Annotated in this window: 191 protein-coding genes and 11 pseudogenes (2 of these 202 running past the window's edge); 103 read left to right on the top strand and 99 right to left on the bottom strand. The window is 63.9% G+C overall.

Annotated features, from left to right (window positions below):
- From J4G43_RS50060 to cobS, 6 genes are all read right to left on the bottom strand, one after another.
- Window positions 1-1,105 carry the 5' portion of an NADH:flavin oxidoreductase/NADH oxidase gene (locus tag J4G43_RS50060; protein ID WP_208083472.1) on the bottom strand. It extends 8 nt beyond the left edge of the window, so 1,105 of the gene's 1,113 nt are visible here — the first part of the coding sequence; its start codon is at window positions 1,103-1,105; the stop codon falls past the left edge of the window.
- Window positions 1,106-1,300: 195 nt separating this feature from the next.
- The gene (locus J4G43_RS50065; protein ID WP_208083473.1) at window positions 1,301-2,002 is read right to left on the bottom strand and encodes a hypothetical protein; all 702 of its coding nucleotides are present in this window, start codon (window positions 2,000-2,002) and stop codon (window positions 1,301-1,303) included.
- Between the two features lie 31 nt (window positions 2,003-2,033).
- Window positions 2,034-3,104 carry an esterase-like activity of phytase family protein gene (locus J4G43_RS50070; protein ID WP_208083474.1) on the bottom strand — a complete coding sequence of 357 codons (1,071 nt, stop codon included), beginning with the start codon at window positions 3,102-3,104 and terminating at the stop codon, window positions 2,034-2,036.
- Window positions 3,101-5,008, bottom strand: coding sequence for a cobaltochelatase subunit CobT (cobT, locus tag J4G43_RS50075; protein ID WP_014490393.1), 1,908 nt, complete (start codon window positions 5,006-5,008; stop codon window positions 3,101-3,103). The genes J4G43_RS50070 and cobT overlap by 4 nt, the downstream gene beginning before the upstream one ends.
- Entirely contained in the window at window positions 5,005-5,415 is a 411-nt protein-coding gene (locus tag J4G43_RS50080) for a GNAT family N-acetyltransferase (RefSeq protein ID WP_028149462.1), read from the bottom strand. The genes cobT and J4G43_RS50080 overlap by 4 nt, the downstream gene beginning before the upstream one ends.
- A 3-nt stretch (window positions 5,416-5,418) precedes the next feature.
- Window positions 5,419-6,417: a cobaltochelatase subunit CobS gene (gene cobS / locus J4G43_RS50085; protein WP_063980631.1), complete on the bottom strand. Its 999-nt coding sequence runs from the start codon at window positions 6,415-6,417 to the stop codon at window positions 5,419-5,421.
- A gap of 297 nt (window positions 6,418-6,714) precedes the next feature.
- Between cobS and J4G43_RS50090 the strand changes: the two genes are divergently transcribed.
- Window positions 6,715-7,374, top strand: coding sequence for a DedA family protein (locus tag J4G43_RS50090; RefSeq protein ID WP_208083475.1), 660 nt, complete (start codon window positions 6,715-6,717; stop codon window positions 7,372-7,374).
- A gap of 186 nt (window positions 7,375-7,560) precedes the next feature.
- Here the strand turns inward: J4G43_RS50090 and J4G43_RS50095 are convergent, their stop codons facing one another.
- Window positions 7,561-8,772 carry a citrate synthase family protein gene (locus tag J4G43_RS50095; protein WP_063980630.1) on the bottom strand — a complete coding sequence of 404 codons (1,212 nt, stop codon included), beginning with the start codon at window positions 8,770-8,772 and terminating at the stop codon, window positions 7,561-7,563.
- A 79-nt stretch (window positions 8,773-8,851) separates the two neighbouring features.
- On the opposite strand from J4G43_RS50095, the gene J4G43_RS50100 reads away from it, so the two are divergent.
- Complete coding sequence (locus J4G43_RS50100; RefSeq protein WP_208083476.1) at window positions 8,852-9,955, top strand: citrate synthase/methylcitrate synthase; 1,104 nt, start codon at window positions 8,852-8,854, stop codon at window positions 9,953-9,955.
- A gap of 184 nt (window positions 9,956-10,139) precedes the next feature.
- The gene (locus J4G43_RS50105) at window positions 10,140-11,186 is read left to right on the top strand and encodes a sensor histidine kinase (protein ID WP_208083477.1); all 1,047 of its coding nucleotides are present in this window, start codon (window positions 10,140-10,142) and stop codon (window positions 11,184-11,186) included.
- Here the strand turns inward: J4G43_RS50105 and J4G43_RS50110 are convergent.
- Window positions 11,183-11,815: a J domain-containing protein gene (locus J4G43_RS50110; RefSeq protein WP_014490400.1), complete on the bottom strand. Its 633-nt coding sequence runs from the start codon at window positions 11,813-11,815 to the stop codon at window positions 11,183-11,185. The genes J4G43_RS50105 and J4G43_RS50110 overlap by 4 nt on opposite strands.
- Before the next feature lie 157 nt (window positions 11,816-11,972).
- On the opposite strand from J4G43_RS50110, the gene J4G43_RS50115 reads away from it, so the two are divergent.
- Window positions 11,973-12,248, top strand: a complete 276-nt coding sequence (locus tag J4G43_RS50115; RefSeq protein WP_408581453.1) for a BolA family protein — start codon at window positions 11,973-11,975, stop codon at window positions 12,246-12,248.
- 135 nt (window positions 12,249-12,383) lie between these two features.
- On the opposite strand, the gene J4G43_RS50120 is transcribed toward J4G43_RS50115, so the two are convergent.
- From J4G43_RS50120 to J4G43_RS50130, 3 genes are read right to left on the bottom strand one after another with little or no spacing between them, the layout of a single operon-like run.
- Window positions 12,384-13,688: an HlyC/CorC family transporter gene (locus J4G43_RS50120; RefSeq protein WP_063980627.1), complete on the bottom strand. Its 1,305-nt coding sequence runs from the start codon at window positions 13,686-13,688 to the stop codon at window positions 12,384-12,386.
- Between the two features lie 29 nt (window positions 13,689-13,717).
- Window positions 13,718-14,866 carry a 3-dehydroquinate synthase gene (gene aroB, locus J4G43_RS50125; protein WP_208083478.1) on the bottom strand — a complete coding sequence of 383 codons (1,149 nt, stop codon included), beginning with the start codon at window positions 14,864-14,866 and terminating at the stop codon, window positions 13,718-13,720.
- A complete protein-coding gene (locus J4G43_RS50130; RefSeq protein ID WP_208083479.1) occupies window positions 14,863-15,489 on the bottom strand; it encodes a shikimate kinase in 627 nt (208 codons plus the stop codon). The genes aroB and J4G43_RS50130 overlap by 4 nt, the downstream gene beginning before the upstream one ends.
- Before the next feature lie 158 nt (window positions 15,490-15,647).
- Between J4G43_RS50130 and J4G43_RS50135 the strand changes: the two genes are divergently transcribed.
- The 4 genes from J4G43_RS50135 to J4G43_RS50150 all read left to right on the top strand — a co-directional run bounded on the left by J4G43_RS50135 (window position 15,648) and on the right by J4G43_RS50150 (window position 20,068).
- A complete protein-coding gene (locus tag J4G43_RS50135; protein WP_035730492.1) occupies window positions 15,648-15,794 on the top strand; it encodes a hypothetical protein in 147 nt (48 codons plus the stop codon).
- Between the two features lie 17 nt (window positions 15,795-15,811).
- On the top strand, window positions 15,812-16,768 hold the full coding sequence (xerD, locus tag J4G43_RS50140) for a site-specific tyrosine recombinase XerD (protein ID WP_135216428.1): 957 nt from the start codon (window positions 15,812-15,814) through the stop codon (window positions 16,766-16,768).
- A gap of 323 nt (window positions 16,769-17,091) precedes the next feature.
- A complete protein-coding gene (locus J4G43_RS50145) occupies window positions 17,092-18,054 on the top strand; it encodes an acetyl-CoA carboxylase carboxyltransferase subunit alpha (RefSeq protein WP_208083480.1) in 963 nt (320 codons plus the stop codon).
- A 454-nt stretch (window positions 18,055-18,508) separates the two neighbouring features.
- On the top strand, window positions 18,509-20,068 hold the full coding sequence (locus tag J4G43_RS50150; RefSeq protein WP_225005620.1) for a L,D-transpeptidase family protein: 1,560 nt from the start codon (window positions 18,509-18,511) through the stop codon (window positions 20,066-20,068).
- A 109-nt stretch (window positions 20,069-20,177) separates the two neighbouring features.
- Here the strand turns inward: J4G43_RS50150 and J4G43_RS50155 are convergent, their stop codons facing one another.
- The 7 genes from J4G43_RS50155 to J4G43_RS50185 form a co-directional block, all read right to left on the bottom strand.
- A complete protein-coding gene (locus tag J4G43_RS50155; RefSeq protein WP_208083482.1) occupies window positions 20,178-20,873 on the bottom strand; it encodes a branched-chain amino acid ABC transporter ATP-binding protein in 696 nt (231 codons plus the stop codon).
- Window positions 20,866-21,600 (bottom strand): ABC transporter ATP-binding protein, encoded by a 735-nt coding sequence (locus J4G43_RS50160; protein WP_208083483.1) that lies wholly within the window; start codon window positions 21,598-21,600, stop codon window positions 20,866-20,868. Before J4G43_RS50160 ends, J4G43_RS50155 begins: the two co-directional genes overlap by 8 nt.
- Entirely contained in the window at window positions 21,587-22,732 is a 1,146-nt protein-coding gene (locus J4G43_RS50165) for a branched-chain amino acid ABC transporter permease (protein WP_208083484.1), read from the bottom strand. The genes J4G43_RS50160 and J4G43_RS50165 overlap by 14 nt, the downstream gene beginning before the upstream one ends.
- Before the next feature lie 6 nt (window positions 22,733-22,738).
- Window positions 22,739-23,956 carry a substrate-binding protein gene (locus J4G43_RS50170; protein WP_208083485.1) on the bottom strand — a complete coding sequence of 406 codons (1,218 nt, stop codon included), beginning with the start codon at window positions 23,954-23,956 and terminating at the stop codon, window positions 22,739-22,741.
- 2 nt (window positions 23,957-23,958) lie between these two features.
- Complete coding sequence (locus J4G43_RS50175; RefSeq protein ID WP_063980618.1) at window positions 23,959-24,816, bottom strand: branched-chain amino acid ABC transporter permease; 858 nt, start codon at window positions 24,814-24,816, stop codon at window positions 23,959-23,961.
- A gap of 96 nt (window positions 24,817-24,912) precedes the next feature.
- Entirely contained in the window at window positions 24,913-26,427 is a 1,515-nt protein-coding gene (locus J4G43_RS50180; protein ID WP_208083486.1) for an amidase, read from the bottom strand.
- Between the two features lie 151 nt (window positions 26,428-26,578).
- Window positions 26,579-27,763 carry a substrate-binding domain-containing protein gene (locus tag J4G43_RS50185; protein ID WP_208083487.1) on the bottom strand — a complete coding sequence of 395 codons (1,185 nt, stop codon included), beginning with the start codon at window positions 27,761-27,763 and terminating at the stop codon, window positions 26,579-26,581.
- A 179-nt stretch (window positions 27,764-27,942) separates the two neighbouring features.
- Between J4G43_RS50185 and J4G43_RS50190 the strand changes: the two genes are divergently transcribed.
- Window positions 27,943-28,377, top strand: a complete 435-nt coding sequence (locus tag J4G43_RS50190) for a MarR family winged helix-turn-helix transcriptional regulator (protein WP_014490415.1) — start codon at window positions 27,943-27,945, stop codon at window positions 28,375-28,377.
- Window positions 28,378-28,608: 231 nt separating this feature from the next.
- Here the strand turns inward: J4G43_RS50190 and secA are convergent, their stop codons facing one another.
- On the bottom strand, window positions 28,609-31,449 hold the full coding sequence (gene secA / locus J4G43_RS50195; protein ID WP_208083488.1) for a preprotein translocase subunit SecA: 2,841 nt from the start codon (window positions 31,447-31,449) through the stop codon (window positions 28,609-28,611).
- A 354-nt stretch (window positions 31,450-31,803) separates the two neighbouring features.
- On the opposite strand from secA, the gene J4G43_RS50200 reads away from it, so the two are divergent.
- The 3 genes from J4G43_RS50200 (at window position 31,804) to J4G43_RS50210 (ending at window position 34,487) form a co-directional block, all read left to right on the top strand.
- Window positions 31,804-32,724, top strand: a complete 921-nt coding sequence (locus J4G43_RS50200; protein WP_063980581.1) for a peptidylprolyl isomerase — start codon at window positions 31,804-31,806, stop codon at window positions 32,722-32,724.
- A 99-nt stretch (window positions 32,725-32,823) separates the two neighbouring features.
- Window positions 32,824-34,065, top strand: coding sequence for a bifunctional glutamate N-acetyltransferase/amino-acid acetyltransferase ArgJ (gene argJ / locus J4G43_RS50205; RefSeq protein ID WP_208083489.1), 1,242 nt, complete (start codon window positions 32,824-32,826; stop codon window positions 34,063-34,065).
- Window positions 34,066-34,076: 11 nt separating this feature from the next.
- Window positions 34,077-34,487 (top strand): (deoxy)nucleoside triphosphate pyrophosphohydrolase, encoded by a 411-nt coding sequence (locus J4G43_RS50210; protein ID WP_208083490.1) that lies wholly within the window; start codon window positions 34,077-34,079, stop codon window positions 34,485-34,487.
- Window positions 34,488-34,622: 135 nt separating this feature from the next.
- On the opposite strand, the gene J4G43_RS50215 is transcribed toward J4G43_RS50210, so the two are convergent.
- Window positions 34,623-35,489, bottom strand: coding sequence for a methyltransferase domain-containing protein (locus J4G43_RS50215; protein ID WP_208083491.1), 867 nt, complete (start codon window positions 35,487-35,489; stop codon window positions 34,623-34,625).
- A 220-nt stretch (window positions 35,490-35,709) separates the two neighbouring features.
- On the opposite strand from J4G43_RS50215, the gene J4G43_RS50220 reads away from it, so the two are divergent.
- The 4 genes from J4G43_RS50220 to J4G43_RS50235 are packed head-to-tail and all read left to right on the top strand — an operon-like array spanning window position 35,710 to window position 38,184.
- Complete coding sequence (locus tag J4G43_RS50220; protein WP_208083492.1) at window positions 35,710-36,519, top strand: ComF family protein; 810 nt, start codon at window positions 35,710-35,712, stop codon at window positions 36,517-36,519.
- Between the two features lie 35 nt (window positions 36,520-36,554).
- Window positions 36,555-36,830 (top strand): glutaredoxin 3, encoded by a 276-nt coding sequence (gene grxC / locus J4G43_RS50225; protein WP_063980577.1) that lies wholly within the window; start codon window positions 36,555-36,557, stop codon window positions 36,828-36,830.
- Window positions 36,827-37,705, top strand: a complete 879-nt coding sequence (locus J4G43_RS50230) for a carbon-nitrogen hydrolase family protein (RefSeq protein ID WP_208083493.1) — start codon at window positions 36,827-36,829, stop codon at window positions 37,703-37,705. The genes grxC and J4G43_RS50230 overlap by 4 nt, the downstream gene beginning before the upstream one ends.
- The gene (locus J4G43_RS50235; RefSeq protein ID WP_208083494.1) at window positions 37,702-38,184 is read left to right on the top strand and encodes a DUF1178 family protein; all 483 of its coding nucleotides are present in this window, start codon (window positions 37,702-37,704) and stop codon (window positions 38,182-38,184) included. Before J4G43_RS50230 ends, J4G43_RS50235 begins: the two co-directional genes overlap by 4 nt.
- Here J4G43_RS50235 and J4G43_RS50240 read toward each other — a convergent pair.
- The 4 genes from J4G43_RS50240 to J4G43_RS50255 form a co-directional block, all read right to left on the bottom strand.
- Complete coding sequence (locus J4G43_RS50240) at window positions 38,181-39,080, bottom strand: EamA family transporter (RefSeq protein WP_208083495.1); 900 nt, start codon at window positions 39,078-39,080, stop codon at window positions 38,181-38,183. The two genes, J4G43_RS50235 and J4G43_RS50240, sit on opposite strands and share 4 nt — an antisense overlap.
- Before the next feature lie 263 nt (window positions 39,081-39,343).
- Entirely contained in the window at window positions 39,344-39,625 is a 282-nt protein-coding gene (locus tag J4G43_RS50245) for a GIY-YIG nuclease family protein (protein ID WP_208083496.1), read from the bottom strand.
- 94 nt (window positions 39,626-39,719) lie between these two features.
- The gene (gene ubiG / locus J4G43_RS50250; RefSeq protein ID WP_071908492.1) at window positions 39,720-40,493 is read right to left on the bottom strand and encodes a bifunctional 2-polyprenyl-6-hydroxyphenol methylase/3-demethylubiquinol 3-O-methyltransferase UbiG; all 774 of its coding nucleotides are present in this window, start codon (window positions 40,491-40,493) and stop codon (window positions 39,720-39,722) included.
- Between the two features lie 14 nt (window positions 40,494-40,507).
- Complete coding sequence (locus J4G43_RS50255; RefSeq protein ID WP_071908493.1) at window positions 40,508-40,975, bottom strand: PH domain-containing protein; 468 nt, start codon at window positions 40,973-40,975, stop codon at window positions 40,508-40,510.
- Window positions 40,976-41,150: 175 nt separating this feature from the next.
- Between J4G43_RS50255 and J4G43_RS50260 the strand changes: the two genes are divergently transcribed.
- The 3 genes from J4G43_RS50260 (at window position 41,151) to prfA (ending at window position 46,106) form a co-directional block, all read left to right on the top strand.
- Complete coding sequence (locus tag J4G43_RS50260) at window positions 41,151-42,407, top strand: aspartate kinase (protein WP_063980571.1); 1,257 nt, start codon at window positions 41,151-41,153, stop codon at window positions 42,405-42,407.
- A 288-nt stretch (window positions 42,408-42,695) separates the two neighbouring features.
- Window positions 42,696-44,963: a phosphoenolpyruvate--protein phosphotransferase gene (gene ptsP, locus J4G43_RS50265; protein ID WP_208083497.1), complete on the top strand. Its 2,268-nt coding sequence runs from the start codon at window positions 42,696-42,698 to the stop codon at window positions 44,961-44,963.
- 57 nt (window positions 44,964-45,020) lie between these two features.
- On the top strand, window positions 45,021-46,106 hold the full coding sequence (prfA, locus tag J4G43_RS50270) for a peptide chain release factor 1 (protein ID WP_208083498.1): 1,086 nt from the start codon (window positions 45,021-45,023) through the stop codon (window positions 46,104-46,106).
- An 8-nt stretch (window positions 46,107-46,114) separates the two neighbouring features.
- Here the strand turns inward: prfA and J4G43_RS50275 are convergent, their stop codons facing one another.
- Window positions 46,115-46,585 (bottom strand): MarR family winged helix-turn-helix transcriptional regulator, encoded by a 471-nt coding sequence (locus J4G43_RS50275; protein ID WP_208083499.1) that lies wholly within the window; start codon window positions 46,583-46,585, stop codon window positions 46,115-46,117.
- A gap of 112 nt (window positions 46,586-46,697) precedes the next feature.
- Window positions 46,698-47,339, bottom strand: coding sequence for a DNA-directed RNA polymerase subunit alpha C-terminal domain-containing protein (locus tag J4G43_RS50280; RefSeq protein WP_208083500.1), 642 nt, complete (start codon window positions 47,337-47,339; stop codon window positions 46,698-46,700).
- Window positions 47,340-47,588: 249 nt separating this feature from the next.
- On the opposite strand from J4G43_RS50280, the gene J4G43_RS50285 reads away from it, so the two are divergent.
- From J4G43_RS50285 to J4G43_RS50305, 5 genes are all read left to right on the top strand, one after another.
- Entirely contained in the window at window positions 47,589-48,923 is a 1,335-nt protein-coding gene (locus J4G43_RS50285) for a substrate-binding protein (RefSeq protein ID WP_208083501.1), read from the top strand.
- Between the two features lie 99 nt (window positions 48,924-49,022).
- Window positions 49,023-49,898 carry a branched-chain amino acid ABC transporter permease gene (locus tag J4G43_RS50290; RefSeq protein WP_014490434.1) on the top strand — a complete coding sequence of 292 codons (876 nt, stop codon included), beginning with the start codon at window positions 49,023-49,025 and terminating at the stop codon, window positions 49,896-49,898.
- 11 nt (window positions 49,899-49,909) lie between these two features.
- On the top strand, window positions 49,910-51,754 hold the full coding sequence (locus J4G43_RS50295) for a branched-chain amino acid ABC transporter ATP-binding protein/permease (protein WP_208083502.1): 1,845 nt from the start codon (window positions 49,910-49,912) through the stop codon (window positions 51,752-51,754).
- Complete coding sequence (locus tag J4G43_RS50300) at window positions 51,751-52,449, top strand: ABC transporter ATP-binding protein (protein ID WP_028149500.1); 699 nt, start codon at window positions 51,751-51,753, stop codon at window positions 52,447-52,449. Before J4G43_RS50295 ends, J4G43_RS50300 begins: the two co-directional genes overlap by 4 nt.
- Before the next feature lie 155 nt (window positions 52,450-52,604).
- Window positions 52,605-53,546 (top strand): DUF5996 family protein, encoded by a 942-nt coding sequence (locus tag J4G43_RS50305; protein WP_208083503.1) that lies wholly within the window; start codon window positions 52,605-52,607, stop codon window positions 53,544-53,546.
- Between the two features lie 132 nt (window positions 53,547-53,678).
- Here the strand turns inward: J4G43_RS50305 and J4G43_RS50310 are convergent, their stop codons facing one another.
- Window positions 53,679-54,104 carry an HIT family protein gene (locus J4G43_RS50310; RefSeq protein ID WP_208083504.1) on the bottom strand — a complete coding sequence of 142 codons (426 nt, stop codon included), beginning with the start codon at window positions 54,102-54,104 and terminating at the stop codon, window positions 53,679-53,681.
- 90 nt (window positions 54,105-54,194) lie between these two features.
- On the opposite strand from J4G43_RS50310, the gene prmC reads away from it, so the two are divergent.
- Both prmC and J4G43_RS50320 read left to right on the top strand, forming a co-directional pair.
- The gene (gene prmC, locus J4G43_RS50315; protein ID WP_208083505.1) at window positions 54,195-55,091 is read left to right on the top strand and encodes a peptide chain release factor N(5)-glutamine methyltransferase; all 897 of its coding nucleotides are present in this window, start codon (window positions 54,195-54,197) and stop codon (window positions 55,089-55,091) included.
- 464 nt (window positions 55,092-55,555) lie between these two features.
- Window positions 55,556-56,362, top strand: a complete 807-nt coding sequence (locus J4G43_RS50320; RefSeq protein ID WP_208083506.1) for a DUF4167 domain-containing protein — start codon at window positions 55,556-55,558, stop codon at window positions 56,360-56,362.
- A gap of 58 nt (window positions 56,363-56,420) precedes the next feature.
- On the opposite strand, the gene J4G43_RS50325 is transcribed toward J4G43_RS50320, so the two are convergent.
- Window positions 56,421-57,161, bottom strand: a complete 741-nt coding sequence (locus tag J4G43_RS50325; protein ID WP_014490441.1) for a class I SAM-dependent methyltransferase — start codon at window positions 57,159-57,161, stop codon at window positions 56,421-56,423.
- A 107-nt stretch (window positions 57,162-57,268) separates the two neighbouring features.
- Here J4G43_RS50325 and gloB point away from each other — a divergent pair, with 107 nt between their 5' ends.
- Together gloB and J4G43_RS50335 are read left to right on the top strand one after the other, a co-directional pair.
- Window positions 57,269-58,036, top strand: coding sequence for a hydroxyacylglutathione hydrolase (gene gloB / locus J4G43_RS50330; RefSeq protein ID WP_166060678.1), 768 nt, complete (start codon window positions 57,269-57,271; stop codon window positions 58,034-58,036).
- Window positions 58,037-58,059: 23 nt separating this feature from the next.
- Window positions 58,060-58,482 carry a cupin domain-containing protein gene (locus tag J4G43_RS50335; protein WP_208083507.1) on the top strand — a complete coding sequence of 141 codons (423 nt, stop codon included), beginning with the start codon at window positions 58,060-58,062 and terminating at the stop codon, window positions 58,480-58,482.
- A 51-nt stretch (window positions 58,483-58,533) separates the two neighbouring features.
- Here the strand turns inward: J4G43_RS50335 and yddG are convergent, their stop codons facing one another.
- The 3 genes from yddG to J4G43_RS50350 form a co-directional block, all read right to left on the bottom strand.
- Window positions 58,534-59,403 (bottom strand): aromatic amino acid exporter YddG, encoded by an 870-nt coding sequence (gene yddG, locus J4G43_RS50340; RefSeq protein WP_208089208.1) that lies wholly within the window; start codon window positions 59,401-59,403, stop codon window positions 58,534-58,536.
- Window positions 59,404-59,503: 100 nt separating this feature from the next.
- A complete protein-coding gene (gene phbB / locus J4G43_RS50345; RefSeq protein WP_085403614.1) occupies window positions 59,504-60,229 on the bottom strand; it encodes an acetoacetyl-CoA reductase in 726 nt (241 codons plus the stop codon).
- A gap of 246 nt (window positions 60,230-60,475) precedes the next feature.
- Entirely contained in the window at window positions 60,476-61,654 is a 1,179-nt protein-coding gene (locus J4G43_RS50350; RefSeq protein WP_166346296.1) for an acetyl-CoA C-acetyltransferase, read from the bottom strand.
- A gap of 304 nt (window positions 61,655-61,958) precedes the next feature.
- On the opposite strand from J4G43_RS50350, the gene phaR reads away from it, so the two are divergent.
- A complete protein-coding gene (gene phaR, locus J4G43_RS50355) occupies window positions 61,959-62,558 on the top strand; it encodes a polyhydroxyalkanoate synthesis repressor PhaR (protein ID WP_071908507.1) in 600 nt (199 codons plus the stop codon).
- A gap of 103 nt (window positions 62,559-62,661) precedes the next feature.
- Window positions 62,662-63,248: pseudogene (locus tag J4G43_RS50360) on the top strand (class I SAM-dependent methyltransferase).
- A gap of 21 nt (window positions 63,249-63,269) precedes the next feature.
- Here J4G43_RS50360 and J4G43_RS50365 read toward each other — a convergent pair.
- Window positions 63,270-64,157: a branched-chain amino acid aminotransferase gene (locus J4G43_RS50365; RefSeq protein WP_208083508.1), complete on the bottom strand. Its 888-nt coding sequence runs from the start codon at window positions 64,155-64,157 to the stop codon at window positions 63,270-63,272.
- Between the two features lie 103 nt (window positions 64,158-64,260).
- Here J4G43_RS50365 and J4G43_RS50370 point away from each other — a divergent pair, with 103 nt between their 5' ends.
- Window positions 64,261-65,196: an alpha/beta hydrolase gene (locus J4G43_RS50370; RefSeq protein ID WP_208083509.1), complete on the top strand. Its 936-nt coding sequence runs from the start codon at window positions 64,261-64,263 to the stop codon at window positions 65,194-65,196.
- A 108-nt stretch (window positions 65,197-65,304) separates the two neighbouring features.
- On the opposite strand, the gene J4G43_RS50375 is transcribed toward J4G43_RS50370, so the two are convergent.
- Window positions 65,305-65,553 (bottom strand): hypothetical protein, encoded by a 249-nt coding sequence (locus J4G43_RS50375; protein ID WP_208083510.1) that lies wholly within the window; start codon window positions 65,551-65,553, stop codon window positions 65,305-65,307.
- Between the two features lie 181 nt (window positions 65,554-65,734).
- Here J4G43_RS50375 and J4G43_RS50380 point away from each other — a divergent pair, with 181 nt between their 5' ends.
- Both J4G43_RS50380 and J4G43_RS50385 read left to right on the top strand, forming a co-directional pair.
- Complete coding sequence (locus J4G43_RS50380) at window positions 65,735-66,031, top strand: hypothetical protein (protein ID WP_225005622.1); 297 nt, start codon at window positions 65,735-65,737, stop codon at window positions 66,029-66,031.
- Window positions 66,031-66,186: a diguanylate cyclase domain-containing protein gene (locus tag J4G43_RS50385; protein ID WP_208083511.1), complete on the top strand. Its 156-nt coding sequence runs from the start codon at window positions 66,031-66,033 to the stop codon at window positions 66,184-66,186. The genes J4G43_RS50380 and J4G43_RS50385 overlap by 1 nt, the downstream gene beginning before the upstream one ends.
- A gap of 61 nt (window positions 66,187-66,247) precedes the next feature.
- Here the strand turns inward: J4G43_RS50385 and J4G43_RS50390 are convergent, their stop codons facing one another.
- The 3 genes and pseudogenes from J4G43_RS50390 to J4G43_RS50400 all read right to left on the bottom strand — a co-directional run bounded on the left by J4G43_RS50390 (window position 66,248) and on the right by J4G43_RS50400 (window position 68,580).
- Window positions 66,248-66,808 (bottom strand): carboxymuconolactone decarboxylase family protein, encoded by a 561-nt coding sequence (locus J4G43_RS50390; protein WP_208083512.1) that lies wholly within the window; start codon window positions 66,806-66,808, stop codon window positions 66,248-66,250.
- A gap of 109 nt (window positions 66,809-66,917) precedes the next feature.
- Window positions 66,918-68,070: pseudogene (locus J4G43_RS50395) on the bottom strand (PLP-dependent cysteine synthase family protein).
- Between the two features lie 45 nt (window positions 68,071-68,115).
- Window positions 68,116-68,580 carry an Lrp/AsnC family transcriptional regulator gene (locus tag J4G43_RS50400; protein WP_038943290.1) on the bottom strand — a complete coding sequence of 155 codons (465 nt, stop codon included), beginning with the start codon at window positions 68,578-68,580 and terminating at the stop codon, window positions 68,116-68,118.
- A gap of 163 nt (window positions 68,581-68,743) precedes the next feature.
- Between J4G43_RS50400 and J4G43_RS50405 the strand changes: the two genes are divergently transcribed.
- A complete protein-coding gene (locus tag J4G43_RS50405) occupies window positions 68,744-69,757 on the top strand; it encodes a 1-aminocyclopropane-1-carboxylate deaminase (RefSeq protein WP_028153143.1) in 1,014 nt (337 codons plus the stop codon).
- Between the two features lie 188 nt (window positions 69,758-69,945).
- On the opposite strand, the gene recQ is transcribed toward J4G43_RS50405, so the two are convergent.
- From recQ to J4G43_RS50430, 5 genes are all read right to left on the bottom strand, one after another.
- Entirely contained in the window at window positions 69,946-71,811 is a 1,866-nt protein-coding gene (gene recQ, locus J4G43_RS50410; protein WP_166346308.1) for a DNA helicase RecQ, read from the bottom strand.
- Window positions 71,812-72,058: 247 nt separating this feature from the next.
- Window positions 72,059-72,802 (bottom strand): polysaccharide deacetylase family protein, encoded by a 744-nt coding sequence (locus J4G43_RS50415; RefSeq protein ID WP_208083513.1) that lies wholly within the window; start codon window positions 72,800-72,802, stop codon window positions 72,059-72,061.
- Between the two features lie 62 nt (window positions 72,803-72,864).
- A complete protein-coding gene (metA, locus tag J4G43_RS50420; RefSeq protein ID WP_208083514.1) occupies window positions 72,865-73,908 on the bottom strand; it encodes a homoserine O-succinyltransferase MetA in 1,044 nt (347 codons plus the stop codon).
- Window positions 73,909-73,920: 12 nt separating this feature from the next.
- Window positions 73,921-75,222 (bottom strand): O-acetylhomoserine aminocarboxypropyltransferase/cysteine synthase family protein, encoded by a 1,302-nt coding sequence (locus J4G43_RS50425; RefSeq protein WP_208083515.1) that lies wholly within the window; start codon window positions 75,220-75,222, stop codon window positions 73,921-73,923.
- Window positions 75,223-75,528: 306 nt separating this feature from the next.
- Window positions 75,529-77,103, bottom strand: coding sequence for an amidase family protein (locus tag J4G43_RS50430; protein ID WP_208083516.1), 1,575 nt, complete (start codon window positions 77,101-77,103; stop codon window positions 75,529-75,531).
- Between the two features lie 264 nt (window positions 77,104-77,367).
- On the opposite strand from J4G43_RS50430, the gene J4G43_RS50435 reads away from it, so the two are divergent.
- Both J4G43_RS50435 and J4G43_RS50440 read left to right on the top strand, forming a co-directional pair.
- Window positions 77,368-78,186, top strand: a complete 819-nt coding sequence (locus J4G43_RS50435; protein WP_208083517.1) for a uracil-DNA glycosylase family protein — start codon at window positions 77,368-77,370, stop codon at window positions 78,184-78,186.
- Entirely contained in the window at window positions 78,183-79,793 is a 1,611-nt protein-coding gene (locus tag J4G43_RS50440) for an amidohydrolase family protein (RefSeq protein ID WP_208083518.1), read from the top strand. Before J4G43_RS50435 ends, J4G43_RS50440 begins: the two co-directional genes overlap by 4 nt.
- Window positions 79,794-79,800: 7 nt before the next feature.
- Here J4G43_RS50440 and J4G43_RS50445 read toward each other — a convergent pair whose 3' ends face one another.
- Entirely contained in the window at window positions 79,801-80,835 is a 1,035-nt protein-coding gene (locus J4G43_RS50445) for an aldo/keto reductase (protein WP_208083519.1), read from the bottom strand.
- A gap of 10 nt (window positions 80,836-80,845) precedes the next feature.
- Window positions 80,846-82,020, bottom strand: a pseudogene (locus J4G43_RS50450) (MFS transporter).
- A gap of 98 nt (window positions 82,021-82,118) precedes the next feature.
- Between J4G43_RS50450 and J4G43_RS50455 the strand changes: the two are divergent.
- A pseudogene (locus tag J4G43_RS50455) lies at window positions 82,119-83,068 on the top strand (LysR family transcriptional regulator).
- A 47-nt stretch (window positions 83,069-83,115) separates the two neighbouring features.
- On the opposite strand, the gene J4G43_RS50460 reads toward J4G43_RS50455, so the two are convergent.
- From J4G43_RS50460 to J4G43_RS50480, 5 genes and pseudogenes are all read right to left on the bottom strand, one after another.
- The gene (locus J4G43_RS50460) at window positions 83,116-83,550 is read right to left on the bottom strand and encodes a cupin domain-containing protein (protein ID WP_208083520.1); all 435 of its coding nucleotides are present in this window, start codon (window positions 83,548-83,550) and stop codon (window positions 83,116-83,118) included.
- A gap of 186 nt (window positions 83,551-83,736) precedes the next feature.
- A complete protein-coding gene (locus J4G43_RS50465; RefSeq protein ID WP_208083521.1) occupies window positions 83,737-84,702 on the bottom strand; it encodes a LysR family transcriptional regulator in 966 nt (321 codons plus the stop codon).
- 227 nt (window positions 84,703-84,929) lie between these two features.
- On the bottom strand, window positions 84,930-85,637 hold the full coding sequence (locus tag J4G43_RS50470) for an amidase family protein (protein WP_225005624.1): 708 nt from the start codon (window positions 85,635-85,637) through the stop codon (window positions 84,930-84,932).
- Window positions 85,638-85,691: 54 nt separating this feature from the next.
- Window positions 85,692-86,993, bottom strand: a complete 1,302-nt coding sequence (gene ltrA / locus J4G43_RS50475) for a group II intron reverse transcriptase/maturase (protein ID WP_208083522.1) — start codon at window positions 86,991-86,993, stop codon at window positions 85,692-85,694.
- A gap of 510 nt (window positions 86,994-87,503) precedes the next feature.
- Window positions 87,504-88,283, bottom strand: a pseudogene (locus J4G43_RS50480) (amidase); the annotation flags it as partial.
- Window positions 88,284-88,383: 100 nt separating this feature from the next.
- On the opposite strand from J4G43_RS50480, the gene J4G43_RS50485 reads away from it, so the two are divergent.
- The gene (locus J4G43_RS50485) at window positions 88,384-88,944 is read left to right on the top strand and encodes a TetR/AcrR family transcriptional regulator (protein ID WP_208083523.1); all 561 of its coding nucleotides are present in this window, start codon (window positions 88,384-88,386) and stop codon (window positions 88,942-88,944) included.
- A 95-nt stretch (window positions 88,945-89,039) separates the two neighbouring features.
- Here the strand turns inward: J4G43_RS50485 and J4G43_RS50490 are convergent, their stop codons facing one another.
- The 10 genes and pseudogenes from J4G43_RS50490 to J4G43_RS50530 all read right to left on the bottom strand — a co-directional run bounded on the left by J4G43_RS50490 (window position 89,040) and on the right by J4G43_RS50530 (window position 97,608).
- Window positions 89,040-89,366 carry a hypothetical protein gene (locus J4G43_RS50490; RefSeq protein ID WP_208083524.1) on the bottom strand — a complete coding sequence of 109 codons (327 nt, stop codon included), beginning with the start codon at window positions 89,364-89,366 and terminating at the stop codon, window positions 89,040-89,042.
- Window positions 89,299-91,032, bottom strand: coding sequence for a long-chain-fatty-acid--CoA ligase (locus J4G43_RS50495; RefSeq protein WP_208083525.1), 1,734 nt, complete (start codon window positions 91,030-91,032; stop codon window positions 89,299-89,301). Before J4G43_RS50495 ends, J4G43_RS50490 begins: the two co-directional genes overlap by 68 nt.
- 347 nt (window positions 91,033-91,379) lie before the next feature.
- Window positions 91,380-91,541, bottom strand: a complete 162-nt coding sequence (locus J4G43_RS50500; RefSeq protein ID WP_161495887.1) for a hypothetical protein — start codon at window positions 91,539-91,541, stop codon at window positions 91,380-91,382.
- A 126-nt stretch (window positions 91,542-91,667) separates the two neighbouring features.
- On the bottom strand, window positions 91,668-91,988 hold the full coding sequence (locus J4G43_RS50505; protein ID WP_208083526.1) for a hypothetical protein: 321 nt from the start codon (window positions 91,986-91,988) through the stop codon (window positions 91,668-91,670).
- A gap of 184 nt (window positions 91,989-92,172) precedes the next feature.
- Complete coding sequence (locus J4G43_RS56325; RefSeq protein ID WP_208089209.1) at window positions 92,173-92,433, bottom strand: tautomerase family protein; 261 nt, start codon at window positions 92,431-92,433, stop codon at window positions 92,173-92,175.
- A gap of 107 nt (window positions 92,434-92,540) precedes the next feature.
- A pseudogene (locus J4G43_RS50510) lies at window positions 92,541-93,669 on the bottom strand (IS3-like element ISRj2 family transposase).
- Window positions 93,670-93,851: 182 nt separating this feature from the next.
- Window positions 93,852-94,652: a YiiX/YebB-like N1pC/P60 family cysteine hydrolase gene (locus J4G43_RS50515; protein ID WP_208083527.1), complete on the bottom strand. Its 801-nt coding sequence runs from the start codon at window positions 94,650-94,652 to the stop codon at window positions 93,852-93,854.
- Window positions 94,653-94,673: 21 nt separating this feature from the next.
- Entirely contained in the window at window positions 94,674-94,961 is a 288-nt protein-coding gene (locus tag J4G43_RS50520) for a hypothetical protein (protein WP_210161824.1), read from the bottom strand.
- A 34-nt stretch (window positions 94,962-94,995) separates the two neighbouring features.
- A complete protein-coding gene (locus J4G43_RS50525; protein WP_208083528.1) occupies window positions 94,996-95,826 on the bottom strand; it encodes a hypothetical protein in 831 nt (276 codons plus the stop codon).
- Between the two features lie 72 nt (window positions 95,827-95,898).
- Entirely contained in the window at window positions 95,899-97,608 is a 1,710-nt protein-coding gene (locus J4G43_RS50530; RefSeq protein WP_208083529.1) for a S1 family peptidase, read from the bottom strand.
- 918 nt (window positions 97,609-98,526) lie between these two features.
- On the opposite strand from J4G43_RS50530, the gene J4G43_RS50535 reads away from it, so the two are divergent.
- The 3 genes from J4G43_RS50535 to J4G43_RS50545 are packed head-to-tail and all read left to right on the top strand — an operon-like array spanning window position 98,527 to window position 101,271.
- The gene (locus J4G43_RS50535; RefSeq protein ID WP_249814908.1) at window positions 98,527-100,041 is read left to right on the top strand and encodes a recombinase family protein; all 1,515 of its coding nucleotides are present in this window, start codon (window positions 98,527-98,529) and stop codon (window positions 100,039-100,041) included.
- On the top strand, window positions 100,019-100,702 hold the full coding sequence (locus J4G43_RS50540) for a plasmid partitioning protein RepB C-terminal domain-containing protein (RefSeq protein ID WP_225005627.1): 684 nt from the start codon (window positions 100,019-100,021) through the stop codon (window positions 100,700-100,702). Before J4G43_RS50535 ends, J4G43_RS50540 begins: the two co-directional genes overlap by 23 nt.
- A 20-nt stretch (window positions 100,703-100,722) precedes the next feature.
- Window positions 100,723-101,271, top strand: a complete 549-nt coding sequence (locus tag J4G43_RS50545; RefSeq protein WP_208083532.1) for a plasmid partitioning protein RepB C-terminal domain-containing protein — start codon at window positions 100,723-100,725, stop codon at window positions 101,269-101,271.
- A 211-nt stretch (window positions 101,272-101,482) separates the two neighbouring features.
- Here J4G43_RS50545 and J4G43_RS50550 read toward each other — a convergent pair whose 3' ends face one another.
- Window positions 101,483-105,103, bottom strand: coding sequence for a beta strand repeat-containing protein (locus J4G43_RS50550; RefSeq protein ID WP_208083533.1), 3,621 nt, complete (start codon window positions 105,101-105,103; stop codon window positions 101,483-101,485).
- 76 nt (window positions 105,104-105,179) lie between these two features.
- On the opposite strand from J4G43_RS50550, the gene J4G43_RS50555 reads away from it, so the two are divergent.
- The gene (locus J4G43_RS50555; RefSeq protein ID WP_026192391.1) at window positions 105,180-105,578 is read left to right on the top strand and encodes a transposase; all 399 of its coding nucleotides are present in this window, start codon (window positions 105,180-105,182) and stop codon (window positions 105,576-105,578) included.
- A complete protein-coding gene (gene tnpB, locus J4G43_RS50560) occupies window positions 105,575-105,883 on the top strand; it encodes an IS66 family insertion sequence element accessory protein TnpB (RefSeq protein ID WP_060907863.1) in 309 nt (102 codons plus the stop codon). Before J4G43_RS50555 ends, tnpB begins: the two co-directional genes overlap by 4 nt.
- On the opposite strand, the gene J4G43_RS50565 is transcribed toward tnpB, so the two are convergent.
- Complete coding sequence (locus J4G43_RS50565; RefSeq protein ID WP_049810452.1) at window positions 105,871-107,958, bottom strand: recombinase family protein; 2,088 nt, start codon at window positions 107,956-107,958, stop codon at window positions 105,871-105,873. The two genes, tnpB and J4G43_RS50565, sit on opposite strands and share 13 nt — an antisense overlap.
- A gap of 588 nt (window positions 107,959-108,546) precedes the next feature.
- Here J4G43_RS50565 and tnpC point away from each other — a divergent pair.
- Window positions 108,547-110,091, top strand: a complete 1,545-nt coding sequence (tnpC, locus tag J4G43_RS50570; protein WP_224517700.1) for an IS66 family transposase — start codon at window positions 108,547-108,549, stop codon at window positions 110,089-110,091.
- On the opposite strand, the gene J4G43_RS50575 is transcribed toward tnpC, so the two are convergent.
- Window positions 110,015-111,664, bottom strand: coding sequence for a beta strand repeat-containing protein (locus J4G43_RS50575; protein WP_208083535.1), 1,650 nt, complete (start codon window positions 111,662-111,664; stop codon window positions 110,015-110,017). The two genes, tnpC and J4G43_RS50575, sit on opposite strands and share 77 nt — an antisense overlap.
- 371 nt (window positions 111,665-112,035) lie before the next feature.
- On the opposite strand from J4G43_RS50575, the gene J4G43_RS50580 reads away from it, so the two are divergent.
- The 4 genes and pseudogenes from J4G43_RS50580 to J4G43_RS50595 all read left to right on the top strand — a co-directional run bounded on the left by J4G43_RS50580 (window position 112,036) and on the right by J4G43_RS50595 (window position 117,917).
- Window positions 112,036-113,165, top strand: a protein-coding gene (locus tag J4G43_RS50580; RefSeq protein WP_129557670.1) for an IS3-like element ISRj2 family transposase whose coding sequence is annotated in 2 segments (ribosomal slippage) — window positions 112,036-112,288 and window positions 112,288-113,165 — 1,131 coding nt in all. Because the reading frame shifts where the segments join, the coding sequence is not laid out codon by codon here.
- Between the two features lie 1,058 nt (window positions 113,166-114,223).
- Window positions 114,224-114,886: a phytochelatin synthase family protein gene (locus tag J4G43_RS50585; RefSeq protein ID WP_208083536.1), complete on the top strand. Its 663-nt coding sequence runs from the start codon at window positions 114,224-114,226 to the stop codon at window positions 114,884-114,886.
- Between the two features lie 265 nt (window positions 114,887-115,151).
- Window positions 115,152-116,297 (top strand): annotated as a pseudogene (locus J4G43_RS50590) (TAXI family TRAP transporter solute-binding subunit); the annotation flags it as partial.
- 663 nt (window positions 116,298-116,960) lie between these two features.
- The gene (locus J4G43_RS50595; RefSeq protein ID WP_208083537.1) at window positions 116,961-117,917 is read left to right on the top strand and encodes an ABC transporter substrate-binding protein; all 957 of its coding nucleotides are present in this window, start codon (window positions 116,961-116,963) and stop codon (window positions 117,915-117,917) included.
- 196 nt (window positions 117,918-118,113) lie between these two features.
- Here J4G43_RS50595 and J4G43_RS50600 read toward each other — a convergent pair whose 3' ends face one another.
- Window positions 118,114-118,314 carry a DUF6494 family protein gene (locus tag J4G43_RS50600; RefSeq protein ID WP_027548237.1) on the bottom strand — a complete coding sequence of 67 codons (201 nt, stop codon included), beginning with the start codon at window positions 118,312-118,314 and terminating at the stop codon, window positions 118,114-118,116.
- A gap of 435 nt (window positions 118,315-118,749) precedes the next feature.
- Here J4G43_RS50600 and J4G43_RS50605 point away from each other — a divergent pair, with 435 nt between their 5' ends.
- Window positions 118,750-119,748, top strand: a complete 999-nt coding sequence (locus J4G43_RS50605; RefSeq protein ID WP_208083538.1) for an aldo/keto reductase — start codon at window positions 118,750-118,752, stop codon at window positions 119,746-119,748.
- Window positions 119,749-120,203: 455 nt separating this feature from the next.
- On the opposite strand, the gene J4G43_RS50610 is transcribed toward J4G43_RS50605, so the two are convergent.
- Window positions 120,204-122,108, bottom strand: a complete 1,905-nt coding sequence (locus tag J4G43_RS50610) for a pentapeptide repeat-containing protein (RefSeq protein WP_208083539.1) — start codon at window positions 122,106-122,108, stop codon at window positions 120,204-120,206.
- Between the two features lie 279 nt (window positions 122,109-122,387).
- Here J4G43_RS50610 and J4G43_RS50615 point away from each other — a divergent pair, with 279 nt between their 5' ends.
- Entirely contained in the window at window positions 122,388-123,656 is a 1,269-nt protein-coding gene (locus J4G43_RS50615) for an IS256 family transposase (protein ID WP_038952271.1), read from the top strand.
- A 379-nt stretch (window positions 123,657-124,035) separates the two neighbouring features.
- Here the strand turns inward: J4G43_RS50615 and J4G43_RS50620 are convergent, their stop codons facing one another.
- Both J4G43_RS50620 and J4G43_RS50625 read right to left on the bottom strand, forming a co-directional pair.
- Window positions 124,036-124,545 carry a hypothetical protein gene (locus J4G43_RS50620; RefSeq protein ID WP_208083540.1) on the bottom strand — a complete coding sequence of 170 codons (510 nt, stop codon included), beginning with the start codon at window positions 124,543-124,545 and terminating at the stop codon, window positions 124,036-124,038.
- Between the two features lie 619 nt (window positions 124,546-125,164).
- Window positions 125,165-125,563 carry a restriction endonuclease gene (locus tag J4G43_RS50625; RefSeq protein WP_208083541.1) on the bottom strand — a complete coding sequence of 133 codons (399 nt, stop codon included), beginning with the start codon at window positions 125,561-125,563 and terminating at the stop codon, window positions 125,165-125,167.
- A gap of 23 nt (window positions 125,564-125,586) precedes the next feature.
- On the opposite strand from J4G43_RS50625, the pseudogene J4G43_RS50630 reads away from it, so the two are divergent.
- The 8 genes and pseudogenes from J4G43_RS50630 to J4G43_RS50665 all read left to right on the top strand — a co-directional run.
- Window positions 125,587-125,919 (top strand): annotated as a pseudogene (locus tag J4G43_RS50630) (LysR substrate-binding domain-containing protein); the annotation flags it as partial.
- A 144-nt stretch (window positions 125,920-126,063) separates the two neighbouring features.
- Window positions 126,064-126,942, top strand: coding sequence for a shikimate dehydrogenase (locus J4G43_RS50635; RefSeq protein ID WP_208083542.1), 879 nt, complete (start codon window positions 126,064-126,066; stop codon window positions 126,940-126,942).
- A 58-nt stretch (window positions 126,943-127,000) separates the two neighbouring features.
- Window positions 127,001-128,131, top strand: coding sequence for an ABC transporter substrate-binding protein (locus J4G43_RS50640; RefSeq protein WP_063979908.1), 1,131 nt, complete (start codon window positions 127,001-127,003; stop codon window positions 128,129-128,131).
- Window positions 128,132-128,362: 231 nt separating this feature from the next.
- A complete protein-coding gene (locus J4G43_RS50645) occupies window positions 128,363-129,238 on the top strand; it encodes a branched-chain amino acid ABC transporter permease (protein WP_208083543.1) in 876 nt (291 codons plus the stop codon).
- Window positions 129,235-130,233, top strand: coding sequence for a branched-chain amino acid ABC transporter permease (locus tag J4G43_RS50650; protein ID WP_014491256.1), 999 nt, complete (start codon window positions 129,235-129,237; stop codon window positions 130,231-130,233). The genes J4G43_RS50645 and J4G43_RS50650 overlap by 4 nt, the downstream gene beginning before the upstream one ends.
- A complete protein-coding gene (locus J4G43_RS50655) occupies window positions 130,230-130,973 on the top strand; it encodes an ABC transporter ATP-binding protein (protein WP_208083544.1) in 744 nt (247 codons plus the stop codon). The genes J4G43_RS50650 and J4G43_RS50655 overlap by 4 nt, the downstream gene beginning before the upstream one ends.
- Window positions 130,974-130,982: 9 nt before the next feature.
- Entirely contained in the window at window positions 130,983-131,720 is a 738-nt protein-coding gene (locus J4G43_RS50660) for an ABC transporter ATP-binding protein (RefSeq protein WP_208083545.1), read from the top strand.
- Entirely contained in the window at window positions 131,717-133,588 is a 1,872-nt protein-coding gene (locus J4G43_RS50665; protein ID WP_208083546.1) for a bifunctional sugar phosphate isomerase/epimerase/4-hydroxyphenylpyruvate dioxygenase family protein, read from the top strand. Before J4G43_RS50660 ends, J4G43_RS50665 begins: the two co-directional genes overlap by 4 nt.
- Before the next feature lie 198 nt (window positions 133,589-133,786).
- On the opposite strand, the gene J4G43_RS50670 is transcribed toward J4G43_RS50665, so the two are convergent.
- A complete protein-coding gene (locus J4G43_RS50670; RefSeq protein WP_028148067.1) occupies window positions 133,787-134,959 on the bottom strand; it encodes an ABC transporter substrate-binding protein in 1,173 nt (390 codons plus the stop codon).
- A 300-nt stretch (window positions 134,960-135,259) separates the two neighbouring features.
- Here J4G43_RS50670 and J4G43_RS50675 point away from each other — a divergent pair, with 300 nt between their 5' ends.
- On the top strand, window positions 135,260-136,522 hold the full coding sequence (locus tag J4G43_RS50675; RefSeq protein WP_208083547.1) for an NAD(P)/FAD-dependent oxidoreductase: 1,263 nt from the start codon (window positions 135,260-135,262) through the stop codon (window positions 136,520-136,522).
- 182 nt (window positions 136,523-136,704) lie between these two features.
- Here J4G43_RS50675 and J4G43_RS50680 read toward each other — a convergent pair whose 3' ends face one another.
- Genes J4G43_RS50680 through J4G43_RS50690 form a run of 3 tightly spaced genes read right to left on the bottom strand, consistent with a single transcriptional unit; the run spans window position 136,705 to window position 139,512 of the window.
- Window positions 136,705-137,916: an ABC transporter substrate-binding protein gene (locus tag J4G43_RS50680; protein ID WP_208083548.1), complete on the bottom strand. Its 1,212-nt coding sequence runs from the start codon at window positions 137,914-137,916 to the stop codon at window positions 136,705-136,707.
- A 51-nt stretch (window positions 137,917-137,967) separates the two neighbouring features.
- The gene (locus tag J4G43_RS50685) at window positions 137,968-138,291 is read right to left on the bottom strand and encodes a 2Fe-2S iron-sulfur cluster-binding protein (protein ID WP_208067634.1); all 324 of its coding nucleotides are present in this window, start codon (window positions 138,289-138,291) and stop codon (window positions 137,968-137,970) included.
- 12 nt (window positions 138,292-138,303) lie between these two features.
- Window positions 138,304-139,512, bottom strand: coding sequence for a cytochrome P450 (locus J4G43_RS50690; RefSeq protein ID WP_208083549.1), 1,209 nt, complete (start codon window positions 139,510-139,512; stop codon window positions 138,304-138,306).
- Between the two features lie 83 nt (window positions 139,513-139,595).
- Here J4G43_RS50690 and J4G43_RS50695 point away from each other — a divergent pair, with 83 nt between their 5' ends.
- Window positions 139,596-140,102: a MarR family winged helix-turn-helix transcriptional regulator gene (locus J4G43_RS50695; RefSeq protein ID WP_208083550.1), complete on the top strand. Its 507-nt coding sequence runs from the start codon at window positions 139,596-139,598 to the stop codon at window positions 140,100-140,102.
- Between the two features lie 352 nt (window positions 140,103-140,454).
- Here the strand turns inward: J4G43_RS50695 and J4G43_RS50700 are convergent, their stop codons facing one another.
- Window positions 140,455-142,305 (bottom strand): feruloyl-CoA synthase, encoded by a 1,851-nt coding sequence (locus tag J4G43_RS50700; RefSeq protein ID WP_208083551.1) that lies wholly within the window; start codon window positions 142,303-142,305, stop codon window positions 140,455-140,457.
- Between the two features lie 148 nt (window positions 142,306-142,453).
- Here J4G43_RS50700 and J4G43_RS50705 point away from each other — a divergent pair, with 148 nt between their 5' ends.
- The gene (locus tag J4G43_RS50705) at window positions 142,454-142,960 is read left to right on the top strand and encodes a MarR family winged helix-turn-helix transcriptional regulator (RefSeq protein WP_208083552.1); all 507 of its coding nucleotides are present in this window, start codon (window positions 142,454-142,456) and stop codon (window positions 142,958-142,960) included.
- A gap of 192 nt (window positions 142,961-143,152) precedes the next feature.
- Window positions 143,153-144,958, top strand: coding sequence for an allophanate hydrolase (gene atzF, locus J4G43_RS50710; protein WP_208083553.1), 1,806 nt, complete (start codon window positions 143,153-143,155; stop codon window positions 144,956-144,958).
- Window positions 144,959-145,069: 111 nt separating this feature from the next.
- Here the strand turns inward: atzF and J4G43_RS50715 are convergent, their stop codons facing one another.
- From J4G43_RS50715 to ugpB, 10 genes are all read right to left on the bottom strand, one after another.
- Window positions 145,070-145,792, bottom strand: coding sequence for a GntR family transcriptional regulator (locus J4G43_RS50715; RefSeq protein ID WP_014491242.1), 723 nt, complete (start codon window positions 145,790-145,792; stop codon window positions 145,070-145,072).
- A 4-nt stretch (window positions 145,793-145,796) separates the two neighbouring features.
- Window positions 145,797-146,189: an oxalurate catabolism protein HpxZ gene (gene hpxZ, locus J4G43_RS50720; protein WP_208083554.1), complete on the bottom strand. Its 393-nt coding sequence runs from the start codon at window positions 146,187-146,189 to the stop codon at window positions 145,797-145,799.
- 12 nt (window positions 146,190-146,201) lie between these two features.
- Window positions 146,202-147,596, bottom strand: coding sequence for an AtzE family amidohydrolase (locus tag J4G43_RS50725; RefSeq protein WP_208083555.1), 1,395 nt, complete (start codon window positions 147,594-147,596; stop codon window positions 146,202-146,204).
- Window positions 147,597-147,603: 7 nt separating this feature from the next.
- Window positions 147,604-147,783 (bottom strand): DUF4089 domain-containing protein, encoded by a 180-nt coding sequence (locus J4G43_RS50730; RefSeq protein WP_028148078.1) that lies wholly within the window; start codon window positions 147,781-147,783, stop codon window positions 147,604-147,606.
- 30 nt (window positions 147,784-147,813) lie between these two features.
- Window positions 147,814-149,607, bottom strand: coding sequence for a dipeptide ABC transporter ATP-binding protein (locus J4G43_RS50735; protein WP_208083556.1), 1,794 nt, complete (start codon window positions 149,605-149,607; stop codon window positions 147,814-147,816).
- 312 nt (window positions 149,608-149,919) lie between these two features.
- Window positions 149,920-150,819, bottom strand: coding sequence for an ABC transporter permease (locus J4G43_RS50740; RefSeq protein WP_063979948.1), 900 nt, complete (start codon window positions 150,817-150,819; stop codon window positions 149,920-149,922).
- Between the two features lie 3 nt (window positions 150,820-150,822).
- Window positions 150,823-151,836 (bottom strand): ABC transporter permease, encoded by a 1,014-nt coding sequence (locus J4G43_RS50745; protein ID WP_208083557.1) that lies wholly within the window; start codon window positions 151,834-151,836, stop codon window positions 150,823-150,825.
- Window positions 151,837-152,153: 317 nt separating this feature from the next.
- Window positions 152,154-153,776, bottom strand: a complete 1,623-nt coding sequence (locus J4G43_RS50750; RefSeq protein ID WP_208083558.1) for an ABC transporter substrate-binding protein — start codon at window positions 153,774-153,776, stop codon at window positions 152,154-152,156.
- 222 nt (window positions 153,777-153,998) lie between these two features.
- Complete coding sequence (locus tag J4G43_RS50755) at window positions 153,999-154,946, bottom strand: aminoglycoside phosphotransferase family protein (protein ID WP_208083559.1); 948 nt, start codon at window positions 154,944-154,946, stop codon at window positions 153,999-154,001.
- A gap of 187 nt (window positions 154,947-155,133) precedes the next feature.
- A complete protein-coding gene (gene ugpB / locus J4G43_RS50760; RefSeq protein ID WP_208083560.1) occupies window positions 155,134-156,516 on the bottom strand; it encodes a sn-glycerol-3-phosphate ABC transporter substrate-binding protein UgpB in 1,383 nt (460 codons plus the stop codon).
- Between the two features lie 143 nt (window positions 156,517-156,659).
- On the opposite strand from ugpB, the gene J4G43_RS50765 reads away from it, so the two are divergent.
- From J4G43_RS50765 to J4G43_RS50810, 10 genes are all read left to right on the top strand, one after another.
- A complete protein-coding gene (locus J4G43_RS50765) occupies window positions 156,660-157,655 on the top strand; it encodes a TRAP transporter substrate-binding protein (RefSeq protein ID WP_208083561.1) in 996 nt (331 codons plus the stop codon).
- Window positions 157,656-157,738: 83 nt separating this feature from the next.
- Window positions 157,739-159,736: a sensor histidine kinase gene (locus tag J4G43_RS50770; protein ID WP_225005880.1), complete on the top strand. Its 1,998-nt coding sequence runs from the start codon at window positions 157,739-157,741 to the stop codon at window positions 159,734-159,736.
- Complete coding sequence (locus J4G43_RS50775) at window positions 159,706-161,451, top strand: ATP-binding response regulator (RefSeq protein WP_208083563.1); 1,746 nt, start codon at window positions 159,706-159,708, stop codon at window positions 161,449-161,451. Before J4G43_RS50770 ends, J4G43_RS50775 begins: the two co-directional genes overlap by 31 nt.
- Window positions 161,452-161,475: 24 nt before the next feature.
- On the top strand, window positions 161,476-162,207 hold the full coding sequence (locus J4G43_RS50780; protein ID WP_028151984.1) for a response regulator: 732 nt from the start codon (window positions 161,476-161,478) through the stop codon (window positions 162,205-162,207).
- Between the two features lie 321 nt (window positions 162,208-162,528).
- Complete coding sequence (locus tag J4G43_RS50785; RefSeq protein ID WP_028151983.1) at window positions 162,529-163,140, top strand: sigma-70 family RNA polymerase sigma factor; 612 nt, start codon at window positions 162,529-162,531, stop codon at window positions 163,138-163,140.
- Between the two features lie 556 nt (window positions 163,141-163,696).
- Window positions 163,697-164,395, top strand: coding sequence for a cytochrome c biogenesis CcdA family protein (locus J4G43_RS50790; RefSeq protein ID WP_208083564.1), 699 nt, complete (start codon window positions 163,697-163,699; stop codon window positions 164,393-164,395).
- 31 nt (window positions 164,396-164,426) lie between these two features.
- Entirely contained in the window at window positions 164,427-164,990 is a 564-nt protein-coding gene (locus tag J4G43_RS50795) for a thioredoxin family protein (protein ID WP_208083565.1), read from the top strand.
- 84 nt (window positions 164,991-165,074) lie between these two features.
- Window positions 165,075-166,049, top strand: a complete 975-nt coding sequence (locus J4G43_RS50800; protein ID WP_208083566.1) for a hypothetical protein — start codon at window positions 165,075-165,077, stop codon at window positions 166,047-166,049.
- A 449-nt stretch (window positions 166,050-166,498) separates the two neighbouring features.
- A complete protein-coding gene (locus J4G43_RS50805) occupies window positions 166,499-167,092 on the top strand; it encodes a L,D-transpeptidase (RefSeq protein WP_208083567.1) in 594 nt (197 codons plus the stop codon).
- A 55-nt stretch (window positions 167,093-167,147) separates the two neighbouring features.
- Window positions 167,148-168,185 carry an amino acid ABC transporter substrate-binding protein gene (locus J4G43_RS50810; RefSeq protein WP_063985936.1) on the top strand — a complete coding sequence of 346 codons (1,038 nt, stop codon included), beginning with the start codon at window positions 167,148-167,150 and terminating at the stop codon, window positions 168,183-168,185.
- Between the two features lie 320 nt (window positions 168,186-168,505).
- Here the strand turns inward: J4G43_RS50810 and J4G43_RS50815 are convergent, their stop codons facing one another.
- Both J4G43_RS50815 and J4G43_RS50820 read right to left on the bottom strand, forming a co-directional pair.
- The gene (locus J4G43_RS50815; protein ID WP_208083568.1) at window positions 168,506-169,645 is read right to left on the bottom strand and encodes an acyl-CoA dehydrogenase family protein; all 1,140 of its coding nucleotides are present in this window, start codon (window positions 169,643-169,645) and stop codon (window positions 168,506-168,508) included.
- Window positions 169,646-169,831: 186 nt separating this feature from the next.
- Window positions 169,832-171,031, bottom strand: coding sequence for an acyl-CoA dehydrogenase family protein (locus J4G43_RS50820; RefSeq protein ID WP_208083569.1), 1,200 nt, complete (start codon window positions 171,029-171,031; stop codon window positions 169,832-169,834).
- Between the two features lie 136 nt (window positions 171,032-171,167).
- On the opposite strand from J4G43_RS50820, the gene J4G43_RS50825 reads away from it, so the two are divergent.
- Both J4G43_RS50825 and J4G43_RS50830 read left to right on the top strand, forming a co-directional pair.
- Window positions 171,168-171,713 carry a carboxymuconolactone decarboxylase family protein gene (locus J4G43_RS50825; protein ID WP_063985937.1) on the top strand — a complete coding sequence of 182 codons (546 nt, stop codon included), beginning with the start codon at window positions 171,168-171,170 and terminating at the stop codon, window positions 171,711-171,713.
- A gap of 90 nt (window positions 171,714-171,803) precedes the next feature.
- A complete protein-coding gene (locus tag J4G43_RS50830; protein WP_028155211.1) occupies window positions 171,804-172,298 on the top strand; it encodes a VOC family protein in 495 nt (164 codons plus the stop codon).
- 127 nt (window positions 172,299-172,425) lie between these two features.
- Here the strand turns inward: J4G43_RS50830 and J4G43_RS50835 are convergent, their stop codons facing one another.
- Together J4G43_RS50835 and J4G43_RS50840 are read right to left on the bottom strand one after the other, a co-directional pair.
- A complete protein-coding gene (locus J4G43_RS50835; RefSeq protein WP_208083570.1) occupies window positions 172,426-173,661 on the bottom strand; it encodes an MFS transporter in 1,236 nt (411 codons plus the stop codon).
- Between the two features lie 177 nt (window positions 173,662-173,838).
- Window positions 173,839-175,086, bottom strand: coding sequence for an MFS transporter (locus J4G43_RS50840; protein WP_208083571.1), 1,248 nt, complete (start codon window positions 175,084-175,086; stop codon window positions 173,839-173,841).
- Window positions 175,087-175,283: 197 nt separating this feature from the next.
- Between J4G43_RS50840 and J4G43_RS50845 the strand changes: the two genes are divergently transcribed.
- Window positions 175,284-177,350, top strand: a complete 2,067-nt coding sequence (locus J4G43_RS50845) for a prolyl oligopeptidase family serine peptidase (RefSeq protein WP_208083572.1) — start codon at window positions 175,284-175,286, stop codon at window positions 177,348-177,350.
- Window positions 177,351-177,466: 116 nt separating this feature from the next.
- On the opposite strand, the gene J4G43_RS50850 is transcribed toward J4G43_RS50845, so the two are convergent.
- On the bottom strand, window positions 177,467-178,138 hold the full coding sequence (locus J4G43_RS50850; RefSeq protein ID WP_208083573.1) for a DUF938 domain-containing protein: 672 nt from the start codon (window positions 178,136-178,138) through the stop codon (window positions 177,467-177,469).
- Between the two features lie 246 nt (window positions 178,139-178,384).
- Here J4G43_RS50850 and soxX point away from each other — a divergent pair, with 246 nt between their 5' ends.
- From soxX to J4G43_RS50905, 11 genes and pseudogenes are all read left to right on the top strand, one after another.
- Window positions 178,385-178,741, top strand: coding sequence for a sulfur oxidation c-type cytochrome SoxX (soxX, locus tag J4G43_RS50855; RefSeq protein ID WP_028151969.1), 357 nt, complete (start codon window positions 178,385-178,387; stop codon window positions 178,739-178,741).
- A 37-nt stretch (window positions 178,742-178,778) separates the two neighbouring features.
- Window positions 178,779-179,264 carry a thiosulfate oxidation carrier protein SoxY gene (gene soxY / locus J4G43_RS50860; RefSeq protein ID WP_208083574.1) on the top strand — a complete coding sequence of 162 codons (486 nt, stop codon included), beginning with the start codon at window positions 178,779-178,781 and terminating at the stop codon, window positions 179,262-179,264.
- A 10-nt stretch (window positions 179,265-179,274) separates the two neighbouring features.
- Complete coding sequence (gene soxZ, locus J4G43_RS50865) at window positions 179,275-179,586, top strand: thiosulfate oxidation carrier complex protein SoxZ (RefSeq protein WP_028151967.1); 312 nt, start codon at window positions 179,275-179,277, stop codon at window positions 179,584-179,586.
- A complete protein-coding gene (gene soxA / locus J4G43_RS50870) occupies window positions 179,586-180,446 on the top strand; it encodes a sulfur oxidation c-type cytochrome SoxA (RefSeq protein WP_208083575.1) in 861 nt (286 codons plus the stop codon). Before soxZ ends, soxA begins: the two co-directional genes overlap by 1 nt.
- Window positions 180,443-180,748, top strand: coding sequence for a hypothetical protein (locus J4G43_RS50875; protein ID WP_208083576.1), 306 nt, complete (start codon window positions 180,443-180,445; stop codon window positions 180,746-180,748). The genes soxA and J4G43_RS50875 overlap by 4 nt, the downstream gene beginning before the upstream one ends.
- Window positions 180,749-180,804: 56 nt before the next feature.
- Window positions 180,805-182,556 carry a thiosulfohydrolase SoxB gene (soxB, locus tag J4G43_RS50880; protein ID WP_208083577.1) on the top strand — a complete coding sequence of 584 codons (1,752 nt, stop codon included), beginning with the start codon at window positions 180,805-180,807 and terminating at the stop codon, window positions 182,554-182,556.
- On the top strand, window positions 182,553-183,011 hold the full coding sequence (locus J4G43_RS50885) for a DsrE family protein (RefSeq protein WP_208083578.1): 459 nt from the start codon (window positions 182,553-182,555) through the stop codon (window positions 183,009-183,011). The genes soxB and J4G43_RS50885 overlap by 4 nt, the downstream gene beginning before the upstream one ends.
- 334 nt (window positions 183,012-183,345) lie before the next feature.
- Window positions 183,346-184,383 (top strand): MBL fold metallo-hydrolase, encoded by a 1,038-nt coding sequence (locus J4G43_RS50890; protein WP_085403993.1) that lies wholly within the window; start codon window positions 183,346-183,348, stop codon window positions 184,381-184,383.
- A gap of 81 nt (window positions 184,384-184,464) precedes the next feature.
- On the top strand, window positions 184,465-184,632 hold the full coding sequence (locus J4G43_RS50895) for a hypothetical protein (protein WP_208083579.1): 168 nt from the start codon (window positions 184,465-184,467) through the stop codon (window positions 184,630-184,632).
- A gap of 266 nt (window positions 184,633-184,898) precedes the next feature.
- Window positions 184,899-186,104: an MFS transporter gene (locus J4G43_RS50900; RefSeq protein WP_208083580.1), complete on the top strand. Its 1,206-nt coding sequence runs from the start codon at window positions 184,899-184,901 to the stop codon at window positions 186,102-186,104.
- Window positions 186,105-186,291: 187 nt separating this feature from the next.
- Window positions 186,292-188,006, top strand: a pseudogene (locus J4G43_RS50905) (N-acyl-D-amino-acid deacylase family protein).
- 208 nt (window positions 188,007-188,214) lie between these two features.
- Here the strand turns inward: J4G43_RS50905 and J4G43_RS50910 are convergent.
- Window positions 188,215-189,552, bottom strand: a complete 1,338-nt coding sequence (locus J4G43_RS50910) for an MFS transporter (protein ID WP_208083581.1) — start codon at window positions 189,550-189,552, stop codon at window positions 188,215-188,217.
- Between the two features lie 146 nt (window positions 189,553-189,698).
- Between J4G43_RS50910 and J4G43_RS50915 the strand changes: the two genes are divergently transcribed.
- Genes J4G43_RS50915 through J4G43_RS50930 form a run of 4 tightly spaced genes read left to right on the top strand, consistent with a single transcriptional unit; the run spans window position 189,699 to window position 194,297 of the window.
- Window positions 189,699-190,352, top strand: a complete 654-nt coding sequence (locus J4G43_RS50915; protein WP_208083582.1) for an ABC transporter ATP-binding protein — start codon at window positions 189,699-189,701, stop codon at window positions 190,350-190,352.
- Window positions 190,349-192,811 carry an FtsX-like permease family protein gene (locus tag J4G43_RS50920; protein WP_208083583.1) on the top strand — a complete coding sequence of 821 codons (2,463 nt, stop codon included), beginning with the start codon at window positions 190,349-190,351 and terminating at the stop codon, window positions 192,809-192,811. The genes J4G43_RS50915 and J4G43_RS50920 overlap by 4 nt, the downstream gene beginning before the upstream one ends.
- Complete coding sequence (locus tag J4G43_RS50925; RefSeq protein WP_208083584.1) at window positions 192,801-193,883, top strand: lipocalin-like domain-containing protein; 1,083 nt, start codon at window positions 192,801-192,803, stop codon at window positions 193,881-193,883. The genes J4G43_RS50920 and J4G43_RS50925 overlap by 11 nt, the downstream gene beginning before the upstream one ends.
- Window positions 193,884-193,910: 27 nt before the next feature.
- Complete coding sequence (locus J4G43_RS50930; RefSeq protein ID WP_166347945.1) at window positions 193,911-194,297, top strand: MAPEG family protein; 387 nt, start codon at window positions 193,911-193,913, stop codon at window positions 194,295-194,297.
- A 194-nt stretch (window positions 194,298-194,491) separates the two neighbouring features.
- On the opposite strand, the gene J4G43_RS50935 is transcribed toward J4G43_RS50930, so the two are convergent.
- From J4G43_RS50935 to J4G43_RS50945, 3 genes are all read right to left on the bottom strand, one after another.
- Window positions 194,492-195,685, bottom strand: a complete 1,194-nt coding sequence (locus J4G43_RS50935) for an ABC transporter substrate-binding protein (protein ID WP_208083585.1) — start codon at window positions 195,683-195,685, stop codon at window positions 194,492-194,494.
- Between the two features lie 292 nt (window positions 195,686-195,977).
- Window positions 195,978-199,142 carry an efflux RND transporter permease subunit gene (locus tag J4G43_RS50940; RefSeq protein WP_208083586.1) on the bottom strand — a complete coding sequence of 1,055 codons (3,165 nt, stop codon included), beginning with the start codon at window positions 199,140-199,142 and terminating at the stop codon, window positions 195,978-195,980.
- The gene (locus J4G43_RS50945; RefSeq protein WP_063979975.1) at window positions 199,139-200,350 is read right to left on the bottom strand and encodes an efflux RND transporter periplasmic adaptor subunit; all 1,212 of its coding nucleotides are present in this window, start codon (window positions 200,348-200,350) and stop codon (window positions 199,139-199,141) included. The genes J4G43_RS50940 and J4G43_RS50945 overlap by 4 nt, the downstream gene beginning before the upstream one ends.
- A 338-nt stretch (window positions 200,351-200,688) precedes the next feature.
- On the opposite strand from J4G43_RS50945, the gene J4G43_RS50950 reads away from it, so the two are divergent.
- The 7 genes and pseudogenes from J4G43_RS50950 to J4G43_RS50980 all read left to right on the top strand — a co-directional run bounded on the left by J4G43_RS50950 (window position 200,689) and on the right by J4G43_RS50980 (window position 209,260).
- Entirely contained in the window at window positions 200,689-201,843 is a 1,155-nt protein-coding gene (locus tag J4G43_RS50950) for an iron-containing alcohol dehydrogenase (protein ID WP_208083587.1), read from the top strand.
- Between the two features lie 18 nt (window positions 201,844-201,861).
- Window positions 201,862-203,411, top strand: a pseudogene (locus J4G43_RS50955) (AMP-binding protein).
- Window positions 203,412-203,785: 374 nt separating this feature from the next.
- Window positions 203,786-205,384: an ABC transporter substrate-binding protein gene (locus J4G43_RS50960; RefSeq protein WP_208083588.1), complete on the top strand. Its 1,599-nt coding sequence runs from the start codon at window positions 203,786-203,788 to the stop codon at window positions 205,382-205,384.
- Between the two features lie 35 nt (window positions 205,385-205,419).
- Window positions 205,420-206,367 (top strand): ABC transporter permease, encoded by a 948-nt coding sequence (locus tag J4G43_RS50965; protein WP_208083589.1) that lies wholly within the window; start codon window positions 205,420-205,422, stop codon window positions 206,365-206,367.
- 9 nt (window positions 206,368-206,376) lie between these two features.
- On the top strand, window positions 206,377-207,270 hold the full coding sequence (locus J4G43_RS50970) for an ABC transporter permease (protein WP_208083590.1): 894 nt from the start codon (window positions 206,377-206,379) through the stop codon (window positions 207,268-207,270).
- Window positions 207,270-208,277, top strand: coding sequence for an ABC transporter ATP-binding protein (locus tag J4G43_RS50975; protein ID WP_208083591.1), 1,008 nt, complete (start codon window positions 207,270-207,272; stop codon window positions 208,275-208,277). The genes J4G43_RS50970 and J4G43_RS50975 overlap by 1 nt, the downstream gene beginning before the upstream one ends.
- Window positions 208,274-209,260, top strand: coding sequence for an ABC transporter ATP-binding protein (locus J4G43_RS50980; RefSeq protein WP_208083592.1), 987 nt, complete (start codon window positions 208,274-208,276; stop codon window positions 209,258-209,260). Before J4G43_RS50975 ends, J4G43_RS50980 begins: the two co-directional genes overlap by 4 nt.
- Here J4G43_RS50980 and J4G43_RS50985 read toward each other — a convergent pair.
- From J4G43_RS50985 to J4G43_RS51020, 8 genes are all read right to left on the bottom strand, one after another.
- Window positions 209,232-210,044 carry a hypothetical protein gene (locus J4G43_RS50985; RefSeq protein ID WP_208083593.1) on the bottom strand — a complete coding sequence of 271 codons (813 nt, stop codon included), beginning with the start codon at window positions 210,042-210,044 and terminating at the stop codon, window positions 209,232-209,234. The genes J4G43_RS50980 and J4G43_RS50985 overlap by 29 nt on opposite strands.
- 266 nt (window positions 210,045-210,310) lie before the next feature.
- Window positions 210,311-212,287: an acetyl/propionyl/methylcrotonyl-CoA carboxylase subunit alpha gene (locus J4G43_RS50990; protein ID WP_208083594.1), complete on the bottom strand. Its 1,977-nt coding sequence runs from the start codon at window positions 212,285-212,287 to the stop codon at window positions 210,311-210,313.
- Complete coding sequence (locus tag J4G43_RS50995) at window positions 212,284-213,900, bottom strand: acyl-CoA carboxylase subunit beta (protein ID WP_208083595.1); 1,617 nt, start codon at window positions 213,898-213,900, stop codon at window positions 212,284-212,286. Before J4G43_RS50995 ends, J4G43_RS50990 begins: the two co-directional genes overlap by 4 nt.
- 114 nt (window positions 213,901-214,014) lie before the next feature.
- On the bottom strand, window positions 214,015-214,881 hold the full coding sequence (locus J4G43_RS51000) for a beta-keto acid cleavage family enzyme (protein ID WP_208083596.1): 867 nt from the start codon (window positions 214,879-214,881) through the stop codon (window positions 214,015-214,017).
- A gap of 199 nt (window positions 214,882-215,080) precedes the next feature.
- On the bottom strand, window positions 215,081-215,881 hold the full coding sequence (locus tag J4G43_RS51005) for a helix-turn-helix domain-containing protein (RefSeq protein WP_208083597.1): 801 nt from the start codon (window positions 215,879-215,881) through the stop codon (window positions 215,081-215,083).
- A 175-nt stretch (window positions 215,882-216,056) separates the two neighbouring features.
- Window positions 216,057-216,713 carry a glutathione S-transferase family protein gene (locus J4G43_RS51010; RefSeq protein ID WP_208083598.1) on the bottom strand — a complete coding sequence of 219 codons (657 nt, stop codon included), beginning with the start codon at window positions 216,711-216,713 and terminating at the stop codon, window positions 216,057-216,059.
- Window positions 216,713-217,876 (bottom strand): acyl-CoA dehydrogenase family protein, encoded by a 1,164-nt coding sequence (locus tag J4G43_RS51015; RefSeq protein ID WP_208083599.1) that lies wholly within the window; start codon window positions 217,874-217,876, stop codon window positions 216,713-216,715. Before J4G43_RS51015 ends, J4G43_RS51010 begins: the two co-directional genes overlap by 1 nt.
- A gap of 120 nt (window positions 217,877-217,996) precedes the next feature.
- On the bottom strand, window positions 217,997-219,133 hold the full coding sequence (locus J4G43_RS51020; protein ID WP_208083600.1) for an acyl-CoA dehydrogenase family protein: 1,137 nt from the start codon (window positions 219,131-219,133) through the stop codon (window positions 217,997-217,999).
- Window positions 219,134-219,398: 265 nt separating this feature from the next.
- Here J4G43_RS51020 and J4G43_RS51025 point away from each other — a divergent pair, with 265 nt between their 5' ends.
- Window positions 219,399-220,949, top strand: coding sequence for an acyl-CoA synthetase (locus J4G43_RS51025; protein ID WP_208083601.1), 1,551 nt, complete (start codon window positions 219,399-219,401; stop codon window positions 220,947-220,949).
- A gap of 88 nt (window positions 220,950-221,037) precedes the next feature.
- A complete protein-coding gene (locus tag J4G43_RS51030) occupies window positions 221,038-222,258 on the top strand; it encodes an ABC transporter substrate-binding protein (RefSeq protein ID WP_208083602.1) in 1,221 nt (406 codons plus the stop codon).
- Here J4G43_RS51030 and J4G43_RS51035 read toward each other — a convergent pair.
- Both J4G43_RS51035 and J4G43_RS51040 read right to left on the bottom strand, forming a co-directional pair.
- Window positions 222,255-223,745 carry a glycosyltransferase family 2 protein gene (locus J4G43_RS51035; RefSeq protein WP_208083603.1) on the bottom strand — a complete coding sequence of 497 codons (1,491 nt, stop codon included), beginning with the start codon at window positions 223,743-223,745 and terminating at the stop codon, window positions 222,255-222,257. The genes J4G43_RS51030 and J4G43_RS51035 overlap by 4 nt on opposite strands.
- A 48-nt stretch (window positions 223,746-223,793) precedes the next feature.
- On the bottom strand, window positions 223,794-224,564 hold the full coding sequence (locus J4G43_RS51040; RefSeq protein ID WP_085404013.1) for a helix-turn-helix domain-containing protein: 771 nt from the start codon (window positions 224,562-224,564) through the stop codon (window positions 223,794-223,796).
- Window positions 224,565-224,751: 187 nt separating this feature from the next.
- Between J4G43_RS51040 and J4G43_RS51045 the strand changes: the two are divergent.
- The 4 genes and pseudogenes from J4G43_RS51045 to J4G43_RS51060 all read left to right on the top strand — a co-directional run.
- Window positions 224,752-226,999 (top strand): annotated as a pseudogene (locus J4G43_RS51045) (marine proteobacterial sortase target protein).
- Window positions 227,000-227,174: 175 nt separating this feature from the next.
- Entirely contained in the window at window positions 227,175-227,744 is a 570-nt protein-coding gene (locus tag J4G43_RS51050) for a class GN sortase (protein ID WP_208083604.1), read from the top strand.
- A 153-nt stretch (window positions 227,745-227,897) separates the two neighbouring features.
- Window positions 227,898-228,890: a glycosyltransferase family 2 protein gene (locus J4G43_RS51055; protein WP_208083605.1), complete on the top strand. Its 993-nt coding sequence runs from the start codon at window positions 227,898-227,900 to the stop codon at window positions 228,888-228,890.
- A 216-nt stretch (window positions 228,891-229,106) separates the two neighbouring features.
- A protein-coding gene (locus tag J4G43_RS51060; RefSeq protein WP_208083606.1) for an acetate--CoA ligase family protein crosses the window boundary here: on the top strand, window positions 229,107-230,686 show its 5' portion. It continues 640 nt past the right edge of the window; 1,580 of the gene's 2,220 nt are visible here — the first part of the coding sequence; the start codon lies at window positions 229,107-229,109; the stop codon falls past the right edge of the window.

Raw genomic sequence — 230,686 nt, forward strand, 5'->3', positions numbered from 1 at the left:
CCCCGAACGTGGTCTTGCCGAACAGCGCCTTTTGCGTCGACGGCTGCGAGCGCCAGTATTGCGGCGGGGCTTCGACTTCGCCGCCGAGTTCGGCCGCGGCGTGCCAGCCCCAGCGGGGATCGTAGAGCAAGCTGCGGCCGAGCGCGACCATGTCGGCCTTGCCGGATGCCACGATCTCCTCGGCGTGCCTGGCTTCGGTGATCAGGCCGACGGCGATGGTGGGCAATCCGGTCTCGCGCTTGATGGCCTCGGCAAACTGCACCTGATAGCCGGGGCCGAGCGGGATCTTCTGCAGCGGCGAGACGCCGCCGGAGGAAGCATCGATCCAGTCGACGCCGCGCGCCTTCAGCGCGTTTGCGAACGTGATGGTCTGGGCCAGGTCCCAGCCGCCCTCGACCCAGTCGGTCGACGACACCCGCATGCCGACCGGCTTGTCGTGCGGGAACACGCTGCGCACCGCGTCGTAGATCTCCAGCGGAAAACGCATGCGGTTTTCGAGCGAGCCGCCATATTCGTCGGTGCGCCTGTTGGAGATTGGCGACAGGAACTGATGCATGAGATAGCCGTGCGCGCCGTGCAGCTCGATCGCGTCGATGCCGAGCCGGGCAGCGCGCTTGGCGCTGTCGACGAAGGCCTCGCGGATGCGCTTCAGGCCCGCGGCATCGAGCGCCAGCGGCGCGGCCTCGCCTTCCTTGTGCGGCAGCGCCGACGGCGCCACCGTCTGCCAGCCGCCCGCGCTCTGCGGAATGAGCTGGCCGCCGTCCCAGGGCCGCGCGCTGGAGGCCTTGCGGCCGGCATGGGCGAGCTGCATCGCGATGGCCGTCGAGGAATGCTTGCGCACGGAGGAAAGGATCTGCTTCAGCGCGGCCTCGCAGGCGTCGCTGTAGAGCCCGAGACAGCCCGGCGTGATGCGGCCGATCGCCTCCACATGGGTCGCCTCGATGCAGAACATCGACGCGCCCGACAGCGCGAGGTTGTTGATGTGGGTGAAGTGCCAGTCGGTGGCGACGCCGTCGTCGGCCGAATACTGGCACATCGGCGACACCACGACGCGGTTCTTCAGCGTCAGGCCGCGCAGCTTGATCGGGGAAAACAGGGCGCTCATGCGGGGAGTTCCGGGGGATGGAGGAATGGAAGCGATTGCATGAAGTTTAGTAGCCCTACGGCGAATTGCCAGCTGCGCGGCGGACATGCCCGCCCGCGGCGCCATGCATTGCGCGCGTCATATGATCACAAGGCGGAGATGCCCCGGTTGTCGCCGAAAACTCCGCTGTCATCCTGGGGCACGCGCTTCGCGCCCCTACTCCAGCTCCTCGAACCTGCCCGGCACGGGCTTGCCCATGCGGATGCGGCCGTCGGGCAACAGCTCGCCATCGGCTTCGGCCGAGAACTGGATCGTGTTGCCGCCGCCGTCGCGCTTGCTGACCTTGCCGAGCGGCCCGAGCTTGTCGGCGAGCGCGGTGTCGTCGAGCACGAACACGCGGTACTCGGTGAGGTGAAAACGGCGCGGCGCCTGCCATGTCAGCGCGGGCACGGATGTGCGCATGTCGCCGTCGGTCTTGATGTCGACGCTGTGGCCGGTCACGTCGCGGAACAGATCCGGCCCGGCGACCAGCCGCGCGCGGCCGCCGTCGATGGCGTAGAGATTCAGCGTGACGATATGGCGCTCGCTGCGGAACGAGACCGCGACGGTGCGCGAGTCCTGCGACCAGGCGGCGTGGAAGGCATCCGGCGCCGAGTCCAGAATGTTGTCGTCGTTGACATTGTCGAGCGTCATCAGCTGACGATGGCCGGGCTCAGCCATCAGGTAGATACGAAAGCCTTCGCTCCCGGACTCGCCGCCGCCATGGGCTGCGACGGACAGCTTCCCGTTCGGCGCACGGCCGCCCTGGATGATGGCGTATTCGTTCTTTCCATACCGATGCTCGGCCGTGGCGAAGGCCGGCGACAGCGCGGCGAGCGTGAAAATGAGGGCGAGGGCGAGGATGGCGCGGCAGGGCATGACGGTTTGTCGGAGAAGGGCGAGCGGACGTTCACTCCACCAGCGTGAACTGCAGCAGCAGGGTGCGCTGGAGCATCGAGAAATTGTCATCCGACACCAGCGTCAGCACAGTCTCGCCCTCGGGCGTGACGTGGGCGTCGATGCCTTCCATGTTGTCGACCTCGTGGCCGAGATCGGCGGCGAACAGCGCAGGGCCGTCGACCAGCGCGTTGGGCGCGATGGATTTCAGGGGGATCGACCGAATGCGGATGTTGATGCCGGTGAACCAGGAGAATTTGCGTTCGAGGATGAGAAGCTCGCCGGACGGCAGCAGCACGGCATCGCTGATGTCGAATTTTTCGGTGCGGCGGACGCTGAACTGGCCGGGCGACGGACCGCCGATCAGGAACGCGACCAGATTGCCGTCGGCATCCAGCCCGCGCTCGGAGAAGGCGATCAGGGTGCCTGCCAGCGGCTGGCCTTTCGGCACGACGACCATCGCTTCGAGCCCCTTGTTGGAGGGCAGCTTGCGCACGGCGGGCGGCGTCGGCAACACCTCGCCGCGGGCGCGCGTGCCGCCTTTGGCGAAATCGAAGCGCAGGATCTGGTTGACGCGCTCAAGCCCGACATAAACGACATTGCCGTCGCGCGCGAGCGACTCGGTGTCGTACCAGAACCGCTTCTCCGTGATCGGCCGGCCCTCGGAATTGAGCATCGGGGACGCCTCGACGTCGTCGAGCCCGATCATCTTGCCGCCGGAATAGCGGATGCTGCCGGTGAACCAGCCGCCCTGGTCGGAGATCGCGAGGAAGCGCTCGCCCTTCGCATCGAGCCGGATGGCGGACAGGCCGCCGAAGCCGCGATAGGGCGAGGTCAGCACCAGGCCGCTGCGATATTGCAGCTGACCGAAGCGCACGCGCGAGCGGTCGCGCGGCTCGAAATTGGGAATCGGCCGCGCGTTCACCTCGACGCTGACCGGCTCGGTGACGGCGTGCTCGATCTGCGCGGTGCGCGGCGGCGGCTCGGTCGTCGGCTGCGCCTGCGCCAGTCGGGAGAGTGCGAGAGTGGAAAATCCCGCCGCCGCGTGGCCAAGAAAGCTGCGGCGGGACGATTGCGCGCTCACGAATGCAATTTGCGTCGCGGGCGACCGGCCTGATGCGTGGGCGCGGTGTTGGTCTCGCTGAACAGCTCGGCGAGCTTCTCGGTGATGGCACCGCCGAGCTCTTCGGCATCCACGATCGTCACCGCGCGGCGATAGTAGCGCGTCACGTCATGGCCGATGCCGATCGCGATCAGCTCGACCGGCGAGCGGGTCTCGATCTCCTCGATGATGTGGCGCAGGTGCCGCTCGAGATAGTTGCCGGGATTGACCGACAGCGTGGAATCGTCGACCGGCGCACCGTCGGAGATCATCATCAGGATCTTGCGCTGCTCGGGCCGGCCGAGCAGGCGCTTGTGCGCCCAATCCAGCGCCTCGCCGTCGATGTTCTCCTTCAGCAGACCCTCGCGCATCATCAGGCCGAGATTCTTCCGCGCGCGGCGCCAGGGGGCGTCGGCGGACTTGTAGATGATGTGACGGAGATCGTTGAGGCGGCCGGGATTGGCCGGCTTGCCGGCGGCAAGCCACGCCTCGCGCGATTGCCCGCCCTTCCAGGCGCGCGTGGTGAAGCCGAGGATCTCGACCTTGACGCCGCAACGCTCCAGCGTGCGCGCCAGGATGTCGGCGCAGGTCGCGGCGACCGTGATCGGGCGGCCGCGCATCGAGCCGGAATTGTCGAGCAGCAGCGTCACCACGGTGTCGCGGAACGTCGCCTCCTTCTCGTGCATGAAGGACAGCGGGTGATAGGGATCGGTCACCACGCGGGACAGCCGTGCGGGATCCAGAATGCCCTCTTCGAGATCGAAGTCCCAGGCGCGGTTCTGCTGCGCCATCAAGCGCCTCTGAAGGCGGTTGGCGAGGCGGGCGACGATGCCCTGCAGATGCGCGAGCTGCTTGTCGAGATAGGCGCGCAGGCGCTCCAGCTCGTCATGGTCGCAGAGGTCTTCGGCCGCGATGACCTCGTCGAATTTCGGCGCGAAGGCATGATATTCCGGCCCGCGCGGCTCGTTCTTGCCGTGCGCGTTCGGACGCGTCGCCTCGCCCGGCGTCTCGTCGTCGCCGAGCTCGCCGTCGTCGAACGTGTCGGAGGTCGAGGCCTGCGCGCTTTCCATCGCGCTCTCGCTCATCTCTTCGCTGGAGGCCTGCGCCTGGTCGGCGCTCATCTCCTGCGCGGCGTCGGAATCGGGCGAGCCTTCGGCGCCGGACTGGTCGTTGTCGCCGTCGCGGTTTTCCTCGTCGTCATCGTTGTCTTCGCTGTCGGCGCTGCGCTCGTCGCCGAGTTCGAGCGCGGTCAGCAGGTCATGCACGGCGTCGCCGAACCTGGTCTGGTCCTCGACCAGGCCATCGAGCCGGTCGAGCCGCTTGCCGATCTTGTCCTCGAGAATGGGCCGCCAGAGATCGACCATCTTCTTCGCCGCCGTGGGCGGCGCCATGCCGGTCAGGCGCTCGCGCACCAGCATCGCCAGCGCATCCGCCAGCGGCGCATCGGCACGGTCGGTGATTTCGTCGAACTTGCCGCGATGGAAATGATCGTCGAGCATCGCGCTGAGGTTTTTCGCAACGCCCGCCATGCGGCGCGCGCCGATCGCCTCGACGCGGGCCTGCTCGACCGCCTCGAACACGCCGCGCGCCTGCGGATTGCCGGGCATCAGCTTGCGATGCAGCTTTGCATCGTGACAGGCGATCTTGAGCGCGATGGAGTCGGCGTGGCCGCGCACGATCGCAGCGTCACGCTTGGTCATCTTGCGCGCGGGCTCGGGCAGCCGCGCTTTGCCCGGCGCCAGACCAGGGCGCTCGGCAGCAAAACTGACCTCGAGCTCCGGCGACTTCGCGATCGCCTTCAGGCAGGAGGCCACCGAGCGCTTGAACGGCTCGGTCGGGGCTTCCTTGGTGTTACGGAATTTGGAGTTGGATGATGATGTGCTCATAGCGACTTCGTAAACGAGTGGCGCGTCACGCCGCCGGGATAGCCCTTGAGGGTGCCGAACTCCTCGTACCCGCAGGAACGATAGAAGCCCGGCGCCTGGAAACTCATCGTGTCGACATGGGCCTGGATCGCGCCCTGCCGTCTTGCCTCGTCCTCGATCGCCGCGATCAGCTTCGTGCCAAGACCCTTGCCGCGCTGCTTCTGGTCGATCCAGAAGTACTGGATGAACAGAACCGTGGCCCACAGGTGTCCGACGATGCCGCCGACGATCTTGCCGCGGTCTTTCAGCGAGACCGCGATGCTCCTGACCTTCTGCTTCCCGAACTGCTCGTCGTTATAGGCGCCGAGCCCGGCGAGCACAGCCTTCTTGGTGGTCCCAATGGTGCGCTCGACGGTGATGTTTGGCATGGTCTAGCTGAGCGCCACGTTGACCGCCGATTCCGGCAGCTCCGCGTTGAAGCAGCGCTGGTAGAACTCGGCGACCAGGGGACGCTCGAGCTCGTCGCACTTGTTGAGGAAGGTGACCCGGAACGCGAAGCCGATATCGCCGAAGATATCGGCGTTCTCCGCCCAGGTGATCACCGTGCGCGGGCTCATCACCGTCGACAGATCGCCATTGGCGAAGGCGTTGCGGGTGAGATCGGCGAGGCGAACCATCTTGTTGACGATGTCGCGGCCCTCCTGGGTGCGATAGTGCTTGGCCTTGGCCAGCACGATCTCCACTTCCTCATCATGGGCGAGATAGTTCAGCGTGGTGACGATCGACCAGCGGTCCATCTGGCCCTGGTTGATCTGCTGGGTGCCGTGATAGAGGCCCGAGGTGTCGCCGAGGCCGACCGTGTTGGCGGTCGAAAACATGCGGAACGCCGGATGCGGCTTGATCACCTTGTTCTGGTCGAGCAGCGTCAGGCGTCCGGAGACTTCCAGCACGCGCTGGATCACGAACATCACGTCGGGACGGCCGGCGTCGTATTCGTCGAACACCAGCGCGATGTTGTGCTGGAGCGCCCAGGGCAAAATGCCGTCGCGGAATTCGGTGACCTGCTTGCCGTCGCGGACCACGATGGAGTCCTTGCCGACGAGGTCGATACGGCTGATGTGGCTGTCGAGGTTGACGCGCACGCAGGGCCAGTTTAGGCGGGCAGCGACCTGCTCGATATGGGTGGATTTGCCGGTGCCGTGATAGCCGGTCACCATCACGCGGCGGTTGCGGGCGAAACCGGCGAGAATGGCAAGCGTGGTGGCACGGTCGAAGCGGTAATCAGAATCGACTTCGGGCACATGAGGATCGACTTCGGAATAGGCCGGGACTTCAAGATCGCTGTCGATCCCGAACACCTGGCGCACCGACACCTTCATGTCGGGCAGACCGGAAATTTCCTCAACTTTGGACAGAGCGGCGGTCGTCATCAATCCTCCGAGGCCCCGGGCGATCCCGAGACCAGTTATTTGCACGTTGGCTGCGGCTGGGTGCGGTTGCGAACTTATCAGAGACAACGTGCCGGCAGAAGCCCGCGCCCCAATCAAAGTTCCATTGTCTTTTCATTTAGATAGGCAAGGAACGCGATTTTTGGAGGGCTGCCTTGCGAATCGCGCTCGAATTTCGGGCGGGAGGCGTGGCCTGCCCACGCGAATGGCACTTTTACCGCGTGCACCTACTTATGTAGGGTCCGAACCCCGTTGCTCCAGCCCCCCACGAAAGACGACGTGACGTCCTTTCTCGATCCCCTCATATCCTTCGTTTCAGCCCATGTATGGCTGGCCTATCTGACCCTGTTCCTGGCGGCGCTGCTCGAAGCCGTTCCGGTGGTGGGATCGGTGATCCCCGGCTCGACCATCATTCTGGCGCTGAGCGCGCCGGTTCCAGGCGGGGAATTGAAGCTGCAATGGGTGCTGCTGGCGGCGGCAATCGGCGCCGTGCTGGGCGACGGCTCGGCCTACTGGATCGGGCACCGGCGGCAGCGCGAAATCCTCAACACCTGGCCGCTGACCAACTATCCGCGGGTGGTTGCCGAGAGCGAAAGCTTCTTCCACCGCTTCGGTACCTGGGCCGTGTTCTTCGCCCGTTTCGTGCCGCCGATCCGCGCCTTCGTGCCCGTCACCGCCGGCGCGCTGGGGATGACCCCCGCGAAGTTTTATGCCGTGAATATCCCGGCGATCCTGGTCTGGGCTCCCGCGCATGTGCTGCCGGGCGTGCTGGCGGTATCGGCCTTTCACCAATATTTCGGCGTGCCGCACCATGGGCATCCGTTCAAGCACATCTGGATCTTGATGGTGGTGACCGTGGCGATCATCGGCGGCCTTGGCATCTGGTACTACCGCCGCCGGCAGAACGGCCTCGCCGCGACGTCCAAGCCGCGGGCTTAGTGCGCCGGTGTCGTCCCTGCCTAGTGCGCAATTGCGCACGGGGCGCAGGGACCCATACCGCGTGATCTATCGATTGCGACCGGCGGGAGTACCGAACGACCAGTCGTCGCCAAACCGCTCCCTGGGGTTATGGGTCCCTGCGTTCGCAGGGACGACAGCGGAGGACGACGCGCTCGCAGAGAGATTCTAACTAGCCCTTCGTCCCGGCGCCGGTCCGACATAGCGCGCCCGCGGGCGGATCAGCTTGCCGAACTGCAATTGCTCGCTGGCGTGCGCGATCCAGCCGACGCTGCGGGCCATGGCGAACAGCGCGAGCTCGCTGCCTAGGGGCAGGCGCAGCGCGTGCACGAGGACGGCGAGCGCGTAGTCGATGTTGACGAGCTCGCCGGTCGCCTCGACGATCCGCTCCGGCACTTCGCGCGTGAATTTGCGCGGCGCGCCGGCACGCGCCAGCGCGTTCAGCAGCGACTGCGCGCGGGGATCGCCGCGCTTGTAGACGCCGTGGCCGAAGCCGGCAAAGCGCTCACCCAGAGCGACGCGCTCACGGACCATCGGGGCGACATCGCGATCGACCAGCGCCTTGACGAGCTGCGAGGCCAGCACGCCGGCGCCGCCATGCTTCGGCCCTTTCAACGCGGCGAGGCCGGCGATGACGGAGTCATAGAGGTTGAGGCCGGTCGATGCCGCGCAGCGCGCGGTGAAGGTCGAGGCGTTCAGTTCGTGATCGGCGAGCAGCACCAGCGCGCGGCGGATGAGGTCGGGCGCGTGCTTGTTGTCGGGCGCCCAGGCCTTCGCGATCTGCTGGTGCAGCGGCTCGGATGACGGCTCGGCGTTGAGCATGGTCGCGACCAGGAGGCGGACAATGCGCCCGCCGACCATCGCGCGGCCATCGGGCGCGCGGGTGAAGGCACGGGCGTCCGCGCTGGTCGCGAGCGCCAGCACTGCGATGGCACGGTCGATCGGCGCGGCGCGGCGCGCGGCCTCAGCGATCGCGCGCATCTCGTCGGAGATCTGGGGCTGATTGTCCGGCGTGAAGGGATCGACGTCGGAGACGTCCCACAGCAGCGTCGCCGTGTGCTCCAGCGTGTCGTTCTCGGCGAGATCGACGCAATTGACGCCGCGGTAGATCGCGCCCTCCTCGGTGATGGTCGAGATCTCCGTGTCCATGACAGGCAGGTCGGCATCGAAGCTGCGCAGGCCGCGCGGCTCCGGCGACGGCACGCGGCGCTCCTTGAGCGCGCGGACGTCCTCCGCCCGATAGCGGTTCTTGCGCGAATCCGGCGTCGGCTCGGAGCGGATCAGGCCACGGCTGACATAGGCGTAGAGCGTGGCCGGCGAGATCGCGAGCTCGGCGGCAGCTTCCCGGGCCGACAGATAGAGTTCCTCGGAATTATTCATATTGATTTATGTAATCAAGATTGATCAATCTGTCGAGAGGCCTGATTTTCTCCTGGTGCAGTGCAAAGGAGATTGGGTCATGAACACCCACCTCACTAAAAGCCAGATCGGGCTGGACGGCGTTCCCGCGGCCGAGACCGTGCTGAGCCATGTCGACGGCGAGCGCGGCGAGTTGATCATCGCCGGCGAGCATGTCGGCACCCTCGCAAGCCAGTCGAGCTTCGAGGGCGTCACCGCCCGGCTCTGGAATGGCGCGAGCAAGACCACGCTGAGCGAAGCCAATGTGCGGGCGAGCCTGGGCGCGGCGCGCGAACGTGCGTTCGCGCGGTTGCCGGAGCTGTTGCCGGCGACACGCGGCATGGGCATCGTCGACGGGTTCCGCGCGGCGGTCGCGGGCCTGCGCGCGGAGAACGGGCTGGAACATGAGGCGACGATCGTCGGCGCGTTTCCGGTGATCGCAGGCGCGCTGGTCCGGCGCGCCAAGGGGCTCGAGCCGGTCGCGCCCGATCCGAATGCGAGCCATGCCGCCGATACGCTGCGGATGCTGCGCGGCGCCTCACCGGAGCCGCGCGAGGTCGCGGCGCTGGACGCCTATCTCGTCACGGTCTGCGACCACGGCATGAACGCGTCGACCTTCACCAACCGCGTGGTGGCATCCACCCAGGCCGATCTGTTTGCCGCCGTCACCGCCGGATACTGCGCGCTGACCGGCCCCTTGCACGGCGGCGCGCCGGAGCCGGTGCTCGAAATGCTCGATGCGATCGGCTCCGGCGAACGCATCAAGCCATGGGTCGATGCGGCCCTCGCCCGCGGCGAGCGGCTGATGGGCTTTGGCCATCGCGTCTATCGCGTGCGCGATCCGCGCGCCGACGTGCTCAAGGCCGCGATCGAGCGGCTTTCGGCTGACGGTGCCGACCTGCCCTTTGCCGGCGAGGTCGAGGCCTATATCCGCAGCGCGCTGCGCAAGAAGAATCCGGACCGGCCGCTGGAGACGAACGTGGAGTTCTTCACGGCGATTCTGCTCGATGCTCTCGCCATTCCGCGCCAGGCCTTCACGCCGATCTTCGCCGTGGCGCGCGCAGCGGGATGGACCGCCCATGCGCGCGAGCAACAGCGGACGGGGCGGTTGATCCGGCCGAGTTCGTCATATGTGGGGGAAATGCCGAAGGCTTCCGGCGAATAGAGCAGAAGGGCACGACAGCCCGGCCGTTCACTCCGCTGTCGTGCCTCGCCCGGACGCACGATGACACGGCAGAGCCGTCGCGCGAGATCGTAATTGCGGGAACGCGCGCACGGTCCGGGCGACGACTTTGGAACATCTTTGGGTCTGGGGACTTAACCGTGAGCCCCCTCGGATCAAGATTCCAATGCTGGACCTGTTTGGACAAGCGGACGAGGCCAGGATCGGCGAGATCGCCGCAGGCTATGCCGCCAACCGGACCGAGGCCGGCACGGATTCTGAAAGACGATTCCGCGACTTGCTGCAGGCTCTGCCGGCCGCGATCTACACAACCGATGCGGAAGGCTGCATCACCTTCTTCAATCGCGCCTGCATCGATTTTGCCGGACGCATGCCGAAGATCGGCGAGATGTGGTGCGTGACCTGGAAGCTCTATCTGCCCGACGGCACGGCGCTTCCCCACGATGAATGCCCGATGGCAATCGCGCTCAAGCAGAACCGGCCAGTGCGCGACGTCGAGGCCGTGGCCGAGCGGCCGGACGGCTCCCGGATCTGCTTCATGCCTTATCCGACGCCGCTGCGCGACGAACGCGGCCGGTTGGTTGGCGCGGTGAACATGCTGGTCGACATCACGGCTCGCAAGCAGGCCGAGCAGAGGATGATGCTCCTCACCTCCGAGGTCGATCACCGTTCCAACAACCTGCTCGCAGTGGCTCAGGCGATGCTGCGGCTGACGAAGGCGGATACCGCAGAAGAGTTCCAGACCGTGTTTGCAGGCCGGCTCAGCGCGCTTGCCAACGTGCAGAGGCTGTTCTCGGCTTCGCGCTGGACCGGCGCGAATCTGAAGACCATCGTCGAGGAGGAACTCCGGCCGTACGCAAGCCGGGACGGCGAGCGGATCACGATCGCAGGAGACGACGTCCGCCTGCCGCCTACGCTGGCCCAGTCGATCGCAGTCGCGCTGCATGAACTCGCCACCAACGCCGCCAAATATGGCGCGCTGTCGAGGCCTTCGGGCAGGTTGGAGATCAGCTGGGAGACCAATGGCGCGGAGCCTCTCGTGCTGCACTGGTCGGAGAGCGGCGGTCCTCGGGTCAACGAGGCGCCGACGCGCAAGGGTTTTGGAATCGGCGCGGTCGACGGCATCATCCGGACCTTGCGCGGAACCATTACCCGGCAGTGGAGGCCGGAAGGACTGGTTTGCGAACTGTCCTTCCCGGAAGGCGTAGCCTAGGCCTCGCGGACCACCGTCTTCAGATAATTGTAGGCCTTGATGATCTCGATCAGGCGGTCTTCGGTCGACCGGTCGCCGCCGTTGGCGTCGGGGTGGTGCTGCTTGACCAGCGCCTTGTACTTGCTCTTGACGTCGGCGAGCGTGGAATCGGGGCCGAGGCCCATGACCTGGAGCGCCTTGCGCTCGGCGTTCATCACCTTGCGCGTCTCGGCCTTGGGCTCGGCCTGCGGCCCCTTCCGCCAGCCCGCGCGGCCGTTGATCTCACTGAACATGCTGAACGGATCGGACGCCATGTCGATCTCGGCTTCCGCACCCTTCTTGCCGCCATTGGCGCCCATCTTCCAGGTCGGGCGGTGACCGGTCAGCGCATCCTTCTGGTAGCGCGCGACGGCATCGGCATTCATGCCGGAGAAGAAATTGTAGTTCTGGTTGTACTCGCGCACGTGGTTCAAGCAGAAGTGCCAGTACTCGCGCTGGTTCTCGCGGCCCTTCGGCGCACGGTGCGCACCCTTGTTCTGACACCCGGCCCATTCGCAGTTGACCACGGCGTCGCGCGGCTTCACTTCCGGCTGCTTGCCTTTCGGCTTGACCCGGATGGAGTCGAAGAACTTTGATGAATCGATCGGCATGACTGACTTTGACTACGCAATGCAAAAACCTTCAAGTCTTGACATTGCAATTAGCTGGGAACCCGCAGCCGAAGTTTCACTCCGGCGTCTTCGAGGTACGGCCGCCGCGGCGGCCTATGCAATTGACGGAGTGCGGCTGCGCGCTTTAATGGCACTCATGGTTATGAAAGACACTATCAGCAACAAGTTGGAGGAAGCTTTCACGCCGGAAAGCCTGCAGGTCGTCGACGAGTCACATTTGCATGAGGGCCACGCCGGCCATCGGCCGAGCGGCGAAACACATTTTCGCGTTTATATTGTGTCTCAGGCCTTCAAAGGGAAGAGCCGGGTCGATCGCCACCGCATGATAAATTCGGCGCTGGCCGCGGAACTTGCCGGCAGCGTGCACGCGCTCGCGATCCACGCTCAGGCACCGGGGGAAGGCGGAACGTAAGACTCCGCTGTCATGCCCCGCGAAGGCGGGGCATCCAGTAAGCACTGCTGGCGAGATTCAATCGATAGGCTGCGGCGTACTGGATCGTCCGCCCCCGTGCGCAACTGCGCACAAGGCGGACGATGACACCGTGCGTCAAAACGACGTTCCCGCCCGCCTGGGCTTGGCCTCTTCCATCTCCGCGTCACGCGGCACCGGTGAAATACGGAGCGCGGTGATGCGGTTGCGTTCGCGGCGGAGGACACGGAAACGGAAGCCGTGGAACGTGAAACTCTGGCCGCGGTCGGGGATCGAGCGCGCCTCGTGAATGACGAGACCGGCGACTGTCGTTGCCTCCTCATCGGGCAGGTGCCAGTCCATGGCGCGGTTGAGATCGCGGATCGGCACCGAGCCGTCGACCACGACGGAGCCGTCCGGCTGGGCGCGCACGCCGGCGACCACGACGTCGTGCTCGTCGGAAATGTCGCCGACGATCTCTTCCAAAATGTCTTCCAGCGTCACGAGACCTTCAACCTCGCCGTACTCGTCGACGACGAGCGCGAAATGGGTTTTTCGCCGCCGGAACGCCTTGAGCTGCTCGGAGACCGGGCGCATTTCCGGCACGAACCAGGGTGGCAATGCGATGGTGGAGACGTCGATGCGCGAGGTGTCACCGTCGGATGCACGGATCGCGCGCAACAAATCCTTGGCGTGAAGCACGCCGATGATGTTTTCCGGCTTCTCGCGCCACAGCGGAATGCGGGTGTACTCGGTCGCCAGCACCTCGCGCACCAGTTCCTCCGGCGGCAGGTCGGCGTTGATCATCATCATCTCGGTGCGGTGGATCATGACGTCGGAGACCTGCAGCTCGCGCAGATCGAGCAGGCCGCCGAGCATGTCGCGGTCCTGCTTCTCGACCTTGCCCTCGTGGTGCAGCAGGTCGACCGCGCCGCGCAGGCGCTCGGTCGGCGACAGGATCGCCTGGTGCTCGCCGGCCAGACCAAACAAGCGCATCAGCAGACGGACGATGACCTCGACGATCCGCAGCAACGGTCCCAGCACATACATCGTCAGCCGCATCGGGCGGGCGACCGCAAGGGCCATGCGGTCGGGCGCGTTGATCGCGATGGTCTTCGGCAGCACCTCCGCGAAGATCACGACCAGCGCCGTCATCACGCCGGTGGCATAGAGCACGCCGACATCGCCGAACCAGGCCGTGAAGATGCTGGTGGCGAGCGCGGACGCGCTGATATTGGCGATGTTGTTGCCGAGCAGCAGCGCGCCGATCAGGCGCTCGCGCATGTCGAGCAGCTGCGAGACGACATCGGCGTCGTGGTTACCCTGCTTGGAGAGCCGCAGCATGCTGGCGCGCGAGGCGCCGGTCAGCGCGGTCTCGCTCGCGGCGAAGAAGCCCGAGACGAGCAGGCAGAGAATGACGATGGTGAATCCGAGCCAGTCCATGCACCACTCAAAAACCGGTTAGCCGCGCATCAAGCCTTCTGCGCGAGCTTCTCTTTGAGGAAATCGCGCACCGGCGCCGGCTCGACGTCCTTCGCGATCACGGCGCGCCCGACCGCCTCCAGCAGGATGAAGGTGAGCTTGCCGCGCTTGACCTTCTTGTCCTGCGCCATCAGCGCCATCAGCACGTCGGCGTCGGCAAGCCCTTCCTGCGCGAAACCGGCGATGTCCTGCAGGCGCGTCGGCAGGCCGGCCTCGATGAGGTGACGCTCGACGCGCGCGGCATCGGCCTCGCCGATCATGCCAAGCTTCGCCGAGAACTGCGCCGCCAGCGTCATGCCGATCGAAACACCCTCGCCATGGAAGAGACGATCGGAGAAACCGGTCGCGGCTTCGAGCGCGTGACCAAAGGTGTGGCCGAGATTGAGCAGCGCGCGCTCGCCGGTCTCGCGCTCATCGCGCGAGACGACGCCGGCCTTGGCGCGGCAGGAGGTCGCGATCGCGTGCTCGCGCGCCGAGCCGCCTTTGAAGATATCGGAATGGTTCTTCTCCAGCCAGGTGAAGAAGGCTTCGTCGCCGAGCACGCCGTATTTGGCGACCTCGGCATAGCCGGCGCGGAACTGCCGCGGCGACAGCGTGTCGAGCACGGCGGTGTCGGCAATGACGAGCACGGGCTGGTGGAAGGCCCCGAGCAGATTCTTGCCCTGCGGCGAGTTGATGCCGGTCTTGCCGCCGACGGAGGAATCGACCTGCGCCAGCAGCGAGGTCGGCACCTGCACGAAATCGACGCCGCGGCGCAGGATCGCGGCCGCAAAGCCGGCGAGATCGCCGACCACGCCGCCGCCGAGCGCGATGACGAGATCGTTGCGCTCGACCTTCGCGGCGATCAGGGCCTCGCTGACCTTTTCGAGGCCGGCATAGGTTTTGGAGATCTCGCCTTCCTCGACCACGATGTGCGAGGTCGGAATGCCGGCAGAAGCGAGCGACGCTTCGGTCGGCTCGAGCCAGTATTTCGCGACGGTGCGATCGGTGACGATTGCCGTACGCACGCCGGGTCGCAAGCGCGCGACCCGCTCGCCGAGCGAGGCCAGCACGCCGCGGCCGATGACGATGTCATAGGCGCGATCGCCGAGTGCGACGTCGACGTTGACAGGATCTGAATGTTTCAACGGCGCAGTCATCGTACGGCACTCGCAACGTCGGCAGGTGATTGGGCGGCCTGTTCGCCGCGGAGATGGGCGCGCAGCGTCTCGATGCATTCCTCGACGATCTTGTCGTGCGGCACGTCGCGCGAGGCGATGGTGAGGTCGGCATGGCGATAGATCGGCTCGCGCTCGGTGAGGAGGCGCGTCACGGTTCCTTCGGGATCGGCGGTCTGGAGCAGCGGGCGGTCGGCGCGGCGGCGCACCCGGCGCATGATGACGTCAGGGTCGGCCTTGAGCCAGATCGAGACCGCCTTGGCCGCGATGCGGTTGCGCGTCTCCTCGCGCATGAAGGCGCCGCCGCCGGTCGCCAGCACGATCGGCTCGCCGTCGAGCAGGCGCGCGATCACCCGCGCCTCGCCATCCCGGAAATACGGCTCGCCATGGCGCTCGAAAATCTCCGGTATGGTCATGCCGGCATGAGCGACCTCGATCTCGGTGTCGGCGTCAATGAAGGGCAGCTTGAGCCGGGCCGCCATGCGGCGGCCGATGGTGGATTTGCCCACCCCCATCATGCCGACGAGCACGATCGAGCGCGTCCCGAGCGCCGACAGGATGTCGGCCTCAGGGGCAGCTTGTATCGGCAACGCGGCGTCGGGCATGGGTCTCGCTCGATCTGCCGCCGGAGGCGGCATGCTTTGGCCACCTATACGACCCCCTCGGGGCCCTCGCCAGAGGACTCTTGCCACGAAACGGCGAACATGTTGGATGATTTCATTGGTTAATTTGGACGCCTGAGACCTTCCCGAGACCTTGCCCAATGCCCAGCCTGTTCCGCTTCCTGACGGTCGTCGCCGTGCTCGCCGGCATCGTCTATGGCGTGGTCTTCGCGCTGGCGAACTTCGTGAGCCCGAAGTCGCGGGAAATGACGGTGACGATCCCGCCGGATAAGTTTCTCAAGAAATAGGAGCTAGCCTCCAGGGCATGCGCGTACAGCCCTCAGACAGCAAGCTCACCGGCCTGTTCCTCGACATGCTCGCGGCGGAACAGGGCGCCGGCCCCAATACGCTCGACGCCTACCGCCGCGACCTCACCGATTTCTCGGAATTTTTGGGCCGCGTCGGGCGCAGCTTTGCCGACGCCGAGACGCAGATCCTGCGCGATTACCTCGGCGATCTCGACAGCCGCGGCTTCAAATCCACCAGCGTCGCGCGGCGGCTGTCGGCGATGCGGCATCTCTACCGCTTTCTCCTGAACGAGCGCATCCGCACCGAGGATCCCGCGGCGATCCTGTCCGGCCCCAAGCGCGGCCGCGGCCTGCCGAAAGTGCTGTCGATCGCGGATGTCGACCGCATGCTCGGCCGCGCCAAGGAATTGAGCGAGGCGGAGGACGCTTCGCCCTCGAAACGGCTGCGCGCGTTGCGGCTCTATTGCCTGCTCGAGGTGCTCTACGCCACCGGCCTGCGCGTCTCCGAGCTGGTGGCGCTGCCGCGCTCCGCGGCCAAACGCGACGCCCGCATGATCGTGGTGCGCGGCAAGGGCAACAAGGAACGCCTGGTGCCGCTCAACGAGGCCTCACGGCAGGCGATGGCCGATTATCTCGCGGCGACGGAAGCAGCAAAAGCCGACAAGAAGAACAGCGTGGCCGCCTCGAAATGGCTATTCCCATCGTTCGGCGAGAGCGGGCATCTGACGCGGCAGCATTTCGCCCGCGACCTGAAAGAGCTTGCTGTCGCCTCGGGGCTGCAGGCCCGGCTGGTCTCCCCGCACGTGCTGCGCCACGCCTTTGCCAGCCACCTCCTGCACAACGGCGCGGATTTGCGCATCGTGCAGACCCTGCTCGGCCACACCGACATCTCCACGACCCAGATCTACACCCATGTGGTCGAGGAGCGCCTGAAGAGCCTGGTGCGCGACCTGCACCCGCTGGCTGAGAAATGACTGTCGTCCCTGCGAAAGCAGGGACCCATACCGCGTGATCTATCTCTGACGGGCAGTGTTAGTACCGCAGGAAGATCGCCTCACTGCCAGTCTTAGCCAAACTTCTCCCTGTGGTTATGGGTCCCCGCGTTCGCGGGGACGACAGCGGGGGGAACGAAACCGCCTTGACTTCGGCCACATCTCCGCAGAAAGAGCCGTGGCCTCACGCATGATTTGGCGGGCTGCTTTAGAGCGCACAAGCCAACTCATTGAAGAAGCTACATTTCTTTCCGCCGATCCAAACCTGCTTCGACGCCTCGCCCCGTCCTCGCTATATTGAGTTGATGCCAGATCACATGCGCAGCTATCTCGACTTCGAAAAGCCGGTCGCCGAGCTCGACTCCAAGGTTGACGAGCTGCGGACGCTTGCGGCCTCGGGCACCGATATCTCCGAGGAAATCGGGAAGATCGAGGACAAGGCGGCGCAGGCGCTGGCCGACCTCTATCTGAACCTGACGCCGTGGCAGAAGACGCTGGTCGCGCGGCATCCGCAGCGGCCGCATTTCAACGACTTCATCAAGGGCCTGATCACCGAATTCACGCTGCTCGCGGGCGACCGCAAGTTCGGCGAGGACGAGGCGCTGGTTGCCGGCTTCGGCCGCTTCCGCGGTGAGGCCATCTGCGTGATGGGCCAGGAAAAGGGCGATTCCACCGAGAGCCGCATCCGGCACAATTTCGGCATGGCGCGGCCCGAGGGCTATCGCAAATGCGTGCGGCTGATGGAGATGGCCGAGCGGTTCGGCCTGCCCGTGCTGTCGCTCGCCGATTCCGCCGGCGCCTATCCCGGCATCGGCGCCGAGGAGCGCGGCCAAGCCGAGGCGATCGCGCGCTCGACCGATGCCTGCATGGCGCTGACCGTGCCCAACGTCGCCATCATCACCGGCGAGGGCATGTCGGGCGGCGCCATCGCCATCACCACCGCCAACAGGGTCCTGATGCTGGAGCACGCGATCTACAGCGTGATCTCGCCCGAGGCCGCCTCCTCGATCCTGTGGCGCGACGGCTCCAAGGCGCAGGAAGCTGCCAACAACATGAAGATCACCGCGCAGGACATGCTGCGCTTCGGGGTGATCGACAGCATCTTGAAGGAGCCGGTCGGCGGCGCCCACCGCGACCCCACCGCCATGATCGCCACCACGGGCGATGCCATCGCCAAGGCCTTTGACGAGCTCCGCGGCCTGGACGGCGACGCCATCCGCAAGCAGCGGCGGCAGAAATTCCTCGATATCGGCCGGAAACTGGGCTGATTCGGCCGTTTTCGGTGTCGTAGGGTGGGCAAAGCGAAGCGTGCCCACCATTCCAAAACAGTATGGGGAGCGAGATGGTGGGCACGGCGCTTTGCGCCTTTGCCCACCTTACGAGACCTTTCGGGCGGCCCCCGACCGCCCCGGTAACTCCCCGTTAACCCTTTTTTTGCCCAAATCAGCGATCTCTGTGCGGATTGGGCCGGAAGGCCCAAGTACGGCCCAAAGTCGCGTCCATTTAGTCTTCGTTGACCATGCCACTGGGCCAACGGGCTCGTGATCCCAGCTCGGGTTGCGACCACATGACCCAGAGGTTAGAATTTTAATCAATGGCTTCAGGGCACAAGCGCTGGAGCGTGGTTCGAAAACGCCCGTCACGACGGGTCCGGATCTCCGGTCGGATCATGCTTCGAGATTGGGGTTCGCGCTCTCTGCCCGGCACGGTGTGGGGTCCATCTTGATTTCTCGTTCGCTTGCTCGCGCGCTTTTGGCTTCGGTTGCGCTGCTGACGGCCAGTGTTCTGCTGGCCGGCTGCGACACCGACCAGGTTTCGCTCGCGACCAACGCCAAGGCCAACCAGCCGGTGCCGCCAAAGCTTCTCGCCGCGATGGTCGAGAAGGACATGGACCTGCAATCGCCGATCCTGGTGCGCCTGTTCAAGCAGGAGGCCGAGCTCGAGGTCTGGAAGCAGGCCCGCAACGGCCAGTTCGCGCTGCTCAAGACTTATCCGATCTGCCGCTGGTCGGGCGATCTCGGCCCGAAGGTGCGCGAAGGCGACCGCCAGGCGCCGGAGGGATTCTACTCGATCAATCCGGGCCAGATGAATCCGCAGTCGGCCTACTATCTCTCGTTCAACACGGGCTATCCGAACGCGTTCGACAAGGCTCTGGGGCGCACCGGCTCGCAGCTGATGGTGCACGGCGATTGTTCGTCGCGCGGCTGCTACGCGATGACCGACGAGCAGATCGCGGAGATCTATTCGCTTGGCCGCGAGTCGTTCTTCGGCGGGCAGAAGGCGTTCCAGCTGCAGGCCTATCCGTTCAAGATGACGCCGGTGAACATGGCCAAGCACCGGAACAACCCGAACATGCCGTTCTGGAAGATGATCAAGGAAGGCTATGATCATTTCGAGGTGACGCGGCAGGAGCCGAAGGTCGATTTCTGCGAGCGCAAATACGTGTTCGACGCAACGAAGACGCCTGACGCGAAGCGCGATCCGGTGTTCGACGCGTCCGCGAAGTGCCCGGCCTATGTGATCCCCGAGAACATCGCCAGCGCGGTGCGCGACAAGGATGCGCGCGACCAGGTCGAGTACAACAAGCTCGTCGCCAAGGGCACGCCGATCGCGCGCATGAACACCGGCATCGACGGCGGCATGAACAAGATTTTTGCCTCGAAGATTCCCGAGGGATCGACTGGACTCTCGGAGAATGCCGAAGGCTCGACCCTGGAGATGCTGGCGATGGCGAAGGCGCCGGGCACGATCCCCGGACACGTCAATCCGCCCAAGCCCAATCTCGATGCGGTCGCCGCCGCTCCCGCGAACCAGGAGCCGGTCGTCGCCGTCAGCGCCCCCGCCGCCACCACCCGCGTCGCCGCAGCCGCGCCGGCCAGCGAGAAATCCCAAGAGAAATCGTCAGGCGGCTTCTTCTCCAACCTCGGCCGCAAGATGGGCCTCGGCGCCGCCGACACCACGGCGACCACGCCTCCCCCGCAAGCGACCGCGTCCGTGGCCCCGACCGCTGCGCCAGCAACACCACCCACCGCGACGTCGAGGCTGAAGGCCGCAGTGACCCGGTTCGTGCCTGGCCGCGACACGTCCAAGGACGCGCCGAAGCCGGCCGTCGCCGCCGCCAAGCCGGCCGAACCGGTGAAGCCGGACACGCGCCTCGCCGCGACGCGGCCGGCGCTGAAGCCGTCGGTGTCGGATGGCGCGAGTGAAGCGACGCAGATCATGGGCGCCGCGCCGGTGGTGTCGTCGAACTCGTTCGACAGCCGCTTTGGGGCGGTGAAGTAAGGCCGGCGCTCGCTTAATCTCTCCGATCCATCTCAGCCTGACGCCGTCATTCCCTTTGATGAGGTATGGTGAAGAGCGCTGCGCCTCACTCAAAGACGGGCAGCGCGACCTACGGCGCCAAATACCGCATCAGCTCCGGATTGCCGCGCACATCATTCGCCTGCCCTTGCAGAGCGACCCTGCCGCGGTCGAGCACGTAGGCATAGTCCGCGACGCGCAGCGCGAGGTCGAGGTGCTGCTCGACGATGATGACGGCGATGCTCTTCGCGAGCTCGATCAGGCGCTCGGTGATCTCCTCGATCACGCCGATCCAGACGCCTTCGGTCGGCTCGTCCAGCAACAACAGCTTTGGATCGCCCAGCATCGCGCGGCCGATGGCGAGCATCTTGCGCTCACCGCCGGAGAGGGTGCCGGCGGGCTGGTCGAGGCGCTGGCCGAGTTTCGGAAAGATGGTCAGCACATGGTCCACCGCGTCGGCCTTCTTGCTGGCGAGCGAGCCGACCGCCAGATTGTCGCGCACCGACAGGCGCGCGAACACCGAATGCTCCTGCGGGACGTAGCCGATGCCGGCGCGCACGCGCTCCTGGGTCGCGCGGCGGCTGATGTCGCGTCCATCGAACGCGACCTCGCCCTTCCATGCCGGCAGCTCGCCGACGATGGTCCTCATCAGCGTGGTCTTGCCGGCACCGTTGCGGCCGAGCACGGCGACGCCGCCGCGCCAGGGAATGCCGAGGGTGACGTCGAACAGGACCTGGCTGCGGCCATAGCCCGCGTCGAGATGCTTGATGTCCAAAAATTCAGGCACGGCGCAGATAGATCTCCTGAACGGATTTATTGGCCTGGATCTCCGACACGGCGCCTGATGCCAGCACCTTGCCCTGGTCGAGCACGGTCAACCGATCGCAGATGTCGCGGATGAAATCGAGGTCGTGCTCGACGATGACGAGCGAGCAATGTTTCTTGATCGGCTGAAGCAGTTCACCGGTGACGCGGCGCTCCTCCAGGCTCATGCCGCCGGTCGGCTCGTCCAGCAGCAGCAGCTTCGGCTTGCCCGCGAGCGCCATCGCGATCTCCAGCCATTGCTGCTGGCCGTGCGACAGCGCCGCCGCCGCGTCGAAGGCGCGATCGGCGAGGCGGAACTGCGTCAGCATGGTCATGACCTGGTCGTGCAGCGCACCCCGCGTGCGTGAGAATACGAGATCGAACAGCGAGGACTGCGCCTGCAGCGCGAGCAGGATGTTGTCATAGAGCGTCAGCGTCGGCAGCACGCTGGTGATCTGGAATTTCAGGCTCATGCCGGCCCGGGCCCGTTCGGTCGGCGTGAACGCGGTGATGTCGGCGTTGATGAAACTCACTTTGCCTTGGGTCGGCACTTCGGCCCCCGCAATGCACTTCATCAGCGTGCTCTTGCCGGAGCCGTTCGGTCCGATCAGGCCGTGAAACTCGTTCTCGCCGACGGTGAGCGCGGCACCGTCGAGCGCGGTGAGCTTGCCAAAGATCTTCTTGATGCCGGCAGCTTCAAGGAGCGGCATTGCGCTTCTCCTTCTCAGTCTGCTTCTCAGTCTGCTTCTCAGTCCGCTTCTCGGTCTCCTTGGGCTTGGCACCAAAGCTGCCGACCCGTTCGCGCTCGCCGAGCACAAAACTGATCAGGCCAAGCGGCCGGAACAGGATCACGAGCAGCAGCAGCAGACCGAGGATGATCGGCCAGATCTCGCGGTAATTGTCAGAGAGCCAGAAGCTGACGCCCTCGACGATCACGGTGCCGATGACGGCGCCGATCAACGTGCCGGAGCCGCCGAACAGCACATAGAGCACGACCTGCGTCGAGACCACGACACCGACCATGTTGGGCCAGACGAAACCTTCATGGAAGGCATAAAGGCTGCCGGCAAGACCTGCGATGGCGCCGCCGATCGCGAAGATGATCGCCTTCAGGTGCTGTACCTTGTAGCCGAAGAAGGCGATGCGCTGCTCGTTCTCGCGCAGGCCCGCAAGCGCCAGGCCGAATTGCGAGCGTACCAGGAAGCGGCAGAGCAGGTAGACCACGACGAGGATACCGAGCACGAGATAGTAGAACGCCGGGCCCTCAGTAAATTCGTAGCCGCCGAGCGACATCGGCGCGATCGAGGGGATGCCGTTCTGGCCGCCGAGATAGTACCAGCCGCGCGCGAGGCGATCGGCGGCGTAGGAGCCGGTCAGCGTGCCCAGCGACACGAAGATGACGCTGGAGGGATGCCGTCCGAGCAGCAGGAAGCCGCCGAGCAGCAGCGCGAAGGTAAGGCCGATGATCGTGCCGGCAGGGAGCACCAGAAAGATGTTGGTGATGTCGAGATCGCGCGCGAGCAGCGCGACGCCATAGCCGGCCGAGCCGAAGAACAGGGCCTGGCCGAAGCTCATGATGCCGGCATAGCCCCAGACCAGATCGAACGACAACGCGAACAGCGCGAGGATGATCACGCGGGTCGCGAACACCGTGAGGTAGTCCTGCAGCACCAGCGGCGCGAGCAGCGCCGCGACGAGCACGACGCCCTCCACGATCGGCAGGACCTTTCGTCCTGCCTTGACCAGTTCCTTGGCCTGTCCCGCTGCCACGCGTTCAGCCATCGCATCGTCCGCTTCGTCGCCGGCGATGGCTTCTCTTACCACAGTCATCGACTTCGGCATTCCGCCTCAGCATTCCTTGGGATCGACGAGCCCGTCGCTGCGTCCGACGATCTCGTAGTTCCCGCCCTTGGCGACGGCGGTGTACATCTTCATCTTGCAGTGCCGCTTGCCTGGCACCATCTCGGCCGGCCCGCCCGGGCCTTCGGCGATCTTGGCGTGATCGAGCGCGGCGGCAACCGAGTCGCGATCGACCTTGCCGGCTTCCTTCACGGCCGCTTCCCAAAGCTTGAGGCCGCGATAGGTGCCGGTCGCGGCACTGCCGGCCGCGAACAGGAAGTTGCCCGGAAAGTCCTTCTCATACGCCGCCTGGATTTTTGCGTCGAACGGGTTCTCCTTGGTCAGCACCTTGAAATAGTCGAGACAGCTTGCGAGCCCCTCGATCTCGGCGGCCTGGTTGATGTTGAGCGTGTTCTCGTCATAGTAGACGCAGGCCAGGCGCCCGCCGTTCTTGAGGAAGCCCGCTTCATAGAGCTGCTTGAAGAACGGGCCGACGCCCGGCGGAATGACGGTGTTGAAAAAGACGTCGACCTTGTTGGAGATGATGCGGTTGACCGTCGATGAGAAGTCGATCTGGTCGAGCGGGTAATATTCCTCGAACACGACCTCGCCGCCGTTCGCCTCAATGACCTTGCGGGCGTAGACGTTGAGCGTGTGCGGCCAGACATAGTTGGCGCTCGGTAGCGCGAACTTTTTGCCACCGTTCTTGATCAGCCAGGGGATGAACTCGTCACACTGCTGCGCCGGCGTCGGTCCGGTGCAGAACAGGTAGGGCGTGCACTCCTTGCCTTCGTAGAGCTGCGGATAGATGTAGAGCGTCTTGCCGCGCGCCACGATCGGGTCCTTGATCGCGTTGCGCATCGACGAGGTGATGCCGCCCAGCACCATGTCGACCTTGTCGCGCTGGATCAGTTTTCGGACGTTGCCGACGGCGACGGATTCGTTCGAGGCAGTGTCCTCGATATAGAGCTCGAGCGGACGGCCGAGCAGACCACCGGCCGTGTTGATCTCCTTGATCACCATCTTGGCGACATTGGCGTCGGCATTGCCGGCATAGGCGATCGGGCCGGTGAGGTCGGTCGCGCTACCGACCTTGATCGGGCCTTCCGCCGCGTTCGCCCAAGGCGCCGGGATCACCCAGCTGCCGACGCCGGTCGCGACCGCGCCGGTGGTAAAGGCAAGATTGGAGAGGAAGCGGCGACGCGAAAGCTGAGTACGATCGAACATGACTAAACCCCTTTTCCAGCGATGAGGCCCTGTGGCCGAAATTTGATGAAGACAATGGCGAGCACGAAGACGAGGACGTCGGCGACGACGGGCGCCATCACCCATGGCAGCGCGGCGCTGAGGGTGCCGATCACGCCGGCGCCCGCCACCGGTCCGATGAAGGAGCCGACGCCGCCGACCATCACCGCGACAAAACCCTGGATCAGGAAGCGCAGGCCGAGATCGGCGTACAGGCTGAACACCGGCACGATCAGCGCACCGGCAAGGCCGGCGAGCGCGGAGCCGAACGCAAACGTGGCGCCGTACATCAGGGGCGTGGAAATGCCTGAGGCCCGCGCCAGCGAGGGATTTTCCAGGGTGGCGCGCATGCGCAGGCCAAAACTCGTGCGCGACAGCAGGAGGTAACAGCCCGCCATCACCAGGAGCGTGATGACGATGATGGTGAAGCGCCAGGCCGAGATATGCATGGCGCCGATATCGATCGAGCCGCCGATCGGCTCGGGCACGGTCAGATAGAAGCCGCCGATCAGGCCGCGCACCGATTCGCGGATGATCAGGCCGAGCGCATAGGTGCCGAGCATCGCCACGATCGGCGCGGCGTAGAAGCGGCGGATGATCAGCGCCTCCAGCACGAAGCCGAGCGCACCGACCACAAACGGCGCCGCGACCATGCCGGCCCAGATCGGCAGGCCCTTGGCGTAGGCGAGATAGGTGATGTAGGCCCCGAGCAGGACGAACTCGCCTTGCGCGAAGTTGAAGATGCCCATCATGCTGGCGATGATCCCGAGCCCCAGCACGATCAGGACGATGATCGCGCCGAAGCTCAGGATCTCGAACGCCGCGACGAACGCGTTAGCCATGCGATGGATTCTTGCTTTGACGCGTTTTCTCGACGCGAACCGGTATCCACTTCGCTTGAAGACGCTCTGCTCCGTCCGTCTGCATTAGTTCCTCTCTCACATCTTCTTCCAGTCGCCGATCTGCTCGAAGGCATGGGCGGCGCGGTAGATGGTGGATTCCTCGAACATGCGGCCGACCAGCATCAGGCCGACGGGCAGGCCGTCGACCATGCCGCAGGGCAGCGACATCGCGGGGTGATGGGTGATGTCGAACGGCGCGGTGTTGGAGATCATCTCCAGCGCGCGGGCGACATAGTCTTCGCGGCTTGCGGTGGGCTCCGGCAGCTTGGTCGCCTTCATCGGCGTGGTCGGCAGCAGCAGCAGGTCGTATTCGCCGAATGCCTTGTCATAGGCCGCGGTCAAGCGACGCGAGATGTTGAGGGCCTTGCCGTAATAGCGGGGACCGAAGCTATTGTTGATGTAGGTCCCGAGCATCAGGAACAGTTTTGTCGTCTCCGACAGCGAATCCGCCTGCCGGCGCCAGCCGCGATGGAAGTCCATCAGCGAGGTCGAGTAGAGGTCGGAACGGCTCAGGCCATAGCCATCGCCATACATCATGGTCTGGGTCATGCCCTCCGTGCCGATCGGCGTCCAGATCGCGGGGCCGACGAGATGCATCGGGATCGAAACGGTCTCGACCGTGGCGCCGAGATCCTTGAAGCGCTTGGCCGCCTCGCGGACGCTTTCGTTGACGGCGGCTTCCGCGTTCGCCTGCTCAAAGCCTTCCTTGAGGATGCCGATCTTCATGCCCTTGACGCCCTGGCCGAGCGCCTTGGTGTACTCCTCGACCTTCGGCGACTTGATGCGGGGATCGTAGCCGTCGTCGCCGGCGAGCACTTCGAGCAGCAGCGCATTGTCGGCGACGGTCGCGGTCATCGGACCGGTGTGGTCGACGAAGACCTCGATCGGCATGATGCCGGTGTAGGGGACGAGTCCCCAGGTCGGCTTCATGCCGTAGGTGCCGCAGAACGAGGATGGCATGCGGATCGAGCCGCCCTGGTCGCCGCCGATCGCCATGTCGACCTCGCCGAGCGCGACGACGACGCCGGAACCAGAGGACGAGCCGCCGGCCGAATAGCCCATCTTGTGCGGATTATGCACGGCACCGACCGCGCCGGTGTGGCTGCCGCCGGACATGCAGAAGGATTCGCAATGCACCTTGCCGGCGATCTCGGCGCCGGCATCGAGCATGCGCGTGACGATGGTGGCGTCGAAATCGGGGACATAGCCCTCCAGCGTCGCCGAGCCGTTCATCATGGGCACGCCGGCGAGCATGATGTTGTCCTTCAGCGCGACGGTCTTGCCCTTGAGCTTGCCGCTCGCCGCACCCTTCACGATCGACTTGCGGTACCAGGCGTTGCGCGGGTTCTCCTCGGGCGAGGGCCGGTAGCCCGGCGTGCGCGGATATTTGACCTCCGGCACTTCGTCCGGCATCGCGCCGACGAGATTATAGGCCTCGATCGAGCCCTGCATCAGGCCGCGGAACGAGGCGACATCGGCATCGGTCAGCGAAAGGCCGCACTGCTTGGCGACGTCAAGAAGTTGGGCAGGCGTGGGAAGGACAACTGTCACGGCGCTCTCCTGAAGTTTCTTGGTACGGTCCCTGCGCGCGGCCGCGATTGGCGCGACGCGCGCAGCGGCCCTGCTGAAACATTCAAAGCGGAAATATTTTCCTTTTCAAGTATTATTTTGAGATGGGGCTGTCCGGATTGCCGCAGCAGGCTCAGACCGACTTGATCAGCTTGAAGTCGAGGCCGTCGGCCTCCGCGAGATACATCTGCATGCGGGCGTGGCCGTTGCGAACGACGACCGGGCCGCGCGCGCCGCCATAAACGATGTTGCGACCCGCCGCGAGCATGGGCGCCATCGACAGCGAACCTGCCTTTTTCGCCACGGCTTCGAGGAAACGCAGGCCTTCATAGCTGGACTGGCCAAGCGAGCCGATCGGCGGGGCATTCGGCCCGAACATCGCGCGATAGCGGATCTGGAAGTCGTCATTGGCCCGCGAGCCGATGCCGGAGAAATAGCCGGATGCGCAGAACATGTTCTCGCTGTTGTCGGCGCCGATGCCGAGCAGCACCGTCTCGTCCATGGCCCCCGCCAGCCGCAGCGTCGTGGCGCCGAGCCCGCATTCGCCGAAAGCACGATTGAAGGTGACGCTGTCGGTGCCGATCAGCGAGATCAGCACGACATCGGGCCGCGCGGCACGGATGCGCGCCAAATGCGGCTCGTGATTGTCCTCGCCGAGAGGGACGAACTCCTCGCCGACGACGTGGCCGCCGGTTTCCCTGATGTAGTTCTTCACGGCGCGGTGCGACTGCCAGGGCCAGACGTAATCGCTGCCGATCAGGTACCAGCGCGACGCCTTTTTGACGTCGGCAAGCCAGTGGATCGACGGCCGGCTCTGCCAGCGCGGCGTCTCGCCGATCGCCATCACGCCGGGCGTACGCTCGCCGCCTTCGTAGACCGGCGTATAGATGTAGGGGATGCGGTGACGCGTGGTGACGTCGCGCAAGCCGACGCGGACCGCGCTGGTGTGCAGCCCGACGATGAGATCAACCTCGTCGAATGCGATCGCCTGCTCGGCGCGGTTCAGCACCTCGTCGAGCGGCCCGCCGGCGTCGTAGATCGACAGCTCGATCTCGCGGCCGAGGATGCCGCCGCGCTTGTTGATCTCGGCAACGGCGAGTTGCGCGCTGTTGGTCGCGCAGGGGCCCCATACACCCGGCGATCCCGTGCAGCAGATGAAGCCGCCGATGCGCAGCTTGTTCGCGCCACGCCGCCTGAGGAAAGCATGATCGCCCGGCGACAGCGAGCTATCGGCTCCCGACGACGACAGATTCCTCAGCAGCAAGGACGGCGGCATCGCCGGACTGCCGTGAGCCGGGAAGTTTACCGTCGCGTGCACGCCAACTCCTGTCTGGCACCAGACCTGAAAGCACAATGAGCAGGCGGCCACGGCATCCGCCCTTTTGTTAGGCAAACATCCTATTTTGAAAATATTGAATATTCAACAATTGAAGTGCATATAGAAGCAGCATTGATTGCAAGACATTCACTCATTTGGGTCAAGACGAAGTCTTAGCCGTGGCAAAACCGAACTCCCCGATCACCGAACACCTCGCCTACCTGCTCGCGCAAGCCAACCGGGAGATCAACCGGCAGCTGGAACTGCGGCTGAGCAAGGAAGGCGTTCCCGTCGAGCAGTGGCGCATCCTTAAGGTGTTGTCGGACGGCGATGGCCACTCAATGGGCGAACTCGCGGACGCGGTGCTGCTCAATCATCCGACGCTGACCAAGATGATCGACCGCATGGTCTCCGACACGCTGGTCTATCGCGTGCAGGACCCGAACGACCGCCGCAAGGTGCTGATGTTCATCTCCGACCGCGGCAAGGTGCTGTGCAAGAAGCTCAACTCGCTCGCGGTCGACCAGGAGGAGCACATCCTGGAAAGCTATGGCGACAAATCGACGAGCGAATTGAAGCGGCTGCTGGAGAGCTTGATCGACAGCTCGAATTGAGCGTTGGCTTGGCGCGCTCTCGCAACACTTCATCTCGTGAGGGCGTGGCGCAAATCGCCACACACACAGCCGTCATCGCCCGCGAAAGCGGGCGATCCAGTATTCCAGAGACGCTAGTGATTCAACCGAGAGGCCGCGGCGTACTGGGTCGCCCGGTCGAGCCGGGCGACGACAGTGGAGCGTGAGGCGCGAGTATAGCGCCTCACACCCGCGCGACAGCGAAGCTAACGGCTACGCGTACCGCCCGTGGCAGTGCTTGTACTTCTTGCCTGAGCCGCACGGGCAATCCTCGTTGCGGCCGACCTTGCCCCAGCTTGCGGGGTTCTTCGGATCGCGAAGCGCTGCGTCGGAAGCCTGCGCACCGAGCGTGACGCTGGCGAGCGCCATTTCGTCCTCGCCGGTGTTGGGGTCGAACTTGTGCGCTTCCATCGGCGGCAGGACAGGAGCTTCCTGCTCCGGCGGGACGATCTCGACGCGCATCAGCTGCGCCGTGACGGCCTCGCGCAGATGCGCGCTCATCTCCTGGAAGAGATTGAAAGCCTCGGTCTTGTACTCCTGCAACGGATCGCGCTGGCCGTAACCACGCAGGCCGATGACCTGGCGCAGATGGTCGAGCATGATCAGATGCTCGCGCCAGAGATGGTCGAGCGTCTGGAGCAGAATGGTCTTCTCGACGTAACGCATCACGTCGGGACCCCATTGCCCGACCTTGGCCGCCATGTGCTCGTCGGCTTTGGTCTCGATGCGGGTGAGCAGCTCCTCGTCGGCGATGCCCTCTTCCTTGGCCCAGTCGTCGACCGGCAGGTCGAGATCGAGCACGCGCTTCAGCTCTTCCTTCAGGCCGGCGACATCCCACTGCTCGGCATAGGCATGCTCGGGCACGTGCTTGGCGACGAGGTCGTCGATGAAGGCGTGGCGCATGTCGGTAACGGTCTCGGCGACGCTGTCGTCTTTCATCAGGTCGACGCGCTGGTCGAAGATCACCTTGCGCTGGTCGTTCTGGACGTTGTCGAACTTGAGCAGGTTCTTGCGGATGTCGAAGTTGCGCGCCTCGACCTTCTGCTGCGCCTTCTCGAGCGCCTTGTTGATCCAGGGATGGATGATCGCCTCGCCTTCCTTGAGGCCGAGACGCTGCAGCATGCTGTCGAGGCGATCCGAGCCGAAGATGCGCATCAGATCGTCTTCCAGCGACAGGAAGAACTTCGAGCGGCCGGGGTCGCCCTGACGGCCGGAACGGCCGCGCAGCTGATTGTCGATGCGGCGGGATTCGTGACGCTCGGATCCCATGATGTAGAGGCCGCCGGGCTTCTTCACGGTCTTGGCGGGCTTCGAGCCCTTCGCCGGCTCGATCTCGACCTCTTCCTCGGCCTTCAGCACGATCTCGCGGAAGTGCTCGATGTCGGCCTTGATCTGCTCGATCTTCTTCGCCTTCTCCGCCTCGTCCTCGATGCCGGCAGTCTCCTGCTGGATCCGCATCTCGAGCGAGCCGCCGAGCTTGATGTCGGTACCGCGGCCGGCCATGTTGGTGGCGATCGTGATCGCGCCGGGCACGCCGGCTTCCGCGACGATATAGGCTTCCTGCTCGTGGAAGCGCGCGTTCAGCACCGCGAACAGTTTTGCCGGCTTGCCGGCGCGGGCCGCGGCGTACAGCTTCTGCATCGAATTCTCGTTGCCGAAATCGATCTGCCGGTAGCCGTGCTTCTTGAGGTATTCGGCGATCACTTCCGATTTTTCGATCGAGGCGGTGCCGACCAGCACCGGCTGCAGCCGCGCATTGGCGCGCTCGATCTCGGCCAGGATCGCGGCGTATTTCTCGTTCTGGGTACGATAGACCTCGTCGTCCTCGTCGAGGCGGCCGACCGGCACGTTGGTCGGGATCTCCACGACTTCGAGCTTGTAGATGTCGAAGAGTTCGTCGGCTTCGGTTAGCGCCGTGCCGGTCATGCCGGCGAGCTTTTCGTACATCCGGAAATAGTTCTGGAAGGTGATCGAGGCCAGCGTCTGGTTTTCCGGCTGAACCTGGACATGCTCCTTGGCTTCAAGCGCCTGATGCAGGCCTTCCGAATAACGTCGGCCGGCCATCATGCGTCCCGTGAACTCGTCGATGATGACGACCTCGTCGTCGCGGACGATGTAGTCCTTGTCGCGCGTGAACAGCGTGTGGGCGCGCAGCGCCTGGTTGATGTGGTGCACGACGGAAACGTTCTCGACGTCGTAGAGCGACTCGCCCTTGAGCTGGCCGGCGTCGCGCAGCAACGTCTCGATCTTCTCCATGCCGCCTTCGGTCAGCGTCACCGTGCGCTGCTTCTCGTCGACGTCGTAGTCGCTCTTGTCGAGCTTGGGCAGGAAGCCGTCGATCGTGTTGTAGAAGTCGGAACGGTCGTCGAGCGGGCCGGAGATGATCAGCGGCGTGCGCGCTTCGTCGATCAGGATCGAGTCGACCTCGTCGACGATGGCGTAGAAGTGCGGCCGCTGGACCATGTCCTCGAGCCGGTACTTCATGTTGTCGCGCAAATAGTCGAAGCCGTACTCGTTGTTGGTGCCGTAGGTGATGTCGCAGGCATAGGCGGCCTTGCGCTCGGCATCGTCCAGGCCGTGCACGATCACGCCGGTGGTCAGGCCGAGGAAGCCGTAGATCTGGCCCATCCAGCCGGAGTCGCGGCGGGCGAGGTAGTCGTTGACGGTGACGACGTGAATGCCCTTGCCGGCGAGCGCGTTGAGATAGACCGCGAGCGTTGCGACCAGCGTCTTGCCTTCGCCGGTCTTCATCTCGGCGATGTCGCCCTCGTGCAGCACGATGCCGCCGATCAACTGGACGTCGAAATGACGCTGGCCGAGCGTGCGCTTGGCGGCTTCGCGCACGGTGGCGAAGGCCGGCACCAGCAGATCGTCGAGCGTTTTGCCCTCGGCGAGCTGTTTCTTGAACTCGACGGTGCGGGCCTTCAGTGCCTCGTCGGAGAGTTTCGAAACCTCCGGCTCCAGCGCGTTGATCGCGTTGACGCGGGACTGGTATCCCTTCACCCGCCGGTCGTTGGCGGAGCCGAAAAACTTGCGGGCGAGCGCGCCGATCATGCCTAGTTCCTGTGTTCGCGATTCAACCGCGTTGCAGCCAAGAAGTTGTCACCCCCCTGCCTATCAACTCACCGTGACGCCTGATGGCGACAGAGCCCGGACTGCGGGGGGTCATCCGCCATATGGGTGGGAATTGGGCAAGTCTGGGTTCAACGGCCAAAAACGCAGCAAAATAAACGCCATCGCCATGGTCGCGACCGGGCAGAGATATGGCCCGGTCAGGGCCTTGTCAACGGCGGGCGCATTGCGGCTAATTCATCATTTTGACAGACTTTTCGCGTTGCCAAGCCCCCCTGAATTGGGCGAGTGTCCGCCCCGCTAGAGCAGCCCCCTGCTTCAACAAAAGGATTTTCCATGACCACCTCGTTCCCGGTAACCAAAACCGGCCTGCGCTTCGGCCTCGCCACCGCCCTCGTGGGCTGCCTTGCGTTGGCGCTGATCGCGGGTCCCGGCCGGGCTGCCGACGATCCGGTGCTGGCGAAGGTCAATGGCGCGGAAATCAAGAAGAGCGACGTTGCCATGGCCGAGGAGGAACTCGGGGCGAGCCTCGCCCAGATGGACCCGGCGACCAAGGACGAGAACGTGCTGTCCTTCCTGATCGACATGAAGATCGTCAGCAAGGCTGCCGAGGACAAGAAGGTCGCCGACGGCGACGAGTTCAAGAAGCGCCTGGCGTTCGCCCGGAACCGCCTGCTGATGGACAGCCTGCTCGCCAACGAAGGCAAGGCCGCCACCACCCCCGACGCCATGAAGAAGGTCTATGAGGAGGCCTCCAAGCAGATCACCGGCGAGCAGGAGGTCCGCGCCCGCCACATCCTGGTCGAGACCGAGGACGAGGCTAAGGCGGTGAAGGCCGAGCTCGACAAGGGCGCCGATTTCGCCGAACTCGCCAAGAAGAAGTCCAAGGATCCGGGCTCCGCCGATGGCGGCGACCTCGGCTTCTTCACCAAGGAGCAGATGGTGCCGGAGTTCTCGGCCGTGGCCTTCACGCTGGAGCCGGGCAAGATCTCCGATCCCGTGAAGTCGCAGTTCGGCTGGCACATCATCAAGGTCGAGGAAAAGCGCAACCGCAAGGCGCCGGACTTCGAGCAGGTCAAGGCCCAGATCGAGCAGTACGTCACCCGCAAGGCCCAGGCCGACTACGTCGCCAAGCTCCGCGCGGAAGCCAAGGTCGAGCGGACGGACCAGCCGGCAGCGGATGCCAAACCGGATGCCAAGCCGGCCGACCCTGCCAAGCCCTCCGACAGCAAGATGGCGCCCCCCGCGAAGAAGTAAGAATTGCTGTCACTTCGCGGACGCCAATAGTATCTAACGTCGCAATGGCCGGGCAAATGCCCGGCCATCTGCATATCCAGACCTCACCAAGGCGCCCCGATGTCCTCCTCCGTCTCCCCGCTCGCCCCCAAAACTGTCCCCGACATGCCCGTGATCGCGGGCGTCCGCCTTGCGACGGCCGAAGCCGGCATCCGCTACAAGAACCGCACCGACGTGCTGCTGGCGGTAATGGACAAGGGCACCGCGGTCGCGGGCGTCTTCACCAGGTCGAAATGCCCGTCCGCCCCGGTCGAATGGTGCCGCGCCAAGCTGAAGGGCGGCAAGGCGCGCGCGCTGGTGGTGAATTCCGGCAACGCCAATGCATTCACCGGCAAGACCGGGCGCAGCTCCACCGCGCTGACCGCGAAGATCGCGGCCAAGGCGGTCGGATGCAGCGAGGGCGAGATCTTCCTGGCCTCGACCGGCGTGATCGGCGAGCCGCTGGACGCGACCAAGTTCGACGGTGTGCTCGGCCGGCTGGCCGAGACGGCCGAGCCCGGCGACTATCTCACCGCGGCCAAGGCGATCATGACCACCGATACCTTCCCGAAGGTCGCGACCGCAACCGTCAAGCTCGGCAAGGCCAAGGTCACCATCAATGGCATGGCCAAGGGCGCCGGCATGATCGCCCCCGACATGGCGACGATGCTGTCCTTCATCTTCACCGACGCGCCGATCGCACCTGCCGCCCTTCAAGCGTTGCTCAAGAGCGGCGTCGAAGACACCTTTAACGCGGTGACGATCGACGGCGACACCTCGACCTCGGATACGCTGCTGGCCTTCGCCACCGGCGCCGCCGCCGAGCACGGCGCACCAAAGATCAGCCGCGCGAGCGACCCCCGCCTGAAGGCCTTCGTGAAAGCCTTCAACCAGGTGCTCGCCAATCTCTCCGAGCAGGTCGCCCGCGACGGCGAAGGCGCGCGCAAGCTGGTCGAGATCACCGTGGAAGGCGCCAAGACCAAGGCGTCGGCTCGCAAGATCGCGATGTCGATTGCGAACTCGCCGCTGGTCAAGACCGCAATCGCCGGCGAGGACGCCAATTGGGGCCGCGTGGTGATGGCGGTCGGCAAGGCCGGCGAGCCGGCCGATCGCGACAAGCTCTCGATCTCCTTCAACGGCATCCGCGTCGCCAAGAGCGGCGCGCGCGATCCGTCCTATGACGAGGCGCAGGTGTCGGAAGCGATGAAGGCCCCGGAAATCGCCATCAAGGTCTCGCTCGGCCTCGGCAAGGGTCGCGACCGCGTGCTGACCTGTGACCTGACGAAGGAGTATGTCGCGATCAACGGGGATTACAGGTCTTAAACCGAACGCCGATGGCCGATCTCAAACTGACATTGGTGGTGGCCTGCGCGCTCGTCGACGCCGACAAGCGCGTCCTGATCGCGCAGCGCCCGGAGGGCAAGACGCTTGCGGGCCTCTGGGAATTCCCCGGCGGCAAGTGTGAGCCCGGCGAGCGGCCGGAGCTGAGCCTGGTCCGCGAGCTGCATGAAGAGCTCGGCATCACCGTCGCCGAACCGTGCCTGGCGCCGTTGACCTTTGCGAGCTACGGCTACGAGACGTTTCACCTGCTGATGCCGCTCTACATCTGCCGGCGCTGGGAGGGGCTGGTCACCCCGCGCGAAGGCCAGACCCTGGCCTGGGTCCGCGCCAACAAGCTGCGCGACTACCCGATGCCGCCCGCGGACATTCCGCTGATCCCGCATCTGATCGATTTGCTGATGTGAGTACGGACCTCATCCTGAGGAGCGCAGCGCGCGCGTCTCGAAGGATGGCCACACGGCAAGAGCGGGCCTGCATGGTTCTCGCCGCGATGCGAAGCATCGTCCGCTAAGCGCGCCTTACGCCCCTCCTCACCAGGATCACTCCTTCCCCGCCTTCTTCACCGCCTCCGCCAGGCTCGCTTTCGCCGACCCCGGCTTCAGCGGCTGCTGCTGGCTCGCATGCGGGGCCCAGCCGGAGAGCCAGATGATGTCGAATGTCGCACGGATGCGGCCGTCGGCATCCGCAAAGCGTTCGGCGTAGATTTCGGCCATCCGCAGCAGCGTCGCGCGGGGCGTCGGCGTGCGCCGCCGCTCGATCAGCACATTGGCCGCGCCCATGCGGCGGAGATCCTGCATCAGCGCAAATGCATTGGCGTAGCGCACCACGACACGGTCGACATCGGTGACCGGAAGCGCAAAGCCCGCCCGCTGCAACAACGCGCCGATGTCGCGCAAATCCGCGAACGGGGCCACGCGCGGCGACACGCCGCCCTCGCATTCGGCTTCGGCCGCCGCAAAGGCCTGGCGCAGCTCGGTCAGGCTGTCGCCGCCGATCATCGCTGCGAGCAGCAATCCGTCCGGCTTCAGCGCACGCCGCACCTGCGCAAGCACCCCCGGCAGGTCGTTGACGAATTGCAGCGCCAGCGCCGAGACGACGAGGTCGAGACTTTCCGGGGCAAAGGGCAGTTTTTCCGCGCCCGCTTCGTCGAGCGCGATCCGCCGAAGTGATGGCGGCCCCGTGAGCCCCTCTCCGGGCGTCCAGAGATCGGCCGCAGCGTGAAACTCCCGCATCACGGCGGCCAGCCGGTCGGTCATGTCCTCTGCAACACGATCGAGCAGGAATGTCACCTCGCCCTGCGCATGTGCGCGCTGCTGCCGCGCATGCAGCAATGCGCGATCGAACAGAGCGGGCGGGGTTTGCGGGGTCTGGGCCATGCCGCTGGTTACGCCGATCACGACCGCCATGGCAATCTCCTCTCTCGTGTCCCGGACGCGCTGCGGCGCTCTTAGCGCTGCTGCGCAGAGCCGGGACCCAGAAGGCACCACCGCACGATGCGGCGAGATGGGCCCCGGCTCTGCAGCGCACCGCACTGGACGATGCTTCGCATCGCCGGGAGCGCTGCGCTGCGTCCGGGGCGCGAGAGTGTGGCTTGAGCCCCCGTAAACAGAACGCTAGCCTCTCCCCATGGAAGCCGACGCCGCCCCCACCCGCTCCATCGCCGCGCCGTTGCGTGCCGCGTGGACGGCCGGCCGCCACGTGCTGTCACGCGCCGCACGGCTCGCGCTCGACATTGCGCTGCCGACGCTGTGCGTGTCCTGCCGGGAGCCGGTCGATGGCGAGGGCGTCTGCGCGTCCTGCTGGGCGCGGCTGTCGTTCATCGAACGGCCCTATTGCCCGCGCCTCGGCATTCCCTTCGTCTATGATCCCGGCCCCGAGATGCTGTCGATGGAGGCGATCGCGAGCCCGCCGGCTTACCAGCGTGCACGCGCGGCGGTGCGCTATGACGACGTCGCGCGCACGCTGGTGCATGCGCTGAAATACCAGGACCGTACCGATCTGGCGCCGGCCATGGGCCGCTGGATGGCGCGCGCGGGCGCCGAACTGCTCACCGGAGCCGACATGCTGGTGCCGGTGCCCCTGCATTGGCGCAGGGCGTGGCGCCGCCGCTACAACCAGTCCGGGGCGCTGGCGCGCATCATCGCGCGGCAGAGCGGTGTCAGGGTGTGCGGCGAAGTGCTGCGCCGGGTGCGCGCGACCGAGCAGCAGATCGGCCTGTCGCGGACCCAGCGCGCCACCAATGTGCAGGGTGCATTCCAGGTATCCCCCGACCGCCAGGCGGAAATCCAGGGCCGCCGCATCGTCCTGATCGACGATGTCCTCACCTCGGGGGCGACGCTGGACGCCTGTGCGCGGGCCCTGCTGCGCGCCAAGGCGGCCCAGGTGGACGTGCTGGTGTTCGCCCGGGTTGTCGAGAGCGGCCCCCGTCCCATATAATTCAATGACTTCATGACATGAGAGCGCCACACGACATGACCGACGCTGTCGAGATCTACACCAGGCCGGGCTGTGGCTATTGTTCCGCCGCCAAATCGCTGCTGACCCGCAAGAAGGCAACCTTCACTGAGTTCGACATCGCCAGGAACCCGTCCTGGCGCGAAGAGATGTACGACCGCGCCGGCGGGGGCTCGACTTTCCCGCAGATCTGGATCGGCGGAACCCATGTCGGCGGTTGCGACGAGCTCTATGCGCTCGACCGCGAGGGCAAGCTCGACGGCCTGCTCGAAAGCGTAAAGGCGGTGTCATGAGCGAGGATCGCACCTTCACCGCCGCGATGATCCAGATGCGCACCGGCCTGATGCCCGAGCCGAGCCTCGCGCAGGCCACCAGGCTGATCCGGCAGGCTGCCGCCAACGGCGCCGACTACGTGCAGACGCCCGAAGTCAGCAACATGATGCAGCTCAACCGAAAGGCGTTGTTCGAGCACCTCCAGAGCGAAGAGGACGACACCTCGCTAAGGGCCTATCGCGCGCTCGCGGCCGAGCTGAAGATCCACATCCATGTCGGATCGCTGGCGCTGCGCTTCTCGCCGGAGAAGGCGGTCAACCGGTCCTTCCTGATTGGCCCCGAGGGCAATGTGCTCGCGAGCTACGACAAGATCCACATGTTCGACATCGAGTTGCCGGACGGCGAGAGCTATCGCGAATCCGCCAACTACCAGCCGGGCGAGACCGCCGTGATCTCCGACCTGCCCTGGGGCCGCGTCGGGCTGACGATCTGCTACGACGTGCGCTTCCCCGCGCTCTACCGCGCGCTGGCCGAGAGCGGCGCGTATTTCATCACGGTGCCCTCGGCCTTCACCCGCAAGACCGGTGAGGCACACTGGCACATCCTGCTGCGCTCGCGCGCGATCGAGACCGGCTGCTTCATCTTCGCAGCGGCACAGGCCGGCCTGCATGAGAACAAGCGCGAGACCTATGGTCACTCGCTGATCATCGATCCCTGGGGCGAGATCCTCGCCGAGGGCGATGTCGAGCCCGGTATCATCATGGCCAAGATCGACCCGGCCAAGGTCGAGACCGCCCGCCGCGCGATCCCCTCGCTCCAGCACGGCCGCCGCTTCGGCGTCGCCGATCCCAAGGCCGGGCCGGACCATCTCCACCTCGTGCGGGGATCGGCATGATCCGCTACGCGCTCCACTGCGACCAAAGCCACGCATTCGAAAGCTGGTTCCAGAGCTCGTCGGCTTATGATTCGCAGGTGAAGCGCAAGCTCGTGACTTGCCCGATCTGCGGCTCGGCCAAGGTCGAAAAGGCGATCATGGCCCCGCGGATCATCGGCAAGAAGGGCCGCGGACGGGCGACGCCGCCGCCGGAGCCGGCTTCAACGCCTGCGCCCGAGGCCGCGCCGTCGGGACCGACCTCGCTGATGATGGCGCAGGAGCGCGAGTTGCGCACCAAGCTCAAGGAGCTGCGCGATCACATCGTCAAGCACGCCGACAATGTCGGCGAGCGCTTTGCGAATGAAGCCCGCGCGATGCATTACGGCGACAAGGAGCACCGCCCGATCTATGGCGAGGCTTCGCCCGACGAGGCCAAGTCGCTGATCGACGAAGGCATCGAGGTGTCCCCGCTGCCGACGCTGCCGGAAGATAGGAACTAGGCCCCCACCAGCACCGCAACGCCGACCACGATCAGCGCGATACCAAAAATCTCGCGCGGCGCGATCGGCTGCTTGAACGAGTAATACGCCACGCCTTGCGCGAACAGCACCTCGATCAAAGCGAGCGTGCGGACGTTGGCGGCGGCCGTCAGCGCGAAGGCCAGGAACCAGAATTGCGAGGCGAACGCGCCCATGAAGCCTGCGAGCAGCGACGGCTTCCACAATCCCAGGATCGACTGGAGCACCTTTGGCGCGCGCCAGAGCAGATAGATCGTCAGCACCAGCGTCTGCACGAACAGACCGAGCACCAGCGTGAACGACGCCGCCGTCACGAAGGAGACATCAGGCACGTTGATGATCGCGCCGCGAAAACCGACCGCTGACAACGCGAACGCAGCAGCCGCGACGAGACCGGTGATGGTCGGCTTCAGCTCGGCAAAGCTCTTCTCGCCGCCGGGCCGCAGGGCCGTGATGACGACGCCGACAGTCGCGATCACGATCGCCAGCACCTTGAGCCAGGTGAGATGATCGCCGAGGAAGACGAAGCCGAAAATCGCGGTCTGGATCGCCTCGGTCTTGAGGTAGGCCGTCGTTACCACGAAGGAGCGATCGTTCATCGCGAGCAGCATCAGCCCGGTCGCAACGATCTGGCTGAGCGCCCCGAGCAACAGCCAGGGCCAGAACACGGTCGGCGGCATGCCGAGGTGATCACCGGTCGCGACCAGCACCACGCCCAGAAACAGCAGCGAGAACGGGAAGCCGAACAGGAAGCGGATATTGGTCGCGCCCCAGGTCCCCAGCGGCTTCGTCAACGACCGCTGCATCGCATTGCGCGCGACCTGGCCGAGCGCAGCAATGACGGTGAAGGGAATCCAGAGGCTGGCGATGGTGAGCATGCGGGTGGCGGATTGGTTAGGAAGGTAGGTTGATTAGCGTGACGGGAACAGACTCACTGGTCAACCACATGGGCGTCATGGGTGCGATGCTCTCGCAACAAGCACACTGTCGTCCCTGCGAACGCAGGGACCCATAACCCCAAGGAGCAGTTTTACGAAAGCTGCGAGCCCGCGCATCCACCACCGTCCGCCACCGATAGATTCCGCGGTATGGGTCCCTGCGTTCGCAGGGACGACAATTGGGGTTCGGCGCGGCCGGCGTGTTAAACCAACAGATTGCTCAGGTCGCGCCACTCGGGATTTTCCCGCTCGATCAGTTCGATCTTCCAGTCGCGTTTCCAGCGCTTGAGTTGCTTTTCACGGGCAATCGCCTCCTCTGCCCGCTCATAGGCCTCGGTGTAGACAAGCCGGTGCACGCCGTAACGCTTGACGAACTGCGAGCCTTTGCCAGTTCGATGCTCTTCCAGCCGTTTCTGGAGTGAGTTGGTAATGCCGATATAGAGCGTTCCGTGGTGGCGGCTGGCGAGGATGTAGACGTAGTACATGCTCGGACCACCTGTCTTAACTAGATCGGCCGGTGGTTATGGGTCCCTGCGTTCGCAGGGACGACACCTGCCCGTGAGTGACCAGCTCGGAACATCACACCATCCCTTCCGCCACGACCATGTAGTTCACGTCCATATCCGACGAGAGGGTCCATTTGTCGGCGAAGGGTGAGTAGACGACGCCGGTCTGCTCGGTGATGACGAGACGGTTGTCCAGAAGATATTTGGTCAGCTCGTCGGGGGTGACGAACTTGTTCCATTCATGGGTGCCGCGCGGCAGCCAGCGCAGGACGTATTCGGCGCCGACGATGGCGAGCGCAAAGCTCTTCCAGTTCCGGTTCAGCGTCGAGACCACCATCAGCCCGTTCGGCTTCAGCAGCGCCGCGCAGCGCTTGAGGAAAACGCCAACATCGACGACGTGCTCGACCACTTCCATCGCCAGCACGATGTCGAAGCGCTCGCGCGGGTCGATCTCCTCGACCGTGGTGCAGCGGTAATCGATCGACAGATGGCTCTTGTCGGCATGCAGCTTCGCGGCGGCGATGTTGCTGACCGAGGGATCGACGCCGATGACCTGGGCACCGAGGCGCGACAGCGGCTCGCACAACAGGCCGGCGCCGCAGCCGATGTCGAGCACGCGCAGGCCGCCGAGGCAGTTGAGGCTGCGCACGTTGCGCTCGAACTTGCGGCAGGCGGCGTCGCGGATATAGCCGAGCCGCAGCGGGTTGATCCGGTGCAGCGGGGCCATCTTGCCGTTGGGGTCCCACCACTCGGCCGAAAGTTTCGAGAATTTCGCGATCTCGGCGGCGTCGACGGTCGAGCCCGGCTGGGCGGTGGCGGTTGCGGAAGTATTTTGCTGCATGCTCATGGTTAGGCGCGGTCCTACCGCGTGGTGATCGAACTACGGAAGGCGAGCGGCGTGTCGACGGTCGTGATCTTTTCGATCCCCTCGCCAACGCCGCGAATCGTCACGTCGCCGTAGTTGAGAATACGTCCAAGAATCGACTGGTCGACGTCGACACTCTCGACCTTGTCCAGCGCCATTTCAAAGGTCCGGCGCTTGATGAACCCCGTCTTGTGCACAACCCGCAAGTTGGTGACGTCGGTCTCGGTCGTGAAGCGATGGAACCAGCCCTTGATGGTCCAGTAAAGGGCGGCCAAAGCCACGACGCCGGCGGCTATGAGGCACAGCACCCTGAGGCCATCGGCCGTGGCCTGCGGCATCAGGACGAGAAAGGCGAGAGCCACGATCCAGGCCACGATGGCCGGAAAATAGAAGATCCAGTGCGCATTGGTCGAATACAGCACCCGCTCGCCCGGTTGCAGGATCTCGTCGATATAACGCGCCATGATCTCGGTTAACCCATACCCCAAGCCCGACCTTAGGTCGGACCTTACCCTGCCCCCCCGCAGGAACCCGCTTGCCCCCGGCCCCGCCGCTATGTATACGCGCGGTCGGTGTCCGCCGGCACCCGTCCGGTGCGGGTCACCATACTGATCCTTATGAGGGAATGCACGCGTCGTCATGAGCCGCCTCGTGATGAAATTCGGCGGCACGTCCGTCGCCAATATCGAACGTATCCGCAACGTCGCACGCCATGTGAAGCGTGAGGTCGACGCCGGCCACGAAGTGGCCGTGGTCGTCTCGGCGATGTCCGGCAAAACCAACGAGCTGGTGGCCTGGTGCACCGAGGCCTCGCCGATGCACGACGCGCGCGAATACGACGCCGTTGTCGCCTCCGGCGAACAGGTGACGTCGGGCCTGCTCGCCATCGTGCTTCAGGGCATGGGCATCCAGGCCCGCTCATGGCAGGGCTGGCAGATCCCGATCAAGACCAGCGACGCCCATGCCTCGGCCCGAATCGAGGACATCGACGGCAGCGAGATCATCAAGCGCTTCCGGGAGCGCAAGGAGGTCGCGGTCATCGCCGGCTTCCAAGGCATCAATCCCGAGACCAATCGCATCACCACGCTCGGCCGCGGCGGCTCCGACACCTCGGCCGTGGCGATCGCCGCCGCCGTCAAGGCCGACCGCTGCGACATCTACACCGATGTCGACGGCGTCTACACCACCGACCCGCGAATCGTGCCGAAGGCCCGCCGCCTCGACAAGATCGCGTTCGAAGACATGCTGGAACTGGCCTCCCAGGGCGCAAAAGTGCTCCAGGTCCGCTCGGTGGAACTCGGCATGGTCCACAACATGCCGATCTTCGTCCGCTCGAGCTTCGACAAGCCCGAGGATATCGACCCGCATGCCAACCAGCCGCCCGGCACGCTGATCTGCAGCGAGGAGGAGATCATGGAAAGCCACGTCGTCACCGGCATCGCCTTTTCGAAGGACGAGGCCCAGATCTCGGTACGCCAGATCGAGGACAAGCCCGGCGTGGCAGCGTCGATCTTCGGCCCGCTGGCGGATGCCAACATCAACGTCGACATGATCGTGCAGAACGTCTCCGAGGACGGCAAGACCACCGATCTCACCTTCACGGTGCCGGCGGCCGACTACACCCGCGCCAAGGACACGATCACGGCCGCCAAGGGCAAGATCGGCTATGCCCGGCTCGATACCGCCACCGACGTCGCCAAGATATCGGTAATCGGCAGCGGTATGCGCAGCCATGCCGGCGTCGCCGCCCAGGCATTCTCGGCCCTCGCCGGACGGAATATCAACATCCGGGCCATCACAACCTCCGAGATCAAATTCTCGGTTTTGATCGACACCGCCTATACCGAGCTTGCCGTGCGCACCCTACACACGCTCTACGGTCTCGATCAGGCCTAGACGAATTTTCTCTTAGCGGTCGCAGCAAACGCGAAGGTGTACACACCTTCGCGTTTGGCAGGCGTTTTGCTTGGCAAAACAAGCCTCAATTCGCTATACGGCGAACAGGGTGGGCTGCCGCAGACTGTGTCCCAGTTCAGGCGGCGCTGATTCGGTGCAAGCGCTAAATCTTGAGTAGATTTGTGTTTGTGCCTGCGCCGGACGAACAATTTGGTTGTTTTTCTGGAATTTTGGGCCAGCCGCCGGCCGATACCGCCGGGCCAGGCAGACGGAGGAGATTGACGGTTCATGCGGAGCGCGTCGGGAGGTCCCCGCGTCTTGTTGAGACGGCTCCGCGAAACCATGGCGGAGCAGGTCTCGGCCCAGGAGCGGCTGGACAAGATCGTGGTGCTGATCGCCGCCAATATGGTGGCCGAGGTGTGCTCGGTCTATGTGCTGCGCATCGACAACACGCTCGAGCTCTACGCCACCGAAGGTCTCAACCGCGAGGCGGTGCACCACACCGTGCTGAGCGCCCATGAGGGCCTGGTCGGCCTCGTCGCCAGCGAGGCGACTCCGCTCAACCTCAGCGACGCGCAAAGCCACCCGGCCTTCTCGTTCCGCCCGGAGACCGGCGAAGAAATCTACCACTCCTTCCTCGGCGTGCCGATCCTGCGCGCCGGCAACACGCTCGGCGTGCTGGTGGTGCAGAACCGCGCCAAGCGCAATTATGTCGAGGAGGAGCTCGAGGCGCTCCAGACCACCGCGATGGTGCTGGCGGAGCTGATCGCCTCCGGCGAATTGTCTGCGCTGGCCCAGCCGGGCCAGGAGCCGGCCGCGCGCCATTCGGCGCAGAAGGTCGGCGCCATCCTCTCGGAGGGCATTGCGCTCGGCCATGTCGTGCTGCACGAGCCGCGCGTCGTCATCAAGGACTACATCGCCGAGGATCTGCCGAAGGAGATCAAGCGGCTCGACACCGCGCTCGCCAAGCTGCGCGCCGATCTCGACCGCATGCTGGAGCGTGGCGACGTTGCCGAGGGCGGCGAGCACCGCGAGGTGCTGGAAGCCTATCGCATGTTCGCCAACGACCAGGGCTGGTCGCACAAGCTGCATGAGGCGGTCGCCACCGGCCTCACGGCGGAAGCCGCCGTCGAACGCGTGCAGTCCGACACCCGCGCGCGCATGCTGCGCTCGACCGATCCCTATTTGCGCGACCGGCTGCACGATCTCGAGGATCTCGGCTACCGCCTGATGCGGCAGCTGGTCGGCCAGGACCACGCGCCGTCGCGCGAGCAATTGCCCGACAATGCCATCGTCATCGCGCGCGCAATGGGCCCGGCGGCGCTGCTCGACTACGACCGCAAGCGCCTGCGCGGCATCGTGCTGGAGGAAGGCACCGCCAACTCCCACGTCTCTATCGTCGCCCGCGCGCTCGGCATCCCCGCGGTCGGCGAAGTCCCGAACGCGCCCGGCATCGCCGATCCCGGCGACGCCATCATCGTCGACGGCACCTCGGGCTCGATCTATGTGCGCCCGTCGCAGGAGGTCGAAGCGGCCTTCGCCGAACGCGTGCGCTTCCGCGCCCGCCGCCAGGCGCAATACCTTGCGCTGCGCGACCGTCCCTGCGTCACCAAGGACGGGCAGAAGGTCGAGCTGATGATCAACGCAGGTCTTGCGATCGACCTGCCGCATATCGAGGACACCGGCAGCGCCGGCATCGGCCTGTTCCGCACCGAGCTGCAATTCATGGTCGGACAGAGCCTGCCGCGCACCAGCGACCAGCTCGCGCTCTATCGCACGGTGCTGGATGCCGCGGGCACCAAGCCCGTCACTTTCCGCACCCTCGACATCGGCGGCGACAAGGCACTGCCCTATATGGAAGCGGTGATCGAGGAGAATCCCGCACTCGGGTGGCGCGCGATCCGGCTCGGCCTCGATCGCCCCGGTCTGCTGCGCGGCCAGATCCGCGCGCTGCTGCGCGCCGGTGGCGGCCGCGCGCTGCGGATCATGTTCCCGATGATCTCGGAGGTCGCCGAATTCGACTCCGCGAAGGCGCTGGTCGAGCGCGAGCTGACCTATCTGCGCCAGCACGGCCACACCCTGCCGGAGCGGATCGACATCGGCACCATGGTCGAGGTGCCCGCCCTGCTCTACCAACTCGACGAGCTCCTGAAGAAGGTCGACTTCATCTCGGTCGGGTCCAACGATCTGTTCCAGTTCCTGTTCGCGGTCGACCGCGGCAATGCCAAGGTTTCCGAGCGCTTCGACACCATGTCGGCGCCGATCCTGCGCGTGCTGCGCGAGATCGCGCGGAAGTCGAACGATGCGAAGAAGTCGTTATCGCTGTGCGGCGAGATGGCCTCCAAGCCGATCGGCGCGCTGGCGCTGATCGCGATGGGCTATCGTTCGCTGTCGCTCTCGGCGACGGCCCTCGGCCCGGTCAAGGCGATGGTCATCGATCTCGACGCGAAGAAGGCCGAAGCGATGCTCGGCCCGCTGCTGGACGCGCCCTCCGGCAGCGTCTCGATCCGGCAGAAGCTGACGGAATTTGCCCAGGCCGAAGGCCTGGCGTTGTAGCGGGCCTGTCGCCCCCTCCCGCCGCCTCGCCCTCTTCCGCCATTTGAGACTGAACCGATGTCGTCACTCCCCGAAGCCAAACTGGACGTCCTGCTCGCGCATCACGCCTCGCTCGAGGCCGAATCGCTCGGCCAGCTCGCCTCCGAACGCTATGTGCAGATCACCCGCGAGCTCGCCGAGCTCGCCCCGCTGATCGAGGCGGTGAAGGCCTATCGCTCGGCCGTGAAAGAGCTCGCCGACACCGAGGCGCTGATCGCCGATCCCGCGACGGATGCCGAGATGCGCGGCATGGCTGAAGCCGAGCGCAACGAGCTGACGCCTAAGATCGAAGAGCTGGTCCAGAAGATTCGCGTCGCGCTGCTGCCCAAGGACGCCATGGACGACCGCAACGTGGTGCTGGAAATCCGCGCCGGCACCGGCGGCGACGAGGCCTCGCTGTTCGCCGGCGATCTGTTCCGGATGTACGAGCGGTTCGCCAGCTTGCAGGGCTGGAAGGTCGAGGTGATCTCGGCCAGCGAAGGCACGGTCGGCGGCTACAAGGAAATCATCGCGGAGGTCCAGGGCCGCGGCGCGTTCTCGAAACTGAAATTCGAATCCGGCGTGCATCGCGTGCAGCGCGTGCCCGACACCGAGACGCAGGGACGCATCCACACCTCCGCGGCGACGGTCGCCGTGCTGCCGGAGGTCGAGGAGGTCGACGTCGATATCAAGAACGACGATCTGCGGATCGAGACCATGCGGGCGCAGGGCGCCGGCGGCCAGCACGTCAACAAGACCGAATCGGCGATCCGTATCACCCACATCCCGACCGGTATCGTGGTGATGATGCAGGACAGCCGCTCGCAGCACAAGAACCGCGCCTCCGCCATGAACATCCTGCGTTCGCGCATCTACGATGCCGAGCGCCAGCGCGTCGACGCCGCGCGCTCGGCCGAGCGCAAGGAGAAGGTCGGCTCCGGCGACCGCAGCGAGCGCATCCGCACCTATAATTTCCCGCAAGGCCGCGTCACCGACCACCGCATCAACCTGACGCTCTACAAGCTGCCGCAGGTGATCGCCGGCGAAGCGCTCGGCGAATTGACCGACGCGCTGACCACCGAGCATCAAGCCGCACAGCTCGCCGCGCAAGGCGCAGCCGCGTGAACCGCGCCTCAGCGCGCTTTGGCCCGGAACGATCGCAGGATCTTGGCCAGAGCGGGTGCGGCGGCACTCAGCTCGTCCAGGTGAATGCGCGAGAGCGATCGCAGCTTCTGCTCGCCCTTTGCCGTCAGCCTGACGAGGACGCGTCTTGCGTCCTGCGGATCGCCTTCCCGGCCGATCAGCTTCAGCTTCGCCATGCGATCCACCAGCTCCACCGCGGTATGGTGCCGGATCAGGAGGAAGCGCGCGATGTCGCCGACGCTTGCGCCGTCGGGGGCGGCCAGCCCCTTGATCGCCAGCAGCGCCTGATGCTGCTGCGGCGTCAACCCCGCACTCTGGGCCGCGGCTTCGCTGAACGCCAGGAAGGTCCGGAGCTGATAGCGGAACTGTGCGAGCGCCGCGTAGTCGGCCTCACGCATCGCGCCGCCCTTTGAGGGCGCCGCGGACGCGGGACGCGTCGTCTTCCGCTTCGATTGAGTCATTCCTGCCTGCGACGTCGAGCCCGCCGATGAAGCGGGTGGTCACCGCCGAGACTAGCAAGGAAGGACCGGCGGAACCAACCGAGCGGCGCCGCAGATGCACAAATATCGGGGCCTATTCGAAACTGGAGAGCAGGATCTTCACCAGGATGACCTGAAACGCGATCGGGATGCGAACGCTCTTTCGCCTGATCGAGCGCTGGAGCGCGCTGGCGATCTCGGCGCTCGTCAAGGCCCCGGCCGACGCATTGGCAATCAACTCCGCCCACATCTGCGAGAGCGAGCCGCCGGGCGGGATCACCGGCTTGATGGTCACGCCGCAGCCCTGCGCCCAATCCACGATCTCCCGCATCGTGTGAGGTCCGCAGTTGCGCGCGGTCGCAAGGCGCTCGGCCGTCAGCGCGAGCAGCAGCTCGCGCGACGGCAACCAATTCCCCTTCGGCGGCTGTTCGCCGGTGAGCTCCACCGCAAGCTCCTTCAGAGCATTCTGCGCGCGCACGCTCAGCTTCTGCATCGGGCCGGGGGCGCGCTTGGCCTGGACCTTGACCTGGACCTTGGCCTGGACGGAGCCGACGAGGGGTCCGCGCCGGCCGGCTGAACGGCTGCGCGGCTCGGACACGCGGGAGGCATCGCCCGACTGCGGCGCCGCGCGCTGGTCGCTGCCCTCCCCCGCGGGCCACGCGGCCTCCGGCCGCTCCGCCTCCTGCGGCCAGGATCGTCGCTTCCGGGCACCCGCCACTGTCGTCTGCCGCGCCATTTCTCTCGCCGAACCCGCCAGCCTCGTACTCACAAAGACTAATATATATCGTGATCCGATATGTTTTCACGTGATAATTTTCGTCGTTCGACCAAAGACGAAATTGACAGGAGGGCTTCACAAGCAATGCTTAGGACCAAGAGCTACACGCGGATGTGACGTGCCCGACGCGGCAGGCCAGCGAGGTCGGCTGGCCGGACAGGTCGTGCTTGCGCCTGCAAACAAGAACGATGTTCGGAGGAAACGACCATGACTGACGATCTCATCCGCCGCGGCCTCTCGCGCCGTGGCCTGCTCCAGACCACCGCCGGCCTCATCGGCGGCTCGATGCTGCCCGCGATGCCGGCCTTTGCCGAGGACAAGCCGGCGATCGGCTCGTATCCCGCCGGCGTTTCGGGTTCCACCGCCTTCATCGGAATCTCGGTCCCGCGCACCGGCACCTACGCCGTGCAGGGCGAGGACGAACTCAAGGGCTACCAGCTCGCGATCGAGCACATCAACAGCGGCCACGACCTGATCAAGAAGATCTCGCCGAAGACCAGCAAGGGCGTGCTCGGCAAGGAGCTGAAGTTCGGCGTCGCGGATTCCGCGGCCAAGCCGAACGAGGCGGTGCAGGCGCAGCAACGCTTCATCAGCGAGAACAAGGCGATCATGATCACCGGCGGCACGTCGAGCGCCGTTGCGGTCGCGCTCAACAAGCTCGCGCAGCGCGAACACGTGCTGTTCGTGTGCGGCATTTCCGGCTCGAACGACACCACCGGCAAGGACTGCGTTCGCTACGGCTTCCGCCAGAATTTCTTCGGCCAGACCGCCGCCGCGGCGATCGGCCCGGTGATGGTGAGGGAGTTCGGCAAAAACAAGAAGGCCGCCTACCTGACGCCTGATTACACCTACGGCCACACCGTCACCAAGTCGATGCAAGACTTCCTCGCGACCGCGGGCTGGACGACGGTGACCAACCAGGTCGCACCGCTCGGCGCGCCCGACTACTCCTCGTATCTGCTGAACGTCGCGAACTCCGGCGCCGACGTGCTCATCAACGTCAACTGGGGTCACGACGCGGTGCTGTCGACCCAGCAGGCCAAGCAGTTCGGCGTGCTCGACAAGATGAAGCTGGTCGTTCCCTACCAGGTGCCCTTCATCGCGCGCGAGACCGGCGGCCTGATGCAGGGCGTCTACGCCGCCACCGACTATTGGTGGACGATCGAGGACAAGTTCCCGCTCGCCAAGATGTTCAACGAGGCCTTCGAGAAGAAGTACGGCTACAAGCCCGAATGGGGCGCCGAGAACGCCTATGTCAGCTTCGCGCACTGGGCCCACATGTGCGAGCAGGCCGGCAGCTTCAATCCGCCCGACGTGATCAAGGCCTACGAGAAGGGCGAGACGATCCCTTCCCTGGTCGGCGACGTGCATTACCGCCCCGAGGATCACCAATGCGTCCGCCCGGTGATCATCGTGAAGGGCAAGCAGCAGAAGGACATGAAGAACAAGGAAGACTGGTACGACGTCGTCGAGATCGTCCCCGGTGAAGGCCTGATGCAGAAACCGGACGCGTTCGGCTGCCATCCCGGCGATTACAGCTGAGCCCGCGCTAACCCCTGTGACGCCGCGGGCTGCACTCTGGTCCTGCGGCGTCACCTTTTTCTGACGCGCACCATGGCGCGTCACAACGGCGATTGTCGCATGATCAGTTGGCCCAACCTCGTTTCGCAGCTTTTCAACGGGCTCGCGCTCGGCGCCCTGCTCGCGCTGATCAGCTCCGGCCTGACCATCATCTACGGCACGCTCGGCGTGCTCAACCTCGCGCATGGCGCGATGTTCATGATCGGCGGCTATGCCGGCTTCGTCGCCTACCAGTACACGGAATCCTTCATCATCGCCGTCATCGCGGGCTCGCTGTTCGTGATGCTGCTCGGCGTCGCGATGGAACGCGTCATCATCCGCCATTTCTATCATCGCCCGCACGAGGATCAGCTGCTCGTGACCTTCGGGCTCGGCATCTGTTTCGTCGAGCTCGTGCGCCTGATCTTCTCGAGCCAGTCGCAGCTGGTTCCGCCGCCGGCCCTGTTCCAGGGCATCACCAATCTCGGCTTCATGTTCTATCCGACCTACCGCCTCGCCGTCGTCGGCATCGTCGCGGTCGCCCTCGGCGCACTGTTCATCGTCCTCTACCGGACCCGGCTCGGCATGATCGTGCGCGCCGGGATCGAGGATTCGGTGATGGTCGATTCGCTCGGCATCAACGTCTACCGCGTCTTCATGGTCGTGTTCGGCATCGGCGCGATGGCCGCCGGATTTGCCGGCATCGTCAACGCGCCGGTGGTGTCGCTGACACCGGGCATCGGCGACGACATCCTGGTCCAGACCTTCGTGGTGGTGGTGATCGGCGGCGTCGGCTCGTTTCCGGGCGCGATCCTCGGCGGCCTGATCGCCGGCGAGATCATCAGCGTCACCTCCATGTTCAACCCCGGCTACGCCTATGTGATGCTGTTTGCGGCGATGACGCTCGTGCTCGTGGTGCGACCGCATGGCCTGCTCGGCGTCCAGGGCCGCGAGTAAGCGATTTCCTGATGCTCAAGCAACGCCCGTTCCTGATCGAGACCCTGACCGCGATCGGTTTGATCGCAGCCCCGTTCGTGCTGCCTCATCTCGGCTTCGCCCCGAACACCGTGAACCGGATCCTGGTCTGGGGCCTGTTCGGTCTCGGCTTCGACATCCTGTTCGGATTCACCGGCCTGCTGTCGTTCGGCCAGTCCGCCTTCTACGGTACCGGCGGCTTTGTCGCGGCCTACCTCCTGACCCGCGCGGGTTTCGGCAACGTGCTGGGCGCACTGATCATCGGCATGATCGCGGCGGCCGCGACCGGCTATCTGATCGGCCTGATCGCACTGCGCCGCACCGGCATCTATTTCGCCATGATCACGGTGGCGATCGCGGAGGTGTTCTTCTTCGTCGAGTTCAATCCGCTCTCGGATTTCACCGGCGGCGAGAACGGCCTGCCGGGCGTACCGACGCCGAGCTTCAATCTCGGCTTCACCACCATCCACTTCACCAATGGCTGGTCGCTCTATCAGTTCATCGCACTGTGCTACTTCATCGGCGTCATCATCGCGCTCAGGATCGTCCGCTCGCCTGTCGGCGCGATTCTGAGCGCGATCCGCGACAATCCGCTGCGCGCCACCGCCGTCGGCCACAACATCCACGGCTACAAGTTGACCGCCTTCGTAATCGCTGCGGCCTACGCGGGCTTCGCCGGCGGCCTGCTCGGCGTATTGCAGGCCTTCATGCCGCCCGACGCCTTCACCTTCGACACCTCGGGCCAGCTCGTGATGCAGACTGCCATCGGCGGCCGCGGCACGCTGTTCGGACCGCTGGTCGGCGCAACAGTCTGGCTGTTCCTTCAGGATTTCCTCCAGTCCGCGCTGGGCCTCGGAGCGGCCTGGAAGCTGGTGCTGGGCGTCGTGTTCGTGGTGCTGGTCTGCTTCCTGCGCGGCGGCATTGTGGGCGGCCTCGTCGATCTCTACGGCCTCGCGTCCGGCAAGCGAGCGCGGAAGGCTGCGGAGACGGAGGAGGAGGCCGAGATCGAGACGCCACAGCAAGCTCCGCCGGCGCCGATGCAGGCCAAGGAGGTCGCGCATCCCGCCTATTCCGGGCCGATCCTGAAAGCCACCGGCCTGACCAAGCGCTATGGCGGTCTCGTCGCCAACAGCGACATCGATTTCAGCGTCAATCAGGGCGAGTTGCGCGGCATCATCGGCCCCAACGGCGCCGGCAAATCGACCTTCTTCAAGATGCTGACCTGCGAGATCGCGCCGACCTCCGGCCAGATCGTGTTCGAGGGCCGCGACATCACGGGATTGAAGGTCACCGAGGTCTGCCAGACCGGCCTCACCAAGAGCTACCAGGTCAACCAGCTCTTCACGGGCCTCACGGTGCGGCAGAACCTGACGATCGCCGCACTCGCCGAGCTGCGCGGAAAATTCCGGCTCGACCTGTTCCGCAAGCTCTCGGGCGTGAAGGGCCTGACGGAGCAGGTCGAGCACACGCTCGCCCTGGTCAATTTGACCCGCCGCGCCGACACGCCGGTATCCGAGCTCGCCTATGGCGAGAAGCGCCGGCTGGAGATCGGGCTTGCGCTCGCCACCTCGCCACGCCTGCTGCTGCTCGACGAGCCGCTCGCCGGCATGAGCCCGCGCGAGCGCGTCGAGACCGTCAAGCTGCTCAAATCGATCGCGCGCGGCCGCACCATGATCATCATCGACCACGACATGGATTCGCTGTTCGAGCTGGTCGAGCGCGTGACGGTGCTCCAGGAGGGCAAGGTGCTGCTGGACGGCACACCGGAGGAAATCAGGACCAACGCCGCAGTGCAGGAAGCCTATCTCGGCGGCGTTCACGGAGAGATCGCCGCATGAGCCTGATCGAGGTCAATGGCCTGAACAGCTATTACGGCGACTCCCACATCCTGTTCGACGTCGCCATGCGCGTCGAGCGGCACGAGGTGGTGGCACTGCTCGGGCGGAACGGCGCCGGCAAGAGCACGACGCTCAAGAGCCTGATGGGCGTCGTGACGCCCCGCAGCGGCAGCGTAAAGTTCGACGGCATCGATATCGCTGGACGCAAGAGCCACAGAATCGCGCAGGCCGGCATGCAGCTCGTGCACGAGGAGCGCCGGATCTTCGGCAGCTTGTCGGTGGAGGAGAACATCGTCCTCGCCGGGATCACCGCACCGAAGCGCTGGCCGCTCGAGCGCATCTACGAGATGTTTCCGCGGCTGAAGGAGCGGCGCAACAACCGCGGCACCGAGCTCTCCGGCGGCGAACAGCAGATGCTCGCGATCGCCCGGGCGCTGGTGCGCGATCCCAAGATCGTGCTGCTGGACGAGCCGTTCGAGGGGCTCGCGCCCGTCATCGTCCACGATCTCGTCAAGGCCTGCCGCGAGCTCGCGGCCGCCGGCCAGACCATCGTGCTGGTCGAGCAGAATCTGGCAGCGACGCTGGCGCTGGCGACGCGGATCTACATCATCAACAACGGCCACATCGTGCACGAGGGGCCGGCGCAGGAGCTCAAGGCCCAGCCGGAGCTGCTGCAGCGATACCTTGGCGTCTAGGTCGAGTCCTCCTAAACTCCGGGATATCTGCTTTCGAGGGGGTAGCATGCGGCCTCGTCCCCGGAATGTCGCCTTGGGCCCAAAGCGGACACAGGGTCGCCTTTAGCCGAGGTGAGGTCTTGCCAAGCCGAACCGAACCTGAGGGAGGAGACGCTATGAGCGCGATCTGGCCGGAGATTCCCTTCGAGGCATGGAGCGAAACCTGTTCCGCGCTTCATCTGTATTGCCAGATTGTCGGCAAGTATCGGCTCGCGAGAACGCCATGGGTCAACCATTCCTGGCACGCGACCTTCTACGTGAATGCACGCGGGCTCACGACTTCGCTGATTCCAGACGCATCAGGTATCGAGATCGTCTTCGATCTCTCCCGTCACGTCCTGATCGGAGAAGCAGCTGATGGGCGCAGGGCGGAAATGCCGCTCGGGCGAATGTCCGTCGCCGAATTTCACGCCCGGTTCTGTGATTTGGTAGGACATCTCGGCGGAACACCAGAATTTGACGGTCGGCCCAGTGAGGTTCCAGATCCGATCCCGTTCACGGAGGACCGCCAGATCAGGCCCTATGACGCAGACGCCGTGACGCGGTTCTTCCGCGCCCTCGTCGCGATCAACGGAGTGTTTTATCGGTTTCGGACGGGGTTCACCGGGAAGGTCAGTCCGGTCCATCTCTTCTGGGGCAGCTTCGATCTCGCGGTGACGCGCTTCTCTGGGCGTTCCGCTCCGCTTCACCCGGGTGGCGTCCCGGGTTTGCCGGACGTCGTGACACGCGAGGCCTATAGCGATGAGGTCTCGTCCGCCGGCTTTTGGCCGGGCGGAGGTGGCACAGACTTTGCGGCTTTCTACTCCTATGCCTACCCCACCCCGAATGGCTTTGCTGACGGACAGGTCATGCCGGCGGGCGCATACTTCGATCGGAAGCTCGGCGAATATCTCCTGCCCTACGACCTTGTGCGAAAATCCAGCGAGCCAGAGGCCACGCTCATGGCGTTTCTGCAAACCACCTATCAGGCAGCAGCTGATGTCGGACGCTGGGATCGTGCCGCGCTCGAATGTCCGATTGGCTCTCCCCTTCGACCCCGCCCGCTGAACAGGAACTGATGAAGGTTCGATGAAAGATCGCTGGCTCGCAGTTTCGGTGGAGCGAAGCTGCGCCAGTCGATTTCGAGTTTGTCTCGATGATGGGTTTCGCAACAGCTCTACCCGTCCGGTCTTGCTGCAGCGCTATCTCGATCAACTGCCAAGTGCCGCAATCATCCGCTTGGCGTGATCGGCGAGCACGGCCATGTCTTCCTTGCGCGTCTGCGCCGGCAGCAGCTCGATTCCGGCCCTGACCGGCATGACGTGCATGTGCAGGTGGAAGACCACCTGCCCGCTCGCCGGTTCACTGAACTGCTGCAGGATGATACCCTCCGCGCCGAACGCCTTCATCGCCGCAATCGCGATCCGTTTGCCGGTTCGGGCGACCGCGGCGAGATCGTCATCCGCGATGTCGAGGATGCCGCGCGCCGGCGCCCGGGGGATGACCAGCGTGTGTCCGGGCGAGCGGGGCATGATGTCGAGGAAGGCGAGGCTGCGGTCGTCCCTGAAAACCTCGAAGCAGGGAATCTCGCCGCGCAGGATCTTTGCGAAGACGTTCTGATCGTCGTAAGCCGCCATGGATCCCTCCCACGCTGCGAGGTGCGATCAGACGCGCTCCTTTCCGTTGACGCAAGCAATGCCGCCGATCTATCCACGATACCAGGCAGGATGGCTCCATTGGCGACAGGTTTCGATTCCGGACACAGCATCGAGAGCGCGCGGCGCGCGCTTGCGGCGCGACTGCAATCGGCCGGCATCGAAGAGCCCGCCCTCGACGCGCGCCTGCTCGTCGGAGCCGCGCTGAGGCTTGATTTGACCGGCATCGTCACGCAGGCGGCGCGCCAGCTCACGCCCGAAGAGGCTGCGCGGCTCGAAGCCTATGCGCAGCGCCGGCTCGCGCATGAGCCGGTCGCCCGCATTCTCGGCGCGCGCGAATTCTGGGGCCTGCCGTTCCAACTGTCCGAGGCGGCGCTGGTGCCGCGGCCGGACACCGAGACCGTGGTCGAACTGGCACTGGAAATCTTTCGGGAGGCCGCGATATCGGGGCCGCGCCCGCGAATCGCGGATATCGGCACTGGATCCGGCGCGATCCTGCTCGCGTTGCTGCACGAAATTCCCGATGCCTTCGGTGTCGGAACCGATCTCAGCCTCTCCGCGCTCGACACCGCGCGGAGCAATGCCGCAGCACTGGGCCTCGCCGACCGTTCCGGCTTCGTCGCCTGCTCCTATGCGGCGGCGCTGCGCGGCCCGTTCGATCTCATCGTGTCGAATCCGCCCTATATTCCCTCAGGGGAAATTCCGAAACTGAGCCTCGACGTGCGCGAGCACGATCCGCATCTGGCGCTCGACGGCGGCAATGACGGCTATGACGCCTACCGCGCCCTGATCCCGCAGGCGGCCGAGCGGCTCGCCCCCGGCGGGGCGTTGATCGTCGAGGCGGGGCAAGGGCAGGCCCGCGATATTGAAACCTTGATGACGGCTGCCGCGTTGTCTGTGGACAGGCCGCCCAAGGCCGATTTGGCGGGCATCCCGCGGGCGGTTTCGGCCCGAAAAATGCCCCCATAAAAGCCGGATCGGGTTGCAAAAAACCTCTTGGAATATCCCTTGGGAACGACTACGTTCCGGTCAACACATCGGTGCCGGCCCCGTAGACCTACGGGCAAAAGCCGGGCTCTCGGGCGAGAGCTTTACTGATTTAAAGGTTCCAAGCCGCAGGTCCTGTTGAGCGCGATGGCCATTGGAGCTGCGCTGCTCTCCGACCGCAAAGTGAACGAAAGCCTGATATTGCGCTTGAAGACTTACGCAACAAAGCTGGGCTTGTTTCGGCAGGCGATATGAATGGGTTCGCTGGCAATGGATGCTGGCGGGTGGGGAACGCGTCTTTGTTGAACGCGACGGTCGACGGACATCGGCAGGGTTCAAGCCGCTCTTGCGCGCGGTGCGCACGAGAGATGTGAACCGCTGTCATCAGGTCACTCCGAGCAATCAGTAACGCGTGCAACCTTTAGGGCTGGAATTAAAGGCAGGACATGAGAAACGGTCAGAACAAGCAGCGGATGCGCAACCGCAATAACAATAATAATAACAACAACAACAACCGGCGCGGCCAGAACCCGATGACCCGGGTTTACGAATCGAACGGACCCGACATCAAGATCCGCGGCACGGCTTCGCACATCGCCGAAAAATATCTTCAGCTCGCGCGCGATGCGCGCTCTTCCGGCGACCCGGTCGCCGCCGAGAACTACTACCAGCACGCCGAGCATTATTTCCGCCTGATCGCGGCAGCCCAGGAACAGTTCCGCCAGAACCAGCAGCCGCGCGGCGACGAGCCCGTCAGCAACAGCAGCGACGACAGCGAGGACGACGGCGAGAATTTCTCGAATTTCGGCCAGGAGCCGGGCTTCGTCCCGCAGCCGCCGCAGCAGCAACAGCCCTTCATGCGCGACCGCGACGGCCAGCGCGATCACCAGCGTGATCATCAGCCGCGTGACGGCCAGCAGCCCTATCAGCGCGACAACCAGCAGCCCCGCGAACATCGCGAACGCGACCATCGTGCGCAGCCGCAATATCAGCCGCAGCCGCTGCCGCTGCCGCTGCCGCTGAACCAGCCGCAGCCCGTCGTTGCCGACACCGGCAGCGTCGATCGCCTGCCCTCCTTCATCACCGGCGCACAGCCGCAAGTGAATAGTGCCGCGAATGGCGGTCCTGGTGGCGTGGAAGGCGGCGGTGGCGGCGAACGCTTTCCGCGGCGGCGCCGCCGGCCGCATGGCCCGCGCCCCGAGCGCGAGGCGGCTCCGGCCGGCTCCAGCGACGAAGTCGCCTCCGGCGAGTAAGCTTTTTCCGATGTTCTGATCTGCAATCGTCCCGGCCTCGCGCCGGGACGATTTGTTTTCAAGTGCGCGTCACCGTCGAGGACGGCACCAGCACCGGCTTCAACGAGGGAATCAGCCGCGCGCGCTCGCGCTTGGCGGGGATCGCGCGATAGACCTGCTTGGTCGCCTCGACAATGTGCACGCCGGCAAAGGGCAACGACAGCGCCGCGCCCGCACGCTCCCACACCTGCGCCGATTTCAGCACCCAGCCGCCGGCATAGGGCGGCATGAACAGCGCCTCGCCCCAGGCGGTCGGCGTGAACCAGGTCTGGCGCAACAGGTCGGTGATCTGCGAGCGCGAATAGGGCCGGCCGTGACCGAACGGCGTGCTGTCGGTGCGGGTCCATACCCCGCGCCGGTTCGGGATCACCGCGATCACGCGGCCGGAGGGCGACAGCACCCGCCACACCTCGCGCAAGAGCGCGGCCGGATCATCCGACATCTCCAGCGCATGAATTAGCAGGATCCGGTCGACCGCGGCGTCAGGAAGCGGCAGCGAGAATTCATCGACCAGCGAGGCCAGCGCCGGCCGGCCCGTCGGCCATTTCAAGACGCCCTGCGCCGACGGCATGAAGGCGATGCAGCGCTCCGCGTCCTCGCGGAACAGGCCGAGATAAGGGGTGGGATAGCCGATGCCGAGCACACGCTGGCCCGCGGCGGTCGGCCAGCGCTCCCTGATGCCGCGATTGATCATTTGCCGCGCCACAATCCCGAGGCGACGGGAGTAGAACTCGCGGAGGTCGACGACATCAATGGTCATGACGGCAATGTAACATGCACGAGGCGGCTCCCGCGCCCGGAATATTGCATTGCCTGCGCAACGTTAACGCCATATTTGTCTGCGGGGCTGAGCGCGATGGAGATGACATGGCCGCCGAAATTCGTACTTTCACCTGTTTAAACGACAATTTCGGTTATCTGATCCACGATGTGGAAACCAAGGCGACGGCGTCGATCGACGCGCCGGAGGCCGGCCCCATCCTGAAGGCGCTTGAGCGCGAGGGCTGGCAGCTCACCGACATCCTGATCACCCATCATCATGGCGATCATGTCGGCGGGGTCGCAGAACTCAAGCAGAAATACAATTGCCGCGTCGTCGCGCCGCATGACAAGACGACGAAGATCGCCAACGTCGACCTGCGCGTCGCCAATGCCGACATCGTCAAGGTCGGCAGCTTGCTGGGGCGCGTGCTGGAGACGCCCGGCCACACGCTCGACCACATCTCCTACGTGTTCGACAATGAGAAGACGCTGTTCGCGGCCGACACGCTGTTCTCGATCGGCTGCGGCCGCGTGTTCGAAGGCGACTACCCGATGATGTGGGACTCGCTTCTGAAGCTGCGGGCGCTGCCTGACGACTTCAAGCTCTACTGCGGGCACGAATACACCGCGTCCAACGTCAAGTTCGCGCTCACCATCGACCCCGACAATGTGGCGCTCCAGGCACGCGCGGCGGAAGTGGCAAAGCTGCGGGCCGAGAATAGGCCAACCATTCCATCACTGCTTGGTGACGAGAAGCGAGCAAACGTGTTCCTGCGTGCTGATGAACCGTCGGTCGCAACCAGGCTACACATGAAGGGCGCGGACGCCGCCGCGGTGTTTGGCGAACTGCGCGAGCGCAAGAACAAATCCTGAAGAAGAAATCCTGACGGGGATCGATGCCGACCGCAGCCGAGATCATCGCACGCCTCGAACTCCGACCGCATCCCGAAGGCGGTCACTACCGCGAGACGTTTCGTGACCAGACCACTGATACCAACGGCCGGTCGCGCTCGACCCTCATTTATTTCCTGCTCGCGCGCGGCGAACGCTCGCACTGGCATCGCATCGACGCCGTGGAGATCTGGCACTACTACGCCGGCAGCCCGCTGACGCTGCGCATCGCGCATGAAGGCTGCTCGCAACACGAGGTGCGGCTCGGCACGGATCTTGTGAGCGGCGAACGGCCGCAGGGAATCGTGCCGGCGAATGCCTGGCAGATGGCGGAGAGCATGGGAGAGTGGACGCTGGTCGGCTGCAGCGTGGCGCCCGCATTCGAGTTCGCAAAATTCGAGCTCGCGCCGAAGGGCTGGGAGCCGTAAGGCGCACTGTCATTCCCTGGCGCCTCATGGCGGCGAACCCGAGAACGACGGTCACCGCTTCCGCAGCACCATATCCTTCGCCGCGATCAGGCCGCCGCCGGCGATCAGAATCGCGGCGAGAGCGATGTTGGCGCTGGCTTTTGCAAAACCGGCGGCGATGAGGAATCCGGTCGAGAGCAGCGGCGTCGCATAGGATGCGGCCCCGAGCACGCGGATGTCGCCGCGCTTCATGCCGATGTCCCAGGCGTAGAACGCGGCGCCGACGGGGCCGATGCCGAGAGCGGCCACGGAGAGCCATTGCAGCGTCGTCTCCGGCCACACCGTGGTTTCAAGCAGACCATGCATCAGCGCGGCAAGCGCGGCGGTGGCAAGGCAGAAGCCCGCGACCGCATCGGTCGGCACCGCTTTCAAGCGCCGCGACAGCACCGAATAGGTCGCCCAGACGAACGCTGCGATGAACGCCGCGATCAATCCCGGCAGCTGGCCCGGTGCGAAGCCGGAGGTGCTCCCGGCGAACAGCAGCACGGTGCCGACGAGGCCGAGCACGGCACCAATGATGTGATGCACCGCAAGCCGCTCGCCCGGCAGGAACGACGAGAACAGCACGATCAGGAGCGGCCACATGTAATTCAAAAGGCCGGCTTCGGCCGGCGGCGCAAAGCGCAGCGCCAGGAAATACAGTGCGTGATAGCCGAACAGGCCACCGACGCCGACGACCCATACGACCAGCGGCTGACGCAAGCTCCTCGCCGCGTCGCCGCGGCCGACCCAGGTGAGGAGGCCGACGAGACCGCCGATCGCGAACGTCATGGCGGCGAGCTGGAACGCCGGAATCTTTCCGGTCGCCACCGTCATCACGGAAAGCAGCGACCACATCAGGATCGCGGTCAATCCGATCAGTGTGGCTGTGCGCGGGGTCATCAATCGAAAGGCCCTGAGGACGATGATGCCCGGCACGAGGCCGGGCATTTCGTCTTCACTATCGCCTTGTCGCGCCTGAATCTACAGGCTTGACGCCCTATCAGGCGTGATACTGGCCGCCATTGATGGTCAGCGTCGAGCCGGTGATGAAGCCGGCCTCGTCGGCGGCGAGGAACACCACCGCGCGCGCGATCTCCTCCGGTTCGCCGAGACGATTGACCGGGATCTGCGGGATCACGTTCTTTTCCAGCACGTCCTTCGGCACCGCCTGCACCATCTCGGTGTTGATGTAGCCCGGTGCGATCGCGTTGACGGTGATGCCGCCCTTGGCGTTCTCGATCGCGAGCGCCTTGGTGAAGCCGATGTCGCCGGCCTTTGCTGCGGAATAGTTGACCTGGCCGAATTGCCCCTTCTGGCCGTTGATCGACGAGATCGAGATGACGCGGCCGAACTTGCGCGCGCGCATGCCCTCGATGACCTGGCGCGTCATGTTGAACAGCGAGCCGAGATTGGTGTTGATCACGGCGTTCCACTGCTCGAGCGTCATCTTGTGGAAGGCGGTGTCCCGGGTGATGCCGGCATTGTTGACGAGCACGTCGACGGGGCCGAGCTCGGCCTCGACCTTCTTCACCCCTTCGGCGCAAGCATCGAAATTGCTGACGTCCCATTTGTAGACGGCGATGCCGGTCTCGGCCTTGAACTTCTCCGCCGCCACATCGTTGCCGGCATAGCTTGCCGCGACCTTGTAGCCGGCCGCCTTCAGCGCCTTGCTGATCGCAGCTCCGATGCCCCGCGTACCACCCGTCACCAGTGCAACACGTGCCATATCGTATTCCTTCCCTTGGACTCTGCGGACGTTTCTGAGTTATCGTTTTAGATGCGGATTATGCGGTTGGTTTGACGGACATCAAGAACAAAACGCCCGGCATCGAGCCGGGCGTTTGTATTTAGTCGAGGCTGGCGCTGTTGCGAAGAATATTTGATTTGCAACCGCCGCCTTTTTAGTCGCGTGCGATGCACTCATCTATGTGTGCAGCGCACGCGCAAGTGACACGTAAGTTAGATGTCAGCTTCAGTCGCGCGCCAGGCACATCGCGATACCCATGCCGCCGCCGATGCACAGCGTGGCGAGGCCCTTCTTCGAATCGCGCTTCTGCATTTCGTGCAGCAGCGTCACCAGCACGCGTGCGCCGGAAGCGCCGACCGGATGGCCGATCGCGATCGCACCGCCGTTGACGTTGACCTTCGAGGTGTCCCAGCCGAGATCCTTGTTGACGGCGCAGGCCTGCGCCGCGAAGGCCTCGTTGGCCTCGATCAGGTCGAGATCGCCGACGCTCCAGCCGGCCTTCTTCAGCGCGGCGCGCGAGGCCGGGATCGGGCCCGAGCCCATGATCTTCGGATCGACGCCGGCTTGCGCCCAGGACACGATGCGCGCAAGCGGCTTCTTGCCTTCCTTGGCGGCCTGCTTCGCCGTCATCAGCACAACGGCAGCGGCGCCGTCGTTGATGCCGGAGGCCGAACCCGCGGTGACCGTGCCTTCCTTCTCGAAGGCGGGCTTGAGCTTCGCCATCCCGTCGAGCGTTGCGCCATGACGCGGATATTCGTCGGCGCTGACGACGATGTCGCCCTTGCGGGTCTTGATGGTGACGGGAACGATCTCGTCGTTGAACTTGCCGGCCTTCTGCGCCGCCTCGGCCTTCTGCTGCGAGTGGACCGCGAACTCGTCCTGCTGGGCTCGGGTAATCTGCCACTGGCGCGCGACGTTCTCGGCCGTGTTCCCCATGTGATAGCCGTTGAAGGCATCCCACAGGCCGTCCTTGATCATGGTGTCGACGAACTCGACCGGGCCCATCTTGACGCCGCCGCGCAGATACTGGGCGTGCGGAGCCATGCTCATGGATTCCTGGCCGCCGGCGACCACGATCTCGGAATCGCCGTTGAGCAGCGCCTGGTAGCCCAACGCGACGGTGCGCAGGCCCGAGCCGCAAAGCTGGTTGACGCCCCAGGCCGGGCTCTCCACCGGGATGCCGGCGGCAATCGAGGCCTGGCGGGCCGGGTTCTGGCCCTGAGCCGCGGTCAGGATCTGCCCCATGATGACTTCGGAGACCCGGCCGGGCTCGATGCCACCACGCTCCAGCGCGGCCTTGATGGCGATGGCGCCGAGGTCATGGGCGGGAAGGGTCGCGAACGCTCCGTTGAAGCTTCCGACCGGGGTGCGGGCGGCGCTGACGATGACGACATCGTCTGACATGGGCATCTCCTGGTGTTGAAAGGGGGCAGGCGGGGCTGGGGAAACGGCTCGCCAGTCTCGAATGGCATCCTGTTAACGTCGTTGAGGCATGTCAATCGGCCGGCGACCGAATTCATGCCGCAACGCATTCAAAATAGCGTTCTTGGCGCTTTCGCAAGCACGTTTTTGCTGCCCGATTAACCGTGGCGCACAAAACGGTAGCGTGACCCCTTTGAAAATGCTTATTTTGTTGCGTTGCGTACTCTTCCCGCCCTGCGGCATTATCCGCCGGGTTCCCGTTCTCCGCGCTTGCAAGTGAGAGCCCATGGCGAAATCAGACCAACCCACCACCATCAAGAAATACGCGAACCGCCGGCTCTATAACACCGGAACGAGCACCTACGTGACGCTCGAAGACCTCGCCGCCATGGTCAAGGACGGAGAGGATTTCCTGGTCTACGACGCCAAGACCGGCGACGACATCACCCGCTCCGTGCTCGCCCAGATCATCTTCGAGCAGGAGAACAAGGCCGGCCAGAACCTGCTGCCGACCACCTTCCTGCGCCAGCTCATCCGCTTCTACGGCGACAGCATGCAGATGGTGGTGCCGAAATATCTGGAGCAGTCGATCGCGACGCTGACCCAGGAGCAGGAGAAGTTCCGCAAGCAGATCGCCAACTCGCTCTCCGGCACTCCTTTTGCTCCGTTGGAAGAACAGGTCCGCCGCAACATGGAGCTGTTCCAGCAGACCTTCTCGATGTTCAAGCCGTTTGCCCCCAACGCGGGCCGTCCGGCGACCAGCCCCGAGCCGGAGGCCGACGCAAGCGCTGCGGCGCCGACGGACACCAGCAACATCGACGACCTTCGTCAGCAGATGAAGGACATGCAGGAACGCCTCGAGCGGATGTCGAAGAAGGACGAGTAGGGATTTCGTTCGTGCCGGCGCGTCCACCTGCGGCGGGCGCGCGGGCCGCCGGTTCATTGCAGCGCGACTTGCGCGCTGTCGTCCCGGCCAGGCCGGAGCCGCCATGTCCGACCGCAGCACCCACTGGGACAACGTCTACGCCACCAAGGGCGAGGCCGAGGTAAGCTGGTTTCAGGACAGCCCGGCGATCTCGCTCGAGATGATCGGCTCGGCCTGTCCAGACCATGGCGCCGCCATCATCGACATCGGCGGCGGTGCTTCGCGGCTGGTGGACGCTCTCCTGGATCTCTCCGCCACGCGCTTGAAGCGGCGAAGAAGCGAATCGGCCGGGCGGCCTCAGCAGTCGACTGGATCGTTGCCGACGCCACGACATGGCGGCCGGGGCGCAGCTACAACGTCTGGCACGATCGCGCGGCATTTCACTTCCTGACCGATCCGCGCGACAGGGCCGCTTATGTCGAGCGCCTGCGGTCGGCGATTGCGCCCGGCGGCCACGCCATCATCGCGACATTTGCGCTTGATGGCCCGGAGAAATGCAGCGGCCTTCCGGTGCAGCGGCACGATAGCGCGAGCCTTGCTGCGGAGCTTGGGCCGGAGTTCGAGCTGATCGAGACGCGGAGCGAGACGCATCACACGCCGTGGAAGTCGACCCAGGCGTTTCAGTTCAGCCGGTTTAAGCGACGCGGCTAGGACGAAGGAAAGTGCGGCGCCCTACGCCGCCAGCTTCACCGCATGCGCAAAGTCCCAATAGAGCTTCCGCGCTTTGGTGTAGAGCGGGCCCGGCTTCAGCTCGCGATCGTCGATGCGGATGACGGGGGCGACCTTGGCGAAATTGCCGGTCGAGAAGATCTCGTCGGCGGCGAGAAAGTCGGCATAGCGCAGCGTCTTCTCGACCACGGTGACGCCGTCGCCGCGCAGCAGGCTGATGACGCGCTGGCGCGTGATGCCGTTCAGGAACGTGCCGTTCGGGACCGGCGTGTAGACCACGCCGTCCTTGGCCATGAACACGTTGGAATTGCCGAACTCCGCGACATTGCCGAGCATGTCGAGCATCAGCGCGTTCTGGAAGCCGCGCCCGGCGGCTTCCGCGAGCGCGCGCGAATTGTTCGGATAGAGACAGGCGGCCTTGGCCTCGACCGGCGCACATTCGGCCGTGGGCCTGCGGAACGGCGACAGCGTGATCGCGTTGCCGACGGGTTTCGGCATCGGCGCCTCGTAGATGCACAGGCACCAATTGGTCGTCTCGGGGTCGAACAGCACGCCGCCGCCCGAACCGTTCTGCGCCCAGTACATCGGGCGGACGTACAGCTCGGCCTTCGCGCCGAAGCGCGCGATGCCTTCGTGTGCGAGCGAAAGCCATGTGCCGGTGTCGACCACCGGCTTCAGGCCAAAATTGATCGCGGACTGGTTGGCGCGGGCGACGTGACGGTCGAGGTCGGGCGCGACGCCCTCGAACGCGCGCGCACCGTCGAACACGACCGAGCCGAGCCAGGCCGCATGCGTGCGCGGGCCCATGATCGGCACGTTGCCGTCGTGCCATTTGCCCTCGAAGAAGGTCCAGCTCGGCGAATATTCGATCGGTTTCTTGATCTCGGCCATGACCGGCCTCCCTTGGAAATACCCGGGCACTATTGTCCCAATGTCTAAATGATTCCCTGCTGGGATATGGTGCGTTACCCTCTCCGACGAGGGAGAAGGATCCATGCCGCTCGATCCGCTTGCAAGGCGTTTGTTGACCATGATGGCTGCGGCCGCCCCGCAGGGGCGGAGCCGGCCGAGCGTCGAGGCACGGCGGCAGTCGCTGGCCAAGCTGATGCAGTTTGCACGCACTGATGCGCCGGATGTGACCACCGCCGACGGCACGCTTCCGGGTCCCGGCGGCGAGCTGCCCTATCGCCTTTATTCGCCCGCGTCTGCCGGCGACCGTGCACCGGGCTTCGTGTTCTTTCATGGCGGCGGGCTCGTGGCCGGCAGCATCGCGACGCATGACCGCATCGCGGCGGCGCTGGCGCATGTAACCGGCTGTCGCCTCGTCTCGGTCGATTACAGGCTCGCGCCCGAGCACAGATTTCCTGCTGCCGTCATTGATGCGATCGCGGCCACCGAATGGGTCGCGCGGCAAGCCCCGTCGCTGGGCATCGACGCCGAACGTCTGGTGGTCGGCGGCGATTCCGCCGGCGCCACGCTCGCTGCGATCGTGTGCCAGGAAGCGATGCAGACCGCCGGCCTCTCGATCGTCGCGCAATGCCTGATCTGCCCGGTGCTGGATTTCGAGGAGACCTCGCCTTCGCGCGAGGCATTCGCCGAAGGCCATCTGATCGATCGCGCCACCATCGAAGCCGATCTCGCCGATTATCTGCCTGATGGCATCGACACCGCCGACCCCCGCATCTCGCCCTTGCGCGCGACGCGGCTTGCAGGCCTGCCGATCGCGATCATCCACACCGCCGAATTCGATCCGATGCGCGACGAGGGCAATGCCTATGCGCGCAAGCTGCTCGCCGCGGGCGTCGCGGTCGAGCACGTCTGCCATGACGGCATGGTCCACAATTTCCACGCCATGGGCGCGATCCTGCCGCAGGCGCAGCTCGTGCTGTCGCAGATCGGCGAACAGGTCCGGCGGGCGATGGAGAGATGAGGCGCTTACCCTCTCCCCCTGTGGGTGTTCAGACCGGGGAGAGGGTGGATCGCCGCGTAGCGGCGCTTCGCGCCACCTTCTCCCACAAGGGGAGAAGGGAAGAAAGCATCACGCGCGCGCGCCGAGCACGGCCCGCGCCGCCACGACATATTCCAGCCAATGCGCATCCGCATAGCGTTCGGCCTGCCGTGCGCAGGTGACGTCAGGGGCATGGGCGGCGGCAATCGTGCGCGCGAATCGCTCTTCGGCGACCGTCACGTCGCCAGGCTCGGCCGACGGTACGCTAGCCGCCGCCGCGGTCGGAGCGACAGCGAGGCCCGCCAGACCAGCGAGCAGGATGCGGCGTGACGTGTTCATGGCTGTGTCCTTCCAATGTCCGGCCCGCACTCCGGCCGGCGCGTGTGTCAGTGCGATCACGGCAGGGTAGCCGCGCACATCCGTGCCGTCCATCGCTTACGGATACCGCTTGACCACACGAGCGATCACGTTCCATCCAACAACGGTTCCGTCATCAAATCGCCACGCGTCGGATTGTCACGTGTCCCATCACAACCCATCGCATCGCCAGGCTTCGCGCGCTGTCGCGATGGGACTGCTTTGTCTGACGATCTCGGCAGGCACTGCCTTCGCTGCCGACGATGAGGACGACGCGCCGGCAGAGCCCGATGTCCCCAACATCTACCTCGATCTTCGCACGATCTATGCGACGATCCCCGCCGGCACGCTCGGGCTCGGCTTCGGCAACACAACATTGTCGGCCGCATTCGAAGCGCTGGCGGTACGCAGAGGCACGACGCTGCCGAGCGGCTTGCCGGCGGCGTCCGCAAGCGCGTGATGAGCGCGCAGGTCTTTGCCGACAAGGTTCAGTTCGGCCTCACCGAGAGCATCGGCATGGCGGAGGCCACCGTCAGCATGTCCGGCATCGACGCACTGATGAGAGCGGCCGATCATGCGCTCTACCAGACCAAGGCGGAAGGCCGCAATCGCTGAATCGCATGGGCGCCCCCGCCGCCTGCAAGCAAGGCGGCGGAGTGATCGAAGGACGCGGCGTCTACTCCGGCACCGGCACGTCGAACGTGTTGAGGGTAACCGAGACCATACAGTAGACGCCGACGAGATAGGACAGCTCGGCCGCGCCGTGCTCGCCGAACTCCTTCACCGCGGCGCGCCAGGTCAATTCCGGCAGCACACCGCCGCTGACCAATGCGGACGCCACGTCGTAGGCGACGGCTTCCTGCTTGGTGAGATCGACCGGCCGCTGGCCGGCGACGATCGTCGCGAGCTTCTCGTCGGAGAGGCCGCGCTGCTCGGCAACGAGCACATGAGCATAGAGCTCGTAGCCGGAACGGAAATGCGAGCCGGTGACGAGGATCGCGACCTCACGCACCGGCGCCGGCAGCAGCGGGTTCGATGCGATTGCCTTGACCAGCTCCCACACCGGCTTGCCGAAACGCGGCTCGCGGATCCAGGGATTCCAGGGCCCAAGCAACGCGCCGTCGTCGCGCATGTTCACGAAACCCTTGAAGTGATCCTTGATGCCGGCTCGCATGTCGTCATAGAGCGGCTTCTGTTCGTCGCTCAGGTCTTTCGGATCGAGAATGGGAAGGCGCACGGCATGATCTCCTCGTTGAGAAGAGGCGAAGCTCACCCGCGTCCGCACGCATGGCAAGTGAAGTTGCCGTGACGATCGTGCCATTTTGCAAGTGGCGGGGAGACGTCGGCTATGATGCCTCGGGGCTTGGTGCGATCTGTGGATTTGCGACGTCGTCGACGTCGAGCGTCAGCGGCTCGCCCGTCGTGAGGAACGACGACAGGGCCGCCTCGAACGGCGCAGGATCGAGGCCGCGCCCCTTCAGCCATTCGGGCTCGTAATAGGTCTGCCGGTAGCGCTCGCCGGAATCGCAGATCAGCGTCACCAGCGACCCTGATACGTTCGCCTGTCGCATCTCCGAGGCGAGGCGGCACAGTGCCAGGAAGTTGGTGCCGGTGGAGCCGCCGACCGGGCGGCGCAACCGGCGCGACAGCACGTTCATCGCCGCGATCGTTGCCGCATCCGGGATCTTCATCATGCGGTCGACCACGCCGGGGACGAAGGAGGGTTCGCAGCGTGGCCGGCCGACACCCTCGATCAGCGATGGGCGTTCGCAAACGTGAGAGCGGTCCTGCGTGCGGAAGCAGTCGAAGAAGGCGGAATGCTCGACATCGGCGACGCACAGCCGTGTCGGATACTGGCGATAGCGCAAGTACCGTCCGATGGTGGCCGAGGTGCCGCCGGTGCCCGCGCCCATCACGATCCAGTCGCGGCTCACCCTGCAATTGCGTGAAGATCGATTCGGCGATGTTGTTGTTGCCGCGCCAGTCGGTAGCGCGCTCGGCAAAGGTGAACTGGTCCATGTAATGGCCGTTCAGCCGGGTGGCGAGCGCGGCGGCTTCCGCGTAGAGCGCGCGGCCGTCGTCGATCAGATGGCAGTTGCCGCCATAATGCTCGATCGCGGCAATCTTCTCCGCCGAGGTCGTGCGCGGCATCACGGCGTAGAAGGGCACGCCGATCATCTGCGCGAAATAGGCTTCCGACACCGCCGTCGATCCCGACGAGGCCTCGACCACAGGCGTGCCTTCGCGGATGTGCCCGTTGCAGAGCGCGTAGAGGAACAGCGAGCGCGCAAGGCGGTGCTTCAGGCTGCCGGTCGGATGTGTGGACTCATCCTTGAGATAGATGTCGATGCCTGATAGCGCCGGCACGATCAGCCGGATCAGATGCGTGTCGGCCGTGCGGCACTGGTCGGCCTCGATCGCGGCGACGGCCTCGTCCACCCAACCGCGCCGATAGGCCGGCCCGGCCGGATTGAGTTGGCGGAAGGGAAATGTCTGCATCGCCTGAATCTCCCATGATGCGGATCGCGCATCAATAGCAGCTGCTCAAAACTCCAGCGGCGCGTTGTCGACGACCTCCTTCATCACGAAGAAGGTGCGGGTCTGGCGTACGCCGGGCAGTGCGATCAGCTGTTCGCCGTGGATGCGGTTGAAATCCTCCATGTCGCCGACGCGGATCTTGAGGAAATAGTCGAAGTCGCCGGCGACGAGGTGGCAGTCGAGCACGCATTTCAGCCTGGTGATCGCTTGCTCGAAGGTGGCAAAACTCTCCGGGGTCGAGCGGTCGAGCACGACGCCGACCATCACAAGCGTGCCCTTCGCCACCTTCTTCGGCGCGACCATGGCGCGGACCGCGGCAATGAAGCCGTCCTCGAACAGGCGCTGGGTGCGGCGATGGCAGGTGGCGGGGCTGATGGCGACGGTTTCGGCCAGCTCGGCGTTGCTCAGCCGGCCGTTATTTTGCAGCAATCTCAACATCTTGAGGTCGGTACGGTCGAGCCGAGCGGCCATGGAAGAAGCTTTCGTCGTTTGGCTCTAGTTCGGAAGAAAGTAGATCCATTTGACGCCAGACTGCAAGTTATACAACAGTTGCTGCGTAATATTTGAAAGCACATTTGTCTGCGGCAGTGCTAGGCGCTTGAGCCAATTCAACGCCAATCGGGATGACCCAATGATGCTGGACAAATTCGCGCGCTATCCGCTGACCTTCGGCCCGACGCCCATCGAGAAGCTGGAGCGGCTGTCGAAGCATCTCGGCGGCAATGTCGAGATCTATGCCAAGCGCGAGGACTGCAATTCCGGGCTCGCCTATGGCGGCAACAAGCTGCGCAAGCTCGAATACATCATCCCCGACGCGATCGCCTCGAACGCGGACACGCTGGTCTCGATCGGTGGCGTGCAGTCCAACCACACCCGCATGATCGCCGCCGTCGCGGCCAAGATCGGCATGAAGTGCCGACTGGTGCAGGAAGCCTGGGTCCCGCACGAGGACGCCGTCTATGACCGCGTCGGCAACATCATGCTGTCGCGCATCATGGGCGCCGACGTGCGCCTGGTGGATGACGGCTTCGACATCGGCATCCGCAAGAGCTGGGAGCAGGCGATCGAGGAGGTGAAGGCGGCGGGCGGCAAGCCCTATGCGATTCCCGCCGGCGCATCCGTGCACAAATTCGGCGGGCTCGGCTATGTCGGCTTCGCCGAGGAAGTACGCAAGCAGGAAGCCGAGCTCGGCTTCAAGTTCGACTACATCGTGGTCTGCACCGTCACCGGTTCCACCCATGCCGGCATGCTGGTCGGCTTCGCCGCCGACGGCCGCGCGCGAAAGGTGATCGGCATCGACGCCTCGTTCACGCCGGCGCAAACGAAGGCGCAGGTGCTTTCGATCGCGCAGAACACCGCCAAGCTCGTTGAGCTCGGCAAGGATATCGTCGAAGACGACGTCGTGCTGATCGAGGACTACGCTTATCCCGCCTATGGCGTGCCGTCGGAAGAGACCAAGGAAGCGATCCGCCTCACCGCACGGTTAGAGGCGATGATCACCGACCCTGTCTATGAGGGCAAATCGATGCAAGGCCTGATCGACCTGACCCAGAAGGGCCATTTCGAGAAGGGTGCAAAGATTCTCTACGCCCATCTCGGCGGCGCGCCGGCGCTCAACGGGTATGGGTACGCGTTCCGGAACGGCTGAAGCAGCGCCGTACCTCGCGCCTCCACTCGCTGTCGTCCCGGGCAAGCGTAAGCGCAGACCCGGGACCCATAACCCCAGGGAGATGTTTGGCGAAGAACGTCTCCCCACGTGCCCCAAGATAAATCACGCGGTATGGATCCCGGATCTGCGCTCCGCTTCGCTGCGCTTGTCCGGGATGACGAAAAGCCCTACCGCGTCTTGACGATCTGGAGCAGCTCGTCGCCGTAATGCTCGAGCTTCTTGTCGCCGATGCCGGGCACGTTGCGGAGCTCGTCGAGCGTCGTCGGCCACGCCCGGACGATGCCGTCGATGGTCGCATCGTGCAGCACGACATAGGCCGGCACGCCGCGTTCGCGCGCGATGTCCGAACGCCAGGACCTCAGCCGCGCCCGCAATTCGGGATCGACATCGCCCTGCGGCGCGTTGGCCGCAGGCGCGAGGTCACCACGGCGGGATTTTGTCCGGCTCGCGCGAACGCGCGTGCCCGGCGCCTCCTCGCGTAGCCACACCTCGGTCTCGCCACGTAGCACGCCGCGCGCGCTCTCCGTCAGCTTCAGCGCGCCGAACGCCTCGCTGTCGCTGTACAAATGCCCCATCGCCACCAGCTGCCGCAGCACCGTGCGCCACTGCTTCTCGTTCAGCTCGCGCCCGATGCCGAACACGGACAATTTGTCGTGGCCGAACTGCGTCACCTTTTCGGTGAGGCGGCCAATCAGGACGTCGATCAGCTGCATCGCACCGAAACGCTGCCCGGTGCGATAGGCGCAGGACAGCAGCTTCTGCGCCAGCACCTTGCCGTCGCGCATCTTGGGCGGCGTCAGGCAGTTGTCGCAGTTGCCGCAATTGTTCGCCGTCTCCGCCTCGCCGAAATAGGCGAGCAGCCGCTTGCGCCGGCACTGCGCGGTCTCGGCGAGGCCGACCAGTGCGTCGAGCTTGCCGATCGACACCCGCTTGAAATCGTCAGAACCGCTGGACTCGTCGATCATGCGGCGCTGCTGCACGATGTCGGAGAGACCATAGGCCATCCAGGCCGCCGACGGCTTGCCGTCGCGGCCGGCGCGCCCCGTCTCCTGATAATAGGCCTCGATGCTCTTCGGCAGATCGAGATGGGCGACGAAGCGGACGTCGGGCTTGTCGATGCCCATGCCGAAGGCGATGGTCGCGACGATGACGATGCCGTCCTCGTTGAGGAACCGGTCCTGGTTGCGCGAGCGTATGCTGCTGTCGAGCCCGGCGTGATAAGGCAGCGCGGCAATGCCGGCGTCGTCGAGCGCGGCGGCAACCTCCTCGACGCGATTGCGCGACAAGCAATAGACCACGCCGGCGTCGCCGGCATGCCGCTCCCGGATGAATTCTTTCAGCTGCGACACTGCGTTGCGCTTGTCGACGATCTCGTAGCGGATATTCGGGCGGTCGAAGCTGGAGACGAATTGCGGGCTGTCGGCGAGCCGGAGGCGCTCGACGATCTCCTTGCGGGTCAGCTCGTCAGCGGTCGCGGTCAGCGCGATGCGCGGAACGTTTGGAAAACGTTCGGCGATGATGGAGAGGCCGACATATTCGGGGCGGAAGTCATGGCCCCATTGCGAGACGCAATGCGCCTCGTCGATCGCGAACAGCGCGACCTTCGCCTGCGCCAGCAGCGACAGGCAGCGCGGCGTCACCAGGCGTTCCGGCGCGACATAGAGCAGGTCGAGATCGCCCGCGATCAGGCGGCGCTCGATGTCAGAAGCTTCCTGCAGCGTCAACGACGAGTTCAGCGCGGCGGCGTTGACCCCGGCCTCGAGCAGGCCGGCAACCTGGTCGCGCATCAGCGCGATCAGCGGCGACACCACGATACCGCAGCCTTCGCGCAGCAGTGACGGCAGTTGATAGCACAGCGACTTGCCGCCGCCGGTCGGCATCAAGACCAGGCAATTGCCGCCATCCGTGACGTGCCGGATGATCTCGCCCTGCGCGCCGCGGAACCCCGGCAAGCCGAACACCGAATGCAGCACCGACAGCGCGTCGCGGCCGTTGGCCGGCGCAGGCAGCGGGGCGGTGGAGGGAGCGGACATGGGTGTGTCGGTGCAAGGCCGTAGGATTCGTCACAAGGCCAGTCGCATGACCGCGCGGGCATGGCAAGACTGTTTGCGGGGCTTGCACCGCTGCTTCCTCTCCCTCTCCCCGTTCTTACGGGGAGAGGGTTGGGGTGAGGGGCCTCTCTCCACACATGAGATTGCCGATGGACCTGTACCCCCTCACCCGAATTCGATCTGCGATCGAATTCGACCTCTCCCCGCAAGCGGGGCGAGGTGAAGAGAGCTACGCCCCGATCCGTCGTAGCGCTTCCGCGACCGTCACGATCGGCATGTCGCGCTTCCGGGCCGCCTCCAGCGCATGGCGCATCAGGTGCGGCGTGCAGCCATAGGGGCTCGGCGCGTTGGCGACGTCGTGGCTGTAGAAGATCAGCCATCCGCCGCTTGCGACCGCCTCGTCGAAATAGCGATCGACGCCCGCAATATCGATCTCGCAATCGACCAGAGGCGAGGCGCGCAGGAACTGGAGGTCGATGACGTCGCGATTGACGCCGGGAAGGATGCCGCGCGCCGAGCGAAAGGCCTTTGCGAGTTGCGGCTTGCGCCAGACCGAGGCGATCCCATAGGGGTAGGCGAAGTTCTCCAGCACGATCGAGGAATCGATAGCGTGGAAATGGCTGCGGTTACGCTCGATCTCGCTTGCCATGGCGGCCTCGTCGAGATTGGCCGAGCTCTGGTGCGAAAATGTATGACAGGCAATCTCATGACCGCCCCGGTAAAGCCGCACGATCGCGTCGTTCGACAGGCCGTGCCAGTGATCCGAGGGACGGTCGATCAGGCTGCCGGCAAGGTAATAGGTGCCGCGGCCGCCATGCCCCTCGAGAAGCTCGGCGCCCTCGCCTGCAGCGCTATCGGGCGCGTCGTCAAACGTAAAGCTCACCATCGGCGCATGCGCAGGCAAGCGGTGCGGCGCGGCACGGAAATGCCGGGCCAGCCGATTGCTCACGCGTCCCTGGAGTGCCGACCACACGACTGCGTTCCTGCGATTCCGTATTTCTGTACTGAAACATTCGAGAGCTGGTTGAGGCAAGCTTAACGCCCGGGTAATCCTAACGTGGAACCAACGCCCTTCGGCTCGCGCGCCAGGGCCCACGTATCGGCTTCCGCACCGAGATATTGGAGCCAGTTGCGGAAAAGCGCCGCCGCGGCGGTGCCGGCGGCGATATCGGCGCGCAAGTTCAGCGCAGGCAGTTCGTTGGTGAGCGCCGGGTGGCGCTGTTGGGTCGCCTTCTTCTCGAAGCGGGCGAGCTTCTCTTCAGTCGCTGCGTCAAAATAACTCACGGGCAGGTGCGGATAAGCCTCGCGCTCGCGCGCGAGATAGCGGCCGATGTCGCGCAGATACTCGCGCTGGAGCGACAGCGCATCGTATTCCGGGTGGCCCTGGAAGAACACGAAGCGGCTGGCATATTGCCTGACGAAGATATCGACGCCGGCCTTTGCCGAACGCGTCAGCACCTGATAGCCGGCCTGCGTGAGGTCGCTCTCGGCGATCTCGTTCAGGCGGGAATGCGAGACCTTGAGGGGCGCAGGCGCAGCGCGCGTCAGCGCATCGTTCGTCGCAGCTTCGCAGTCGAAAATGCCGTGACATTTGGCCGGGAGCCGCCGACGCGCGATGCCGTCGAGATGCAGCACCGCCGCATGCGCGGCGAGGCACGACCAGATCGTCGAGCGCGTGTTGACCTTGGCCCAGTCGATCAGCTCGGTGAGGTCGCGCCAATACGGCTCCTGGTCGAGCTCGGGCGCGACCGGCTCGGCGCCGGTCACGATCAACCCGTCGAACTTCTGGTGCCTGAGCTCGCTGAGTTCCGAATATTCGCTTTCGACATGCCACTTCGCCTCGGGCGACCGCTTCACCGAGGGCAGCGAGAAACAATGGAAACGGATGCGGCGCGGACCTGCGGCCGCCTGGAGCAGCCGCATGAACTGCCGCTCGGTCGCCTTCAGTGCCGGATCCGGCATGTTGTTGATCAGACCGATCGTGAGATCGGCAAAACCGTGGTCGCGCGCGAGATCGCCCTCGGCCGGTACCAGCGCCGGGCTCGAGATACCTTGATCCCTGTCGATCAAGATCGTCATCGGCGCCGTCGCCTACTCCGCGGCCTGGAGGCGTGCCGACGGGCAGGCCTTCTCGAGCGCCTGGTCGATGTCCTCGATGATATCTGCGGAATGCTCGATGCCGATCGAGAGGCGGATCGTCTCCGGCAGCACGCCGGCGACGCGCTGCTGCTCCGCCGACATCTGCCGGTGGGTGGTCGAGGCCGGATGGCACGCCAGCGACTTGGCATCGCCGATATTGACTAGGCGCGTGATCAGCTTCAGCGCATCGTAGAAGGTCTTGCCTGCTTCCATGCCGCCCTTGATGCCGAAGGTGAAAAGCGAGGAAGCATTGCCGTCGAGGTATTTCTGAACGAGCGGGTAATAGGGGCTGTCCGCAAAGCCGGTGTAGTTGACCCAGGCAACGCGCGAGTCCTTGCGCAGGAATTCGGCGACCTTGCGGGCGTTCTCGACATGGCGCTCCATGCGCAGCGCGACGGTCTCGATGCCCTGGAGCAGCAGGAAGGCGTTGAACGGCGACAGCACCGAACCCATGGTGCGCTGATAGACGCTGCGGGCGCGCTCGATATAGGCGGTCCGGCCGAAGCGCTCGGCATAGACGAGACCGTGATAGGAGGCGTCGGGCTTGTTGTAGGCCGGGAAACGGTCGGCGTGCTTCGCCCAGGGGAAGTTTCCGGAATCGACGATGGCCCCGCCCAGCGTGGTACCGTGGCCGCCCAGAAACTTGGTGAGCGAATGCACGGCGATGTCGGCCCCGTAATCGAACGGCTTGAGCAGGATCGGGGTCGCGACGGTGTTGTCCACAATCAGCGGCACGCCGTGCGCATGCGCGATCTTGGCGAGAGCCTCGATGTCGCAGACATTGCCGGCGGGATTGCCGATGGTCTCGGCGAACACGGCGCGCGTGTTCTCGTCGATCAGTTTTGCGATCGCATCCGGCTTGTCGCTCTCGGCGAAACGGCCGGTGATGCCCTGCCGCGGCAGGATGTGCGAGAGCAGCGTGTGCGTGGTGCCGTAGAGCTGCGGTACGGAAACGATGTTGCCGCCGTGATCGGCGACGTTGACGAAGGCGAAATGCAGTGCAGCCTGGCCGGTCGCAACCGCGAGCGCGCCGACGCCGCCTTCGAGCTGGGCGATACGCTTCTCCAGCACCGCGCTGGTCGGATTGGCGATGCGGCTGTAGCGAAAACCCTCAGCCTCGAGATTGAAGAGCGCGGCGCCGTGATCGGCGCTGTCGAAGGCATAGGCCGCGGTCTGGTAGATCGGCACCGCAACCGCGTGCGTGGTGGCTTCGGGCTCGTAGCCGGCGTGAATAGCGATCGTCTCGTTGCGCATCGTGCCACCTCCGCGTGGAGCGGGCCGCACTTATTGGCCTGTATGAGGCATGTGCGTTGTCCGCCGTTCCTCTGTTAGAGGCGGGTGGTAAAGCGGACAATAATTCGCCTAGAGATCGAGGAAGTAACCCTAACGATTGTTGGTGAATTGGCTAAAACTTGAATCGAATTGGATTAATGAATTCGTACGCCTTAGCCTCGCCGCTGCGCCATAGCCGATGCAAAGCATCGGCGTTCCAAGGACGGCGGCCGAAGGCCGCCTATGCCACCCTCTCCCCTCGTCGTGGGAGAGGGTGGGATTTTCACCTTACTCCATCGTCTCCCAGAGCCGGTGAGCGAGCACTCCGGCACGCTTCTCGATCGCGGCCGCCGCATCGAGCGCGAGGTCCTCGCGATAGCGGCCGGCGATCAGCTGCACGCCGATCGGCTTGCCGTCATGCAGGGCCACCGGCACCACCGCGCCGGGCAGGCCCAGCACGTTGATGGCGGAGATGAAGCGGATCTCGCCCCAGAAAATTTCCTTCACGCGATCGGCGCTGACGGTGTCGTCGCGCGGTCCCGGCGTCGGCTTCACCGTGGTCGGCGCCAGCACGACCGGATACTCCTCGAAGAACAATTGCCAGGCGCGGATATGACCGTTGCGTGCGGCCGTCGCCTGCATCCAGGCCTTGAGATCGAGCACATTGGCCTTGGTCTTCATGCCGCCCCAGGCCTTGTGGAAGTCCTCGGACGTCACCTTCAGCATGCCGGCCTCCTGCATCACCACGGTCTCGTTGGTGATGATGTCGCACCAGGTCTGCCAGACGCCGTCGATGTCGGGGACATCGACCTCGGTCACGCGGTAGCCGGAACGCTCCAGGTGATCGGCGGCCTGCCGCAGCGCCGCGCGGACGGACGGATCGACGTCCATGTCCTCCGGGATCCTGGCCAGTGCGACCTTGATCGGTCCCTTCGGCTTCGGCCCGGCCAGCGGCGCCGGCACCCACCAGGGATCGCGCGGATCGCGCTGGCTCATCACATCGAGCGCGAGGCGGACGTCGCCGACGTGACGGGCGAGCGGGCCCTGCGCCGACATCAGATGCGCCAGCATCGGCCGCTCCGCCGTTGCGCTTCCGTTGAAGGCGGGGATCCGACCCTGCGTCGGCTTGATGGTGGCGACGCCGTTGCAATGCGCCGGCCAGCGCAGCGAGCCGCCGATGTCGTTGCCATGGGCGATGGTGCCGATGCCGGCGGCCACCGCCGACCCCGCGCCGCCCGAGGAACCGCCGCAGGTGATGTTCGGGTCCCAGGGGTTCAGCGTCAGCCCGTGCAGCGGATTGTCGGTGAAGCCGCGGAAGGAGAATTCCGGCGTGTTGGTGAGGCCGATGACGATCGCGCCGGCTTTCTTGAGATTGCGCACCACGGGCGAATCCGACGGCGCGATAAGATCCTTGTTGGCGGGCACGCCGTTGAAATTCGGCCGGCCTTCGTAGTCGACATTCTCCTTGATCGTGATGGGCACACCGTGCAGCAGGCCGAGCGCGCCGCCCCTGGCGCGCTGCTTGTCGGCCGTATGCGCAGCCTTCAGCGCTTCCTCGCTGAGATCGACGACAACCGCGTTCAGCCGCGGATTGACGGCGCGCATCCGGTCCAGATGCGCTTCGACGGTCTCGACCGCGGAGATCGCGCCGTTGCCGATCGCGGCTGCGGTGTCGACCGCGGACCATTGCCAGACCGGACCTTTCGGACGGCGTGCCGTGGCCGACTTGCGCGATCCCGGCTTCTTGACCGTCTTCTTGACCGCCTTCGCAACGGCCCCCTTGCGGGCGGTGCTCGCCTTGACCGAGGTCTTCGTTACTTTCCTTGCAACACTTTTCTTCTTCGTCGCCGTCTTCTTCGCCACGCCGCATCTCCAAAAAATTGCGCGGCGGAGGTTATGGAGATCACGCGAGCGTGTACAGGCGCGTTTCTGCATGGCGCGTCGCCGCGACGCTCTGCCACGGGCCGGCGCGAGAGACGCGCATGAACCTTTGGCCCCACTGTCCTGACCCATATACTGGTTGAATGGTGGAACAAACCACCGCCAAGATTGTGCCATCAAGATTGTGCCATGGCGATTAGGTTTTTGACGTAGCTATTCTGACAGCGACGCATCGGAGCATTTGCCATGCTCGTGGAATTCGACAGCGGATACGACCAGCAACCATTTCGAGATCTGTGCGCCGACTATCCGGGCGCTGAAACCTACGATCCCGACGATTTCCGGATTGAATGGGGGCCGAACTTTCACCGCGGCCGGCTCGACGGATCGGCGCGTGTGCTCGTCGTCGGTCAGGATCCCGCCCAGCACGAGACAATCGTGCGCAGAATTCTGGTCGGCACCGCGGGACGCCGCACTCAGGGCTTTCTCGCCAAGCTCGGCATCACGCGGAGCTACGTGATGGTGAACACCTTCCTGTACAGCGTCTACGGGCAGAGCGGCGGCAACAAGCACAAGAACGAGCCGGGCATCGTCGAGTATCGCAACAAATGGTTCAAGGCCGTCCTTGCGCCGGGCAATATCGAAGCCGTTGTTTCGCTCGGCGGCCTCGCCGACGAGGCCTGGAAAGCCTGGCTCAAGACGTCCGACGGCGCGGCCTACAAGACCCTCGCCTATCAGCACATCACCCACCCGACCTGGCCGGAAAGCTCGGCCCACGATAACGCGACGCGGGCCGCGAACACCAAGATCATGCTGACCAAGTGGAATGCCGCGCTCGCGGCTCTCGCGCCTGGGCTCCAGCATCCCGACGTGCCGACGACGCTCGTGCCGTATGGGGACGCCTTCAAGCCGACCGAGCTCTTCGACATCATCGCAAAGGATCTGCCGGCAGGCCTGCCGGCGTGGATGCGCGGAGACACGCCATGGGCCGTGCGCCAGGGCGCCGATGCGGCCACCAAGCGGCGCACGATCACGATCACCATCCCCGACGGAGTGATCCGATGAGCCCGGCTGCCAACCCGAAACGATGGGCCCTGAGCGGGCGGATCGTGACGATGACCGCCGAGGGCGACGTCATCAAGAGCGGGACGATCTTCATCGAGGACAATCGCATCGCGGCGATCGTACCCAAGGGACAGCCGGCCCCGGCAGGCTTCGAGGCCGTCGTTGCAGTGGCGACCGGCGGCACCATCTATCCTGGCCTGATCGAGCTGCATAATCACCTGAGCTACAACATCCTGCCGCTCTGGCGCGTGCCGCAGCCCTACGGCAATCGCGACCAATGGCAGAACGCCAGATCGTACAAGACGTCGGTCACCGGCCCCATGAGCGCGATTGCGCTGGCCGACGACGGCTCGCTGCTGCCGGCCCTGGTCCGCTATGTCGAAGCCAAGTGCATGGTCGCGGGCACCACGACGAGCCAGGGGATCACGCTGTCGAACTGGAGCGGCACGATCCACAAATATTACAAGGGCGCGTTGCGCGCCGCCGAGATCGGCAGCCCGCCCGACCTGCCGAAGGCACACTCGAAGATTCCCGACATCGATGCCGAGGATTGGGCGAAGTTCGACAACGAGTTGAAATCGTCATCGTGCTTCCTGCTGCATCTCAGCGAAGGCATCGACACCAAGGCGCATAGCCACTTCCTCGCCTTGCGCAATTCTGAGGGAGATTGGGCGATCGAGCCGTCACTCGCCGGCATTCATTGCACGGCACTCGATGCGACCGACTTCGGAACGATGGCGGAAAACCATGCCAAGGTGGTCTGGTCCCCCTTGAGCAATCTGCTGCTCTACGGAAAGACGACCAATGTCGTTGCCGCGCGCACGGCCGGCCTCACCATTGCGCTCGGTTCTGACTGGTCGCCGTCCGGCAGCAAGAACCTGCTCGGCGAGCTGAAGGCGGCCAAGGTCGTGTCCGCGCATTTCAATCTCGGCTTCAGCGACTACGACATCGTCTCGATGGCGACGCGCAATCCGGCCGCGATCCTCAAGTGGGATACGAAGCTGGGAACGATCGCCAATGGCAAGTTCGCTGACCTTCTGGTCGTGAAGGGAGTCACCGGCGATCCCTACGCTCATCTGATCAAATCGCGCGAGCAGGACATCGTTCTGGTTACCATCGGCGCACGAGCCCGTTATGGGACGAAGACGGTCATGCAGAAGGCGGGCGGAATCGGCGAGGCGCTCAAGATCGGCAGCAGCGCGCGGGTGATCGACTTCACCTCGCCCGACCAGGACCCCGGGATCGAGAGGATAACGCTGGCGGAGGCGACGAGCCGCCTTCGCGCCGCGCTCGGCAATCTCGGCACGCTGCAACCGCACAGCCTCGCCATGAGCGATGCGATCGCCCGCGGAGCGGTGTCACGCACCGGATGGCGTCTCGCGCTCGACGAGCAGTTCGGCAAAAATGTCCAGCTCCGCCCGCGGCTGGAATATAACGGCGTCAGGACCGGTCCGGATTTGGCGGCGGTCGCGGCAGCGGCCGAGCCGCTGCACCCGATCAAGCTGGATGGCCTCACGGTATCAGGCGATCCCGCGTTTCTGGACACGCTGAAGAACGAACCGAATCTTCCAGCGGGAATCGCGACGGCGATCGCGGCTTTTTACTAGTCGTTCGTCACACCAGCGGCGGATTGAGGCGCGCAAAGCCTTCCTGGATGCGATAGGGGTAGTAGGGATAAGGCGGCATCACGGCGCTGACCTCGTCGAGACGCGCGATCTGCGCAGCGCTCAGCGACCAGCCAACCGCGCCGAGATTGTCGCGCAATTGCGCCTCATCGCGGGCGCCGATGATCACGGAGGATACGGTGGGACGCGACAGCAGCCAGGCGATAGCGATTTGCGGCACCGTGCGGCCGGTCTCCGCGGCGATCGTATCAAGCACGTCGACGATGGCATAGAGCCGCTCGTCGTCCACGGGCGGGCCGAACTGCGCGGTGGCGTGCAGACGGCTGCTCGCAGGGAGCGGCTTTCCGCGCCGGATCTTGCCGGTGAGCCGGCCCCAGCCGAGCGGGCTCCAGACCAGCGCGCCGACGCCCTGGTCGCGTGCGAGCGGCATCAGCTCCCATTCGTAGTCGCGGCCGAGCAGCGAATAATAAACCTGATGCGCGACATGGGGCGGCCAGCCGTGCCGTTCGGCAATTGAGAGCGACTTCATCAGCTGCCAGCCGGCGAAATTGGAGACACCGACATAGCGCAGCTTGCCGGCACGTACGAGCGTATCGAGGGTGGACAGGACCTCCTCGATCGGCGTGAACGCATCGAAGGCGTGAAGCTGGAGCAGATCAAGGTAATCGGTACCGAGCCGGCGCAGCGCAGCTTCGACCGAGGCGACCAGACGATACCGCGAAGAGCCGGCATCGAGCGGACCGTCGCCCATCGGCAGGCTCATCTTGGTGGAGATCAGCACCTTGTCGCGGCGTCCCCTGATCGCGGCGCCGAGGATTTCCTCTGACGCGCCGTTCGAATAGACATCGGCGCTGTCGAACAGATTGACGCCGGCTTCGAGACAGATGTCGACCAGCCTGCGCGCTTCTTCGGCGCCGCTGCGGCCCCAGGCCGAGAACAGCGGGCCTTGGCCGCCAAACGTGCCGGTGCCGAAGCTGAGGACGGGTACCCTGAGACCGGAAGCGCCGAGATTGCGATATTCCATGATCATTCTCCTATTCCGCCGGGCACGCCGCGACTGCGGACTGCGTTCGATCGAGCTGAAGGCTCCATAGCACGAGACCGACGGCCGTGATGCCGGCCGCGACCAGCGGCAGCGCGGAGAGACCGAGCCCGCGATCGATGGTGACGCCGCCCGCCCAGGCGCCGAGCGCGTTGCCGAGATTGAAGGCGGCGATGTTGAGGCTGGACGCGAGCGTGCGGCCGCTGGGGCCAGCGGCTTCCAGCACGCGAAGCTGGAGCGGCGCGACGGTCGCAAAGGCCGCAATGCCAAGCAGCAGGATCAGCGCGATGGCTGCGATCTTGACTGACAGCACGGCAGCAAGGCCAAGCAGCACGATGGCGAGCGCAGCGAGCGTGCCGATCAGGGCACGCGCAAGGCCGCGATCGGCGAGCTTGCGCCGGCGACATTGCCGATCGCGAGACCTGCACCGAACACCAGCAGGATCGGCGACACCGCGGCTTCCGGAAAACCGGTGAAGCGCGTCAGGATCGGCTGGATATAGGTAAAGACGACGAACAGGCCGGCAAAGCCGAACACGGTCATGGCGAGGCCGAGCAGCACCTGCGGACGGCCGAGCACCGCGACCTCCTCGGAGAGCGAGATCGGCTTGTCGCCATTGCCGACATAGCCGGGCACGAATGTGGCCACCACTGCGAAGGCGATCACGCCGATCACCGTCACCGCCCAGAATGCCGCGCGCCAGCCGAGCATCAGGCCGAACCAGGCGCCGAAGGGCACGCCCAGGAGCGTCGCGACCGTCAGGCCGATGAACATGGTCGCAATCGCCGACGCGCGCTTGTCCTCCGCGACGAGGCTGGTCGCAACGACCGACCCGACGCCGAAGAAGGTGCCGTGGGCGAGCGAGGTCAGCACCCGCGCCGCCATCAGCCATTCGTAGTTCGGCGCCAGCGCGCAAGCGGCATTGCCGAGCGTGAAGATCGCCATCAGGGCGAGAAGGACGGTTTTCCGCGGCATCCGCCGCGTCGCCAGCGTGAGCACAGGCGCGCCGACGAAGACGCCGAGCGCATAGCCGGAGATCAGCAGCCCCGCGACCGGCACGGAGACGTGCATGTCGGCGGCGACCTGGAGCAACAGGCCCATGATGATGAACTCGGTGGTGCCGATGCCGAAGGCACCGGCGGTGAGGGCGAGAACGGCGGGAGGCATGCGTGGCTCCAATGCGAGGGACGAGCCACGCAGATAGCCGCAGCGCGGCAAAACCATTAGGATGTCCGCAATCCAATCATTTGTGACGTGAATTCAACATGGCTCGTTTCGATACCAATCGCTCCGCCGAGATGGAGGTTTTCGTCCGCGTCGTCGATCTCGGCGGATTCACCCAGGCCGCGCGAAAACTGCGCCTGACCCCGTCGGGCGTCAGCAAGCTGATCTCGCGGCTGGAGACGCGCCTCGGCTCGCGGCTGATCAACCGCACCACGCGCAAGCTGACGCTGACGGAGGAGGGCCAGGCCTTCTACCAGCGCGCCGTGCGCATCCTCGGAGAGATGGAATGGGCCGAGCGCGAGGCGGCTTCAGGTGCGGCGCCGCGCGGCCGCCTCACGGTCAACTGCAACATTCCCTTCGGCATGCTGCACGTCCTACCGCTGATTCCCCGCTTCCTGGAACGGCATCCCGAGGTCACACTCGACCTCGTGCTGACCGACACGCTGATCGACCTGATGCAGGAACGGGCCGATATTGCCATCCGCGTCGGGCCCCTGAAAGCGTCACGTCTGGTCGCGCGAAAGCTCGGCACCAGCCGCATGGTCGTCGTCGGCACCCGAACTATCTGGCGCGCTTCGGCACGCCGAAGACGCCGGCGGATCTCACCCAGCACCGCGGCATCGGCTGGACCTTTCCGCGCATCCGCGGCGGCTGGCCATTCCGGCGCGGCGACCACACCGAGGAAGCCATGCCGCCACCGGCCGCCCGCGCCAGCGACGGCGAAATCGCCCGCCGCCTCGCCCTCGGCGGCGTGGGCCTCGCCCGCCTCGCCCTCTTCCACATCGGCCCCGACATCGAATCGGGCCGCCTCGTCCCGGTGCTGCAAAGCTACAATCCCGGCGACCGCGAAGACATCCACGCCGTCTATGTCGGCCACACCGCGCCCCTGCCCGCGCGCGTGCGCGCGTTCATCGATTTTCTCGCCGAGCATGTGCGGATGAGCGACCCCGCGCTGAAGCGGGCGGGGGACGGGAGGTGGAGGGTGGCCTAGGGACGTCGAAATCGCCGCGATACGCGCGTTCGGTGCTGCCCATCGTGTCATGGGAGCGGACCAACTATCCGTTGGCCGTTGCGCGCTGCGATCGTCGGCAGCATGTCCATGTGCTGCTCGCGCGGCTCGGGGATCCTGTGCAGATCGCGGAAGAATTCCTCGTGACGACGCGGCGTGGAGACGAGGATGTGTCTCGCGTCGGCCGGCCCCTCATTGGTGAAGCCGTGAACAACTCCTCTCGGCACGAGAATCCGCGAACCGGGTCCAGCGACCTCGGTCTGGTCTCCCACGAGGTATTTCACCCGGCCCTCCAGGAGGACAAACAGCTTGTCCTCCTCCTCGGAGATGTGGGCGGGTGCGCCGAAGCCCGGCTTGATGGTCATGTCCAGCACCGTGAACGGGCTTTCCTGCGGATTGATAATTTTCGTCGTGAGACCGGCAAATTCGGTCGTTTCGAACTTCGTTGTGATGACGCTCTGCATTGGCCAAGGCTCCATTGACTTCGGAGCTCGATAGATTGCATGCGGGAGGGCCGCAGATTAGTCCCCTTCCGCAAGCCACAGCGGCTGTAGTTCTGGCCAATTGGCATCGGAGTTTCCCGAAGACCAGTTCTGCTGCCCGAACGGTCCACCTCAAACTGTCGGCATGAACAACGACAACAACGAAAATCACCGCCCGGCAGCTGCAAGGTGTCGCTCGAACACACGGGTAAAATCCGCGACCTTGGCGCTCAGATCGGCCCGCGACGGATATGTGAGATGCAGGCGGATCGTCCCGGAGAACTCCTCTGGCAAAACCGGCACGACGAGCCTCGATGCGTATTCCACTCTGCAGAGGGCTTCCGGAAGCAGACCAATCCCCTGGTGATTCAGCACAAGCTCACGAGCAAGAGCGAAGGAGTCGACCGCGACATGAAAGGCGGGCCACGTCGCCCCGCCCGGCAAGGAGCGGGATAGAAGGCGCAGCAATTCCGGCCTCGATGGCCCGATCAAGGTCGACGCGTCGCGAATATCGACGGGGATCCCGTGACGGCTCACATAGTCTGAGCTCGCATAAAGACCAAACTTCATGTCGATTGCGCCCTTGATCAGGGCTTCCTGAGGATTGGCCGCTCCGATGCGGAGCGCAATATCAATATCCTGGGAGATGAGATCGAGCACGTCGTTAGTGAGCGACACCTCAAGGCGCACATTGGGGTGATCGTTTCTGAAATCCCCGATCGTGGCTGCCACGATCCTGACCGGAAAGTCGGCCGGCAGCGTGATGCGGATTTCGCCGGCATATGGGTCGTCAGCACCGCTTACCCCCCGGAGCGCGTTGACAAGCAGGGCAAGCGCGCCAGCCGAACGCTGGTAGAGTTCTCGTCCTGCGGCCGTGAGGGCAAAAGCGCGCGTGGACCTCTTGAAGAGCCGCGCACCGAGCGCCGCCTCCAGGCTGCGGATGCGCAAGCTGACGGACGACCTCGGCGTGTTGGTTTCGCGGGCTGCCGCCGCAAATCCGCCGGCGCGCACGACAGCGACGAATGTCTGCAGGGAATTCAGGTCGATCGGCTGCGCGTCGGTGTGAGCGAGACTTGAATGTTCATTCTGATCATCCTTCTCGGCCTCTTCGAGAGCGCTGCTGTGTGCCTTCATGACGTCCTGTTTCCGGTGATGGTCCGGCGCGCGCGGGAACTTCATGAGGGAAGGGAGCGGCAACCGATAGCGAACCTATGGACGGCAACAATGACCGGAGCGCACCAGGAGCGCGATGCAATTGAGCGTGACCGTCGGTTGATTGAGCAAGCCGCGATATCGTCAGCTCATCTTTCATGGTGGATGCTCTCAGGGGAGAGGGCGGGATGAATCCCGCCCTTTCATCGTCAGATAGTCGGATGAAGGTCGCGAACGGGGCTCACCTCCTCGAGGAGCGAGGCGATCTTGAGCACCGTCGATTCCGCCAGCCAGGAGGAGACCATTTGCACGCCGATCGGAAGACCGTCATGGCTCGTTCCAAACCGCATCGATAGAGCGGGCATTCCCGTCAAGCTGAACGGTGATGTGGCGCTCATGACGTGAAAGGGTGAAACCGTCACGCCATCGACCACGAGGTCGTTGAGACCATGCTTGGTCGCCGGGAACGGGGTCACCGGGCATAGCAGCGCATCGTAGCGCTGGAAGTATTCGGCGAAGCTGTCGCGAAGGCGCTCTATGGCCTGCTCGGCGGCGACGAAGTCGGCTATCGGCGTGTCAGGTGTATCGAGGACCAATTTGGCGTGCCTGAAGATCTGGGCCTCGTGGCCCGCGGTGACCTTCGCAAACTCGGGCCGGGCTTCCATCTGCTGGAGCTGCCAGAGCACGCTGTTGGCATCGGTCTGCTCCAGCACGGGCAACCGGACCTCTTCGACGAGACAGCCAGCACCACTCAGCGCATGAGCGGCCGCCCTCACCGTCGCGACCACCTCTCGATCGACTGGTCCGAAGATGCCCGGAGAGGCAAGCCAGCCTACACGGTAGGGTCGAAGACTGGCGCGCCGACAGGCCTCTCGACCGTGCCACGTTTCCAGTCCCCTCCACGTCGCACGCAGCATGCGGATTTCCCGCACTGCGCGCTCCCATTTGCTTCACGCCAACGCTTATGGGACCTATCCTGCTGGGGCGACTTTCGGCCCGTCGCGTCGCACTCTGTAGGCGTTGAACAGCCCGAGAGTGTCGTACAGCCACCGCCTATTCCATCGTTCCCAGCCGAAGCCCTTTCGTTTCTGAGCATGCGCCAGATGGCGCCTGACCTTCTTCTCCACCCAGTCTTTGATGAAGCTGAAGCACTCGCTGGAATGCCCCACCGCGAAGTAGTTCACCCACCCCCGGAGCATCGGATTGATCAAGTTTATCACTCGTTCAACCGGTTGCGACCGGTGTCGGCGGAACACCTCTTTGAGCGCCCGCACCAGTGCCGTCCGCTTTTTGAGCTTGGGCGTGTAATGCGGCCGCATCGCTCCGCTTAGTCCGCGGAAGTAGCGGAACTCAAAGCCCAGGAACCCAAAGCACTCACCGCGCTCAAGGTCCACTGTGCGGCTCTTTTCATCATTGATTTCCACCTGCAGCTTGGCGAACTCCTCCCGGAGTCGTTTGGTCACGGCTCCAATCAGCCAGTCATGACGCTTGTAGGCGTCGATCAAGACCACCAGGTCGTCAGCGAATCGCGCGTATTCGACGTAGGTGTACTTGCCGTTGCGGGTGACTTCCCGCGCTCGCTCCAGCATCCTGTCCACCTCATTGAGGTAGAGATTACTGAGCAAGGGCGAGATCACACCGCCCTGCGGAACGCCCTTCTTGCCTGAGGCTTTCAGCATCATCTTTAGGAGATGCAGTATATGCGCGTCATCAACCCGCCGCGCCACTTTCTCCAACAGCCGGTCATGCCGGACATTGTCAAAGTAGGCCCGTAGGTCAATGTCGAGAATCCGCGTCTTCCGTTGGACTATCGCTTCAGCCACACGCTTGATGGCGCCATGTGCTGTCCGTTTGGGCCGATATCCATACGACCCCGGTTGAAAGTCAGCCTCGAACACAGGCTCGAGGATGAGCTTGAGCGCCCCTTGCACCACTCTGTCGCGGATCGCCGGAATCGAGAGGACACGGACTTTGCCCCCGTCCTTCGGTATCTCCTGCCTCCGCGCGGGAAGTGGCTGGTAGGTGCGCCCGATCAGTTCGTCCCGTAACTGCTCAAGCAGAGCTTCCACGCCTTGCGTCTCAATGGCCTCGAAGGTGACACCGTCTATTCCCGGTGCTCCATCGTTCTCTTTGGCCATCTCATACGCAGCGCGCAGGGTCTCCATCTTGCAGACGTGGACGTATAGTCCCCAGAACCGCCAGGACGGTTCAGCCTTTGCCTTGACGTATATTCTCCGCCTCAGGTCCTGCAAATCAATGGACGCCTTTGTCATCTCGTCCTTGCCTTCCCTATGTTGGAGACATTGCAAATGGCAGGGTCCCTTGGCTCCACGGATATTACTCCGCTTCATTGCTACTCCGGACCCGGCCGCCACCCTCTCGTCTTCGGCCGACTTCCCGGTTTCGCCGGTTATACGGCCTACCTTGCTCCGACGATTTCGCGTCGGGACGAGGAGGGCTTCTCCAGTTGCTCAGCATGTCCTTGTCACCGTGCTGTCGCTTCCACCCCGCCGAGGTGAACATCCGTATCGGTCAGTCTTCAGTTGCTCATGCTGCCTTCGCCCTCCGGTTGAAGGCTCGGCCCTCGGGGATACTCACTTTCGAGGCCACAACGCGTTCACTTTTATTACGGCCCGATGACTCGTAGCCTCCCCTGGGGAGACTTTGTCGATAGGCTTCAGAGTTTCAGTTTCCATCACCTCTGCTATCCAAACTACGGGGCTCTGACTTCTACCCCGGCAGGTTTGTCTCCTGCTGAACATGCCAGCCTTCGCTGGACACACAACCTGACGGGTCGATTTCGTGCCCACCCCTGTATCGAGATCGGGCGAGCTGACCGAGAAGCCGTCGGCGCCGTCGGGTCCTGCCATCAAGGAATAAGCGAGCGCCACATCGCGCACCGAGCGCGCCATCGGACCGATATGCCAGAAGCGACGTGGCACCCGAGGCCAGTGGCCTGTCATCGGCATTCGACCGTGAGTGGCCTTGAATCCGACGACACCGGTATGCGCTGCCGGGCCGCGCAAAGAGATCGAGAGATCGCTGCCCACACCGAGTGGCGACATGCCCGCTGCGATGGCAGCGGATTCACCGCCGCTCGATCCGCCCGGCGTGTAGTCGAGGTTCCAGGGGTTGTTGGTTTGGCCCGTCACGAGATTGTCGGTTTCGATCGAATAGGAAAATTCGGGCGGGTTCGTCTTTGCGATAAGAATGGCGCCGGCGGCCTTCAGCCTGGCCACGACGGTGGCATCAGCGTCAGGCATGCGCCCCCTGAAAATCGGCGAGCCGCGCTGTGTCAGCACACCCGCCGTGTCGATCCCATCCTTGACCGTGAACGGAACGCCATGGAGAGGGCCGAGCTGGGCGCCCGATATCACCGCCGCTTCGGCCGTCCTGGCGCCTTCCATCGCGCCGTCGGCCAGCGTCACGATCGCATTCAGCTTGGGATTGACCGCCGCGATGCGGTCGAGATGCGCCTGCATGACCTCGACGGGCGAAAGCTCCCGTTGAGCGATCAGCTGGGCGATGCGGGTGGCGTCCGTTCTAACGATGTTATCCATCATATCTGTCCTACCTGCCATTTGGTAGGCTGGACATGTCCCTCGCATTTATGGACTTCAATCCCTACCTGCCATTTGGTAGGGACACGTTGAGGTGATCACGATGAGCGAAAATGCGAAGGAAGCGATCCTGGCTGCAGCGCGCAGGACAGCGCAGGCCCACGGGTATGGCGGGTTGAACTTCCGCGACATCGGGGCTGAAGTCGGCATCAAGGCTGCGAGCATCTATCATCACTTCCCCGGCAAGGCCGAGCTGGGTGCGGCGGTGGCGAGACGCTACTGGGAGGATACGGCGGCGAACCTCGAAGCTCTTTCAAAAGCGAACGGAGATCCAAGAAAGGCGCTCCGCGCCTATCCGGGACTCTTTCGTCGATCGCTCGAGCAGGACAATCGCATGTGCCTCTGCAGCTTCATGGCGGCCGAATATGATGATCTGCCGGACGCCGTGAAAACCGAGGTGCAGGCGTTCGCCGATGTCAACGTGGCGTGGCTGACCAGGATGCTCGCTGCGGCTTCAGTTCCCGCCAGCAAGCGTGAAGCAAGGGCGCGCGCGATCTACGCGGCCGTTGCCGGCGCGCAACTGATGGCGCGGAGCCGCGCCGACCTGAAATTGTTCGATGCGCTGATCGAAAGCTTTCGCGGATCAGGCTTGATCCCGACCTGAAAGCCGATCCTGCCTGCGCCGTCCAAATAGCTGGCGGAGATGAATCGTGGACATCTTTGGCTTCTTCACGTCGGCGCTTGCGTGCCAATTGACAGTCAATTGGAGAACGTGCTCGCCCGGCGGACGAGCAGTTCATCGCCCTTTCGGCTGACTTCGAGCGCGGTGGCCTGGTATGGCGTTGAGACAACGACGCGCTGACCGGGCGCCAGTACTGTCACAAAGCGGATCGGCGTTCCCGCTTCACCCTGTGCAAGAGTCGTGACGACGCGGAATCCATCGGGCTCGACCGTGTAGTAGGCGACGCCGGATACATCGCCGAGATTGATGCTCAGGCCCTCGATCGGCCGCAGGCCGTTAGCGTGTGCGGCCCCGAGTGAGGCGAAGGTGACGGCGGCTGCGAGAAGCGAGCTGCGGACTGACATAGGAACCTCCGTTGGCTTCGGCGGCGGGCGGGTTGCCCGTCTGGCTGATCGCGGCGGAATCGCGGTTTCCGTAAAGCTCGCGCAATTTGGTCTTCAGGACTTTTCCGGTCGCCCCGTGCGGAAGCTCGTCGACGAACAGAACATCGTCCGGCATCCACCACTTCGCGATCTTGCCCTCGTAAAAGGCCAGGAGATCTTGCGCCTTGAGCCTCGATCCCTGGCGTCGGACCGCAAGCACGAGCGGGCGTTCGTCCCATTTTGGATGCGCAATACCAATCACCGCCGCTTCGACGATTTCGGGGTGGGCCATCGCCAGGTTTTCGAGCTCGATAGACGATATCCATTCGCCTCCGGACTTGATGACGTCCTTCGAGCGATCCGTAACCTGCATATAACCGTCGCTGTCGATCGTGACGACATCACCCGTGAAAAACCAGCCATCGGCACGCTCGCTTTCCGGCATCTTGTAATAAGCGCGGGCAATCCAGGGCCCCCGAACCACGAGGTCGCCAACGGCCTTGCCATCGTGGGGGAGTTTTCTGTTGTTGCCATCGCGAATGCCGATTTCGACCCCGAAAAGCGCACGTCCTTGTTTGACCTGGCGAGACCGCCGTTCAGCTCTCGACGAGGTCATGTGCTTGCGCAGTGGCTTCGAGATCGTCGCGAGCGGGCTGGTTTCCGTCATGCCCCAGCCATGCAGAACTTCTACTCCGTATTCGTCCTGCAGCGTTTCCATCAGGGAGGCCGGACATGCCGTGCCACCGATCAGCGCGCGATTGAGCGTCGTCGGCTTCACGCCGGCGCTATGCAGGTATCGAACATAGCCCAGCCAGACCGTCGGCACGCCGCCGGCGAAAGTCACCCCGTGGTCCTCGAACAACCTGTGCAGGCTCTCACCGTCGACGTTTTGTCCGGCCATCACCAGCTTCGAACCCGTCGCCGTTGCACAATACGGCATTCCCCAAGACATTGCGTGGAACATCGGCGAGACAAGCGCGACCGTGTCATCCAGAGAAATGCGACAAGCGTCTGGGAGCGCTGCGGCGCAGGAATGCAGCACGGCGCTGCGATGGCTATACAGCACACCCTTTGGGTTTCCTGTCGTTCCCGACGTATAGCACAGTCCGCATGCCGTGTTCTCGTCGAACTCGGGCCATGCATAAGCTTCCGAGCACCCGGAGAGAAATCCTTCATAGGATGGGAAGCCTTTGGCTCCCACGATCTTTGCGTCGCCCGCCTCGCCCAGATATATCCACGCTTCAACAGTCGGACATTGCGGCATTAAAGAGTGTACGAGATCGATAAAAGCCAGATCGAAGAATACAACCGCATCTTCGGCGTGGTTGATGATGTATATGATCTGGTCCACGAACAGCCTTGGATTGATCGTGTGGCAAACGGCTCCCATTCCGGAAATGCCGAAGTATAGCTCCAGATGCCGATAGCTATTCCAGGCTAAGGTCGCCACGCGATCGCCTGGCTTAATGCCGATCGAGTCCAATGCATTTGCGAGCCGAGAGCTGCGCTCGAGAAGGCCGCTGTAGTTCGTGATGTGATCGGGCCTGTCGGGAGTTCGGGAGACGATCTCGACATCGGGAAAGGAGCGCGCCGCGTGCATGAGAATGGACGACAGGAGCAACGGAGTTTGCATCATTAGGCCAAGCATGGCGAATGTTCCCTCGGTTTCAACGCTTTCACTTCAGCCGCAAGCGACTGTTCGTGCGGGCAGGAGATGGTCCGCACGGGTATCCATTTGGCGGGAGGTTTTCATCAGCCAGGACGACGTCTCGCCCGCCCTCTCGCCCTTGGGCGCCCGGTCCCCGAAAACGCGCCTTCGCGCGAGACCTGAGAAGGATGGCGAGCTTGAAGTGAACGACTAGCAGCCTGATCGCAAAGGACGTGACGAGCCATATGACTGACAGGGGCATTTGTCTTCCAAACACGATTTAGATTCGATGCTGTGAATGAAGCTAAGACTCTGGAAGCTGGATGTCGTGAGCCGCCGGCGCCCTTTCACCGGTACTGGCACGCACCGCTCACTGCCACGTCGCGCCGCGAAGCGGTCAGGGCCGACGCGGAGACGGATAACGGCGGCGCGGATAGGGCTGGAAGCAACGCCAACGTCATGAGCAGGGTACGACGGTCGATGCCGGAGCGCAGAATGGCCTCCTTCATGTTCGGCTATCCCTAATTCAAATAGATCGGGTGGAGCAGGTTCGGCGAAAATGCGATGGACCGCTCTGCCGCTGATCACGCTCATCGCCCTTCCCGTTCGCTGGGAAGGCGCCATTTGGCCGGAAATTAGTTCGAGACCGATTTCACCTTGCGGACGAGCACGCTGTCGCCGTTCCGGCTGATTTCGAGCGCATTTACCTGGTCCGGTGTTGAGAACGCCACGCTCTGACCCGGTGCAAGAACACACACCACACGGATCGGCGTTCCCGTCATGCCCTGTGCAAGGGTCGTTACGACATGGAATCCGTCGCGCTCTACGGTGTAGTAGGCGACACCGGACAGTTCGCCAACGTCGACGCTCATGGCATCAATCGGACGCAGGCCATCGGCGTGGGCGGGCTGCAGAGACGCGAATGCTGCGGCAACAAGCAGGCTACGGATCGACATAGCGATCTCCTTTGGGTTTCGGGATAAAACCTGTAAGGCATCGAGGCTGAAGAGCACTGCGACGAGCCGGCCGGGCGATATTACGTCCGCCCGGCGCCTTTCGGCATTTAGGCGTTCGCGTCGCCGAAGCTTGGCGGATTGATACCCATCGCCGCGATCAGCTCGCTGAAGGTTGCGCCCACACTCAGGTATATGCTGACGGGCGGCCCTCTTTGACCCAGTGCTTTTCAGCCTCAGAATCGGGGTCAGGCGGCTTCATTCCTTGGATGGTCCAGAAATCGATTGGCGTTTCGTCAATGTGGACCTCCCAGCGATAACCCCGCTCGCGTATGAAGGGATTGAGCGTAGTGTTGACGCGCTCCAGCCACCACGCTCGCCGCTCGGGAGCAGTTGCGCGAGCAATCTGAGAGCTGGCCCCGGTTGTTTGGACAGCGCCCCGCTGGATTTAAGTGGATTCCTGCCGGGTTATGCTGAACGCGGGGCTTTACGGTTTTGTCGTTGCGTCGGGAGGGCGTAGCCCGACCAGAGCGACGACAAAACCGTCGGCGACGGTCATGCGGCCATCACCATAGCTTGCGTGCCGAAGTAAGCCTCGTCGGGCGTGCGCCCGTCAAGGCTCGAGTGAGGGCGTCCCTGATTGTAGAAGGCCAGATACTTGGCAATTGACGCTCGCGCCTCGGACACGCTGTCGTAGGCGCGGAGATATACTTCTTCGTATTTGACCGTGCGCCAGAGCCGCTCGACAAACACGTTGTCGCGCCAGGCGCCCTTGCCGTCCATGCTGATGGCGATCTTCGCGTCCAGCAGCACATCGGTGAACTCGAGGCTGGTGAACTGGCTGCCCTGATCCGTGTTGAAAATCTCGGGCCTGCCGTGCTTCGCCAACGCCTCCTGGACCGCTTCGACGCAGAAGGCCGCCTCCATTGTGATCGAGACGCGATGGGCCAGGACCCGTCGGCTGAACACATCGACGACCGCCGCGAGATAGACGAAGCCACGCCGCATCGGAATGTAGGTGATGTCCATTGCCCACGCATGGTCGGGCCGCTCGATCTTCAATCCGCGCAACAGGTACGGGTAGATCTTGTGACCCGGAGCCGGCTTGCTCGTGTTCGGGCGACGATAGACCGCCTCGATCCGCATGCGCTTCATCAGCGTCGCGATGTGGCGGCGACCGGAGTATACGCCTCCCGCCGCAGCAACGATCGCAGCATACGCGCTCCCGCGAAGGGATAATCGAGATGCAGCTCATCGAGCCGACGCATCAAGGCAAGGTCCTCGGCCGAAACTGGCCGAGGTTCATAGTAGACCGTGCTGCGAGCCAGCTTCAGGACCTTCGCCTGGCGCACGATAGAAAGATCATGATCGCGGTCGATCATCGCTTTGCGCTCAGCAGGCCCGCCTTGGTGAGCGCGCCGGACAAAAAATCGTTTTCCAACGCCAGCTCGCCGATCTTGGCATGTAACGCCTTCAAATCGACCGGCGTCTCGGCCGATGTCTTGTCATGCCCAAACACGCCGGCGGCGCCTTCCAGGAGCTGGTTTTTCCAGATCGTGATCTGGTTCGGATGAACATCAAACAGTTGCGCCAGCTCCGCCAGTGTCTTGTCGCCTTTGACCGCAGCCAAAGCAACCTTCGCCTTGAATGCCGGAGAATGCGTCCGGCGGCTCTTCTTCGTCATCTTCGCTCCTGATTCGCAGCAAGAATCCTCGCCGCTGTCAGGCAGAAAATCCACTCAAGCTACTGTCCGAATTTGCGGGGCCAGCTCTGAATCTGTAAAAAAACTTGCTCAACCGCTGCGTCTCAGGTGCTCTCGGTAGGGGAAGATATCTCTTGAGACACCTTCTTCTGACGAGAATATGGCTACCGTGTCCCGTACGGCCCGGGATCGATCAAGCGCGTCACGCGGGCGACGTAGAGAAGTTGCTTGGGTGAAAACCAAAAGGCGCGCTTTGGGTTAAGATCGTCATCGACCGCGATGTTGAGCGACCGAAATGCCGACATCCAGGCAAGCTTGGTACAGTAGAATCCCGTATCGTCGTTGAGATTGAAATTCCAGAAGTCATAGGGTTTCCCAACGTGCTTCCTGGCTTCTGCCGGAATTTTTGCTCGATCCGCAACGGAAAGTTTGGCAAGACGGCCGAGCCATACGACTTCGCCGGCGCGTTCGGTTGTCCAATCTGTGTAGGGTCGTCGGATGACGCCCCTGCCCCAGAGCGCCTCGATAATCCATGGAGCGCCCGCCTCGTCGATGTCAATGATTGCAACGTGACCAACGTAGATGGGACCACTGACTGAGTAAGTCCCGCCTCCGGGCTTGCGGGTGCCGGTGTATCGTTCGCGGAATTCCTCGTAAGTCAGTTTACGCATGCGCTCGGTTTGAGCCGGCGTGAAGTAAGGCGCCCTATTCGCAACATTGGCGATGAAGCGGTCGCGCTCTTCGTACCATTTGACTTTGTCGGCATCGACTGGACGCGGCGACCCGGCGTCGTACGGCACAAAGACGCCTGGCTTCTTGGGCCAGAGGAAGTCGCCACTCTGAAATTGCTTCGCATCGGGCATCGGAGGCGGACCGGTGACGGCCCTGACCGGCTCTGATCGCGCCAACAACGACAGCGCAAATGCGCCTCCCATCTGGCGAAGATAGTCCCGTCGATCCTGCACCGGATTGCTCCTCACAGCGGGTTAATAACCTTCCTTAGGGTCGTCGATATTTACGTCGGTTGGGATCTCATAGATGTCACCCTTATTCAGTGGAAGATGGGGATTCTTGACGTCATACGTGCTCGCGCCAGTTTGCTGGTTGACGCACCATCCGCGGATTTTAACGGTCGCAACCTTCTGGAACCTGGCTTGCATCAAAAGGCCGTATTTCTTGCAAGCGTCCATCGACGCGAAATCGAGATGTTCTGTATTGTGAAGGCTCCAGACCTGCTTTCCCGGCGCCGCCGGTGGAGAGACAAAGAACATCATAAAGAGAATGAATCCAGACATTGTACGGCCTGCCCTAGCGAGGAAGGTTGCGGATGGCGTTGATGATGCTTTGCTGGTTTGTCGTAGTATCCAGCTTTTCTTGCGCATTCACGCGGCTGATGACAGTGACCCGGTCGGGACCATCCTTGAAGTTGCCGCCAACCGGCAGGGTTTGGACGACGAGAGTGCCGCTGCTGGTAGTATCCGGACTGAGGGTTATGAGCAGCGTCTCGTCCATGTCATAGGAGCCGGACAATGCGCCAAAGGCGGCGCCGAATGGGAACGTATAGGTGAAACTCCCGTTGCCGCCGAATTTGACGAATATTTGCGAGCTGTAGGTCGGCGAGTCCAGCTTGGCGAGCGACCCCATAGCCGTATCCTTCGCTTCTACAAGGCGTACGAGCCATTCGCCGATTCCAAGGTGCTCGGTCAGAACATGAGCGCGCGGACTGTCGACCGGACAGATCAGCTGATTCCTGGGATTCGAAATGAGCTCTTTCGAGCTTGTCTTGAAAGTGATGGAGACGTCACGGGTACCTTTGGCATCGACGGCGCCGCCGGGAGCGCCGACCGATCCCAGCGCCCAGCTGTTAAAATATCTAGCCGCTGACAGTGTCGTGCTCTTGCCCGTCGAACCGACGCCGCCATTGATTTCCGAATCCGTCTTTGGCGATAGCTTGATGGCAACGAGCCATTTGTTGGCCTTGAAGGAGGCGTATTGCGGCTCGCTAAGCTTCACGAATGCGTAGCGAAGTTCGCAAGCTGTGTGTTGAAGGATCTCGCGAACCGGAAGGCTAGTGTCGTCGAGCGTGGGAGGAATAATGCTGCATCCGCCTATCCAGACAGCGCTAGCGACAACGACCACGTAACTAACTATCCGCATACGGCACCGCCCTGCACAGAACAAAACAACCGAATTATCTGCAATTCCCAACGTTTAATGGCCGACGGCGGCGACCACTTGCGACTCTTGAGGACTTGCGCCAGTAACGCGAACGCTCCAGGTACCCAGTGCGGGCGATTGTATCGTGCAGGTCGCAAAGGCGTCCGCCACCGATGAGGTACACGCTGGGCTGTTTGCGTTTGGTGCCGTTAATTCGAGCGTCAGCGATGCGAAGGTTGGCGTTGTGTTGACACTGACCGTGAGAGAACCGCTTGAGTTGGTAATTGCGAAGGTCCCGCTCGAGTGATCCGGGGTATTTATGAAAAGATGGTAGGGAGCACCGTAAGCCCGGACACCGGGGTTTTTGAAGAACGCGTTTGGATTGGCAGCGAAAGCCGGGTTGGTGTTGGATCCGGCGACCGACGTGATCCAAGTTATGTTCTTGAAGACCTCGACATCATAGGACAGGTCCTTTCCTGCCCGGCAGTCCTCGGGCCCCCCTGACGTGACGCCGACGAGCTTTAGGGCGCCGTCGATAGTCGCGAATGCCGGCCCGCCGGAATCTCCATGGCACGTACTTCCAAGAATCTTATTTTCATTGCGGAGCTCGAAGCTCCAGCAGAAATCTTCGCTAAAGCTGATATCCTTGCAGGCCGCAGCTTGTATAGTCGCCCACAGTTTGATGCCTTCGGAGCCGTCGACAGGCGGTCCTGGCTGAGGTGCGCCGTTCGCTTTGAGCGGACTATGCACTCCAAAGCCGACGATGGTTGCAAATTCCCCAGGCTTAAGTGATCTCACCGTATTGAGCGGCGCGGGCATCACATCGGTGATCTCTTTGGCGAGCTTAAGGATCGCGAGATCCTTCTTGGGGAATGCATAGTCCGGGTTGATAATGATCTCGTCGACGGCGACGGCACCGCGATCATGGAAGAAGACTGAGACAAACCGTTTATCATCGGGCTTCACATCCTCCTGACCGCGCTTGTAGGTCGCTGAGAGACAGGCTTTCGCCGACTTCGCATCTACCTGCTCGCAAAAGCAATGCGCCGCCGTGAGCACGGCCGTCGAGGAGATCAGAGTACCTGTGCATAAGGCTGAAGAGCCGTATCCATCCCAGGCGTAAGCGATCTCAACAACGGAGGGATAGTCGACGGTGGCGGCCGAGCCGGGGCCGACAACGTACGGAGTGAGCGTCGCCGGTTTCAGCCCGCCCAGACCTTGGAGATGGGGCGGCAGTGGAAGTGTGCGACCATCCGTGCCGAGCTGAAGAATTTCTTGCATATCTGTCGGGACGATGATCGCGTCGAACCGCTGTTTGGCTTCGGCTGGCGCAAGTGTCTGCAGGTCGGTTTGCGCCTGATGCAGTTTGTTCGAGAAATCCTGGAGCTGCGTCTGGTGATCTTGCAGGAAATCAAGCTTGCGAATGTTTGGTGCCGAATCCAATTGCTGGAAACGCAGCGTATTCTCGATCGTGCGTATGTTCGCAATCGCTCCCCTGCCAGCTATTTGGCTGAAGGCGTTGATATCCATGGTTTGGCTTTTGCCGCCGGCGATCTTGGTACTGGCGGCCTTATTGACGGTCTTGACGGTTTGGAGGTGATTGTCGACGAATGACGATAGATCCTTCAGCCTGCTCGAAGCACCCCTGAATGGATCAGGAGCTTTCAGCTCGGCAGCCGAGCTGAAACTGGCGCTCCCAACGATAGTCAAACACGCGGCAAAATACGCCGATGCGCACGCGCGCAAGCTGACAAATGTCCCCATCACCGGTATTCCCCAATTCCGGCGTTCTATTCAACTTATGATGGCACCAAAGAGAACAGCGAGCAAGACAGCAATCGCAAAAAAGAGAGGAGAGATTTCTTTCGCACGCGCCTTCGATCGACTCGCAGGATGATCAGCATGGCCGATTGGGTGGTCTAAGGTTTGCGACAAGCGGACGAAGGTTTGCGCTAACAATCACTCAGTCTTCCTCTAGAACGATACCATCGGCGCTGCACAATGACATTCCCGATCAATTCTCCAGAAAAGAAGGAGGTGGCCGGAAGTAACCTCAGCCAACAATCGGTCTAGATCCGTGAGCAGGCAAATCCTATGGCATTCAGCGACTGCTCAAGCGGCTGCTCGCCGCAACTCTCTGATCATCGCGCTCGATACAGGGCGCTCTTTTGGAAGGGCTCCTATCCTGCAGCTCGATAACTTCTGAGAGCAGATCAACCGTGCCTCGCAAGCTGTCCCTCAACTCGGCAAGTCTTCGATTCGACAACATCACGGGCCGCTGCGACAGCCTCAAAACGAATTCAAACACTCGATCCGAATGGCGCATAAGTTGAAGCAGATGTTCGCCGCTCGGACCGTTTGAACCAGAAAGCCAATTCTTGGTAGTCTTCTCGTTTGCGCCGGTCCATTGCATAAGAGTTTTATGGGCCTGATGACTGCCAGCTAGCTCCGACTTGAGAACATCTGCGATCAAGGTCGCATACGTTGAGGACGCGAAGCCCCTCTCCGCCGGAAACTTTTTGCCCGTTTTAGGAAACATGTTCCCCCCCGAGCCGCGCTATAGTTTCAACTAACCGATCACGCATTGATGACGTTACTGGGGCGGCGATGTTGCCGGTTGAATCGAATACGAACTCGCAAGTGCCCAGTACCACCCTCGTGTCCGCAGCCGAATACGTGCGGATGTCGACCGAGCAGCAACAATATTCAACGGCTAACCAGTCCCAAGCTATCCGTGAATATGCCAGCCGGCACGGCTTTCGCATCGACAAGACTTACGAGGACAGCGGCAAGAGCGGCCTCAATTTGGATGACCGTCACGCGCTCAAACGGTTGATCGACGATGTTCAGAATGGCAAAGCCGCGTTCTCGACATTCCTAGTTTACGACATTAGTCGCTGGGGTCGGTTCCAGGATGCCGACGAAAGTGCCTACTACGAATACATCTGCAAACGAGCGGGCATCTCGGTTCGATATTGCGCTGAACAATTCGAGAATGACGGCAGTCCGGTTTCGACCATCGTTAAGGGCGTCAAGCGCGCGATGGCTGGTGAATACAGCCGCGAACTTTCAGTCAAGGTCTTCGCAGGGCAGCGGCGTCTCATCGAGCTGGGCTATCGGCAGGGCGGCCCGGCGGGGTACGGGTTGCGCCGACAATTGATAGATCAGAATGGTCTTCCCAAAGCAGAGCTCGTTCGCGGAGAGCACAAAAGCATTCAGACCGACCGGATTGTTCTGATTCCTGGCCCAGAGGAGGAGGTCGAAACCATCCGCTTCATCTATGATGCCTTCGTGGTGCAAAGCAGAAGCGAGGCAGAGATTGCCGAGAGTCTGAATCGAAAAGGCATCGTTACTGACCTCGCACGTCCATGGACCAGGGCCACGGTTCACCAGATCCTCATCAACGAGAAATACATCGGCAACAACGTCTGGAACAGGTGTTCCTGCAAGTTGAAGGGCAGCCGGGTCTATAATCCTCCCGAGCGCTGGATCCGACACAACCAAGCTTTTGAGCCGATTGTCGACGAAGACACTTTTAGATCAGCCCAGGCCATTATTTCCGAACGCTGCAAGCGTTATTCTGACGAAGAGCTTCTCGATGTGCTGCGCGGCCTCTTGGAGCAGCACGGCTACCTGTCTGGTATTATTATCGACGAATTGGAATTCGGCCCCTCCAGCAGTGCTTATCGCACTCGCTTTGGCAGCCTTGTCCGCGCCTATGAACTCATCGGCTTCACGCCGGACCGAGACTACCGCTATATCGAAATCAACCGCGCACTGCGGCGAATGTATCCTGACTTCATCGCTTCCACCGTACGCGGCATCGAGGAGATCGGCGGATCGGTTCGACAAAACGCCGAGACGGACCTCCTCACGGTGAACGATGAATTCACGGCTTCACTGTGCATGGTTCGGGCACAGGAAACGATCGCCGGCTCTCATCGCTGGAAGGTTCGTTTTGATACGGGCTTGCGCCCCGACATCACTGTCGCCATCCGAATGAACCAGATGAACAGCGCCGTGCTGGACTATTACCTGCTCCCCCGCTTCGAAATGGAAGCCGATCAGGTTGCCCTCGCCGAGAACAATGGGCTCGCATTTGATGCGTATCGCTTCGACACCCTCGACATGCTGTTTGAACTTGCCGCTCGCTCGCAATTGATGGAGGTCAGCTATGGGATCGGCTCAATGCATTGAGATCATTCCAGTCGGGTCAATTGACGTCGTCAATCCACGGGCCCGCAACCGTCGCATCTTCAAGGAAATCGTTACGAGCGTCGCCGAGCTCGGATTGAAGCGACCCATCACTGTCAAACGGAAGCCGGGAGAAGCCGAGCCGCGCTACGACCTGGTCTGTGGCCAGGGACGGTTGGAGGCTTATCAAGCGCTTGGCCAGCGCGAGATTCCCGCGATCATCATCGACGCCACCGATGAAGACAGCGCGATCATGAGCCTGGTCGAAAACTGCGCTCGACGACAGCATCGTGCCATCGACCTTCTGCATGACATCGAAGGGCTGAGACAGCGTGGTTACGATTTCGAGGATATCGCGCGCAAGACCGGCCTTAGCCTCGAGTATGTCAAGGGCGTGAGCAGCCTGTTGGAGGGCGGGGAGCACCGCCTGCTTCGGGCGGTCGAAGCCGGGCAAATGCCCGTCAGTATCGCGGTTATGATTTCCCAGGCCCAGGACAACGACATCCAGGCCGTCCTGCAACAGGCTTACGAAGAGAGGTTGCTAAGGGGGCAGCGCCTGCTAGCAGCCAAGAAATTGATCGAGCAACGGCATCACGCGCTTGTTGTAGGTAAATGCCTCATCTTCGGTCGAGACCAGGCACTCGATCTCCAACAAACCGGATAGCGATTATTCAGGAGCACCGGATGATCTTGAAAGCCGTCGAAAACGGCGTGTCGGAAGCGCGCATTGCCAAGGCGCTGAATGTCGACGTCGCCAGCATTCGTCGGCGCCGGAAGCTACTGGACGGCATCTGCGCGGAGGCGGTCGAGCTACTGAAAGAGAAGCATTTGACCCTCAACTCATTTTCAGAGCTGCGCAAACTTGCGCCGATCCGGCAGATTGAGGCCGCCGAGCTGATGATCGCGATGAACAATTTCTCCAACAGCTATGTGCGCTCGCTGGTGGCGGCAACGCCTCGCAACCAGCTCGCCAGCGGCTACACGCCGCGTACCCCGAAGGGATTATCAGACGAACAGCTCGCGCTGATGGAGCGGGAGTCAGCGTCGCTCGCGCGCGAGTTCAAGGTGGCCGAACAGACCTATGGCACCGACCACCTCGATCTGGTGCTGGCGGTTGGCTACCTTTCAAAGCTTTTACGCAACGGCAAGGTGGTCGGCTATCTCGCCAAGCATTTTCAGGAATTGCTGTTCGAATTTCAGCGCATCACCGAGTCAGAAGCAACAGCCGCCTAACGCCCACGCCGCGCGACATTTTTCGTCAATTCCGCAGCATTCGCGTATGCGTTGTTATGGAACACTGCCTCGATAGCCCGACCAGCAAACCGCCTTCACATCACACCGAGCAAATGATGCGTGTGGCGCAAGTTAGGGAATCACGTCGTGTTCGATAGAGTAGTGGCGACCACATCACCCCATTCGATGACAGATGCGGCCGCCGACTTCGTCAATGTAAAATAAAGTCGTTCGATCCCGCGCTCGTGTTGAGATTGAAAACGTTGAGAATCTCGATGGTTTCAGCCAACGCGGCGCCACCATGAGCCGCATCGGGAGTAATTGTGTAAAAATCGGTCGCCGCGACCCGCTGGAACGTCGCGCCACTGGCCAGTGTGCCATAACCATAAAAGTCCAAATGATCGCCGGCATTGGCTCCCGCTCCGGCAAAATCGGTCACCACATCGCCATTGGCCTCACCGAAATTGAATTTGAAGGAATCATTGCCGGCGCCGCCTGTCAGGCGATCCGCGCCGGCTCCGCCGTCGAGCGTATCGGCGCCGCCTCCACCATTCAGCACATCGTTGCCGCCACCTCCTGTCAAGACATCGGCGGCGCTACTGCCGGTCAGCACATCGTTATAGGCCGAACCCGTCAGATTCTCGAAACCAGTCAGCGTGTCCGACCCGGCGCCGAACGTGTTCTGTGCCGAGGTTACGGCAAGACTGACCGTTACCCCTGCGCTCGCATGCGCGTACGAGACTGTGTCGATGCCGGCACCGCCCGCCAGCACGTTGTTTCCCGCGTCACCCTCCAGGAGGTCGTTGAATTGGGAGCCGGTCAGGTTCTCGATGTTGGCCAGAATATCACCCTGAGCATCACCGCCGCTACCCTGCCCCGTCGCCAAGCTCACGTTGACGCCAGTCCCCGAGGCCGTGTAGGTCGCCGTGTCAGTGCCCTGCCCGCCGTCGAGCGTATCCGCGCCGCCAAGTCCGACGAGGATGTTGTTGCCAGAATTTCCGACGATAACGTTGTCAACCCCATTGCCGGTGCCATTGATGTTCGAGGTCCCCGTCAACGTAAGGTTTTCCACGTTGGTCCCGAGCGTGTATGTGACCGACGACTGCACGGTGTCCGTACCCTCGCCCGCGTTCTCCACGACCGTGTCACCGGTGTTGGTGATGATGTAAGTATCATCGCCCAGCCCGCCAATCAGCGTGTCGGCTCCGCCGCCGCCGGCGATCTGGTCGGCAAACGCGCTGCCGGTGATGATGAATTTCTCACTCTGATTGTGTATGTCGATCGTCACACCTGCGTCGGCCGATGCCGCCGAGACAGCTTCGACGTTGGTGATCTGTGCATTCGTTGCGGTGTTGAGGCCCGTGGACGTCGCAGACAGGACGATGGTGTCTGTGCCTGCGCCGCCATTCACGATATCGGCCCCGATAAAGCCGATGATCTTGTCGTTGCCGCCACCGGCCGTGATGCTGTCAGCTCCGGCTCCGCCCGTGATGATGTCATCCGATGTAGTGCCGGTGATGGTGAACCCTTCGCTTTGGCTATGGAGGTCGATGACCACGCCCGCTGCTGCCGACGCAGCATTGATGGCTTCAACGTTGACGATTTGGGCGTCCGCGGCGGTGTTCAGATCACTGGACGTGGCGGACAGGATGACGCTGTCCGTGCCCGCGCCGCCATTCACGGTGTCGGCTCCTACAAAGCCAATGATCGAGTCGGCGCCCCCGCCACCCGTGATCAGGTCGGCGAGTGCGCTGCCGGCGATGGTGAACCCCTCGCTTTGATTGTGCAAATCAATCGTCACACCCGCGGCTGCAGAAGCCGCCGACACAGCCTCGACATTGGTGATTTGGGCGTTCGTTGCGACGTTGAAGTCCGTGGACGTCGCGGACAGGACGATGGTGTCTGTCCCCGCGCCGCCATTGACGGAATCAGCCCCGACGAATCCGATAACCTTGTCGTTGCCGCCGCCGGCGGCGATGCTGTCGGCCCCGGCTCCGCCCGTGATGGTATCATCCAAAGCACTGCCCGTGACGGTAAATCCTTCACTCTGGCTGTGAAGGTCGATGACCACACCGGCTGCCGCGGACGCAGCGTTGATAGCCTCGACATTGACGATTTGGGCATTGGTGGCCGCGTTCAGATCAGTGGACGTGGCCGACAGCACGATGCTGTCCGTTCCCACGCCGCCGTTGACGGTGTCCGCTCCCACAAAGCCAGTGATCGAGTCGTTACCCGCTCCTCCTGCAATGTTGTTAGCGGCTGACGTGCCGGCAATCGTATCGTTACCCCCAAGCCCGAACGTCGCGGTTGCGCCAGCCGCCACGGTGATGGCCTGGCCAGCAGAGGTTCCGAACTGAAGCGTTAGCGGTTGAGCGTAAAGATTGCCTGCCTGATCCTCCGCAACAACGTATATGCTTGGCCAGCTGCTCAGGGCCGCCGTCGTTGTGAGAACTCCAGTGTTGGCATCGATCGAGATTCCATTACTGCTTTGGCTGATCCCTGACGTTCCGGCGGCATTCGACGCAAAGAAATACTTGAACGGTGAGCCGGTCGCATCTCCTGTTTGAGCAATCGATCCAATGACCGTTCCCGCAGCAATGTTAGTCGTTCCATCAAAATTCGAATTCGCCAACGTAAACTGCCATCCCGTCGGGCCATGGGTATCAAGCGTAAATGTCACCGGCGAGGTCGCACCGACATTGCCCGCGGCATCGGTCTCGCTTGCTATTACCGTATGTGACCCATCAGCCAGGCCGGTCGGCGCAAAGCTCCAGGCACCGCTGGCGTCCGCTTCGACCGTTGCAACAATCTCCGTGCCATCCACCGTGAAGTGAATCACGGCGTTAGCCTCCGCCGCACCTGCAATTGCGGCGTTCGAGGTGATCTTGTCCGTCGCGGATAGACCGGTGTCACTGGCCAGACTTGCCGTCACCACGGGAGCCGAGGTATCGACGGCGAAAGCCAGAGGATCACTGATCGCGCTGATATTGCCTGCCGCATCGGTTGCGGTCACCATATAGCTGTGAGTTGACCCGTTCGTGAGGCGGCCGATGGTGTAAGACCAGTTGCCCAAACCGTCTGCCGTTGTGGTCCCGAGCGCCTGGAATCCATTGATAGCAAAGTCCATCGAAGTGGGAGTTCCCCCACGAGGATTGCCGTCGACAAAATACAAGGAGCTAGCCACGCCAGGATAAAGGGTTGGATAAAGCGGCGATCCATTGGACGTGAGGGACAGATAGTAGGTGCCAGAGCTAAGCGTCGTGGACGGAAGCTTGACCTCGGCGCCAAGTATTCCGATATTTGCAGTATCTATAAACAGCGTCGTTAATTCAGCCGCACTATAGTCGTGGCTGGACACCGCAGATCCCAGCTGCCCTTGAACTGGTCCAGCGGCGTAGATCGTTACGTCAACGTCCGCGGGGAAGTTCGGCGCCGCGCCGCCGGCTCGGACCACGAAATCAATCGATGTAATGGTAGAAACCTGGCTAAGCGAGAAGGGCTCGTATTCATTTGTTTGCCCAAACCCGTTGGCAATCCAGCCGTTCGCCACAGTTTGCGTAACAGGATAGGTCTGGAACAACGTGCTGGATGAGGTCCCGTCGTAAATTGCGACGGCACTGCCAGCCTCGGCCGTTCCGGTCAGCATCTGCGCTGCGGTATTGTTAGCGGCGTTGACGTAGCCGTTCGATACCGCAGCATCCACGGGCGCAGCCGGCTTTGCCGGCGCAACACCATCGATGACTAGCACACCATCAGGATTCGTCACAGCTGCCCTGAGGTCGGCATCATTACCGAAATTGTCTTTGATCGGTAAGCGGAGCTTTTCTCCCATTTGATTGACTGGTTTCGCTTCGGCTTTCGCTCTGCGATCCTTGGCTTGTCAGAGAGCCGAGAGGAGACTGAAGGCGATGGAACAATCGGGGGAGGAAGCCGAAGCTGATGGCTTTGTGGGGAAGCTTACGCGCCGGACGCGTTCTGGAGGCCGGTTATGGTCTGCGGAGATCAAGGGGCGCGCTGTTTTCGAGAGCATGAAGCCCGACGCCCGGGTATGTGATGTCGCACGGCGTTATGGTGTGAAGGCCCAGCAGTTGACGACGTGGCGCAGATTGGCGCGTGCTGGCCGGCTCGCATTGGTCACGGACGACGCGGCGGATTTCGTGTCGATCGAGCTGAGCGATCCAGTGGCGTCAGGCAAGAGCGAGGGGCCCGTCGAGATTACGATTGGCAAGGTTTCGGTCCGCCTGGATGCGGACGTGTCGGCGGTGCGGATCGCGGAGATCGTGACTGCGATCGAGCGCGGCGCATGATCATTCCGGCGCAGGGACTGCGGATTGTGCTTGCTGTGCGTCCTGTTGACTTCCGGTGTGGGCACGACGCGCTGGCCGGTCTTGTGCAAAACACGCTTGGGCTCGATCCGCATTCGGGCCTGATCGTGGTTTTTCGTTCGAAGCGCGCCGACCGGCTGAAGATTTTGCTATGGGACGGCACGGGCCTCGTTTTGGTCTACAAGCGCCTTGGCCGCGATGGTCGTTTCGAGTGGCCGCAGATCAGCGACGGCGTCATGCATCTGACGCGCGTGCAGTTCGAAGCGCTGTTCGATCACCCATGTTGATGCCCCTCCTTGTTAGGCTGACAGATTCTTAGATCAAGTTGCGCGATGACGTGGTTTCGAAGGTCTCCGATGGCGTGAAGAACGGATGGTGTATTCGGGAAGAGATAGGCGCCGCTGGGCTGGCGATCAATTAGCAAACGCTTGGTTCGGATCTGAACATAGAGCCAGTTTACTGGAATCTCGAGCCTTCGGGCCAGTTCGGGCGGGCTGAGGTATGAGTCGTCATGCTCCCATCGGCTGCGCTGGGCAGTTACCTTGATGGCGGCGGCACGACGGAGCCGCCCAACGGTGATAGGCAGCACCTTATCGGCGCAACGGGGAGAGCGGTGACCTTCCCGAGTAAGGATTGTGGCGATCTTGTCGTCTGGGACGCCGTCGCGAGCGAGCGTCAGAAGGCGTTCCCGCATCTCTGTGCCTCGCGTCAATCTGGTGACGGAGTTGACGCTCATCTTCACTTCGAGCTCCGTCACGGCGCCTCCCCGCCAGACGATCCTAGCCAGGGCCAAGTCGCGCTCACCGCGGTCGAGAACGACCTTTTCGATGAGACATCGCAACAACGCCTTGCGATGCGCATCCGAGATAGTCTCGTCACCCCATATCTGCGGGAGGCGGCCGGTGAGGCTGATGACCTTGTCGTTGAGCTCCTTGCTTATGGCCACTTGTGTGATGGCTTTGGGCGGCGTCTGTCGGGCAAGCGCCTCTTCGGCGGCGCGCACGTCGTTTAGCGCCGCTTCCCATCGACGCTCGAGTTCCGAGGCGACCAACCGATTATCTGGATCAGCTCGGTTGAACTGCCGTTCGGCGAGCGCCGCCGTGTATCGCTTGCGCTCGAGCTCTCGTTCTGCACTGGAGCGTAGCGCATTGTTCGTCTGCTGCTGCACCCGGCGGGAGCGCGACAAGGCATCGAGTTCGGCCGGCGCTAGTGCGGTTAGGAATGCGTCGCCAACGGCTGCATCGATATGGGCGGCGCGGATGTGTTGGCAGGTTGGCTGACCTTCCTGGGTACGCAGGTGATTGCATACATATTCGCCGCCGCCCTTGTAGCGGACGTACATCTTATGGCCACATCGTGCGCACCAGGCAATGCCGTGGAGCAGGAGCTCGCCATTGCGAGGCGCGCCGCGGGTTTTGATGCGCATGTATTCGGCTCGGTTATCTCTGATGACGGATCGGATTTTTTCATAAATTGGCCAGTCGATATAGGCTGGATATCGATCTTTAACGACGATCCGCCACTCCTCCATCGGCCGCGGAGCCTTTTGTGGCAGGGCCCCCTCCCGCTTCGGCGGCCGGAAGCGGGTTCGTCCATAAACAAAGGCGCCCGCGTATGCGGGGTTCTTCAAGATCGCCGCGACGGCAGCCAGCGTCGCGCGCGTCCAGCACAAATCGCCATATCGATCACGACGCGGCAGTTCCAGGTCACGCTCGTTCAACGCTCGCATGACCTTGGCAACGCTGCGCAGCTGCAGGAATAACTGGAAGACGAGACCGAGCCGCCCTTGCACGGCCATGTCGGGATCCTTAACGACCACACCGCTCGGGTCCCGCATCAGCCCGATTGGCAGCATAACCGCAAGTTCGCCGCGTTCGGCTTTGGCCAGCAGGCCGGCGGTCAGCCGGCTGCGGATCGTATGTAGCTCAAGCTCGGAGATCGAACCCTTCAGCCCGAGAAGCAACCGTCCGTTGGGAGTGCCCGGATCATAGACACCATCGCGGTCGGCGATCAGGCAGCCACGTAGACCACAGATATCCAGGAGCGGATACCAGTCGGTACAATTACGCGCCAAGCGGGTCACGTCGATCGACAGGATGAGTCCCACTTCACTCAGGCCAACACGGCCAACGAGTTCCTTGAAGCCGTTACGCTGTGCTATAGACGCGCCGCTCAACCCGAGATCGGCATCAATCACGTCGATGGCCGCCTCACGCCATCCGAGTTCGCGGGCGCGCTGGCGAAGCGCGTATTGAAGGCGCAGGCTCTCCTGATTGCTTACGACCTGATGGGGCGTCGACTGCCGGATGTAGACTACGGCTTTGCGCGCCAAGTGGCTTGGTGTGACCAGCTCGGACTTCATGAGGGATCTCCGCCAAAATTGCGGCGACGTCTTCGACGATCTGGCGTCGGAGCGCGGGCGTCAGCGTCGACCAAAGATCGGCTGGATCCATGCTCATGTGCGTCGGGACAATCCGCTGTCGATAAAAGCTCGAGTAGAGCCTCCATACTCAGCTTAATCTGATTTGCCTCTTGCTCATAATATTCGATTGCGGTTGCTTGAATCAGAAGACTGCTTCCTGCGCGATACTCAACTTCATACGAAGCGGGAATGCCTCGGCCTCGCTGACCGATCTTCCTAATCACTCGATATGAGCGCCCCCACAAAGGATGGTGGGGGTCCCCAACCTCGACCACCTCCGGAAATGATTCGTCAGACTCACTATCAGGGACATTCCTCAATCCCCTCGTTTGAAGGGCTGAACTGGAAGCGAGTGGGCGAACGGATTGTCGCGACGCCAGCTGCGGCGAACTGACTCAGACCCGACAACCTGTTTCGCGCGGGGCTTTGGGATGATAGCTTGCGGATGTGCCGCCGTCCCCCATTGATCCCGCCCGTCTTGCAGCGCTGCCCGCCGATGTGCGCGCGCTCTTCCGCGCGCAGGAAGCGATGATTGAAGCCGAGCGTCGTCGCGCAGACGATGAATGCTCGGCGCGCCTTCATGTCGAGAGTGAACTGGCTGCGTCCAAAGAGAGCGTCGAACGCCTCGAACTGCTCGTGAAGGAGTACGAGCGCGCACGTTTCGGTAAACGCTCGGAGAAGTTCAATCCCGATCAGATGCAACTGGTTCTCGAGGACATCGAGATTGCCATCGCCGAAGTCCAGGAACGCCAGGACGATCGTGCGCGCCGCGCCGGCACGGCGCCGTCCAGCCGCCGGACCAGGCGCGCTGCCCGTGCCTTTCCCGCGCACCTGCCGCGCATCGAGCAGGTGATCGAACCCGAGAACCTCGAGTGTCCCTGCGGCTGCGGCCGGATGGTCCAGATCGGCGAGGATCGCTCCCGCCGTCTCGATGTCATGGCCGCCCAGTATCGTGTGATCGAGACGGTGCGACCGCGCTACGCCTGCGCAAAGGGCTGCACCGGTGTTGCTCAGGCGCCGGCGCCCGCCCATCTCGTGGAGGGTGGCATCCCCACCGAGGCGCTGCTGGCGCAGGTGGCGGTCGCCAAGTTCAGCGAGCACATGCCACTCTATCGTCAGTCGCAGGTTCTGGCTCGGCATGGCATCTTCATCGATCGCGCCGTTCTGGCAGACTGGATGGGAACGGTCGCCTTCCACCTCGCGCCGCTGGTCGAGCGCATGAGCGTCGTGATGAAGCAATCGGGCCGCTTGTTCATAGACGAGACCAGGGCGCCTGTGCTCGATCCGGGCCGGGGCCGAACGAAGACCGGCTATCTGTGGGCTGTCCTGCGCGACGATCGCGGCCACGGCGGCGCTGATCCACCAATCGTGGTCTACCACTACGCGCCAGGACGCGGTGGTGACCATGCTGAGCGCATCCTCGAGGGCTTCGACGGCATCCTTCAGGTCGACGGATACCAGGGCTATCATCGGCTCGCACGGCCCAAGCGCAAAGGCGGCGTGCCGCTGCGGCTGGCCGCATGTTGGTCCCACTCAAGGCGCAAGATCATCGCAGCGACTCCGAAAGCCGGCTCACCCATCGCCGAAGCCGTTCTCGCGCGCATCGCCGCACTCTATGCGATCGAGAAGGAGATCCGTGGCGCCGACGCCCCGGCTCGGCAAACGACCCGTAACGAGCGATCACGGCCGCTCGTCGCTGAACTCGAGAGGTTTCTGCGCGAGCAAGCCGCTCGCCTGTCGCCGGGCAGCGAGATGGGCAAGGCGATCGCCTATCTCCTGAACCATTGGGATGGCCTCACCTTGTTTCTCGACGATGGTTGCGTTGAGATGGACACCAATCCCGTCGAAAATCAAATCAGGCCGCTGACTCTGACGCGTAAAAATAGTTTATTTGCTGGTCACGACGAAGGTGGTCGTTCATGGGCGCGCATAGCTTCGCTCATCGCCACCTGCAAAATCAACAGCGTGGAGCCCTACGTCTGGATGAAAGCGACGCTCAAAGCGATCGCAACCGGTCACCCGCAGTCCCGGATCGACGAGCTCCTGCCCTGGTCGTTCGGCCGCACCTCGTAATTCTCCGTCGTTGCCGCCTCCATACCCCCCGCCAACGATTTGCAAACACGTTGATCAACAGACTGCAATCCCCACGCCAAACCTTTGCGAGTGGGACGCGAACGTCGCTTACTTTGATCGTGCCGCCGTTCAGGCTGAACGCCGTGATGGCGAGATCGGGGGAACTGTCTCCGGGACCAACCGTATAGGTGAAGGTCAATTTGTCGGTTCCGGAGCCGCCGACATAACCGGCGGTAGCTCCGTCATTCAATGTCATGGTCGGGCTGCCGTTAGACGTATCGACCGTCGCGACTCGGCCCATCAGAACAGTTATTGTGACCACATGGCCAACGCCGAGAACGCCGGACCCGTTGGTGATACCGGCACCCGATGTCGATACAGAAAGCGTGCTCAGACCGTTATAAGTGCCGCTGCTGTCCTGGATGACGTCGACGGAGGTTCCGGCGAAGATCGCGGCACGTTGGCCTGCAGTGAAGGCAAAGCCGCTCGCGACGAGGGTATCGTCGCCGGCTCCACCGAGAACATGGAAGCCGGTGGCGGCATCGGCAACAGTGAACGTGGTGCCGCTGGCGTTGGTGCTGGCGATATCTGCACCGTTGACCACCGTCGTATGAGTCAGATCGAGTGTCGCGTCGGCGGTATGGAGATGATCGCTCGTACCGCCACTGATGGACGTAAGATGCGACACGCTGGCCTGATCGATTTCAACCGATTGGTCGGGTGAGAGAGCTAACGCCCAACTTCCGTTAAGATGAATCTGGCGCAGATCGAAAGCACCCGAACCACCTATGCCGATGGAATTCCTTCCGCTGATTGCGCTAGCCGTGAAGACATCGTCATAATTGAAAGTAGCAATGTCCCCTATGTTGATGTTGTTGAAATTTTGACTCCCGGTAAAATCCACGGTGGCCTTGCCGGAGGAAACGTACACGGCAGCACTGCCGCTGTTCCCGCCGCCATGATAATGGATATCGGCAGTTCCGGTTGAGAGCGTAAATGTATCGGGACCATTAAAAAAGGACGGTTTCCCGGTAACGTCCAATGTCGCAGTCCCGGTCGACAAGTTAAAGATGCCGCCATTGCCGCTCGTGATCGTTGCGGCGCCGCTCGATAGGTTGAACGTGCCGCCAAAACTGCTAATCGTTGCAGCTCCGCTCGACAGATTATAGGTGCCAGCCTGAGTACTATTGATCGCTGCAGTCCCGATGGACGTGTTGACCGTATAATTGGCGCTCGCACCCAGGTTGAGCGTCACCGCACCATCGCCGAGAGTGACCGCGCCTCCACCAAACGCTTCATTGTCGACGTTGATCGTCAAGTCGGAGCCGTTGGCGAGGGTCAGGTTTGATTGCCCTCCGGTGAGGTTGACGAGATCTACCTCCTCCATGCCGAGGAACTGCGCCAGCGCGCTCAGATCGAACGATCCCGCACCGAACAGCGCCAGCGTATCGTAGCCAGCTCCACCATCAATCTGATCGGCGGAGTTTAACGTTGCTGCCGTTCCGTTGATCGTGTCGTCGTTGCTCGTCCCAACAATCGTGTCCGTACCGGTCGTGAGGGTATAAGTAGTCATCTTAAACATCTCCTCGTCGCGGATGCGATGATGAACGTTCGGGACTTGATTTAACGATTGTGAGAGAATAGTGCGGCGACAGACTGCAAATAAAAGGGGTCGCTACCGGCGCTCAGAAAGGTGAGCTATCTTAAGAACTCGCGCTGCTAGTCCCTTTCGGCGCCACCGCATTCGACTTGCACGCCACCGCGCTAGGGGTGCCGCTCACTTCATTTTCCAAAATGTTGGCCACGATCAACATGCTTTGACCTCCATCACAAAGGGCGAAAGCTAATTTGGGCAAAGAGCTGGCCCCGCAAATTCGGACAGTAGCTTGAGTGGATTTTCTGCCTGACAGCGGCGAGGATTCTTGCTGCGAATCAGGAGCGAAGATGACGAAGAAGAGCCGCCGGACGCATTCTCCGGCATTCAAGGCGAAGGTTGCTTTGGCTGCGGTCAAAGGCGACAAGACACTGGCGGAGCTGGCGCAACTGTTTGATGTTCATCCGAACCAGATCACGATCTGGAAAAACCAGCTCCTGGAAGGCGCCGCCGGCGTGTTTGGGCATGACAAGACATCGGCCGAGACGCCGGTCGATTTGAAGGCGTTACATGCCAAGATCGGCGAGCTGGCGTTGGAAAACGATTTTTTGTCCGGCGCGCTCACCAAGGCGGGCCTGCTGAGCGCAAAGCGATGATCGACCGCGATCATGATCTTTCTATCGTGCGCCAGGCGAAGGTCCTGAAGCTGGCTCGCAGCACGGTCTACTATGAACCTCGGCCAGTTTCGGCCGAGGACCTTGCCTTGATGCGTCGGCTCGATGAGCTGCATCTCGATTATCCCTTCGCGGGAGCGCGTATGCTGCGATCGTTGCTGCGGCGGGAGGGCGTATACGCCGGTCGCCGCCACATCGCGACGCTGATGAAGCGCATGGGGATCGAGGCGGTCTATCGTCGCCCGAACACGAGCAAGCCGGCTCCGGGTCACAAGATCTACCCGTACCTGTTGCGCGGATTGAAGATCGAGCGGCCCGACCATGCGTGGGCAATGGACATCACCTACATTCCGATGCGGCGTGGCTTCGTCTATCTCGCGGCGGTCGTCGATGTGTTCAGCCGACGGGTCCTGGCCCATCGCGTCTCGATCACAATGGAGGCGGCCTTCTGCGTCGAAGCGGTCCAGGAGGCGTTGGCGAAGCACGGCAGGCCCGAGATTTTCAACACGGATCAGGGCAGCCAGTTCACCAGCCTCGAGTTCACCGATGTGCTGCTGGACGCGAAGATCGCCATCAGCATGGACGGCAAGGGCGCCTGGCGCGACAACGTGTTTGTCGAGCGGCTCTGGCGCACGGTCAAATACGAAGAAGTATATCTCCGCGCCTACGACAGCGTGTCCGAGGCGCGAGCGTCAATTGCCAAGTATCTGGCCTTCTACAATCAGGGACGCCCTCACTCGAGCCTTGACGGGCGCACGCCCGACGAGGCTTACTTCGGCACGCAAGCTATGGTGATGGCCGCATGACCGTCGCCGACGGTTTTGTCGTCGCTCTGGTCGGGCTACGCCCTCCCGACGCAACGACAAAACCGTAAAGCCCCGCGTTCAGCATAACCCGGCAGGAATCCACTTAAATCCAGCGGGGCGCTGTCCAAACAACCGGGGCCAGCTCTCAATGAGATCGACAGCACTCATTGAACTTCAACGTCTTCGTCGGCGCCGAAAACACACCGCTCACATTGGATGAGCGCCTGGGCGGCAACTATCCTGGCCTTCACAGACCATAGCGCCTTGCGTCGAATCTGATGTGAAAGTCCTCAGAAAAATGCGGACCTTCGGAGTGCTCCCGAAACAAGAGTAGTGGTCACGCCTACTCGACCGCCACGCCAATTGCGAGGTACGCCAATCGGATAAGCCCCCTTTTGCTCCCAAGAGACATATTCTAGTCACCTTGAACCTGCTTAGGAAATTTGTGCGAGAATGATCTAGACGGCTGACCCGCCCCAAACTTACTCCTCGTAAAACTACGGGATCGCTTGATGTCAGGATCGGCTAGTTTGCCGACATCTACAACGAATTGTCGACGACAGCTGAAAGTTTCGCACAGTGATATAATGATGCCACTGATCAAAAGAAGCGGCACGCTGGTCAGCGGGGTTCGAACCTGCGCCACTAACACCGCGTTGCGAGCGCAGCATTGCTCCACATACCTCCGTCGAGGCGCTTCCTCTTCATCCAACGAAGTCGCGACACTTTGGATTGACCGACAGAAGTCGCCTTGCAGCGTTGACCCATTATTGAGCGGCGCGCCCTCGCCCACTCGGCCGCATTCGCAGATCCCTTGTTATGGAAGAAGTCGGCCGAAGGCCGACGGCAAACTAACTTGCGCCCGGGTCGGCATCGGTGAGCAACCGCACGCGTATCTAGTGTCCGCTTTGCGCCCCAAAAGCGGCCGTACCGGTGAGGTCGCCCTGTGACCCTGAACCGACGTTCGACGTGAATTTGCCACTCGGGCTGACCGGACGATGTATCCTTCGGAGCCCGTCTTGGGTCATTGGCGTGACTCCCGCTAAGGGTTCAGACACATGAAACCCCGACACTATGTTGGCATCATCAGCTTTGTTGTCGCGGCCGGCCTGCTGGGCACAGGAGCTCTGGTGGTCGGCCAGTCCCACGTGCCGGCACAAGTCATCGCATCCTCGGTGACACGTACACCGGAGCTTATCGAGCGCGCGTGGCGACTGCCCGTGGCGGCCACGTTCCAAAGGCAAGTTAGCTGGCAGTCCAACGGGTCGCGTTGCGGACCCGCCGCCGTTGCCAATGCGTATCGGTCGTTAGGGGAGGCAGCAAGCACGGAGGGTGCGGTGTTGGCTGGCACGGGTCGGTGCTGGACCGGCGTATGCATCCTCGGGCTCACGTTGGACGAACTGGCGGAGGTCGCCCGGGCCAACACGAGCCGGAAAATTACGCTCCTGCGCGATCTCAGTGAAGAACAGTTTCGGGAGCATTTGCGTCGCTCCAATGATCCGGGCCGGCGCTACGTCGTAAACTTCAGTCGCGAGCAAATATTTGGCGCCGCCCTCGGACATCATTCGCCGATTGGCGGCTATCTCGAAGCTGAGGATCTCGTGTTCGTCCTCGACGTCAATTCGGACTACCAGCCATGGCTGGTCGAGCGGACCCGTCTGTTCGCCGCCGTAAATACGCTTGACGGCGACAAGAAGCGGGGACTGTTACTAATAGAGTAACAACGTCGCAATGCAGTCAATTCAGGCGCTCCAACTGTGGGCTCATTCTGGCGGCTTTCCTAACGCGAAAATCTCCGAAATCGTCCGCTTATCGGCGTAGACCGGAAATGGCTGGCGGGCGACTAGAACGACGCTTTTGACCCGAAGCAGAAGTGTCGGGCCCACTGTTCCACTGGGCGTCATGGGAACGATCAACAATTTGAGAAGTTGTATCCGTGTGGCAGGTTCCAAATGCCGGGAGGATGTTGTGCGTCAGCCCCTTGGAATGTTTGCCGCGATGATCTTGATGGCTTCCGGATTTGCGGCCCATGCCGGACAGACCGAGTATGACCCGGCCAAGGTCAGCGACAGCCTGAAGGCAGTTTTCCAATTCGGCTCGGTCTCGACCACGAAGGCGCTGAACGCCAACACGGTCACGCTGCTTACTGGTACGATCGGCGGCACCTATGTGCAGTTCGGTGCAGACCTCGCTTCCGTGCTCGACGACGACGGTAAGCTGCGCGTCCTGCCGATCACCGGTAGAGGTTCGGTGCAGAGCGTCGCCGACATCCTTTTCCTTAAAGGCGTCGATCTCGGCATCGTGCGCGCCGACACGCTCGACTATCTCGAGAAGAAGGGCTTCGCCAACAACATCAAGAAGCGGTTCACCTATGTGACCAAGCTCTACAATGAGGAGATGCAGGTCATCGCACCGAAGGCAGTCAAGACTCTGAGCGATCTCGAAGGCAAGACGGTGAGCGTCGACCTGCCCAATGGCGGCACGTTTGTAACTGCACTGACAGTTTTCGAGCGGCTCGGGATCAAAGCGAACTTCGTTTATATCGAGCAGCGGATCGCAATGGAAAAGTTGAAGAAGGGCGAGCTCGACGCCGTCATCGTGGTGGGCGGCAAGCCGTACCTGTCTGTCACTACCTTTAAAAATGACGGCCCTTTTCATCTTGCTGCGGTCGACTATTCGAAGCCCCTGCAGAGCGATTATCTGCCGGCGACGTTGACCTCGAAAGATTATCCGAACCTGATTCCCGAGGGGGAGACGGTGGATACGATCGCGGTGCCGGCGGTGCTTGCAGCCTACAATTGGGCACCCAACACTGAACGCCGTCGCAAGCTCGCCCTGTTCGTTGACGCCTTCTTCGCGAAATTCGCCGCTTTGCAGAACCCGCCCTTTCATCCCAAGTGGAAGGAGGTCTCCCTGACGGCACCCCTCGCCGGCTGGAATCGCCTGCCGCTCGCGCAGCAATGGCTCGACCAACACGGCGTCGAACCGGTAAAGCGAGAACGCTTTGAGGCATTCCTGCAAGAGAACCCAGCCGTCGCTAATATCCAGTCGGAGGCCGATAAGGAAGCACTATTCCGGCAATTTCAGACCTGGGAACAGGGGAGAAACGCGCAGGCACGGATGAACTCCCAGGTGGACTCCAAGAAGGTTCGAGACCGGGACTATACCTCTCACTCCGCAATGCAAGCTGCACCTCCACGCCACGCGCCCCGCCGATCCCACCCTCCAAGGCGGGCACTCGGTAGCTTGACGGGGCAAGGCTCGGTAAGCGAATGCAGCCATCCCGATTTCTGCAATCGCGCAAGCGAGGAAGCCTGGCGAAACCCATTCCCCGGCGCCAATCAGGGACTCACAACTTTCGATGATCCGTTTCGAGGCTTCGCTCCGACACAGCTCAGATAATGGAAGCCCTCCGATCGCGCGCTGATGTTCGTCGGGGGGCGCCCTGTCGCCGAGCGTCGTGACGTTGTCGGCCATCTAAGGTCAACTCGCACCCTTTCCGGCGACTTAGGAAGGTCCGCTGCTGGCCCTTAGCCGAAGGTCGATCGAGCGCTTGTCATGTCCGCTGTCAGGGGCAAACCGGACGCCGATCCAACTTGGTGTCCACCGCTGCTTTTGACCCAACTGCGACATCGCGCGGAGACGCGCCCGGTGAGCTCAATGCAGCGACCATGATCGAGACGTGATACAGTGCGTGCCGCCGTCCTCAAGCTGCCGTGAGGATCGAATGAAGCGGCGAGAGTTCATAGCGGCTTTTGCGGCGTTGCTCGTTTCACCACGGAAGCGGGGGCGATCATGAGGCGCAGACATTTTCTGGGTTTTGTAACCGGAGGGGCCATTTCGCCAATCGCGGCTACAGCGCAGCCGGTCACGCGCCACATTGGCGTACTCGTCCTCGGCAATCCGAATCCCGAGTCATTCCTGAAAGAACTGCGCGACGGACTTCGGGAACTCGGCCATCTCGAGAATCGGGACATCCAGCTGCAAATCCGTTCGGCGGGAGGCAATGCAGCTGTGCTTGCCGACGCGGCCGCCGACCTCGTGAGGCTAAAGGTTGACATTATCGTCGCCTGGCAGACGCCTGCGGCTACGGCTGCAAAACGTGCCACAGCCGAAATACCGATCGTGATGACCTCAGGCGATCCGGTCGGCACTGGTCTCGTCGCCAGCCTGTCCCGGCCGGGCGGCCACGTAACCGGAGTGGATAGTTTCGGGGCTCAGCTCGGAGGCAAATGCGTCGAACTGATTCGCGATACGATTCCGTCGGCGCATCGGGTGGCGATCCTTGCCAATGCGGCTGACCCATTCACCAAATCCTTCCTCGCGGAGATTGACAAAGTCGCGGGCAGTATCGGTGTCGCGACGCAGCCATTGATGCGCCATCCCGACGATGAATTCGAGACCGCTTTCGCTGAAATGCGGAATGGCGCGGCCGATGCTGTGATCATTCAGCCCACTCTTTTGCGCGCTACCAGCATTGAGTTGGCGCTGAAAAACAAACTTGCGTCATTCTCCATAGTACGGGCATTGCCGGCGGCGGGTGGGCTCATGGCGTACACGCAGGATGCGGCGGAGCAGACCCGAGCAATGGCAAGCTACGTCGACAAGATATTGAAGGGAGGAAAGCCGGCGGAGATGCCGGTTTCGCAACCGACCAAATTTGAGCTGATCATCAACCTCAAAACCGCCAGGGCACTCAATCTCCATATTCCGCCGACCCTACTCGCGCGGGCCCACGAGGTGATTGAATAGGGCGGTGCATGTCTCCTTATGGCCCGTCGCATCAGTTGGCGCAGTGCTGCGGCATGTCCGAAGTTGAGGTTGGAACGGAAGTAGCTGGCCGACTGTAAAAACGACGCGATTGACCCGAAGGCGACGTTCGGCCAGCGACCGCAATGATAGCCTTCGTGAGGATCAGGGCCATGACTTCCTACAGCCGGGACAATCGTCAGAGCGCGACTGTTTCCTCGACCACATGTTTCAGCGGCGTCCCCTCAGCGGACAGGGTCATTCGCAGTTTGAGCTTGCCACCCTTCACCTCCCCGCTACGCACTAGGTTCTCAATTTCACGTTGCGATGTAACTCCGACATGCTTCAGAAATTTACGGATAGCCATATTGAAGCGGTCTTCATCGAACTCGGCGGTCATGGCTGTTCTCCCTGATTGGGCAGGTAAAGTCTAACACGAGGCGAGCAATGACGAAACACCGAGGCCCCGCTCGCGTCGCCGCCGACTTCCTCCTCAACCTGATTGCCTGCAACCTCGGCCCGAAGCTGAAGACTACACCTCGAAGCGAAAGTCTCACTCAGTGGAGTGCTTCCGCGCGTGGCCCCTTTGAGACATGCCGCCGGGCTCAAGATATGTCTGGTTATAGCAGAGAACCGGAAACGATCGGTGCTCGGCCAGAAACCGGATATCTGCCTGATCGGCACTTGAGGCAGGACGTGCGCCACGTCTCACGCGTCCCGAAAAAGTGCTAATCTTGGACACTGCACCGGACACACGCGACGGCCGAAAGCTCGTCAAGCATTGGATGAAGGGTGATCGTCTGGTCGCTCGCAGTATGCAGTCGGAGGAACAACAATGCAATTGCGGGACTTTGGGCGTACCGGGATGCAGCTCTCGGTGCTGGGCTTCGGCTGCGGTGCAGTGGGCGGACTTATGGTACGCGGCGATCCTGCCGAACAGGAGCGTACCATCGCGCAGGCGATCGCCGCTGGCGTGAACTACTTCGATACCGCGGTGCAATACGGCAATGGGGAATCCGAAAAGAATCTTGGCCGCGTCTTGCAAAAGCTGAAACCGGCTAACGTGGCCGTCGGCACCAAAGTCCGATTGCTGCCCAGCGAGTTCGGTCGCATTGCCGACGCAGTAACGATGTCGCTCGAAGGGAGTCTAAGGCGAGTAGGCCTTGACCATGTCGACATCTTCCAACTGCACAATCCGATTACCGAGACGGGAGGCGGATTCGCGCTGAGCGTCCGACAAGTGCTCGGAGACGTCGTACCGGCCTTCGAGCGCCTGCGTCAGCAGGGGAAGACTCGTTTCCTCGGGATTACGGCAGTAGGAGACACGGCCGCACTGCATCAAGTGATCGATGCCTGCGTCCTCGACAGCGCTCAAGTCGTCTACAACATGCTCAATCCATCTGCCGCCGAGGAGTTGCCGACGAACTATCCGGCGCAAGACTACGGACGATTGTTCGATCATACCAAGGCGGCCGGCGTTGGAGTGGTGGGCATCCGCGTGCTGGCCGGCGGCGCACTATCGGGCTCAACCGAGCGTCATCTGATTGCGGCTCTGGCACCCGAGCCGATTGGTTCGGCCATGACTTACGATGCCGACGTCGATCGCGCACGCCGTCTAATCCCGCTGGTAAAGGAAGGGTTCGTTACAAGCCTGACCGAAGCCGCCACGCGCTTTGCGCTGTCTCATCCGGCGATGGGCACTATCTTGGTTGGCATAGCGACGCAGCAACAGTTCGAGGACGCACTCGCCGCGGTTCAAAAAGGCCCATTACCGCGAACTGCATTCGACCGGCTGTCAGCACTGTGGCAGGAATTCTCTGGTGAACCACGATGATCGTCCAGGTCGCCCATACCCGATTGCAGCGAGTCTAGAATCGGCGGCCCACCGAGATTCGCAAATCAGTCATTATGGAACGTCTACGTCTGTCCTTCTCTCAACAGCGGACACTTCGCCATCCATCTGCGACGTCCGCTAAGTGCGGCCAGAGACGTACATTGCGCTGACGCACGAGAAGCCATGTCCGCTGAAAGCCATCTGAGAAACTTGGGGTGCTATAGACAGGCCTCCACGCGGTCACGCGAATTGTTTAGGAAACCTTCATGCCGGATTGATTAGGAATAGCCGTCGCGCTATTCGCTATACTGGCAGTGCAATAGGAGTCGAACGAAGAACCGAAGACTTTTCCCAAAATGCCCACTTCACCCACCACGTTGATAGCCAGTAGATCACTCAGCTATTCTACCGTCTCTCGGGTAGCCGGGCAGCATGCGGCCGCCTTGCTCAAACTTTCAGAATGGCCTTCCGGTCGCAATTTGCGCCAGGGACCTGCGATCGGATTCGCTTAGTTGGCGGCTACCGGCGCAGGCGGTCGTATTGGCGAGCCGACTCGCAAATCCTGCTCCTTGTGAATCCAGAAAGCGGCCGGGCTCAGCGAGCCCAATTAGGAGCTGCGCAATGATACCTCGTGCCACATGAGGTCCACTGCTGCCGTCGCAGGCCAATGTAGCCAATATTGTCGCTGCTCTGCGGGAGCCCAACGCGGCGGGCTTCTTGGGCCAATTTGCCCGTTGGGTCTTTTCTTCGAGTGGTGAAATCTTGGCGGTAAGGACCTTCAAGTGCGTGATCGCATCCATTCGATTAAGCGCTTTCCCTTCGGGAACATCTGACATCCATAGATTGGTCCAATATTCCCACGTTACAGCTCGCCCGTCTTGCGGGCCTTTGAAGCTCTCCGGTGCGCAGGGGTTTCCATCTTCGGGCGGCTCCTGCGCGAAGCCCAAATCGTTCAAGTCCACCTCATTCGACCAGCCACGCGCGGAGGCCCGATCAACAGTGGTTCGCCATACCTGAGCGTTTTGGAGCGAGGCGCCCTTCATCTTAGCATCCTGCAGAACTGCGCCTTGCAATTGTGCGTTGACGAAGGATATGCCTTGAAGCTCCGCACCCTCCAAGTTGGCACCCTGGAGCTCCGCATCCTGTAATACTGCACCCTGCAACTTGGAATAGGAGAGATTTGCGCCCTGCAAACTTGCAGACTGCATAGAAGCGCCCTGCAATTGGGCGGCGAGCAGCCATGCGCCACGCAGCTGCGCGCAAACAAACGATGCGCTTTGCAAATTAGCCCTCGTAAGGAAGGCGCCCCTCAGATCCGCTAACTCAAACGAAGCATCCTGGGCTTCCGCGTCATCCAACGAAGCTCCCCGCAACCTCACATTCTTCAGGTTCGCCTCCCGAAGCTGCGCTCCCACAAGCGATACGCCTTCCATCCGGGCCCCGGTAAAGTCTGCCTTCCGCAAATTTGCGCGGTCTAATACTGCGTATCTCAGGTCGCGGCCCCGCAGGACGCGCGTCCGGCGTAATTCGGAGACAGTCTTCTCATCCTCCGGCACGAAGTTTTCGTCAGGAAGAATGAGCCTACGAGAGAACAGGCTCGTTTCGCGCTGGGTGGTATCATCGATCGGGCCGTCGAAGAGCGCCTTACGGGCCGCGACGAAGAGGGACTGGGTTTCGACCCCGCAATTTACGGTTTGGGTCCGTTGTGCGCCCTCCACTTTGGTGATTGATGCCCAAAGACGTTGCCACAGAGATGATAGAGGCGCTTTGCTTTCCTCAGACCGGCAACTTTGAACGGAGCCGGGCAAACGTTCCGCAAGGCCATCAGCCGACTCATCCGGCACGGTAGCAAGGACGACTGAGAAGAGCACAACAATGGACGTCACCAGCGCGCCGGCGATCAGGGCTGGAAACGCCTGCCAGCGACCGAACCTTGAACCGCCCGATGACCACAGAAGCCAGAGCAGCGCTAAGTCAATCAGCAGGTTGGCACGGTGCCACCATGTCACGGCAACGCTATGATAAGGTAGAAACTGCAGTTGTATGAACAGCAACAACAGCACCGGGAAGACCGCAAAAGTCGCCCACACCATAATCTGGACCGGCGGCGACCACTTTCCGAGGTGCCGTAGCGCGAGAAGTTGCGCCCCCGCAAAAGAGTCCAATTGCTTCAGTGCTAAAGCTCGGGTGGTCGGGTTTCCTCCAGACTCTTTTTCAACCGCAGCGACGAAAGCGCTCACCTTGTCGGCCATCAATCGCAACTGCACCAAGACGTAGAAATGCAAGGTAACGAATACGGCTGGCGTCGCCAAATAGAAGCTTAAGAGCGGCAACTCAATGGAGAGGAGCGGGACCTTCACTGAGCTCTCAAGGAATAGGGCTCGATGGGTGGTCGACCCTACGATTGCCGCAAGGGTAATCATGACGGTCACAAAGTATAGCCACTGTGCCGCTACGCGCTTGGCAGCCTCGTTTGCGGCGTCCGCGATAGTTTTGAGCTCCGTTTTCAGCCTTAAGCTAGGCTGTGCTGCCGGAGAAACTGGAGCTATGGCGGAATCTGGGTGATGACGGTGTGAGGAAGGCGGCGTATCGAGGCGGGTGACGAGCCTGCCAGAACCTCTCGAGGAGAGCGATACGCCATGACCGAGACTACCAATGTTCTTGCTTTCCGTCAGCCGTCCGCGGTTGATGATCCACTGACCGATATCGTTCGTGCCGGCGCGCGGGACCTGCTTGCCAGGGCGATCGAGATCGAGGTTGGCGCGTTTCTGGCCAGCACGGCCAATCTGACGCTGCCCGACGGTCGAGCGCGCCTGGTCCGACATGGGCACGGTCCGGTGCGCGAGATTGCGACCGGCATCGGTCCGGTGGAGGTCGCTCGTCCCAAGGTCCGCGACCGCGGAGCGAGCGGGCCAGGCGACCGCCTCCGCTTCAGTTCGGCAATCCTGCCGCTATGGGCGCGGCGGACGAAGAGCCTGGATGCCTTGATCCCGGTCCTCTATTTGCGCGGCATCTCGACCGGCGACTTCCAGGAGGCGCTCTCGGCGCTGCTCGGCAAGGATGCGCCGAACCTGTCGCCTTCGGTGATCGCCGGCCTGAAGGCCGATTGGCAGGTCGAGTACGAACGCTGGCAGAGACGCGATCTGTCGGCGCGTCGCTATGTCTACATCTGGGCCGATGGCGTGTACCTGCAGGCCCGCATGGAAGATCACAGCGAATGCATGCTGGTGCTGATTGGCACCACGCCGGAAGGCAAGAAGGAGCTGATCGGCTTCCAGGTCGGCGTGCGCGAGAGCGCGCAGAGCTGGCGCGAACTCCTGATCGACCTGCGGCAACGCGGGTTACGGATTGCCCCGCAACTCGCCATCGGCGACGGCGCCCTCGGCTTCTGGAAGGCACTGGACGAGGCCTTTCCCGGCACGCGGCACCAACGATGCTGGTGCCATAAAGTGAGCAACGTACTCGACAAGGTCGCCAAATCCGTGCAGGGCCCCATGAAGAACGACCTGCGGAACATCTATCTGGCCCCACACCGGGCCGAAGCTGAAACCGCGATCGACGTCTTCGTCGAGAAATACCACGTCAAATACGGACGTGCGGTGGAGTGCCTGATCAAGGATCGCCATGCGCTGCTCGCCTTCTTCGACTTCCCTGCTGAGCACTGGATCCACCTACGCAGCTCGAACCCGATCGAGAGCGTCTTCGCCACGGTGCGCCACCGAACGGTGCGGACCAAGGGATCGCTGTCGCAACAAACTGCGAAGCTGATGGTGTTCAAGCTCATCGACGCCGCATCGAAGACCTGGCGGCGATTGAAGAGCACGAACCAGTTGCCGAAAGTCATCGCCGGTGTAAAGTTCATCGACGGAATCGAAGTCATTCCGAACACTGAAAGCCACGCCGCCTGATCAGGCCGCGTCACCCAAAATCAGCCATAGCTCGAGAAACTGCTCGTTCTCGCTTTGCCATGGGACCTCATTGTCCACGGTTAGTTGGGAGGAGCAAGCAACTGTGAAATTGATCCCTTGGCCGCACTCCGTCCGCAGCGCCAAATTTTCTTTCGTTACTTGTGCACGCGGAACAATGGAGCAACCTATAATTGATGGAACTTCTATTCAAGAGCAAGCCCATGGCTGATGCCCGATGACAACGCACTTTATCAAACGCCAGAATGTCACGGCCGAAACACCGTGATTTCTCGGACGGCACTCGGCAGGCCAGCGAGCCGACCCGAGCGGTAGGTACCGATCAAGGGCGAGCAAGCGGCTCATCTCGAGGGGGGAATTGCTACGGCGAATCCGCGTCTGACTTTACGCTTCCCGCAGCCTGCGGGTTGAACCCATATAACAGCTCGATCTTGGCCACCTTATCATAGAGAGCTTCTAGTTCTATCAACCGCTCCTCGTCCGTCATCGGCTTTCTGGTGAATCGCAAAATTGTTTTTTCAAGCGGAGCAGTCAGCTTAATTCGCCCCAACTCGCGTAACCTGGCTGTTCGTTCCGCACCACCTCGAGTCAATAACGCTGACGCCAACGTGGCCGACGCCGACAGAATTACGATTATGTATTTTGCCCAGTCTTCGGGGCCTATGATGGAGGTGTGGTGAGGAAACGGATATGCGGCGACAATAGTTATTGCCGCCGAGAGCAAGACAAACAAAAACCGGAGCGCCCCGCTACGAAATTCCCACTTTTCTGATTGCTCCACATACCAATCGCGCGTGTTCAAGACATGACCGCCGATCAGTGCTCTTGCATCTTCTTCAGTCAGTGTTGACTTGGAGCCGCCATCACTCATGAAAGCCCCCCTAAACCGATCTGCCGGGAACCTCTGCCGATAACTGACGAGAATAAGCGCGATGCTGGGGCCCTTTCAACCGGAGCGTGAAAATAAATGGCAGCCGCGTTCTCACCCGGTCACACCTTTGCGAGACAAGCCGGGAGGCAAAGAGTCTGAAGAGACGGTTCAAATCTGAACTGTGCGCCGCTGATCAGATGGCTGCCATGGGTCGATAGTGTTGAAAAAGTCGAAAATCGAGCGGGCGAGAAAATCTCGCGAAAGTCGGTTCTTAGACGTTCCTGCCGCTGCAAAGCCCTTTAGGGCCGATCCGAAGGTTCGTGGTCGCTTTTGTGTAAAATGATGAGGTCCTCACGTCGTCCAATGAGAAACGCATCAGCGGTCGTAGAAAATTTCGTTCGTCAGCCAAAAAGGACTTTTCAACACTATCGGTCATTAGCAGACATCGCAAATCGCCTGGGTGGTGGCTGTCCCTCCTCGAAAGCGGAAGTCGCTCGGCCCGGTGAAGAGCGGCCCTGATCAGAGGATTCGCACATGAGATGTTACGGAATAGGTCGGCCAACGGCCGACGCAGAGACCGGCTAAGCTACATCGATCGTCCGCTATTGAGCACCGCGCCCTATGACGGACTCGGCGCCAGCCAGAATTCCGTATCCAGCAATGTGCGTACCGCAGCCGGCGTACTGAACCCATTCGCAACCAAAATTTCGGCTATATCTTTCCCGCTGAGAAATATGATCGGATGGCGATCTTCGCGGACTTCTTCATAGGCTTGGCGCGCGATGACCGATGTGGTCACAAGCACCCCAAACTGTCGATGGCGGATCCGAGAAATCAACCTTGAAACCTCTCGAACGCCCACGGTATTGATCGGCGCGCCATCCAACCCAGGCTGGTAGCACTTGGCTTCGAGTGAAAACTCGGCATAGACCGGATCGTCCGTCAGACCGAGCAAGTATCGACCAACAGCATCTCGGCCTCCATCAACACTGCTTCGCGTGATGGCGTCGACGATCACACGCGGATCATGCATTTGAAAGCCGGATCATGGCCGGGATCTTTGCGCGCCACCGGCTCGACTACAACATCACGATCCGCGCGCGCTTCGGCACCACGGTGTGTGCGCTGGTGAAGGCGGGGCTCGGCATCGCCATCATCGACCAGTTCACGGTGGCCCATGGCGGCTATCCGGGAATCGAGCTGTTGAAGATCACCGAGCCGACGCGGTTCGAGACCTATATCGCGGTGAAGCGCGGCGCGCCGCTGTCGCTCCATGTCGAGTATTTCATCGAGTCCCTGCGCGCCGAGATGCGCGCGGTGGAGCCGTCCCGCAGCGAGGGCAACGCCGCCCCGGCACGCGCGCGGAAGAAATAACATTATGTTAGGTTTGCCCAATAAATGGGTAATTGTGTTAGGCAGGGGAAAGGCTATCGTCGCAACTGGAAGCCCCCTTGGAATTGTGCGGATTTCCCCGCTAATGGCCAGGACCCAACGCTCCCAACGAGACGATAGCCAACCATGTCCAAGCGCGGATACGCCGCCAGCAAGAAGCTTCTCACCGGCCTGATCGGGGCGCCGATTGCGCACTCCGCCTCCCCTGCCATGCACGAGCGGGCCGCCGAGGCGCTCGGCCTGCGCGGTCACTACCAGCTCATCGAGGTCGCCGGCGCCGATGCGGCCGGGCTCCGCATGATGCTCGAGGGCGTGCGGCGGCTCGGCTTTGCCGGCGTCAACGTGACTTACCCTTACAAGGAAGCGGTGGTCCCGCTGCTCGACGAACTGGCGCCGGGTGCGGCCGCCATGGGCGCGGTCAACACCGTCGTCGCCAGGGACGGCCGGCTGATCGGCCACAACACCGACACGACCGGGTTTGCACGTGCGGTCGCGCCGCTGCTGGCACCGTCCGGAAATGCAGTCGCCGTGATCGGAACGGGCGGCGTCGGCAAGGCGATCGCCTTTGCGCTGGCGAGCCTGAAGGTCTCCGGCCTCCGCATTTTCGACAGCGAGACGGCGCGCGCCGAAAAGCTCGCTTCATTGCTTGCCAGGCACGGTGGCGCCACGGTAGCGAAAAGCGTCGAGGACGCGCTCGATGGCGCAACCGGCCTCGTCAACGGCACGCCGGTCGGCATGCTGCCGAACCGGGGCATGCCGGTGCCGGCGACCTTGCTGCACGAGAAAATGTGGGTCGCGGACGCTGTCTATTCACCGCTGATCACGCCGCTGCTGGCAGCGGCACAGGCCAAGGGCGCGCGGATCATGACCGGGCGGGAGCTCGCGATCTACCAGGCCGCTGACGCCTTCGAATTGTTCACCGGCCTTGCCCCATCGACCGAGGTCATGGGAGAGGCATTTGACGAGGTGATGGCGGCACGAAGCGCAGCCTACAACGCAGCGTAACCGAAGCGGCCGGACACAAGGCCGCGGACAACATCAACGAAAAATGGGAGGAGTGACTATGAAATCGACCCTAGTGGCAGGCGCCTTGCTTGCCTTCGCGACTGCAACCAGCGTCCACGCGCAGGCGATCAAGCTCGCCGACGTCGCCGAACTCTCGGGCGGCGGCGCCACTGTCGGCACCAACTGGAAGAACGGCATCGACCTCGCGATCGAGGAGATCAACGCCAAGGGCGGCGTGCTCGGCCGCAAGTTGGAGGTCACCCATGCCGATTCGCAGTCCAACCCCGGCGTTGCCCGCGCCCAGGTGCAGAAGGCGCTCGACGCCGAGCCCTATGTGCTGCTCGGGCCCGGCTATTCCGGCTCGGTCAAGGTGACGGCGCCGCTCGCGGCCGAGGCCGGCATCGCTCAGATCATGGGCGGCGAAGCCGCCGAGCTGACGCAAGCCGGCAACAAGTTCCTGTTCCGCACCTCGTTCGGCCAGCAATCGTCGATGCCGAAGGTCGCAAAGTACATCCACGACGACATGAAGGCGAAGACGGTCGCGGTGGTCTGGGTCAACAACGACTTCGGCCGTGGCGGACGCGACGTCGTCGTGAAGGAACTCGACCGGCTTGGTTCCAAGGTGGTCGCCGATCTCTCGACTGAAGCGGGACAAGCCGACTTCGCCGCCGACGTCGGTAAGATCAAGGCCGCCAATCCCGACGCCGTGTTCGTCTACCTGAATGAAGAAGAGAGTGCGCGCATCCTGAAAGAGCTGAAGCGCCAGGGCGTCACCGCGCCGCTGATGGGCGAGACCACGCTGATCGGCCAGAAGGTGATCGAGCTCGCCGGCGATGCCGCCAACGGCGCGCGCGGCCATGTCGGCCTCACCACGGACGCACCGGTCGACCTGATCAAGGCGTTCCGCGACAAGTTCGCCAAGAAGTACAATTACGTGCCCGACCATAACGGCCTGAAGGGCTATCTCGCCGTCTACATGGTCAAGGCCACCACCGAGAAGATGGGCAAGGTCGACAGCAAGGCATTCGCCGACACGCTGCACGGCCTGACCATCAAGGCCGCGGACGAGCCGGGCATTCTGATGGACGTCACCTTCAGCGAGACCGGCGACATCGACCGGCAGAGCTTTCTGGTCGAGGTAGTCGAAGGCAAGCAGGTGGTGAAGCAGGTGCTACCCAAGGTGAAGTGAGGCTTTTTCGCCTCTCCCCGCGCCCGTCCCGCCGAAGCTTCAGCGAAGGCGGATGCGGGGGCCTCTCTTCTCCCTCGCCCCGCTCTTCGCGGGGAGAGGGTTGGGGTGAGGGGTGATTCTGCAAGGACGGTGAGAGATGGGCTCGCGGATAGAGCCCCTCACCCCGCCCTCTCCCCGTAAGAACGGGGCGAGGGAGACGACAGAGCGGCGGTAGGGACACGAGAGGGGAAAATGTCCAATCTGTTCGATCTTCTGGTCGCAGGCCTTGCCACCGGTGCGATCTATGCGCTGGTCGCGGTCGGCTTCACGCTGCTGTGGCAGACCTCGCAAACCATCAACTTCGCGCAAGGCGAGTTCGTAATGCTGCCGGCGTTCCTGATGCTGGCGGCGATGCATGCCGGCGCGCCGTTCTGGCTCGCGATCATCCTCGGCATCCTGCTCTCGATGCTCCTGCTGGGCCTCGCTTTCAAGATGCTGCTGGTCGATCCGATGTTGCGCCATGGCGTGCTGCCGCTGGCGATCGCGACGATGGCGCTTGCGATCGGCATCAAGGAGGCCGTGAAGCAGTTCTTCAGCGCGGAGGCCTCGCCCTTCCCCTCGATCGTGCCGACCGGCGATATCTCCATTCTCGGACATGCCGTATCGCTGCAAAGCATCGGCGTCCTCGTCCTCGCCATTCTTGCCGTCTTCGGCCTGACGAGCCTTCTCAACCGCACGTCGCTCGGTCACCAGATGCAGGCGGCGGCGCAGAACCCGACGGTGGCGCGCATCATCGGCGTGCCGGTCGAGCGCATGATCCTGCTGACGTTCCTGATCAACGCCTTCCTGGTCGCGCTGGCGTCGCTTTTGATCACGCCGATCTACCTCGCAAAATTCTCCTCCGGCGAGGTGCTCGGCCAGGCCGCCTTCATCGCCGCGATCGTCGGCGGCTTCAACCAGGTGCGCGGCGCCATCGCCGGCGGCCTCCTGATCGGCGTGCTCGACAATCTCGCGGCCGCCTATGTCTCGACGCAGTACCGCGCCGCCGTGCCGATGATCTTCCTGATCGCCGTCATCCTGTTCCGGCCGCAGGGCTTGCTCGGCCGCGCCGAGGAGCGCACCGTATGAGCGGCTTCGCCAAACCGTTGAAGATCGCGCTCGGCCTCATCGTCATTGCCGGCCTGATCATCGTCCCCATGAACTTCAACCGCTACGGCCTGTTCATCCTGAGCCAATGGGCGGTGATGAGCATCGCCGCGATGGGGCTCAATTTGACGCTCGGCTATGCCGGCCAGGTCTCGCTGGCGCAAGGCGCCTTCGTCGGCATCGGCGCCTATGCGGCCGCGATCATGACCACCCATGGCTGGCCGCTGCCGGCGGCGATCGTGGTCGCGATCGTCTTGAGCTTCGCAGTCGGCTGGGTGCTCGGCTATCCCGCGCTGCGCGTGCAGCACCATTACCTCGCTTTCGTCACCCTCGCCTTCTCCACCCTCGCCTTCCTGGTGTTCCGCAACGAAAGCTGGCTCACCGGCGGCATCTACGGCATCTCCAACATTCCCCGGCCGCACATCTTCGGCATCGCGACCAACAAGCCGCTGCCGTTCTATTATGTCTGCCTCGGCTCGCTTGCGATCGTGTCGCTCGCGGTGTGGTGGCTGATCCGCTCGCCCTGGGGCCGCGCCTTCATGGCATTGCGCGAAAATCCGCTGCGCGCGCAGTCGCTCGGCGTCGACACAAGGCGCTATACGCTGATGGCCTTTGCGATCGGCTCGGCGCTCGGCGGCGTCGCCGGCGCGCTCTATGCGCCGCTGACACAATATATCGATCCCGTGCCGTTCAACCTGTCGCTCTCGCTCGACCTCTTGATGATGGTGATCGTCGGCGGTGCCGGCTTCTATTTCGGCCCCTTCCTCGGCGCGATGATCGCGGTGCTGTTGCCGGAATGGCTGCGCTTCACGGAAGGGTATTATCTGATGCTCTACGCGGTCGCGGTGATGCTGCTCTTGATCTGGTCGCCGACCGGCATTCTGGGAATTCTCGACCGCTATCTCGCCGAGCGCCGCACCAAGGCGGCCTCCGCGCTGCGCGCCGTGGCAAAGTCCCGGCTGGAGACGGTGCAATGAGCGCGGTCCTGGAAGTCACCGGCATCAAGAAGAATTTCGGCGGCATCAGCGCGGTCGACGGCGTCTCATTCGACGTCCGCGAGGGCGAGATCCTCGGCCTGATCGGCCCGAACGGCTGTGGCAAGTCCACCCTGTTCAACTGCATCCTCGGCCAGCTCACACCATCAGGCGGCGAGGTCAAGCTCGACGGCAAGGTGGTCACGGGCCTGCGTCCCGCCGAGCTCAACCAGCTCGGGGTCAGCCGCACTTTCCAGCTCTTGCAGGTCTTCCCAAAGCTCTCGGTGCGCGAGAACCTGATCCTCGCGGGGCAGGAGCACCAGGGCAATATGGCCTCGCGCCTGGTCGGCCGCTCCGATGCCGGGCTGACCGAGGCCGCCAACCAGATGATCGGCTTCTTCAAGCTCGACCATCTCGCCGACGAGCCGGCCGGCGGGCTCTCCTATGGCCAGCAAAAACTGCTCGATGCCGCGATGGCCTTCATGGGCGGCCCGCGCCTTGTGCTGCTCGACGAGCCCGCCGGCGGCGTCAACCCGTCGATGCTGTCGGACCTGAAGGATCGCCTGGTCGCGATCAACCGCGAGAAGAACGCCACCTTCGTCGTGATCGAGCACAACATGGAATTCGTGATGTCGCTGTGCTCGCGCGTGATGGTGATGGCGGAGGGCAAGGTGCTGGCGATGGGGCGGCCGGATGAAGTGCGGAAAAATCCCGCCGTGATCGAAGCCTATCTCGGACATTAGGAAGCCATCATGAGCGACCCGATCCTCTCGGTTCACAATCTCGTCGGCGGCTACGGCAAGATGACGATCCTGAACGGCACTACCTTCGCCGTGCCGCAAGCGACCATCACCACCATCATCGGCCCCAACGGCGCCGGCAAGTCCACCGTGTTCAAGGCGATCTTCGGCCTGTTGAAGCTGCGCGAAGGCAAGATCAGCTTTGCCGGCCGTGACGTCACCAATTTGAGCCAGCGCGCGCTGCTCAATGCCGGCATCTGCTACGTGCCACAGGGCCGCAACATCTTTCCCGAACTGTCGGTGGGCCACAATATCGAGCTCGGCGGCGTCTCCGCCGGCAAGGGCATCGACCTGCCCGCACGGATCGAAGCCGCGCTCGACCTGTTTCCCGCGCTGCGCCGCAAGTCGGCGCAGCAGGCCTCCACACTCTCCGGCGGCGAGCAGAAGCAGCTCGAGATCGCGCGCTCGCTGCTGCTCGAGCCAAAGCTCGTGCTGATCGACGAGCCCTCGATCGGGTTGTCGCCGCTGATGGTGCAGCAGACCTTCGACATCCTGAAAGGCTTGCGCGACCGCGGCGTCACCATCCTGATGATCGAGCAGAACGCGCGCTCGGCGCTGGAGATTTCCGACATCGGCATCGTGCTCGAGCTCGGCCAGACCCGCATGGTCGATGGCGCGAAGCGAATTCTGAACGATCCGCGCATCGGCCAGCTCTTTCTCGGCGGCGCCATGGAGGACAACGCAGCATGAACAAGCGTTCGATCGCGACCGTCTCGCTCTCAGGCAGCCTGGACGAAAAGCTCCGCGCCATCGCATCAGCCGGGTTCGACTCGGTCGAGATCTTCGAGAACGATCTGCTGTCGTTCGGCTCGGGCCCGCGCGAGGTGGCGCAGCTGTGCAAGGACCTCAATCTCGAGATTTGCGCATTCCAGCCGTTCCGCGATTTCGAGGGCATGCCGGAGCCGCAGCGGACACGCAACTTTGCCCGCGCCGAGCGCAAGTTCGACCTGATGCAGGAGCTCGGCACCGACCTGCTGCTGATCTGCTCCAACGTCTCGCCCGCCTCGCTCGGCGGCATCGATCGCGCCGCGGACGATTTTCGCGAGCTCGGCGAGCGCGCGGCCAAGCGCGGCTTGCGCGTCGGCTATGAGGCGCTGGCCTGGGGCCGCCATGTCAACGACTACCGCGACGCCTGGGAGATCGTGCGCCGCGCCGATCATCCCGCGATCGGCGTCATCCTCGACAGTTTTCACGCGCTCGCGCCCGGCTTTCCGGTACGCGCCATGGCCTCGATCCCCGGCGACAAGATCTTTCTGGTGCAGCTCGCGGATGCGCCAAAGCTCGAGCTCGACATCCTCTCATGGAGCCGGCACTTCCGCTCCTTCCCCGGCCAGGGCGACCTCCCGGTCGGCGAGTTCATGCAGGCCATCGCGGCGACCGGCTATGCCGGGCCGCTGTCGCTCGAAATCTTCAACGACCAGTTCCGCGCCGGCTCATCCGCGCAGACCGCGGTCGACGGCCTGCGTTCGCTGATCCTGCTGGAGGACCAGCTCGCACCGGATTGGCCGAAGCTTGTCAGCGAGCCGCTGGCGCCGAAGGCGAAGAGCCATGGCACCGGCTTCATCGAGTTTGCCGTCAACGAGACCAAGGCGGTCGACCTCGCCCGCCTGTTCGCGCAGCTGGGCTTCCGCAAGACCGGCAAGCATCGCAGCAAGGCCGTGGAGCGCTGGTCGCAGGGCAAGGTCGAGCTCGTGATCAATTGCGAGACCGACGGCTTTGCGCATTCGCATTACGTCACGCACGGCCCCGGCGTCTGCGCGATTGCGCTCGACGTCGACAATGCCGGCATTGCCATGCAGCGCGCCGAAGCGCTGAAGACGCGCACCTTCTACCAGCCGGTCGGGCCGGGCGAGCTGGAGATTCCCGCGATCCATGGCGTCGGCGGCAGCCTGCTCTATTTCCTCGATCAGGCCGGCAAGAACTGGGATACCGATTTCGAGCCGGTCGCAAGTGACGCGAACGCCGACGCCCTGCTTGCCGTCGATCACATCGCGCAGTCGATGCCCTACGACGAGATGCTGTCCTGGCTGCTGTTCTACACCGGCATCCTCGACCTGAAGCGGCTGCCGCAGATGGAGATCGCCGACCCGCGTGGCCTCGTGCAGAGCCAGGCGGTCATCAACGCCGACCAGAGCCTGCGCTTCGTGCTCAACGGCTCATCCGCCAACCGTACCCTGCCGGCGCGTTTCATCTCGGAGTTCTTCGGCTCGGGCGTGCAGCACGTCGCGTTCTCCTGCTGGGACATTTTTGCGACGGTCGCCGCGATGCGCAAGCGTGGCGCGGATTTCCTGGATATCCCCGATAACTACTACGACGACATCGAAGCCAAATATGACCTCGCGCCCGACCTGATGGCGCAGCTGCGCGCCAACCACATCCTCTACGACCGCGAAGGCGACGGCGAGTTCTTCCAGGTCTACACCCACATCTTCGATGAGCGCTTCTTCTTCGAGATCGTGGAGCGACGGGACTATCAGGGATTTGGGGCAGCCAATGCCGGGATCAGGCTCGCGGCGCAGGCCCGCGAGGTAAGGCCTGCGAGCATGCCGCGGGTGTAGGCTCCATCCACGTCGTCATTGCGAGGAGCGAAGCGACGAAGCAATCCAGAATCTTTCCGCGGAAAGATTCTGGATTGCCTCGCTGCGCTCGCAATGACGATGTGGTGAGTAGCTGCGAGCTTAACTTCGGCCGTCCCCGCGGAGATTCCCCCTCACCCCGCAAGCGGGGAGAGGGGAAGAGGCGGCCGGAGCATCAACTCACTTCATCGCGCACTTGTCGTGGAAGCGATCCTGATCGTTCTCCACGATGGTCGCGACCGTCTTCAGCGAGAGCTGGCCTTCGCCGTCCTTGACCACGTCCTGGAGATAGAAGCTCTGCACCGGAATGTGGTTCTTGCCGTATTTGAACGGGCCGCGCAGCGACTTGAAGTTGGCCTTCTCCATCTCGGCCTTCATCGCGTCCTTCTTGCTGGTGTCGCCCTTCACCGCGACCACCGCGCTGTTGATGAGCTGGGCCGCGTCATAGGCCTGGGCGCCGTAATAGGTCGGGCGCAGATTGGGGTACTTCTTCCGGTAGTCGGCGACGAAGCGCTTGTTCTGCTCGTTCGGGAGATCGTTGACCCATTCCTGCGCGCCGGGCACGCCGAGCGCGTTCTCCTTCTGGAGCGGCAGCGACAGCTCGTCGACCGTGAAGGCGGTGTAGAGCGGCATCGTGCTCTTCAGGCCGGCCTGCGCATATTGATTGAGGAACTGCACGCCGGCCGCACCGGGATAGAACACGAATATCGACTCGGCGCCGGAGGCGCGCGCCTTGGAGAGCTCGGCGGAGAAATCGAGCTGGCTCGGCCAGACCGTGTATTCCTCGCCCTTGACCTCACCCTTGAACGTGCTCTTCAGACCCGCGAGCATGTCCTTGCCGGCCGCGTAGTTCGGCCCGATCAGGAACACGCTCTTGACGCCCTTCTGGTTCATATAGAGGCCCATGGCGGCCGGCGTCTGGTCGTTCTGCCAGGAGGTCGAGAACACGTAAGGCGAGCACAGTTCGCCGGCGAGCTGCGACGGACCGGCATTGGCCGAGATCAGGAAGGTCTGCGAGTCCACCGCGGTCTTGAGCGATGCCAGGAGCACGTTCGACCAGATGTAGCCGACGATGAAATCGACCTTGTCGGACTGCACCAGCTTCTCGGTCTTCTGCTTGCCGACATCGGGCTTCTGCCCGTCGTCCTCGTAGATCACCTCGACCGGCTTGCCGTCCATCTTGCGGCCGATGTGATCCAGCGCGAGCTCGAAGGAGTTGCGCATGTCGTTGCCGATCACGGCGGTCGGGCCGCTGAAGGTCGAAACGAAACCGATCTTGATGGTGTCGCCGGCGAATGCCTGATTTGCCAGCACCAGCGCCGCTGCGCCCGCCAGCCAGAATGCCGTCCTCATAACCACTCCCCTCCTTATTATTGATCCCGGAAACGGGGTGATCGCCGCCCCGGGTCTGTCTCTATTGAACGCAAAATCTGTCGCGCCGCCAATGGCTCAGCGCCCGCCCCTGCACCATATTTCGCCCCAATCGAGGATGGCAAGAAATATAATTCTACTCACTTCGACCAAGGCTGCGGCGCTTTTTCGCGGGATGACGATACGCCCCGCCTATGCCGCCATTGATGACGGCTATTGGACTACGGCGCCCAATGCGCACTTACATGAAGGAGAGCAGCAGCGAGATTCGAGGGTGTTATCATGGCCGCAAATCCCCACCGCGTCGTCATCGTCGGAGCCGGCTTCGGCGGGCTGGAGGCGACCTACCGGCTTGCGGGCGCGCCGGTCGACATCACGCTGATCGACCGCCGCAACCATCACCTGTTCCAGCCGCTGCTCTACCAGGTCGCGACCGCCTCGCTCGCGACCAGCGAAATCGCCTGGCCGGTCCGGCACCTGATGCGCGACCGGCGCGAGGTGACGACCCTGTTTGCGACGGTGAGTGGCGTCGATGCCGACCGGCGCTGCGTGCTGATCGACGACGGCAGCGAGGTGCCCTACGACACGCTGGTGCTCGCCACCGGCGCGCGCCATGCCTATTTCGGCCATGACGAGTGGGAGCAGTTCGCCCCCGGCCTGAAGACGCTGGAAGACGCGACCACGCTGCGCCGTCACATCCTGGTTGCATTCGAGCGCGCCGAGCGCGAGACCGATCCGGCCAAACGCGCGGCGCGGCTGACCTTCGTCATCGTCGGCGCCGGCCCCACCGGCGTCGAACTCGCCGGCACCATCGCCGAAATGGCGCACCACACGCTCCCCGCCGACTTCCGCAACATCGACACCCACAAGGCACGCGTGGTGCTGATCGAGGCCGGACCGCGCGTGCTCGCAGGCTTCCCCGATGATCTCTCGGCCTATGCGCAAGCGTCGCTGGAAAAGATCGGCGTCGAGGTCGTGCTGGGCCAGGCCGTCACCGAGATCAACCGTGAGGGCGTCGTATTCGGCGGCAAGCTGCTCGAAGCAAAGACGCGGATCTGGGCCGCCGGCGTGCGCGCCTCGCCCGCCGCCGAATGGCTAGGTGCACCAAGCGATCGCGCCGGGCGCGTGGAGGTCCAAGACGATCTGACGATACCTGGTCATCCCGAAATCTTTGCGATCGGCGACACTGTTGTGATCAACGCCTGGGAGGGGAAGCCGGTGCCCGGCATCGCGCCGGCCGCCAAGCAGCAGGGCCGGCACGTCGCCGAGACCATCAAGGCGCGCCTGCGTGGCGAGAACAAAGGTGCATTCCGTTACAAGCACTCCGGTAGCCTCGCACAGATCGGCAAGCGGCTCGCCGTGATCGATTTCGGCAAGGTCAAGCTGCGCGGCACCATCGCATGGTGGATCTGGGGCATCGCCCACATCTACTTCCTGATCGGCCTGCGCCACCGCCTCAGCGTCGCCCTGAGCTGGCTCTGGATCTACGCCCGCGACCAGCGCGCGGCGAGGTTGATCACGCAGGGGAGTAGCAAGGTGGCGTAGGGACGCTGCCGCTTCTCCCTCTCCCCGTTCTTACGGGGAGAGGGTTGGGGTGAGGGGCTTCTCTCCACACGCGAGATCGTCGATAGACCTGTACCCCCTCACCCGGATCGCAAGAACGATCCGACCTCTCCCCGCAAGCGGGGAGAGGTGAAGGAAGACCGCGCTCGCGGCTACGCTGTTGCCTACTTCACCAGCTCACATCCGCCCTCCGCGAGCGGCCGGAACGCCTGATCCGCCGGGATCGTCGAGACCAGCTTGTAATAGTCGTACGGATATTTCGACTCCTCCGGCTTCTTCACCTCGAACAGATACATGGGATGCACGACGCGGCCGTCCTGGCGGATCGTGGTGTCGCCGAACAGCTTGTCCTTACCCCTAAACTTCTTCATCTCGGGCACGGCGTCCTTCGCATTGTCGCTGCCGGTCGCGGCGACCGCGTTCAGATAAGCGAGCGTCGAGGCATAGACGCCGGCCTGGTTGCCGCTCGGCATCTTGCCGTTCATGCCGGGCCGCGCAGCGAAGCGTTTCGCAAACGCGCGGGTGTCGTCGTTCATGTCCCAGTAAAACGCTTCCATGAGCTGGAGGCCCTGGGCGACCTTGATACCCATGCCATGGACGTCGTTGATGAAGAGCAGGAACGCGACGAGCTTCTGCCCGCCTTGCTGGATGCCGAACTCGGCAGCCTGCTTCACCGCGTTGATGGTGTCGCCGCCGGCATTGGCGAGGCCGATCACCTGCGCTTTCGAGCCCTGCGCCTGCAACAGAAAGGAGGCGAAGTCGGAGGTGCCGAGCGGATGTTTCGAGGAACCGAGCACCTTGCCGCCGTGCGCCTCGATGTATTTCTGCGCCTCCGCCTCGATGCCCTTGCCGAGCGCATAGTCGACCGTGAGGAAATACCAGTCCTTGCCACCGCGCGACATCATCGCGGCCGCGGTGGTGTTGCCGGTCGCCCAGGCATCGTTGACCCATTGGATCGTATTGGGCGAGCAGGCCTTGCCGGTGAGATCCGAGCTTGCGGTGGACGACGCCAGGAAGGTCATGCGGCTGTCGCGCAGCAGCGTGTTGATGGAGAGGCCGACGGCCGAATTCGGCACGTCGACTATGGCGTCAACACCCTCGACATCGAGCCATTTGCGCGCGATCGCGTTGCCGACATCCGCCTTGTTCTGGTGGTCGGCGTAGACGATCTCGACCTTGATGCCTTTGCCGCCGCCGTTGAAATCCTCGGCCGCCATCCGCGCGGCCTCGACCGAGCCCATGCCGTTGGTGTCCTGGAAGATGCCCGAGATGTCGTTGAGCACGCCGACGCGCACGACATTGTCGGAGATCTCGGCGCTCGCCGCGCCACTCATCAGGCTCGCCGCCAGCGCGAGTGTCCATTTCAGGTGTTTCATCGTTCCCTCCCCTTTGTGTGTCGCGCCGGTCGCCGCCGGCACGTTCTGGAATCAGACCTGCCGTTCCGGCAATCTCAGCACCAGCCCGTCGAGCGCGGGCGTAATCATGATCTGGCAGGCCAGCCGGCTGTTCGGCAGCCGCTCGGCGGCGGTGCCGTCGAGCAGCGCGTCTTCGTCATCAGCCATCGCGGGCAGGCGCGCGAGCCAGGCTGCGTCGATATAGACGTGGCAGGTCGCACACATGGCATTGCCACCGCACTCGGCCAGGATGCCGTCGAGACCATGGCGGGTCGCGGCCTGCATGGCGCTTTCGTCGCCTGAAGTTTCGACACGATCGGACTTGCCGTCGGCATGGATGAAAGTGATGGCGGGCATCAAGGCTCCTCGTCAGGCCGGGGTGATCGTGATCGGCAGGCTGTCGAGCCCGCGCAGCGTGTTGTTGAAGCGGCGTTTCGGCTCGCCCGTGATCTCGATCTTCGCGATACGCCGCGCCAGCGCCGTCAGCATCACTTCGCCTTCGAGGCGCGCGACGAGCTGGCCGACGCACATGTGGATGCCGGAGCCGAAACCGACATGGCCGGACGAGCGGCGCGTGACGTCGTAGCTGTCGGGCTTGTCCCAGCGGCGCGGATCGCGATTGGCGGCGGCAAGGAACATCAGCACCTTCTCACCTTCGCCGATCGTCGCGCCTGACAGCTCGACCTCACGTGTGGTGGTGCGGAAGAAGGTCTGCACCGGGCTTTCGAAACGAACCGCTTCCTCGAAGGCGCTACGCGCGAGCGTGAGATCGCCGCGCAGGCGCTGCCATTGTTCGGGGAAGCGCGCGAGGCAATAGACGGCCGCGCCGATGCCGTTGACAGTGGTGTCGAGACCAGCCGACAGCAGCGAGCGCACCAGCAGCGGCGCTTCGGTGGCCGTGATCGCGCCCTCGTCGACCTGTGCATGAATGCAGGCGCCGAAGCCGCCGGGCGCAAGGTTCTCGCGCTGGCACTGCTCGGCAACATAGGCTTGGTGGGGCGTCGAACGTGCAATCGCCTCCCGGCGCAGCTCGTTGGGCGGCCCGAATGCGTTGAACACGACGCTCGCGTAGGGAATCAGATGCTCGCGCCCCTCGGATTTCAGCCCAAGCGCATCCGGGAAGATCGAGAGCGGATAGGCCTCGGCGAGGTCGGCGATCGCGTCGAAGCTGCGCCTTTCGATCAGCGCGTCCACCCGCTCCTCGGCCGCCGCGGCAAAGCGGTCGCGCACCTGCTTCATCACGGTCGGCGACAGCACCTTTGAGAGCACGGCGCGGGTCCGCGTATGCGCGGGCGGATCCGCCTCGAGGATCAGGCTCGGCGGCCGCCACGGCGTCTCCTTCTTGAAATCGGAGAGGCCCACGCCGCGGCTGGAGCAGAACGTCGCGGGATCGTTCAGCACGGCGTGGACCTCGGCATAGCGTGCCACGCCATAGACGTTCCACTGGTCGAGATAGACGACCGGACCTGCCTCCCGCAGCAGCTCGTGCGTGGGATAGGGGTCGGCGAAAAAATTCATGTCGAAGGGATCGACGTCGAGATGCGGGACGCCTGATACGGCGGAGCCAGGTGCGCTCATTGAAGTCCTCCCTCATTTTGATCTTGTGAAAGAGCCGCGCTTGCCCTTAGGTCTTCGGACACGCCGCGAGACAAAAGACCGATATGCCGCCGTCTTCGACCAGAGCCCGCCAAAGGCCCGCACCCGCCGAAACCGGGCCGACGCTCGATCTCGACCGTTACGTCCCGGCTTTCATCACCTTCATCGCCAACAAGCTCTCGAACAGCGCCACCGCGTTCTACCAGCGAGAGTTTGGCGTCAACGTCACGGAATGGCGGATCATGTCGCTGCTGGCGATCGAGCCCGGCATTCCCGCCTCGCGGATCTGCCACGTCATCGGTTTTGACAAGGGGCCGGTGAGCCGGACGCTTGCCGGCCTCGAGAAGCGTGGGCTGGTGTCGATCCGCACCGACCCGAACGACGGCCGCACCCATTCCATCGCGCTCACGGCCAGAGGCCGCGCCACCCATGACAAGGTGATCGTCGCGGCGTTCGAGCGCGAGCGGCGGCTGTTGTCCTGCCTGAGCAAGGACGAGCGCGAGGTGCTGATCGATCTGCTGCGCCGGCTGCACGAAAATCTCGGCGCAGTGACCGGCAGCAGCACCACCTGACGCGCGCGTGAAGCGCGCGGCATCGCCGCCTTCAGGCATACGCCGGCATTTGCCCGCGGCACCCTCTCTGCCGAGCATCGTTTCCTCCAGGATCAGGCGCAGCGGTTCCCCCGCCGTCATCCTTGTCTGGAACGGTTCGCACAAATTAGTTGCTTAAGCAACAAAAGAATCATGCAGGATATTGCGGCAGAATGGCTGGCGTATTTTGCGAGCTGCTCGACCCATCCCCGTCATTGCGAGCGCAGCGAAGCAATCCAGAGCCCCACCGGGGAAAGATTCTGGATTGCTTCGCTCCGCTCGCAATGACGATGTGGACAGAGCGTGGCCTCACTCCGACTTGATCTGCCCGTGGCTACAAACCGATCCACTCACCCGACGCATCATCATGCACCCGCGCCACTGCATCGGTCCGCCGCGTCAGCACGGCGCGCTGGTTGATGTAACCCTTGTCGGTGATCTCGCCGCCGTCAACCGACGGCGGCTCGGCGAGCAGCAACGCGCGCGTCGCGTGGCCGGAGGAGTTGGTGCCCTGCTGCTTCAGCTTCGCCAGGCCCAGCGCGATCGCGGTCCTGACCTTGCCATGCGCGAGCACATCGTTCACGCCCGCCGTCTCGGGTAAGCCGGCATGGGCACGGCAAGCAGCCATGTTCGGGAACACCAGGAAGCGCACCTCGTCGCCCCCATGGCCGGTGACGACGATGTCCTGCGCGAGCGGCGCCAGCGCGGCGATGCCGGCGACGCGCAGCGTGCCAACGCTGACCCAGGTGCCGGAGTTGAGCTTGAAGTCTTCCGCAACACGACCATCGAAGAACAACCCGCGCTCAGGCCGTTCCGCATCGGCAAGCTTCACGGCATCGCCAATGAGATAGAAGCCCTCGTCGTCGAAAGCCTGCTTCGTCAGCTCCGGCGCCTTCCAGTAACCCGGCGTGACATTGGGGCCGCGCACGCGCACCTCCAGCTTGTCCCCTGACGCGACGAGCTTCAGCTCGGCGCCGGGAATGGGCACGCCGATATTGCCCGAGCGCGCCGCGAGGAAATGACAGTCGGTCGCCAGCGGCGACGTCTCGGTCGAGCCCCAGGCCGACACCATCGGCAGCGAACGACCAACAGTCTCCACCGAAAGCTGTTCGAGCGCGTCCCAGAGGGACTGCGGCAGCGCGGCGCCGGCATAGAAGGCGAATTTCACCTCGCCGAAGAAGCGGCGGCGCAGCTCCTCGTCGCCGCGCAGCGCTGCGATCAGCATGTCGAAGCCGCGCGGCACGTTGAAATAGACCGTCGGCATCACGCTTTTCAGATTGGCGAGTGACGTTGCGAAAAGACCGGGCGCGGGCTTGCCGCCGTCGATATAGAGCGACCCGCCGTTGCGCAGCACGAGATTGAAATTGTGGTTGGCGCCGAAGGTATGGCTCCAGGGCAGCCAATCGAGAATGACGAGATCGCTGGCAGCCTGCTCCAGGAACGTCCAAGTTTGCGCCTTGGCCTGCTGGCTCGAGGTCAGCATGCGCTGGGTATTGATGACGGCTTTCGGCGTGCCGGTCGAGCCCGAGGTAAACAGGAATTTTGCGATCGTGTCCGGTGTCACCGCGGCGAAGGCTTTTGCGACGTTGCCCGTTTCGGGCGTCGCCGCAATGTCACGGAAGGCCAGCGCATCGGCATCGCCGGCATTGCCACTGATGATCTGCGCCTCGTGCAGCGGCTTGATCGCGGCGAGTGCAGCAGCGAATGGCTTGGTCGCGGAGACATAAATCGCGCCCGGCTGAAGCAGCGAAATCATGCTCTTGAGCTTGTCGAAATCTTTCGACATCAGCGAATAGGCCGGCGAGATCGCGGCCAAGGGAACGCCGACATGCTGGGCGGCCAGCGCGAGCAGCGCATGGTCGATGCTGTTGTCGGAGAGGATGACGACGGGACGCTCGGCGCTGAGCTGTTGCGCCAAAATCCAGCTCGCTGCTGCGCGTACCCGCCGCAGGGCGCCCGCATAGGTTATGGTGGCCCAGGGCGTGTCGGCGCTGTCGCGCTCGGCGAGGAAGAGCGTGTCAGGCGTCTGCCGCGCAAAATGCTCCAGCCAGTCGCCGATGCAGCGCGCGCCGTCGCGCAAGGGGTCTGGCGAGCTCAGCACGATGCTGCCGTCGGCGCGATGCTCGGCGACGGTCTTGGGCGTTGCGAACAGGCTCGAAGCGTCACCGCGTGCGGCGGTTGTCATGGTTTCCTCCTCGCCCGTATCAGGGATCGGCTACAGCCTCGTTCCGGGCCGCTTTGGCCATATTGTTGGGCACGACAATTGTTGTCGTCAACAACAATCTTCCGCACAGGCCTTCGGGGCGCTAAGGTTGCACGGCAGGAGAGATCACGTGACAGCCAGCGCAGCCCGAACTGAGCCCCGCCCCTCCCCACGCAAACGTGCCGGCAACGGCGCCGCGCGGCCGAACGACGCGGACGAGATCGGCCTCGACGCACTGGTCGGGCACGCGGGTTATGCGGTGCGTCGCTTCCAGATCTGGATCTTTCAGGACTTCATCAAGACGCTCGGCGAGGTCGACATTAAGCCGACGCAGTATTCCGTGCTGACGGTCATCGGCGCCAATCCGGGCCTCTCCCAGATGGCGGTGGCGAAGCGTCTCGGCATCGAGCGCGCCCGGCTGGTGCATCTGCTCGACAGCCTCGAACAGCGCAAGCTGGTGAAGCGGGTCAAGTCGAAGGCGGACCGCCGCTCCCACGCGCTGCACCTCACCGCACCGGGGGAGACGGCGCGGGCAAAGTTCAAGCGCCTCGCCGCCGAGCACGAGCGGCATGTCGTGGAGAAGATCGGCAAGGAGCACCGGGAGCAGCTGCTCCAGATCCTCGCCGGCTTCACCTGATTGACGCTGCCCAATATTTGCGCAAATGCCCGTATCGGGGCGCTGGCACGACGGCCCAACAATCCTCGAAATATCTTACAAGCCACTGATCCTTCGATAACATCCGAGGCATAGCGCCTGCCCGGATTGTGTACACAATGGCACATCGCTTGCTTCAATCCGGGTAAGACCTGTTGCCGGAGTTTTGTCACCATGGGGGCTGAGCAGCCTGAAACGATCGCCGCGATTGTGGCCGCGCATCGCGCGGGCACGATAACGCCTGCGCAGACCGTCGCGCGAACCTATCAGCGCATCCGCGATCACAACGATCCCGCAATCTTCATCAGCCTGCGCGACGAGAAGGACGCGATCGCGGAAGCCGAGAAGCTTGCCGCAAGGGATGCCACTAGCCTGCCGCTCTACGGCGTGCCGGTCGCGGTGAAGGACAATATCGACGCGCTGGGATTTCCGACCACCGCGGCCTGCCCGGCCTTCTCGTATACGCCGACGCACGATTCGACCGCGGTGGAACGTCTGCGCCCGGCCGGCGCGATCATCATCGGCAAGACCAATCTCGACCAGTTCGCAACCGGCCTCGTCGGCGTGCGCTCGCCTTATGGCATTCCCAAGAATTCGATCCGGGAGGATCTCATTCCCGGAGGCTCGAGCTCGGGATCGGCGGTCGCCGTCGGTGCCGGACTCGTGCCACTGTCGCTGGGCACGGACACCGCCGGTAGCGGCCGGGTGCCGGCGATGCTCAACAACATCGTCGGGCTGAAGCCGAGCCTCGGCATGATCTCGAATGCGGGCCTGGTGCCGGCCTGCCGCACGCTCGACTGCATCTCGGTATTCGCTCTGACCGTCGACGACGCCGCGTTGGCACTCGCCGTGATGGCGGGTCCAGACCAGGCCGATCCGTTCTCGCGCGACCGGCCGCTGGGCACGATCACGCCGTTCCCCGCGAATTTGCGCCTCGGCGTGCCCCGCAACGGGCAGCTGATCTTCTTCGGCGACAGGAAGGCGGAAGCCGCTTACGGCGATGCGCTGAAGCGCTGGACTGCGCTCGGCGCTAAGCTGGTCGAGTTCGACCTCGAGCCGTTCTACGAGACGGCGCGGCTGCTCTATGAGGGTCCCTGGGTCGCCGAGCGTTATCTCGTGATCAAGGATCTGCTGGCGTCCGCACCTGATTCGATTCATCCGGTGACGCGCGAGATCACCGTCGCCGGCGCGCGGCTGACCGCTGCGGAAACCTTCTCTGCGCTCTACCGTTTGCAGGGCCTGCGCAAGATCGCCGAGCGGACGTTTGCGAACATCGACGCGCTGGTGCTGCCGACTGCGCCGACCGCGTATACGACGGCGCAGGTGCTGGCCAATCCGATCGAGCTCAACAGCCGGCTCGGCACCTACACCAATTTCGTCAACCTGCTTGATCTCTGTGGCCTCGCGGTACCGGCGTCGATGCGCACCGACGGCATTCCGTTCGGCATCACGCTGCTCGCGCCTGCGGGGCGCGATGCGCTGCTTGCGAGCATCGGCCGTGCATTCCATGCGGATACGAAGCTGACCGTCGGCGCGAAGGGCGTTGCGCAGGTACCGCTGGCGCCGCTTGCCGCAAGCAGTAGCGACGAGATTCCGATCGCAGTGGTCGGCGCTCACCTGTCCGGCATGGCGCTGAACGGCGAATTGAAGGCGCTCAACGGAAGGCTGGTCGAGGCGACCAGGACAGCGCCGGACTACAAGCTCTATGCGCTCCAGACCACGCCACCGAAGCCGGGCATGCTGCGCGTCGAGGCCGGCACGGGCGCGTCGATCGAGCTGGAGATCTGGTCGCTGTCATCATCCGCGTTCGGCAAGTTTGTGAATGCGATTCCAGCGCCGATGGCAATCGGCACGATCAGGCTTGCGGATGGCCGCAGCGTGAAGGGGTTTCTTGTCGAGCCCGAGGTGCTGGGCGAGGCACGAGACATCACGGCGTATGGCGGCTGGCGGAAGTTTATGGCGGAAGCTGCGAAGGCGTAGCTGCCGTAGGGTGGGCAAAGCGTAGCGTGCCCACCAACAGCATTAGTTAGGATAGATGGTGGGCACGGCGCCTTGCGCCTTTGCCCACCCTACGGTACCGCGTTTGCCGCCCTAAACCGACACCGCGTAAATCTCATACTCCCCGCGCACCAGCTCGATATGCGCGCGCATGGCGGCGGCGGCGCCCTGCTTGTCGCCGCGCATGATCGCGACGACGACGCGGTCGTGCTCGGCTTGCGACTTTGCCAATCGGCCGAGGTTGCGGAACTGGGCGCGGCGGAACGGTTGCACGCGGACGCGCGTCGCCAGCGTGATCTCGGCGATGTAGCCGTTCTGCGATCCCGCATAGATCGCATTGTGGAAGCGCTCGTTGACCTCGTGGAAGCGATCGGGATTGCCGGCGTAGCTGAGCACGCGCAGCTCTTCGTGGATGGCTTCGAGACCATGGCGTTCGGCAGCGGACATGCGCTCGGCGGCAAGGCCCGCGCACAGCGCCTCGAGCTCCGCCATTGCCTCGAACATGCTCTTGAGACGCTCGACCGAGGGCTGCGCCACCACCGCGCCGCGATGGGCGCGCGATTCGACGAGGCCGCTCGCCACCAGCTGGCGCAACGCCTCGCGGACCGGTGTGCGCGAGACGCTGAAGCGCCGCGCGATGTCGGTTTCATCAAGCGGCGCGCCGGGCGCCAGGGTTCCACGCACGATCTCGTCGGCGAGTTGAAGCCGCAGTTCCTCGGCGCGCGTGATCTTGTGCACGCTGGGCTGCGCCCGGTCGACGCGCGGCACCACAGGCTCGGCCGGCAGTGTTCCGGGCGGAAGATCGTCAAGCGTCATACGGTCAGGTCTCTTTCGACTCGTCGATGATGCTGACATGGGCGGCGACGACGCGCCAGCCCTCCGGGAAGCGAATCCAGGTCTGCATCTGCCGGCCGACCTTGCCGGGAGCCGTATCGCGATAGAACAGGGTGGAGGCCACGGCCGTATCGCGGCCGTAGCTGGTGATCACGGTTTTCGCGGTGCGGCGGTTGAGGCCCACTGGCGAACGTCCGGCGCGGAAGCCGGAGATCGCCTCATAGCCGTAGAGGTTCTCACCGATGCCATAGCGCAGCGTGCGGGGATCGTTGCGGAAGAGCTCGCCGAGCACGGCGACGTCGTTCGTGATCAGCGCCTGCTCATAGTGCTCGAACGCGGCTTTGACTTCCGCGATCACCTCGGGGAGATCGATCTCCATTTTAAATCCCTCTCAAAGTCCCCTTGGCGACGGCGCGGAGACCACGCCCATCTTCTCCAATGCGTGCGCGACGCGCAGCGCGATATCCTCGCGCCAGGGCGCGGCGATGATCTGCACGCCGATCGGCAGCGGCTCGAGCGGCACCGGCACGGCGACGACCGGCAACCCGATAAACGAGATCGGCTGGGTGTGGATGCCGATATTGGCGCGAACCGGCAACTCGACGCCGTCGAGCGTGAAATTCACCTGGCCGAGCTTCGGCGCGGTGCAGGGCGTGGCCGGTGCAATCAGCACGTCGACGGATTTGAAGATCTCGGCGAGCTGCGCGCGATACCAGCGGCGGAATTTTTGCGCGCGGTCGACCAGCGGCGCCGGCACCATCGCGCCGGCGATCAGCCGATCGCGCACGGCGGGATCGAAATCGTTCGGGCGCTTGCGCAGGCGATCGAGATGCAGCGAGGCTCCTTCGGTGGTGGTGATGACATAGGCGGCCGCGCGGGCGCGCGAGGCTTCGGGCACGTCAACGATCTTCGTCGCGCCGAGCGCCTTGGCGACGCGGCTGACGGCTTCGACGGCCTCGGGAAACACGTTGTTCTGAAAGTGTCCGCCGGCAATCGCAATGCGCAGGTCCGACACCGGATTGGCGAGCAGCGGCAGCGTCGGCTCCAAGCCACGTGTGGTGCAGGCGGCATCGTCCGCATCCGGTCCCTGCATCGCGTCATAGGCGAGCGCGAGATCGGTCGCCGAGCGCGCGAACGGGCCGAGATGATCGAGGCTCGCGACGAACGGGAACGAGCGCGCCCGCGACAGCCGGCCATAGGTCGGCTTCAGACCAAAGATGCCGCAGAAGGAGGACGGCACGCGGATCGAACCATTGGTGTCCGAGCCGAGTGCGATCGGCACCAGCGCGCCGCCGACGGCGCTCCCCGAGCCACCGGACGAGCCGCCGGTCATCCGGGTCGTGTCATGCGGATTGCGCGAGGGACCGTCATGGACGTTCGCGCCGGTGAAGTCGTAGGCGTATTCGCCCATGTTGAGCGCGCCGACGAGCACGGCACCGGCAGCTTCCATGCGCTCGATCAGCGTGGCGTCGCGCTTGGCCGGCGCGAGGTCGCGGTTGATCTTCGAGCCGGCCCGCGTCGGAAGGCCGGCAACGTCGAACAGGTTCTTCACCGCGAACGGCACGCCGGCGAGCGGGCCGACCTCCTTGCCCGCCGCGATGTCGGCGTCGATCGCACGCGCCTTCGCACGGGCGCGATCGGCGGTGACGTCGGTGAAGGAATTGAGGACGGTGTCGTGCTGCTTGATGCGCGCAAGCGCGGCTTCAGTGGCATCGAGTGCCGACATCTTGCCGCCGGCCACAGCCTTCGCGATGTCCGCAGCCGTCATTTCTGGCTTGGTAGTCATGGCGGGGTCAGACCGTGAAGATCGGCGCGGGCTCGGTCTCGTCCGGCAGCGCGAATTCGTCGACCAGTCGGCCAAGCCGCAGCGAGACTTCGAGATTGGCGCGCACCGCCGGCCTCCAGGCCTCCTCGACCGGCAGCGCCAGCGCTTTCGATACGGCGTCGATATAGTCGTCCAGCGGCTCGGCCATCACGCTCCCAAACAATCTCTCAGTGCACTCTTAGTGGACCTGCAACGGCGGATGCGGGATCGCCGTCAGCAGCTCCTTGGTGTAGTCGTCCTGCGGATCGCTGAGGACTTTTTCGGAAGAGCCCTCTTCGACGATTCGACCTGTCCGCATGACAATGACACGATCGCACAACAAGCGCACTACGTTCAAATCATGCGAGACGAACAGATAACTCATGCCTAGCCGCGCCTTGAGGTCCTGGAGCAGGTTCAGGACCACGGCCTGGACCGAGACGTCCAGCGCCGCGGTCGGCTCGTCCAAGATGACGAGTTTTGGATGCAGCGCGATGGCGCGCGCGATGCCGACGCGGGCCTTCTGGCCGCCGGAGAGCTGGTGCGGAAACCGATCCAGCAGATTGTGCGGCAGCCCGACCATGGTCGCGAGTTCCTCGCAGCGCGTTCGCAGCGCGTCGCGGCCCCTGATGTCGCCGAGCTGCATAATGGGGTCGGCGATGGCGCGGGCGGCGGTGAAACGCGGGTTGAGGCTGTCGGTCGGGTCCTGGAACACCATCTGGATGCGGCTGCGCTGCGGCAGCCGGGCGAAGGACGCCGGCTGGATAGCGCCGATATCCTCGCCGTCGAACTGGATCAGGCCCGAGGTCTGATCCAGCAGCCGCATCACCATCATCGACGTCGTCGATTTGCCGCAGCCGGACTCGCCGACGAGGCCGACGCTCTCGCCATGGCCGATGGAGAGGCTGATGCCGTCGACGGCGCGGAAGACGTCCGGCTCCACCGGCGGCTTGCGGCCGAACAGTTTTCCGAGCGTGGCCGTGGCGCCCTGGCGGGGGTATTCCTTGACGAGCTTTTCGATGAGGAGGAGGGGCGTCTTCTCCCTCTCCCCGCTTGCGGGGAGAGGGGGGCTCTCCGCGAGCACGGTGCTGGGAGAGCCCCCCTCACCCGCCGCACTTCGTGCGTCGGCCTCTCCCCGCGTGCGGGGAGAGGCGAAGGCAGCGGCCTCCTCTTCAGGCAGCAAGTCTCGCAGCGACACGCCGAGCCGCGGCGTCGCGCGCATCAGCTTCTTGGTGTAGGGGTGCTGCGGGTTGGCGAAGATATCGGCGGCTTTCGCGGTCTCGACGACGCGGCCCTTTTCCATCACCACGACGCGGTCGCAATAGGCTGCGGCCAAACCCAGATCATGCGTGATCAGGATGGTGGACATCGCCTTGCGCTTGGTCAGCTCGACGATCAGGTCCATCACCGCCTTCTGGGTGGTAACGTCGAGGCCGGTGGTCGGCTCGTCCGCGATCAGGAGCTGCGGATTGCAGGCGAGCGCGAGCGCGATGACGACGCGCTGGCACATGCCGCCTGACAGCTCGAACGGATAAGCGTGGTAGCGCTCGCGCGGGCGGGCGATCTTAACCTGCTCCAGCGCCTCGATCGCCTTCTCGCCGTGATCGCCAACCTGCGCCTGCTGCACATGGGTGCGCAGCACGTCCTCGATCTGATCGCCGACTTTCCGGATCGGGTTCAGTGCCGCGCGCGGGTTCTGGAAGATCATCGAGACTTCGCGGCCGCGCAGATCGCGCATCTCGTCTTCGGTCGCGGCCTTCACGTCGATGCCGGAAAACATGACCGAGCCCTCAGCGATCCGCCCCGCCCGGTCGAGGATGCGCATCACGGCGTAGGACGTCACCGACTTGCCCGAGCCGGACTCGCCGACGATGGCGAGCGTCTCGCCCTTGGCGACGGAAATGTTGACGTGCTGCACCGCTTTGACGATGCCGCGGCGGGTGGTGAATTCGACCGTGAGGTCCTGGACGTCGAGCAGGGGCTGGGCGGTCATGAGGGCCTCCCGATCAAAAATGGCGAAAACAACCCCATGCACAGTAGAATGGGGTTGGAATCATTGGGGAATTTCGGCGGGAAATTTGAGCGTGAGGGGCGCGCATAGGCCTCTCGCTCCCTCCCCTCTTGCGGGGGAGGGTTGAGGAGAGGGGTAGCCCCGGGAGAGGTCGGAGTTCGTGGCTACCCCTCTCCCTGCCCTCGAGAGCGAGCTTTGCTCGCCTCGGACCCCGCAAGGGGGGAGGGAATGAGAGAGCAGTGCCCGCCTCACATGTGAGCCTCGCCTGGCTCGCTGCGAACTTGGAAACCATCATCACGTCCTCCGCTGCGGGTCGACGATGTCGCGGAGGCCGTCGCCGAGGAGGTTGAAGCAGAACACGGCGATCATCAGCGCGAGGCCGGGGAATAGCGCGATCCACCACTCGCCCGACACCATGAAGCCCGCGCCCTCGGCGACCATGATGCCCCATTCGGCGGTCGGCGGGCGGACGCCGAGGCCGATGAAGGAGAGGCCCGCGGCGTTGAGGATGGCGTACCCCATGGTCAGCGACATCTGCACAATCATGATCGGCATGATGTTCGGGAGAATATGCACGAGCAGGATGCGGAATTCGCCGTTGCCGGAGAGCCGCGCGGCCTGCACGAAGCCGGCGTTGCGGCGGACATTGGCTTCGGCGCGCGCGACGCGGGCGTAGAGCGGGAAGTTCACGATGGCCGTGGCCAGGATGATGTTCTGCACGGTGTTGCCGAGGGCTGCGACAATGCCCATCGCCAGCACGAACAACGGAAACGCCATGATGGTATCGGCGATGCGGCCAACGATGCGGTCGGTCCAGCCGCCGAAATAGCCGGCCGCGATACCGGCAAGCCCGCCCATCAGGAACACCAGCACGACGGATGCGACCGCGATGAACGTATCGAGCCGTGTCGCCACGACGACGCGGCTAAAAATGTCGCGGCCGAGCTGGTCGGTGCCGAACCAGTGCGCCATCGACGGCGGCTTCAGCGCCGCCGCGGTATCGGAAGCGAGCGGATCATACGGCACCACATAGGGACCGAAGATCGCGGCAATAAGGATCACGATGAGCAGCGCGAAGGCGAAGCCCGTGACCTTGTTCTCGCCGAGGACATAGCGGGTCTGTTCGAGGATCGCGACCAGCCCTGATGTCCGCGCGGGACCGACGGGTTCAACAGCAGGCGCAACGGAGCTCATGATTTAGCCCTCCAACCTGACACGCGGATCGATCACGCCGTACAGAATATCGATCACGAGATTGAGCAGCACGTACATGACCGCCATGGTCAGCACAAAACCTTGCACCGGCGCGAAGTCGGACGAGATCAGCGCTTCCACCGCGTAGGAGCCGATGCCGGGCCAGGCGAACACTTTTTCCACCAGCACGTTGGCCCCTAGCAGGAACGAGAACACCATACTGAGCGTGGTGATCACGGGCAGCATCGCATTGCGGAACGCGTAGGTGATGATGACGGTCGACGGCGACAGTCCGCTGGCGCGGGCCGTCCGCACGAACTCCGACGACAACACCGCCAGCATCGAGGCGCGCGTCATGCGCGCGATCGGCGCCAACGAGAAGATCGCCAGCGTCGTCGCCGGCAGGATGAGCTGGCTCAGCGCGGAGCGGAACGCCTCGAAGTCGCGCGCGATCAGGGTGTCGATCAGATAGAAGCCGGTCACCGTGGGCGGCGCGCTGTAGAATACGTCGAGACGGCCGAGCGGCGCCGGCGACCAGCCGAGCCGGAAATAGAAGACGTAGACCAGCACGAGGCCGGTGAAGAACACGGGTAACGACACGCCCGCCGTCGTCGTGACACGGCAGAGATGGTCGCCCCATGATCCCGGTCGCGTCGCCGCCAGCACGCCGAGCGGAATGGCGATCACGACCGAAACGATGAGGCCGAGCAGCGTCAGCTCGGCGGAAGCCGGCAGGCGATTGCGGATTTCGGCCGCGACCGGCTGTCCCGTGGTGAGCGAGTTGCCGAAATCGCCATGGGCGAGGTCGTTGGTGTAGCGGAAGAACTGCTCGATCAGCGGCTTGTCGAGGCCAAGCTTCTTGCGGATCTGCTCAACGGCTTCCTTGGTCGCTGCGGGACCGGCGAAGTACGCCGCCGGGTCGCCCGGCAACGCACGCGTCAGCAGGAAGGTGACGATGACGACCCCGATCAGCGAGGGAATCGCGAACATCAGGCGCTTGCCGATCATGGTCAGCATGGGGTGCTCCTGCACGTATTGCGCACGCTGCTCGCCGCGCACACCGCTGCGCCCCCTCTCCCAAGCAGCCGGGGTCTACCCCGGTTGCGCATCGCTAATTTGCGCAAGTCGGGCAAGCCCGACTTGCGATGGGAGAGGGTTGGGGTGAGGGGTAGCCCCGAGCGAGATCGGAGTTCGTGGCTACCCCTCACCCGTCTCGCCGCTACGCGGCGAGCCACCCTCTCCCACAAGGGGAGAGGGAATGAGAGAGTTGCGCTCACCTCACTCGACCAAGACACCCAGAGAGACGCGGCCGTGTCGCGCGCGCTCATGACCGCTCACCCCTTCGCCAGCGCGCGGTAATCCAGCCTCCGGTGGAACCAGTATTGGTAGCCGCTGATGTTCTTCTGCATCGCGACGTTGACGAAGGGCTGGTACAGCGGGATGCGCGGGATGTCGGTGAAAGCGAGATCGACGAAGCCCTTCACGTCGGCATCGTAGGTCGCAGTGTCGCCGGTCGCCGCCGCCGTGCGGGCGCCGTCGATCAGCTTGTCCATCTCCGCCGACTTGTAGCTCATGGTGTTGAAGACGGAATTGTTGCCGTGATAGCACCAGTAGAAGAAGTATTCGGGGTAATCGAGCCAGCCCGAGAACACGTTGGTGAAGAGCGGCATCTCCTTCTTGTTCAGCTCGGTGCGCCAGTTGGCGCCGGGCACCTTGTTGATGGTGGTCTTGATGCCGATCTGCGCGAGTGACTCCTGCACCAGCACGCAGAGCGGCTCGTTGACGCCGGCAAAATTCAGGTCGAACGAGATCGTGGTCTCGAAGCCGTTGGCGAGGCCCGCCTCCGCCATCAGCGCTTTCGCCTTCTCGATGTCGGTGTTGTATTTGTGCGGCTGCGGCCAGGCGACTTCGGTCGGCTTGTCCTTCGGCGCGCCGAACATCGGGTTGGCGAGGCCAAACATCACCGCGTCCATGATCTTCTGATAGGGCAGCGCATAGGCGACCGCCTGACGCACCTTGGGATTGTCGAAGGGCGGCTTGGTGACGTTCATGCCGATATACTGGATGCCGTTGGAGAACGGCAGCGACACGACGTTGAGCTTGCCGTTCGCCTTCATCTCCTGAAAGTCCTTGTTGGGCAGCTCGTAGGAGATGTCGGCGTCGCCGCGCTCCAGCAGCGCGCGGCGGTTGCCGGCCTGCGGCACCATGCGCCAGATCACGCGCTTGATCTTCGGCAGGGGACCGCAGACCCAATCCTCGTTGCGCTCCATGATGACTTCGGTGCCGGCGGTCCACTTCGTCACCTTGTAGGCGCCGGAGCCCGCGGTCTGCTGCTTGGTGAATTCGAGACCCCAGGGGTCCTTCTCGCTGGCGTTCTTCTTCACCAGCTCGGAGTTGACGATGCAGGGCACGATGACCGCGAGATCGGGGATCGTGAGCTTGTCCTTCTTCAGGAAGTCCACGCGCACGGTGGTGTCGTCGATCACGACGAACTGCTCCGGCTTGGTCAGCGAGCCCGCGCTCATCTGGAAGGTCGGGAAGCCGCCGACGCTGACGGCGCGGTCAAGCGACCACTTCACGTCCTTGGCGGTGACAGGCGTGCCGTCGTGGAATTTGGCGTTCTTGCGCAGCTTGAAGGTGACCGACATGTCGTCGATCTTCATGTCCTCGGCTAGTTCGCCCTTGAACTTGTCGCGGTCGTAATAGGGCACGCCGCCGGGGCCGACTTTCATCTCGTGGCTGATGAGGCGGTCGTAGCAATTCCACGACACTTCATAGCCGGGCACGTTGGTGCCGACCCCGTGGATGTCGAGATTGTTCGGGCCGCCTTCCGAGACGATCAGCAGCGTCTCCGAGCGCGCATCGGCATAGGCGGTGGAGATGACCTGTGGCATCGCCGGAAGCGCCGCGCCTGCGGCCAATCCGGACACGGACTTGAGGAAATCGCGGCGCTTCATGAAAATGCTCCAACGCAAAAGTTTCTGGTTGGAACAGGGATTCGCAAGGTTCGTGCCAGCGCTTAATGGGATCTTAATTTCCAGATAAAACGTTGATTCCAATCGATATTTTTTGGATTTCGGCGGCTGATCGCCTTTTGGGCAAGCCGGTCAATTGCATACAAAGATGCGATTCTGCTCCAAAAATAAGCTGAGCAGGAGGTCGCAGATGGCCTGGGCGGTTCAGCCCGACCAGATCAGATCCTGGAGTTCGACGAGATCGTTCGCCCTGTCCTGCCAACCATCGATACAGACGTGGCTGTTGAGGTCGCTGGCGCGGTGCAGCAGCATCAGCGCCATCAGCCGGCGCTTCAGTGCGAAATCCAGCTTCGCATAGCCAAAGCCCTCGAGCAGGCTGCGCACCCTCCCCGGCCGGCCCGCCGCCATGAAGGCGCCGGGGCCGAGCAGATCGTAGTCGCGCCATCCTGTCAGCACGTCGCCGAAGTCGAACAGGCCCGCGAGCGACCATTGATCGTCATGACAGGCGAGCAGGAAGTTCTGAGGGATATATTCGCCGACAAGGATCACCGGCGGCGCATCCATCGGGATCAGTTTTGCAGCGTCACGCAGGAGATCGTCGAGGCCTTCGAGGAATTTCGGTGCAAGGCCGAGGCGCATGTGCCGCGCCCTGCAGCCTTGCATCTGGGCGCGCATGAACGCATCCCAGCGCGGCTCGATCTCCACCAGCGATCCAAGCGGCGCGCGCTGCACGGCGGCGATGGTCTCGCCGATCTGCCGCAGCAGGCGCTCCTTCTGCGCTTCGGCCAATTGCGGCCACACCTCCGAGCCGAGCGTGCCGGCAAGGCGCGTGATGGCGAGATAGGGCCAGCCATCGCGCTCACCCTCCGCGACGATCTCCGGGATCGGCAGATGAAGGCGGCCGGCAAGCTGCGCCAGCGACCCGCGTTCGGAGACGAATTGCGCGCGCAACAGCGGCGGGAAGATTTTCAGGATCAGCTTCTCACTGAGGCCGACGACGAGATTGGTGCCGGTCGCAAACACGTGCGGCGAACTGGTATCGAGACCATGGCTGCGCGCGATGTCGATCGCAATTCCCAGCCATTGCCGTGGATCAGAGCGAAAGGCGAGAAAGCTGTCCGCGTCGGTGAAGTGAGGTAGTTTCATCGACATCGCAACCTTATGCATTTGAGTTCGTCATGCCCCGGCTTGTCCCGGGCATCCACGTTCTTCGTGCTGCGGCCAAGGCGTGGATGGCCGGGACATAGGCGAGCTAAGCGACGCCGTCCTTCGGACGACTATGCCCGGCCATGACGCTGTGGGAAGGTCTCGCACTCTAATGCCGAGCTTCCGCCCGCCGTTACCGGTCCGGGCTGGCGCGCTCGAACTGGCGCAGCAGCTTGTTGCCGCGCTCGACCGCGGCATCGAGCGCAGCCTGCGCGCCCTTCTGGCCGGCGAAGGCCTGCTCCAGCTCGTCCTCGATGGCGCCGCGGATCAGCACGAAGGAGCCGAGCCGGATGCCCTTCGAGTTGTCCGTCGGCTGATGCAGCGTGATCTCCTCGAACGAGATCGCGGAGCCCGGATTGCGCTCGTAAAAACCCTGCGCGCGCGTCAGCTCGAAGGCGGCGCGGGTGATCGGCAGATAGCCGGTGTTCTGGTGCCAGGCGGCCTGCACGCCGGGCTGCGACAGATAGGCGAAGAACCGCGCCACGCCCTTGTATTCCGCGCGCGGGCGGTCGCGCAGCACCCACAGCGTGGCGCCGCCGATGATCGAATTCTGCGGCGCGTTCTTCACATCGGGCCAGTACGGCATCATGCCGTAGCCGATATCGAACTTCGAATTCGCCTTGATGTCGGCCCGCGTCGCCGAGGAGCCGATGAAGATGCCGCATTCGCCCTTCTGGAAGCGCGGCTCGGCCGACTGCCCGCGGCCGCCGTAATCGAACACCTTGTCCTTCTGCCACTCGGCGAGCTGGGCGATGTGTTGCACGACGACCGGGTTGTTGATGGTCAGCTCGGCATCCAGCCCCGCAAAGCCATTGGTCCGCGTCGCGAGCGGCAGATTGTGGAAGGCGGAGAAATTCTCGATGTGGATCCAGGACGGCCAGGAGGTGGTGAAGCCGCACACAGCGCCGCGCTCGCGCAGGCGTTTTGCGGCAAGCCCAAGCTCGGGCCATGTCTTCGGCGGCGTCTCCGGATCGAGGCCCGCGTCGCGGAACATGGTCTTGTTGTAATAGAGGATCGGCGTCGAGGAATTGAACGGGAAGGACAACAGATTGCCGGCCGCATCGGTGTAATAGCCGGAGACTGCGGGAAGGTAATCGCCCAGCGAGAACGGCTCGTTCATGTCCCGCATCATGGTGAACACGGGATAGATCGCGCCCTTGGCCGCGGTCATGGTGGCGGTCGCGACCTCGTTGACCTGGACGATCGCCGGTTGGCTGCGCGAGCGGAAGGCGAAGATCGCCGCCGTCACCGTCTCGGTGTAGTTGCCCTTGTAAGCAGGCACGATGCGGTAATCGGACTGCGAGGCGTTGAAGTCGGCGGCGAGCTTCTCGAGCTGCCGGCCAAGCTCGCCGGACATGGCGTGCCACAGCGCGATGTCGGTTGCGGCGCGCGCCTGAAGAGGCATTGCGAGGACGATGAAAGCGGCGAGGATCCGCAAAAGACTCGATGCTGAAATCACGATGGCTCTTCCCGTGTCGCGCGGCAAAGGCGACCGTACCTGCTTAAGGCGCGGCATTTCCTGTTTCAACCGGGAATGAACGGCGGCCGCGCCGTACAATCGCTCCGCCGGGTGCGGCGGGATGGCCTTCCCTCAACCATCTGCTAGATTGCATTGAACCTTTTTGCTTCGCCATAGACTCCACCACTGAGGGGTTGAGTGTGCCAGTGCTGAACCGTGCCGAACTCACGCGGACCGGGGTGATCTTCGTCGCGCTTCTGCTCGCGGTCTGCGCGACGAGCGCTGCTGCGCGCGAATTCCGCGCCGCCGACACCCAGGCCGAGGATTACCCGACCGTCCAGGCGCTGCGCTACATGGGCGCGCTGATTGCCGAGCGCACCGGCGGCCGGCACGAGATCAAGGTGTTCCACTCCCGTCAGCTCGGCGAAGAGAAGGAGACCATCGAGCAGACCAGGGTCGGCGCGATCGACCTCAACCGGACCAATGTGGCGCTGATCGGCAACTTCGTCCCGGCGATGAACGTGCTCGCCATGCCGTTCCTGTTCCGGTCCATCGAGCACATGCAGAAGGTGCTGGACGGGCCGATCGGCAGCGAGATCCTCGGCAGTTTCGAGCCCTACGGCTTCGTCGGGCTCGCCTTCTACGATTCCGGCGCGCGGTCGATCTACAACGGCGTCCGTCCGATACGGACTGTCGCCGACCTCAGGGGATTGCGGATCCGGGTGCAGCAGTCGGAGTTGATGAGCGAGATGATTCGCTCGCTCGGCGCCGAGCCGGTCGAGATGCCCTATGGGCAGGTGCTCACCGGGCTTGCCAACCATCTGATCGACGGCGCCGAAAACAACTGGCCATCTTTCGTGACGACAGACCATTACAAACATGCCGGCCACCCCGCGCTCACCGAGCACACGATGAGCCCGGAAGTGCTGGTGATCTCGCTGAAGGCCTGGAAAAGCCTGTCGGCGGACGACCAGCAGATATTCCGCGAGGCCGCGGCTCGCTCCAGCCGGTTCATGCGCGAGAAGTGGCACGACCTCGAGGAGCAGTCGCAGCACAAGGCTGAAGCCGCCGGCATCACGGTCGCCAGGGATATCGACCGCAAGCCGTTCGAGGACGCGATGGCTGCGATCTATGCCAAGGCGGGGCGCGATCCCGCCGCGGCCGCGCTGATCGAACGCATTCGCAAGGTGGAGTGAGCCGCTTGGCTGCACTTGGACACAGCGAGCACGCAGACAGGCCGCCCGGCCCGCTCGGGCGGCTGCGCGCACGCCTGGTCGGGATGCTCCGCGCGGTGCCGATCCGCTGGCGCATCCTGTCGATCGCGGCGCTGAACTCGGCCGTGGTCGTGGTGCTGGTGGGGCTGATCTGGAACGGCACGCAGGTGCTGGGCTCGGCCTGGGGCGACGTCCGCCAGGTGCGAGAATCCGACCGCATCCTGGCGCTGCTCGAAAGCGAGACCGGGCGCCTGCACAATCTGATCCACCGCTACATCAACCAGCCGAGCCCGGACCTGTTCGCCGAGATCCTGCTGCTGCGCGAGGCGGTCCTGGGCACGCTGACCGACCGTGCCGCCAAGGACCCGATGCTGTCAGGCTCGGTCGAGGAGCTGGAGCGCACCACCGACCGCTTCCTCAACGGCTTCGGCGAGCTGCGCAGCGTGCAGGCGACCATCGCCAAGACCTATGAGGAACAGGTGCAGGGCCCGGCCAGGGACATGGCCGGACTCTATTCCATCATCGAAGGCGCCACCGGTCATCGCGACGCGCTGATCTGGCCCTCGCTCGGCAAGTCGCGCGAGGCCTTCACCGCGATGCTGGTCGCGGCGAATTCCTATTATCTCTCGCTCTCGCCGGGCGCCGCTGATGATGCGCGCCGCAACACCGAGACGATCGAGAAGACCATTCCGGTCATGATCGATCTCGCCGACAACGACCTGCAGCGCATGGCCCTACAGCGGCTCGGGACCCGCACCATGGCGCTGCGCGAGGGTTTCGCCAAACTCTCCGAGCAGCTGACGAGCCGCACCGAATTGCTGCGTAACACCATCGACGCCAGCCAGGCCGAGGCGATCGGCGCCATCGACGACCTCTCCACCAAGATGCGCCAGCGCGAGCAGAAGGCGCAGGAGACGTTTGATCGTACCCTGGCCGATATCTCGCGGCGGGTGCTGTCGATCGCGATCTTCCTCGGTATCATCCTCACCGCCGGCGTGCTGATCGCGCTGTCGATCCGCCTGCCGCTGCAGCAGATCATGACCGCGATGCGCGCGATCACGCTCGGCGACCTCGACCGCGAGGTGCAGGGCACCAAGGCTCGCGACGAGGTCGGCGCCATGGCGCGCGCGGTCGAGGTATTCCGCGAGAACGCGATCGCGAAACGCGAGACCGAGGACGAGCTGCGCGCGTCGAAGGAGAAGGCCGAGAGCGCGCTGCTCGAGCTCAACACCGCGCAGCAGAATTTGATCGACGCCGAACGGCTGGCGGCGCTCGGCGGCCTCGTCGCCGGCGTCGCGCACGAGGTCAACAACCCGATCGGCATCAGCCTGACCGTTGCTTCGAGTTTTGCGCGGCGCACCGAGATCTTCGAGGCCCAGCTCAAGGGCGACGGCGGCCTGCGCCGCTCGCAGCTGGAGGAGTTCGTGCAGTCCTCGCGCGACGCCTCGCAGCAGCTCGTCGCCAACCTCACCCGCGCCGGCGAGCTGATCCAGTCGTTCAAGCAGGTCGCGGTCGACCGCTCGCATGCCGAGCGGCGGCAGTTCTCACTCAGCGAAGCCACCGACCAGATCATCGCCAGCCTGCGTCCGGTGCTGAAGCGCTCGCCGATCACGCTCCAGGCCGACGTGCCCGAGGGGCTCCTGCTCGACGGCTATCCAGGCTCCTACGGCCAGATCCTGACCAACCTCTTCCTCAACGCCGCCAACCACGCCTTTGCCGACGGCCGCGCCGGCACGATCACGATCTCGGCGCGGCCGCGCGGGACCGACGACATCGAGATCATCTTCGCCGATGACGGGGCCGGCATGACCCCTGACGTGCAGCGCCAGGCCTTTGACCCATTCTTTACCACCCGGCGCAATGAAGGTGGTACGGGACTCGGCTTGCATATCGTCTATAACCTTGTCACCCAGCAGCTCGGCGGGCGCATGATGCTGGAATCCAAGCTGGGACAAGGCACTACTTTTCGCATTATCATGCCCCGGGTCGCCAAGGGCGGCGCGCAAAGCACAGAGACTGACGGGACTTCTCAATGGCCGAACAGGACGATGTCCTCCACCTGATCGACGATACCGGTACCGCACCGGAGGACCAGAACGCACGGAAGTGGAAGATCGCCGTCATCGACGACGATCCGGCCGTGCATGACGGCACCCGCTTCGCGCTGTCCGACTACAGCCTCAACGGCCAGGGGCTGGAGATCCTCTCCGCCCATTCCGCGGCGGAAGGTCGCAAGCTGATGGCCGCGCATGGCGACATCGCCGCCGTGCTGCTCGACGTCATCATGGAGACGGATGTCGCCGGCCTCGAGCTGGTCGAGTTCATCCGCAACGAGCTCAAGAACGAGACCGTACGTATCATCCTGCGCACGGGACAGCCCGGCCAGGCGCCGGAGCGGCGCGTGATCGTCCAGTACGACATCAACGACTACAAGGCCAAGACCGAGCTCACCGCCGACAAGCTGTTCACCTCGCTGACCGCGGCGCTGCGCTCCTATCAGCAGCTCGAGCGCATGGTGCAGACGCGGCGCGGGCTCGAGATCATCATCGACGCGGCCTCGACGCTGTACGACTTCAAGTCGATGCAGCGGCTCGCCGAGGGCGTGCTGACCCAGCTCGCCTCGCTGCTCAATGTCGATTGCGCCGGCATACTGGTGCTGCGCGACAATGGCGGCGTGGACCCCGAGCTCTCCGTGCTCGCCGGCAGCGGCTGCTACAGCCGCTTCATCGGCACGACCTCGTCGAAGGCGCTCGACCCCGATCTGCGGACGATGGTGGAAGCCGCGTTCCAGGGCCGCAAGAACGAATTCGCCGACCACCGCAGCGTGATCTATCTGCGGACCGGCTCCGGCCGCGAGGTGGTGGTGCTGCTGCAGGCCGAGCGCGAGCTGTCCGAGACCGACCGCTCGCTGGTCGAGATCTTCTCCAGCCGGCTCTCGATCGCCTTCGACAACGTCATCCTCTACCAGCAGCTCCAGGACGCCAACACGCAGCTCGAGGACCGCGTCGCCCAGCGTACCCGCGCGCTGATGCAGGCCAACCGCCGCCTCTCGGCGCAATGGCTGCGGCTGCAGCGCGCCAACGGCTTCAAGAACGAGATTTTGGGCACCGTCGCGCATGACCTCAAGAACCCGCTCGGCGTCATCCTCGGCCGCACCGAGATGCTGAAGGAGCTGATCTCGACCGGCGCCTCGTCCGACGGCGTGGTCGCCCAGGTCGATCACATCCGCGATGCGACGAAGCGCCTGACCACGATGGTCGATCATCTGATCTCCGACGCGATGGCCGATGCCTTCGACATCACTATCCGCCGCGAGCCGGTCGACGTCGCGGCGCTGGTGAAAGAGGTCGCCGACGCCAACCACCCGCTCGCGGTCAACAAGCAGCAGGCGATCAGCGTCACGGCGCCACCCAACATCGTCACCATGTGCGACACCGACCGCATCCGCGAAGCGATCGACAATCTGATCAGCAACGCCATCAAATACAGCCCGATCGGCGGCAGGATCATCGTCGCCGTCACCCATGAGGCCAGCGATACCGTCGTCCGCGTCAGCGACGAGGGCGCCGGCCTGTCGCCGGAGGACCTCGGCCGCCTGTTCGGCCGGTTCCAGCGGCTGTCGGCCAAACCGACCGCGGGCGAGAGCTCGACGGGGCTTGGGCTTTCCATCGTCAAGCGTATTATCGACATGCATGGCGGCGAGGTGACGGCCGAGAGCGACGGTCCCGGCAAGGGATCGACCTTCACCATCACCCTGCCCGCGACCGAGTTGCCGTGATTCGAGTACCGAGATCTGAGTGATATGACCCAAAGCCAGCACATCATGATCGTCGACGACGAGGCCCCGGCCCGGGAGATGGTCGGCGATTACCTCAAGATGCACGGCTTCACCGTGACGCTGTGCGACGGCGGCAAGAGCTTGCGCACCGCGATCGACGGCAGCATGCCCGACCTCGTTGTGCTCGACCTCAACATGCCCGAGGAAGACGGCCTCTCGATCATCCGCGACCTCAAGAGCCGCATCAACGTGCCCGTGATCATGCTGACGGCGACCGCGAGCCCGATCGACCGCGTCGTCGGCCTCGAGCTCGGCGCCGACGATTACGTGGCAAAGCCCTGCGAGCTGCGCGAGCTGATGGCGCGCATCCGCTCGGTGTTGCGGCGGAGCACGCCGGTGAAGGCGGCCGAGACCGCGCCCGCCAAATCGGACAAGGATCAATTGGTGCGCTTCGGCACCAAATGGCTCGACCTCGAAGCGCAGGCCTTGCGCGACGACGAAGGCAACGAGCATCCGCTCACCGCGTCCGAGTTCGGGCTGCTCAAGGTGTTTGCGGCCAATCCGAAGCGCGTGCTGTCGCGCGAACGCCTGCTCGAACTGGCCAATGCGCGCGACGCCGAAGCCTTCGACCGCGCCGTGGATCTGCGCATCATGCGCATCCGCCGCAAGATCGAGCCCGACCCGACCAAGCCGGCCGTGATCCGCACCATCCGCGGCGGCGGCTATCTGTTCTCGCCCGCGGGCGAGAAAGCGTAGCGCGCGCGGCACCTACCGCTGTCGTCCTGGGCTCGCTTCGCGCCCCGGAATGACGGCATGGGTGGCGCGACCGAACGCAAGCCCGGAATTTCGTTCCCGGTTGCCCCGGGGCGCTCCCCAATCCCCACCCCCGTATTTTCCGTACATTGAAATTCCACGGCTTTTCGCCCCGAATGTTTCGTCGCGGCCTGTCCGACGAAACAATTTGGCGGCGCACGAAACCATTTTTCGCTTTTCGTGCAGACGTCCCGAAACGTTCGCTGATTAACACTTTGGTCCAAGGAAACGCCGCTCGGTTGCGGCGCTACGGGGAGCAAGTCAATGCCGAACGTCATCGCCATCAACGCCCAAGCCAGCCAGAGCATCATTGCCGCTCAGGCGACCTCGGACGACATGCTTCTTGAAAGCATTGCGGACGGCAACCGGACGTCCATGCACATCCTCTATTGCCGGCACAATGTGCGGGTTTATCGCTTCATCCTGCGCATCGTGCGTGACGCGACCACGGCGGAAGACCTCGTCAGCCAGGTGTTCCTCGACGTGTGGCGCACGGCAGGCCAGTTCCAGGGCCGCTCGCAGGTCTCGACCTGGCTGCTCTCGATCGCCCGCTTCAAGGCGCTGACCGCGATGCGCCAGCGCCGCTTCGAGGACATCGACCAGGACGACGTGCGCCAGATTCCTGACGATGCCGAGACGCCCGAGACCTCGCTCGACCGCAACGACACCAGCGCCATCCTCCGCGCCTGCGTGCAAAAGCTGTCGCCCGCGCATCGCGAGATCATCAACCTCGTCTACTACCATGAGAAGTCGGTGGAGGAGGTCGGTCAGATCATCGGCATCCCGCAGAGCACGGTGAAGACCCGGATGTTCTATGCCCGCAAGCAGCTGGCCGATTTGCTTAAGGGCGCCGGCGTCGACCGTTTCGCCGCCTAAGACCAAGGATTTCAATGGGATAGGACCGAACTTTCGGCCCTGTCCCCGGACACGGAAGTGTTACCGCCGACGAAATAATTGAAACAAAGCACAACATCAGGCGGAAAAACTTCCCTCCTATAAAGCTCACATACGGTTTCGTTAAACCTCCCAAGACTTCCAGCGACCCGGACGGGATGCCCCCCTCCGGGTCGTTTTGTGTTTGGCGGGCTGAGGCCCATTTTGGCCACCCAAGTGAGGCGGCACCGCTCCATCATTCCCTCCCCCCTTGCGGGGAGGGGCAGGGAGGGGGGGGGGTACCGCACGGGGACTCCCTCGATTTGTCGTGCGCGGCACGATCGAGGCTCGATAGACCTTTCCCGGGGCTACCCCTCTCCCCCCGCCCTCCCCCGCAAGGGGGGAGGGAGCGCACCGGCGCTGTGGCCAACAGGGTTGCCTCGCATTGCCGCCCGGTACGCCCCACACCAGGCAGCCGCCCCTCACGAAGGCGTGACGCCACGTAACAACGCGCGCAGCCATCCCGAACTGCCCTCGTGACCTCCCTCACGAGTGCCCGATGCTCGAACTTGTCTTCGCCGTCCTTGCCGGCATCCTGACCATCGCCGCGCCCTGCACGCTGCCGATGCTGCCGATCCTGCTCGGCGCCTCGATCGGGCGAGCGGGGCACTTGCGGCCCGCGATGATCGCGCTCGGCTTCGTCGTCTCGTTCTCGGCGACCGCGCTGCTGTTGGGTGCGATCACGCGGCTGTTCGATTTCGATCCGAACGTGCTGCGCGAGGCCGCGTCGATCCTGCTGCTCGGCTTCGGCCTGTTGATGCTGTGGCCGGTGCCGTTCGAATGGCTGTCGATCCGGCTCAATGGCTGGCTCGATCTCGGCAATTCCGGCGCCGTGCAGCGCGAGGGCGCGCTTGGCGGCCTCGTGCTCGGCACCACACTCGGCCTGGTCTGGACGCCCTGCGCCGGTCCCGTGCTCGGCTCGATCCTGACGCTGGTCGCGACGTCGAAGAACGCCAGCTGGGCCGGCGTGCTGTTGATTGCCTATGCCATCGGCGCAGCGATTCCGATGCTCGCGATCGCCTATGGCGGACAGGCTGCGACCACGCGCGTGCGCAGCCTCGCGCGGATCTCGCCGCGGCTGCAGCAGGGCTTTGGTGTCGTCGTGATCGCCTTCGCGGTCGCCGCCTATTTCCAGTACGACACGCTGATCGTGGCGTGGCTCACCGGATTCTATCCCACCGGCCAGATCGGCCTGTGATCATCCCTCATCTTCACCGGAGGACGCTTCCATGACTTTCAAACTGCTCGCCGTCTCCGCCGCACTGATCGGCATGGCCGTGACAGGCGCCGTCATCCCCGGCATCTGCGACGAGGCCGCGCGCGCCACCCCTGTCGTCACCGCTGCCGCAAGCCAGCAGACCGCACCTGACTTCACCGGCATCAACACCTGGTTCAACTCGAAACCGCTCAGCATCGCCGACCTCCGCGGCAAGGTCGTGCTGGTCGATTTCTGGACCTATGGCTGCGTCAACTGCGTCAACACGCTGCCGCACGTCACCGACCTCTATGCCAAGTACAAGGACAAGGGCCTCGTCGTGGTCGGCGTGCATACGCCGGAATTCCCGTTCGAGCGCTCCGCCGCCAATGTGCAGGCCGCGCTGAAGCGCCACGGCATCACCTATCCGGTGGCGCAGGATAATGATTCCAAGACCTGGAACGCCTACCAGAACCAGTATTGGCCGACGCAATACATCATCGACCAGACCGGCAAGATCGTGTTCCAGCACGAGGGCGAGGGCCGCTACGACGAGATCGACCGCACCGTGGCAAAGCTGCTGAACGCCAACAGCTGAGGCCGGATCGCCGCTGCCGCCGTTGTTGCTTGACTCCACGGACCCGTCCGTGGAGTTTCCCGAGCGACGGAATCAGCGCCCGCAATGGACGACGCGACCACCAGCACCGACATTCGCCTTCGCGAAGGCGCCTCGATCGCGCAGCGGCTGGTCATGTCCGGCTTTGCGGCCGCCGTGGCGCTGTGCTTCACGCCGGGCCTGTTCACGCACGACACGTTGGAGGTGATCGTCTCGGTGGCCGCGCTCCTCGTCGGAGCAGCGTTCGTCGTCGGCATCATGCTGGCGCCGGCGGTGGTGTGGATCATCACGCCGAACGAGATCCTGATCGGGCAGCAGCGTCCGTTCGGAAAGCTCCGGACCAGGATCGTCGCGAAGGACGATATCAGGGGATTACAGGTTCCCGGCAGCAAGCGGGCGAAAGCCCGTTTCCAGCTGGCCTTCACGCTGGCCTCGGGGGAGCGCCTGACGTCCCCGCCGATCTCCGACGTCACGCATGTTCGCGACACCGTGGCGCGGATCGCCGCACAGTTCGATGTCCCCGATGTCGAGTCACCCGTCAATCCGCTTGATGCGAGCAATCCCGAGATGCGTCTCGGCGAGCCGCTCGAGGCGTTTTCCGCGCGGGACATAAGGATCGTCGCACTGATCGCCGTCGCCTTATCCGCCGCTCCCTACGCCTACAAGCTCTGGCGTGGATGGCCGCCCAGCCATGTCGACATCCTGCTGCTTCCGCTCGGCGCGATCGCCGCATTCGCCGTTTACAGATACGCCAACCTCGTGACCGGCGCGTTCTGGATCATCCGCGAGAGCGATATCCGCGTCGAACGCCTGTGGGGCGACGGCACGCCGCGCGCCGACCATATCGAGGGGCACGACGTGAAGACGATCACCGTCGACCGCCGCGGCCGGTCCGAGGACGAGCACTGCATCGTCACGATCCGATTGCGCTCGGGGCGCCGCTTTCGCAGCCCACGAATCGGGTCGCGGATCGAGGCCCGCGCGGTGGGGACCGAAATCGTCCGGCGGCTCGGGATCGCGGCGGAGAATAACAAGATTTAGCTCTCCCCCGCTTGCGGCGTCGCGATCGCATTTGAAGGCGATCTGACAGAGTCGCCTGCGGCCATCCTTCGAGACGCCCGCCTACGGCGGGCCCTCAGGATGAGGACGGAGTGCGCGGCGACAATTTCGACGGGCTCCGATGCGTCTTAGCCTCATCCTGAGGAGACCGCGAAGCGGTCGTCTCGAAGGACGAGGCGCGCGCTCAGACCGCCGCTAGGAACTCCTGTGCGATCGTCCTCCCCCGCAAGCGGGGGAGGGAGCGCACCACCATTGCCGCGACAATCTAGGCTTTTCGCGCCATCCCCTGTTTGTGGCATTGCCCGGCCTCGTCAAAAAACCAAAGCATTCTCGTGACATACCAGCCGGGCGTGCCATGAACTTGCCACGAAGCTGCCCCTGAGTTCAGATGGTCCAAATGATTTACGCTGTGGCAGCGGGGAGAGCTTGAAATGACGGATTATCGTCGCCTGACCGGGGCGTTCATCGCGGCGCTGGGCCTGGTCCTGACCACCTCATACGCCTCCGCCCAACAGCCCGACCGCGGCGATGAGCCGGGGCTGGTCGCCGACGACGCCTATCAGCTCGAGCCGGAATGGCAGAAGCAGGTGGTCTACTTCCGCACCACCGAGACGCCGGGCACCATCATCATCTCGACCGCTGAGCGCCACCTCTACCTGGTGCAGCCGGGCGGGCGCGCGATCCGTTACGGCATCGGCGTCGGCCGCGACGGCTTCCAGTGGCAGGGGCTGGTGAACATCACAAACAAGAAGGAGTGGCCGGACTGGACGCCGCCGCCGGAGATGATCCAGCGACAGCCCTATCTGCCGCGCTTCATGGCCGGCGGCCCCGGCAATCCGCTCGGTGCCCGCGCCATATATCTCGGCACCACCGTCTACCGCATCCACGGCACCAACCGTCCTGATACGATCGGCACCAAGGTATCCTCGGGCTGCTTCCGTCTCGTCAACCATGACGTCGCCGATCTCTACGATCGCGTCCCGGTTGGCACCAAGGTGGTCATCCGACAGAAGCCCGAACTCTGATCTTCCTCGCCTTAGCGAATAGTCCTTTTCCCGATTATTTCGAGAGAGCAACATGATGCGCACTTTTCGAGGCGGCCTGCTGATCGGGCTCGCCGTTGCCGTACTGGTCGGCGCCCTGGCGGTGATCTATGAGTTCTACGATACTCGCACCCTGAAGCGCACCGTTCGCCGCGGCGAGGTGCTGTGCGGCGTCAACAAGGGCCTGCCGGGCTTCTCGATCCCCGATGACAAGGGCAACTGGACCGGATTCGACGTCGATTTCTGTCGCGCGGTGGCAGCCGCCATCTTCAACGATCCCGGCAAGGCCAAGTTCGTTCCACTCGACGCCAGCGAGCGCTTCAAGGAATTGCAGAGCCGCAAGGTGGACATCCTCTCGCGCAACTCGACCTGGAGCATGGCGCGCGAGCTCGACTATGACCTCTATTTCCCGGCGGTGGCCTATTACGACGGCGCCGGCTTCATGCTGCCGCGTTCACGCAACAAGGAGACGTCGCTGGACCTGACCGGCAGCAAGGTCTGCGTGCAGGCTGGCACGACAACGCTGCTCAACGTCGCCGACTACTTCCGTGCCAACAACATGAAGTATGAAGAGGTGAAGTTCGACAAGCTGGATGACGTGGTGAAGGCCTACGACTCCGGCAAGTGCGACACGCTGAGCGCCGACGTCTCGCAGCTCTACGCGCTGCGGCTCAATCTCTCCAAGCCCGGCGACCATATGATCCTGCCGGACATGATCTCCAAGGAGCCGCTCGCACCCGTGGTGCGCCAGCGCGACGACGACTGGATGATGATCGTGAAGTGGACGCTCTACGCGATGATCAACGCCGAGGAGCTCGGCGTGAGCTCGGAGAACATCGACGAGGCGCTGAAGTCGAAGAAGCCGGAAGTGATGCGCCTGGTCGGCACCGAGGGCAATTACGGCGAGCAGCTCGGCCTCACCAAGGACTGGGTCGTCCGCATCATCCGTAACGTCGGCAATTACGGCGAGATGTACGAGCGCAACATCGGCGAGAAGTCCAAGCTGAAGATCCCGCGCGGCATGAACCAGCTATGGAATGCCGGCGGCGTGCAGTACGCGCCGCCGATGCGGTAAGGGCGGTCTAACCGCCGTCATTGCGAGCTTGGGTCAAAGCTCGCACCACGTTCTCAATCGTCATGCCCGGGCTTGTCCCGGGCATCCACGTTTTTGAGGCACCGCAAGAACGTGGATGGCCGGGACTAGCCCGGCCATGACGGAGCTTGGGGCAGGCGCTCTCCACACTCTCAACTGTCATCGCCCGGCTTGACCGGGCGATCCAGTATTCCGAGACGTCAATCGTATGCGGACAGGCCGCGGCGTACTGGGTCGCCCGGTCAAGCCGGGCGACGACACCGCGTGTGAGGCGCGCCCCTCGCGCCTCACATCCACTCGCCTCAATACCCCCGCGCCCTTGCCAGCTGCTCGGTGTGGTAGTTCGCATCGCCGAACAGCTCCTCGCACACCCTGGCGCGCTTCATGAAGAAGCCGATGTCGAACTGGTCGGTCATGCCCATGCCGCCATGCATCTGCACGCCCTCCTGCACCGCGCGCGTGGCGGTGGTGCCGGCGCGGGCTTTTGCCACGGCGACGCTTGATGCGGCCTTGGCGACGTCGGCATCGAGTGCCTGGAGCGCCTTCATCGTGGCGGCGCGAGTGATCTCGATGTCGACATAGAGCTCGGCGGCACGGTGCTGCAGCGCCTGGAATTCGCCGATCAGCTTGCCGAACTGCTTTCTGTTCTTGAGGTACTCGACGGTGCGGTTGAAGACTTCTTCGCTCAAGCCCACCATTTCGGCGGCGACCGCGCCGCGGCCGATGTCGAGCACGCCGTCGAGCAGCGCTGCACCCTGATCGACCTCGCCGAGCACGCTATCGGCGTTGACCTCGACATTGGCAAGCTCGATCCGTGCCGCGTTGTGCGCATCGACCATGATGGTGCGCTCGATCGCAACGCCCTTGGCCTTGGGATTGACCAGGAACAGCGTCAGCCCTTCACGCTCGCCGGCGGCGCCAGCGGTACGCGCCGCGACGATGAAGAGGTCCGCGACGTGGCCGTCGACGACCAGCGCCTTGGCGCCGGAGAGCTTGAAGCCGTTGCCGGCGCGCACCGCCTGGAGGCTGGTCTGAAGCGGGCGATGCTTGGCACCTTCGTCGATCGCGAGCGTCGCGAGCAGCGAGCCGTTGGAAATTTTCGGCAAGAATTCCGACTTCTGCGCGGCATTGCCGCCGCGATTCAGGGCCGAGGCCGCGACCACGCTGGTGGCGAGGAAGGGCGACGGCATCAAGGTGCGGCCGATCTCTTCCATCACCACACCGGCTTCCACGAAGCCGAGACCGCTGCCGCCGAACTCTTCCGGCACCAGGAGGCCGGCAAAGCCCATCTCGGCGAAGGAATGCCACAGCTCCTTGGAGAAGCCGGTCGGGTCCTTGTTGTCGCGTAGGGATCGCAGGTGCGACACCGGCGCCTTGTCGCTGATCAGCCCGCGCGCGGAGTCGCGGAGCATCGATTGTTCTTCGGTGAGGACGAGGGCCATGTGCGTGTTTCCGATTCGAAAATCTACTTTTTGTTCGTCATTCCGGGATGGCCCGTAGGGCCAGGCCCGGAATCCATAACCACGATCGGGAGTATGGATTCCGGGCTCGCGCTTCCGCCTTCGCTCTTCGAGCTTCGGCGGACAAGTCGCGCGCCCCGGAATGACGGGCGGGTGGTGAGAGCGTGCTCACGCCCCCGGCAAATCCAGGATGCGCTTGGCGACGATGCCGAGCATCACCTCCGTCGTGCCGCCCTCGATCGAATTGGCCTTGGTGCGCAGCCAGGCGCGCGGGCGGGCACCCTGCCTGGAGCGCTCGCTCTCCCATTCCAGCGCGTTGACGCCACCGGCCGACATCAGGATCTCGTGGCGGCGCTTGTTGAGCTCGGTGCCGTAGTACTTCATCGCGGACGAGAACGCCGGATGCGCCTGGCCGGCCTTGGCGAGATCGACCGCGCGTTCGGCGCAAGCGGCGAGCGCGGCCTCGTCGACGTCGAAGCTCGCGATCCGGCCGCGCAGCATGGAATCGTCGAGCTTGCCTTGTGCATCGGTGCCGACGGAATCCGCCGCGATCTGGCCGAGCGGCCGGCCGACGCCGCGCTCGCCCATGCCTGATATCATCGCGCGCTCATGCTGGAGCAGATATTTTGCGACGTCCCAACCGCGGTTGACGGTGCCGACCACGTGCGACTTCGGCACGCGGACACCGTCGAAGAAGGTTTCGCAGAACGGCGAATAGCCGGAGATCAGTAGGATCGGCTTGGTCGTCACGCCCTTCGAGGCCATGTCGAACAGGATGAAGCTGATGCCGTCGTGCTTCTTCGCCGTGGGATCGGTGCGGACGAGGCAGAAGATCCAGTCGGCATAGTCGGCGTAAGACGTCCAGATCTTAGAGCCCGTGATGACGAAATCGTCGCCGTCGCTCTCGGCGCGGGTCTGGAGCGAGGCGAGATCGGAGCCGGCGTTCGGCTCGGAATAGCCCTGGCACCAGCGGATCAGGCCCGCCGCGATGTCAGGCAGGTGCTCCTTCTTCTGCGCCTCGTTGCCGTATTTGAGCAGCGCCGGCCCCAGCATCCAGATGCCGAAGCTCGACAGCGGCGGACGCGCGCCCATCCTGGCCATCTCGGCGCGCAGCACCTTGTGCTCGGCAGCGCTGAGGCCACCGCCGCCATATTCCCTAGGCCAGTCCGGCACGGTCCAGCCCTTGTCGCGCATGCGCTCGAACCAGATGCGCTGCGGCTCGGACGCGAATTTCGTATTGCGTCCGCCCCAGAACACGTCGGTATCAGAGGTCACCGGCTTGCGCATCTCCGGCGGGCAGTTGGCTTCCAGCCAGGCGCGCGTTTGCTCGCGGAATTTCTCAAGATCGGCGGGTTCAGATTCACTCATGGTCGTTTCCATCAATCAAAAAGACTTGTTGGGCGCGACTCTGAGCCATCGCACCGTGGAATTCAACCACTTCCGCGGCGCTGCATTCGGCTATAGTCGCCGCCACGGCGAGCTTGAAAACAAAGAGGAAATAACAATGCGCCTGAAACTACTTTCGCCTGGCGAAATGAACGAGAGCCAGCGGCAGACCTATGACGAGTCGATTGCCGGCAAGCGCGGCAAGCCGCCGGCGCCGATGATGGCCTGGCTCAACAGCCCCGACATGGCCCGTCACGCCACGCGGCTCGGCGAAGTGCTGCGCTACGACACGATATTCCCCGCCAAGCTTTCGGAGATCGCGATCCTGGTGACGGCGCGGCACTGGACTGCGCATTACGAATGGTATGCGCATAAGCGCCTGGCGCTCCAGGGCGGCATGGATCCTGAGATCATCGACGCGATCCGCGATCGCCGCACGCCTGTCTTCGACGATCCCAAGGGCAAGATGATCTACGACGTCGCGAAGTCGCTGCATGAAGGCCATGGCGTCGAGAAGGGCCTCTACGATGCAGCGGTGAAAGTCCTCAGCGAGCGCGGCGTGGTCGAGGTGATCGGGCTGTGCGGCTATTACACTATGGTGTCGATGACGCTGAACACGTTCGAGTTCGAGCTGCCGGAGGGCGAGGTGCCGGAGCTCTCATAGTTTCGTATCCGGAAACGATGGGTTTCGGGATAGGCAGGTAGCACTGTCCCGATGCCCGCCTTATCTGGAGTTGGTCAACGGAGCAGCACCATGTCGCAAAGCCCAGCCGTCCATGCCGGCACAAGGATCGGCCACGTTCATCTCAAGGTCGCCGATCTCGATCGTGCGCTCGGCTTTTACTGTGGCGTGCTCGGCTTCGAGCTGATGCAGCGCATGGGCTCGGGCGCGGCGTTCATCTCGGCCGGCGGCTATCATCACCACATCGGGCTCAACACCTGGGAGAGCAAGGGCGGCTCGCCGCCGCCACCGGGCACGACGGGCCTCTTCCACACCGCAATCCTCTATCCGACGCGGCCGGCGCTGGCGGATGCGCTGCATCGCGTGCTCACGGCCGGCATTGCGCTCGACGGCGCCAGCGATCACGGTGTCAGCGAAGCGCTGTATCTGCGCGATCCCGACGAGAACGGCGTGGAGCTGTATTGGGACAAGCCGAAAGAGCAATGGCCGCTCGGGCCGGATGGCAAGCTTGCGATGTTCACGAAGCGGCTGGATGTCGAGGCGTTGCTGAAGCAGCGCGAAGCTTAAATACCGCTCTCTCCTCGTCATTGCGAGGAGCGAAGCGACGAAGCAATCCAGACTGTCTCCGCGGAAAGATTCTGGATTGCTTCGCTGCGCTCGCAATGACGGAGTGTGTGGAGGCGCCGTCGCGGCTCTAGGCGACCTTTGACCGCGGCTTCCCCCGCACCATGATCAGCGCCGCAGCCGCCACCTCCAGCGCGATACACAGATAGAACGGCAGCGTATAGCCGCCAGAGAGATCTCGCAGGAAGCCGACGACGCCCGGGCCGAACGCATAGGTCACCTGGTTGATCGCCGTATTCAGGCTGATCAGCACGCCGAACGAGGCGGAGTCGAATTCCTGCTGCACGATCAGCGACGGCAGCGTGATGAGATTGCCGACCGAGAAGCCGAACACCGCGCAAGCCGCGATCAGCGCATAGTCGTTGTGCAAATTGATGACGACGCAAAGCGCCGCGGCCTGGCTGAGGAACGACAGTGCCGCGGCCAGCCGCTGGTTGAGGCGGTCGATCACCATCGAGAACAGCACCCGGCCGATCACCGCCATCGCGGTCAGCACCGCGACCGCCACCGCCGCGCGCTCGCGGCCGATCACGGGATCGAGGAACGAGATCAGGTGCACGATGAAGCCGACCTGCGCGAACAGCACCAGCGCGAACGCAATCGTCACCGTGAGGAAGCCGACATCGCGCAGCGCCCATGCGCGGATCTCCGTCGACGATTGCGGCCTGGCCTTCGCCGTCGCGTGCCAGCCGTGAAGATCGGGCGGCCGACCGACGAGAAGGAGGATCACCGGCAGCAGCAACACCAGCATGGCGCCGGCGGCGGCGTACATCGCGCTGGCAAAGCCGACATGGCCGATCAGGGTCACCAGCAGCGGCACGCCGACGATGCCGCCGAAGCTGGCGCCGTTGAGCGCAAGGCTGATCGCCATGCCGCGCTTCTGGTCGAACCACAGGCTGATCGTGTTGGTGATCATGGCGAGACTGGTGCCGGCCCAGCCGAAGGCGAGCACGGCGTCGGCGAGATAGAGCTGCCAGGGCTCGCGCACCGCGCCGATCGCGACCGCGGCCGCCGCCATCGCCAGCGTGCCGGCGATCAGGCAGAGCCGCGGGCCATATTTTCTGACGGCCTCGCCAACGAAGACGACGAGCAGCGCACCGAACAGATAGAAGAACGTCGTGCCCGAGGAGATCAGCGAGGCCGGCCAGCCCCGCGCGCGCTGGAGCTCGGCGACATAGACGCTCTGGCCGTAAAAGCCGAGCCCCCAGCCGAAGGTCGCGAGCAGGAAGCAGACCGCGACGATGCGCCAGCCTTCGTAGCGGAGCGCGGATTCGTCGATTCGGGGCTGTTGAGGATTGTCGAGCATTTGCCGCCTACTCCGTCATGCCCGGGCTTGTCCCGGGCATCCACGTTCTTTCTTCGACGTCCCGAGACGTGGATGGCCGGGACAAGCCCGGCCATGACGCAGCATCTATTATCTCACCTCAGAAAATCACTTCGACCTGGATCGAACTATCAACGCTGCTGACAGCCTCCTGCCAACTCAGATCGCATCCGGGAATTCGCCCATCGCTGCGTCCAGCCGCGCCTTGCGGCGGCGGGCCCAGGACGCCAGCGAGAGCACGGCGAGGCCGAGCACCACCGGCGGGAATACCACCATGTTCACCGCCGACCAGCCGTAATTCGCCAGCAGCTGGCCGGAGGAGAACGAGCCGATCGCCATCATGCCGAACACCAGGAAATCGTTGAAGGCCTGCACCTTGTTGCGCTCCTGCGGACGGTGCGTCTCGAGCACCAGCGCGGAGGCGCCGATGAAGGAGAAATTCCAGCCGACACCAAGCACGATCAGCGTGGCCCAGAAATGCATCGCGGTGAGGCCGGAGAGGCCGATGCCGGCGGCCACGGCCTCCAGCAGCAGGCCGGCGGCGACGATCTTGGGCGCACCGAAACGCGCAATCAGCGCGCCCGTGAAGAAGCTCGGGCCGTACATGGCGACGATGTGCCATTGAATGCCGAAATTGGAATCGCTGACACTGAGGCCGCACATCTTCATGGCGAGCGGCGCCGAGGTCATCACCAGGTTCATCATGGGATAGGAGATGACGCCGCACAAAGCGGCCGCGATGAAGCGCGGCTGGGTCACGATGTCGAGCAGCGGCCGGCCCCCGTGCAGATCTGCCGGTGCCGGCTTCGGCATGTCGACGCCGGCGACGATGCCCATCGCGATCAGCGCGACGGCGGCCTGCACCAGGAAGCTGAAGGCGAACAGATAGGGCGACCAGACGTCCATGGTCCATTGCACGAGTTGCGGACCGAGCACGCCGGCGAACACGCCGCCGGCCATCACCCAGGACACAGCTTTCGGCCGGTAGGCCGCGCTCGCGCCGTCGGCGGCGGCGAAGCGATAGGATTGCGCCACCGCGCCGTAGAGCCCGCCGAGGAAGGTCGCGACGCAGAACAGCGCGAACGACGCATGCAGAATCGCAAACGAGCCGCACAGGCCGGTGAGCGCGCCCAGACCCGTGCCGACGATGAAGGCCGCGCGGCGGCCGAAGCGGCGCGAGATCGCGCCGGTCGGCAGCGTGCCGGCGGCGAGCCCCAGCACATACATCGAGATCGGCACGGTCGCGAACGACATGTCGGGCGCGAGCGTCGCGCCGACGATCGAGCCGGTGGCGAAGATCACCGCCGAGTTGGCGCCGGTCAGCGCTTGCGCCGCGGCAAGGCGCACAACATTGGCACGCACGCGGGCGTCGGCAGCGATTTCGTGGGCTGTAGTCACGTCTAACATCGGCATTTCCGCCCCAAGGGGCTCACAAGAGCCTTGTTGATTCCCGGCACTATGGAGGGGCGTGGGAGGGCGGGCAACCGGCGCAAACGGGCGCAGGCCATGCCCCTGACGCAATCGGGCGGATGATACCGGCCCGCGCTATTGACGGCTTGCGCTCGATCAAATCCTATCCGCCGCGACCTCTGGGAGTATCGTTCATGTCCGTCGACGACCGGCCCACGCTCAGCGCTCCCGACGACGATCCCTGGCTCTGGCTGGAGGAGATCGAAGGCAAGCAGGCGCTCGATTTCGTCGCGCGGCAGAATCAACTGACGCTCGCCGCGTTCGGGGGCGCGGCCTTCGAGCGCGACCGCGATGTCCTCGCGGCGATCTACGATCGTCCCGACAACATCCCCTATGTCAGCCGGCGCGGCAGCGATCTACACAATCTCTGGAAGGATGCCGCCAACCCGCGCGGCCTGTGGCGGCGAACCACGCTGGCGGAATTTCGCAAACCGCATCCGGCGTGGGAGATCATGCTGGACATCGACCAGCTCGCGGCGAGCGAAGGCGAGGACTGGCTGCTGAGCGGGATCGCCACGATGCCGGGACACTCGCGGGCGATTCTGAGCCTGTCGCGCGGCGGCAGCGACGCCGTCACCTTGCGGGAATTCGACCTCGACACGAAGAGCTTCGTTGCGGACGGATTTACGCTGCCGGAGGCCAAGGGCGGCGTGGACTGGATCGATGCCGATACGCTGCTGCTGTCGAGCGCCCATGGCGAGGGCATGGCGACTACTTCCGGATATTCGCGGACCGTTCGCGTGTGGCAGCGCGGCCAGCCTGTCGATCAGGCGCAAACGATCCTCGAGACCACTGCCGATCACATGGCGATGTCGGGCATGGCCGACGACACGGGACCGGCGCCGCGGGTCTGGATCGTCGACCAGATCGACTTCTTCAATCACGCGATCTGGCTGCGCGATGCGGCCGGCACGACGACGAAGCTCGATCTGCCGACCGGCATCTGGATGCAGGCCCATGGCGACTGGTTCGCGATGAAGCTGCGCAAGGACTGGCAGGTCGCGGGGCGTACCTATGCCACCGACACCGTGCTCGGCATCTCGCTCTCCGCGTTCCTTTCAGGCCACCGCGATTTCGCGGTCCTGTTCGAGCCGGCGCCGCGGCGCGCCCTGCAAGGCCTGTTCTGGGCGGGCGGCAAGCTGGTGCTGTCGATCCTCGACGAGCTCAGGCCGCGCTTCGAGATCTGCACGCCATCAGCGACGGGCTGGAGCCGCGAGACGCTTCCCGGCCTCCCCGAGATCGGCGTCGTCGATATCTGGCCGCTCGATCGCCATCCGTCCGAGAGCAATGGCGACTTGCTCGCCAATGTGCAGGACCCGCTCACGCCGCCGTCGCTGCTGTTGCTGGAGCGCGGCGTCGCAAGCCCGACCGTGCTGAAGCAGGCGCCGAAGACGTTCACCGCCGACGGCCTCGTGGTCACACAGCACGAGGCGATCTCGATCGACGGCGAGCGCATTCCCTATGTCCAGACCGGTCCCGCTGGCGAGACCGGCGATGCGCCGGTCTATATGAGCGCCTATGGCGGCTTCGCCCATGCGGTGAAGCCGTACTACAACCCCTCGCTCGGCAAGCTATGGCTCGAGCGCGGCGGCACCATCGTGCAGGCGAATTTGCGCGGCGGCGGCGAGTTCGGCACGCGCTGGCACGATGCCGGGCGCCTCGCCGGCAAAAAGCTCTCGCATGACGATTTCGCGGCCGTGGCCGCCGATCTCGTGCGCCGCGGCGTGACGCAGCCAAAGCGGATCGCGGCGCAAGGCGGATCGAACGGCGGCATCCTCATCACCAACATGCTGGTGCGCTACCCCGAGCGCTTCGGCGCGCTGTTCTGCACCATTCCGCTGATCGACATGCGCCGCTACACAAAACTGCTCGCGGGCGCGAGCTGGATCGCGGAATATGGCGACCCTGATAAACCCGAAGAGTGGGAGTGGCTGAAGACCTACTCGGCCTATCACAACGTGAAGGCCGGCCAGTCCTATCCGCCGATCCTGATCGCCACGACACGGCGCGACGACCGCGTTCATCCCGGTCACGCGCGCAAGATGGCCGCAAAGCTGCAGGCGATGGGCTACGAGGCCTGGTTCTACGAGCCGGAGGCCGGCGGCCACGGCTACGGCAAGGACAACAAGGAGCGCGCGGGGTTCGAGGTGATCGGCTTCCGGTTCTTGAAGGACAGGATCGGGTGGAAGGATGAAGGCTAGCGTTCGGGCGCTGACGCTTCCGCATCGTCATGGCCGGGCTTGACCCGGCCATCCACGCCTTACCCCACCGCACGAAGAACGTGGATGCCCGGGACAAGCCCGGGCATGACGAACTCCTAGCGCGAAAACACCAGCGTGAGATTGTTCGCCGGCATCTCGATCGTATCGACGAGGCTCAGCCCCGCTCCGCGTGCGAGCGTCTCGACGTCGCTGATATCACGCACGCCCCATTCGGGATTGCCTTCGCGCAACGAGGTGTCGAACACGGCATTGCTGAGCGCGGTGTGCTTGCCGTCGCGCTTGAACGGGCCGTAGAGGAACAGCTTGCCGTCGGCCCTCAAGTAACGGCCGGCGCCGGCGAACAGGCCCTCGGCCACGCTCCACGGTGCGATGTGGATGACGTTGGCACAGAACAATGCGGCAAGACTCGTCGGGCCCTGCCCGCTTCGCATCTCCGGGCACCAGTCAGGGTCGGTGAGATCGATCCGCAGGGGCGAGCGGATGTTTTGCAGGCCCGAATGAACGCGCCAGGCCTCGATGCTCTTGAGGTGGCGCTGGTTGAGGTCGCTCGGCCACCAGATCATGCCGGGCGTGTGCTGCGCGAAATGGACCACGTGCTGGCCAGTTCCGCTGCCGAGCTCCACGACGTTGCCGGTCAGGCCTGCGAGATGCTTTTCCAGCGCCGCCCAGAGCGGCTCGTGATTGCGATGAAATGCCGGTGCATCGAGCCGCCCATCCGACTCGACCCGTCCGCCGTCCCTGCCAAATTCGACGACATATTCAGCCAATTGAGGTCCCCTTGAAAAAACGAGAACGGGAAAAAAACACGATGGGCGCCCAAACGCCCCGAAAACAGCCGGCCAGCACCCCTGGCCCGAATCCGCCGGACAAATAAGCTCTTTAGTTGCAATGCGGAAGATATTAACTCCATTTTGCCGCGCGCATAGTCTTGATTGTCAGCCGATGCCCTTTGTGCTTTGGAACACTATATTTCCGCGAACGAGATCATCGACATAACGCCTCGGAATGACACCTTGACCGCCTTTCCACGGACGCCCGTCCTTTACGTCCTGCTGGCGATCGCCGCCGGCCTTGCCGCAGGCCCCGCGCGGGCGCAATCCGCCGTGGCTGACGGTCAGAAGCTCGCCTTCGACCGCGGCAAGGGCAATTGCCTGACCTGCCACGTCATCAAGGGCGGCGACCTGCCGGGCACGATCGGACCGGAGCTGAAGGACATCAAGTCAAAATACCCTGATCGCAACGAGCTGGTCGCGATCATCTTCGACGAGACCAAGCGCAATCCGCAGACCATGATGCCGCCGTTCGGCCGGAACCGGATTTTGACCGAGCAGGAGATCAGCGCGATCGTTGATTTCCTCCAGACCCTGTGACCGCCGGCACGCCAAGAGAATGTCCAGGAGATTCGAGATGACCATCACCACCGGCCCTCATCCGACGCGGCGCCTGATCCTTCAGGGCGCAGCCGGCGTCGCGCTGCTCGGCCTCGGCAACCTGCCGTTCGCGCCCGCGCGTGCAGCGGCCAACGACAAATATCCGGAGGAAGCATTCAAGCAGAAGAGCGAGGCGGACGCGATCAAGGCGCTCTACGGCAAGACCGCCGAGCCGTCCGACAAGGTCAAGCTCGACGCACCCGAGATCGCCGAAAACGGCGGCGTGGTGCCGATCTCGGTGACGACGACGCTCGACAAGGTCACCTCGATCTCGTTCTTCGTGGCCGAGAATCCGAGCGCGCTCGCGGCGAGCTACAAGATTCCCGATGGCACGATCCCCGCTGTCGCCAACCGCCTGAAGATGGCCAAGACCACCAACGTGACCGCGATCGTGGAAGCCGACGGCAAGCACTACAGCGCGACCAAGGAAGTCAAAGTCACAGTCGGCGGCTGCGGCGGTTAGGAGAATTTAGATGGCATCCAGCATTCGCGTCCGCGCCACGGCCAACGGCGACATCACCGAGGTGCAGGTGCTGATCCAGCACCCCATGGACACCGGCCTGGTCAAGGACGCCAAGGGCGAGGTGATTCCGGCGCACTTCATCCAGCGACTGAAGTTCGAATGTAACGGCAAGGATGTCTTCGTCGCCGATTGGGGCACCGCGGTCTCGAAGGACCCCTACGTCAAGTTCAGCTTCAAGGGCGCCAAGAAGGGCGACGACCTCAAGGTCTCCTGGACCGACAACAAGGGCGGGTCGGACACGACCACTGCGAAGATTTCGTGATGAATGTCCGCTTCTGTCTCCTGCTTGGTTCGGTGAGCGCCGCGCTGGTCGCGTTCGCCCTCACCTCGCCGCGCGTCATCGCGGCCGACAAGGTCGATCCCGTTGCCGATGCGAAAGCGTTCCAGAACTTCTTCTTCCAGAAGTTTCCGACCGTGAAGCACGAGGATTTCGTCAACGGTCCTTATTCGATGAACGAGGACATGAAGCGGCAGTGGCAGGAGGAGGAATTCCCGCCCTACGAGTTCGCGCTCGACGCCGGCAAGGAGATGTTCGCGACCCCGTTCAAGAACGGCAAGACCTATGCCGACTGCTTCCCGAACGGCGGCATCGGCATCCGCCAGAACTATCCTTACTTCGACACTGGGGAAGGCAAGGTCGTCACGCTGGAGCTCGCGCTCAACCGCTGCCGCGAGGCCAATGGCGAGGCGCCCTATTCCTACGTCAAGGACGAGATGGCCTCGCTGACCGCCTACATGGCGTTCACCTCGCGCGGCAAGCCGATGGACATCAAGATTCCCGATGATCCCCGCGCGCTCGCCGCGTACGAGAACGGCAAGCGCTACTTCTACACGCGCCGCGGCCAGATGAATTTCTCCTGCGCGAGCTGCCATGTGCAGAGCCCCGGCGAGCGCATCCGCGCCGAGATCCTGGCACCGGCGCTCGGCATTCTGAACGCGATGCCGATCTACCGCTCGGAATGGAGCGGGATGGGCACCACCAGCCGCCGCTTCGTCACCTGCAACAGCCAGACCCGCGCGGTTCCGCTGGAGCCGCAGGCCGATGAATATCGCGACGTCGAATATTTCCTCTCCTACGTCGCCAACGGCCTACCGATTTCCGGGCCGGGAGCGCGGCCATGAAGCTGTCACTTCCTCTCGCCATGTTGCTCGCATTGAGCCTCGCGCCAGCAGCGCGCGCGGCAAACGAGGCGGACTACAAGGCGGCCTATGCCGCTGCGGAGGCCGCCTCCAAGGAGGCAGCCGGCATGCGCAACCAGTGGACCGTGACCGTATCTGCGCTGGCGGCAGCCAAGAAGGCGGCCGACGGCGGCGATTTCGACCGCGCGGTTGCCGCTTCGAGGGAGGCCGAGGCGCTGGCGAAGGCCTCGATCTTCCAGGCGACGTCAGAAAAAGAGGCGTGGAAGGCGATGGAAATCCGCTAGACTAAAAATCTCGTGGAACCGTCGAATTGCCGTTGAGAGGCGCGGAGAATTTCTGGATGGCCATCCGCCGCCGCGATTTCCTGAAGAGCACCGCTGCTGTCGCCACATCGCTCAGCCTGCCGCGGCTCGCGCGCAGCGCCGAGACTGCGAGCATTTACGACCTCGAGCGGTTCGGCAATGCGCGCATCCTGCACACCACCGACACGCATGCGCAGCTCAACCCGGTCTATGTCCGCGAGCCCAGCGTCAATATCGGAATCGGCGAGATGGCGGGACGGCCGCCGCATCTGGTTGGCCGCGCTTTCCTCGAACGGTTCGGGATCCGCTCCGACAGCGCCGATGCGTATGCCTTCAGCTGCTTCGAGTTCGAGAAGTCGGCGGGCCGCTTCGGCAAGCTCGGCGGCTTCGCCCATCTGAAGACGCTGATCGATCGCTTGCGCGGCGATGCCGGCGAAAAGCACTCCGTGCTCGTCGACGGCGGCGACCTCTGGCAGGGCACCGGGCTTGCCAACATCATGCAGGGCCGCGACATGGTCGAGGTCGCCAATCTGCTCGGCATCGAGGCGATGACCGGGCACTGGGAATTCACCTATGGCGAGCAGGCGCTGCGCGACAATCTCGAGCGCTTCAAGGGCGAGTTTCTGGCGCAGAACGTCTTCCTGACCGAGGAGGCCGCGTTCAACGACGCCCCCGCCTTCGACAAGGCGAGCGGGCGCGTGTTCAAGCCTTCGATGATCAAGGAGCTCGGCGGCCATCGTGTTGCGATCATCGGCCAGGCCTTCCCCTATGTGCCGATCGCGCATCCCAAGCGGTTCACGCCGGACTGGACTTTTGGCATCCGCGAGGAGGAGTTGCAGAAGCATGTCGATGCCTTGCGCGGCACCGAGAAGGTCGATGCGGTCGTCCTGCTGTCGCACAACGGCATGGACGTCGATCTCAAGCTCGCGAGCCGCGTCACCGGCATCGACGTCATCCTCGGCGGCCATACCCATGATGCGATTCCGCAGCCCATCGCGGTGAAGAACGCGAGCGGCACGACGCTCGTCACCAATGCCGGCTCCAACGGAAAATTTCTGGGCGTCCTCGATCTCGCGCTCGACAAGGGCAAGGTCGGCGATGTCAGGTACCATCTGCTGCCGGTCTATTCCGAACTGCTGAAGCCCGACCCTGGCATGGCCGAGCTGATCGGCCGGGTGCGCGCGCCGCATGTGACCGACTGGTCGGAGAAGATCGCAACGCCCGACCGCCTGCTGTATCGCCGCGACAATTTCGCCGGCCCGGTCGACGAGCTGATCTGCACCGCGCTGCGCAGCGAGCTCGACGCCGAGATCGCGCTGTCGCCGGGCTTCCGCTGGGGCGTCACCGCACTGTCAGGCCAGCCGCTGACCATGGAGGATGTGCTCGCCGAAACCGCGATCACCTATCCCGAGACCTATGTGCAGGAGATGACCGGCGCCCAGATCAAGGAGGTGCTGGAAGACATCTGCGACAACCTCTTCAACCCCGATCCCTATTACCAGCAGGGCGGCGACATGGTGCGCGCCGGCGGGCTCAGCTACACCTGCACGCCGACGGCTGCGATCGGCAGCCGCATCTCCGAGCTGAAGCTCAATGGCGGCAAGGCGCTCAGCGCGAGCAACCGCTACAAGGTCGCGGGCTGGGCCTCGGTCAACGGCCAGCAGGGCGCACCGGTGTGGGATGTCGTCGCCAAATATCTGCGCTCGGGCCGGATGTTTCAGGAGCGGCTCGGCTCCGGCGTGACGCTGAAGGGCGTCGAGGGCAATCCAGGCATTGCAGGACAGGGATGATGCGATCGCAAATCTGTTGCGCGATGCTGCTGGCGGCGCTCGCCTTCGCCGCCACGCCATGGGCCTCGGCGCAGCAGGTGCCGCTCCAGGACAAGCCGTTCGCCGAGCACAAGATCGTGCTTCAGCTCTCCGACGGCGATGCGAAGAAGCACGCGCTGGTGCTGAGCGTCGCCAACAATCTCCTGAAGGCCTACGATCCGGACAAGGTCGCGATCGAGGTGGTGGCGTTCGGTCCCGGCATTGATCTTCTGTTCACCGGCAGCGAGCGCCGCAAGCAGGTCGAAAGCCTGATCGTGCAGGGCGTGCGCTTCGATATCTGCCTCAACATGGTCGACACGATCGAGCGGGAGACCGGAAACCGGCCGGAGTTCATCCCCGCTGCGACGCCGGTGCAGGTGGGCGTCGGGCAGATCCTGTTCCTGGCGGAGAATGGGTACACGGTGGTGCGGCCGTAGGGGTGCCCGGAGTTTGTGGCACGTCCCTGCAACACACTCACTGTCATCGCCCGCGAAAGCGGGCGATCCAGTATTCCAGAGACAGCGAGGGGTACGGAGAAGCCGCGGCGTACGGGATTCCCCGCCTTCGCGGGGAATGACAGCGGTGGGTGGGGCAACACCATGGCGTCCCTGACGGCTCTCGGGCGCGCAATCCGGCTCTGCCGATCCGGCCGCGGCCCCACCACGCAGAACAAAAATCTTCTAACTTTTCTCGTCTACACAGTGAATTGCTTCTCTTTCCAGCCTCTGGCGTAGTAGAATCCTCGAAACCAGTTCCACGCCGGGTCTTGCCATGATCTTTCGCCAGCTCTTCGACAGCGTTTCGGGCACCTACAGCTATGTCCTCGCCAGCCGCCCCGGTGGCGAGGCGCTGATCCTCGATCCCGTGCTGGAGAAGGTCGACCGTTACTGCCAGCTGCTGCGCGAACTCGACCTCAAGCTGGTCAAGGCGGTCGATACCCATCTGCATGCCGATCACGTCACCGGGCTCGGCGAGCTGCGCGACCGCACCCATTGCATGACCGTGATGGGCGACCAGACCAAGGCCGACGTTGTGGCGATGCGGGTCGCCGACGGCGACAAGGTGACGATCGAGGGCCTGTCGCTCGACGTGATGTACACGCCCGGCCACACCGACGATTCCTATTCCTATCTGATGGGCGACCGCGTCTTCACCGGCGACACGCTTCTGATCCGCGGCACCGGCCGCACCGATTTCCAGAACGGCTCGTCGCGCGCGCAATACGAGTCGATCTTCAATCGCCTGCTCAAGCTGCCGGACGAGACGATGGTGTTCCCGGCGCATGACTACAAGGGCGACACCGTCTCCACCATCGGCGAGGAGAAGCGCTACAATCCGCGGCTCCAGGTGCGTTCGGTCGACGAATATATCGAGCTGATGGCGAACCTGAAGCTGCCCAATCCGAAGATGATGGACGTCGCGGTGCCCGCCAACATGCATGTCGGCCTGCATCAGGAGGAGCTGGAGAAAGAGGGCCGTGCAGTCAGCGCCGTCGAGGCGATCCGCTCGCTCGGCCGTCCCGATATCCTCTTGGTCGATCTGCGCGAGACCAATGAGCGGATGAAGCACGGCATGCTCGAAGGCGCGCTGCATACGCCCTACCCGTCCGTTGAAGACAGTCTGAAGCCCGGCGGCATGCTGCGCGAGGTCGCGGCCGCCACCGGCCGCCGCGTCGTGTTCTTCTGCGCCTTCGGCGAACGCTCGGCGATGGCTGTCGCCGCCGCCAAGGAAGCCGGCCTTTCCAACACCGCCCACATCGCCGGCGGCATCGATGCCTGGAAGAAGGCCGGCGGCCCTGTGGTGCACTGACGCCCCCTTCTTGCGGTAAGTCAGGAACCGCACATATTTTCGGGGTAGAAGCGGATGACGCATCACCATCCGGGATCACCCATGGCCAAGATTGGCAAGCCGGGCAAGCCGCCCAAAGTCGCTGATGACAAACAAGCGGACAAAAAGGCGAAGAAGCCCTCGCCTCCGCTCGACGACGACGATTACGACGACGGCGACATCGCGACGCCGAAACGCGACCGCTACGGTTCGGATGACGAGCCGTTGTGAGGGATGTGAAGCTCGCCCCACCCTCTCATGTCGTCCCTGCGAACGCAGGGACCCATACCGCGTGATATCTCAATTGTGATAGGTCGCCGTACCGAACGGCGATCCTCCGCCAAACTCCTCCCTGTGGCTATGGGTCCCTGCGTTCGCAGGGACGACAGCGAGGACAGCGCCCCACCCGCGCTACCTGCCATGCGCCTGCGTTCATGGACAAATAACCGCTCTCCCCGATAGTTTGCGCTCCCTTTAGGACGTGAAACGGAACTGCAATGGTCGACGTTCTCGCCGCACCGCAACAAGGCAAGGCGGACAGCGCGCTGCGCACGCTGACCGGGATTTCGATCGCGCATTGGGTCAGCCATTTCCATCTGCTGGTCCTGCCGATGCTGTTTCCGTTCCTGAAGAGCCAGCTCGGCGTCGGCTATATCGAGCTCGGCTTCGCGCTCACCGTCTCTGCGGTCGTATCCGGCCTGACGCAGGCGCCGACCGGCTATCTCGTCGACCATTTTGGCGCGCGCAAGATCCTGCTGGGCGGGCTCGCGCTCGGCGGCTTCGCGCTGATCCTGCTCGGCCTGCACCTCAGCTATGCCTCGCTGATTGCCTGCGCGGTGCTGCTGGGTCTTGCCAACAGCGTCTACCACCCCGCTGACTACGCCATCCTGGCCGAGCATATGGACGAGGCGCGGATGGGCCGTGCCTTCTCGGTCCACACCTTTGCCGGCTATCTCGGCGGCGCCGTGGCGCCGGCAATCGTCGCGGCGCTCGTCACCGTCTCCGGCGGTACGGGTGCGCTGATCGCGTCGGGCGCGATCGCCGTGCTGGTGGTCCTGCTGCTGATCGTCATGAACATTCCCGATGCCGGCGCGCACAAGACCAAGCCGGGCAACGCGAACCTGCCCAAGCAGGCCGTCATCACGCCGGCGCTGATCACGCTCACCGCGCTGTTCATGCTGCTTAGCCTGTCGGTCGCAGGCATCAACAATTTCGGCGTGGTGGCGCTGATGAGCGGCTACGGCGCGTCCTACTCCGCCGCCAACGTGGCGCTGACGGCGTTTCTCGGCTCCAGCGCTGTGGGCGTGCTCGCGGGCGGCTTCCTCGCTGATTACACCGAGCGCCATGGCTATGTCGCAGCCGCCTGCTTTGCCGCAAATGCGCTGATCGTGCTGCTGATCGCGCTGGTGACACTGCCGGGCTGGGCTTTGACCGTCACGATGGCGACTGCGGGCTTCCTCTCCGGCGTGATCGCGCCGTCGCGGGACATGCTAGTGCGCAACGCAGCGCCTCCCGGTGCGGCGGGCCGCGCCTTCGGCATCGTCTCCACCGGCTTCAATCTCGGCGGCATCGTCAGCCCGCTGCTGTTCGGCTGGATCATGGACCAGAGCGCGCCGCACTGGGTGTTCGGGGCGTCCGTGATCTTCATGGTCGCGACCGTGGTGCTGTCGCCGTTCACGGAGCGGAAGCCTGCCAAGGCGTAGCCAAGAATTCAGTCGTCGTCCCTGCTAAGAGCAGGGACCCATAACCACAGGGAGCAATCGTCGCGCGAAGCTGGTCACTCCGAGTCTTCGCAACACTACTCCCTGTGGTTATGGATCCCGGATCTGCGCTTCGCTTGTCCGGGACGACGGATCGAGAAACGCAAAACAACAAACGGGAAGAAACACCATGAGTACCCCTGATCTCGTGATCCGCGGCGGCACCGTCGCGGATGGAAGCGGCGGCGAATTGTTCGAGGCGGATGTCGCCATCACCGCCGGTAAGATCACCGAGGTCGGGAAGATCTCCGCGAAGGGACAGGAAGAGATCGACGCGCGCGGCAAGCTCGTCACGCCCGGCTTCGTTGACGTCCACACTCATTATGACGGCCAGGTCACCTGGAGCCAGGACATCACGCCGTCGTCGCAGAACGGCGTCACCACGGCGATCATGGGCAATGCGGCGTCGGCTTCGCGCCGTGCAAGCCCGCCGACCACACCCGCCTGATCCAGCTGATGGAGGGCGTCGAGGACATTCCGGAGCCCGTGCTGAGCGCCGGCATTCCCTGGGCGTGGGAAAGCTTTCCGGATTACATGAACTGGCTGTCGAAGCGCGATTTCGACATCGACGTCGGCGCGCAGCTGCCGCATGCGGCGCTACGCGTCTATGTCATGGGCGAACGCGGCGCGCGCCGCGATCCCTCGACGGCCGAGGACAACGCGGCAATGGCGAAGCTCGCGGGCGAGGCGGTGCGCTCGGGCGCGCTGGGCTTCTCGACCTCGCGCACGCTCAACCACCGCACCTCGACCGGCGATTTCACGCCGACGCTGAAGGCCGGCGAGGACGAGCTCACCGCCATTGCCGGCGCGATGCATCGCGAAGGCCGCAGCGTGCTGCAATTCGTGCTCGACCTCTCCACCCTCCACGAAGATCTGCCGATGATGCTGCGGGTCGCCGACAGCACAAAGTGCCCGATCTCGTTCTCGATCACGCAGAACGACAAGGCGCCAAACCGCTGGCGCCAGACGCTGGACGAGATCAATGCGGCCGCACAACGCGGCCTCTCCATCACCGCGCAGATCGCGGCGCGCCCGGTCGGCCTGCTGCTCGGGCTGGAGCTGTCACGCAATCCGTTCCAGACCCATCCGAGCTACAAGGCGATCGCGCATTTGCCCTTGAAGGAGCGCTTGGCACGGCTGCATCAGCCGGACGTGCGTAAGGCGATCCTGAGCGAGACGGCGACCGCGACCGATGATCCGCTGTTCTTCCGGCCCAACTACGACAAGATGTTTTTGCTCGGCGATCCCCCCGATTACGAGCAGCCGCCGGAGAACGCGCTGGGGCCGCAGGCGCGCAAGCAGGGCCGCCAGCCGGAAGAGCTCGCCTACGAGGCGATGCTGTCGGATGAGGGCCGCGGCATGCTCTACGTGCCCTTCCTCAACTATGCCGACGGCAATCTCGACGCGACGCGCGAGATGCTGATCGATCCGCAATCGGTGCCGGGCCTCTCCGACGGCGGCGCGCATTGCGGCATCATCTGCGACGCGAGCTTCCCGACCTATCTGCTGACGCACTGGACGCGTGACCGCACGCGCGGCGAGAAGCTCACGATTCCCTTCGTGGTCGCCGCGCAGTCGCGCAAGACCGCGCTGTCGGTCGGCCTCACCGATCGCGGGCTGGTTGCTCCCGGCTATAAAGCCGATGTCAATGTGATCGACTACGACCGGCTGCATCTGCATCCGCCGAAGGTGCATTACGATCTGCCGGTCGGCGGGCGGCGGCTGTTGCAGGATGTCGACGGCTATGACGCGACGATCGTGTCGGGCGTGGTGACGCGGCGGCAGGGCGAGGCCACGGGAAGGCGACCGGGGAAGTTGATCCGGGGTGCGCAGGGGATGCAGTAGCGAAGATTGCGAGTGAGGCGCGAAGACCGCGCCTCACATTCAGTGTCGTCCCTGCGAACGCAGGGACCCATAGCCACAAGAAGTGGTTGTGGAGCTAGGCTGGTAACTCCGAGTCTTCGCCAAACCACTGCCTGTGGTTATGGGTCCCGGATCTGCGCTTCGCTTGTCCGGGACGACAGTTGTGGTTGTGGCCGGCAGCGTCGCCCCCTTACGTCGGCGACACCGCGCCCTTCAGTGCCGCGGCCTGCGGAGCCGCACCACGGGTCAGCCTGGCCTTTTCCGTGTTCGGCCAGAGCAGCATCAGACCGATGACGCCGGAGCCGACCATGACCACCGCGTTGATGGTGAAGCCGGTCAGGTAGCCGTCGACCATGTTACCGGCGCGCTGGATCACGCTGCCCATCACGTTCGGCGCGATGATGCCCGACAGCGTGTACAGCGCGCCGTAGATCGCGATGACCGCGCCGCGCTGCGACGCCGGGGTGAACTCGCCGAGCATCGGCGGGCAGACGACGTAGATCGCCCCGCACAGGCCGGAGCCGACGACGAGCAGCGCGATCTGCAGGCCAGCACCCTGCACATGCGCCATCATCGCCAGGATCAGGCCGCCGATGATCAGCGGCACCGAACCGAGCACGCCGCGCGAGATGCGCGTCGTGTAGCCGCGCGCCATCATCACCTGCGAGACCCACCCCGTGAGGATGACGACGGTCGCGCCGAACACCCAGGGCAGGATCGAGACGTAGCCGGCCTGGCTCTGCGAGAAGCCCAGGCCCTTGACGATGAACGGCGTAAACCAGGTGAGGCCGAGCGACAGCGCCCAATAGGCCCCGAAGGTCGCGATCACGCAGCCGAGGAAGGTGCGCGAGGTCAGCAGCTGCACATAAGGGATTTTCGGCTCGGTGACGGCGAGAACCTGCGTATCCTCGAGCGGGCCTTCCTTGCCGAAGGTCAGCCAGGCACAGACCCAGAGCAGGCCGACAACGCCAAGCGCGCCGAAGGCGTAGTGCCAGGAGTGATTGACGATGACCCAGTTCAACGCCGGCACGGCGAGGATGACGCCGAAGGCCGAGCCTTGCGACAGGATCGCGGTCGGCAGCGTGCGCTTCTCGTCGGGGAACCATTTGTAGATGGCGTGGGCTGCGACCGAGAAGGCAGGTCCTTCGCCCGCGCCGAGCACGATGCGGCAGATCAGGAGCGTGGTGAACGAGACGGTGCCCACCATCGGGAACTGCGCCAGCGCCCAGATCACCGCCAGCGTCAGCAGCACCCAGCGCGTCGGCACCTTGTTGACGATGAAGCCGACCACGATGGCCGAGATCGAGAACAGGAAGAAGAACGAGGAGCCGAGCAGGCCGAATTGCTCGGCATCGAGCTTCAGGTCGGTCATGATCGGCACGCCGGCGAGACCGACGACGATCTTGTCCGCGAAGTTCACCACCATGAAGAGAAAGAGGAGAAAAGTGACGGTCCAGGCGCCCTTCGGCGTTGCCTTGGTTTCCCCTGCCGTCCTGCCCGCAACGTCGGGCGTTCCCTGAGCGCTCATCAATCTCCCCGTATGTCTTTTTGTCGGCACGTTTTTGATTTGGCCGTTTTGGGAGCTAACAACGGCTTCAAGGCCAACGCAACCCCGGCATTTCCACGGCAAGTGTGCTACGCAGCATTGAGTTAATTCCGTCCGGCGCATTGACCTTGCTGAGCATCCGAAACCTCTCAAAAACCTTCTCCTCGGCCGGCGAGCCGGTCCATGTGCTGCGCGGTGTCGACCTCGACCTCAAGGCCGGCGAGCGCGTCGCGCTGACCGGCGAGTCCGGCAGCGGCAAGAGCACGCTGTTGCACCTGATTGCGGGTCTCGATGCCGCCGACAGCGGCACAATTCGCCTGGAGGACACCGAGGTCACCAAGCTCTCGGACGCGGGCCGGGCCGAGCTGCGGCGCGACCGGATCGGCCTGGTTTTTCAGCAGTACAATTTGATCCCGAGCCTGTCGGTCGCCGACAATCTCGCCTTCCAGGCGCGGATCGCCGGCCGTCACGATGCGGCATGGTCAAAGGAGCTGATCGAGCGGCTCGGGCTCGGCAATCTGCTCAAGCGTTATCCAGAGCAATTATCAGGCGGCCAGCAGCAGCGGGTCGCGATCGGCCGGGCGCTGGCGACAAAGCCCTCACTGCTGCTCGCGGACGAGCCGACCGGCAATCTGGACGAGGATACCGCTGACGACGTGCTGGCGCTGACGCGCGATCTCGTCACCCGCACCGGCTGCGGCTTCCTGATGGTGACACACAGCCTGCATCTCGCCGGCACGCTTGACCGCCACGTCACCTTGCATGCGGGACGGATCGCATGAGGCGCGCGCTGTGGGTCCTCGCGGTGCTCCTGAGCCACTGGCGACGGCACAAGATGCAGTTCGCGACGCTGCTGATCGGGCTGATCGCGGCGACCGCGCTGTGGAGCGGCGTGCAGGCGATCAACCAGCAGGCCCGCAATGCCTATGACCGCGCGGCGGCGACGTTCGGCGGCGTGCGCACGGCGATGCTGGTGGCGCCTGATGCCGCGACCTTTTCGCAGGAGCTGTTCATAAAACTTCGCCGCGCGGGCTGGCCGGTCTCGCCGGTGCTGGAAGGCCGCGTCCAGGTTAACGGGCGTTCGGTGCGGCTGCTCGGCATCGAGCCGGTGACGATGCCGGCCGATGTCGGCAACGCGCCACGCCTTGGCGCCTCGGATTTGAGCAGTTTTGTTGCGCCGCCCGGCCAGACATTGGTGGCGCGGGAGACGCTGACCGATCTGCAGGAACAGGAAGGCGCGGCACCGCCGAGCAGCAACGGCGCAAAACTGCCGCCGCTGCGCGTGCTGCCGCAGCTCGTGTCCGGCGTGCTCGTCGTCGACATCGGCGTCGCGCAGCGGCTGCTGAACAAGCCGGACCAGGTGTCGCGGCTTTTGATCGGCAAGCCGAAGGGCAAGCCGGCGCCGCTGGCCAGCATCGTTGGCGAGCAGTTGCAGCGGGTCGAGCCGAATGCGGAGACGGAGCTGGAGCGCCTCACCGACAGCTTTCATCTCAACCTGACCGCCTTCGGCCTGCTGTCGTTCTTCGTCGGTCTCTTCATCGTCAACTCCGCCGTCGGCCTCGCCTTCGAGCAGCGGTTGCCGATGCTGCGCACGTTGCGGGCCTGCGGTGCCTCGGCGCGGCTGGTCAACACGGTGCTGGTGATCGAGCTGGTGGCGCTGGCGCTGGTCGCAGGATTGATCGGGCTCGTCTGCGGCTATTTCATCGCGGCTGCGCTGTTGCCCGACGTCGCGGCGTCGCTGCGCGGGCTCTATGGCGCGCAGATCCCGGGACAGCTCACCCTGCGCTCCGAATGGTGGCTCGCCGGTATCGGCATCAGCATTGCGGGTGCACTGGTGGCCGCGGCGACCAGCCTGATCAAGGCGATCAGGATGCCGGTGCTGGCGACCGCACAGCCGTACGCCTGGCAGCAGCGGCAGCGCCGCTGGCTGGTCCTGCAGAGCGGCGCGGCCTGCGCCGTGTTCGCGGTCGCGCTGTTGCTGCTGCACTACGGACAATCGCTGATTGCGGGATTCGGCGTGCTGGCCGCATTGATGTTCGGTGCGGCGCTGATCCTGCCTGCTTTCCTCGAGATCATCCTGCTCGTGGGCCAGCGCTGGGCGAAGGGACCGCTCGCGCTGTGGTTCTGGGCTGACAGCCGGCAACAGCTCTCCGGATTGTCGCTGGCCCTGATGGCGCTGCTGCTCGCGCTGGCCGTCAATGTCGGGGTGTCCACCATGGTGGAGACCTTCAGCCGCACCTTCGTCGGCTGGCTCAACGGGCGGCTTGCCGCCGACGTCTACATCAGCGCCTCCGACAATGCGCAAGGCGTCGCGATCCGGAGCTGGCTGAAGGAGCGCAGCGACGTGCAGGCGATCCTGTCGGGCGGACGCGCCGACACGCAGGTGCAGGGCCAGCCGGTCGAGTTGCTCGGCCTGCCCGATCACGCGCTCTATCGCGAGCGCTGGCCGCTGCTGGAGACCGCGCCGCGCGCCTGGACCCAGCTCGTGCCCGGCAATGCCGCCTTCATCAGCGAGCAGTTGAGCCGCCGCCTCAACGTCCGCGTCGGCGATGTCATCGAGGTGCCGGCGCCGGGCGGCACCTGGGAGCTCGACATCGCCGGGATCTATGCCGACTACGGCAACCCCAAGGGGCAGCTCGCCGTCAACGTCGCGGCGTTGATCCGGCACTTTCCGCAGACGCCGCAGACGCGCATCGGCCTGATCGTCGCGAAGGAAAATATCCCCGGCCTGATCGCGGCGTTGCAGAAGCAATTCGCGCTCGACGACCGCAGCGTCGCCGATCAGGCGACGGTGAAGGCGGAATCGATCCGCATCTTCAACCGCACCTTTGCGGTGACGTCGGCGCTCAATGCGTTCACGCTCGGCGTGGCCGGCATTGCGCTCTTGACCAGCCTGTTGACGCTGGCGAATTCACGCCTGCCGCAGCTCGCGCCGCTGTGGGCGATCGGCATCACCCGGCCGCGCCTTGCCGCGATCGAACTGACCAAGACGTTGTCGGTTGCGCTGTTCACGGCGCTGCTGGCCGTACCGCTCGGATTGCTGGTGGCGTGGTGCCTGATCGCGATCGTCAATGTGAAGGCGTTCGGCTGGCGGCTGCCGTTCCACGTGTTTCCGCTGCAGCTGGTGGAGCTGGTCGCGGTCGCGCTGATCGCTTCGCTGCTTGCCGCGCTGCTGCCGATGATACGACTGGCGCGGATGCAGCCGGCGAGCCTCGTCAAGGTGTTTGCCAATGAGCGCTGACAAGATTTCGCGGCGCGCCTTCGCCGGCGGCATCGCCGCCCTCGCTGCTGCCCGCCGCGCTGGCGCGCAAGGCTATGCCGGGCTCGGCGAGACCGCCGACGGCTTCGCGAAGGTGACACCGGGAAAGACGTTCAGCTTCCCGGCCGATCACGGCCCGCATCCGGAGTTTCGCATCGAATGGTGGTATCTCACCGCGAACCTCGTCGATAGCAGCGGAGCGGCCTGCGGCCTGCAATTTACGCTGTTCCGCCAGGCCGCGCGGCCGGGCCCGCAAGGAGAGGGCTGGGCCAATCAGCAGATCTGGATGGCGCATGCGGCGGTGACGCGCGCCGATACTCACCGCTTCAGCGAGGTGTCTGCACGCGGCGGCATTGGACAGGCCGGCGTCACCGCAAAGCCATTTGCGGCGTGGATCGACGATTGGGAGATGAAGGGTTTTGAGCGCACCGACGATCGCGCCCTGGCACCGCTGGCGCTGAAAGCATCGGGCACCGACTTCAGCTACGCGCTGACGTTAGAAGCCGATCGTCCCGTGGTGCTGCAGGGCTATCACGGTTTCAGCCGCAAGTCCGAGCGCGGGCAGGCGTCCTACTATTACAGCCAGCCGTTCTACCGCGCCCGCGGCAGCCTCACGATCGACGACAAATCCGTCGATGTCTCGGGCCAGGCCTGGATGGACCGCGAGTGGAGCAGCCAGCCGCTCGATGCCGACCAGACCGGCTGGGACTGGCTGTCGCTACATCTCGCGTCCGGCGACAAGCTGATGCTGTACCGGCTGCGACAGAAGGACGGCCAGGAGTATCCGTTCGGCAACTGGATCAGCGCCGCGGGCGACACGCAGATGATCGCGGGTGGCGATATCCAGATGAGTCCGAAAGCGACCGCCGAGATCGCGGGGCGCAAGCTGCCGGTGGAATGGCAGATCGCGATCCCCTCACGATCATTTTCGATTGCCTGCAAGCCGCTTAACCCAAAAGCCTGGATGGGGACCGGCTTCTCCTATTGGGAAGGGCCAATCAGCTTTGCCGGCACGCATGACGGCGTTGGCTATCTCGAGCTGACCGGCTATTGAGGCACGACCTCCTCAAAAGGATCCGCGATGTATCACCTCACCGCCCTCGTCACGCTGCTGGCGATCGCATTCTACATGTTCACCTGCATCAACGTCTCGCGCGCGCGCACCAAGACCGGAGTCAAGGTGCCGGCGATGTCGGGCCATCCGGACTTCGAGCGCGCCTTCCGCATTCAGGCGAACACGCTGGAATGGATGCCGGTCTTCCTGCCGGCGCTCTGGCTGTTCGCGATCTATATCGGCGATGCCAGTGCAGCGGGAATCGGCGCGGTTTGGATCATCGGCCGCATCGTCTACTTCATCGGCTATTCGCAGGCGGCGGCAAAGCGCGGCCCGGGCTTTGCGATCCAGGGCATTGCGGCGATTGCGCTGTGGGCGGGGGCATTGGGGGCGGTGGTGTTGCGGATGGTGTGAGGCGCGGCGGCCACAAACTCCGCCGTCGTCCCGGACAAGCGGAGCGCCGATCCGGGACCCATACCCACAGGGAATAGTTTGGCGAAGGCTCGGAGTGGGCATCTCGCGCTACACTTCTCCCTGGGGTTATGGGTCCCCGCGTTCGCGGGGACGACAGCCAGGGTGTGGCGCCAGCGTTGCCCCCTTGCCCCTCGCTACTTCGTCAGCGGGCAGCCGCTGTCCTTGGCGGCGAAGAACGCCTTGTCGCCTGGGACGGTTGCGAGCAGCTTGTAATAGTCCCACGGCTTCTTCGACTCCGACGGCTTCTTGACCTCGAACAGATACATGTCGTGGACCATGCGGCCGTTCTCGAGCACCTTGCCGCCCTGCGCAAAGTCGTCGTCGACCGGCAGCTCCTTCAGCTTCTTGGCGACCGCGTCGGGGTCCTTGGTGCCGGCGGCCTTGACCGCCTTGAGATAACTCAGCGTCGCCGAATAGGTGCCGGCCTGGATCATGTTCGGCATCCGGCTGGTGCGCTTGAAGAAGCGTTCGCCGAAATGGCGGGTGCGGTCGTTGAGGTCCCAGTAATAGCCCTCGGTCAGCACCAGGCCTTGCGCGGCCTGCAGACCGAGACCATTCACCTCGGCGAGCGTCATCAGGAGGCCGGCGAGCTTCTGGCCGCCGGAGACGATGCCGAACTCGGCCGCCTGCTTGATCGAGTTGGTGGTGTCGAGGCCGGCATTGGCGAGGCCGACGATCTTCGCCTTCGAGCTCTGCGCCTGGAGCAGGAAGGAGGAGAAGTCCGACGAGTTGAGCGGCACGCGGACCGAGCCGGCCACCTTGCCGCCATTGGCGGTGACGATCTCGCTGGTGTCCTTCTCCAGCGCGTAGCCGAAGGCATAGTCGGCCGTGAGGAAGAACCAGGTGTCGCCGCCGGCTTTCGTCAGCGCGCCGCCGGTGCCGACGCCGAGCGCACGGGTGTCATAGGCCCAGTGGAAGCCGTAGGGCTGGCAGGCATCGCCGGTGAGGCGCGAGGTCGCGGCGCCGACGACGATGTCGATCTTCTTCTTTTCCTTGGAGAGCTCGTGGATCGCGAGCGCGACCGAGGAGGTCGTCAGCTCCGTGATCATGTCCACGTTCTCGACGTCGTACCAGCGCCGCGCGATCGACGCGGCGAGATCCGGCTTGTTCTGGTGATCGGCGGTGACCATCTCGATCTTCTGGCCAAGCACTTCGCCGCCGAAATCCTCGATCGCCATCTTGGCGGCTTCGACCGAGTATTTGCCGCCGTAGTCGGCATAGACGCCGGATTGATCGTTGAGAATGCCGATCTTGACGCCTTGCGCGAAGGCCGGCGCAGCCAGCAACAGAGCAGACGTTGCGACAGCGGTCAAAAGTGCTGATTTCATATGTTGGCTCCCAGCAGTTTTCTGTTTTGAAATCGCGCGGATACTAGTGAAGAACCCCGCGCCTGCCCATCCATTTCGGCGTAGGCCGTTAGTATGGGATTCTGCGCGCCAACCACCGCTGTCGTCCCGGGGCGCGCGTAGCGCGAGCCCGGGACCCATAACCACAGGGAGAAGCTTTGCGAAGGCTCGGAGTTACCTGTCTCGCGCCGCAATTTCCCCCTGGGGGTATGGGTCCCCGCTTAAGCGGGGACGACAGCGAGGGTGTGGATACGCCAGCGGCCACTCGCAACAACTAAGAAGCCACCACCTCCGGCTTCTTCCCCTCGTTCCGCCCTTCCGCCAGGTTCCGCACCACCACATAGAAGATCGGGGTGAACAGCAGGCCGAACAGGGTGACGCCGATCATGCCGAAGAACACGGCAACCGCCTGCCGCATCTCCGAGCCGGAGCCGGACGATATCACCAGCGGCAGCACGCCGAGGATGAAGGCGAAGGAGGTCATCAGGATCGGCCGCAGGCGCAGGCGGCAGGCGTCGATCACCGCCTCCAGCCGCGGCTTGCCTTCTTTCTCGATGTCGCGTGCGAACTCGACGATCAGGATCGCGTTCTTTGCAGCTAACCCCACCAGAACGACGAATCCGATCTGGGTGAGGATGTTGACGTCCTGCCCCATGATGCGCACGCCGATGGTGGCGGCCAACAGGCACATCGGTACGATCAGGATCACCGCGAACGGCAGCGTCCAGCTGCCATATTGCGCGGCGAGCACGAGATAGACGAACAGCACGCAGATCGGGAACACGAGCAGGCCCGCGTTGCCGCCGGTGACCTGCTGGTAGGAGAGATCGGTCCATTCGAAGGTGAAGCCGCTCGGCAAGATGTCGTCCGCGAGCTTCTTGATGGTGTTGAGCGCGGTGGTCGAGCTGGTGCCCGGCGCCGGCTCGCCTTGGAGCTCGGACGCAGCATAGAGATTGTAGCGCGCGACGCGGTCGGGGCCGGAGACGTCCTTGAACTCGACCACGCTGCCCAGCATCACCATGTCGCCGGAGGCGTTACGCGTGCGCAGGCGCGAGAGGTCGCTGGGCTCTTTTCGGAACGGGAAGTCAGCCTGCGCGGTGACGTGATAGGTGCGGCCGAACAGGTTGAAGTCGTTGACGTAGGTCGATCCGAAGTAGGTCTGGATCGTGTCGTTGATGCTGGCGATGGGCACGCCGAGCTTCTGCGCCTTGGTGCGGTCGATATCGACGAAGAGCTGCGGCGTGTTGGCCGAGAACGGGGAGAAAACCGTGGGGCCGAGCAGCAACGGCGATTTGCGCGCCGCGGCGACAAGCTCGTCGGTGGCCGCGGCGAGCAGCTCAGGTCCTCGGCCCTGGCGGTCCTGGACGCGGATGGTGAAGCCGCCACCGGTGCCGATGCCGGGCACGGCCGGCGGCGGAATCACGATGATGAAGGCGCCCTGGATTGCGGCCAGGCGCTTGCGCAGTTCGACCGTGATGGCGTTCGCAGACAATCCCTTCTTCATCCGCGCCTCGGGCTCGTCGAAAACCGGGAACAGCGCCGCAGCATTGCCCGCCTGCGTGCGGGTGGCGCCCGAGAAGCCGGCGAAGGCGGCGACGCGGACGATGCCGGGCGTGTCCAGCGAGATCCGCTCGATCTCGCGCACGACTTCGGTGGTGCGCGCCAGCGACGCCGCGCCCGGCAATTGCACGGAGATGATGACGTAGCCGCGATCCTGCGCGGGAATGAAGCCCTGCGGCGTGGTCGCGATCAGCCAGCCGGCGCTGCCGATCAGCACGACATAGATCAGGATCATCACCACCGAATGGCGGATCACGAAATTGGCGAGGCCGGCATAACCATGCGAGAGCCGGTCGAACACGCGGTTGAAAACGCCGGTGAACGCATTCCAGCCACGCGCGAGGAGATTCCAGGCGGCAGGCGGTCGCTTCTCTGCGTGCGGCGTGAGGATCATCGAAGCCAGCGCCGGCGACAGCGTCAGCGAGCAGAAGCAGGAGATCGCGGTCGCCACCGCAATGGTGACGGCGAATTGCTGGAAGAACTGCCCGGAGATGCCGCCAATGAATGCGGTCGGCACGAACACGGCGCAGAGCACCAGCGCGATAGAGACCAGCGCGCCGCCGACCTCCTCCATGGTCTTCAGCGCCGCATCGCGCCGACTTAAGCCGTGCTCGAGATGGCGCTCCACATTCTCGACCACCACGATGGCGTCGTCGACCACGATGCCAACCGCAAGCACGAGGCCGAACAAAGTGAGGTTGTTGATGGAGAAGCCGAGCGCCGCCATCACCGCGAAGGTGCCGACCAGCGAGACAGGGATCGCGATGATCGGAATGATCGCGGGCCGCCAGCCCTGCAAGAACACCAGCACCACGATGACCACGAGCAGCATGGCCTCGTAGATGGTCTTGATCAGCTCGTGGACGGACTGCGCGATGAACTCGGTCGGATTGTAGCCGATATTGTAGTCGAGGCCTTTCGGAAAGCTCTCCTTGAGCTTCACCATGGTGTCGGAGATATTCTTTGCCGTCGCAAGCGCATTCGATCCCGGCCGCTGCGTCACCAGCATGGCAACCGCCGACTTGCGCAACAGGAAGCTGTTGGTGGAGTAGGCGAGAGCACCAAGCTCGATGCGGGCGACGTCGCGCAGCCGCACCGTGCGGCCGTCGGAGCCGGCCTTGATCAGAATGTCCTCGAACTGCTTCTGGTCCTTCAGGCGCCCGGTGAAAACGAGGTTTGGCTGGAAGGCCCGGTCGGCGATCGGCGGTTCGGCGATCTGGCCGCCCGCGATCTGGACGTTCTGGGCACGGATCGCGGCCAGCACCTCGGTCGAGGTCAGGCCGAGATTGGCGATACGATCAGGGTCGAGCCAGAGCCGCATCGAATAGTCGCGTGCGCCGAAGATCTGGATATCGCCGACGCCGTCGATCCGCAGCAACTGGTCACGGACCTGGAGCAGCGCGTAATTGGAGATGTAGAGCTGGTCGAACGTATCGTCCGGCGACAGCATGAACACGACCATCAGGATGTCTGGCGAGTTCTTGCGCGTGACGACGCCGTTGCGCTGGACTTCGTCCGGCAGCTGCGGCTGTGCGATCGCGACGCGGTTCTGCACCAGCACCTGCGCCTTGTCGAGATCGGTACCGAGCTTGAAGGTGACGGTGATCGTCAGTTGCCCGTTCGAGGTCGCCTGGCTGTAGAGATACAGCATGTCCTCGACGCCGTTGATCTGCTGCTCGATCGGAGCGGCGACGGTGTCGGACACGGTCTGCGCCGAGGCGCCCGGATATTGCGTGGTGACGACGACGGTCGGCGGTACCACTTGCGGATATTCGGAGACAGGCAGCGTCGTATAGGCGAGCGCGCCGACGATCAGCAGCACGATCGACAGCACCATCGCCAGGATGGGCTGGTTGATGGAGAGACGGCCAAGGTTCATGACTTGTCACCGGACTTGGCCGGCGCTGGCGCGGGAGACGGAGCGACTTTGGCGCCGACGCGGGCGCGCTGGATGCCGTTGACGATGACGCGGTCCTCCGCCTTCAGCCCCTCGCGGATCACGCGAAGGCCCTCATCGAGCGGACCGAGCACCACGGGGCGGGCCTCGACGGTGTCGTCCGGCTTCACGACGAACACGATCTTGCGGGACTGGTCGGTCGCGACCGCGACGTCGGGAATCAGCAGCGCCTCATAGGGCGCGCTGCCGATCAGCCGGACGCGGCCGAACTGGCCCGGCAGGATCGAGAGATCGGTGTTCTTGATCACGGCCCGGCTGCGCAGCGTGCCGGTTGAGACATCGAGGCGGTTGTCGAGGAAGTTGATGGTGCCCTCGTGCGACGGCTTGGTCTCGCCGGCGAGCGTCACCTGCACCGGGTTCGCGGTGTCGCGCGAGCTCGGGCGGCGGCCTTCGAACCACAGCTTGCTGTATTTGATGAAGGTCGCCTCATCCATGTCGAAATAGACGTAGATCGGGTCGAGCGCGACGATCGAGGTGAGCAGCGTCGAGGTGCCGGTATCGCTGCCCTGCACGAGATTGCCAGGGCTGACGAGATGGCGACTGACGCGGCCGGTGAGCGGCGCGGTCACATGGGTGAACTCGATATTGAGCCGGGCGGCCTTCAGCGCACCTGCGGCCTGCGTCTCCGCGGCATGCGCGGCCTGCAAGGCCTGGCGACGCTGGTCGACGGCCTGCTCGGAGACCGCACTGGTCTGGACCAGGTTCAGGCCACGGTCGAGCTCGCGCTTGGCAAGCTCCACCTTGGCACGCGCGTCGGACAACTGGCCGTCCGCCTGCTCGGCCACCGCCTCGAACGGGCGCGGGTCGATGACGTAGAGCAGGTCGCCCTGATGCACGATCGCGCCGTCCTGGAACTCGACGGAGTTGACGAAGCCGCCGACACGGGGGCGCACCTGCACCTCCTCGACCGCCTCGAAGCGGCCGGTGAACTCGTCCCAATCGGTGACGGTGCGCTTGACGGGCTGGGCGACGGTCACCGGCGGCGGCGGTGGGGCGGCGGCCTGCGAGGCCGGTTGTCCGCAACCAGTGAGAGCGAACGTCGCGGCGAGGAGCCCGGCAATTGCGCAAAGTCGAGGTAGGACGAAATCGTGCGTTTTGACAAAATGCTCGTTTCGGTCCGGTCCGCTCATCCCAAGTCCCTCGCACATTTGCCGCAGCAAAAGCAGCGTACTCGCCTACCCGCGGGCGACACAAGATGGGTTTCAATGATGAAATCTTCAAGACGAAAGCGCGCGCAACGCTTGGGAGGATGCCCTAGCCGGATGACGGGTTGACAGCGAGAGAGATGATGACAAGCGGCAGCTGATGCGCGTCGGCGGAAGGTCAGCAATCAAGACGCGGCGCTCGCCACCCTCCCCTGGAGGCGGAGGGTAAGAAAGTCGCCAGCGTCTTCGCACATGACGGACACCGTCCGCTCGGCTAGATTACTCCCAGAAAAACAAAGCCGAATTGTCCTGGGAGGACAGGCGTGCACCAGGGACGTGTCGTTTACGGCGCGATCGAGGAGGTCGTGTTCGGCCATCCCGCGGCCGAGGCCGTTGTTGCGCAGATGGACCGGCTGGGGACGCACCGCGCCTTCCTGATGGTCTCGGGCACGCTGAACCGTCAGACCGACGAAATCGCGAAGATCAAGGACGCGCTCGGCGCGCGCTGCGCCGGCCTGTTCGACGCCATGCCGGCGCACACACCGCGCGAGGCAGTGATCGCGGCGACCAATGCCGCACGCGAAGTGAACGCCGACCTGATCGTCACCGTGGGCGGCGGCTCGATCACCGACGGCGCCAAGGCGGTGCAGCTCTGCCTTGCCAACGGCATCGACGATGTCGACGGCATCGAGCGCATCCGCGTCCACAAGGGCGTCGCGCCGGAAATGACGGCGCCGAGCGTGCGCCAGATCAGCGTTCCGACCACGATCGCCGGCGGCGAATTCAGCGCGATCGCCGGCGTCACCGACCGTGTCACGCATGTGAAGCAGATGCTGCGGCATCCGCTCACGGTGCCGCGCGCGACCATCCTCGATCCCGCCATCACCGTGCACACGCCGGAATGGCTGTTTCTCTCCACCGGCATCCGCGCCGTCGACCATTGCGTCGAGGCGATCTGCTCGCGCGAGACGCACCCTTATGCCGATGCGCAGTCGGTGAAGGGGCTGGCCATGCTCGCCGACGCGCTGCCGCGGGTGAAGGCCGACCCTGCCGACCTCGACGCCCGCATGGATGCGCAGATCGGCACCTGGCTGTCGATGGGCGCGCTGGCCGCCGGCGTGCCGATGGGCGCGAGCCATGGCATTGGCTATGTGCTGGGTGCGGCCTTCGACGTGCCGCACGGCTACACCTCCTGCATCATGCTCCCTGCGGTGATGCGCTGGAATGCGCGCGACAATTCCGAGCGCCAGACGATCGTCGCCGCCGCGATGGGTTTTCCCGGCCACAACGCCGGCGACGTGCTCGACGCCTTCATCCGCTCGCTCGGCATGCCGCGCAGCCTCGCCGACGTCCGCGTCTCGCCTGAGCATTTCGACGCCATCGCCGAACAGGCGATGCGCACCAACTGGATCCCGCGCAACCCGCGCAAGATCGGCGGCCCCGCCGACATTCGCGAAATCCTGCTTCTCGCCGCATAATTTCAAGCCGGAGGACTGATGTATCCAGGTCAGCATGCTCGTCTACGCCCGCTCCAGCCCGCCTTCATCATGGCTGCAACCGGCGAGGCCGTCACCTATCGCGAGCTCGATGCGCGCAGCAACCGCCTGGCGCATCTGTTCCGCGAGCACGGCTTGAAGCGGCTCGACCATTATTCGATCTTCATGGAGAACAATTCGCGCTACCTCGAAGCCTGCGGCGCGGGCGAGCGCTCCGGGCTGTACTACACCTGCATCAACTCGTTCCTGACGCCGGGCGAGCTCGCCTATCTCCTCGTCAACAGCCAGTCGAAAATCCTGATCACGTCCGTTGCGAAACTCGACATCGCCCGCGAGGCGATCAAGGCCTGTCCGGACATCAAGCTCTGCATCGTCGCCGACGGCCCCGGCGAGAGCGACCGTATCGTCGGCCTCGCCGAGGTGACCGCCGACCTGCCCGAGGCTCCGATCGCCGATGAATGGCTCGGCACCGCCATGCTCTATTCATCCGGCACGACCGGACGGCCGAAAGGCATCCTGCGCCCGCTGCCGGAGGAGCCGCCGAAGCACAATCTGCCGCTGTTCGATTTCCTGACAAAGCTTTGGCGCTACCGCGAGGCATGGTCTATCTCTCGCCTGCCCCCCTCTATCACTCCGCGCCGCAAGCCGCGGTGAACCTCACGATCCGCATGGGCGGCACCGTGATCATCAAGGAGACGTTCGATCCCGAACGTTATCTCCAGCTCGTCCAGCAATGGGGTATCACCCACACCCAGCTGGTGCCGACGATGTTCTCGCGCATGCTGAAGCTGCCGGAGGAGGTGCGCGACCGCTACGACCTGTCGTCGCTGGAGATTGCGATCCACGCCGCAGCGCCCTGCCCGGCATTGGTCAAGGACGACATCATCAAATGGTGGGGGCCGATCATCCACGAATATTACGGCGCGACCGAAGGTCTCGGCTTCACCGCCTGCAACAGCGAGGAATGGCTTAGCCACCGCGGCACCGTCGGCAAGGTGCTGCTCGGCGACCTCCACATTCTCGACGAGAACATGAGGGCGTGCCCGACCGGCACGCCGGGCCAGGTCTGGTTCAAGACGGCATCGTCGTTCGAATATTTCAACGACCCCGAGAAGACCAGGGAGGCGCGCTCGGCCGACGGCAGCATGAGCACGGTCGGCGACGTCGGCTATGTCGACGAGGATCGTTTCCTCTATTTGACCGACCGCGCGACCTTCATGATCATCTCCGGCGGGGTGAACATCTATCCGCAGGAGTGCGAGAACCTGCTGATCACCCATCCGAAGGTCGCCGATGCCGCGGTGTTCGGCGTGCCCAATCCCGATCTCGGCGAAGAGGTGAAGGCGGTGGTGCAGCCGATGCCCGGCATCGTGCCGGGCGAGGCGCTCGCCGAAGAACTGATCGCCTTCTGCGGCCAATCGCTGTCGCGGCAGAAGGTGCCGCGCTCGGTCGATTTCGAGAAGGAACTGCCGCGGCTGCCGACGGGCAAACTTTACAAGCGGCTGCTGCGGGACCGCTATTGGGGGAACAAGACGTCACGGATCGTGTGAGCCCCACTGTCGTCCCGGGGCGCGACGAAGTCGCGAACCCGGGACCCATAACCACCGGCGGGAGTCGTCACGCGAGCAGGTAACTCCGAGTCTTCATCAAACGACTTCCTGTGGTTATGGATCCCGGATCTGCGCTTCGCTTGTCCGGGACGACGGCGGAGTTTGTTGAGGCAGCTGCCCGCAACATCTGCACAGGAACCATCCCTTCGCACCTGCACTCTCACATGAAGAGAGTGTGAACGCCTGCGGCCTTCCGTCATCCGAATTGTCGAGGCGGCGAGCGGCCTTGCCGGTTGCCTCGCTGCACGCGCGTCGCTATCGTCTGACAAACAGGCCGCAAAGGCCCAAAAGACTAATGTCCAGGGAGGATGAGCATGCGGAGCGTGTGGGCGCTCGCCGCAGTGGCGGCGCTATCTGTGCTGACGGCCTCGACCACTGCGCTCGCCGGCGGGCCCAAGCAGGGCGGAATCCTGCGGATGTACCACCGCGACAGCCCCGGCAATGCCTCGATCCATGAAGGCGCGACCTATTCGCTCAATGTTCCCTTCATGCCTGTGTTCAACAACCTCGTCATCTACAAGCAGGACGAGGCTCAGAACAGGATGGACAACATCATTCCGGAACTCGCCGAGAGCTGGGCCTGGGTCAACGACAACAAGACGCTGACCTTCAAGCTGCGCCCGGGCGTGAAATGGCATGACGGCAAGCCGTTCACCTCCGCGGACGTCAAATGCACCTTCGACATGCTGATGGGCAAGTCGCAGCAGAAGTTCCGGCAGAATCCGCGCAAGACCTGGTACGAACAGGTCAATGACGTCTCCACCAACGGCGACCTCGAAGTTTCCTTCAACTTGAAGCGGCCGCAGCCGTCGCTGCTCGCCCTGCTCGCCTCGGGCTACACGCCGGTCTATCCCTGTCACGTCTCGCCCGGCGACATGCGCACGCACCCGATCGGCACCGGCCCGTTCAAATTCGTCGAGTTCAAGGCCAATGAATCGATCAAGCTGACCCGCAATCCCGACTATTGGCGCGAGGGGCGACCCTATCTCGACGGCATCGAGTTCACCATCATCCCGAACCGTTCGACCGCGATCCTCGCCTTCGTCGCCGGCAAGTTCGACATGGCGTTCCCGACCGAAGTGAGCATTCCGCTGCTGAAGGACGTCAAATCGCAGGCGCCGAAAGCGGTCTGCGTGGTCGAGCCCAACAATGTCGCCACCAACATCATCGTCAATTCCTCCGCGCCGCCGTTCGACAATATCGACATCCGCCGCGCCATGGCGCTGTCGCTCGACCGCAAGGCGTTCATCTCGATCATGTTCGAGGGCCAGGGCGATGTCGGCGGCACCATGCTGCCGCCGCCGAACGGGCTGTGGGGCATGCCGAAGGAGATGCTCGAGACCATTCCCGGCTACGGCCCCGATGTGAACGCCAACCGCGAGGAAGCCAGGAAGCTGATGCAGAAAGCCGGCTACGGGCCGGACAAGCATCTCGCCGTCAAGGTCTCGACCCGCAACATCCCGGTCTACCGCGATCCCGCGGTGATCCTGATCGACCAGCTTAAGAGCATCTATATCGACGGCGAGCTCGACGTGGTCGAGACCGCAAATTGGTTCCCGAAGATCGCACGCAAGGACTACATGCTCGGGCTCAATTTGACCGGCAACGCCGTCGACGATCCCGACCAGTCGTTCTACGAGAACTATTCCTGCGGTTCCGAGCGCAACTACACCAATTACTGCAACAAGGAGATCGAAAAGCTGTTCGACGTGCAGTCGCAGGAGACCGACGTCAACAAGCGCAAGAAGCTGGTGTGGGACATCGACAAGAAGCTGCAGGAGGACGTCGCCCGCCCGATCATCTTCCACGCGCGCACCGGCTCCTGCTGGCAGCCCTATGTCAAGGGCATAACGGTGATGTCGAACAGCTCCTATAATGGGTATCGCTACGAGGACGTCTGGATGGACAAGTAGCGCAGGCGGCTGGCGGTTTCGACAGGAGGCGATGCATGTTTGCCTATCTGGTGCGGCGCCTGTTCCTGATGCTCGTGACCCTGTTCGGGATCTCGGTCGTCATCTTCTTCCTGCTGCGCATCGTGCCCGGCAACATCGTCGACATCCTGTTTGCCGCGGCGGGCTACGTCGATCCCGCCGACAAGGCCAATCTGGAGAAGGAGCTCGGCATCGACCAGCCGCTGGTCGTGCAGTACTGGCACTGGATCAGCGGCTTTCTGCGCGGCGATTTCGGCTACTCCTATGTTTCCGAGAAGCCTGCGCTTCAGGAGATTTTGCCGCGGATCCCGATCACCGCGCGGCTCGCCGGGCTGGCACTGTTGTTCTCGGCGTCGATCGGCATTCCGCTCGGCGTCATCAGCGCGGTGAAGCAGGGCACGCGGCTCGATTACGCGTTACGCGTCGTCAGCCTCAGCGGATTGTCGCTGCCCTCGTTCTGGCTCGGCCTGCTGATCCTCACCGCGTCGGTGGCGATGTTCAACCAGATGCCGATCTTCAATCCGAATCCGCAGACCTGGCTCGAAGCGTTCGCGACCTACGCCGTGCCTGCGGCCGCCGTCGGCTTCCGCAGCGCGGCGCTGACCATGCGCATCACGCGATCCTCGATGCTCGAGGTGCTGCGGCAGGACTATATCCGCACCGCGCGCGCCAAGGGCGCCTCCGACGCGGCCGTCAACTATAAGCATGCGCTGAAGAACGCGATTTTGCCCGTCATCACCGTGATCGGCATCGAGGCCGCGTTCCTGATCGGCGGCCTGATCGTGACCGAGACCGTGTTCAACATCCCCGGCGTCGCGCGCTTCCTGGTCGAAGCGATCCGCTGGCGCGACTACCCGATCGTGCAGAACCTCGTGATGTTGATTGCGGTCGTGGTGGTGAGCGCGAACTTCATCGTCGACATGCTCTACGCGGTGTTCGATCCGCGCATCCGGTATACGGATTAGGAGATCAGCTTGGCCGCGAGTGACTATGATCTCGAACTGAGACGCGCCGGCGCGCATGCGACTGGTGGCTGGCGGCGCGTGCTGTTCCTGGCGCAGCGGCACGTGCTGGGCGCGGCCGGGCTGATCATCATGACGCTGTTCGTGCTCACGGCGATCTTTGCCGACTTCATCGCGCGCTACGATCCCCTGACCATCGACGCCGCCCGCGCGCTGGCGCGCCCGAGCCTGGCGCACAGGATGGGCACGGATTCCTTCGGCCGTGACGTGTTCAGCCGCATCATCCACGGTGCACGGATCTCTCTGGCCGTCGGCATCGGCTCGACGGCACTTGGCGGCACCATCGGCGTCATCGTCGGCCTGACCTCCGGCTATCTCTCCGGCTGGGTCGATCTCGTATTCCAGCGCGTCTCCGACATTCTTCAAGCGCTTCCATTGCTGGTCCTGGCCCTGATCATGACGGCGGCACTCGGTCCGTCCTTGCCGAACGTCATCATCGCCATCGCCATTCCGCTGATCCCGACGGTATCGCGTGTCATTCGCGCCAACACGCTGGCACTGCGCGAACTGCCCTTTATCGAAGCCGCCAAGTCGATCGGCATGAGCGAGGTGCGGATCGCGCTGCGCCACGTGCTGCCGAACACGCTGGCGCCACTGATCGTGCTCGCGACCGCGCAGCTCGGCTCGACCATCCTGACCGAAGCCTCGCTGTCCTTCCTCGGCCTCGGCATTCCCGAACCCTATCCGTCCTGGGGCCGCATGCTCTCGGAATCCGCGGCGGAATATGTCCGCACCGCGCCGTGGCTGGTGATCTTCCCGGGCATCGCGATCAGCCTCGCCGTGTTCGGCGCCAATCTGTTCGGCGACGCCCTGCGCGACATCCTCGATCCCCGGCAGCGCGGCTGATGGCAGACAAATCCGATCTCGTGCTCGATGTGAAGAACCTGAAGACGGTGTTCTTCACCAATTCCGGCCTGTTCAAAGCCGTAGACGATGTCTCCTTCACCGTGAGGCGCGGCGAGACGCTGGCGATCGTCGGCGAATCCGGCTGCGGCAAGAGCGTTACCGCACTGTCCCTGATGCGGCTGGTGCCCGATCCGCCCGGCCGCATCGTCGGCGGGTCGGTCACGCTCGAAGGCACCGAGCTGCTGGCGCTGGATGAATCCGAGATGCGCGCCGTCAGGGGCAATCGCATCTCCATGATCTTCCAGGAGCCGATGACCTCGCTCAATCCGGTGATGCGGATCGGTGACCAGATCGTCGAGGCGGTGCGGCTGCACCGGGCGATGCCGGCCAGAGAAGCGCGCGACATCGCGGTCGAGATGCTGCGGCTGGTCCGCATTCCCGAACCGGCACGGCGCGCGCGGGAATATCCGCATCAGCTTTCCGGCGGCATGCGCCAGCGCGCGATGATCGCGATGGCGCTCGCCTGCCGGCCGGCGCTGCTGATCGCGGACGAGCCGACCACCGCGCTCGACGTCACCATCCAGGCGCAGATCCTGGCGCTGATCCTCGACCTTCAGAAGGAGCTCGGCACCGGCCTCGTGCTGATCACCCATGATCTCGGCGTCGTCGCGCAGACCGCGCAGCGGGTGATCGTGATGTATGCGGGGAAGAAGGTGGAGGAGGCAACGGTGGAAGCGCTGTTCGCCGATCCCAAGCACCCCTACACGCGCGGGCTGATGGCCTCGATCCCGGCCGTGCCGGCGTCAGGTGTTCCGGTGCAGGCGCGGCTGAACGAAATCCCCGGCACAGTGCCGTCGCTGGTGCGCCTGCCGAAAGGCTGCGCCTTTGCACCGCGCTGCAAGCTCGCGATCAAACGCTGCGAGGCCGAATATCCGCCGCTGGCGGACTGGGGCGGCGGCCATCTCGCGGCGTGCTGGCGCGCGGCCGAAGTGGCGGAGGTGGCATGACCGAAGCGCTGCTCGAAGTCACCGATCTCAAGAAGCACTATCCGGTGCGCGCCGGCGTGTTGCGGCGGCAGGTCGGCACCGTGCATGCGGTCGACGGCGTCTCGTTCTCGGTTCATACCGGCGAGACGCTGGGCCTTGTCGGCGAATCCGGCTGCGGCAAGTCGACGGTGGCGCGCAGCGTGCTGCGGCTGGTCGAGCCGACTTCGGGCCAGATCCGCCTCGACGGAGAGGACATCACCCGTCTCTCCAAGACCGCGCTGCGGCCGCATCGCCGCTCAATGCAGATCGTATTCCAGGACCCGTTTGCCTCACTCAATCCGCGCATGACCGCGGGCGACATAGTCGGCGAGCCGCTCGTCGTACATGGGCTCGCGACCGGAAAGGCCCTGGAGCCACGCGTCGCAAAACTGTTTGAGCAGGTGGGCCTGCGGCCTGATCAGATGCGCAACTTCCCGCATCAATTCTCCGGCGGCCAGCGCCAGCGCATCTGCATCGCACGCGCGCTGGCGCTCGGGCCGCGTTTGATCGTCTGCGACGAACCGGTCTCCGCGCTCGACGTCTCGATCCAGGCGCAGGTGATCAATCTCCTGATCGACCTGCAGAAGCAGCACGGCTTCTCCTATCTCTTCATCGCGCATGACCTCGCCGTGGTCGCCCATATCAGCCACCGCGTCGCCGTGATGTATCTCGGTCGGATCGTCGAGATCGCCGACAAGGACGAGCTGTTCCGCAATCCGCGCCATCCCTACACGCAGGCCCTGCTCGCGTCCGTGCCGGTTGCGAACCCGTTTGCCAAGAAGCTCGCGCCGCTGGTCGACGGCGACGTGCCGAGCCCCGTCAATCCGCCACCGGGCTGCGCATTTCACACCCGCTGCCGGTTTGCGATCGAGCGGTGCAAGACGGAGCGGCCGGCGCTGGTGGACGCGGGCGGCGGACATCAGGTGGCGTGTCTGCTCAACGAGGGGACGGGACGGAGCCAGTAGGCCGCAAAGCCCGGATCACCGGCCAGGCCGCCAGCGCGGCGGCCAGATGCTTGAGCGTGTGGCCCGAGACAATGTGGCCTGTCGCTTCAAATATGGTCACGTCACCCAGCTCGAAAAGCTTGGCCAGCGCGTAAAAGAAGATCACGCCGCCCAGAGACACGCCAAGCGCACCGGGCCGGGGCCGTGTCAACGCCAGTCCCACGGCCAACGCCATGCCGCCGAACTGCACGACCACCCATGGCGTGAGATTCTCGCGTGCCACCCAGGCCGCGAGCAGGCCCGCAACCGTCACCAGCACCACCGCCGCCTGACCGGCACGCACGCTGATGCGCTCGCTGGCCGCGATGCCCAGAAAGCCCGCGAACGCCACCGCCATACCGAGACGATCGGCCACCAGCCGCTGCGGCGCGTCGGGATCCAGATGATAGATGCACGATCCTATGCAGGTGAGGATCAGACCCACGAAGAGGCAACCTGCACCCGCGGGCGCATCAGGGTGGGCACGCAGGCGCAGCAAGCCCCAAGCGCCCATCGCCAGGAAGGCAAGATTGCTCAGCACGTCGCCGGCGTTGCGCACGCCCAGCCACGTGCGAGTGTCGACGAAATGCGGGATGTGCCAGGCGGAGGCGGGCAACGCCGGCGCGAGGAGCGCCACGAGCGTCAGGACGAAGAGTGCGCCGATCAGATATTTTTCGCGAACTTGCGGCGGGGCGAACGAGAACCGGCGGGACACTGACGGCAGCAGGGCATCGGTCTCTCGGGCGTGGTGATTTGCGCGCAACATGCAGGCCTCCACATGATTTGACATCGCTCAATATTAGTAGCCCAGAATTGAACAATGTTCAATAATAATCGTGAGCGAAATCAAACAGGCAATATCACATTGGAATTATTTGGATTTATTGGGACGCCCGCGTGCAGCCACGGCGGCGAGTCGAGTTTGAGACGGCATCTCTCCCCATCGTCATTGCGAGCGCAGCGAAGCAATCCAGAGTGCTTCTGCGGATGCAGACTGGATTGCTTCGCTGCGCTCGCAATGACGGAGAGAGGCTAGCCTGCCCCGATCTCCGCCACGATCCTGCCCGTCGTGACCTGCTCGCCTTCGGCGACGTCGATCGCGGCGACCACGCCGTCGATGCCGGCCTTGTGGACGTGCTCCATCTTCATTGCTTCCAAGGTCATCACCGGTTGACCGGCGGTGACGCGGTCACCGGGCTTGACCAGCACGGCGACGACGCGGCCGTTCATGGCGGCGCGGACTTTGCCATCGCCGCCATTGCTCGCGGCCGCCTTCGGCGCGGCGAGGGTGAGATCGGTGACCGCAAGCGGGATGCCGCGATGCTGGAGGTAGAGCCGGTCGCCGTCGCGCAGGAATTTTGCGCTGTCCATCACGCCGTCGTGGCGGAAGCGGATGGCGTCGGGATCGAGCTGGTCGATCTCGAACTTGTCCTGACGGTCGTCGGCGGCGACGATGTAGCCGCCATCGCGCTCACGCGTGACTTCGAGCTCGTGGGTGTGGCCGGCGATCTCGACTTTCGCCGGCAGCGGGAATGTTGCCGCCAGGCTCCGGCCACCTTGCCATGACGGCGCGCGCGGATTGGTGACATAGAGCAGCAGGCCCGCCAGCGCCGTATCGAACGCAGCATTCGCCGGCGGCGCCAACAGTTCGGCGCGATGTGCGCCGATGAAGGCTGTCGTCGCCTCGCCTCTGGCAAATCCGGGATGGCGCAGGCAGGACATCAGAAATGCTTGGTTGGTGGTCACGCCAAACGCAGTGAGTTGCTCCAGGCCGACGATCAGCCGCCCCCTCGCCTCCTCGCGTGTCGCGCCATGGCTGATCACCTTTGCGATCATGGAATCGTAGAACGGCGGGATCTCCGCGCCCGATTGCAGCGCGTGCTCGACGCGGATGCTGTCAGGCACCTGCCAGCGCGCCATGCGGCCGGACTGCGGCATGAAATCCTGAGCGGCATCTTCCGAGCACAGCCGCACCTCGATGGCATGGCCCGAGAATCGGATGTCCTGCTGCTTCACCGGCAGAGGCTCGCCACGCGCGACACGCAGCTGCAGCTCGACGAGATCGAGCCCGGTGATCGCCTCGGTGACGGGATGCTCGACCTGGAGGCGCGTGTTCATCTCCATGAAGTAGAACTCGCCGCTGGCGTCGAGCAGGAATTCCAGCGTGCCGGCGCCCTCATAGCGCAGCGCCTTGACCGCCGCGACCGCGACCTCACCCATTTTCGCGCGCAACGCGGGCGTGACCGCCGGCGATGGTGCCTCCTCGATCAGCTTCTGATGTCGCCGCTGCACCGAGCAGTCGCGCTCGCCGAGATGGATGGCGTTGCCATGGCTGTCGCCGAACACCTGGATCTCGATGTGGCGGGGATTCTGGATGGCACGTTCGAGGATGACCGTGGGATCTCCGAACGCGGCCTTCGCCTCCGACCGCGCACTGCGCAGCGCATCGGGGAAGGATTCGGCATCGGTGACGAGCCGCATGCCGCGTCCGCCGCCGCCCGCAACCGCCTTGATCATCACGGGGAAGCCAATCTTCCTGGCTTCCGCCAGCATGACCTCGTCGCCCTGGTTGGCACCCTGATAGCCGGGCACGCAGGGCACGCCGGCCTTCCTCATGATCTCCTTGGCGCCGGCCTTGTTACCCATGGCCTCGATCGCCTGCGGCGAGGGACCGATGAAGACGAGACCAGCCTCCTTGCAGGCCTGCGCAAAGTCCTCGTTCTCGGCGAGGAAGCCGTAGCCGGGATGGACGGCATCCGCGCCGCTCACCTTGGCCGCGGCGATGATCGCGGGAATGTTGAGATAGGATTGCGCCGGCAGGGCTTCGCCGATGCGCACGGCCTGGTCCGCCTGCCGCACATGGAGCGCATCGCGGTCGGCATCCGAATAGACCGCAACGACGCCGAGGCCGAGCTGCCGCGCACTCCGCATCACCCGCAGCGCGATCTCGCCGCGATTGGCAACCAAAACCCTGAAGAACGGCCGGTGCTGCACTGATCCGTTCCTCATGGGCGGGCCACCGAGAATTGCATGCGCTGAGGGGTGCGCGCATCGCCCTCGCGGCAGATCGCGAGCACCTCGGACAGCATCGCACGGGTGTCGCGCGGATCGATCACGCCGTCGTCGAGCACGCGCGCGCTGGTCGAGAACACGTCCATCTGGCCGTCGAACACGCCGATGATCTGCGCCTTCATCGCGTCGAGCTTTTCTTTCTCGACCGGCTTGCCGCGGCGCGCGGCAGCGGCTTCCGTCACGATCGCCATGGTTTCCGCCGCCTGCTCGCCGCCCATCACGGCGGTCTTGGCGTTGGGCCAGGAGAAGCAGAAGCGCGGATGGAAGCCGCGTCCGCACATGCCGTAATTGCCGGCGCCGAACGAGGCACCGCAATAGATGGTGATCTGCGGCACCGTCGCCGACGTCACCGCCTGGATCATCTTGGAGCCGTGCTTGATCATGCCGGCTTCTTCATAGGCCTTGCCCACCATGTAGCCGGTGGTGTTGTTGAGATAGAGGATCGGCGTGCGGGTCTGGCAGCAGGCCTGGATGAAGTGCGTCGCCTTGTTGGCGCCGGCGGGATCGAGCGGGCCGTTGTTGGTGATGATGCCGATCGCCTGGCCCTCGATGCGGGCGTGACCGCAGACGGTGGCGGGGCCGTAGTTGGGCGCCATCTCGGTGAAGTCGGAATCGTCGACGATGCGCGCGATCACCTGCTTCATGTCGACGGTGCGCTTGTGGTCCATCGGCATGATGCCGAGCAGCTCGTCCTGGTCGTAGCGCGGCGGCTTGAATTGCGGAGCCGCCCGGCCCGGCCGCTCCCATTCCAGCGCTCCCATGATCTCGCGCGCGATGCGCAGCGCATCGCGGTCGTCCTCCGCGAGATAATCGCCGAGGCCGGAGACCTGCGTGTGCATCTCGGCACCGCCGAGCTCTTCCTCGGTCGCGATCTCGCCTGTCGCGGCCTTCAGGAGCGGCGGCCCGGCAAGGAAGGCGCGGGTGCGGCCGCGCACCATGACGATGTAATCGGACAGGCCGGTCTGGTAGGCGCCGCCCGCGGTCGACGAACCGTGCGTGACGGTGACGACCGGCAGCCCCGCAGCGGAAAGCCGCGCGAGATTGCGAAAGATGTTGCCGCCGCGAACAAAGTCCTCGACGCGGTAGCGCAGCAGATTGGCCCCGGCGCTTTCGACGAGCTGGACGTAAGGCAGCTTGTTCTCCAGCGCGAGCTCCTGCACCCGCAGCGTCTTATCGAGGCCATAGGGCTGGAGCGCACCGGCATCGATGCCGGCGTCATTGGCGCTGACCATGCAGCGGACGCCGGAGACGAAGCCGATGCCGGAGATGACGCCGCCGCCGGGCACGCTCTTGTTCGCATCTGATACGTCGAACATGTAGCCGGCGAGCGTCGACAGCTCGATGAAGGGCGCGCCGGGATCGAGCACCAGCGCGACGCGTTCGCGCGGCAGCAGCTGGCCGCGCTTGTGGAAGCGATCCTTTGCCGCCGCCGACGCCGCACGCGTGCGCTCTTCCAGCGCGCGCATGCGGTCGATCAGCGCGAGCATGCCGTCGCGGTTGGCGTGGTAGGCGGCGCTGCCGGGGGAAATGGTGTTGTCGAGAATGGACATAACTCTATCCTGCTCGTCATTGCGAGGAGCGAAGCGACGAAGCAATCCAGACCGTCACCGCGGAAAGACCCTGGATTGCTTCGCTTCGCTCGCAATGACGGTTGAGGCGATACCTTACCTATTCGTCCCAAAGATCTTCCGCGCCTCGGCGGGGCTTGCGATCTCGCGGCCCGCACGGCGGGCGCAGGCGGCGATGGCTTCGATGAGCTGGCCATTCGAGGTCACCTTCTTGCCGTTGGCGAGATAGAAGGCATCCTCCAAACCTGTGCGCAGGTGGCCACCGAGTTCGGCGCAGCGCTGGTGCAGCGGCCAGATCTCTTCGCGGCCGATCGCGGTGACCTGGAAATGCGCCTCGGGGCGCTTCAGCTTGATCAGGATCGGCAGCAGATCAGGATCGGACGGCATGCCGGAGGCAACACCCATCACGAAATTATATTCGAGCGGGCCTTTGTACATGCCGACCTGGTGGTACATGCCGACACAGCGGACGATGCCGACGTCGAAACATTCGAACTCAGGGATGGTGCCGACGGCGTTCATGACGTCGAGATAGTCCTTCACCTTCTCGACCGCGTTGTCGAACATCATCGGCGGCCAGGCCCAGGTGTTGTCGGCTTTCACCTTCAGATAGTTCAGCGAGCCGGCGTTGCAGGCCGCGATCTCGGGCCTGGTCTCGCGGATGCAGTCGAGCGCGCCGCTGTAGTTCGGCCCTGAGACGCCCGAGGTGTGATTGATAATGACGCCGGGGCAGGCCTCGCGGATGGCCTGCTGAATCTCCTTGCTGACGCTCACGTCCCAGGACGGCAGGTGCCCCTTGTCCGGCGCCTGCTGGCGCAGATGGATGTGCATGATGCTGGCGCCGGCGTCGAACGCAGCCTTGGCTTCGCGCGCCATCTGCTCGGGCGTCACAGGCACGTTGTGCTGCTTCGGGTCGGTGAGCACGCCGTTCAGCGCGCAGGTGATGACGGCCTTGTCGCTCATGCCAAAAATGTCTCGCACGTTGAGAATTCAACGCTTGCGATCATGGGACGCGCGGGTATGCGGCTTCTTGCGCGGAGAAGCTGGAAGGCACGGCTATCGTAGGGTGGGCCAAGGCGCTCTCGCGCCGTGCCCACCACGTCTTGGCGCTGAACGAAGATGGTGGGCACGCTTTCGCTTTGCCCACCCTACGAGAGCGCGCCTAACTCGCCTCCGCGAGCCTCACCGTCTCGGTGCTGCGGTAGATCGCGAGGTCGCGCGAGCCGACGAAGATCGCGCGCGGTTTCAATCCATAGAAGCGCCGGATCGAATGGCTGAAATGGGTCGAGTCGGGATAGCCGATGTCTTGCGCGAGATGGGCGAGATTGAGGTCCTGGTTGGCGAAGTGCAGCAAATGCCGCGCGCGCTTCCAGGCGCGGAAGGAGCGGAACGAAATGCCGGTCTCCTCCTTGAACAGATGCAGGAAGCGCGAGGCCGAGAGCCCCGCTTCGGTGGCGCACGTATCCGCCGTCACCGGCTCGCCGGAGAAGCGGCCGATGCGGGCGACGGCGCGCATCACGCGCGGATCGAGCACGCGACGCGGCAACGCCTCGCCAAAGCACATCTCGTCGAATTCGGCGGTGGTGATGTCGCCATAGCGGCGCTGGCGCAGCAGCGTGTAGGCGGCGAGGATCTTGCGGGCATAGACGGCCCGGTCAGGTCCGGTCAGCCGCGCGGCCAGGGCCTCGATCACGCCGTCCGGCATGCTTTCCGGCTCGAGCGTCACGCTGATTGCAGTGCGGTAGTCGCTGGCGATGGAATGCCGCTGGTTCGGCAGGGTGACGAACAGCTCGCCGGTGGCGAGAACGTCGTCGATCGTCAGATGCAGGCTGCCCTTCACAGCGACATAGACGTGGCAGCAGCCGGGGGTGCGCTTGCGGGGGCGGCCGAGCAGGCCGGCATAGAATACCCGCTCCGGCGTGATCAGCATCAGATGGTCGGATTCGCGACCGTTATCTTCCATTGGGATCCTCCTCGCGCGGCTCTTTGGCCGCTGCGGACGGAGGTCACCTTAGCGGAAATTTGGGCGCTGTCACGGCGCGATAGCGCTGTCATGGCGCGCAAAAGATTACCATTCCGGGACGATGATCAGTCGTCCCGGAACCGCGATGAGACCGCAGTCCCATCCTGCGGAATGCTTACGCCCTCACGCGCGGCGCAACATTCTGCTCGACGCCGGCCTTCTGCTCCGCAGCAACCGCGCGCTTGAATCCTTCGCGTTGCTGCAATCGCGCCCAATACGCTGCGACATTTGGCCCGAAATCCTTGGCGAGCCCGACATTGTTGGCGAGCCGGAGCGCGTAGCCGATGACAATGTCAGCGGCAGTGAAGCGGCCTGCGCACAATGTTTCGGCATTGGCCGTCGCCGCCTCGACCGCGCGCAGGCGCCCCAGGAACCATTTTGCATAGTCCCCGGCGACCTGCGGATTGCGGCGCTCCTCCGGCTCGAGCTGGGTGTATCGGAGCACCAGCGTCTGCGGGAAGGTTAACGTGGCATCGCTGAAATACATCCAGTTCAGGAACGCGCCATAGGCGGGATCTTCGGGTCCGACCATCAACGGCGTCGGTCCGTGCTTGATGCCAAGGTAATGGCAGATGCCGGAGGACTCGGTCATCTTCGTCTCGCCGTCGACCATGAAGGGAATGGTGCCGAGCGGATTGAGCGCAAGGTACTCCTTGGCGAAGACCCGCGGCGGGAACGGCAGCATCTTCAATTCATACGGAAGCCCCATCTCCTCCAGCATCCAGAGCGGACGGAACGAGCGCGCGGCGTCGCAGTGATAGAGCGTGATCATCAGGAAATACCTTTACTGCCGGGCAGCGTGCCCATCATCTTGCACAGGACCATCAGCATGACCTCGTCGGCGCCGCCGCCGATCGAGGTCAGGCGGCTGTCGCGATAGGCGCGGCTGACCGGCGTCTCGTTGGTAAAGCCCATTCCGCCCCAATATTGCAAGCAGGCGTCGGTGAGCTCGCGGCCGAGCCGGCCGGCTTTGAGCTTGGCCATGGTCGCAAGCTTGGTCACGTCCTCGCCGGCCACGAGTTGCTCGGCGGCGCGATAGATCAGCGCGCGCAACAGCTCGACTTCGGTCTGCATCTCCGCGAGCTTGAAGTGCACGACCTGGTTGTCGAGGATCGACTTCCCGAAGGCCTTGCGGTTGCGGGTGTACTCGATGGTCTCGTTGATGATGTATTCATGCGCCTTCAGGCAGGCCGCCGCGCCCCAGAGCCGCTCCTCCTGGAACTGGATCATCTGGTAGGTAAAGCCCTTGCCCTCCTCGCCGATGCGGTTGCGCTTGGGCACGCGGACATTGTCGAAGAAGATCTGCGCGGTGTCCGAGGAGCGCATGCCCATCTTGTCGAGCTTTCGCGCCACCGTGACGCCCTTGCTCTTCATGGGCACGCAGATCAACGACTTGTTGCGGTGAACCGGCCCATCGCCGGTGTTGGCGAGCAGGCAGATCCAGTCGGCCTGGGTGCCGTTGGTGATCCACATCTTGCCGCCATTGATGACGTAGTCGTCGCCGTCGGAGCGCGCGTTGGTCTTGATCGAGGCGACGTCGGAGCCGGCGCCGGGCTCGGAGACGCCGATACATGCGACGTAATCGCCTGATATCGAGGGGCTGAGGAATTCGCGCCGCACCTCGTCCGAGCCGAACCGCGCCAGCGCCGGCGTTGCCATGTCGGTCTGCACCCCGATCGCCATCGGCACGCCGCCGCAGGTGATGGCGCCCAGCTCCTCCGCCATCATCAGGGCGTAGGAATAGTCGAGGCCGGAGCCGCCGAACGCGACCGGCTTGTTGAGCCCGAGGAAGCCGAGGCTGCCCATCTTCTTGAACAGCTCATGCGCCGGGAAGATGTCGGCCTTCTCCCATTCATCGACATGAGGATTGATCTCGTTGGCGATGAATTTTTGCAGGGACCGGCGGATGTCGTCGTGGTCGGCGGTGAATAGCATTCTATCCTCTCGTCATTCCGGGGCATCGCGAAGCGATGAGCCCGGAATCCATTCCTCTACGGTGTATGCGGCCCGATGGATTCCGGGCTCGCGCTCCGCGCGCCCCGGAATGACAGAAAGTCACAGCCCCATCTGCCGCGACGCCAGATCCTTCATGATCTCCTCCGTCCCGCCGCCGATGGCGTTGACCTTGACCTCGCGGTAGATGCGCTCGGCCTTGATGCCGCGCATGAAGCCGGCGCCGCCGAAGATCTGCACGGCTTCCGAGGCACAGAACGCCATGGTCTGCGTCGCCTGGTTCTTCATCATGCAGATCTCGGCGACCGGGCTCTCGCCCTGCTCGAGCCGCCAGGCCAGTAATTCCAGCATCGACTGGGATGCCGCGACCTTCTGCGCCATGTCGACGATCTTGTGACGGATGACCTGGTGCTGGGCGAGCGGCTTGCCAAAAGTCTTGCGCTCCTTGGCATAGGCGATCGCCTCGTCGAGGCAGACCCGCGCGAAGGCGGTGCAGCCCGCCGCCATGCCCATGCGTTCGCTGTTGAAATTCCGCATGATGATCTTGAAGCCCTGGCCTTCCTCGCCGATCAGATTTTCGGCCGGCACGCGGCAGTCGTCGAAATGCAGCGTCGCGGTGTCGGAGGCCCACCAGCCCATCTTCTTCAGTTTCGTGCGTGACAGGCCGGGCGTGTCGCCCTCGATCAGGAGCAGGCTGACGCCGCCGGCGCCCTCGCCGCCGGTACGCACCGCAACGGTCAGATAATCGGCGCGCATCCCTGAGGTGATGAAGGTCTTCTCGCCGGTCACGACGTAGTGATCGCCATCGCGCCGCGCCCTGGTGCGGAGGTTCGCCACATCCGAGCCGCCACCCGGCTCGGTGATCGCCAACGCGGAGATCTTCTCGCCTGACAGCACTTGCGGTAGCACCCGCGCCTTCACTTCCGGGCGCGCCGCCCGCGCGATCGGCGGCGAGCCGATGGTGTGGCTCATCAGGCTGGCGCTGACCCCGCCGGCCCCGGCACGCGCCAATTCCTGGCTCGCGACGATCTTCATGAACTGGTCGGCGGCGATCCCGCCATATTCCTCGGGGAATCCGAGCCCCAACAGGCCAATCTCGGCCGCCTTGCGATAGAGCACGCGGGGAAATTCGCCAGCCTCGTCCCATTCATGGGCAAAGGGCGTGATCTCTTTCTCGACGAAGCGGCGCATCACCTCGCGGAAGGCGTCATGCTCGTCGGTATAAAACGGGCTCTTCATCGTCGTCTCGCCCTGCTGGCGGATTCGTGTTGGCCACCATGGCCGGAACATCTGCCGTTCACTTGCGCAGAGTGGCTGACCGGGGGAACCGCTCCACGCAGCCTAAGGCCTAGCAACTCAACGCAAGACGATTTTCGCCCCCCGCAGGCCAACTCCGGGGCAAAAAAAGACGTGCGCACAAACTCCGGCTGGCCCCAGGGCCACGCCGGGCATGGTGCCCGGCAAATAGGGACGCAGGCGGCACAAGACCGCCGAGGGAGGGATTTTGGCCGTTCGTTATTACGACTGGATCGTCCATCACGGCCGCCGTACGCCTGACAAGGTCGCGGTGATCGACCTCGCGAGCGAGCGCCGCTTCACCTATTCGCAGCTCGACGACCGCGTCTCGCGCCTGGCCGGATTTCTCCGTGACGCGCTCAAGGTGTCGCGCGGCGACCGCGTCGCCGTGCTGGCGCTGAACACGACCGATACGCTGGAGGTGCAGTTCGCCTGCGGACGGCTCGGCGCGGTCTTCGTGCCGCTGAACACCCGCCTCACCGTTCCCGAGCTCCAGTTCATCACCGGCGATTGCGCGCCGAAGGTGATGATCCACGACACCGATCTGGCCGAGACCGCGCTCGCCGTCGCAAAGCTCTGCAACGTCACGACCAGCCTGCTGCTCGGCCGCGGCGGCAGCTATGAGGCCGGCATCGCGTCCGCCAAGGCGCTCGCCCGCGCCGAGGAGGTCACGCTCGATAACGTCTCGACCATCATGTACACGTCGGGCACCACGGGCCATCCCAAGGGCGCGACCATCACCCATGGCATGACCTTCTGGAATTGCGTCAATCTCGGCGGCCCCGCCTGCATCGGGCCGGCCTCGGTGCTGCTGACCGTGCTGCCGCTGTTCCACACCGGCGGGCTCAATTGCTACACCAACCCGGTGCTGCATGCCGGCGGCACCGTGATGATCATGCGCGCCTTCGATCCCGGCACGGCGCTCGGCCTGATCAACGATCCCGCGCAGGGTATCAACGTGTTCTTCGGTGTGCCCGCGATCTACCAGTTCATGGCGCAGCATCCGGCCTTCGCGACGACTGACCTGACCCGGCTGATCGTCTGCGGTGTCGGCGGCGCGCCGATGCCGGTGCCGCTGCTGAAAGTGTGGGAGGCGCGCGGCGTCGCGCTCCAGCAGGGCTACGGCATGACCGAGACCTCGCCCGCCGTGCTGGTGCTGGATCGCGAGGATGCGGCGCGCAAGGCGGGCTCGGCCGGCAAGCCGGTGCTGCACACCGAGGTGCGGATCGTGCGACCCGACGGCAGCGATGCCGATGTCGGCGAACTCGGCGAGCTCTGGGTCAAGGGCCCGAACATCACGCCGGGCTACTGGAACAGGCCGGAGGCAAACAAGACGTCCTTCACCGACGGCTGGCTGCACACGGGCGATGCGACGCGCGTCGACGAGGAAGGCTTCTACTATATCGTCGACCGCTGGAAGGACATGTACATCTCGGGCGGCGAGAACGTCTATCCGGCCGAGGTCGAGAACGTCCTGCATCAGCTCACCGCGATCGCGGAAGCCGCCGTGATCGGCATTCCCGATCCGCAATGGGGCGAGGTAGGCCTCGCCATCGTCGCGGCCAAGCCCGGTCAGCGGCTGACCGAGGCGGATGTCTTTGCGCACTGCGCGGCCAATCTCGCGCGCTTCAAATGCCCGCGACAGGTGCGCTTCGTCGATGCGCTGCCGCACAACGCCACCGGCAAGATCCACAAGCCGACCTTGCGGAAAGAATTTTCGGTGGCGTCCGAAGTCGACAAGAAAGTCGCCAACGCCTGATCAAAGCGCCCCTTGCGGGCGCTTCTTCGTTTCTGACGTGCCTGCTCCAACCCAGAAGAAACCGCAAAGAAAACCCCAAGGAATTTTCATGAACAAGAAACTCTCCCTGCTTGCCGCAGCAACGGCGTTGACGCTGCTTGCGATCCCGTCCGCGTATGCGCAGAAGGCGTACGACACCGGCGTCACCGACACCGAGATCAGGATCGGCAATGTCGAGGCCTATTCCGGCCCCGCCTCCGCCTACGGCATCATCGGCAAGACCGAGGAAGCCTATTTCAAGATGATCAACGACCAGGGCGGCATCAACGGCCGCAAGATCAACTGGATCTCCTATGACGACGGCTACTCGCCGCCGAAGACCGTGGAGCAGATCCGCAAGCTGATCGAGAGCGACGAGGTCTTCCTGGTCTTCAACGCGCTGGGCACGCCGACCCAGACCGCCGTGCAGAAATATCACAATTCAAAGAAGGTGCCGCAGCTCTTCCTCGCCACCGGCGCCAGCAAGTGGAACGACCCGAAGAACTTTCCCTGGACCATGGGCTTCCAGCCCAGCTACCGGGTCGAGGCACAGATCTTCGCAAAATACATTCTGAAGGAGAAGCCGGACGCGAAGGTCGCGATCTTCTATGCCAACGACGATTTCGGCAAAGACTACCTCGCCGGCATCAAGGACGTGCTCGGCGAAAAGGCGTCGAAGCTGATCGTGGCGGAGGAGAGCTACGAGACCTCGGAGCCGTCGATCGACGCCCACATCGTCAAGCTCAAGGGCACCGGCGCCGATGTCTTCGTGAACATCGCAACCCCGAAATTCGCGGCCCAGGCCATCAAGAAGATCGCGGAGCTGGAGTGGAAGCCGATGCACCTGATGACCGACGTCTCGGTCTCGATCGGCGCGGTGATGAAGCCGGCCGGCCTCGAGGCATCCGAGGGCGTGCTGTCGGCCGGCTATCTGAAGGATGCGTCGGATCCGCAGTGGAAGGACGACGAGGGCATGAAGAAGTTCATGACCTTTATCGACAAGTACATGCCCGGCGCAAACATCTCGGACGCCAATCTGGTTTACGCCTATGCCGCAGCCCAGACGATGGTGCAGGTGCTGAAGCAGTCGGGCGACAATCTGACCCGTGAGAACGTGATGAAGCAGGCCGCGAGCCTCAAGGACTTCGTCCCTGACACGCTGATCCCGGGGATCAAGATCAACACCTCGGCCACCGACTTCGCGCCAATCGAGCAGCTCAAGATGTGGCGGTTCAAGAAGGACCAGTGGGAGCTGTTCGGCGACATCATCAGCGCCGAAACGGGCGGCTAGCCACGCATCGCAGCGACGGGCGGAGACGTGCAGCTGACGTCTTCGCCTGCACTGACGTCGATCCCCGCGACCGGCAGGCCGAGCCGGCGCGGGTCATCGATGGCCGCAAAGCGCGGACATGCCCATGCCAGGATCGCCCCGCCCAATGGCGGCAGATCGAGCTGAAGAACGAAGGCATCCGCGTCGATCGCGGTCGCGGCATCCGCAACGCGCACGCCGTCGAGATAGAACTGCACGCCGATCCGATCCAGCGGCCCGCGAATCTCCGGCGACGCGATCCGAATGATGGTGCGCCCAGGCGGCGCCTCGATCCGCAAGGCGGCTTCCGGCTCGCTCCAGCGGAAGCTGCGGCCCTGCCAGACCTCCCAGGCATGGAAGCCGGCCTGTGCGACCATCTGATCGCCGAGACTCTGCGCAGCTCCGCCAAGGCTTCCCCGAATATCACGGATACAATAGAGGCGCTGATAGTGGATCAGCGCGGCGATATAACGCTTCAGCCAGCGCGCGATGCTGCCGCGAGAGCCGCCCATGGTGAGCAGGGTCAGACTGCAGCGCGCATAGCCTGCCGACAAACGTGCAAGGCCAAGCGCAAGGCGGTCGCCGGCCAGTGCGATCGCGCCCCAACGCCCGATCGCCTGCAGGCCTTCGCTTGTCACGCGGCCGGCGCGCATCCGTGCACCAAGGGCGCTACGCGCCAGCACGACGTTGAAGTCGCCGCGGCTGCTCCACTCGACCGGAGTTTCGAGCAGCTCGCTGCCGGGATCGTTGCGCGCTTCGCTGAGATGGCGGATCTCGCCCTGCACGAAATCGAGCGTGAATGTCTTCAGCTCGCCGATTTCGCCGATATAGTAGTGATGGAAGCGCGCCTCCTCGAGATAGCCGATCGTATGGCCCCTCGCGTGATACGCGGCGGCGAGCACCCATTCGGCGAAATGACCGAGCTCCTCACGCAGGCCGCCGCATTCCCAATAGACGTCGCGCCGCGTCACGAAGCACTGGTCCAGCACCTTGCGCCAGGGATGCTGCTTCATGCCGAACTCGATGTCGGCCTGGTACATGGCGGCCTCCGCCACGGACAGCCGGTTATGGCAGATCGGCACCGATTGACAGGAGAACCCCGCCCAGTCGGGACGCGCGCCGATCGCGCGGATGCAGGCCTCCATCACGTCAGGCTCGGGCCGGCAATGCGACTCCGTAAAGAACAGATATTTGCCGCGGGCCTTGGCGGCGCCGAAGGCGCAGAGCCCGATGTCATGGTCCGAATTGGTGAATTCGAGGCGCGCTTTGCCGCCGGCCAGCGCCTTCAGCTCGTTGAGTGCCTCGAAATCAGGCGGCACCACCAGAATGATTTCGTAAAGCGATTTGTCGGCGGTCTGCGACGTCCAGCCGAGCCAGGACAGCTCCCACTGCCCGCGGTGATGTTCCAGCGGGATGATGATGGAGAACAGCGGAGATTCACCGCCGTATGGTGCGGGCACGTCCTGCATATTCCCTTATAGACGCACGCGACGCCATTCCTGACTCTTTCTCGCGGACTATACCGACAGAAACAACGCGAACGATTCCTCCACCGTGCGGCGCAGATGCTTTCCATACAATGCATGGTTGGCATCGTCGGGGCCGACCCGTCCCAGCGACGGCTTCGCAACGTTGCGGAGCGGCACATAGGCGATCGGCGCTGCGATCGGCGTCAGTTGCGAGCCGGGTCCGGCGCGGAGCGTCGAGATGATGCCGTACATTTCGCCGGCAACCGTCGGCCGCGACACCGTGATCACGCGGTGCTGGCCGTGCTTGATGATGACGAGATAGATGAAGCCGGACTGATGCGGCACCGCAACTTCGCCGGTATGCTCATAGGCGGCGTCGGTTCGCTCGCCCTCGCGGAACACCAGTGAGGACACCTTCGGCTCCCAGACGATCTCGGTGCGATAGGCGAAGATCGCATCCTTGTCGCCGAAGGACGGCCGCAGCGTGATGTAGACGTCCTCGAGCCAGGTCACCGCGCGATGCGCATAGGAGCCGAGGCTGTCGGGCGCGACATCGTTTGCGGCCGGAGGCGTCACCACGGCGGCGCTTTTGCGCAAGGAGACGCCCAGCGCCTGCTCCAGCCGCACGGTCGTTGCCAGCGTGAACGGCCGCCGGCCGCCGAGCACCTTCTCCAGCGTCGACAGGCTGAGCTTGGCCTGCTCGGCCAACGCCTGCCGGGACATCCGGCGCCTGGCGAGTTCCTCGCGAATGGTCTCCGCGATCTCGCGGCTCTGCTCGTCCGAAAGCTGCCTGTCGGTGACTTTATCCTGCGTCTGCATCGTCAACCCTGCTCCACGGACGCAAGTCTAGCAGGGCGGACAAGCCAGCACAAAACCGTACTTGGCGATCCCGGCCTTGGCCTGCCGGGGCCGGCCGCGGCGGAACATTGCCGATCATTCTGCTCGCGCATTCAGGCGCTCCCGACGGATGCTCCGAGCCAGCGAACACCCTTCGGGAGCAGGCGAAATGGATAGCTACGACACAGCCGACGGCGACGAGCACCCCATGTTGGGGCGGCTGATCAAGCTCGGATTGTTTCTGCTGGTGCAGGGCATCGCGGTGATGCTGGTCGCCTTCGTGGCCCTGCTCGTGAGTCTTGAGCCCGGATGGTCGGCGACGACGGAGCAGGCCAGCCTGCTCCAGCCCGGCGATGCCAAATCCGGCACCCTTCTCCTGAAGGAGGACGGTGCCTACACGGAGGCGATCCGCCTCGGCATCGACGTCGACATCACGGTATCAGGCCCGACGCTGCGCGCCCGCGTCACCCAAGCCTTCCGCAATCCGACCAAGGACTGGGTCGAGGCGACCTACGTTTATCCGCTTCCCGCCGGCGGCGCCGTCGACACGCTGAAGATGGTGGTCGGCGACCGCGTCATCATCGGCGACAGGCACGCGTGATCTACGAGCAGGCGCGCCGCGCCGGCCAGAAGGCCGCGCTCACGGAGCAGGAGCGGCCGAACATCTTCACCAATTCGGTCGCCAATATCGGTCCAGGCGAAACCGTGCTGGTGCAGATCGAATATCAGGAGCCGGTGCATCAATCCGGCAATGAATATTCGCTGCGGCTGCCGCTGGTGGTCGGGCCGCGCTACAATCCGGCGCCGATCGTGCAGAGCGTCGACTTCCGCCAGGACGGCTCGGGCTGGGGCGCGACCAATTCGGAGCCGGTGCCCGACCGCGACCGTATCGCGCCGCCGGTGCTGGATCCCGCCAGGAACGCGCCGGTCAATCCGACCAGCATCACGGTGCGCCTGAAGGCAGGCTTCGCGCTCGGCGAGGTCAGGAGTCACCACCATAACGTCAAAGTCGAGAGCCCGGACAATGCGACGCGAATCGTCACGCTCGCTGACGGCGCGGTGGCCGCCGACCGCGATTTCGAGCTGACCTGGAAGCCGGCCGCGGAGAAGGCTCCGTCGGTTGGCCTGTTCCGCGAGCGTGTCGGCGATGCCGACTATTTGCTCGCCTTCGTCACCCCGCCCAGTGCCGAGCAGGCGACGCAAAAGCCGCTGCCGCGCGAGGTCGTGTTCGTGATCGACAATTCCGGCTCGATGGGCGGTACGTCGATCGTTCAGGCCAAGGCCAGCCTGACTTACGCACTCTCTCGCCTTCAACCCAGCGACCGCTTCAACGTCATCCGCTTCGACGACACCATGGACGTGCTGTTCCCGGCCTCCGTGCCGGCCGACGCCACGCATGTCGGTGAAGCCACTTCGTTCGTCAGTGCCTTGCAGGCCCGCGGCGGCACCGAGATGGTGCCGGCGATGCGCGCCGCGCTGACCGACAAGGCTGGCGACACCGGCATGGTCCGCCAGGTGGTGTTCCTGACCGACGGCGCGATCGGCAACGAGCAGCAATTGTTCGAAACGATCACCGCGATGCGGGGCCGCTCGCGCGTGTTCATGGTCGGCATCGGGTCCGCACCCAACACCTATCTGATGACGCGCGCCGCCGAGCTCGGCCGCGGGGCCTTCACCCATATCGGCTCCGTCGAGCAGGTCGAGGAGCGCATGCGCGGCCTGTTCGCCAAGCTGGAAAACCCGGCCGTGACCGGCCTCAGCGTAAAGTTCTCCGACGCCAAGGCGGACGTGACGCCTGCGATCATTCCCGACGTCTATCGCGACGAACCGCTGGTGCTGGCGGCAAAGCTCGACAAGCTCGCCGGCTCGCTCGAGATCAAGGGACGCGTCGGCGACCGCCCGTGGTCGGTGACGCTGCCGCTGCAAAACGCCGCCGAAGGCAAGGGCCTGTCAAAACTCTGGGCCAAGCGCAAGATCGGCGACGCCGAGGTTGCGCGCACCATGCGCGAGATGACACCCGAAGACTCCGACAAGGCGATCCTGGCGCTGGCGCTCGACCATCAGATCGTCACGCGGCTCACCAGCCTCGTCGCGGTCGACAAGACGCCGAGCCGCCCCGAGGGCGCGCCGCTCAAGCTCAGCGAGCTGCCGCTCAACCTGCCGGCCGGCTGGGATTTCGAGAAGGTCTTTGGCGAGCGACCGCATCTGACGCCCACACAATTGCGCGAACGCCATGCGGATGCGCGCAACCAGCCGGCGACGAGGCGGCCGACGCCCGCCGCGCCGGATGCGATCCGCCTACCGAAGACCGCGACCTCAGCCGAGCTCAAGATGATCGCAGTTTTCTCCTGATCGTGCTCGCCCTGATCCTGTACGTGTTCAACCGGCGTCAGCCCTTGCTCACTGACGCCGCTTGAGAGAGGAGCCCCCCGAACTCCTCTGTTTGCGCGCGCGGCTGCCCGTCCCATACCAACGGCCGCGCGCGCCTTTTCCTTCTTGCCGTCATTGCGAGCGCAGCGAAGCAATCCAGGCTGCCTCCGCGGAAGGATTCTGGATTGCTTCGCTGCGCTCGCAATGACGCGTGTGGAAACAATGCTCCGCCTGATCTCCCCCCTCGCTCTCGCACTTGTCGGCCTCATCCTGTTCGGCGACGGCGCCTACATCCATGCCAAGGCCTGGCTCGCCCAGGTGCTGCTGGAGCGCGCGTTCGACAGGAGCGTCGCGACCGGCGAGGCGGTCAGGCCGTGGTCATGGGCCGACACCTGGCCGGTCGCGCGGATCGAGGTGAAACGGATCGGGGCCAGCGCGATCGTGCTGGAAGGCACCAGCGGCCAGGCCCTCGCGTTCGGACCCGGCCATATCCATCAAACGGCTGATGCCGGCGAGCGCGGCATTGCGGTATTTGCCGCGCACCGCGATACACATTTCCGCTTCCTGCGGAATGTCGCCATTGGTGACGTAATCGATGTCACACGCCGTGACGGAAAGCACTTTCGCTATCGGGCGGATTCCTCCGCTGTGGTTCGCTTCGATGAGTCCGGCATCGATCCCGCGGCGCCGGACGTCGAACTGGTGCTCACAACCTGCTGGCCCTTCGACGCCGTCACGCCCGGGCCCGAGCGCTACGTCCTGCATGCCACCTTGATCGAAACAGGTGAATAGCGGTTCGCAATCGGCCATCCGGGATCGATAGAGACCGCGCCGAACAGCCGGGGAACCGCGCTTGATCGGGCCGCTGAACTGGCGTCGTCTCCCATAGACCTGTAAGAACAGCCGATTGATCTTTTGGCGCTGTAATTTTCAGGACAACCTGTAATGGACGACGAGTTCAGGCAGCGCCTCGAACAGCGCCTGGAGCAACTCGAAAATCGTGTCGCGCTCCTTGAACGGAATCAGGACCTCATTGCTGCCGGACAGAGACGGTCCTCGCTGCGGAGCCTCTGGCGACGCCCGCCGATGTGGACCTTCGAGCAATATCCGCCGCGCCTGCTCAACCTGACTGCCTTCCCGCCTGCGCCCGCGATCCCGGCGAATGCGCCGCGGATCACGATGGTCACACCGAGCTACAATCAGGCGCAATATCTCGGCGCCACGATCGAGAGCATCGTCAGTCAGAACTATCCGAAGCTGACTTATCACGTGCAGGACGGCGCCTCGATCGACGGCACGATCGATCTCCTGAAGAGCCGAGGTGAGAGCATCAGCTGGGCGAGCGAGCCGGACGAGGGGCAGTCGAACGCCATCAATCTCGGCTTCGCCGGTGCCGACTGCGAGATCATGGCCTATCTCAACAGCGATGACATGCTGCTGCCCGGAGCGCTCGCCTATGTCACCGACTATTTCATGTCGCATCCCGATGTCGACGTCGTCTACGGCCATCGTGTTTTCGTCGACCGCGAGGGGCTCGAGGTCGGACGCGCCGTGCTGCCGCCCCATGACGGCAAGGCTTTGCAATATGCCGACTACATCCCGCAGGAGACGATGTTCTGGCGCAAGCGCGTGTGGGACAGGATCGGGCCCATCGACGAGAGCTTCCACTACGCGATGGACTGGGATTTCATCCTGCGGGCGCAAGCCGCGGAATTCAAGTTCGTGCGCCTGCCGCGATTTCTCGCCTGCTTCCGCATCCACGATGCACAGAAGACGGCTTCGACCTACGCGCTCGGCGTCAGGGAGATGGGCATCCTGCGGCGCCGCGTTCTCGGCTTCGATCCGACGCAGATGCAGATCCGGCGCGCCATCGCTTCCTATCTCGCGAAGCAATTGGCCTATCACTACGCCTACAAGCTGCGCCTGCTGCGTTACTGAACGATAGCAGAGGCGTGATCACCATTTGAAAGAATGCGCGTCACGCAGTCGTGGCACGTCGTCCGATCGTTCGCACTTTCGCCAAAAGTCTGGTGATGCTAGCCTTGTCGCGAAGCACCCGCCATTCCGCCACGCGGCATGGAGCCATCACGATCAGTCCCGCCAGACCGGCGCAAGACAGCGCGCTGCAACAAGAACAAGAGGTGAGGAAGCGCCATGGAAGCCAAGGTACCTGCTGCGTCCGTTTTTCCGCGTCCATGGTCTCCAGCGCCCGATGCCAGCGACATCGTCAAGGGCATCCACGCCATGCTGCACCCGCACAACATCGTGCTGGTGGGCGCGACCGACAAGCCCGGCAATTATGCCGAGCGCATCTGGAACAACCTCGTCAAGTACGGCTACGAGGGCGGGCTCTATCCGGTCAACGCCAAGCGCGAGGCGATCTGGGGTGTGCCCTGCTACAAGGATTTTGCGAGCCTCCCGGAAAAGCCCGATCACGTGCTGGTGCTGGTGCCCGCGCGCTTTGCCGTGCAGGTGATCCGCGACGCCGCTGCGGCCGGCGCGCGCTCGGCCACCATCGTCACCTCGGGCTTCAGCGAGTTGCAGGATGAGGAGAGCCAGAAGCTCGCTGCCGAATTGCAAGCCGCGATACGCGAAACGGGGCTCGCCGTCACCGGCCCGAACTGCCTCGGCAACTTAAGCGCCGGCGAAAAGCTCTTCACCAATATCGACGACCGCGTCGTCACCATGGAACAGGGTGCGGTGGCGATCGCCGGGCAATCCGGCGCCATCGTCATGGCGATCCGGCAGGCGCTGGAGGATCGCGGCGTCGGGGTCGGTTACATGGTGACGACCGGCAACGAGGCCGGGCTCGAGACGCCGGACCTGATGCGCTATTTCGCCGAGGATCCGAGCATCAAGGTGATCGTGGTCTACCTCGAAGGCGTGCGCAACACCAAGGCGTTTCGCGACGCCTGCAAGGCCGCGCGTGCGGCAAGCAAGCCGGTCATCGCACTCAAGCTCGGTTCGTCCGAGGGCGGCCGCGCCGCGGCGATGGCGCATACCGGTGCGCTCGCAGGCTCAATCGAGACGTTCGACGCCATCGCGACCCGCGAAGGCGTGATCCGGGTTGGCGGGCTCGACGAGCTGATCGAGACCACCGAATGCTTCGTTCACGCGGCCGTGCCCAAGGGCGACCGGCTCGCCGCGGTCACACTATCAGGCGGCAAGCGTGGCATGCTGCTTGACGCCTTCTATGCCGAAGGCCTGAACTTTGCGCCGCTGAGCCCGCACGTCGGCTCCGAACTGGCGAAGATGCTCGGGCCGGGCTCGATCGTGGGCAATCCGCTCGATGCCGGCTTTGCCGCGGTGGTCGATCCCTCCGTCTACATGAAGTCGATCGAGCTGATGATCGACGACCCCGATATCGACATCGTCATCGTCGATGCCGAGCTGCCCAAGGCGCCGCACGAACTGCGTGAACGCAATCTGCGCATCGTCGATGGGATGGCGAGCCGGGCCGGCAAGCCGGTGATCTACATCAGCGCGATGTCGGTCGGCTTCACCGAATTCACCAAAGGCTTGCGCAAATCGCTGCCGCATCTCGCGGTCATGCAGGGCATGGACCGCGCGGTGACCGCGATCAAATCGCTGCTCGACTATGCGAAGCTGCGCAAGGCAGTGCCCGACATCGCCTCGAGCTCGAAGCCTGCCGCCCGCGCCGTGCTGGAGAAGGCGCTGAAATCGGCGAGCGGTGCCGCGCTCGACGAGGTTGCCTCGAAGAAGCTGCTGAAGGC

It is taken from the genome of Bradyrhizobium barranii subsp. barranii, assembly GCF_017565645.3.
Classification (GTDB): domain Bacteria; phylum Pseudomonadota; class Alphaproteobacteria; order Rhizobiales; family Xanthobacteraceae; genus Bradyrhizobium; species Bradyrhizobium barranii.

What these genes read in the sequence shown, in the direction of transcription:
- J4G43_RS50065 (WP_208083473.1), bottom strand. Translation starts at nt 2,002, where the DNA reads ATGCCCTGCCGCGCCATCCTCGCCCTCGCCCTCATTTTCACGCTCGCC.
- cobT (WP_014490393.1), bottom strand. Translation starts at nt 5,008, where the DNA reads ATGAGCACATCATCATCCAACTCCAAATTCCGTAACACCAAGGAAGCC.
- J4G43_RS50080 (WP_028149462.1), bottom strand. Translation starts at nt 5,415, where the DNA reads ATGCCAAACATCACCGTCGAGCGCACCATTGGGACCACCAAGAAGGCT.
- cobS (WP_063980631.1), bottom strand. Translation starts at nt 6,417, where the DNA reads ATGACGACCGCCGCTCTGTCCAAAGTTGAGGAAATTTCCGGTCTGCCC.
- J4G43_RS50095 (WP_063980630.1), bottom strand. Translation starts at nt 8,772, where the DNA reads ATGAATAATTCCGAGGAACTCTATCTGTCGGCCCGGGAAGCTGCCGCC.
- J4G43_RS50100 (WP_208083476.1), top strand. Translation starts at nt 8,852, where the DNA reads ATGAACACCCACCTCACTAAAAGCCAGATCGGGCTGGACGGCGTTCCC.
- J4G43_RS50105 (WP_208083477.1), top strand. Translation starts at nt 10,140, where the DNA reads ATGCTGGACCTGTTTGGACAAGCGGACGAGGCCAGGATCGGCGAGATC.
- J4G43_RS50110 (WP_014490400.1), bottom strand. Translation starts at nt 11,815, where the DNA reads ATGCCGATCGATTCATCAAAGTTCTTCGACTCCATCCGGGTCAAGCCG.
- J4G43_RS50115 (WP_408581453.1), top strand. Translation starts at nt 11,973, where the DNA reads ATGGTTATGAAAGACACTATCAGCAACAAGTTGGAGGAAGCTTTCACG.
- J4G43_RS50120 (WP_063980627.1), bottom strand. Translation starts at nt 13,688, where the DNA reads ATGGACTGGCTCGGATTCACCATCGTCATTCTCTGCCTGCTCGTCTCG.
- aroB (WP_208083478.1), bottom strand. Translation starts at nt 14,866, where the DNA reads ATGACTGCGCCGTTGAAACATTCAGATCCTGTCAACGTCGACGTCGCA.
- J4G43_RS50130 (WP_208083479.1), bottom strand. Translation starts at nt 15,489, where the DNA reads ATGCCCGACGCCGCGTTGCCGATACAAGCTGCCCCTGAGGCCGACATC.
- J4G43_RS50135 (WP_035730492.1), top strand. Translation starts at nt 15,648, where the DNA reads ATGCCCAGCCTGTTCCGCTTCCTGACGGTCGTCGCCGTGCTCGCCGGC.
- xerD (WP_135216428.1), top strand. Translation starts at nt 15,812, where the DNA reads ATGCGCGTACAGCCCTCAGACAGCAAGCTCACCGGCCTGTTCCTCGAC.
- J4G43_RS50145 (WP_208083480.1), top strand. Translation starts at nt 17,092, where the DNA reads ATGCCAGATCACATGCGCAGCTATCTCGACTTCGAAAAGCCGGTCGCC.
- J4G43_RS50160 (WP_208083483.1), bottom strand. Translation starts at nt 21,600, where the DNA reads ATGCCGCTCCTTGAAGCTGCCGGCATCAAGAAGATCTTTGGCAAGCTC.
- J4G43_RS50165 (WP_208083484.1), bottom strand. Translation starts at nt 22,732, where the DNA reads ATGCCGAAGTCGATGACTGTGGTAAGAGAAGCCATCGCCGGCGACGAA.
- J4G43_RS50170 (WP_208083485.1), bottom strand. Translation starts at nt 23,956, where the DNA reads ATGTTCGATCGTACTCAGCTTTCGCGTCGCCGCTTCCTCTCCAATCTT.
- J4G43_RS50175 (WP_063980618.1), bottom strand. Translation starts at nt 24,816, where the DNA reads ATGGCTAACGCGTTCGTCGCGGCGTTCGAGATCCTGAGCTTCGGCGCG.
- secA (WP_208083488.1), bottom strand. Translation starts at nt 31,449, where the DNA reads ATGATCGGCGCGCTCGCCCGCAAGTTTTTCGGCTCCGCCAACGACCGG.
- J4G43_RS50200 (WP_063980581.1), top strand. Translation starts at nt 31,804, where the DNA reads ATGACCACCTCGTTCCCGGTAACCAAAACCGGCCTGCGCTTCGGCCTC.
- argJ (WP_208083489.1), top strand. Translation starts at nt 32,824, where the DNA reads ATGTCCTCCTCCGTCTCCCCGCTCGCCCCCAAAACTGTCCCCGACATG.
- J4G43_RS50210 (WP_208083490.1), top strand. Translation starts at nt 34,077, where the DNA reads ATGGCCGATCTCAAACTGACATTGGTGGTGGCCTGCGCGCTCGTCGAC.
- J4G43_RS50215 (WP_208083491.1), bottom strand. Translation starts at nt 35,489, where the DNA reads ATGGCGGTCGTGATCGGCGTAACCAGCGGCATGGCCCAGACCCCGCAA.
- J4G43_RS50220 (WP_208083492.1), top strand. Translation starts at nt 35,710, where the DNA reads ATGGAAGCCGACGCCGCCCCCACCCGCTCCATCGCCGCGCCGTTGCGT.
- grxC (WP_063980577.1), top strand. Translation starts at nt 36,555, where the DNA reads ATGACCGACGCTGTCGAGATCTACACCAGGCCGGGCTGTGGCTATTGT.
- J4G43_RS50230 (WP_208083493.1), top strand. Translation starts at nt 36,827, where the DNA reads ATGAGCGAGGATCGCACCTTCACCGCCGCGATGATCCAGATGCGCACC.
- J4G43_RS50235 (WP_208083494.1), top strand. Translation starts at nt 37,702, where the DNA reads ATGATCCGCTACGCGCTCCACTGCGACCAAAGCCACGCATTCGAAAGC.
- J4G43_RS50240 (WP_208083495.1), bottom strand. Translation starts at nt 39,080, where the DNA reads ATGCTCACCATCGCCAGCCTCTGGATTCCCTTCACCGTCATTGCTGCG.
- J4G43_RS50245 (WP_208083496.1), bottom strand. Translation starts at nt 39,625, where the DNA reads ATGTACTACGTCTACATCCTCGCCAGCCGCCACCACGGAACGCTCTAT.
- ubiG (WP_071908492.1), bottom strand. Translation starts at nt 40,493, where the DNA reads ATGAGCATGCAGCAAAATACTTCCGCAACCGCCACCGCCCAGCCGGGC.
- J4G43_RS50255 (WP_071908493.1), bottom strand. Translation starts at nt 40,975, where the DNA reads ATGGCGCGTTATATCGACGAGATCCTGCAACCGGGCGAGCGGGTGCTG.
- J4G43_RS50260 (WP_063980571.1), top strand. Translation starts at nt 41,151, where the DNA reads ATGAGCCGCCTCGTGATGAAATTCGGCGGCACGTCCGTCGCCAATATC.
- ptsP (WP_208083497.1), top strand. Translation starts at nt 42,696, where the DNA reads ATGCGGAGCGCGTCGGGAGGTCCCCGCGTCTTGTTGAGACGGCTCCGC.
- prfA (WP_208083498.1), top strand. Translation starts at nt 45,021, where the DNA reads ATGTCGTCACTCCCCGAAGCCAAACTGGACGTCCTGCTCGCGCATCAC.
- J4G43_RS50275 (WP_208083499.1), bottom strand. Translation starts at nt 46,585, where the DNA reads ATGACTCAATCGAAGCGGAAGACGACGCGTCCCGCGTCCGCGGCGCCC.
- J4G43_RS50280 (WP_208083500.1), bottom strand. Translation starts at nt 47,339, where the DNA reads ATGGCGCGGCAGACGACAGTGGCGGGTGCCCGGAAGCGACGATCCTGG.
- J4G43_RS50285 (WP_208083501.1), top strand. Translation starts at nt 47,589, where the DNA reads ATGACTGACGATCTCATCCGCCGCGGCCTCTCGCGCCGTGGCCTGCTC.
- J4G43_RS50290 (WP_014490434.1), top strand. Translation starts at nt 49,023, where the DNA reads ATGATCAGTTGGCCCAACCTCGTTTCGCAGCTTTTCAACGGGCTCGCG.
- J4G43_RS50295 (WP_208083502.1), top strand. Translation starts at nt 49,910, where the DNA reads ATGCTCAAGCAACGCCCGTTCCTGATCGAGACCCTGACCGCGATCGGT.
- J4G43_RS50300 (WP_028149500.1), top strand. Translation starts at nt 51,751, where the DNA reads ATGAGCCTGATCGAGGTCAATGGCCTGAACAGCTATTACGGCGACTCC.
- J4G43_RS50305 (WP_208083503.1), top strand. Translation starts at nt 52,605, where the DNA reads ATGAGCGCGATCTGGCCGGAGATTCCCTTCGAGGCATGGAGCGAAACC.
- J4G43_RS50310 (WP_208083504.1), bottom strand. Translation starts at nt 54,104, where the DNA reads ATGGCGGCTTACGACGATCAGAACGTCTTCGCAAAGATCCTGCGCGGC.
- prmC (WP_208083505.1), top strand. Translation starts at nt 54,195, where the DNA reads ATGGCTCCATTGGCGACAGGTTTCGATTCCGGACACAGCATCGAGAGC.
- J4G43_RS50320 (WP_208083506.1), top strand. Translation starts at nt 55,556, where the DNA reads ATGAGAAACGGTCAGAACAAGCAGCGGATGCGCAACCGCAATAACAAT.
- J4G43_RS50325 (WP_014490441.1), bottom strand. Translation starts at nt 57,161, where the DNA reads ATGACCATTGATGTCGTCGACCTCCGCGAGTTCTACTCCCGTCGCCTC.
- gloB (WP_166060678.1), top strand. Translation starts at nt 57,269, where the DNA reads ATGGCCGCCGAAATTCGTACTTTCACCTGTTTAAACGACAATTTCGGT.
- J4G43_RS50335 (WP_208083507.1), top strand. Translation starts at nt 58,060, where the DNA reads ATGCCGACCGCAGCCGAGATCATCGCACGCCTCGAACTCCGACCGCAT.
- yddG (WP_208089208.1), bottom strand. Translation starts at nt 59,403, where the DNA reads ATGACCCCGCGCACAGCCACACTGATCGGATTGACCGCGATCCTGATG.
- phbB (WP_085403614.1), bottom strand. Translation starts at nt 60,229, where the DNA reads ATGGCACGTGTTGCACTGGTGACGGGTGGTACGCGGGGCATCGGAGCT.
- J4G43_RS50350 (WP_166346296.1), bottom strand. Translation starts at nt 61,654, where the DNA reads ATGTCAGACGATGTCGTCATCGTCAGCGCCGCCCGCACCCCGGTCGGA.
- phaR (WP_071908507.1), top strand. Translation starts at nt 61,959, where the DNA reads ATGGCGAAATCAGACCAACCCACCACCATCAAGAAATACGCGAACCGC.
- J4G43_RS50365 (WP_208083508.1), bottom strand. Translation starts at nt 64,157, where the DNA reads ATGGCCGAGATCAAGAAACCGATCGAATATTCGCCGAGCTGGACCTTC.
- J4G43_RS50370 (WP_208083509.1), top strand. Translation starts at nt 64,261, where the DNA reads ATGCCGCTCGATCCGCTTGCAAGGCGTTTGTTGACCATGATGGCTGCG.
- J4G43_RS50375 (WP_208083510.1), bottom strand. Translation starts at nt 65,553, where the DNA reads ATGAACACGTCACGCCGCATCCTGCTCGCTGGTCTGGCGGGCCTCGCT.
- J4G43_RS50385 (WP_208083511.1), top strand. Translation starts at nt 66,031, where the DNA reads ATGAGCGCGCAGGTCTTTGCCGACAAGGTTCAGTTCGGCCTCACCGAG.
- J4G43_RS50400 (WP_038943290.1), bottom strand. Translation starts at nt 68,580, where the DNA reads ATGGCCGCTCGGCTCGACCGTACCGACCTCAAGATGTTGAGATTGCTG.
- J4G43_RS50405 (WP_028153143.1), top strand. Translation starts at nt 68,744, where the DNA reads ATGCTGGACAAATTCGCGCGCTATCCGCTGACCTTCGGCCCGACGCCC.
- recQ (WP_166346308.1), bottom strand. Translation starts at nt 71,811, where the DNA reads ATGTCCGCTCCCTCCACCGCCCCGCTGCCTGCGCCGGCCAACGGCCGC.
- metA (WP_208083514.1), bottom strand. Translation starts at nt 73,908, where the DNA reads ATGACGATCTTGATCGACAGGGATCAAGGTATCTCGAGCCCGGCGCTG.
- J4G43_RS50425 (WP_208083515.1), bottom strand. Translation starts at nt 75,222, where the DNA reads ATGCGCAACGAGACGATCGCTATTCACGCCGGCTACGAGCCCGAAGCC.
- J4G43_RS50435 (WP_208083517.1), top strand. Translation starts at nt 77,368, where the DNA reads ATGCTCGTGGAATTCGACAGCGGATACGACCAGCAACCATTTCGAGAT.
- J4G43_RS50440 (WP_208083518.1), top strand. Translation starts at nt 78,183, where the DNA reads ATGAGCCCGGCTGCCAACCCGAAACGATGGGCCCTGAGCGGGCGGATC.
- J4G43_RS50445 (WP_208083519.1), bottom strand. Translation starts at nt 80,835, where the DNA reads ATGGAATATCGCAATCTCGGCGCTTCCGGTCTCAGGGTACCCGTCCTC.
- J4G43_RS50460 (WP_208083520.1), bottom strand. Translation starts at nt 83,550, where the DNA reads ATGCAGAGCGTCATCACAACGAAGTTCGAAACGACCGAATTTGCCGGT.
- J4G43_RS50465 (WP_208083521.1), bottom strand. Translation starts at nt 84,702, where the DNA reads ATGAAGGCACACAGCAGCGCTCTCGAAGAGGCCGAGAAGGATGATCAG.
- J4G43_RS50470 (WP_225005624.1), bottom strand. Translation starts at nt 85,637, where the DNA reads ATGCTGCGTGCGACGTGGAGGGGACTGGAAACGTGGCACGGTCGAGAG.
- ltrA (WP_208083522.1), bottom strand. Translation starts at nt 86,993, where the DNA reads ATGACAAAGGCGTCCATTGATTTGCAGGACCTGAGGCGGAGAATATAC.
- J4G43_RS50485 (WP_208083523.1), top strand. Translation starts at nt 88,384, where the DNA reads ATGAGCGAAAATGCGAAGGAAGCGATCCTGGCTGCAGCGCGCAGGACA.
- J4G43_RS50490 (WP_208083524.1), bottom strand. Translation starts at nt 89,366, where the DNA reads ATGTCAGTCCGCAGCTCGCTTCTCGCAGCCGCCGTCACCTTCGCCTCA.
- J4G43_RS50495 (WP_208083525.1), bottom strand. Translation starts at nt 91,032, where the DNA reads ATGCTTGGCCTAATGATGCAAACTCCGTTGCTCCTGTCGTCCATTCTC.
- J4G43_RS50500 (WP_161495887.1), bottom strand. Translation starts at nt 91,541, where the DNA reads ATGAAGGAGGCCATTCTGCGCTCCGGCATCGACCGTCGTACCCTGCTC.
- J4G43_RS50505 (WP_208083526.1), bottom strand. Translation starts at nt 91,988, where the DNA reads ATGTCGATCCGTAGCCTGCTTGTTGCCGCAGCATTCGCGTCTCTGCAG.
- J4G43_RS50520 (WP_210161824.1), bottom strand. Translation starts at nt 94,961, where the DNA reads ATGATGTTCTTTGTCTCTCCACCGGCGGCGCCGGGAAAGCAGGTCTGG.
- J4G43_RS50530 (WP_208083529.1), bottom strand. Translation starts at nt 97,608, where the DNA reads ATGGGGACATTTGTCAGCTTGCGCGCGTGCGCATCGGCGTATTTTGCC.
- J4G43_RS50535 (WP_249814908.1), top strand. Translation starts at nt 98,527, where the DNA reads ATGTCGACCGAGCAGCAACAATATTCAACGGCTAACCAGTCCCAAGCT.
- J4G43_RS50540 (WP_225005627.1), top strand. Translation starts at nt 100,019, where the DNA reads ATGGGATCGGCTCAATGCATTGAGATCATTCCAGTCGGGTCAATTGAC.
- J4G43_RS50545 (WP_208083532.1), top strand. Translation starts at nt 100,723, where the DNA reads ATGATCTTGAAAGCCGTCGAAAACGGCGTGTCGGAAGCGCGCATTGCC.
- J4G43_RS50550 (WP_208083533.1), bottom strand. Translation starts at nt 105,103, where the DNA reads ATGGGAGAAAAGCTCCGCTTACCGATCAAAGACAATTTCGGTAATGAT.
- J4G43_RS50555 (WP_026192391.1), top strand. Translation starts at nt 105,180, where the DNA reads ATGGAACAATCGGGGGAGGAAGCCGAAGCTGATGGCTTTGTGGGGAAG.
- tnpB (WP_060907863.1), top strand. Translation starts at nt 105,575, where the DNA reads ATGATCATTCCGGCGCAGGGACTGCGGATTGTGCTTGCTGTGCGTCCT.
- J4G43_RS50565 (WP_049810452.1), bottom strand. Translation starts at nt 107,958, where the DNA reads ATGAAGTCCGAGCTGGTCACACCAAGCCACTTGGCGCGCAAAGCCGTA.
- tnpC (WP_224517700.1), top strand. Translation starts at nt 108,547, where the DNA reads ATGATTGAAGCCGAGCGTCGTCGCGCAGACGATGAATGCTCGGCGCGC.
- J4G43_RS50575 (WP_208083535.1), bottom strand. Translation starts at nt 111,664, where the DNA reads ATGACTACTTATACCCTCACGACCGGTACGGACACGATTGTTGGGACG.
- J4G43_RS50585 (WP_208083536.1), top strand. Translation starts at nt 114,224, where the DNA reads ATGAAACCCCGACACTATGTTGGCATCATCAGCTTTGTTGTCGCGGCC.
- J4G43_RS50595 (WP_208083537.1), top strand. Translation starts at nt 116,961, where the DNA reads ATGAGGCGCAGACATTTTCTGGGTTTTGTAACCGGAGGGGCCATTTCG.
- J4G43_RS50600 (WP_027548237.1), bottom strand. Translation starts at nt 118,314, where the DNA reads ATGACCGCCGAGTTCGATGAAGACCGCTTCAATATGGCTATCCGTAAA.
- J4G43_RS50605 (WP_208083538.1), top strand. Translation starts at nt 118,750, where the DNA reads ATGCAATTGCGGGACTTTGGGCGTACCGGGATGCAGCTCTCGGTGCTG.
- J4G43_RS50615 (WP_038952271.1), top strand. Translation starts at nt 122,388, where the DNA reads ATGACCGAGACTACCAATGTTCTTGCTTTCCGTCAGCCGTCCGCGGTT.
- J4G43_RS50620 (WP_208083540.1), bottom strand. Translation starts at nt 124,545, where the DNA reads ATGAGTGATGGCGGCTCCAAGTCAACACTGACTGAAGAAGATGCAAGA.
- J4G43_RS50635 (WP_208083542.1), top strand. Translation starts at nt 126,064, where the DNA reads ATGTCCAAGCGCGGATACGCCGCCAGCAAGAAGCTTCTCACCGGCCTG.
- J4G43_RS50640 (WP_063979908.1), top strand. Translation starts at nt 127,001, where the DNA reads ATGAAATCGACCCTAGTGGCAGGCGCCTTGCTTGCCTTCGCGACTGCA.
- J4G43_RS50645 (WP_208083543.1), top strand. Translation starts at nt 128,363, where the DNA reads ATGTCCAATCTGTTCGATCTTCTGGTCGCAGGCCTTGCCACCGGTGCG.
- J4G43_RS50650 (WP_014491256.1), top strand. Translation starts at nt 129,235, where the DNA reads ATGAGCGGCTTCGCCAAACCGTTGAAGATCGCGCTCGGCCTCATCGTC.
- J4G43_RS50655 (WP_208083544.1), top strand. Translation starts at nt 130,230, where the DNA reads ATGAGCGCGGTCCTGGAAGTCACCGGCATCAAGAAGAATTTCGGCGGC.
- J4G43_RS50660 (WP_208083545.1), top strand. Translation starts at nt 130,983, where the DNA reads ATGAGCGACCCGATCCTCTCGGTTCACAATCTCGTCGGCGGCTACGGC.
- J4G43_RS50665 (WP_208083546.1), top strand. Translation starts at nt 131,717, where the DNA reads ATGAACAAGCGTTCGATCGCGACCGTCTCGCTCTCAGGCAGCCTGGAC.
- J4G43_RS50670 (WP_028148067.1), bottom strand. Translation starts at nt 134,959, where the DNA reads ATGAGGACGGCATTCTGGCTGGCGGGCGCAGCGGCGCTGGTGCTGGCA.
- J4G43_RS50675 (WP_208083547.1), top strand. Translation starts at nt 135,260, where the DNA reads ATGGCCGCAAATCCCCACCGCGTCGTCATCGTCGGAGCCGGCTTCGGC.
- J4G43_RS50680 (WP_208083548.1), bottom strand. Translation starts at nt 137,916, where the DNA reads ATGAAACACCTGAAATGGACACTCGCGCTGGCGGCGAGCCTGATGAGT.
- J4G43_RS50685 (WP_208067634.1), bottom strand. Translation starts at nt 138,291, where the DNA reads ATGCCCGCCATCACTTTCATCCATGCCGACGGCAAGTCCGATCGTGTC.
- J4G43_RS50690 (WP_208083549.1), bottom strand. Translation starts at nt 139,512, where the DNA reads ATGAGCGCACCTGGCTCCGCCGTATCAGGCGTCCCGCATCTCGACGTC.
- J4G43_RS50695 (WP_208083550.1), top strand. Translation starts at nt 139,596, where the DNA reads ATGCCGCCGTCTTCGACCAGAGCCCGCCAAAGGCCCGCACCCGCCGAA.
- J4G43_RS50700 (WP_208083551.1), bottom strand. Translation starts at nt 142,305, where the DNA reads ATGACAACCGCCGCACGCGGTGACGCTTCGAGCCTGTTCGCAACGCCC.
- atzF (WP_208083553.1), top strand. Translation starts at nt 143,153, where the DNA reads ATGGGGGCTGAGCAGCCTGAAACGATCGCCGCGATTGTGGCCGCGCAT.
- J4G43_RS50715 (WP_014491242.1), bottom strand. Translation starts at nt 145,792, where the DNA reads ATGACGCTTGACGATCTTCCGCCCGGAACACTGCCGGCCGAGCCTGTG.
- hpxZ (WP_208083554.1), bottom strand. Translation starts at nt 146,189, where the DNA reads ATGGAGATCGATCTCCCCGAGGTGATCGCGGAAGTCAAAGCCGCGTTC.
- J4G43_RS50725 (WP_208083555.1), bottom strand. Translation starts at nt 147,596, where the DNA reads ATGACTACCAAGCCAGAAATGACGGCTGCGGACATCGCGAAGGCTGTG.
- J4G43_RS50730 (WP_028148078.1), bottom strand. Translation starts at nt 147,783, where the DNA reads ATGGCCGAGCCGCTGGACGACTATATCGACGCCGTATCGAAAGCGCTG.
- J4G43_RS50735 (WP_208083556.1), bottom strand. Translation starts at nt 149,607, where the DNA reads ATGACCGCCCAGCCCCTGCTCGACGTCCAGGACCTCACGGTCGAATTC.
- J4G43_RS50740 (WP_063979948.1), bottom strand. Translation starts at nt 150,819, where the DNA reads ATGAGCTCCGTTGCGCCTGCTGTTGAACCCGTCGGTCCCGCGCGGACA.
- J4G43_RS50745 (WP_208083557.1), bottom strand. Translation starts at nt 151,836, where the DNA reads ATGCTGACCATGATCGGCAAGCGCCTGATGTTCGCGATTCCCTCGCTG.
- J4G43_RS50750 (WP_208083558.1), bottom strand. Translation starts at nt 153,776, where the DNA reads ATGAAGCGCCGCGATTTCCTCAAGTCCGTGTCCGGATTGGCCGCAGGC.
- J4G43_RS50755 (WP_208083559.1), bottom strand. Translation starts at nt 154,946, where the DNA reads ATGTCGATGAAACTACCTCACTTCACCGACGCGGACAGCTTTCTCGCC.
- ugpB (WP_208083560.1), bottom strand. Translation starts at nt 156,516, where the DNA reads ATGCCGCGCCTTAAGCAGGTACGGTCGCCTTTGCCGCGCGACACGGGA.
- J4G43_RS50770 (WP_225005880.1), top strand. Translation starts at nt 157,739, where the DNA reads ATGCTCCGCGCGGTGCCGATCCGCTGGCGCATCCTGTCGATCGCGGCG.
- J4G43_RS50775 (WP_208083563.1), top strand. Translation starts at nt 159,706, where the DNA reads ATGGCCGAACAGGACGATGTCCTCCACCTGATCGACGATACCGGTACC.
- J4G43_RS50780 (WP_028151984.1), top strand. Translation starts at nt 161,476, where the DNA reads ATGACCCAAAGCCAGCACATCATGATCGTCGACGACGAGGCCCCGGCC.
- J4G43_RS50785 (WP_028151983.1), top strand. Translation starts at nt 162,529, where the DNA reads ATGCCGAACGTCATCGCCATCAACGCCCAAGCCAGCCAGAGCATCATT.
- J4G43_RS50790 (WP_208083564.1), top strand. Translation starts at nt 163,697, where the DNA reads ATGCTCGAACTTGTCTTCGCCGTCCTTGCCGGCATCCTGACCATCGCC.
- J4G43_RS50795 (WP_208083565.1), top strand. Translation starts at nt 164,427, where the DNA reads ATGACTTTCAAACTGCTCGCCGTCTCCGCCGCACTGATCGGCATGGCC.
- J4G43_RS50800 (WP_208083566.1), top strand. Translation starts at nt 165,075, where the DNA reads ATGGACGACGCGACCACCAGCACCGACATTCGCCTTCGCGAAGGCGCC.
- J4G43_RS50805 (WP_208083567.1), top strand. Translation starts at nt 166,499, where the DNA reads ATGACGGATTATCGTCGCCTGACCGGGGCGTTCATCGCGGCGCTGGGC.
- J4G43_RS50810 (WP_063985936.1), top strand. Translation starts at nt 167,148, where the DNA reads ATGCGCACTTTTCGAGGCGGCCTGCTGATCGGGCTCGCCGTTGCCGTA.
- J4G43_RS50815 (WP_208083568.1), bottom strand. Translation starts at nt 169,645, where the DNA reads ATGGCCCTCGTCCTCACCGAAGAACAATCGATGCTCCGCGACTCCGCG.
- J4G43_RS50820 (WP_208083569.1), bottom strand. Translation starts at nt 171,031, where the DNA reads ATGAGTGAATCTGAACCCGCCGATCTTGAGAAATTCCGCGAGCAAACG.
- J4G43_RS50825 (WP_063985937.1), top strand. Translation starts at nt 171,168, where the DNA reads ATGCGCCTGAAACTACTTTCGCCTGGCGAAATGAACGAGAGCCAGCGG.
- J4G43_RS50830 (WP_028155211.1), top strand. Translation starts at nt 171,804, where the DNA reads ATGTCGCAAAGCCCAGCCGTCCATGCCGGCACAAGGATCGGCCACGTT.
- J4G43_RS50835 (WP_208083570.1), bottom strand. Translation starts at nt 173,661, where the DNA reads ATGCTCGACAATCCTCAACAGCCCCGAATCGACGAATCCGCGCTCCGC.
- J4G43_RS50840 (WP_208083571.1), bottom strand. Translation starts at nt 175,086, where the DNA reads ATGTTAGACGTGACTACAGCCCACGAAATCGCTGCCGACGCCCGCGTG.
- J4G43_RS50845 (WP_208083572.1), top strand. Translation starts at nt 175,284, where the DNA reads ATGTCCGTCGACGACCGGCCCACGCTCAGCGCTCCCGACGACGATCCC.
- soxY (WP_208083574.1), top strand. Translation starts at nt 178,779, where the DNA reads ATGACCATCACCACCGGCCCTCATCCGACGCGGCGCCTGATCCTTCAG.
- soxZ (WP_028151967.1), top strand. Translation starts at nt 179,275, where the DNA reads ATGGCATCCAGCATTCGCGTCCGCGCCACGGCCAACGGCGACATCACC.
- soxA (WP_208083575.1), top strand. Translation starts at nt 179,586, where the DNA reads ATGAATGTCCGCTTCTGTCTCCTGCTTGGTTCGGTGAGCGCCGCGCTG.
- J4G43_RS50875 (WP_208083576.1), top strand. Translation starts at nt 180,443, where the DNA reads ATGAAGCTGTCACTTCCTCTCGCCATGTTGCTCGCATTGAGCCTCGCG.
- soxB (WP_208083577.1), top strand. Translation starts at nt 180,805, where the DNA reads ATGGCCATCCGCCGCCGCGATTTCCTGAAGAGCACCGCTGCTGTCGCC.
- J4G43_RS50885 (WP_208083578.1), top strand. Translation starts at nt 182,553, where the DNA reads ATGATGCGATCGCAAATCTGTTGCGCGATGCTGCTGGCGGCGCTCGCC.
- J4G43_RS50890 (WP_085403993.1), top strand. Translation starts at nt 183,346, where the DNA reads ATGATCTTTCGCCAGCTCTTCGACAGCGTTTCGGGCACCTACAGCTAT.
- J4G43_RS50895 (WP_208083579.1), top strand. Translation starts at nt 184,465, where the DNA reads ATGGCCAAGATTGGCAAGCCGGGCAAGCCGCCCAAAGTCGCTGATGAC.
- J4G43_RS50900 (WP_208083580.1), top strand. Translation starts at nt 184,899, where the DNA reads ATGGTCGACGTTCTCGCCGCACCGCAACAAGGCAAGGCGGACAGCGCG.
- J4G43_RS50910 (WP_208083581.1), bottom strand. Translation starts at nt 189,552, where the DNA reads ATGAGCGCTCAGGGAACGCCCGACGTTGCGGGCAGGACGGCAGGGGAA.
- J4G43_RS50920 (WP_208083583.1), top strand. Translation starts at nt 190,349, where the DNA reads ATGAGGCGCGCGCTGTGGGTCCTCGCGGTGCTCCTGAGCCACTGGCGA.
- J4G43_RS50925 (WP_208083584.1), top strand. Translation starts at nt 192,801, where the DNA reads ATGAGCGCTGACAAGATTTCGCGGCGCGCCTTCGCCGGCGGCATCGCC.
- J4G43_RS50930 (WP_166347945.1), top strand. Translation starts at nt 193,911, where the DNA reads ATGTATCACCTCACCGCCCTCGTCACGCTGCTGGCGATCGCATTCTAC.
- J4G43_RS50935 (WP_208083585.1), bottom strand. Translation starts at nt 195,685, where the DNA reads ATGAAATCAGCACTTTTGACCGCTGTCGCAACGTCTGCTCTGTTGCTG.
- J4G43_RS50940 (WP_208083586.1), bottom strand. Translation starts at nt 199,142, where the DNA reads ATGAACCTTGGCCGTCTCTCCATCAACCAGCCCATCCTGGCGATGGTG.
- J4G43_RS50945 (WP_063979975.1), bottom strand. Translation starts at nt 200,350, where the DNA reads ATGAGCGGACCGGACCGAAACGAGCATTTTGTCAAAACGCACGATTTC.
- J4G43_RS50960 (WP_208083588.1), top strand. Translation starts at nt 203,786, where the DNA reads ATGCGGAGCGTGTGGGCGCTCGCCGCAGTGGCGGCGCTATCTGTGCTG.
- J4G43_RS50965 (WP_208083589.1), top strand. Translation starts at nt 205,420, where the DNA reads ATGTTTGCCTATCTGGTGCGGCGCCTGTTCCTGATGCTCGTGACCCTG.
- J4G43_RS50975 (WP_208083591.1), top strand. Translation starts at nt 207,270, where the DNA reads ATGGCAGACAAATCCGATCTCGTGCTCGATGTGAAGAACCTGAAGACG.
- J4G43_RS50980 (WP_208083592.1), top strand. Translation starts at nt 208,274, where the DNA reads ATGACCGAAGCGCTGCTCGAAGTCACCGATCTCAAGAAGCACTATCCG.
- J4G43_RS50985 (WP_208083593.1), bottom strand. Translation starts at nt 210,044, where the DNA reads ATGTTGCGCGCAAATCACCACGCCCGAGAGACCGATGCCCTGCTGCCG.
- J4G43_RS50990 (WP_208083594.1), bottom strand. Translation starts at nt 212,287, where the DNA reads ATGAGGAACGGATCAGTGCAGCACCGGCCGTTCTTCAGGGTTTTGGTT.
- J4G43_RS50995 (WP_208083595.1), bottom strand. Translation starts at nt 213,900, where the DNA reads ATGTCCATTCTCGACAACACCATTTCCCCCGGCAGCGCCGCCTACCAC.
- J4G43_RS51000 (WP_208083596.1), bottom strand. Translation starts at nt 214,881, where the DNA reads ATGAGCGACAAGGCCGTCATCACCTGCGCGCTGAACGGCGTGCTCACC.
- J4G43_RS51005 (WP_208083597.1), bottom strand. Translation starts at nt 215,881, where the DNA reads ATGGAAGATAACGGTCGCGAATCCGACCATCTGATGCTGATCACGCCG.
- J4G43_RS51010 (WP_208083598.1), bottom strand. Translation starts at nt 216,713, where the DNA reads ATGATCACGCTCTATCACTGCGACGCCGCGCGCTCGTTCCGTCCGCTC.
- J4G43_RS51015 (WP_208083599.1), bottom strand. Translation starts at nt 217,876, where the DNA reads ATGCTATTCACCGCCGACCACGACGACATCCGCCGGTCCCTGCAAAAA.
- J4G43_RS51020 (WP_208083600.1), bottom strand. Translation starts at nt 219,133, where the DNA reads ATGAAGAGCCCGTTTTATACCGACGAGCATGACGCCTTCCGCGAGGTG.
- J4G43_RS51030 (WP_208083602.1), top strand. Translation starts at nt 221,038, where the DNA reads ATGAACAAGAAACTCTCCCTGCTTGCCGCAGCAACGGCGTTGACGCTG.
- J4G43_RS51035 (WP_208083603.1), bottom strand. Translation starts at nt 223,745, where the DNA reads ATGCAGGACGTGCCCGCACCATACGGCGGTGAATCTCCGCTGTTCTCC.
- J4G43_RS51040 (WP_085404013.1), bottom strand. Translation starts at nt 224,564, where the DNA reads ATGCAGACGCAGGATAAAGTCACCGACAGGCAGCTTTCGGACGAGCAG.
- J4G43_RS51050 (WP_208083604.1), top strand. Translation starts at nt 227,175, where the DNA reads ATGCTCCGCCTGATCTCCCCCCTCGCTCTCGCACTTGTCGGCCTCATC.
- J4G43_RS51055 (WP_208083605.1), top strand. Translation starts at nt 227,898, where the DNA reads ATGGACGACGAGTTCAGGCAGCGCCTCGAACAGCGCCTGGAGCAACTC.